The sequence below is a fragment of the Heyndrickxia acidicola genome (assembly GCF_001636425.1).
Classification (GTDB): domain Bacteria; phylum Bacillota; class Bacilli; order Bacillales; family Bacillaceae_C; genus Bacillus_AE; species Bacillus_AE acidicola.
The window spans coordinates 1,413,953-1,644,638 of record NZ_KV440953.1 but is presented as its reverse complement, the minus strand read 5'-3'; the positions used below and the strand labels follow the sequence as shown (position 1 = coordinate 1,644,638).

The window sequence follows — 230,686 nt, the reverse complement described above, 5'->3', positions numbered from 1 at the left end:
TACTACGAAAAGGCACGAAGAAGGACAAAATACGGATTTTATCCTTTGTTCGTAAAGCAACAATCCATTTGAATACAGCCTTTGATAAAAAATACTATTAGCACTTCATGACCCAATGGTGTTTGAAGGTAAATTAACGGTAAGATATCAAAGCCAATAAAAAAATGAAAGTAATGAGCTGAAAAGGAGTGTTGAGAATGAATAATGATACACATATGGACCAGCCGCAGCCGTCACCCGATAAAGAAGACCAAAAAGGGAATCCGCCATCAGGATTAATTGAAAAAATACAGCAGCTTGGACAAACGAATGTTCCGCAGGTTAATCAGGATTCTAATATCCATTGTTTAACCATTGTTGGACAAATAGAGGGGCATATGCAGCTTCCCCCGCAAAATAAAACGACGAAATATGAGCACATCATTCCACAGCTTGTTGCCATCGAACAAAACCCGAAAATTGAAGGATTGCTTGTGATTCTTAATACAGTTGGCGGAGATGTTGAGGCAGGATTAGCTATTTCTGAGATGATTGCTTCATTATCCAAACCCTCAGTCTCCATCGTTTTAGGAGGCGGTCATTCAATAGGTGTACCGATTGCCGTTTCCTGCGATTACTCTTTTATTGCAGAAACAGCCACTATGACGATTCATCCGATCCGCTTAACCGGATTGGTCATTGGTGTTCCCCAAACCTTTGAATACTTGGATAAAATGCAGGAAAGAGTAATTAACTTTGTAACAAAGCACTCCAAAATAAAGGAAGAAACTTTTAAAGACTTAATGTTTGCCAGGGGAAACCTTACAAGGGATATTGGAACGAACGTGGTAGGGAAGGATGCTGTTAATTCAGGACTCATTGAGGAAGTGGGAGGCATCGGCCAGGCGTTGAAAAAGCTGAATGAATTAATTGAGATGAGAAAGTCAACGAAGGAGCAGGAGGGACTTATTCAGTGATATTATATACTACCGTTCCTGAGGAGATTATTTTTCAAACCGATCCAAGTGAATTTACAAAACAAAGAACGATTCAATATAATGGGGTGCCCCTCCTTGTAGAGCAGGAAGAACAATATTATCGCATTATTCGTGTCCTCAGCAGCAATCCTGCCGATTATCTTAGTGAGGGTCTAATGCCTGGAGCCTACATTTCAATGAGTTAAAGCAGGATAATCAATATGAAAGAAATTCCGTAATCACCATCATTATGCTATAATAGTGTTAATTGAAAAAGCAGCCGTTAATGGCTGCTTTCTTATCTAATGAAGGAAAAAATCAGGAGTTTTCTCTTTGAAGGTGATAGAATGGCTAAAAAAAAGCAGAGAAACAAAAAATCGAATCAATCGAAAGGAAACCTCCGCATTGAAGTGACAGGCATTATTCTTATTGCTCTAAGCCTTATTTCCATTATCCATTTAGGAGCAGTAGGAAGAGCCATTGACCTTTTTTTCAGGTTCTTTTTAGGTGAATGGTATATGGTTGCCCTTGTAGGAGTCATTTGCCTTGCTGTCTACTTAATGATTAAACGTGAATGGCCTTTTTTCTTCAGCAGGAGATTAAATGGTCTTTACATAATGTTATCAAGCCTATTGCTGATGAGCCACGTCAAGCTTTTTGAAATGCTGACGCAAGAAGGCCAATTGAAAAATGCCAGTGTCATTACCAACACCTGGGAGCAATTTTCACGGGAGGTTAAAGGAGAAACCTCGACACCGGATATGGGCGGAGGAATGATTGGAGCAGTCTTATTTGCCGTTTCTCATTTTCTGTTTGACTCATTGGGAACAAAATTTTTATGCTTTGTTCTTATCGTGATCGGTTTTGTATTAATTACAGGAAAATCCATCGGAAGCTTTTTTGAAAAAGCAATGGAAAAGGTCAAAGTTTTTGTTCGCAGCCAGTGGCAGGCATCCAAAAGGGACCTGTCAGAGTGGAAATCCGACCGGATAGAAAAAAAGAAAGAACGCAGAGTAAAAGATGCCGATGTGAAACAAAAAGAGCCTGAGATTTCGGAGATTCCTGCAGTGGAAGCAGATGAAGTCATTAAACCGCTTATTTCAAGCTTTACTGAAAAGGCATACGGTTCAAGAATGGAAGAAGAGGAACTTAAAGCCAAGCCTGCTTCTTCTGAGGAGAAACAGGAAAATCCTCAAGATAAAGACGATGTACTAACACAGAGCATTTCTTTTTCAGAACCGGAAAATGAATCCTATCAGCTTCCGAGCCTGTCTCTCTTAAAGCGCCCGAAATCAGCGGACCAGAGCAATGAATATAAGCTTATTCATGCAAATGCGGCCAAGCTAGAAAGGACCTTTCAAAGCTTTGGAGTAAAGGCTCGCGTTACCCAAGTTCATCTTGGTCCTGCCGTTACAAAATATGAAGTAAATCCTGATGTAGGTGTAAAGGTAAGCAAAATAGTCAGCTTGAGTGATGACCTTGCTTTGGCGCTTGCGGCAAAAGACATACGTATGGAAGCACCTATACCGGGTAAATCGGCCATCGGCATAGAAGTTCCTAATTCAGAGATTGCAGTGGTTGCCTTAAGGGAAGTCCTAGAGTCGAAGGAACAAAACAAGCCCGATTCCAAGCTTCAAATTGGTTTAGGGAGAGATATAACCGGTCAGGCAGTTCTGGCCGAGCTCAATAAAATGCCGCATTTATTGGTTGCCGGAGCAACAGGAAGCGGAAAGAGTGTTTGTATTAATGGTATTATTACTAGCATTTTAATGCGGGCTAAGCCTCATGAAGTAAAGCTTATGATGGTTGATCCAAAGATGGTGGAGCTAAATGTATACAATGGGGTACCGCATTTACTTGCCCCTGTTGTAACCAATCCAAAGAAAGCATCACAGGCTCTTCAAAAGGTTGTAAGTGAAATGGAAAGACGGTATGAGCTATTTTCCCATACAGGCACTAGAAACATTGAAGGATATAACGACTATGTAAAGCGGGAAAATCTCGCAAGCGGAGAAAAACATCCACAGCTTCCTTATATAGTGGTTATTGTAGATGAGCTCGCAGATTTAATGATGGTAGCGTCGAATGATGTGGAGGATTCTATTACTCGTCTCGCCCAAATGGCCCGTGCAGCGGGTATCCATTTGATTATTGCAACACAGCGCCCTTCTGTAGATGTCATCACAGGGGTAATAAAAGCAAATATTCCTTCACGTATCGCTTTTGCGGTATCTTCTGCCACTGATTCCAGAACCATTCTGGATATGGGCGGAGCTGAAAAGCTATTAGGAAGAGGGGATATGCTATTTCTGCCTGTAGGAGCGTCCAAACCCATTCGTGTGCAGGGGGCGTTCCTATCAGATGAAGAAGTGGAGGATGTCGTTAACTTTGTCATTTCCCAGCAAAAAGCTCAGTATCAGGAAGAAATGATACCGGATGATATACCTGAAACGACAGCTGAGGTGGATGACGAGTTATATGAAGATGCGGTGCAATTAATCGCTGAAATGCAAACGGCATCCGTATCCATGCTGCAGAGGCGCTTTCGAGTAGGATACACCCGCGCTGCAAGATTGATAGACGAAATGGAACTTCGCGGAGTAGTAGGACCGTATGAAGGCAGTAAACCAAGGACAGTATTGGTGCCAAAGCCATCTGAAGAACAAAGCTCATAGAGGTGATAAAAAGAGCGGATACCAGTCATTCGCTCTTTTTGACGTTAATGAGAAAGGCTTTGTTCCTAACATCGTCTTTGTCCAGCTCCTATCGGCGTAAGGATTTCTCCGTCTTCTCCCAGCCAACAACACCTCGTGGATAGCCTCGCTGTGTTTCCTTTATCTCAGTTGAAGACTACGGAATCCGTACGCCGGTGAACGAGGCGCCTGCACTTTTCTTTGTCTAGCTCCAGCGCCTATCGGCTAGCGGATTTCTCCATCTTCTCCCTACGATAAGTCAACATCAGCTCGTTGATAACCTCGCTCTGTTTCCTTATCTCAGTCAAAGACTGTGAAATCCGTACGCCGGTGAACGAGGCGCCTGCACTTTTCTTTGTCTAGCTCCAGCGCCTATCGGCTAGCGGATTTCTCCGTCTTCTCCCTGTGATAAGTCAACATCAGCTCGTAAAAAACCTCGCTGTGTTTCCTTATCTCAGTCAAAGACTGTGAAATCCGTACGCCGATGAACGAGGCGCTTGCGCTTTTCTACATAAAAAAGATTGATTATTCTATTTATAAAATGAAGTCGCCTTTTTTCGACAAAATGTAATAATTTTGTTTCTAAATTGAAAAAAACATGATATAGTATTTTCGGTTAGTAGGAAAAAAACATCAGAGGTCTGATGTCTTTAGAAAGATTGGTGGGATTCCTCTTATGTCAATAAGAACAGATAGTAGACATTTATATCTGCAGGTCATGGACAGGCTAAAGGATGATATAAAAGCAGGCGTTTTCCAAGAAAATGAACGTTTGCCATCGGAATTTGACCTGGCTAAACAGTTAGGGGTCAGCAGGGCCACTTTACGGGAGGCACTTCGCGTCCTTGAAGAAGAGAACGTGATTACCCGCCGTCATGGTGTTGGAACCTTCGTAAATCCTAAGCCGTTATTTTCTTCAGGGATAGAACAGCTTTACAGTGTCACTGAAATGATTGCAAATGCAGGCATGGAACCCGGCACAATCTTTTTAAGCCAAACGACCCAATGTCCGACTGAGGAGGATATCCGCCGTTTTTCTTGTGAAAGGGAAGATGAGATTGCTGTTGTTGAGAGGGTAAGAACTGCGAATGGAGAACCGGTGGTTTACTGTATTGATAAAATGCCGGTTAAGCTATTTCCTAGGGATTTTACGAACCGGGATATCTCTTTCTTGAAAATACTCGAGGAAGATAACAGAAAAATCACACATGCTGTGGCGCAAATTGAACCTGTTGGTTACCACGAAAAAATTTCGCCAATTTTGGAATGTGATCCGGAAACTGCCCTCTTAGTGTTAAAGCAGCTTCACTTTGATGAGAAGGACGAGGCGATACTATACTCTGTCAATTTTTTTAAAGCGGATAAATTCAGCTTTCATGTCTTAAGAAAGCGTATATGAATCGATCACTTTAAAACGCCTACTAGTTTTAATCAAACAAACCATTAGGGGGTACTCATTTTGAAAAAGCGTAAAATCGGGTTAGCGTTGTCATTAGTTCTAGCGGCAGGAACGCTTTTAAGTGCTTGTGGAAGCGATCAAGGGAAATCTGGGGACAAAAGTAAATTTTCGGTTGCACTAGTAACAGACGTAGGCGGCATTGACGATAAATCCTTCAACCAGTCTGCATGGGAAGGGCTGCAAAAATTCGGTCAGGACAATAACATGAAAAAAGGTACTGGTGGTTACACGTACTTCCAATCTAATTCAAGCTCTGATTATACAACGAACCTGAATGCCTCCGTACGTAATGGTTTTAATCTTACATATGGAATCGGCTACAACCTGACACCTGCAGTAAAGCAGATTGCAGCACAGCGTAAAAATGATGATTTTGCCATTGTGGATGATGTGATTACAGGGCAAAACAATGTAGCGAGCATAACATTCAAGGAGCAGGAAGGATCATTCCTTGTTGGGGTAGTAGCAGGATTAACAACTAAAACCAACAAAATTGGCTTCATTGGCGGAACAGACAGCGATCTGATCAACAAATTTGCTGCCGGCTTCCAAGCTGGAGTTAAAGCAGTAAATCCAAAAGCCAATGTACAGATTCAATTTGCCGGTGCATTTGACAACGCCAGCAAAGGACAATCTATGGCAGCTGCCATGTATCAAACAGGCGATGATATTATTTATCATGCTGCCGGCGCTACCGGAATTGGTGTATTTACTGAAGCGAAAAACCTCAAACAACAAGACCCAAGCAGAAATATTTGGGTTATCGGTGTAGACCGTGACCAGTACGACGAAGGTAAAGTGACAGTCAACAACAAGCAATATGATGTAACACTGACATCAATGGTTAAACACGTAGATAAGGCTGTAATTGATTTATCCCAAAAAACAAAAGACGGCAAATTCCCTGGCGGACAACAAATTGAATACGGTTTAAAACAAGGGGGAGTTGGCATCGCTCCATCTACTGAAAATATTTCAAAAGATGTGTTAAAACAAGTGGATGATTGGAAACAAAAGATCATCAACGGACAAGTTAATATTCCGACAAAACCAACAAATTAATTCTTTTGCCTCTGTTCTTCCAGAGAAGGCAGTTTAAGTCTGTCTCTGGAAGAACCTTAAATGAAAAACAGAAGCTTTTCTATTTTTCATTTAGGGTTAGTAAAGAGTGCACGCTTTGCTTAATTTCTTTTGTACTACGTATTACAAGTCTGTTACCTTACAAGGAGTGGATAAGGGTGGATTATGTTATTGAGATGCTGAATATACGCAAGGAATTCCCTGGCATCATAGCAAACGATAATATCACTTTACAGTTAAAAAAAGGGGAAATACATGCTCTGCTCGGTGAAAATGGAGCAGGAAAATCCACATTAATGAATGTTCTTTTTGGTCTTTACCAGCCTGAAAAAGGAGAAATTCGTGTAAATGGATCCCGTGTTGCCATTACCAATCCCAATATAGCAAATGATTTAGGTATCGGAATGGTCCATCAGCATTTTATGCTGGTAGATAAGTTTACCGTCACTGAAAATATCATTCTAGGGAAAGAGCCAAAATCCGGCGGAAGGATAGATATTAAAAAAGCTGAACAAGAAGTTAGAGAGATTTCAGAAAAATACGGATTATCAGTCGATCCTAAAGCTAAAATTGCTGATATCTCAGTTGGTATGCAGCAAAGAGTTGAAATATTAAAAACATTATATCGGGGTGCAGACATCATTATATTTGATGAACCAACTGCTGTTTTAACACCTCAAGAGATTAATGAATTGATTCAAATTATGAAAACCTTAATTAAAGAGGGCAAGTCGATCATTCTTATTACTCACAAGCTGAAAGAGATTATGGAAGTGTGCCATAGAGTGACTGTTATAAGAAAGGGCAAAGGGATTGGTACAGTCAATGTGAGCGAAACCAACCCAAATGAACTTGCCAATTTAATGGTCGGCCGTGAAGTATCCTTTAAAACGGAAAAGAAGCACTCCATCCCAGGGGAATCGATACTGGAAATAAATGAGCTGGTAGTGAATGATTCAAGGGGTGTCCAGGCGGTAAGAGGATTGAATTTAACAGTTAGGGCAGGAGAGATTGTCGGGCTCGCTGGGGTAGACGGAAATGGACAATCCGAATTAATTGAATCCATTACGGGTCTTAGAAAAGCCGTTAGCGGCTCCATTAAGGTAAATGGGAAAGACATTCTAAACTTAAAACCTAGAAAGATTACTGAAAGCGGAATCGGTCATATTCCGGAAGACCGGCATAAGCATGGATTAGTATTGGATTATACCATTGCTGAAAATATTGTTCTCCAAACTTATTATCAGAAACCTTATTCAAAAGGCGGATTTTTGAATCATAAAGAAATAGTTAAAAAGGCGAAAAAAATAATAGAAGAATTTGATGTAAGAACGCCAAGCGAAGAGACAAAAGCTAGGTCTTTGTCTGGAGGAAATCAGCAAAAAGCCATAATTGGCAGGGAAGTTGACCGAAACCCGGACCTCTTAATCGCAGCACAGCCCACAAGGGGGCTGGATGTCGGTGCAATCGAATTCATCCATAAACGCCTAATAGAACAGCGTGATCAAGGCAAGGCTGTTCTGCTATTATCATTCGAGCTGGATGAAATTATGAATGTCAGTGACCGGATTGCCGTTATTTTTGAAGGGAATGTAGTGGCGATCGTCGATCCAAATCAAACGTCTGAAACGGAGCTGGGCTTGCTGATGGCAGGGTCAAAACAGAAGGAAGCGGGTGAATTTGGGAATGTCTAATCGTCTAGTAAATTTATTAATTCCTGTTATTGCCGTCCTATTAGGAATTATTGCAGGAGCGATAATAATGCTTATTAGCGGGTATAACCCGTTAACAGGCTATGCCGCTCTTTGGGATGGTGCTTTTGGACAAACGTTTTATATTGGTGAAACCCTCCGTCAGATGACTCCTTATATATTTGCTGGTCTTGCAGTAGCCTTCGCCTTTAGAACGGGGTTATTCAATATTGGCGTCGAAGGGCAGCTTTTAGTCGGCTGGATTGCAGCTGTATGGGTAGGACTGGCTTTTCACCTTCCTAAAATCATCCACCTGCCTTTAGCTATTCTGGCAGCGGCTGCTGCCGGAGCAATTTGGGGGTTCATACCTGGAATTTTAAAAGCACGTCTTAGAGTTCATGAAGTTATTGTCACGATCATGATGAACTATATTGCACTTCAGGTCACAAACTATATTGTACGTAATGTCCTTTCAAACCAGGGTGATATTACCAAAGACGTACCAAGTTCTGCATCGTTAAAATCCAATTTTCTATCCAGTATCACAGATGACTCCACTTTACATAATGGAATCTATCTTTCTATTATTGCGGCAGTTATAATGTGGTACTTGCTTGAAAAAACAACTTTGGGCTTCGAGTTAAAGGCTGTCGGGTTTAATCAGCATGCATCTCAGTATGCAGGGATGCATGTGAATCGCAATATTATCTTATCTATGGTTATTTCCGGTGCCTTTGCCGGACTCGGCGGTGCCATGGAAGGACTGGGAGAATTCGGGCATGCTGCACTAAATAATACTTTTACAGGAATTGGTTTTGATGGTATAGCTGTTGCTTTATTAGGAGGAAACACAGCACTTGGGGTTGTGCTTGCTGCTTTATTGTTCGGTGCTTTAAAAGTAGGGGCGTTAAATATGCCGCTTCAATCCGGTGTGCCGACTGAACTGGTGGACATTGTCATCGCTCTTATCATATTTTTTGTTGCATCAAGCTATATGATCAAGTGGTTAATCACTCGATTTAAAAGGGAGGTAAAATAAATGAGCTTAATGACAGCGCTGGAGATAATTATTTCTGCTTCTCTTTTATCGGCTGCACCTTTAATTTTCACTGCCCTGGGAGGCGTTTTCTCGGAAAGATCCGGTGTAGTAAATATTGGTCTTGAAGGCTTGATGATTATTGGTGCTTTCAGTTCTATAGTGTTTAACTTAACCTTTGGAAAATCTCTTGGAGGTGCAGCTCCATGGCTTGGATTAGTGGTGGCGATGGTGGCGGCTGGTTTATTTGCTCTTTTGCATGCAGTAGCGGCGATAACCTTTAGGGCAGACCAAACAGTAAGCGGTGTTGCCATTAACTTTTTAGCGTTGGGTCTTGCTGTATTCCTTGTAAAAAAATTATACGGAAAAGGTCAAACGGACTTTATCGTAAATAATTTCAAACAAGTCGATATTCCTGTTTTAAAACACATACCCATTATTGGGGATATTTTCTTTACCAATGTAACCTATCCATCTTACCTTGCTATCATCATGGCCGTGGTTGTGTGGTATATCATCTATAAAACACCCTTTGGTTTAAGGCTCCGTTCAGTTGGAGAACATCCAATGGCGGCTGACACCATGGGAATCAACGTGGTAAAAATGCGATACTTTGCCGTTGTGCTTTCAGGAATATTTGGCGGACTTGGCGGTGCGGTTTATGCCCAGTCCATTACACTGAATTTCAGTTACTCTACGATTTCTGGACAAGGTTTCATGGCGCTTGCAGCCATGATCTTTGGAAAATGGCATCCGCTTGGAGCGATGGGCGCGGCTCTATTCTTCGGCTTTGCCCAAAGTTTAAGTATAGTGGGGGCGGATATTCCGTTTATGAAGCATATACCTGATGTTATTTTATTAATAGCACCTTATGTGTTGACAATTCTTGCTCTTGCAGGCTTCATTGGCAGAGCAGACGCACCAAAAGCATCAGGACAGCCATATATTAAAGGCCATAGATAAAAGTGAAAGACTCCCTCTTAGGAGTCTTTTTTTTGCTCATTCAGTTGAGAGAATAATCTCAAAACCTGGGGGAGAACAGGCAGATGTTTGAAATGGTGAGAATAAGCGCAGAGATTCCTTCCTGTAAAGGCAAATACTTGAAGGAATTGTTTAAAAGAATGTATAGTAAGAATAACTTCATTCCAAAATAGTATTATGAAGTAAGCGGCAATTTATGCAGCAGCATCCTAATTTATAAGGAGGAATGGTTATGACGGTAAATGAAATAATCAAAAAGAAAAATGGATTTAATTTACATATTGTCAAGACGAGTAAATATAAAACAAATACACTTATTTGGAAAATGAAAGCCCCTTTAACTTCAGATACAGTAACGTTAAGGGCGCTGCTGCCAAATGTCCTCCAAAGCAGTACGAAAATATATCCCACTACCACCGCGCTGCGATCTTATTTAGATGATTTGTATGGAGCCGGTTTTTTTGTGGATCTGGCCAAAAAAGGGGAGTATCATGTTATTTCCTTTACAATTGATATAGCGAACGAAAAGTTCTTGAAGGATACGACTCCTTTGCTGAAAAAAGGAATCGACTTTCTGTCAGAGGTTCTGCTGAATCCCAATGCAGAAAATGAGGCATTCCATGCAGAAACGGTGGAAAAAGAAAAAAGGACTTTAAAACAAAGAATTCAATCCATTTATGATGATAAGATGCGTTATTCAAGTGTACGCCTTGTAGAAGAGATGTGTGAGGGAGAGCCATATGCACTTGAAGCAAATGGTGAAAAGGAAAGTATTCATTCTATTACTCCGGAGTCCCTTTATCAATATTATAAAAGCGCGTTAAACGAAGATGAGTTGGATTTGTACGTGATTGGGGACGTAGAAGAACATGAAGTGGAGGAATTTTGTGAAAGATTACAATTCGAGTCACGCACTCCACAGGTTGTTGAAACCAGGAAGCAGCATCAAGTTGAAAAAGTAAAAGAAATTAAGGAGACACAAGAGGTTAAACAAGGGAAATTAAATATTGGCTTCAGAACCAACATTACCTATGGTGATCCAAATTATTTTGCTTTGCAAATGTTTAATGGAATATTTGGAGGATTTTCACATTCAAAGCTGTTTATTAATGTACGGGAAAAAGCGAGTCTCGCCTACTATGCTGCAAGCCGCCTTGAAAGCCATAAAGGCTTGATGATGGTAATGAGCGGAATTGAGAACAAAAATTATAATCAAGCCGTTACCATTATTAACGAACAATTTGACGAAATGAAAAAGGGGAATTTTTCAGAGGATGAAATAAAGCAGACCAAAGCGGTGATTAATAATCAGCTATTAGAAACTGTTGATACGGCAAGAGGTCTGGTTGAAATTTTGTATCACAATGTGGTGGCAAAACAGGATTTAAAATTTGAGCTATGGATTGAAGGAACTGAAAAGGTTACAAAAGAACAAATTGTTGAAACAGCGAAAAAGATTGAAATGGATACTATTTATTTTTTAACAGGAGCGGAGGAATAAAGAGTGAAAAACATTGCCTTTGATCAATTAACAGAAACGCTTTATTATGAAAAAATGGATAATGGTTTAGATGTCTATATTCTTCCAAAGCAGGGGTTTAATAAAACCTTTGCGACGTTTACGACTAAATATGGTTCAGTTGATAATGATTTTATTCCCCAGGAGCAAAAGGAATTTCACCACGTTCCAGACGGAATTGCGCATTTTTTGGAACACAAGCTGTTTGAAAAAGAAGATGGTGATGTATTCCAGCAGTTCTCAAAGCAGGGTGCATCTGCAAATGCCTTCACGACATTTAACAGAACAGCGTATCTATTTTCAAGCACTAGCAATGTGGAGAAGAATCTGGAAACGTTGATTGATATGGTCCAAAGTCCGTATTTCACCGAAAAAACTGTTGAAAAAGAGAAAGGGATTATTGGACAGGAAATCACCATGTATGATGATAACCCGGATTGGAGACTTTACTTTGGGGTTATTGAAAATATGTATAAACATCACCCGGTTAAAATAGACATAGCCGGTACCATTGAATCCATCTCCCATATTACAGATAAGCTTTTATATGAATGCTATAACACGTTTTACCATCCAAGCAATATGCTCTTTTTTGTAGTAGGTCCGGTTGATCCTCAGAAAATTATGGATCTGATTAAAGAAAACCAAAGTAAAAAAGATTATACAAAGCAGCCAGATATTCAAAGAAGATTTGAAGCTGAACCTCCAGAAGTTGCTGAAAAGAAAAAAGTACTAAAAATGAACGTGCAAACTCCAAAATGTCTAGTTGGAGTAAAGGCAATGGATACGGAACAAAGTGGAAAAGAGATGCTTAAGAATGAACTAACGGTGAATGTTCTGTTAGATATACTTTTTGGGAAAAGCTCGGATCTTTATTATGCTCTGTACAATGAAGGACTGATTGATGAATCCTTTTCCTATGACTATACCCAGGAATCGGGCTTTGGTTTTGCTATGGCAGGTGGAGATACGGATCGGCCTGATGAACTGGCAGAACGCCTCAAAGGCTATATGCTTGAAGCAAAAACAGGAAAGCATTTATCAGAAGCAGCACTGGAGCGCACCAAGAAGAAGAAAATTGGCGGCTTTCTTAGACAATTAAATTCACCTGAGTTTATTGCAAATCAATTTACTAGATATTCCTTTAATGAAATGAATTTGTTTGATGTTGTACCAGTGCTTGAGGGAATAACCTTTGACGAATTAAAAAAGACAGCTGATCGCTTTTTTGCCGAGGAACGTTTCACGGTATGCCAGGTTGTTCCTAAATAATCTAAACAATGGTCATTTCATAGTATGAAATGTGCGAAACTACTTTTATGTACTGACTGAAAAAGGAAACATTCTGCAAAAGTGTTTGCGTTTGTTTCCTTTTTCGCTGTAAAATATGCCGAACCAAGTAATAGGAACGTATATGTTTAAAACAAGATTGGATAGGAGATCAATGGTGAAAAAATTTGCACTTATAACTGGAGCCAGCGGAGGGATTGGCAGAGCTGCCGCTGTAAATTTGGCGAAAAAAGGATGGAATCTTTATCTTCATTATCATCAAAATAAAACTGAAATGGAAAACCTGCTTAGAGAATTAAACGCATACAATCTTGATCTTATACCCATTTGTGCCGATTTAACAACAAAAGCGGGCATTCAGGTTTTACTTGAAAGTATCTTTCAAATTGATGCTGTTTGTTATATAAGCGGAACTTCACATTATGGCTTATTTGAAGAAACAAGTGAAGAAATTATGGATGAACTCTATCTCCTGCATGTAAAAGCTCCAATGGTCATTGTACAAAAGCTGATGCCTAAATTAATGAGAAACCATTCCTCCCGTGTTCTATTGGTCAGTTCCATATGGGGCCAAACTGGTGCTTCCTGTGAAGTGGCCTATTCTGCGGCAAAGGGGGCGCAAATTTCGTTTGTCAAAGCGCTCAGCAAAGAAGTAGCGAGAAATGGGGTTCTGGTAAATGCCATTGCACCGGGTAGTGTACGGACAGCTATGCTTGATTCGTTTACTGAGCAGGAATTAATTGATTTACAAGAGGATATTCCGCTGGGACGACTAGCAGATCCTTCAGAAATCGCAGGGGCCATCACCTTTCTTTTATCTGATGATTCCTCCTATATTACCGGTCAGGTCATTGGAGTAAATGGCGGCTGGTATACGTAAGAGGATTTGGCAGGGCTTCATTTTTTTATTTTATTTTTAATGTATAAGGACATTCCTTCTGAAGCAAAATATTATCGAACAAAAATGAAGGAGGTCAAAATACATGTCTGTTTTAGAGAACTGGGATCAATGGAAAAACTTCTTGGGTGACCGCTTAAATCAAGCGCAATCAGAAGGTGTAGAGGAAGAAACCATTAACGGTCTTGCTAAACAAGTTGGTGACTATCTTGCTGGACAGGTGGATCCAAAGAACGAACAAGAGCGTGTTCTAGCGGATCTTTGGTCCGTTGCATCTCCTGATGAACAACAAGCAATTGCCAGCATGATGGTGAAGCTTGTAAAAAATAATGGTACTCATTAATTGAACTGTTTAAACAAGAGGATGACTCAAAAGGCGGTTATAAGCGGCCTTTTGAGTCACCTCTTTTTTTTGGACAGAAAAAGCGGGAAAAGAAAAATTGATGCGAATAATAGCATGGTGTCTATCAGCTAAGCAGAAAGAACAGGCAGGTCGAATTGCGCTGAGCATATCTAGTATTACCCGAAGATCGTTTGAATTCAACGTTGATTAGAGTGGAAGGCAAAAGACTCCTGCGGGTCTTCCTCTGGCCCGCTGATCCCGCACGAGTCTCGTACCTTCCACTTCAATCAACTTTGGATTGAGATCAACAATTGGATTTAAAATAGACATGGGAAGTGCCCAAGTCATCTTGCTGGCAGAGTGCAATGAATGTCTGAGTTCATTCCAAAAGCTGATTTGAACTAAAAGTTAATCTAAGCCAAAAGAAATACTTGCAGTGGAAACCAACAAGCAAAAAAAAGTTGCTGTAGACAAGGTCACTTGGCATCATTGCACCATATGGAACAGCCTCTTTTTCTATGTTTAGGAAACCGGTTATATTGGTTGTTATAATGGCTCTAATTTTTGTTGCTTTTGTCGAGGCATTGTTAATGCATTTGTTTAATGCTAATTAAAATCACTGGATACTCAAAACACCCTTCTTATTGTCTGGTGCTGTTCATCTTGTCAGTTGACCATTGAAATTAAATCTATTCGCCAATGAGCAAGGCGCTTGCACATTTATGAGGTGAAAATTTGCCAATTAAAGAACTTTGACGAAAACGCACGAAGAAAAGCATATATGAGATGGTTTTCCCTTTCATCTTTTTTGAAAATCATTTATTATATAATCTAGATGCTTAAAAAAAGTTTTGAAAATTGGAGGGTTTATATGGATCGTAAAGAGTGGTATTTAGAATATGAAATTCAAATAAACCGTCCAGGTCTCTTAGGGGATATATCTTCTTTATTAGGTATGCTTTCGATCAATATCATTAGCATTAATGGTGTGGAAGACAATAAAAGGGGATTATTGCTTCTGGTAAAGAGTGAAGAGCAGATTGCCAGACTGGAATCAATTCTGCAAACGATGGAAACGATAAAAGTAACAAAAATTCGCGAGCCAAAATTAAGAGATAAATTAGCCGTGCGGCATGGAAGATATATTCAACGTGATCAAGATGATAAGAAAACCTTCCGATTTGTCCGGGATGAATTGGGAATTCTTGTTGATTTTATGGCAGAAATATTTAAACAGGAAGGGCATAAGCTTATCGGGATCCGGGGGATGCCGCGGGTAGGAAAAACAGAATCGATTGTTGCAGCAAGTGTTTGTGCAAACAAAAAATGGCTGTTTGTTTCTTCTACGTTATTAAAGCAAACCATTCGAAATCAGTTAATTGACGATGAATATAGTGAAGATAACCTCTTTATAATTGATGGAGTTGTATCTTCAAGAAGGGCAAATGAGAAACACTGGCAGCTGATACGCGAAATAATGAGAATACCTGCTGCAAAAGTGATTGAACACCCTGATATTTTCGTTGAAAATTCAGAGTATTCTTTGGAGGATTTCGACTATATTATTGAACTTCGGGATAACCCAAACCAGGAAATTACATATGAGGTAATACAAAAGGATCCCTTTTTTTCTGAAGAAGGATTCGGGGGATTTGATTATTAGATTGGCGGTGTTTTAATTTGAGTGAATTAGGAGCTCGGCTGAAAGAGGCAAGAGAGGCTAAAGGGCTTAGTCTTGATGATCTCCAAAGGATGACGAAAATCCAAAAGAGATATTTAATAGGAATTGAAGAAGGAAATTATGGTATGATGCCCGGTAAATTTTATGTCAGGGCCTTTATTAAGCAATATGCAGAAACGATAGGTCTTGATCCTGAACAGCTTTTTGAGGAGTATAAATCTGATATACCGGTAGCCTATAATGAGGATCTTCCGGATCAAATGATCTCTATTTCTCGTGTGCAAAGCAGAAAATCAGTATCCAATAATACATCTAAAGCATTTAACTTTGCCCCAACTATATTTATTGTAGTTTGTATCATTGCAGCGTTCTTTTTGATATGGTATGTTGTGACAAAAGTAAGTTCAAATCATGTAGAAAAACTGGGGCAAAACAATACTCAGCAGCAAATGAAGCTTCAGGAGACGGGTAAAGCAACTCAGTCTGCAAATAAATCTGTTTCATCAGGAAGCACTACTTCATCGAAACCGAAAAGTACGAACTCTGGAAAATCTAAGCAGCCTGCTCCTTCAGCTCAGAATTTATCGGTTTCTGGGACAAGCGGAGTGAATACTACAACATATAAACTAAAAGGAACAAAGGATTTTAAAGTTACACTTAAGTCTACAGGACAGACATGGGTAAACATGAAAAACGGAAAAGGGTATTCCTATTTCCAAGGTATGCTTTCGAACGGCAAAAGCCAGTCAGTGGATTTTTCAAAAGAAACAGAAGCTGTTTTAACAATTGGAAGAACAACGGAGACTGAGGTCTATATTAATGGCCAGAAGTTGAAATATGACATACCTCCTTCCAAAAGTGTAAATCAGACTTTAACAATTCAATTTGAACCTTCCACAACTTAATAGTCATCTAAATGATGGCTATTTTTCTTTTAGCTCTATGATGATGAATTAAGTCTGTTAAGGGGCTGCCATTCTAATGAGAATCGACGTATACAATATTTGTAACCTTGGAGGAAAGCCTTGTGAATTTACCTAATAAAATTACCGTTTCACGTGTTTGTTTAATACCTATTTTTTTAATTATTATGATTGTGCCTTTTCATTGGGGAACGATCATTTTATTCACTACACATATACCAGTAACGCATTTTATTGGTGCAATTATTTTTATCATTGCTTCCGTTACGGACTGGATCGATGGTTACTATGCCCGCAAATTGAATCTGGTCACTAATTTAGGGAAGTTCTTAGACCCCCTTGCTGATAAGCTTTTAGTTTCTGCTGCCTTTATTATTCTTGTGGAATTGGGATATGCACCTTCCTGGATTGTAATTATTATTATCAGCCGTGAATTGGCGATTACAGGATTAAGAGCAATTCTAGCAGGAGAGGGAGAAGTTGTTGCGGCAAAAATGCCTGGGAAAATTAAAACCTGGACTCAAATAATTGCCATATCCCTAATGTTATTGCATAACTTCCCTTTTCAGGCTGTTTCGTTCCGGTTTGATCTAGTTGCATTATGGGTATCTATGATTTTTACGATTTGGTCAGGATGGGATTATTTTTATAAAAACCGCCACGTCTTTAAAAATTCTAAATAACACCCGGCTATTATAGAAAGGGGAAAAGCAAAATGAATGCCGAAATTATTGCAGTGGGCTCTGAGCTTTTGCTCGGGCAAATAACAAATACAAATGCTAAATTTATTTCTAAAGCACTTGCAGAAATCGGGGTTAATGTCTATTACCAGACAGTAGTGGGAGACAATCCTGAACGCTTGAAAGACAGTATTCAAATTGCAGAAAAACGGGCTGATTTAATCATTTTTACAGGAGGACTTGGACCAACCAAGGACGACCTGACAAAAGAGACCATTGGAAGCCATATTGGAAAAGTCCTTGTGACAGATGAGAAAGCGATGGCATCGATTGAACAATATTTTTCGAGAACCAATCGGATAATGACGGAAAATAATAAAAAGCAGGCGCTCGTTATTGAGGGTTCAACGGTTCTTCCTAATGATTTCGGAATGGCCCCTGGAATGTTTTTATCGCAAGGCAGCCTCTCTTATATGCTCTTGCCCGGTCCTCCTTTTGAAATGGAGCCGATGTTTTTAAACTATGGAATACCTGCTATTAAAGAAAAACTGGAAATCGTTGAAAAGATAGAATCGAGAGTTCTGCGTTTTTTTGGAATAGGAGAGTCGCAGCTTGAGACAGAAATAGAAAGCATTATAGACCAGCAGACAAATCCTACGGTTGCCCCTTATGCAGGCAATGGAGAGGTAACATTGCGAATTACCGCTAAGCATCATTCCAGTGATGAAGCAGAGCGAATGATCGATGAGATGGAGAAAAGGATACTGTCGCGGGTTGGGAAATATTTTTATGGATATAATGAGACTTCCCTTATTAGGGAATTATTGAAAGCACTTGAGAAGAAAAGCTTTACCATATCCTGTGCGGAGAGTTTAACGGCGGGTCTGTTTCAGTCAGAAATGGCATCTGTTACAGGCGTGAGCAAGATGCTGAAAGGTGGAATTGTCTGTTATTCCAATGAGGCTAAAATGAAGCTGGTGAATGTGAAAAAGGATACGCTCGATACTTTCGGCGCTGTCAGCAAAGAATGTGCAAGTGAATTGGCTGAAAATATACGGACGCTTTTAGATACAGATATTGGGATTAGTTTTACAGGTGTTGCAGGCCCGGACACCTTGGAAGGGCATCCGTCGGGAACCGTCTGGATTGGGATTTCAATAAAAGGAAAAGAGACAAAAACTACTGAGCTGAAGCTGGCTGGCAATCGGAATAATAATCGGGTGCGGACGGTGAAGAACGGCATAAATTTACTGCTTGCTGAGTTAAAAACAAATGATTAAAAACTCTATCGGATTCAAGAGGTGAAAAGCTTTCTGCACAGCCTTTTGAATCTTTTTTCATAAACTAGCTTCTAATTGACTTAAAATATGATAAATATAGTAGGTTCAGTAATGAAATTTTGAAATGGATACGTACAGAAACCTCGATGCGGTCCAAATACAAAATAGTATTTTCATCACTGCGCTATATTATTTGCGAAAACACTCTTTGAGAAATATAGTCAGAAAATAAGATGATTTTCTATTATAGTCAATGAGTATTAGGCTATTTTAATATTTTAGCCGATTAAAAAAGATGATTTTCCAATAGATTTCACCTGCGAAAAAAACGAATAAATGTTCGATTTTTTACTTGGCAAATGACAAAAAAACGGGTATAGTAAAAATAGAAATTATCCCTTGCACGAAAAGCTGTAAATTAGGTATTACAGTAGATTTAATGTGAATGGCTGGGAGATATTATTAGTTAACAACTATTGCTTTAGCATATTGATAGAATAGAGAAGAATAAAGGGAGGAAATATTGTGAATGATCGTCAAGCAGCCTTAGATATGGCTCTTAAACAAATAGAAAAACAATTTGGCAAAGGCTCTATTATGAAGTTGGGTGAACAGACCGACCGTAAAATATCAACGATACCAAGTGGATCTTTAGCACTGGATGTTGCTTTAGGAGTTGGCGGTTACCCGCGGGGCCGTGTAATTGAAATATACGGACCTGAAAGCTCTGGTAAAACAACTGTAGCACTTCATGCCATTGCGGAAGTTCAGGCGAAAGGCGGACAAGCCGCGTTTATTGATGCCGAGCATGCATTAGATCCTGTTTACTCCCAAAAACTTGGCGTAAATATTGATGAATTGCTTTTATCACAGCCGGATACGGGTGAGCAGGCTTTAGAAATTGCAGAAGCATTGGTGCGCAGCGGGGCAATTGATATTATTGTCATTGACTCTGTTGCTGCCCTTGTGCCTAAGGCGGAAATTGAAGGGGAAATGGGAGACTCCCATGTCGGCCTTCAGGCTCGCTTAATGTCGCAGGCATTACGTAAGCTTTCAGGTGCAATTAATAAATCAAAAACCATTGCCATTTTCATCAACCAGATCAGGGAAAAGGTTGGGGTTATGTTTGGAAATCCGGAAACAACTCCGGGTGGACGTGCGCTTAAATTCTATTCTTCTGTTCGTTTGGAAGTGCGCCGTGCTGAACAATTAAAGCAAGGAAATGATATTGTAGGTAATAAAACAAAAATCAAAGTGGTCAAAAATAAAGTTGCGCCTCCTTTCCGTGTAGCTGAAGTGGATATTATGTACGGAGAAGGTATTTCAAAAGAAGGTGAGCTTATTGATATGGCTTCTGAGATTGATATTATTCAAAAGAGCGGCTCCTGGTATTCTTATAATGATGAAAGATTGGGGCAAGGCCGTGAAAATGCAAAATTATTCTTAAAAGAAAATCGGGATCTTCGCAATGAAATTATGCTAAAGGTGCGCGATTATTTCGGGCTGGACGAAGAAAAAATTGCTCCGGAAGATGAAGGGCAAGAGGAATTTCATTTAGAATAAACAACGTAAAGGCTGAGAGTAGAGCTTATATGGCTTTGCTCTCTTTTTTTGGCCTTTTTGATAAGCTTTATTGCTATTGGGTTTAATTGGTCTAAAGAAGAATTTAAAAAATGATTGAATACCAAATGTTTTAATGTATTCAATGTTGGCGACAATAGAATATGAGCTTATGCTTCTTTACAGATTATGTTAATCCTATAATGATTATTTCTTGACAATAAATATATGGGTCGATAAAATTAAATTGTATAATTTTATTTTTAAAAATATGAAAAATTTCTTAGCCTAGTGCTGTATGTTGAAACCTGTGTAACAATGTAACAGCCGACATGTTTTTAGACATGATACAAGTTAATAGCAAGGGGAGGTGAAATGATGGTAGCTGTATATTTGATCATCTCCATATTGCTTGCCCTAATCGTCGGTGGAGTTGTTGGCTATATTTATCGAAAAACAATTGCAGAAGCAAAAATAGCGGGGGCCAGAAATGCTGCTGAACAAATCCTTGAAGAAGCAAAGCGGGAGGCAGAAGCATTAAAGAAAGAAGCCCTGTTAGAAGCGAAAGATGAAAATCATAAACTTCGTACTGAGACTGAACATGAACTTCGTGAACGAAGAAATGAATTACAGAAGCAAGAAAATCGCTTATTGCAAAAAGAAGAGAATCTTGACCGCAAGGACGAATCTTTGGACAAGCGTGAATTTACGCTTGAAAAGAGAGAAGATTCTCTGAATCAACGACAACAACATATTGAAGAGATGGAAAGCAAATTGGACGAGATCGTACAGAAACAAAAGACAGAACTAGAACGTATCTCGAGTCTGTCCCGTGAAGAAGCAAAAGCGATCATTCTTCAAAAAGTGGAAAATGAACTTACGCATGAAACGGCTATCATGATTAAAGAGAGTGAGATTCGTGCAAAAGAAGAAGCGGATAAGAAAGCCAAGAACCTTTTGTCATTAGCTATTCAACGATGTGCTGCAGAGCACGTTGCGGAAACGACAGTTTCTGTTGTGAATTTGCCGAACGATGAAATGAAGGGCCGTATTATCGGACGCGAAGGTCGTAATATTCGTACTTTAGAAACATTAACCGGTATTGATCTTATTATTGATGATACGCCGGAAGCTGTTATCCTTTCAGGCTTTGATCCGATTCGAAGAGAGACTGCAAGAATAGCATTGGAAAAATTGGTTCAGGACGGCCGTATCCATCCGGCACGCATTGAAGAAATGGTTGAAAAGTCCAGACGGGAAGTGGATGAATACATCCGTGAAATTGGAGAGCAGACCACATTTGAAGTGGGTGTACATGGACTACATCCAGACTTAATCAAAATACTTGGCCGTTTAAAATTCCGTACAAGCTATGGACAAAATGTCTTGAAGCATTCTATGGAAGTTGCATATCTTACTGGATTGCTTGCGGCAGAACTTGGAGAAGATGAAAGACTTGCTAGACGTGCAGGCTTGCTGCATGATATAGGTAAAGCAATTGACCATGAAGTGGAAGGCAGCCATGTTGAAATTGGCGTGGAACTGGCTACTAAATATAAAGAACATCCAGTTGTGATTAACAGTATAGCTTCTCACCATGGTGATACTGAACCAACATCTATCATTGCTGTATTGGTGGCAGCAGCAGATGCTTTATCTGCCGCTAGACCGGGGGCACGCAGTGAAACGCTTGAAAATTATATTCGCCGCCTTGAAAAGCTTGAAGAAATTTCCGAGTCTTATGATGGTGTTGAAAAATCTTTTGCTATTCAAGCTGGACGTGAAGTTCGCATAATGGTAAAGCCAGAACAGATTGATGATTTAGAAGCTCATAGATTGGCCCGCGATATCAGAAAACGCATTGAAGGTGAACTTGATTATCCTGGCCACATCAAAGTCACGGTCATTCGTGAAACAAGAGCGGTTGAATACGCAAAGTAAGCGGTGTACTTTTACACCGCTTTTTTTATTTTAGGATAAGTATAAAATTATTATTACATAGTTGAAGAGTACGAAATCTCTGTGCCGATGAGCAAGCCGCTTGCGATTTCCTTTTGCGAATACACTCAAAATAAATTCTCCAGACGGAAACACACGCTTATTTCAGCTGATGGAGGATTATTAACCTAAATGAGATAAGAACCTGAAATAAGTGATATAATGGTTTAATATAAGAGTGAAATTTTTAAATAGGAAGGGCTTTTTAATGAAAATTTTATTTGTGGGAGATGTAGTTGGATCTCCTGGACGCGAAATGATTAAAGAATATCTGCCTAAGTTAAAGGCAAAATATCGGCCGCAGGCTACGATTATTAATGGAGAAAATGCTGCTGGCGGCAGAGGTATTACAGAATCTATCTATAAGGAATTTCTTGAGACGGGTGCAAATGCAGTTACCTTAGGAAATCATACATGGGATAATAAGGATATATTTGAATTTATAGATGATGCTAAATTCATGACAAGACCTGCCAATTTCCCAGAAGGAACGCCTGGTTCAGGTCTGATTTTTATCAAAGCTGAAGGAATTGAAACGGCGATTATCAATTTGCAGGGAAGAACTTTTATGCAGGCGCTTGATTGTCCATTTCAAAAAGCAGATGAGCTTATAAAAAAAGCAAAGGCAAGGACCAATATTATTTTTGTTGATTTCCATGCTGAGACAACCAGTGAGAAACAGGCAATGGGGTGGTATTTGGATGGTAAAGTAAGTGCGGTCATAGGTACCCATACTCATGTCCAAACGGCTGATAACAGAATTTTGCCAAAGGGTACAGCCTATCTGACCGATGTTGGAATGACAGGACCTTATGATGGCATATTAGGCATGGACCGAGAAGCAGTCATCAAAAGATTTATAACATCACTGCCGATCAGGTTTGAAGTTCCAAAAACAGGCCGCAAACAATTGAGTGCCTGCATCATAGAGATTGACCGTAAATCTGGAAAAGCAAATAAAATTGACACATTATTAATAAATGACGACCATTCCTTTATAGTGGAGTAAATAACTCCCACCTCCTTTACCCTTTTTTTGATACAGGCTGGAATAGTTTTATTTTTCAGTGAATATAGTAGCAATGGAAGGATTATACCAGGATTGTTCACTCTTGATGGGCATTCGGTATGGGGAATAACAAGGAGGAGAAGGAATGGAAATATTAAAAGTTTCAGCAAAATCTAATCCCAATTCTGTAGCTGGTGCACTCGCCGGAGTTCTTCGTGAGAGAGGGGGAGCAGAAATTCAGGCAATCGGTGCCGGAGCCTTAAATCAAGCTGTAAAGGCGGTAGCGATTGCAAGAGGATTTGTTGCCCCCAGCGGTGTTGATCTAATTTGTATTCCAGCTTTTACAGATATTCAGATTGATGGAGAAGAGCGGACAGCCATTAAATTAATTGTAGAGCCGCGTTAGTGACTGTATAAGGGGTGGAGTAAAGATTATAATAACTTTCCATTGTGCCATTCTATTAATACAAGAAGGCTGTTGTAGTCACGGGACCAGAATACATTTCTTACCTGTGAAAAGAGGAAATGATGAAATATATTTATAAAACCTTTTTTATCCAACCTATTTGCTTTAGCGAGTAGGTTTTTCTTATTGTTAGGCGTTGTTAAAGAACTTTGTTGTTTTTTAGCTCATTCATGTGAAACGGTAGTTTCACATGAATGAGCTAAAAACGAGCAGTTTTCAATATAGAATTATAACAGAGACTTTGTTATGAAGGAGAGTGAATTGGAAGGGGGTTATCATCGATAGTTTAAAATAAGTGAGGGCTATTGTTTTCAAAAATGAAAGGATTTATACTTAAGTAATGCATTATCCTGATTTTTTTAAGTGCCCCATGTTAAGATATTAACGATGGACAAGATCTAACATAATGATTATAGCATCCGTATGGTGCTATGATAAGCAGGATATAGAAGTGAAAGGAGATTTATATGAACGAAAAGCAGCGCTTAGAAGGACAACAAGTAAATACGATTAATCCAGCGGACAAAAAATCCGAAAAGGATTACAGTAAATACTTTCAATCTGTATATACCCCGCCGAATCTGAAAGAAGCTAGAAAGCGCGGAAAAGAAGAAGTAAAATACCACAATGATTTCCATATTGATGAAGAATTTAAAGGCATGGGCGAGGGACGAAAGTTTTATATTCGCACCTATGGCTGCCAAATGAATGAACATGATACAGAAGTAATGGCAGGTATTTTCATCCAGCTGGGTTATGAGCCTACAGATACTGTTGAAGATGCCAATGTTATTCTGTTGAATACATGTGCCATTCGTGAAAATGCTGAAAATAAAGTGTTTGGAGAAATTGGCCATCTTAAGCCCTTAAAATTAGAACGACCTGATTTATTAATCGGTGTGTGCGGCTGTATGTCTCAGGAAGAATCAGTTGTGAATAAGATTCTTGAGAAACATCAGCATGTAGATATGATTTTTGGTACACATAATATCCATCGTTTGCCAAACATTTTAAAAGAGGCTTACATGTCTAAGGCAATGGTTGTTGAAGTGTGGTCAAAAGAAGGAGACGTTATTGAAAACCTTCCGCGTGTCCGCCGCGGCAACATTAAAGCATGGGTAAATATCATGTACGGCTGTGACAAGTTCTGTACCTATTGCATTGTTCCATATACCCGCGGTAAAGAGCGAAGCCGCCGTCCTGAGGACGTTATACAGGAAGTGCGCCAGTTAGCTGCACATGGCTATCAGGAGATTACCCTTTTAGGTCAAAATGTAAACGCATATGGCAAAGATTTTGAGGATATTGAGTATGGGCTGGGCGATTTAATGGATGATCTTCATAAAATTGATATTCCCAGAATTCGCTTCACAACCAGTCATCCGCGTGATTTTGACGATCGCCTCATTGAAGTTCTGGCTAAAAAAGGGAACATGGTTGAGCATATCCACCTGCCAGTACAGTCCGGATCAAGTGAAATTCTGAAAATTATGGGCCGCAAATACACCAGGGAGCATTACCTTGAATTGGTACGTAAAATTAAAGCAGCGATTCCGGATGCTGTTTTAACTACTGATATTATTGTCGGTTTCCCAAATGAAACAGATGAACAATTTGAAGAAACCATCTCTTTATATAAAGAAGTTGGTTTTGAAGCAGCCTATACCTTTATTTATTCTCCTCGTGAAGGCACACCTGCAGCCAAAATGAAAGACAATGTGCCGATGAACGTGAAGAAAGAAAGATTGCAGCGGTTAAATGATGTGGTTAATGAGTACTCCAAAAAGGCTCTTGAAAGCTACAAAGGCCAAATTGTTGAAGTGTTGGTTGAAGGAGAAAGCAAAAATAATCCGGATGTACTTGCAGGCTATACAAGAAAAAGTAAATTAGTAAACTTTAAAGGACCTAAAACGGCTATTGGCCATCTTGTAAAAGTGAGAATTACGGATGCGAAAACATGGTCATTAAATGGGGAAATGGTGGAAGAATTAGAAGCGGCTGAGGTGAAATAATAATGGCAACCTATACGAAGCAGCAAATTATCGAGAAAGCTCGGGAAGTGGCAAGAATGATTGCAGAGACAGATGAAGTAGATTTCTTTAAACGGGCCGAAGCTCAAATAAATGAGAACCAGAAGGTCCGTGAAATGATTGCAAGTATAAAAAGCCTTCAAAAACAGGCTGTTAATTTCCAACACTATGGAAAAACAGAAGCCTTAAAAATGGTGGAAGCCAAAATTGAAAAATTAGAAGAAGAGCTTGATGAACTGCCAATCGTAAGAGAATTTAAACAATCACAAGTCGATGTGAATGATTTATTGCAAATAGTTGCTTCATCCATATCAAATACCGTAACGGATGAAATTATTATTTCTACAGGCGGAGATGTACTTCGCGGAGAAACCGGTTCGCAGGTAAGAAACTCGGTTCCCGGAAGCTGCAATTAATTCTCTGCTCACCATTGAAAGAAGACCTGGATTAAACTTTTAATCCGGGTTTTTTGTTGCAAAAATCAATGCTTTTGCATATTAAAGCGTAAAAGGGGTCTGACCCCTTTAGTGGAGTAAAGTGATAAAGTTTTTAGTTTTTGCTATTATTCCCTTTGAATTATTCTTCTTGTTGAGAACATTATTTAACATTTGTGCTTCAGCTTTCCCCCTTATTAGAGCAATCAAAAAAATCTCCATAAGACACCCTTAATGTTGCACCCCTTGAAGTCATGTGGAAATTTCCAGGTGAGATAAAGCAAAGAAATCAGAAAATGATAGGTTTCCAGAGCTTTGTGACAGAGCCCAGAACATATCATTAGTCCATACATATAATGAAATAACCCAAAAGCTTTTAGGCGTGAATGATTCTTGTCCTTCTTTGTTTTCATGGCTCATAAAAAGATGCTAAGAAAGCTTTGAAATTAAAGAAACAACTTGAAAACATGGCACACTAGTCTATGGGCATGCATAGGATGAATTGAAAATAAATGAGGAGGGTTCGCTCGAATGGCAGAATACAGAGAGATTATTACAAAAGCAGTCGTAGCGAAGGGACGAAAATTTACTCAGTCCAATCATACGATCTGCCCGCCGCATCATCCATCGAGCATATTAGGTTGCTGGATCATTAATCATCAATATGAAGCACGCAAAATTGACAAGAAAGTTGAGATTTGCGGAACATATGATATTAACGTCTGGTATTCCCATCATGACAATACGAAAACATCGGTTGTTACAGAAAAAGTGGAATACACAGATGTTGTAAAGCTTCATTACCGTGATCCTGATTGCCTTGATGATAAAGAGGTAGTTGCACGTGTGCTTCAGCAGCCTAATTGCATCGAAGCCGTCATTTCCCCTAACGGAAATAAGGTGATTGTAAACACGGAACGTGAATTTCTGGTTGAGGTAATAGGAGAAACCAAGGTTTGCGTTGTCATCCATCCAGACGGATGTGATTGTGAGGATGAGTGGGAAGAAGATTTAGAAGATGAATTTGAAGCATTAAATCCTGATGTTCTGTTCGGTTCAGAAGAGGAATAAGAGTATACCGCTCAATAAGCATATCATATAAACAAAACTGGAACATTGCCGCAGTCTCAATGATTGTGGTAATGTTTATTTTATTTTACAGTCTTTTTTTAATATATATATATAAATTGAAAATAGGTTTTTCTTATAAATTAACTATTGATTTCCGCTGCAGGCACTCGCTTTCCACGGGGCAGACAGGGAGTCTCCCAAGCGCAAATTGCTCCTTTGGGGCCTCCCTTTGTCAGCTTGTCCCGCAGGAGTATCGTGCCTTCCGTTCCAATCATCAGAGTACAACCTTAAATTCAACATATATAGTATGGTTCAAAAATAAATGGCGGGAAACCCTTTTCATTTTTTAAATTTACTGTAAAATGGAAATATAAAAAGGAAAATAAGGGCAGTGTTTTTTTATGGATAAAGAGGAGATACTTGAACGAATATCAGCTAATTTAAAGCAAATCAGACTGGAAAATGAGCTTTCCCTTGATAAAATGGCAGAGCTTTTAGGAATGTCTAAAAGGATGCTTACTCAAATAGAAAAGGGAAAGACACAAGTTTTATGGATACATACGATTGGCATCTGTGCGTTATTTTCTGAGAGTTCAATTTTGACATCGTTAGTGGGGGATGACCCCCTTTACACTATACAAATGCTTTCCTATGAAAAACCATACAGGCCTAAAAACAAGACCTATGGAGGAAAAGTATGGTGGAAGGAACTGAAGACATTGGGGAATTTTTCATTGCAGCAAAATATGATAAGCCAGCATTTTAGAATTGTGGATAATGAACAGGATCGATGGTACAGTACATTTGATGAACAAGAGGCAACTCTTAAACTGATAGAATTACATAAAGAAGATTCTTAATCTATAATAGGCGGGAGGATTCCTTATGACATTTTCTTTTACAGGTATAGATCATATTCAAGTGGCAGGACCAAAAGGATGTGAAGAGGAAGCAAAAAGATTTTACAGCGGTATTTTAGGACTGAAGGAATTGCCTAAACCGGAAAATTTAAGAGCAAGGGGAGGCTGCTGGTTTCAATGCGGGGACCAGGAAATTCATGTCGGAATTGAAGAGGAATTCTCGCCGGCTAAAAAAGCTCATCCGGGTTTGCTTGTTCATAATTTGCTTTCTCTTAAACAGACTCTTGAGGAACACCATATCCCAATAAAAGAAGAGCCTCCTATACAAGGAAGAATTAGAATTCATGTTTCTGATCCTTTTGGAAACAGGCTTGAATTCCTGGAGTTTTTGAATAAGTAAGGGCAGGGATGAGAAATCATTTAGATAGTCTCTCTGGAGTAATGCAGCAGTTGCACATGAATGGCAGTCAAAAAAGATGTATGGTCAGCATACGTCTTTTTTTTATGACTGTTTCTGCATTGATTGTTCCTATACGTACAATGGATAATACGTATGTTGTATACTGTTCAAATAAAGCCGCTCATGCCCTTTTACGATGACGGTATGTGCAAGATTTCTGCATCAATTTGTATACCGGATTCAGCTATCCCAAATGACTTCCTTACATTCGTATAAAACGGACTTGAGTTATTCCCCTCGCTTTAAGGTTGCAGTAAAGAAAGGAAACCTTTCCTTTCTTTACTGTTAAATGAACAAAAAATCAACAGAGTCCCTTAATAAAGCCTTATTTACAGTAAGAACGCCATTTTCATATAGTTTAAAAAATGTAGGGCCAAAGAGGAATATGGTATAATAAGATTTATTGAGATTTGAACGGAAAGGGTTTTGGTGTTCATTATGGGTCAATACACTCCAATGATTCAACAATATTTAAAAGTAAAGGCTGAGTATCCGGATGCCTTTTTATTTTTTAGATTGGGAGATTTCTATGAAATGTTTTTTGAGGATGCAATTAATGCATCCCAGGAGCTGGAGATTACTCTTACAAGCAGGGATGGCGGTTCCGAAGAGCGAATTCCGATGTGCGGAGTACCTTATCATTCTGCCCCGGGCTATATTGATATTCTTGTAGGTAAAGGATATAAAGTAGCTATTTGCGAACAGACAGAAGATCCTAAACAGGCAAAAGGGGTTATAAAAAGGGAAGTCGTTCAGTTGATTACGCCTGGGACAATGATGGAGGGAAAAGGCTTAACTGATAAGGAAAACAACTTTATTGCCTCTCTTACTGTCTTTGAAGATAATTGTTTTGGACTGGCTTATGCTGACTTATCTACTGGTGAGAATCGAGTTACCATAATCGAAGATCGATTTGAGACGGTTGTTAATGAAATTATCACTATAGGGGCAAGGGAAGTGGTCGTTCACTCTGACTTTAGTGAGGATTTTAAACTAAAGCTTTCAGAGAGGTCCACTTTAACCTTTTCGATTGAAGAGGATACTTCCCTAAAACAGGAATATGCCCCTTTGCTTACCTCCCTGCAGGACAAAAGGCATCATGCGGCAGTTAATAGACTTTTAAATTATTTAAACAGAACACAAAAACGCAGTTTAGATCATCTTCAGAAGGTATCAGCCTATATGCTCCATCAGTTTATGAAGATGGACTACTATTCGAAACGCAATCTTGAATTAACAGAAACCATCCGCTCAAAAGGAAAAAAGGGTTCCTTGCTTTGGCTGCTGGATGAAACAAAAACGGCAATGGGAGGAAGAATGCTAAAACAATGGATTGACCGTCCTCTCTTGAGTATGGATGGCATTCTGCTGCGACAAACCCATGTAGATGCTTTCCTTGCCAACTATTTTGAAAGGGAGGACCTGAGAGACCATTTAAAAGAAGTATATGACCTCGAGCGGTTAGCGGGACGCGTTGCGTTTGGAAATGTAAATGCCCGTGATTTAATTCAATTAAAATACTCTCTGCAGCAGGTTCCAGTTCTTAAAAGTATTATGGAATCAATTGGGAAGGGTTCATTAGAGGAGCTGACTGCAACCCTCGATCCATGTGAAGAATTGCAGGATTTACTGGAACGCTCTCTGATCGAAAACCCGCCTATCTCAGTAAAAGAAGGCGGCATTATTCAGGATGGCTTCAATGAAGATCTCGACCGTTACAGGGATGCCAGCAGAAACGGAAAGAAATGGCTGGCACAGCTGGAACAGGAAGAGCGAAGCCGTACGGGGATTAAGTCGCTAAAAATAGGTTATAACCGGATTTTTGGTTATTTCATAGAAGTGACAAAATCCAATTTGCAGCATTTGGAAGAGGGCAGATATGAAAGAAAACAGACTCTGGCAAATGCAGAAAGATTTATTACACCGGAGCTGAAGGAAACGGAAGCTTTAATTCTGGAGGCTGAAGAAAAAAGCGTGGACTTGGAATACGAGCTCTTCAAACAAGTAAGAGAAACAGTAAAGGAATATATCCCAAGACTTCAAAGCCTGGCCAAAGTGATTAGTGAATTAGATGTTCTTCAATGCTTTGCAACCGTTAGTGAAAAAAGGCATTATGTAAAGCCTGTATTTAATCATAAACGCAAAATGATCATCAGGGATGGACGGCACCCTGTAGTAGAAAAAGTAATGAACGCACAGGAATATGTACCAAACGATTGTGAAATGGATTCAGAAAGGGAGCAGTTATTAATTACGGGTCCCAATATGTCAGGGAAAAGTACGTATATGCGCCAAATTGCATTAACGGCCATTTTAGCGCAAATTGGCTGCTATGTTCCTGCCAGTGAAGCAGTTCTTCCAATATTTGATCAAATTTTTACGAGAATTGGTGCAGCAGACGACCTAATTTCGGGACAAAGCACCTTTATGGTGGAAATGCTTGAGGCAAAGAATGCCATTACCCATGCAACAGAACAGAGTTTAATCCTATTTGATGAAATTGGACGGGGGACCTCCACCTATGATGGAATGGCTCTTGCCCAGGCAATTATTGAATATATTCACCAATATATTGGAGCCAAAACACTATTTTCCACGCACTATCACGAATTGACTGTTTTGGAAAAAGAACTTCCAAAGCTAAGGAATGTGCATGTAAGTGCCATTGAACAAAATGGGAAAGTAGTATTCCTGCATAAAATTAAGCAAGGTCCTGCTGATAAAAGCTATGGAATCCATGTAGCACAGCTGGCCGAACTTCCGCCTAAACTTATTCAGCGTGCGAATGAAATTCTGCTCACACTTGAAAATATGGATCAGCCAAAAGCAGAATTAAATGTAAGACCTGTTCCAGAGATTAGGGAAGCAGGCCCTCTTGAGCAGCTATCTCTTTTTGATGAGCCTAAAAAGACGAAGAAAGAACTAACCTCAAAGGAACGAAAAATAGTAGAAGAACTTAAATCTATTGAACTTCTTGAAATGAATCCATTACAGGCAATGAATGTCCTGTATGAGCTTCAAAAAAAGCTGAAAGGATAGGCGGTGGAAATCATGGGGAAGATTATCCAGCTCGATGATATTCTCTCCAATAAAATTGCAGCAGGTGAAGTAGTGGAAAGGCCTGCTTCTGTGGTGAAAGAGCTTGTGGAGAATGCGATCGATGCAAAAAGCACAGTGGTAGAAATTGATATAGAAGATGCGGGGCTTTCAAAGATCCGTATCATTGATAATGGCACTGGAATAGAAGAGGATGACGTTTTGCTTGCGTTTCACAGGCACGCTACAAGTAAAATTAAGGACGAAAATGATTTATTTCGCATTCGAACCCTAGGGTTTCGCGGAGAGGCGCTTCCAAGTATTGCATCTGTTTCTAATTTGGAGCTTGTCACTTCAACCGGCGATGGAGCAGGCAGCCGCGTAGTGATTGAAGGCGGAAAGGTACTGGAAAATGAAAAGGCTTCTGCACGAAAAGGCAGTGATATTACTGTTTCAGATTTATTTTTTAATACGCCAGCCCGCTTAAAATATATGAAAACACTTCATACTGAACTCGGTAATATTACGGATGTTGTAAATCGCCTGGCGCTTGCCCATCCAGAGGTTTCTATACGGCTCCGCCATTATGACCGCATGCTTCTGCAAACAAATGGCAATGGGGATGTGCGCCAGGTATTGGCGGCTATTTATGGAATGAATATTGCTAAAAAGATGATTCCGGTTTCTGTGTCTTCTCTGGACTTTAAAATTTCAGGATATATCTCAATGCCCGAGGTGACAAGGGCATCAAGAAATTACATCTCGACTATGATTAACGGAAGATTTATTAAAAATTATTCTCTTGTTAAAGCCATCCAGGAGGGTTATCATACATTGCTGCCTATTGGCAGGTATCCAATTGTTCTATTAGCCGTTGAAATGGATCCGATTCTAGTAGATGTAAATGTACATCCATCTAAAATGGAGGTCAGGCTAAGCAAAGAACAGGAATTGAATCAGCTGGTGGCAGAAACGGTCAAAAACGCCTTTAAGTCCCGCGATCTAATTCCGTCGGGCTACTCGGCCATCAAAAAGGATTGGATAAAGCCGGAACAAACCGTTATGGAGTTAGACCATTTACCGGTTGAGGAAGTACCACGGCTGGAAAAAAAACCTGAAGCAGCACATCCGCTTTTTAAAGAACAGTTCAATAAAGGATTTACGATAGCAGAAGTCCCATCTTCAGAGCTGCCGATTAACAATCTTCCTTCTATTTCAATCGAGGAAAAGGCTGAAGAGCATGATAACCATCCAACTGAAGATCGCCGCTTGCCTGTTGCGGAAGATGTTATTTTTGAAATAAACGAGGATGAAAGAGAAGCAGAAATGGAAGACGAGAAAGTGGAAGAATCAGCAGCTTCTCGGATACCTCCAATGTATCCAATTGGCCAAATGCATGGAACATATATATTTGCCCAAAATGAGAAAGGTCTTTATATCATAGACCAGCATGCTGCCCAGGAAAGAATTAAATATGAATACTTTCGTGAAAAGGTTGGACGTGTAGAGAGGGAACTTCAGGATCTTTTGGTTCCTATCACACTGGAGTTTTCAACAGATGAGTATATTAAAATTCAGGAAAATCTTTCTGCATTAGAAGAAGTCGGCGTTTACCTGGAATCCTTTGGTCATAATAGCTTTATTACCCGTTCACACCCATCTTGGTTTCCAAAAGGAGAGGAAGAGCAGGTCATAGAAGAAATGATCGAACAAGTACTTACAATGAAAAAGGTAGATATTAAAAGGCTTAGGGAGGAAGCGGCCATTATGATGAGCTGCAAAGGCTCTATTAAAGCCAACAGGCACCTGAGAAATGACGAAATCCAATCCCTGCTTGACCAATTAAGACAGTCGTCCGATCCATTTACCTGTCCGCATGGTCGGCCAATCATTGTTCATTATTCCTCCTATGATATGGAGAAAATGTTTAAACGGGTAATGTAATTTTTAAATGAGAAGAATCCTTGATATATAAGGGTTCTTCTTTGTTTTTATAGCAATTTGACCACAATTTGACCACATTCATTGCTGACTGCGAGTTTTTTGAAGTGCATAGGAAAAATTTTCAGCAGATGAATCTTGTAAATTAGAAGAAACATGACTGTACTTATCTAAAGTAATGGAAACATTAGAATGTCCTAGTCGCTCAGAAACGACTTTTGAGTTTTCTCCAATCTCTAACATAATGGTGGCGTGTGTATGTCGCAAATCGTGAAATCTGATTCTTTTAACGCCAGCAAGTTTAATATCATAAAGAAACTGTTTGTGGATTGTATTGGGATTTAAAGGTTCTCCTCCAAACGCTGAAATAATAAAATGATCCTTATTTAACTTCAATCCAACTTTTAATAGTTGCTCCTGTTTTTTTACTTTATATGCCTGGAGTTCAGCGATTACATCATCGGTAATGGAAATATTCCTTTTTCCTGAGGCTGTTTTGGGATCTTGTAAAACAAGACCCTGTCCAGCAATATAGTATAATGAATGGGTTATGTGTATTCTTCTTTTATCAAAATCAATAGCCCCCCATTTTAATCCAAGTAATTCACCTCGTCTCATCCCTGTATAGATTGCTAAATAATAGAGAATAAAAATATGATCTTGCTGCTCTTTCATTCGTTTAAGAAATTTAATACATTCCTCAATTGACCAAGTTTCCACTTCGTTTTTCTTCCGGCGAGGTGCTTTAACATTACTCATAAAATCATTTTTTATGTATTTCCAATCAACTGCTGTCTGTGAAGCCGTTTTGAGGATTGCATGTATATATTGAATATATTCTTCTGTAAGACCTTCTTTCAAGAGGTCATTATAATATGAACTAATAAGTTTAGGGTTTATTTTTTTTACCTTGATGTGTCCAAACTTAGGAATAAGTCGTTTATTAACTACAGTAGTATAACCATAAAATGTCGAAGGCTTTACTGATTGCTTTGCAATAAGTTCAAGATAATCTTGAATTAAATCTTTAAAATGAACATCTTTTTCATTCACAAACGATTTATTTTCAATATCAAGGGTAATTTGATTAGCTGCTAATTCTGCTTCTTTTTTAGAATCAAAGCCCCTCCTTGTAATTTGTTTTCTTTTTCCTGTTTCCGGATCAATACCAAGATCAAGTGTGAAGGACCAAGTGTAACCTTTTTTATTTTTAGCTTGAATTTTTCTGAAATAAGCCATATTTAATCACTCCTTTTTTTTCATAATTTTAGAATAGCTATAAACTTGTATTTTTAAAGAGAGGTTATTATACAAATAAAGTAGAATGTACGTTCGTTTTTGGGGGTAAAATAAAAGCCCCTTTAGGGGCAAAAACTGCTTCTCAATCTTTAATTTGCGCTCTTTGAAGAGTTAGTTGCACTACCAAACCTGTTAATTTTACAGTACAAAAAGTTGCATAAATAAATATAAAAGTATTAAAAATGAACAAAAATTCAATTATATGCAAGTAGTTAAAATCTATTGAGGTTAGAAGCATAAGGAAAAAATATATAGTTAAATTCATTCCCCATAATCCAACTGCATACCAAAAAGGAAACAAGTATTTATGTAATAATTTTGTTTCTAAAAGGGCAGGAAGAAGTGATTGATGAAATACACTTACAGTAACAGCCAATGCGGCCAAAACTATTCCAAAAACAGTGGCTGAAGCCCCTAAAAGTGTAGCAGAAAAGTCTTTTGCTAATGAGTTGTATAAATTAAAGTCTTTACTGCATATTAGTAAATTGAATAATACTGTTAGTACTAAAGCATAAATGGTTGACCAATCCGCAAATAATGATTTAAATCCACTTATTTTTAGTAAACCAAAAAAAGTGGTTTCCTCATAGGTGATTTGGTATCTAGACGAGCTGTGTTTGCTCATTTTTTCACCCTCATCTTCATGATTTAGATATAGTATTCCTCATAAAATGAAAAATACGAGATATTATAGTATCGCGATCATTTTCAATAATATTAATTTGTTTAACAGAGTTACGAGATTTAAAATTCTTATTTTTTCTTTCTATACGAGGCTTTTTCTTTCCTTGTATAGTATATTCGTTATAACCACTGATATCAATGTCTCCATAGCCTCTTTCAACCAGAGTTATTCCATCTTCAATAACCTCCGTGAATGTAGGATTATAAGTGCTATTTGAAACATAAATATTAATTCCGTCCTTATTTTTCATTTCAATGTCCAATTCCTTTAAGTGGGAATCGTGAATTATTTTATTATAAAGATTAAATTCTTCTCTGCCTGGACCAGGATTAGGATGAATCAGATGAAAGGATATTTTTGTTACTTTATCATAAGAAATTAGTTCATCTTTAATTTTAAACGGAATAGGAATAGGATTTATCCTAACATCACCAACATAAGAGTCATTACTTAGTAGGTTCGTGAAAAAATTTCTAAATTCAAATGCTGATATGGAAGCATTTGACTCATGAACTAACAATTCGCTTTTGGCATCGTAAACAAAAAATGCTGTCTCTGCGAGTTCATTTTCGGAGGTCTCTACAAAGGTTTTAGAACCTAATTTATACTTTTGTGGTTTTCTTTTTGATTTAGTAACGTTTCCTATTATAAGATTATGTCCTTCATAATTAATTTGTTCAACATCCGTAAATGACCAATTCCATGTATGAATTTTTATTGGTACTGGGTTTAGAAGCACACGAGGAATATGGTAACTTATCAACTCATCTAAATTTTGGCTAAAAATATTTCCGTGTATATTTACTTTTGCTATGTAAAATTTTCTTTTTATCATTAGAGTCACCTTACTATACTATTTTGGTTTAATTGTGATTGTATCAGGGTTTCCAATATTCTTTAAAATTTCCATATTAATAATTAATTAACGAAAACAGGTATTTTCTTGAGCATTAGCTAATAAACCAAAATACCTATCTATAAATTAAAAAAATATAAGAATCTTTCCATATGTATTGGTATGCCATTTTTAACTAATATGTGGTGTGCAGTTTCATATTCTTGTAAATTCTCATTAGAAAGAAGAAGGTTTACGGCAAAACAATTTGCTTCAACTTCCAGTTTGTCAACAGAAAAAAATGTGCTATTCCTAAGAAAGGGGGTGTTTGCCCTTGGATGTAGTACAGCATGACCTAATTCATGAGCACAAACAAAACGTTGCAGCTCTTCGCTTAAGTTATTATTGATAAAAATATATTTATTTCGTTTGTCGTATTTATAAAACCCATTAATTTCTCTGTGTAAGTCCCAGGGAAAAACATGAATATTTAATAATGAAGATATCTTATAAGGATCTGTTTCTCTATACTTTTCTGTAAGATCCTTTACCATCCTTTTTACAGTTTTCATTGAAATCGCCCCACATTCCTATTCTTCGTTTTTCTCTCTATATTTTTTAGGAATGTACTTTTTATTAATTCTTTGAGTCTGTCGAACAGCATATTCCATTGCTTCTAATAGTGACTCCATGGCTTCCTGACTCATTGGCTCACCATAAAAGTTTAAGCCGTCTCCGTCACTGTTTGCCTCTTCTAAATCCTGTTTTATTTTTTCCATACGCTTTGCAATATCTTTTTCATCTTTTTGGTTTAATATAGAAGAATTTATAGTTGGATTGGGAGAATCAGTTCTACCTAATAAATAATCAGAGCTTACCTCAAAAAAATCAGCAAACTTATCAACCAGCTCAATGTCTGGCTTTCTTATTCCATTTTCGTAACCTGAAATAGTTGATTCAGCGAGGGAGAATTTGTTTCCAAATTCTTTCATAGTCAAACCTTTTTTCTTTCTTAATTCCCTTAGGCGTTTTCCAAACATATAATATTCCTCCGCAATTTCTTTCTAACTAGATTATACTTTGCGAAATGCAAACTTTAAACTTTTTTTAACAAACTTTGCAAAATGCGTTGACACTTTGCGAAACGCAATGTAATATAAATGTTGACAACACGATACGCGAAGTTGAGGGGGTGGAAAGTTTGAGTTTACCTAAAGAGGCTCGTTTATCTGCGGGATTTAGTCTTGAAGAGGCTGCGAAAAAACTTGATATATCAGCTGGTTATCTATCCCAAATTGAAAATGGGCAACGACAAATCAGTTCAAATCGCGCAGAAGAAATCGCAAATCTTTATAACAAAGAAAGAGAAGAAATTTTTTTGCCAAGTCGCTATGCGATACGCAAAGTTAAAAATCATTCAGCGTAGAAGTTAAATTAATTTAAAACAGGTGGTGAGCAAGTTGATCCAAGTAAATTTAGATTTTGCTGATGAAAAATTCCGTGAGGTTTTACGCCAAGAAATAGAAAAGGCAGTTGCTGATGTTGTAAGAAAAAATGAACTACCTCCAATGCTTACTAGACAAGAATTGATGGAGCTATTAAGGATTGGTCAAACAAAAGCATCAGAGCTGTTAAATCGATCAGACTTTCCTGTGTTCAGAGAAGCAGGAGTTCTTATTCCAACACACTTACTTTTCAAATGGATTGAAAAAAATACAAGGTGGCTCGAAAAAAATTCAAGATATTTTGATCAAGTTATTTGATTCTAGATTACTAGAATGAAAAGTATTTACAAATACAAACCACAATACAAAAAAAGGAGAATTCAATATGAGAGAATCGGCTTTTGTCGGGGGAGCAATAAAGACTCTTCAAATTCAGGAAGAGTTGTTTCAGGAGCAAATGGCTTTTGATTTAAATGTTTCCCCGCAGTTAATAAGCCACATGAAAAACAATCGGAGAAAAATGCAGCAGGACGTGGCCAAGCAATCTTTACTTACATATGACAATCCAATTTATTCAATGCAAATCCTTTATGAATTCAGCAATGGTATGACACCGCCAGTTTTGTCTGGTAAATCGGTTGAGAGGCATAGACTAGCAATAGAGGAACTTGCTATTAACGAAGCAAGAGAAGCAATACAAATCTTAGATGAAGTAAGCCTGGTTAAACCGCCAGCTGAAACAAACAAAGAAGAACGCGAAAGGATAGGTCAGGTAATAGATGAAATATCTGACGCAATAATGGCACTTACAAACCTTAAAGCAATATTGGGAGAGGAATACAACATTTCTCTTAAACAAAGATCAGAAAAACGGCTTCCAGTATGGAAGGCGAAAGGGTGGATTTAATATGAAAAGATTATTTACTAGTCCGCTAATGAAGGGTTCAGAAGTTAAATTATGGTGTCAAATGGCGAGGGATAACCAACTAAAGTTAACTCAAAGGGAGTTGGAGATGAAAGCTATTATTTTTACTGGAAATGAAAAAGCAGCAAGCTAAACGGACACTTAACTTACTGCCATTTAAAAGGATAAAAAAGGTTGGTTCCTTATTATATCTTACTAAATTTAATCATGCAATGGTGGGCACTTTGGTGCCTGTCATCATGGCTAGGATTGGATGTTTTCCCCTTATTATCCTTCAATCCTAGTTGTGATGATGGTCATCTACCATCGGGAAGAAGGTGAAAGTATGCAGCATCCCATGATTACTGAAATAGAAAAGTCAGGATATCCAAATATGATAGACCAACCAGAACATAACGGAATTGATTATTTTGGTGATGGAATTTTTACAGGTGATTCTATCGTGGAGGATACAGATACAGGAGAAATTATCCTTTTAGAAAATCTGGAAGATTATTTAATCGAGATTCGCGGCTTTAAGTTTATAAGGGCTGAATAATAAAAGATCCCTGTGGCAACAGGGATCAGTGAAGCACATCTAGATACAATTTCTTATATCTTATCGTACCTTGAAAACTGAATCAATAGGAGGGCCTGATACATGGCTATGAATGCTATTTCCACTAGAGAAATGACACGCACTCAATGGTTGGAAGAAAGAACTAAGGGTATCGGCGGAAGTGATGCTGGTATTATCCTTGGTCTGAACAAATATCGAACAACTTTTGAGCTTTGGCTTGAAAAGACAGGGCAAGTTACCCCTCAAGAACTTGATAATGAAGCGATCTACTGGGGAAATGAAATGGAAAATGTCGTAGCTAAAGAATTTGAGAAGAGAACTGAAAAAAAGGTTCGTCGTAGCAATTTTATGTATAGTCACGCTGAGTACCCTTTTATTACAGCAAATCTAGATCGGATAGTCGTAGGGGAGTCGGCAATCCTTGAGTGTAAGACAGCCAGTGCTTACATAGCAAAAGAATGGGAGGATGATGAAGTACCAGACGCCTATTTAGTTCAGGTCCAACATTATCTTGGAGTAACCGGCAAACAAAAAGGTTATATCGCAGTTTTAATTGGTGGTAATCATTTTGTATGGAAGGAAATTGAACGTGATGAAGAGCTTATTCAGATTATCTTTAATGCCGAAAAGCATTTCTGGGAATATCACGTTATTCAAGGGCATCCACCGGAATTAGATGGATCCAGTGCAGCGGAACATTATCTGAAAGAGAAATATGATCGAGCTGAGAAAGATAAGGAAATTATCTTACCTGCTGATTTCAAAGTATATCTTTCAAACTACGAAAAAATTAAAACGGATGAAAAGCTTATTAAAATAGCAAAGACAGAAATTGAAAACAAAATAAAAGCCGAGCTTAAGGATGCTGAATCGGGATTAACTGATAGTTTTTTAGTTACCTGGAAGAATCAATCACGCACAAGTGTTGATACGAAAGCTTTAAAAGAAAAGTTTCCTGATATCTATAAGGAAGTTTTAAAAGAATCTTGCTTCCGAAAATTCGCAGTAAAGGAGTTTGAAAATTAATGGCTACCAATGAAGGGTTGAAAAACCAATTATCAAACAAGCAAGAGGGAACAAGGCAAGTAGCTGCTCAAAACCTTGGACTTAAATCCCTTTTAAATACTCCAACCATGCAAAAGAAATTTGAACAGGTCTTATCTAAGAAAGCACCACAATTTATGGCTTCTGTCTTAAACCTTTATAACGGTGATCCTAACATTCAAGCAGCTGAACCAATGAGTATTGTATCTTCCGCAATGGTAGCTGCATCTTTAGATTTACCTATTGATAAGAATCTTGGGTATGCCTGGATAGTTCCATTCTATGACAGCAAAAAAGGGCATAAAGCAGCCCAGTTCCAACTTGGATATAAGGGATACATTCAGCTCGCCTTAAGGACAGGCCAGTATAAGGGAATAAACGTGATCCCGGTACATGAGGGGGAACTGGTTAAGTGGAACCGGCTTACAGAAGAGGTAGAGCTTAATTTGGAAGCTGCTACAAGTGAGAAGGTTATTGGTTATTGCGGATATTTTAAGCTAATCAATGGCTTCGAAAAGACAGTCTACTGGACACGTGATGAAGTTGAGGCTCATCGCATTAAACATAACAAGGCAAAAGACAAAAAATCCTTAAATAACGTGTGGAAATCCGATTATGATGCGATGGCCATGAAAACAGTACTTCGCAACATGCTAGGTAAATGGGGAATCCTCTCAGTGGAAATGCAAACTGCAGTTACTGAGGACGAGAAGGAACCAGAAATCAAGGATATTACTGAGGAATCAAATGAATCTAATATCATTGATTATCCATTCGAAGGTGTGCAAGAAGAAAAGAAAGAGGCAGTTCTTGAACAAGATGAGATTGTTTTTGAATGATGCTCAATTTCAATCAAGTACCTCATAAAGTCCTCCTCCCTAACTGGATCTGGGAGGAGGCAAAAACGAAGGAACATTTCAAAAAGCTCGTACTACAATATATGCAGAGATATCCAGATTATGTTGTGAAAAGCGTAAAAGGTAAATTTGCAGTTTGTGAAAGGAGGGTATAAGGGTGAATTACATCAAAGAATTAAATGCTTTCTATGATTGGCTCGAAACAAATTCTCTTCCCCCATCAGCAATTAATTTATGGCATGCGCTAATGAACATAAATAATAAGGCTGGATGGATCCCTGAATTTGCAGTAGCTAAATCAGTAATAGAAATCAAAACAGGCTTGAAGAAAGACGCCTACTATAATGCCCGGAATGTTCTTAAACAAAAAGGAAGGATCGACTTTAAAGAGAGAGGGACTAGGGCGGCAACCTTTCGAATAATATCGTTTGACTCGTCTGAAAAACCGACAAGTAACCAGATAAGCGAAAACAACTTGTCTGAAAAACCGACAAGAACCCCGACGAGTACCCCGATAAGTGCCCAGACAAGTAGCACGACAAGTACCCGGAACATTAATAAACTAAACAAAACTAAAAGAAACGAAACTAATACAACTGCTGCTGACCGGGTGAATTATTTTGATTCATACATGCTTTGTTTTAAAGGCCAGCCAAGTCCTATTCAAATTCAAGAGATTAATTATTTTATAGACCAGGAAGGCATTGAAGAAGAGGCTGTATGTATTGCTTTCAAGAAAGCTGCAGAAGCAGGGGCTAAATACTCTTATGCCCGATCAATTCTTAACAACTGGGTCTCTAAAGGCATTAAGACAGTTCAAGATGTTGAGGAAGAGAATAAGGCCTATGAACAGTCTAAAAAGAGCTTTTCTAATCGTCGGGGAGTTGTCCGCCAAGAAAAACTCCCTGATTGGTACCAGGAGCCCCAACAAGCTCAAGTGGTCCCATTGCCAGGCATTAACCCCAATGAAACTTATGAAGAGAAACGGGCGCGATTAGAAAAAATGCAAAAGCAGTTCCAAAAATCAGGATCGTGAAAGGAGTAGTGTATGGCAATTCTTTATAAAGCCGTTCAGCAGGATATGAAGCGCAAATTTATTATCCAGCAGCTAGAGAATGCCGACATCAAAGAACATCAAAAACAATCTATCTATGAACTAGAATACCGAACACTTAGGTATCTTTTAAGCCTTCATAGGATACAAAATGAGGTGTGATTTTTTGCAACGAATACCAGCTAAAGAATACCGTAAAACGGTAACAAAAAAAAGACATAAGTACGGAAATAAGAAGACCGTTGTTGATGGAATTACCTTCGATTCCAAAGCAGAAGCTAAATACTATGAACAGCTTAAATGGTTAGAGCAGGCTAAAGAGATAAAGAGCTTCAAACTACAACCTAGATACATACTTCAAGAAGGCTTCGTCAAGAACGGTAAGAAATATCGGAAGATTGAATATGTAGCAGACTTCGAGGTTCATAAGTTAGATGGAACCATAGAAGTTATTGATATAAAAGGCGTGGGAACGAAAGAGTTTGCTTTAAAAAGGAAGCTATTCGAGGCTAAGTATTTGGACACTCTTTCGGTCCTGGCATATGACGAGACATTCGGTTTTATTGAATTGGACAAGTTGAAAAGCTAAAGAAGAAAAAAGGAGGCTTGAAATGAGTGAAGTAAAGACACGGATTGACTATATGGAGGCTTGCTTGGACAAGCCTCTCACAATGCCTCGGTTGGAAACCATGACGATCTATAGAGATGACTTCGACTGGATGGTTAAAACGATTGAAGAGCTGCTGGATTTTCAGGAGGAAGCCCTTAAATCAGCCAAGACCATTTATCGGCAGAATAAGCGCATTGAAGAGCTGGAGGAGGAAATTGTCCAGTGGAAAAAATCACACTCTGGGAAATGATTCAAGAAGTTATAAATAGGCTCAGGAAAAAATGAATATAAAACAATTATAGAAGTAACTTTTAAAGCCAATAATAACAGAAAGTCGTAAATCTTGGAGATCACATGGCCTTTCAACAAATTAATCTTATGCAATTTAATTTGGCTACAAAGAAAGTAAATACACTCTATTTAAAAAAGCAAATAATGATTAGAGAAAAGAACACAATGGATGAGTTTTTTGAACGTTTATATCATGGAGACCTAGCGTCAGCTATGAAAATTTATGGAGCATCCGACAGTTTTATTGACATGCATCTTCGCAGGATTTGGCGTAGTTTAGAAAATTAAACATGGTTACAAACAATAAATCATTGCAGTTTTGAGACAAACTGTGCAATAAAGGGGGCGAGAAAAATAGTGTCGTAATTCGTCCATTATGCGAAGGAAGTACATTAAAAAAGAAGTATTCTAGGACGCTTCTTATCATTAATTTAATGTTATAGAATGAAATTTGCTAATCAGCTTATCTAATTGTTTACTATATTTAATTGTTTTTGGGTGAGCCTACCCTTTCTGTTTTTCAGCATTTATTATTTTTTGTTTCAAGTGGAAAATTTGATTTTTTAGTTTGATGGTTTCAAATAATGTTGTCATGTAAAAAGCCCCTAAGATGTTATTAGGACTTTATTTTCACATGAATTTATTAAGAGAAGGTGAAGCTAATGTAAAAATTGAGTAGAAACAATAATAGTTTTGTTTGGAGGAATACATAGCATGAAAAAAGAAGTGCCCAGGGCACTCCGAAGTTTTGGGTTGGAAATATAGTTAAATCTCAGTCTATGAAAGTCAACTCAGAGATGTGAACTAGCTCAATCTTATGGTTATCCTCAAGTTCTTTAATTTCACAATAGCCGGATTCATATTTCTTAAGTACTATGTATTCTTTCCCTTTGTATATAACTCTCTCTGTTAACATTACTTTCTCCTCTTGATTGATTATGTATACTAGCAGTCCTAGTATAGCATAAAATTAAACCTATAAAAATACTGGGATTTAAAGAAAAAAAGAAGCCTCTTAAGATGCTTCTAACCCTTTATTCAATATTAGTCGCTCAAATTTAATTATTAATTTATCTAATTCTTGACTACATTCTATTGTTTCAGGATGGCTTAGACCTTTCTTTTGTCCAACCATTATCATTTCACTTCTTAATTGCGAAATTTGATTTCTTAAATTAATAGTCTCTAACCAAGTAGTCATTACAAATTACTCCCAATTACAAATTTGTTGAAATATACATTATAACTATTTTTAACGATAAATACATTATAATCGGGAAATATTCATTAAGTTGTCGAATTTACTTGGATCAAAATAGAGAAATAATAAAATCATTCTACAAAAAAAGCCAGGATTCCTCCTGACTTCGCCAACTTAATTATACCATAGGGGGAATCTGCATGAGACTAAAAGATATAGACATTAATCCTAGTACTATGAGACTAGAAATTGATATAATGGAACAAAAAGGTAGTTTTGCCATTGTTGTTTGTGATGGTAAGGCTAGACTTACTCTGCTACCTGAACATGGGGAAACAAAGATAGTTACTCATCAAGGGAAGATTAAGCGGGTTAAATTTGATGAAGGGGAAGAGTTCTAGTGGATGATTGGATTAACGATTTAATAATGTTTTTAATCCATTTGCAACAAATGAAAGTAAAGGTGAAAAAAGAAGATTTACTAGGTGCTTTATGTTTTGTAGAGAATTATCAACAATTTAAATCTATTTTAGCTTTGTATAAAGATTATGGCCTGAAAATGGGGATTAAAATATATGAAAGCTTACCTCATTATATTTGTGACTATAATGACTGTCTTGAGATTTTAGATTACTTAAAGGAAAATTCCAAAGGCCTAAGAGCTGATTACTTTATTCAGCTAATCTTGTTGAGTCAGGATAGGGAAAAGGCTGAGAAAGCATATAAAGATGCTCAAATTTTTAATATAAAGCTCGCTGAAAGCTGGATTGATAGATACGATGAGAAGAATACCGTTCACTCCAACTTTTTTGAAATTCAAAAACAACGGTTAAGTTATTATGGAAAACCTTTTATGGCTAAAATAAAAAAATTAAAGCAAGAAATAGCAACAATGTCTATTTCTACTGTGAAAAAACAGGCTGAAAATAACAATAGAAAAGGCACCGTTGTATACAGTCAAAATCATTATTATAGAAGTGAATTTGTTAAGCAATATGCCTTGAAAGTAGCAAAAGGCGTTTGCCAACTGTGTAGACGCCCGGCTCCTTTCTTGAACAAGGATTATAATCCATTCTTAGAAGTACATCACATAGATTATTTGTCCAAAGGCGGAAAGGACCGTATAGATAACGTTATAGCGATTTGTCCGAATTGTCATCGAAGAGTTCACGTTTTAGAGGATAACGATGATTATATAAAGTTAAAGTATAGGGCAAATTTACTTTTAAAGATTTACTAGTTTTACCTGTGCTAATGCTCAGAGAAAAATATTATGGGTTAAGTTTGATGAGGAGGAAGAGCTTTGAAAGAACAAATTCTAAAGGACTATGATAATAAAAAAATAATCTTTATTGAATTAGAAGAAAAAATAAAGGGATTAATAAACTCACTAATAAAAGAACAAGGCTTAACTATTCATGGGATAGAATCTAGAGTGAAGCAAAAAGAAAGTCTATCGAAAAAGATAGACGAAAAGGGAGACAAATATAATGGTCTTGAAGAAATTACTGATACTTTAGGGTTAAGGATTATAACTTACTTTGAGGACGATGTTGACAAAATTGCCAATTTAATAAAGACTGAATTTTTACTAGATGAAAAAAATTCTACTGACAAAAGGGATAAAAAGCCAGACACTTTTGGATATTCTTCTTTACACTATATAGTAAAGTTAAAAGAACCCCGAGCATCATTACCGGAATATGCAAGATTTAATGATATTAATTTTGAGTTGCAAATTCGATCTATTTTACAGCATGCATGGGCAGAAATCGAACACGACATTGGATATAAAAGTGCCATCTCAATACCGAAAAATGTTAGAAGGAATTTTTCAAGAATTGCCAGTTTATTAGAATTAGCTGATATAGAATTTATAAGGATAAAAAAGGAAATCCAAAAATACTCAGAAAAAGTTAAAGAAAATATAAAATTAGATAATCTTAACATACCGCTAGACAAAGTAACATTAGAAGAGTTTCTAGAAAATTCGAGTTTAATTTCTGAGATAAACTATCATTTTAAAAGATTATTTAATGCCGTTGAGGTAAAATATAGTGATCGTGCTGTAGAGAGTGATTTAAAACGGTTAATGTATTTTAATATTACAACTTTAGAGCAACTCCAATCTGAATTATTTAACAGGAAAGACAAAATTTTATCGTTTAGTGCTAAATGGGTAGAAAAAAATGCTATTACAATCTCAAAGGGAGTGGCTTTATTTTATTTAGAGTACCTATTAATTGGCGAAAAAAATGATGTAAATGCTATAGAAAAGTATTTACAAGAGTTTTCAATAGGGCAAGAATATAGGAAAACAGCTGAAAAAATTCTTAGAGTAATAAATGAAATGTGATGCTACCAGCTAACTGGAGGACACTGAATGAGCGCTACGGCGTTTGTTTGGTGTCCTTTTTAATTTTGAAATGGGGGATAAAATGATGGGAGTAAAGCAACTTTCGTTTTTTAGTGAAGTAAATGAAAAAGAGGTGCGTCGGATTGTAGGACGTGAACTCAAGCAATATAAGGCACTAAAGGTGTCCCTAGAAAATAAATTAGAGCGTCAGGAAGCAGGAATCGCCTTTTTATATCCTTCTCTTCATTCTGAAGAAAGCAAAAAAGAGCTTAAGGTGAAGCAAATGGAGCGTGCTCTGCAGAATGCCCTTGATGATATTGAACGAGAAATTATTAAACAAAAATATTTATCAACTACTCGGGTCAAAGACATTAACTTATATATAGAAATGGGATTAACAAAGGACCAGTACTATTCATATAAAAGACAAGCCATATTGCAAATTGCCACGGCACTCGGAATTATTTGAGTGTCTTTATTTTTGCTCAAGAAAAAGCCGACAAAATCCAGAGAAAAAGCCGACAAAAATAGGGACATTTTAAGGGATAAAATAGGGGAATTTTTATTTTTCCAATACAGGTAAGATTTTCTTATCAGGTTAATACCTGGTAGGAGACACATCTTTCCTTTATCAATGGTGTACTCGGGTGTATCGAATGACTGTGAAGGTTGCCGGCTGATTTTACGGGGGAACAACTGGAGTCTAGGCTGTATTGCGTACGATAGCCACGGGAAGAGCAAAGTGTGAGATTCCTTTGCGAGGACTGCTTGATTTTTCAGCGACCGTTACTACAATCCTGGCCACCTCCCGGGTGATTGATAAAGGACGGGATAATATCTTTAGCATTTAGCACAAGGTGGTGTAAGGAGAGGAATAAATGAAAATAAAAGATCAGTTAAGTAAACAGGAAAGAACACATCTGCAGGCCATTTCTAAACGTGAAGAAGAGAAACTATCGAAAAATGACTGGCTGGATCTTATGGGTGCTAAAAAGAGCACATTTAAAAGGGTCCATGGTCGTATTAGAAGGAAATAATTTTTTCATGTAGAGCTATGTAGATAAAGAATGGAGGTGTCTCTTATGAAAGATCCAGGCGTCGTGGGGGGGGATCACCTAGATCCCAGCGATGGCGGTGGCCATCATTCTGATCCGGGTGGAGCAGGTAGCTCACCCTCTTATTGTGATCCCGGTGGTGGTGGCTTCTAAGCACTCATTCATTTGAGTGCTTTTTATTTTGCAGGAAAACATCTCCTATTGTCGAATTTTTAAAGATACTAGGAGGTAGTCGTTTATGAGGATAACAATGGATATAGATTACAAATCTAATGCTGCGAAAAATTTTAAAACAAACATTATTGGCATTGAAGCAAGCCACGAGTTAATTAAATCTGGAATAAATTCACATCAATATGGTGAAAACTTATTGCCTGCAATGATTTATTATTATCGTGGTATGAAAATGTTAGCTATTTCAGTATTGGAGAGATTTTATATTGAATTCTTGATAGAAAGCATCAATAAGGAAGAGATAAAAGACAAAGACACATTAACAACCCACATAAGAAAAAAGTTAAATTATAAAAAAACACAGCTTTTATCGTATCAGAGGTTAGAAAGCGTAAATAAGTATTTTAAGTTATTTATAGATAAAAATATTAAATTTAATGAGTTCCAATCGATTTCAAGAATTAAGGAAATGTTATCCGTTCGCCATAATACGGTGCATAACTTTGGTTATATAGATAAAAAATTTAAGTTGGAAAATAAAAAGTGGATAGAAGAAGAACCTAATGCAGAAGTAATAATACCAACTGAAGGTTCTTTTACAGTAGACCTTATTACTCTTCAAACCTTTGTTAGATATATAGATGGTTATTTCAAAAACACCAAGTAAGGTGTTTTTTTATTATTTTAAGTGGGGGTGGGTGATATGTAGTGCCAAGGCGAAGAGATCCTAAAAGGGATGAAGCTTTTGAGATTTTTAAAAAGCATGATGGAAAGATAACCAATCGTGCTCTTGCTGCAGAACTTGGCATTCCTGAAAAGACCATTGGCGGTTGGAAGTCTAAAGATAAATGGAATGGCCATCTGAACGGAGTACTCCAAACAAAAATACGGAGTACTCCAAATAAAAGTGTGGCGAAAAAAGCACGTTCTCCAAGTGGTAAAAATGAAAATAAAGACCACAGTGAATTAACTGATAAACAAAGACTTTTTTGCGTAAATTATCTCAAATACTTTAATGCAACAAAAGCATATCAAAGTGTATATAAATGCTCCTATTTAACTGCTAGAGTTGAAGGTCATAGACACCTAACAAAACCTAACATAAAAAATGAAATTGAACGTTTGAAAGCTGATTATCAACTTGAGATATCATTAGATGGGAAAGCAGTGTTACAAAAATACATTGATATTGCTTTTGCTGATATTACTGACTTTGTTGACTTCGGGCAAAAAGAACAACTTGAAACCAATGCATTCGGAGAGCCTGTACTCGATGAAAACGGCGATCAAGTAGTTTATAAATACAGTTATGTTGATTTCAAAAATGCTGATGAAGTAGACGGCACTTTAATTACAGAAGTGAAGAAAGGTAAAGACGGTGTAAGTGTAAAGCTGGCCGATAAGATGAAGGCCTTAGAATTCCTTTCTAAATACACAGATCTCCTTTCTGAAAATGACCGTAAGAAGCTTCAAAACGAAAAGCTCAGAATGGATATTGAAAAGACAAAAGCTGAGGTTGAAAAGATCTCTACTGGTTCAGATGAAAAGCCAGTTGAAATTGTAATAAAACGGGGAGTAAAGAAAGATGGTTGAAAAAGAGGTTAATCCCCATTTCGAAGATTTTTTGTTCGATTGGAGCACTAAGTTTCAGTTTTTAGTTGGGGGCTATGGATCCTCGAAGAGTTACCATGTTGCTCTTAAGTTAATCCTAAAGCTTCTGAAGGAAAAACGGACAGCCCTGGTGGTTCGGGAAGTATACGACACTCACAGGGATTCAACCTTTTCCCTTTTAGAGGAACTGGTCATAGACCTGCAGCTGGATGACCGTATTAAATGCATGTCCTCACCTATGCAGATTCGCTTCCCTAATGGCAGTAAGATCATCTTTAAAGGGATGGACAAGCCAGCAAAGCTAAAATCGATCAATAATGTTTCTATTGTTTGGATTGAAGAGTGCTCTGAGGTAAAATACGCAGGTTTTAAAGAACTCCTTGGACGTTTAAGGCATCCAACATTAAAGCTCCATATGATTCTTTCTACAAATCCAGTAGGCGAAGATAACTGGTCATTTAAGCACTTTTTTAAAGATGAATTGAATAACCGGTTAATCCTCGATGATGAAGATTTATATGATCAACGCACTAAGGTAGTAAATGATACTTACTACCATCATTCAACTGCTGATGATAATATCTTCCTTCCTGAAAGCTACATTGAACAGCTTGAGGAGATGAAGGAATATGATCCAGACCTTTACCGTATTGCCCGGAAAGGTCGTTTTGGCGTTAATGGGATTAAAGTTCTTCCACAGTTTGAGGTAATGGCTCATGAAGAGCTGGAAGCAACGCTTAGAAGGTTGCCAAATCCCATTAAAAGAGTTGGTATGGACTTTGGCTTCGAGGATTCCTATAACGCATTGTATCGATTAGTAATAGATCCAAATAGAAAATACCTCTACATCATTTGGGAGTATTACAAAAACAAAATGACCGATGATCTGACAGCCGAAGAAATTAAAGAGTTTAAACAAACTCGTGAGCTCATCAGGGCCGATTCTGCTGAGCCTAAAACAATTCAATTTTATAAACAGCAGGGTTTTAATATGCGTGCTGCTAAAAAGTTTCAAGGTTCTCGGTTGCAATATACCAGGAAGGTTAAGAGATTTAAGAAAATCATTTGCTCTGATCAATGTCCAAATGCCATTTTTGAGCTTAAAACCCTCACTTATAAGAAGGACAAAAACGACATCATCATTCCGGATGAGTTTAACATAGACCCACATTCATTGAGTGCTATTTGGTATGCTCTTGATGATTATGAGGTGTCTGATCTCAAGAGTCCAATTGATAGATATAAACAAATGGCTCAACGAAGGCGGTGAAAAATATGAATGCAAGACAAAAGGCTAAGATGTACAAAAAGGATTTTCTTATCGGAAATGGCAAGGGGCATGGAAGAGATCCACTGACTACTCAAAAGCCACATTTTAGAAGACGTTTTCCGGATGAAGAATTAACGGACCTATATGCTACAAATGCCATTGTTCAAAATATCATTGATATTCCGGCAGAGGATATGACGAAGAACGGCTTTGATCTAGTAATGAAAGACGAAAAGCTGAAAAACGCTATTATGCAAAAGCTTCGAGACCTTGACGTGAAGAATGCCTTCAAAAAAATGAAGTCTTATGAGCGATTGCATGGTGATGGATTTATTTCGTTAGGTGTTACTCAAAGAGTTCCGTTTACTTTAGACCAACCTCTGGATCCAAGAACATTAATGAGTGTAGATTATATCCATCCTTTTAGTGGCATGAAGGTAAATGAATTTATTTTAAATGATGATATGTTTAGTGCTAACTTCGGTCGAGTAGAGAAGTTTCAGGTCTATCGTCAAAATCTTACTGGTTATAACATTGCTGGTATCATGCAGGCGGATGTACATTGTTCTCGTTTGATTCATGACCAAACAAGACGGTTAGACGATGGATATGAGTATGAATATAGGGGAAGGTCGTTAATAGAACCTCTTTATGACATCATTACAATCATGGATACTTCTTTGTGGTCAGTTGGACAAATCCTTTATGATTTTGTATTCAAGATTTACAAATCAGAAGGTATAAATGATATGAGTACTGATGAAAAATATGATCTTGGCATGCTAATGAATTTTGCTTTTAAAACCGAAGCAATGGGAATTATCGGTGAAAATGAGGAGTTAAAAAAGGAATCTACAAACGTTTCAGGCATTAAAGAACTGCTAGATTTCGTTTGGGATTACCTGTCCGGAGCTGTCCGGATGCCTAAGTCCGTTATTAAGGGGCAGGAAGCTGGAACTATTACTGGTGCTCAATACGACATTATGAACTATTATGGCCGTATAGCTGCTATGCAGGAAAATGAGATGCGCCCTAAGTTGGAGCATTTAGTTCGCTTGTTATTATGGTCATCTGCTGAACTTGGAGGACGAATTGACCCAGATAAAATTGATTGGAAACTTAAATTCAATCCTCTTTGGCAGCTCGATTCTAAAACGGACTCTGAAATACGTCTGGCAACTGCCCAGGCTGACCAAATATACATGACGAATGGTGTATTAACTGCAGACGAAGTCAGGGAAACACGTTTCGGCCAATTCGGGTTAACGAATGAGCTTAAGTTTAATGGTGATGTAGCTGATCTAGACAAAATGGCCTTGGACGTCTACAAAGCCTATAGGGAGAACCATTAACATGGCTAGAAGATTGGTGCCTAAAACCAAATTCCCTTATGCTTCCGAGGTTTTTTACTATCGAGAGCTAAATAAACTCGTTAAAGAACTAGGAAAAGTGACCATGCAAGTATTTAATGACCAGATCAAGCCTCAGGTTGTCCAATTTCGAATGAAAAATGACTCCGAGTCTTACAGGGTGGATGGACCTTTAGACATCATACAGAGGGCAATAGACGTCATTAAAGGGTTGTCTCTTGGAATCTTTTCAAATAATACAATTCAATCGATTTCAAGTCGGTTTGTTACCTCTGTAAATTCGTTAAATAAAACAAATATGGACGCTCAGGCAAAGGTGAGGGGAATCAACCCTATTCAAAGTGAACCTTGGCTGGATGAATATATCCGGACGTCAATAAAAGAAAATGTTAATTATATCAGCACCATTAAAGATGAGTACTTTTCGAAGATCGAAAGCATTATTCTCCAAGGTGTAAAAAATGGAGATAGTATTAAATCCGTTCGTGATCAATTGGTCGAAAGAGTAGGGATGACCCAAAACCGAGCTAAGTTTATTGCAGTTGACCAGACAGGCTCTATCTTTGGACAAATGACTGCAAAACGACATCAGGAAATGGGTGTTGAGAAGTTCAAATGGACTGATTCAGGTGATAGCAGGGTTCGTAAAAGGCACAGGGAACTAAACGGAAATGTTTATTCTTATGCTGACCCACCATCCGAGGGATTGCCGGGGACTCCTTTTCGGTGTAGATGTGTTGCGGTACCAGTATTTGAATGATTAATAAATAAAAAGAAGAGGTCTATCACTCTTCTTTTTAGGACATTATTTCTTGATTTAGTCTTTTTTCAAAGTTTCTATGTCTCTGTACAGTTTTAGCGCTTCTTTCATATGTAAATATTTTGAGTTTCTTAATTATCTTTACAGCACTAGCGTCGAATGGACTATCACCTAATAAACGATTTAAATCTTCTTCAAATATTTTTTGAACTTCAGTAGGGATGTAGGCTAAATCAATTCCCTCTACTTTTCCTGTAAAACTGATTTCAAACCTAGCTGTAAATCCAGAATTAATAGTGCCCTTTAAAATAATAGTATACGGAGTCTTTCTTCTTGCACTATCAATTATTAGGTTGCAATTAATGAACTCTTCCATAAATTTCACCACCTTTGGAATTATTATAACTTATTGGGAAAAATTTTAAAAAAGCTTTATTAAAGGAGATGAGAACATGTGAAGCTAAAGAGGTACGACACAACCTTTATAAATGATTATGACGAAACACCAGAAGGTTATCTGACAGTTACTGTTCCGATAACTCGCCCTGGTGTTTTTCCGTATCAACGGCAGGATGGAAGCATTCAGATGGAAGCCAAGCTGCCAGAAGATATATTCAGTGATTTAACCATTCAATCGGCAAAATCAAAACCAGTTACGGACGACCATCCAAATGAACCGGTTACCTTACAAAATTACAACTTGTATTCAAAAGGATTATCCCATACGGATGCTAGAGTAGAAGATTTAAAACTCTATGTTTCTCTGACAGTTACCGATGCAGGCCTGATTCAAAAAATACAGGACGGTAAACGAGAGATTAGTATTGGCTTTTTATCTGATATTGTGGCCGAATCCGGGACTTACCAGGGGCAATCTTACGAATATGTCCAAAGAAATATCGAAATTAACCATATCGCAATTGTGGACCAGGGCCGGGCAGGACCGGAAGTGTCAATCCGTGGTGATTCAGATGCCTGGCAGATTAAAAATGAGGGAGGAAAAGAGAACATGGCAACATACAAGATTGATGGAAAAGAATATGAAATGGACTCGGCCGTTAAATCTTTTTTAGAAGCACAGGCGGCTAAAATAGATGCCGCTGAAACAAAAGTTAAGGATCATGATGCTCTGCAAGGCCGTTATGATGCTCTAGATACTAAATTCAAAAATCTAGAGACAGAACTTGAAGAAGCAAAGAAAAACACGCTGTCCGAAGATGAGCTGGAAGAGAAAGTGAGTGAACGAATTGAATTGGTTAGCACTGCTAAGCCACTGCTGGGCGATTCGTTTGATTTTAAAGGTAAGAGTGACCGAGATATTAAAGAAGCTGTTATCGTGGCTGTAAAGCCGGAATTTAAAGGCGACGGGCGTTCAGAAGAATACATCAATGCTTTTTATGAGGCAACTGTGGACAACGTTAATACACGAGGGTTCAGTTCTGACGGATTAAATAACCTGAAAAATGTCGGGGGAAAATCCAAAGGATCCGCAACCGATATTGAAGAAAAGAAAAATAAGCGTATGAACATGAAAGAAAATGCTCAAAAACAAGCTTAATAACAAAAATAGATGAAAGAAGGAGGGCTTAGCACATGCCTATTATGGATTATAGAGAGTATATGACGCCCGAACTGGGCAAAGGAAAAAATGCCTCATATCATGAAGGCCATGCCGACACAGGAGCTGCAGGAGCCGATATTCAATGGGGGCTGGCAGTTCAATTAAGTGCTAGTAACCCAAATCAAGTTATTCCGTACGATGGTACAGGAAACTTCCAGGGAGTAGCCATGGCTAATCACTATGCAGAGACTCGATTATCCGATGTTTCTCAATTTATTGATGGCCATTATGTTGCCAGTGATGCAGTTTCTTATTTACGCCGTGGCAGCATCTTTGTCGAAGTGGAGGAAGACGTGATTAAAGGAGACAATGCTGTAATTGATAAAACAACGGCGAACTTCCGTCCTGCAACAACTACCATTACAACTGTTTCAGGAGTTATCGGATCATTTAAATCATCTGCAGCTGCAGGAAATCTAGCAGAATTAGAAATTAACTTACCATAAGGATAGAGGGGGAAGACAATCGTGGCAGAAGAAAGAGTAATGTTTAGAGCGCTCGACCTGGAAGCTATTGATAACAGGTTATATGAGCCAAAATATGAGGAGCTAACTGCTCGAAGCGTTTTTGAAATTAAATCAGATATCCATCCAGGTGCTGAAACACATGCTTATAACGTCATGACAAGAACAGGCGTGGCCAAAATCATGGGTAATGCTGCTGATGATCTACCACTAGTAGATGCTGACTTCCGCCGCGAGTTCGCACGTATCTATACGATCGCAGTGGGCTTCACTTATAGCATTCAAGAAATGCGTGCTGCTCAAATGCCGGGCACCATTTTAAAATCAGTTGATGCTACAAAAGCAGATGTTGCTAGACGGGCAGCTGCAGAAAAAGAAAATGCCATCGCTTGGATTGGGGAGCCTAATTACAACATCAAGGGCGTTGTAAATACAGTAGGTATTCAAGTTGAAGCTGTTGATGCTGGAGCAAGTGGCCAAACAAAGTGGAATCAAAAAACAAGTACGGAGATTGTTGAGGATATCCGCAAACTTCGTAAAAAGGTAGCTGTATTACCTGGACATGCTTCATCAGGTGACCTGATTTTGGCGGTACCAGCTGACCAATACGAGGAAATGAACCGTCGATACAGCGATTATGATGCCCGTTCTATTATGCAAGTCGTAAAGGAATATAACTGGTTCTCCAAAATCAACCGTGTCCCTGACTTAAAAGGTGTTGGAACTGCAGGAAGTGACTCCATGCTTGTAATAGATACGTCACCGGACGTCATTCAGTTGGTCATTCCAATGGATCTTACACGTCTAGAGCCAGAATGGAAATATCCAAAATGGACGGTACCAGCTGAGGAACGTTTTGGCGGAGTTATTGTTCGTTACCCTATGGGAATCGCGAGAGGAGATGGCATTTAATTATGTTGGTACAAAATAAAGGTGATTATGTTCGTCATATTGGTGTCCGGTTAATTCCGGGCACGAATAATTTAAATCCAATTGATGCAGAAGCTTTCAAAAAAGCACTTGAACATCCTTTAAACAAACACTTAGTGGATGAACTAGAAGAAATCGTGGTCCAAGAGGGTGGAATCACAGATTTAACACCCACAAAGGCAAAACAATTAGTGAAAGATACTTTTGATGTGACTGTTTTAGAAGAATGGCAAGGTGTTGAAACTAGGAAAGCTGTCTTAAATGACATTGCAAAGCAAATCGAGTCCATTAAAAACCTGCCAGAAGACCAAATTCATAAAGAAGAATAGGGGTTGACGTCCTATGGATGAAAATACAAGCCCTACAACGCCTGCTCGTGTTAAAGCAATTGCAAAGCACCTCAATATTATGAGTGATGATGATCTGCAGATATTCATTGACGATGCCTTCCAAGAAGTTTTGACTACTGGCGCTAAGGAAGAGTACCACGAACGCTTAACTAGGTATCTAGCAGCTCATATGGCTTCTATTAATGTGAGACAAGCAAATGAGGAGAGCGTGGGTCCTCTAACGAAGATTTATAATCTATCAAGAGCTAGCGGTGAAACAGGAAAAGGTGCTGCAATGTTAACGCCTTACGGTGAGGAATACGATCGCCTTATGCGTCGAGTTACCGGCCGTGGACGCCTCAACTTAACGGTGGTTGGATATGGACGTCCTTACTGATGAAGTAGGATTGAATCGTCTTTACCAGGAATTAGCCGAGCTTGATCGATACTCGATTGAGATTGGTATATTCGGGTCGGACGATTCTTTTTATACTATGATTGCCAACGTTCATGAGTTTGGTATGACAATACATGCGAAAAATCAATACCTAACCATACCCACAAAAGAAGCTGAGGGAAGGAAAGCTGCAGATATACCAGGCCTGTTTAGACCAAAAGGGAAAAATGTTCTTGCGGTTAAAGACGGGGATGGAATTAAGGTTATGTTTATTCTAAAAGAGAGTGTAAACATCCCTGAACGTTCATTTGTGCGATCCACATTTGATGAAAAGAATGATGAGTGGCTGGATTTTCTTGAGGGTCAGATTGAAAAGGTTTGTGAGTTAGAGATCGATGCTAAAACAGTATTCAATCGATTAGGAGCAAAAATTGTAGGGGATATTCAAGAAAAAATGAGGGATATTCGAACACCGCCGAATGCTCCTTTAACTGTTGAAAATAAAGGATCGGATAATCCGTTAATTGTTGATGGCAGCTTAAGGCGTCATGTCACATGGAAGTTGGTGAGGGACAATGGGGAGTATGTTTGATTTCTCGGATTTGCTTGCCGAATACAGTTTTCCGATACAGGTTATTAGTCCTGAAGCAGGTACAAAAGGGACTTATAGTAAGCAAACCGGGGAATGGGAGGCATCGCCCACTGCAGATCCTATTGATACAACAGGAGCAGTTATTCCGTATTCATCCAATGAAATTTATCAAAGTGGTGGCCGTCTTACTAAGTTGGACAGGCAGTTACTAATTGATTTAGATATCCCGCCAAAGAGCATAATCATTTACAACAACCAAAAATACTCGGTTGAGCAGGTGATCCCATATGGCGATTATGCTAGCTTCAATCAATATGAATTAAAGTGGGTGAGCGCCTTTGAGTGACTTTGATTATAAAAACGTAACCAGTGCTCTTATTCAGTCTGTTAGTGATGCAACTGGATATCAGCTTATCGAAGGCAATAGTTCAGGTGATCAACCTGAATATCCTTTTTGTACGTTTACTTTTACCTCTCCCATGATTGAAATTGAAAGAAATTACGATGGACGCCTCTTTGAAATAGTACTGTCACTTACATGGCATGATACTAGTTCAATAGGCGTCTTAAATTTATCTAAAAAGCTAGAAACCTATCTTAAATCTACATTGGGAAGACAAACACTAGAGGATAACGGAATTGTTTTGGTTGATACGTCTAACAGTAATGCCAGAGATAATCTTATTTCAATAGATTATGAGAGAACAGCTGGGTTTGATATTCAACTCCGTGTCCGAGATTCCTTTGTAGATAATGCTGATTCTATTGAAAGCATTCAAATAAATACTGGAGGTAATGAATAAGATGGCACTTCAAGACATTCAAGTAACAATAGATATTCAACGCCCATCTCCGAGAGTGGGCCTTGGCCGGCCGTTAATCTTAGCAGAATCTGCTTCAACAACGTCAACTTATACAGAATATGCATCAATTGATGACTTAGTAAAAGATTATGCGGAAACTACCACGGTTTACAAAAAGGCTGCGGCCGTCTTTGCTCAAGCCAATGCTCCTGACATTGTGGCTGTGGCAACTTATAGTGCGACTGGCGGTGGGGATCCTTCCACGGGACTAACCATTGTGGCAGCATTTGAAAAGTATTTCGGTAATGCTTGGAACTTTTTGCTTTTACCAGACGCGATTGCTTCAGAAAGGTTAGCTGTATCAAATGCTTTGGAAGCTCATAAATTTAAGTTCCTTGTTTTAAAAGTAGAAACACAGGATGAACTGGCACAGTATATCTCTAATTCAAGGACTATTTGTTATTATCACCCTAGCAAAACAGGTGAAGAGCTGGATGCGGCGATTATTGGAGAGGCAGCCTCTTTGCAAGTAGGATCAATAACATGGAAATTCCGTAAGAATCTTGTAGGAATTACACCCGTTGATATCACTTCAGATGATCTTAAAGCCATTCATGCTGCTGGGGCAAATATGTATGTAGAAAAAGCCGGCATCCCTCAAACGTCTGAAGGCATCACTGCGACAGGACAGTATATTGATATCTTACATGGCCAGGACTGGGTGAAGGTTAACGGTGAAAATTCACTGCAGCTCTTGCTTTCGGACAACGATAAAATTCCAAGCAATAGTATTGGGGTATCCATGGCTTCGTCAGTCCTAACCACCGTGCTGACGACAGCCACTCAAAATGGAATTATTGAAAAAGATGTAAATGGAAATGCACTTTTTTCAGTAACTGCTACACCGATTGATCAAATTCCTAAAACCGATCGTGAAAAGCGCATCTATAGTGGGCTAAGTTTTCAGTACACACCACAGGGCGCTGTTCATGAAATGACCGTTACAGGAACAATTGTTGAAGAATAACAAAGGCGGGCATTTTAGCTCGCTTTTTTGTATAAAGAGGAGGAAACGAAATGGCAGATGGAGTTTATGATGCTTCCCAAATTGCAGTAACAGCACAGAATATGAGTGTAACGGGGTTTAAAAAAGGAACTTTCGTTACAGCAAATAAGGATGACGACAACGTTACAGTAGAATCCAATGCTCAAGGAGAAGCCACGTGGGCTATTAATAATTCAAAGCTGGGTACAATCACACTTACTCTTAACCAAACATCACCATTCTGTAAGTTTTTCAACGGACTGGCTAAAAGCCACGCATTCTTTCCTATTTGGGTGGATGATCCGATTGGTGGAGAGAAGCGTGGAGGTACACAGGCGATGGTTACAAAGGTTGCAGACGCAACCTACTCAGATGGAAATGAAGCACGTGCATATACAATTAAAGTCGGAGATTTTGACATTATTAATAGCTAATAAAAAAACTAAAATACTGGAGGTAATTTTAAATGCCTGAAAACCAAACTATAGATCAAAATGTGGATAATACTGTGGATAAAACGGAGGTCACTTCCACACCTAAACAACCAATTAGTAAATTCGGTTTGCAAGAAACACATACAGTTGAAGGTGTAGATTATACTTTTCAGTTCCCAGGAGTAAAAGACACCATTGAACTTGTTGATCGATCTAAAAACCGTTTTGGAAATATTATTGATTCCCTTTATTATCAGGAAATCATGGACAATGTCATAGTAAGTCCAAAAGTTGATTGGGATCACTGGGACACAAACAATGGTCTGCGTGAGGTAATGGCACTAGCCGATAACTTTCTTGGACGCCAACTGTAGGTTCGATCCAAAAGAGGTATATGATCGAAAACTTGAAGAAGAATTTTCTTTCTGGCTCCCCGTAATGGCGGGGATAGCCAGCAAGGAAGAAGTGAGTAAAATGACAGCTCATCAATTAGGAGTAGCCAACGCGGCTGCCCGATTAAAACTAAAGCTGTTTGAGGGGAGTTGATGGATAATTGAAGACTTTAAGAAATACTACTATGAAAGTCAATATTGAAGTCAACTCTAACCCTTTACAACAAGCAGACAAACTCATCGATGCCTCCATTAAATCCGCGGCAAAGCTAGAGAATCAGTCGAAGGCAAGTGGCAGACAAATAGAGACTGCTGGAAAACAATATGTTGAAGCAAGCCAAGGGGTAAAAAAGAATACAGATTCCCTGAGTATGAATGCAAAGCAGTCCAAGGATACGAGTCGCCAGCATGAAAGTTTAGCCTCTGCTATTCGAAAAGCCAGAGATGGATTTAATGAGCAGAAGAAAAGTGTAGACGGTGCGAGCAAATCACTTAAAGATCTTGTCTTAAATGCTGATACAGCTAAAAAAGCAATGGAAACCATTGGAGCCGGATTATTGGCTAAAAAAATGGCTGACCTGGGGGCTGCAGCTGTCAAAGTTGGTATGGATTTTGACAAGCAAATGAGTGGTGTCCAAGCAATTAGTGGCGCAACTAAAGACCAATTCCAGGCCATGAGGAAAGAAGCTATTTATTGGGGAGCTGCTTCTACCAAATCTAGCTCAGAAGTGGCAGAAGGTATGATGAATCTTGCCCAGGCAGGTTTCTCTGTAAAGGGCATAATGGGAGCCATTCCGGGTGTCATTAATGCTTCAGCTGCATCAGGTGCTGATATGGCAATCGCCTCTTCTGTTATGTCTGATGCTCTGAATGCTTTTGGGTTGAATGCTTCTAAGGCTACTCATATTGCGGATGTACTAGCTATGTCAGCGAATAAAACAAATGCTGATATTACTGACCTTGGATATACCTTTAAATATGCTGCACCAGTCGCACATACATTAGGATTATCATTGGAAGACGTATCAGCAGCTGCAGGATTAATGGCAAACGCGGGTATCCGTGGGGAAACCGCCGGTACCACGCTTAGATCAGCCATGCTTTCATTAGTTAGTCCTACTAATAAAGCGGCGGCTGAACTAGATGATCTTAAAGTTAAAATAACTGATTCCCATAAACAAATGCTTCCTTTTGGGACGATTGTAGGTGAACTTCAAACCGGAATGGAAGGAATGACAAAGGCCCAAAAGGCCGCGGCCATTTCTACGATCTTTGGTAAAGAAACAACCTCCGGCATGCTAGCAGTCATTAGTGCTGGTCCTAAGAAATATGAGGATTTAACTAAAGCTTTGCAGAACTCCGACGGGGCTTCAGCGAAGGCAGCACATACCATTCAGGATAACTTTGCAGGAGCTGTAGAACAGTTAGACGGAACTCTGGAAAGTATGGCTATAAACGTTTCTGATGTCCTAACACCTGCAATCAGAGAGATGACAAACATTCTTTCTGCAGCAGGTAATGTGTTCAATGGCCTAAGTGACTCAGGTAAACGGACAGCCGTTGAAATAGGTTTAATTGCTACAGTAGGGGCTCCTACTGTGTTTTTCTTTTCTAAGGTTTATAAGGGCATAAAGCTTATAAAAGACTTTATGAAAACTGCAGGACCTTCCTTTAGTAATTATCGAAGTGAAATGGCTAAGACAGGGGCATCCGCACTTGAAATGGCCTCTCAAGTTAAAAAGGCAAATGAAATCATGGAATCATCAAGTGGTAATGTCGTTGCGCCAAGTACTAATAGTGCAAAAGGCGCAAAGAGTTATTCCCAGCTGATGAAAGAAGCAAACAATAAGAAAGTTACTGGAAGCACCGGAAAAGTAATCACAGCCGTAGAAGAAGTTGAGCAATCAGCTGCTAAATCAGGGGTATTATCTAAGCTTGGAAAAGTCGGCAAGGGTGTTGCAAAAGGAGTTGGCAAAGGAGCATTAAAATCAGTTCCTTATGTAGGAACATTGCTTTCTGCTACTGACCTTCTAAATATAAATGACAATAATTCTGGCCAAAAAATAGGCAACTTTAGCGGAAGCCTTATTGGCGGAGCAATTGGTGGCGGTTTAGGATCATTTCTAGGACCAGCCGGAACTATGGCTGGTGCTGCAATAGGTAGTGTAGGAGGAGAAATGCTAGGAGGATGGTTAGGACCTAAAATACAAAAATCATTCTCTTCATCCCTAACTGGCGTAGAGAAATTTGGCAAGGGAGTTTCCAAAACAACTGCCCAAGCATACAACGATTTCAAACAGCTAAACGACAAAGCTACTTCACAATTGGAGTACCTTTCTATATCAGGTGATAAGCTTTCTAAAAGTGCTTCTAATAGCCTATCTAAAAATTTTAATGATATGGCCAAAAATGTGGAAGATGATCTCTCTAAAAGTGCTAAAAATACAAAGGGTAACTTGCAAAAGCTTGTTACAGCTGGGGTTTTAAATGCAGATGACATGAAGGGAATATTAGTTACCCACAATCGTGTTCTGGCTTCCGAGAAAAGTGATATTGAAAAGACTAATAAAAAAATTCAAGCTGCAAATAAAAATATGTACATCGAGTCAAAACAAATCACCTCAAAGTATGAAAGCGAAATTAACGCAATCAAGTCAAAGGCTAAGAAAAAAGGTATAGCCTTAACTGAAGAGGAAATGAATAAAATAAAGTCTCTTGAGCAACGAGCAGCAGAAGAGAGACGCAATGTCCAAACAAAGTATAAAAACCAGATTGAAAAACTCCAACAGCAACAAAATAAAAACGTCATAACAGCTCTATCTGGATCAGCCAGGGAACAAAAATTAATCTTGGGCAAATTAAGAGATGATAGCGAAAAAATAAGTGCTAGCCAAGCTGCTGACATCGTTAAACAATCAGTTAAAGCGAGAAACGGAGCTGTCTCTGAGGCCAATAAGAAATATAAACAAGTGATGGATGCAGCTGATCAGGAATATTACGTAACAGGGTCCATTTCAAAGAGCCAATACGATGAGATTAAAAAGAATGCCACAAAGCAAAGAGATGACGCAGTTAGTTTAGCTAACGATATGAATAATAAAGTCGTAGCTGCAGCTAAACAACAGGCAAAAGGACATCTTAACGAAATTGATTGGGAAACTGGACAGTCTTTGAGCAAGTGGAATCAATTTGAAGTTAGTTTATCTAAAGTTGTGAACTGGATTTCAGGTGGAATAAACAATGTTTTGAAGTTCATGCATATTCCTACTATTCCAATGTGGAACCCAGCTGGGACGACAGGAGCAAATGCTACTACACCAAGTAGTTCTAGTGCTACTAGCTCTCGGGGTATTAATGTATCTGGTACAGGCGCCATGGCAACCTATGCAGCAGGGACAAGTTATCATCCCGGAGGAAAATCTCTAGTAGGGGAAGAAGGACCGGAACTAGCCTATATCCCTTATAAAGGCGCTACCTTAGTAGGACAAAATGGAGCAGAGGTAGTTGACTTACCAAAAGGTGCCCGTGTTTTACCTCATAGTCAGACAAAGCTAGTACTGAATGGCGGTCTTAGTGGTACAATGCCAGGGTACGCAAGTGGAACGTTGGGAGCCATACAAGATTTTACTTCTTGGTTTTTACACCCTGTCCAACAAATTGAGAAATGGTTCTCTAATTTTTTACCAATGAAAAACGACTTGGGTAATTCACCTGGATTAGGAACCGGAATTCTTAATTATGCTAAGGACGGTATAGGGAATTATGTGAAAAGTGCGGTCAGTGACTTTGTAGGTAGTGGTGGACAGGCTGCAGGAAGCAAACAAGTACAAGCCTGGTTATTAGAAGCTATCGGAGCAACGGGTGTTTCTCCTTCCTATTTACCTGCTTTAAGCCAAATAGCGATGCATGAGTCCGGGGGCAATCCGCGGGCTATTAATCTATGGGATAGCAACGCAAAGGCCGGTCATCCTTCCAAAGGGTTAATGCAAACGATCGATAGTACATTTAAAGCCTATGCTCTCCCGGGCCATAACGATATATGGAATCCAGTAGATAATGCCATCGCATCCATTCGTTATTCCATATCCCGTTATGGATCCATTGACAATGTTCCTGGCATTAAGAGTCTGGCAAGTGGCGGTAAGTATAAGGGATATAAAATGGGTGGCCGGAAATTCGGTAATGATCGGGTTTTGGTTGGAGAAGACGGACCAGAACTTGTAGATCTACCAGATGGCAGCAACGTTCATAATACCAATAAGACACAGGACATTTTGAAACAAACAAAAGGAAATATAACAATCAATCTCTCTCCTGTTTTTAATATCAATATTGGTGACTCTAATGGTAGTTTGGAATCCAAAGTACAACAGGTACTTAATAAAGGGATTGAAGAACTTATGAAAGATCTTCGAGCGATGTTTGATCCGGGGGTGGCGATGTAATGGGGGTTTTAGCAGGCTATAAAATTGCCAATCTGCAAGAAACAAAGACCAATACAGTAAATGTCACCTCTTATCCTACAGAAAAGGGTTTACCGGTTACTGACGGAGTTCAACGGCAGCCAAAAACCTTTAACATATCCGGAAAGATTCTTGGTAAGACAAGCAGCGATGCTGAAAAAATTTATAATGCGTTAGAAAAGAAACAAAATGCTGGGACAGTTGTAAGTTATGTAGGCCGCACCTCTGCTAAAAATGTCATTATCACCAATATCCAACTTACGTATGATAATACGATTGGAAACGGGATGGCTGTTAGCATCGACCTCCAGGAGATTAGGATTGCAAATAGTCCGTATGTGTCTCAAAAGACCGCTGTAAAAACGAGCGGAAAGAAAAGTACATCCAACACCAAGAAGACGAATGCGGTTTATCATAAGGTGCGGAGTGGCGAAACATATGGAAGCATTGCTCATCGATACGGGACAACCATCAAGGCTTTAGAAAACTTAAACCCATGGCCAGAGAAGAAAATCCCCGTAGGAGCTAACATGCGGATAAAGTAGGTGAATGGATGGCTAAAAGAAATTATATCGATTTCGATAAAGAAGAGGTACCGGTTATCTTTGATATTGAACTGGCAGAAGATACGTACACAATGGGCATAAACTACAATCAAACGAATGATTTTTTCTCCGTGGATTTATGGGATATAGACGGAAATGTCATCGTCCTTGGAGAAAAGATGATGTTAAATAGACCCCTTTTTGAGGATATTGTAGATGAACGTCTTCCAGCTCCAACACTCACGGCAATGGATGAAGCCGGTAATGAAAAAAGAGTGACCTATGAAAACTTTGGTGTTACTGTATTTCTGTTTGTTGATGATATTGGTGATCCTTCAGAAGAACCTAATGTTGACGACTATGATACCAACGATAATTTGAATGGTGATGATCCGAATGTCGACTAGTCCTTTACTCTATGGCCGGTATATAAAAATCATGATTGGCAGTGGAGTTTTTACGAATGCAGACTTGGAAATACAGTTTGAAGTGAATTTCGATGATGATTCCAAGCCTAACATTAGTACAGTTCAAATCTCCAATTTAACGAATACAACCATTAATAAAATCAAAAAGAACGACACGATCACCGTGATTGCTGGATACCAGAGCGATCACGGTGTTTTAGTTACAGGAAAAATTACTAAGACGCTCACTAAATACAGTGGAGTCGATAAAATAACAACCATCACGTTTAAAGAGGGCAACGATTATTCGGGCATTAAAGTTACTTCATCCGTCGCTGATCCTGCCCAGAAGTATTTTGTTAAAAAACGCTATAAATTGAAGAAGCCAAGTAAGACCGTAACCTATACAACAACGACTGATAAAAATGGTAAAAAACATCAGCATAAACATACGCGGACCACAAAGTATAAGACGGTTAAAGTGCCTAAATACCGAAAACAAACCATGCAAATCACGTTTAAAAAAGGAACAACGGCTAGTCAAATCATCTCCCGTTTAGTCCGAATCCTGGGAATTAAACTGGCAGAATTTAATTTACCTAGAGATAAGGTATATACAAGTGGATATAAAGTTTCTGGTGTCATAGAAAACGACCTGGAGACTATAGTGAAGGATTGCGGTGCCTCGATGTACTGGCGGCGTGGCAATATGGTCATTCGATCTATCGAAACAGGAAACGATGAACGGTTTGAACTAAGCGAGGCTACTGGCTTAGTTTATCCTCCAGATGAGTTTGAAGATAATACGACCAAAGGTTACAACGTAAGGTGCCTATTACAATACCGAATTACAACAGCCTCCTTAATAGATATAAAAAGTAGTACTGCCAATGGCAAGTTTCGTGTACGCTACGGAAAACATTACTATGATGGAACTGATTTTTTTAGTGATTTTGAGGTGGTTTCATGAGCCATACAACAAAGTTTTTTAGCGATGAGTATAAAAATCATATACTTTTAGGGATTAATACAACAGCTCCGGCAAGGGTGATTAAATACAATCCTACGACCTTTAGGGCTGATCTCCAGCCCTTATTTTTAACTTCTGATAAGGAAGGCAGTGTCTATAAACAGTCTCCTATTTATGAAGCGCCAGTTATGAAGCATTGCCAGAGTGATATCAAGGATGGGAGTGTTGTTTTTTATTCTTGCGCACAACGTTCACTGGCTAATTTGAATGGCACTGAATTTATAGATCCCGATTCTCACGTGTTATTCAGTGATAATGATGCCATTGTGATAGGGGTGTGGGAAGCGTGAACACTTGGAAACTAATAGACGGAGATATAGGTTTTGATGAAAATGGAGAATTACAGCTGGTCAGCGATGAAGAAGAACTAAAGCAGGCTATTGAATCCATTTTAAGCATACGACTAGGAGAATTCTTTCTAGATGAAACCGTAGGCTTAAATAGAGATAACCTTTTAACCAAGCAGTTTGATGAGGATCTTGCTCATGCCGATATCGTGGCAGCTGTTATGCAAGAAGACAGAGTAGATGAAGTGAGTGAAGTAACCTTTACCCTTGATAAATCCAATCGAATTTTAAGTGTAGATCTCACAATAGTCTCTATTAACGGACAAACAGTAACTCTTGAGGGGGTGAATGTGGGTGCTGGATAACAATGGATTCACCAGGAAAACGTACAGTGATTTATTGGACGAGATGATAGCTAAAGCGAAAGAGTTATATGGGGAAAATACCAATACAAATGCCTATACACCTTTAGGTATTGTCCTTCGTATTTTCGCATGGTTCTTATCCATTTTGTGGGACAACCAGGAACGGGTGTATAACAGTCGTTATATTAAAAAATCAGAGGGAATTCAACTAGATTACCATGGGGGAGATAAAAATATTCCTAGAAATCCCGCAACCTATGCGTATACAACACTTAATTTTACGGGTACTCCTAATTATTTAATTGATGCAGAAACTGAGTTTACTACCTCAAACGGAATCTATTTTATGTTAACAGAAGATGTGACCCTAGATGCATCGGGAAATGGTAGTGGGGAGGCAGTCTCCTTAGAACGTGGTCAATATAATAATGTAGCCGCAAACACGATTATAGATCAAGCTGAGCCAACAGAAGATATTCTTAAGGTAAATAATCCTATTCCGGCTTCTGGTGGTGCTGATTTAGAAGACGACACACCTTACCAGCAACGGCTCCTACAAGCAAACGAAAGTAATGGGAAAAGTACAGCTGACGCTATTTATACAGCTTTACTTAATACTCCCTCCGTTCGGTCAGCTTCTGTAGTCTTTAATAAAACGATGGATGTCGATCAAGATGGAAACCCGCCAAAAAGCGTTCATGCTTATGTATTGGGAGGGCTAAAGGAAGATGTAGCAGCTTCGTTGTTTAATAGTGTATCGGGTACCAGTCAAACCGTGGGCCAACTACAAGTAACAGTACAGGACCTTTCAGGCGTAGACCATGTCATTAGCTTCGACTACGCGGAGGAAGTCCAGATTTATGGCCGAATTACAGTTACAACCAATTCAAAATTTGAAGCAGATGGATCAGACCAGATTAAAAATAATCTTGTCGTAAAAATTGGTGGAGTAGACCAAGACGGAGTCATTCAAAATGGATTGAGCATGGGCGAAAGTGTGATTCTATCTCAGTTGTATAACAATGTATATCAAGTTGCAGGGATTGATGATGTAACGATTGAACTGGGGACATCTGAAGATCAATTGGCAGCGTCAAACATAGTCATAACGCAGAGACAGGTAGCTGAGACATCATTTGAAAATATCGAGGTGGTTATTAGTGCTTAACGATATGTTGACGATGATTGTAGAAGCACTGAAGAAACCGAATTTCAGCAATCTATTCACTATTATTAATGACCAGGTACAGGACTTAAACGACACGCTTGATACGATGGAACAATGGATGGATATCGATAAGGCAGAAGGTGTTGTCCTGGATGAAATAGGATCTGACGTTAATCAATATCGAGGTCAGGCCACAGACGAAATTTACCGTATGATGATTCGAGGAAAGAAAGCAAGGAGCTCATCAGATGGGACTATTAATAGCATGATAGAGTCGCTTTCCAAGACTCTTAATTGTGACCCAAGTCAAATGCAGATTCTTAGCTCGATCGAGGCAGGGGAAGGTGAGCCGGCCGCCATTGTAATTAAAAAAATCCCTATTACAACCTTAAATCAGGTTGGCATGAGTGCTAACCAATTTATGCAGTTTGTAGAGCAGGTGGTTCCTGGTGATGCCCGTGTTTCCCATGTCAATTTAGATGGTACTTTCCGTTTTTCTTCTATGCTTAATGAGGTGGAAACCAGTCCTGATGGACTTTCATCTGATGGATCAGACGGAGGCACACTTAGTGGAGTATTGGTTACTGCGACAGATATTCAACTACCAATTTAAAAGAAGGTGAAAAAATGCCATTTGATCAAAATGATTTACCTGAGTGGAACGCTTCAGGTACCGAACCTCCCCAGGCGCATAAAGACAGTGGATGGGGAATGAGTGAACATCCTCCTGCCGACTGGTTCAACTGGCTATTTAATAAAGCCTATTCAGCGTTACAGAGTCTTTTTGACAATGCTCAGCATAAAGAAGAAAAAGGCAAAGCTAATGGTTATGCATCACTTGACGAAAATGGCAAGATACCTGCAGGGCAGTTAAATGAAACTGCTCCAGCTGACGCTAGCTTAACTGCAAAAGGAATAACCAAGCTAAACAGCGATACTAATAGTACAGATGAAACTACTGCCGCAACTCCTAAAGCAGTAAAAACAGTAAATGATGCAGTTGGTCAGAAATATACAAAACCATCAACAGGCATTCCAAAAACAGATCTTGAGAATGCTGTACAAACTTCATTAGGAAAAGCTGACTCTGCATTGCAAAGTGTTCCAGCTGCCACAACATCAATTTCTGGATTAGTTCAGTTAGATAGTTCTCTTACAACAAGTACTTCAAAAGCTCCAACTTCTAACGCAGTATTAACAGCAGTAAATAATGCAACGCCGTTCAATTCTCTGATGTATTGGATCCAATAGATAAAGGAGGTATCTAAATGCCTGGAACACCCAACATAAAGAAGTTTTATCAAAATCAGCCATCTACTACGGCTCAAACCATTTATACTGCTCCATCAAACACTCAGAATCAACCAACTCCTTATGCCACAGCAGTGATAAAGGAGATTATGGCTGTAAATACATCCGGTTCACCAGCAACTATCACACTTGGAGTTAATGGGGTAGCAGCAGCCAATCAGATTTTACCTACTAAAACAGTTAATCCAAATGATTCTATTGTGATTACTCAATTAAATACTGCCCTGAGTGCAAATGACACTCTTCAGGCACTACAGGGAACTAGTGGAGCGATTACGCTGGTCGTAAGTGGAGTTGAGGTGCAATAATGCCCATTAGAAATTCTTTAAATAACTTTGGAATTACTGGAGATACAAATTTAGCACCTTCTAATATTAAAAAAGATGTAATGATTGAGGGAGTAATAGGAAATAAATTACTATATGGCACTAATGACAAAGTGTCCCTTACAGCTACACAACAAAATGCGCCTATTATTAAATATCCGGGATATTCGAATGCGAATTCTCAAATGTATATATTAGGAGAAGATAATTCTTATATTTATCTTAGAACTGGAAACGGTACTTATTATTTAACAATATATAACAAGCTAACTGGAACAGTTAAAAACTCTACTGACCAACTACCAACTTCATATTTAGCTAAAATAACCTCTAATAATGACGGTTATGTGTATATGTATTTTGGTACCAGTCAAACGATTAAAAAGATTAATTGTAGTACAGGGGCAACTGTATGGACGTATTCAACAAATTACGCTTTCAATGGTGACTATAATTTAAAATATTATAATGGTTATCTATATGTTATTTATACATCAAGTTCAAGTGGTGTAATTTATGAAAAAATAGACCCGTCCGCTGGTACAAGAATATCCATATCAAGTTTAATTTCTCAAACAGGATCCCAGTCGATTATTCTTGATAAATATTTCTATACGTTTTATAGCGGAACAGTTTATCAGTTTGATATTACAACAGGTTCCCAAGTAGCAACGTGGATAGGTCTTGCTAGCAATGTTTCTGCTATTGATTATTTGAACCAAGTATATTTTAGTAACACTGCTACATCTGTGATCGCTTTTAACTATTCAAAAGTTCAGCAATGGACCTATGCATTAACTTTTCCTTATGCACCTTCGCCATTTGTGATTATGAGAAATGGGTATTTCTGTAATGATTACCAAAATGGTAATAACATTAAACTGAATATAAATGGAACTTTAGCTTATAAACAGACTTGTCCCGTAGCATCAAATTGGGGAACGGATACAACCCGTTTTTTCTATATGTATGATACAGACGGAATTATAATAGTTTGGCAAATAACCGTTTCAAGTAACACCTACAACAACTTAGGTCAATATTTTGAAAGTGTCACACTATCATAGGAGGTTTTAACATGAGTATTTTTATTCAATATGAAAAAGAAAGCGACACAAAAGCAAGGGTGACTTTACAGCACTATGAACCGGCCTCCTTACCACCTGAAATCCTAGCGATCGGGGAATTGGTTGATTCCATCCCACATCCAAACCCGCAACCTGGACAGTCACCTGTTTTATATTTCAATCCAACGGATAAAACATTTTCTTATGAATACGTTGATACTCCACCAACACCTGAAGAGCAACTAAAAGCTTTACAAGACCAACTTAAAACAGCAGATCAAAAATACAAAGAACTAGATTTAACTACAGCTGCACTTGCAGATGTTCGAAATGCAAAGATGGTCCAACTAGATGAAGCATGTAATAATACGATTGTAGCCGGTTTTGACGCAACGGTTAATGGCACTTCATATAAGTTCTCTTGTTCACTAGCTGCCCAAGCAAATTTCCAAGGGACAGATACTCTTTTCAAGGATGGGGCAATCACTCAAGCTGAATGGACAGTAATAAACACTAATACAGGTAAAACCGAACGAATCAACATAGATCAGACAACATTTAACACTTTAAAGCTCCAAGTTTTCCAACATATAAACTCAAACATTAGCAAACTCAGAAACACATTACAGCCACAAGTGGAAGAAGCTACTACAAATGCAGATGTAGATAAAATAAATTGGTAAAGGAAGGAGGGGTGAAACCATGTTTCAGCCTTTTAATTTTGTCTTTTACCGGGGGAATTCGTGGATTTCTAGGATTATTAAGCTTTTTACCAAAGGACAATATAGCCATGTTGCCTTAATGCTGGACCATATTCATATTCTCCAGACGGATTATAAAACTCCGGTTAGCATCCAGCATTTTAACTACAAGAGCAAAAGCTATGACGTTTACGAATTGGCCATAGAGCTTACCGAACAACAAAAAAAGCTGCTTATTGATTATATAAAAGTAAATCTAAGCGATAAGTACGATTGGAAGTATATTATTACAAGGGCTTTAAACATTTTATTTGGTACTCCTGTAATTAAGTCTAAGGGACAGGTAAACTGTGATGAGTTGATTGTTGATGGGTTTCGTGAAAAGCTGGGGATTGATTTATTGGACCCAACAGTTTTGCTTTCACCTACTTCACTTTCAACCAGTAGATATTTGAAAAAGCTAACAGCAGAGTAGGACGCTCTGATTCAAGAACAAGCATATTTATCGAATCACTCAAGCATTGATAATTTGTGCCGATATTAATGTAGGATAATTTCCCTATTGAAAAAGGCAAACTAATCGAAAGGTTAGGACGCAAAGCTATGGGTCTAAAACTCTAATGGAGTAATGATTGCCAGGCTGCCAAATCGGTACAACCCGCATTTGGTTAAAATTTTGTGTGGAGGAATGTACATGGGTGAAAATAATCAAGAATTAAAGAATAGCATAAGAAAATTCAACTGTTTATTAGAAGGGCAACCGGACAACTCTAATTCTGTGGTTGAATTTATATCATTTCTAAGATATTTTTTAAGAATAAAGGCAAAGGATCCAATACCTACAATTGAAGTTATGACATTAATTAAAGAGTATAAGCCCATAGTTTTTAATATCTTAAAACAAATGTCTAAAAAAAATGATAGGCTAAGATTTCTAACAGAATTATCAATGGGGTTAACCTTAGCTGAAGAGAGATTGAATAAAATTATCCATTAAAAATCATTATGCATCTTTAAATAGAAGGTGTATTTTTATGTCTAAATATAGATCGGAATCACAAAGCTTAAAATTAAAATAATATTGAAACCTATGATTAAAAAACTATAATAAAATGGTATATAGTAACCAAACCCTAATTTGAAAAAGGCAAACTAATCGAAAGGTTAGGACGCAAAGCCATGGGTCTAAAACTCTTATGAGTAATGATTGCCAGGCCGCCAAATCGGTACTATCCGCATTTGGTTAAATATATGTGGAGGTAATGAACATGGGTGAAAATCAAAAATTAAAGATGAGTATTAAGAATCTTTACAATTTGCTAGAGGAATATCCAGACGAATCAACTTCTGCTTGTGAATTTTTAAACTTTCTAAGATCTTTTTTAAGAATAAGCGCAAATCCATTACCTATAAAGGAAGTTATGACATTGATTAAAGAGAATAAACCAACAGTACTTTTTACATTAAAAAAGATGTCAAATACCAATATGATGGTAAGAATCCTAACAGGATTATCAACGGATATGGATATAAGAGTGGCAGAATACAGATTGAGAAAAATAATTAAATAAATATTAGTAGACAAATCAGCACCTTTGAAAAGAAGGTGTATTTTTTATGCTCTAAGAGGAGCAAGGGGGTCAGACATGGGTGAAATGACAATGGAGCAAAGGGTTGCAGAGCATGAGAAACGCATTCAGGATCTCGAAAAGAGTTATGGGGAAATGAAAAATGAGATGCTTACGGTACGTACAAGCCAGCTAGAGATTCACAATGCTCTGCTTACAGAAAGCAAGGAGCAAAAATCATTAATTAATAAACAGCGTCAGGAGCAAGATGATCTTCTAAACCAGCTTATTGCTCATACGCTTGGAATAAAAAAAACAAGTCAATCTAAACGTTGGGAACTTGCTCTTTCTGCCATTGGTGGAGGGGGCATTTTATATTTATTAATTCAAACAACAATTCAACTACTAAAACAATAGGAGTGATTTCTAATGATGAAATACTTATCTAATCTTAACTGGTGGAAGCAATTATCCTTAAATGCATTAACTCTTTTAACAGCCCTATTAGCAGCCTTAACAACAGCGCACATTCATGTCAATTGGTTTACAAGTGACACTGTAAATGTGATTGCTCAGTTTATAATTGCCTTTGGTATTTTCTTTGTTGGCTCTTGTGCCGGTTTAATAAATACTTATTTAACTATAAAAAGCAAAGAAAAGGCTGCTAAAGTTGCTGAACAACATCAGAAAGAACAAGAAGCAGCTGCAGTCGCAAAAGTGGAAGCAGCAAAACAAATTGTAGCTTCTGCAGGCAACACTCAACCTTCTACTGAAGGTCCTGTCACAGTAATCCCAGTACATAGCAATTAAATAAAGGGGGATGAATTAATTGAAAAAAATAAATAAATTTACAGCTGGGCTAGTCCTTATATTCGGACTAGCTTTTTCTTTTGGATCTTATGCCCATGCAAGCAGCACTCCAGACGTCGATTTTATTGACGTTAGCCATCATAATAATGAAGATGGTTTACCGCTTGCTTTCTATCAGACTATTAAGGCTGGAGGTATCGGCGGGGTAGTTGTAAAGGTATCAGAAGGTTCATATTATGTGGATCCTGCAGCATCCGTCAACATTGCAAATGCAAAACAAGCAGGATTAATCGTAAATGCATATCATTTTGCCAGGTTCACTAGTAAACCTTCAGCAAAGACCGAAGCTGATTGGTTTGATAAAAAATTGCAATTAGTCGGATTTGATAAGAAAAAGGATGGATATGTTGTTGTTGATGTAGAGGCAGATACTCTCTCGAGTAACCCTGCTGCCCTTACAGAATATACGAATACATTCATTACAGAGATGAAAAACCTGGGCTATTCTCGAATGGATCTATATACTGGTTCATCTTTTTATAACAACCGATTAAAGCCACAATCCTTAAACGTTTCTAAACCATGGCTAGCATCTTATCCGGGAAATCCAGTTAAAAACCAACCTACTGCAAAGTTTAGTAATGGTAAGGGGGCGTGGCAGTGGTCCCAGAATTACCGGTTTATCGGAATGGCCAACTACGGTTATTTCGATGTAAGCGAGGATTATGCCGGGAAGTATACTGTTAAGACTGCAGCTACTCAAAAGGTGACGAAGTCCGTAGGGACCATCCAAAGTGTTTCACTTGTAAACTATATGAAGTCCAAGCACATGGACGCTTCTTATTCAAATCGTTCCAAGCTTTCCAAGTCTTACGGTATAACCAACTACCAAGGGACGTCAGCACAGAATTTAGCTTTACTTTCCAAATTGAAAAGTGGAGTTAAGCCAGCAAAGACAAATACGTCTAATAGCAAGCTTACTTCGCAGCCTATAGTAAAAAAGCTAACTACAAAAACGTATACAGTCAAAAAGGGTGATACTCTTAGTGGAATTGCCCAAAAGTATCAATTAACAGTGTCCGAGGTGAAAATCATCAATAAACTGAAATCAAATATTATTTTTCCAAAACAAAAGTTGCAGATAGAGTAGGTATAATCTATTGGTTTTTGGGGATAATTAATGTGAATCATTTTGCACAAATAGCCCTTATTGTATAAGGGCTATTTGTGCGAAATTGAACGATGTAAAACAATTAATTTTCCATTAAAAAGGAACATATTTATACTGTTTGCAATTTCTAGATAAACATCATGCTTTTCAAACAGTGAAAATTAACTAGGGGGTCTAAAAAAATTGCTTTAGACCAATTATCGACATGTAATTTTATAGAAATTAAGTATAATGGTGATAGCACTAATTTTAGGGAAATTTGAGGATGAGAGGTAAACAAATGATAAAATCCTTTAGAATTAAAAAATTCAAACAGTTTGAAGATATTCAATTTGAAAACCTAAACAAGATTAACATTTTTTTAGGTAGTAACAATGCAGGAAAAACCACGATTTTAGAATCAATCTTTTCGTTTGTAAGTGGTGGGAATGTAAATTCATATGTCAGCAATATATTAGCACGTAGGGCTAATAATATAACCGGTATATATGATTTTACCGAGAGGGTATTAGGCTTGCCTTATAACAATAACGAAAAACCTTTTAACTTTAGTTTTTCTGCGACTCATGATAATCAAGAAACAACCGTAGATCATATTTTTGAGCCGTATAGTATATTTGCAGATTTTAAACCTCAATTAATGGGTAGTTTTGGTAATGAACAAATTGAAAGTAACATTCAAATGAACCAAATTAACTTAGGTCACATAAATATTGCTTTGCAAGGAAACCAATCAAATCAGAAAATCGGTAAGTGGAATGTTAAAATAAATAATAATTTAGTAAAAAGTGTGGATTTAGGATTCCCCCCATTTTTTCCTGAACTTCAAAGTGACCCACTAATGTTAGGTAGGTTCGTGGATATACTTACTCATCGTGATCAACTTGAGAATACAAAGATATATTCATTCTTAAAACGCAATGGGATTATGGGTGACTTTCTGGAGGAGTTAAAAAGTTCATTTCCGAATATAGATGGTATAGATTCAATACCATACCCTGATGGAACTTCTTCACCAGTTTCTTTTAAAGTAAAAAATAAAGGGTTGCTGCCAATGTATAATTTCGGTGATGGTGTTCAACGCTGGTATAATATACTTGGAGGATTAATCTTGTATCAAAACGCTGTCCATTGTATAGAGGAAGTTGATGCAACTTTCCATCCTACGGCACAGAGACAGTTGTCAAAAAACTTGTATAAGTATGCAAAAAAATATAACAACCAGTTATTTTTAACTTCTCACAGCATTGAGTTTATAGATAATCTTCTACAGTCCATTTATGAAGATGATAGCACCTTGAATGGAGAAGATATAGTTAGAATAATAACTATAAAAAATGATGTCCCTAATAATAAAGTTTTTACGCGTGTCTTAACAGGTAAAGAAGCATACGAAACAAGAGAAAAATACCAATTGGAGTTAAGATAAACGATGAAGTATATAATTTTATGCGAAGGAAAAACAGATTCCATTTTGTTATCTTACTATTTAATTAAAGTCCAAAACTGGGTTTTTTATAAAAAGAATGAAAAGCCAATAAGTATTCCAATTAGAGATAAAGATAGTGAGATTGTGAGTTGGTACAAAAGAGGAGAAGATTTTTTAGTAATTTGGGGAATAGGAGGAAAGGACAAATTTGATTATGCTATAGAAAATATACTGAAATTAAACTGGTACGGTAATCCGGAGCAAATGTTTGATAAAATTTTAGTTTTAGCTGATCGTGACCAAGAAACAGAAGAAAACAAGGCAAATGAACTATCTGGATATTTTTTGAAACGAATAGAAGGAGTTAGTCTAACGAATAAACAGTGGACTAACGTAGTATATAATAACTCTTTTGATTTAAGTCAAAATTTAGTAATAGGGTGTTTGATTGTTCCGTTTGATGGTCCAGGAGCTTTAGAAACATTTTTACTTCAGGTGCTTAGCACTCAGGACGAAGAAGAGGAAATTATTTTAAAAGTAAGGGAATTCATACGTGTCACTGAATCTCAAAAGTATCTTAGAAGTACAAGGCAAAAATTAAAGGTGGAGTTTGCGACAGTAATGGCGATTATGTATCCGGAGAAGGTATTTACTATTGTTGATGAGTTACTAAAATCCATACCATGGGAACAATATACAGAATTTCAAGATGGTTTTAAAATGTTGGAATTACTCTGTGAAATAATAAATTAATTAAAAGGACTTATCTTAATAAATATATATTGCCGTATACATAAATATAAGTTATAAAAATTCATCTCTTCGGAGGTGTTTTTTTAATCAAGTGTTAAATATTCATATTCCTTCTTCTTAACCGTCTCGGTAATTTCATGTACTCCATTATAAGTAACATTCACAACTGCGTTTTTCTATATCCAGTTTCCCGACGGACATTTTGATAAATCTTTAAACCATGTGTAGCTGCTTCACCTTTGGGATCTACTGCAAATTTTAACCCCTTCACCTTAGATCTACAAAACGGATATGAACGAAACTGTCAACCCACCACACCCAAATGAATGATCGCTGCGGCGATCAGTTACTTATTCAAGTAACGGAGCATTTAGTGGAAGAAGGAATACAGTTTAAGACTAACGAATATCAATATAAGTTAGGGACTGGTAGCATATTTAAAGTGCCTAACTTTTCATTTTTGAATTTATGAAACCGTTTTCGTTGATTTGGAGGTGATGTGTATAAACAAAACTATTAAAACTAAAAAAAATTTAAGGAGGCTGGTAAACGCATATGATCACTATTAAAAAATTAACTTTACCCTCACTACTAACATTCATTTTAGTTTTTAGTACTTTTACTTCTGCTTTTGCTCAAGGGTCAACGAATGCAGGAGTGCCCAGTAATTATAAAGTTTCGGTTATGCTCAATTTACCGGATATCACAGATTTTAGTGCATTTGATAGTCAATTAACAACTTTAAAAAATAACGGTGTAAAAGCTGTTGAAGTAGATATGTGGTGGAATCACTTTGAACCTAATGCTCGTAACCAATTTGATTGGAGTTACTACCAAAACGTATTTACACATATTAAAAATGCAGGTCTTTTGATTGAGCCAATTTTTTCTTTTCATCAATGTGGAGGTAATGTAGGAGACAATTGTAATTTCCCTGTCCCTAGTTGGGTTTGGGCTTTGGGAACCAATGATCAAATGCAATACAAATCTGAGGACGGTTATTATGATAATGAAGCAGTTGCTCCATGGTTTACGGAAGCAAACACATTATATGATGAAGCCTTCAAATCCTTTGCTAGTAACATGACTGCTTTCCAAGGTTCTTTTTACAAAATATTTATAGGAATGGGGCCGGCAGGGGAATTGCGTTATCCAAGCTATAATGCGAGTGATAAGTGGTCATATCCAGGTCGTGGTCAATTACAGGCGTATTCAACTGCAGCGGAAACAAGTTTTCAAAATGCTATGCAAAGTAAATATGGAACCATTTCAGCTCTAAATACAGCATGGGGAACAAGTCTTAGTTCTTTTTCACAAGTTATGCCGCCTTCAAATGGAGATAACTTTTTTTCCAGCGGGGGTTACCGTATGACATATGGAGATGATTTTTTAACTTGGTATCAATCGGTGTTAACCAATCATTTAACATCTGTCATGTCGAAGGCCCACTCGGATTTAGATTCATATGGAGCTCCTTTAGGAGCCAAAGTCCCAGGCATACATTGGCAATATAATAATCCTTCTGTCCCTCATGAAGCGGAAGACACAGCAGGCTTATATAACTATTCAACGCTTGTTTCAGCCTTCAAATCAGCAAATGCAGAGTTGGCATTTACAGATTTAGAAATGAGTGATTCTGGGGTATATCCAGACTACAGTATGCCACAAACCCTAGTAGAACAAGTAGCAAATTTGTGTAATCAAGATGGTGTCCCTCACAGTGGCGAAAATGCATTGGCAATCAGTAATGATCAGAGTAAATACAATAATGCTGCTGAGATGACCTTTAATTACGGATTTAATGGGTTTTCTTTATTACGATTAAGCAATGTTGTTAACTCAGACGGAACACCAACAAGTGAATTAAGCCCTTTTACACAAACGCTTGCACTCACACCTCAACAAGTAACTATTACAGTTAATGGGGCAAATACAAGTTATGGTGAAAATGTCTATATTGTGGGTGACCGTGAAGAGCTTGGTGGTTGGAATACAAATTATGCTGTTCCTGCCACATATATTGGCAACGGTGTTTGGCAGGCAACATTTAATTTAGGAGCTAACCATACTTATCAGTTCAAGGCAATTAAAGAAAATGGGGCAGGAAATATTACATGGGAAGGCGGATCAAATCATTCATGGAGTGTCCCATATATATCCGGTGGCACCGCTTCATACACTTTGAATTGGCAAAATTAATTCGTTCACTGCGAATTTTTAGGAAAAAAGAAATATACCACAAAGGTAATAATATAGACAATTTAAACTATCACACAAGAAAGGGAATGAGCCAATTTAAAAACTTTTGACCACATAAACAAGATTGACCACCAATTTGACCACAAATCTTCCGGTCCGAAACAAAAGATGGTGAAAAAGGAAATAACAATTTATATGATTACCAAATCAATCTAATAAATAAGAATAAAGACGAAAACATGCGATTTACTTATTTTAAACGGGTAATGTAATTGCTAAGGGCTCTTTTCGAAAAGTATGCTGCAATTGTGATGAAAAAAACGGGTGGAACAAATATAATTGAAACAGCCTTATTTAAAGAGAAGATCCCTTGGTATAAAGGGGTCTTCTTTGTTTTTGCCAATTCCGTAATAACAAATATAGTGGTGAATGAAATCAGGGTATTATCTTTAAATTAAAAGCTTTGTTATAGGATACTGTTGTTTTTAGCTCATTCCTTTCTTTACTGTAAAATGAGCTAAAAAATAAGTGGTTATAAACATTGAAATTTAACACAGCCAAATTAAATAACACAAGACATTAATTATTAAGAGATAAAGTGATAAATTTACAGGATCATTTCAAGGATGTTTGATACAAGCTCCTTTTTCGACTAAAAAATCGTTTTTCCTTCGACAAATACTGTCCTCATAGGATTTTGGCTGTATGGTATACTTTTTTCTAAAAAGTGGGTATAAAAAAGAATTGGATCAAGGGGGCATTGGGATTGAGAAAACCATAGAATAAATAATGGAAGACATTCATCTGAAAACTTTGTTTCTCAAAAAATATACTTTGGAAAATAAAAGGGGTCGATGAAGCATGGAAGATACATATGCATTGAAAAAGGGTGAGGTTAATAATTCTGCAGAGATGTCAAGGATGGCAAGGCGAAAAAGCAAGAAACCCCTCCTTAGCTACATTTTCAAAACAGAAGAAATTAGCCAGTGGGTATGCCGATTGTTTTTTGGATTAGTTGATTACCAACAAAAAAGGGAGAAGTGTAAGAAGGTGGGAGAAGGCAACGCTAATTACACTAAATCCACCATCAGCTTTATTCAAATCATCTATGCTGCTTTCTTTTTTGTCTTGATTGCTTCCATTACTTACTTTATGGCTTTATGAAGACGAGAAGACCATATGTATAGATAGTGAGGCTGTTTTAGCCTCCTTTTTTGCATGATAGGAAAGTATAAAAATTCTTTATTAAATCAATTACCAAGCTAGTCTATGTCTAGCTCCTTTATTATTCCTTTAACAGGAAGTGAAGGCGATCTGAATTATTGTACCTCTATTTCTCCTCATCTTTTCCATATTGAATTTAAATCAATTTTCTTTTCTATTACGTTCCCCATATCTGCTGACTCAAAAGGATGATTTTAATGGAAAAACTTTAAATACTATTTATACAAATGATAAACTAGAATATATTCATAGAAAAATAGGGTGATATTTTGAAGTACCGGCATATAAAGTGGATTATACTTTTCCTTCCTACTGTAACGATTGGTTTGTGGGAATACATAAGGCATGTCTTTTTACTTCCATATATCTCAATGATTGTAGGGAATTTTTTGTCTCCGGTGATTGTTTTCGCAGTAACCATTATTTTTTTGCTGCGGTTATTCAAAATGCTGGAGAAAATTCAAAAAGAGTTAGAGCTTGAAAAATTGAAAAAGGCAGCTTTAATGGAAAGAGAAAACTTGGCTCGGGAATTGCATGATGGCATTGCACAAAGCTTATTTTTACTTGGCGTAAAAGTCAACAAATTTGGCAGAAAGCACCAGCTTGAAGAATATACCGATTTTCAAAACTTGAAACAGACACTGCAGCATGTGCATGAAGATGTTAGGCAATCCATTGCTAATCTAAAGCATTCTCCTAATGAAGTAACGTTTAGCTGGACCAATACCATTCATCAATTTCTAATGGAGCTGGAGAATAATCATCAAATGGATGTGGATTTTCGCTGGGGAATCCAGGAAGATATATTATCTGCAAAGGAAAAAATAGAGCTATTTGCCTGTATAAAAGAAGCCGTGATGAATGTCATAAAACATGCAAAAACAAGTAAAATCCAAATCCTTTCAGAAGAAACAGAAGGTGGCTGGATTTGTTTGATTATGGATAAAGGAAAAGGATTCAAAGAGGAGGACCTCGAGAAAAGCAAAGGCTTTGGACTCCAGATTATTAGAAATCGGGCGAGAGAAATGAATTGGATCTTTTCAATTCGCTGTATAAAGAATAAAACGGTCTTGGAGATTAGAAAGGAGTGAGTATAATGCAGCCTTTTCGTATACTTATTATTGATGACCATTCTCATGCTAGAGAAGGCATAAAGGAAATTTTAGAGGAGTACAAGGATTTTCAAATTGTGGGGGAAGGAAGAAATGGAAACGACGCCATCAGGCTGACAGAGGAATTAATGCCGGATATTATTTTAATGGATATTCAGATGCCAGAAATGAATGGTTTAGAAGCTACAAAAATTATAAAATTAAAGTTTCCTTTTGTTAAAATTGTCATGATTACTGTTTCCGATGATATTACCGATCTCTTTGATGCTTTAAAAAAGGGAGCGCAGGGCTACTTATTAAAAAATATTCAATCCGAGGAATGGTACGATTATCTAAGGGCTTTTGCTTTGGATGAAGTGCCCATGTCAAAGGAAATAGCCTTCCGTATTCTTAGTGAATTTTCAAAAGTGCGAACCGGTGATGAAATGGAAATACCATTATCCAGCAGGGAGCTGGAGGTTCTTCAGCTTGTAGCAAAAGGCCTTTTGAACAGGGAAATCGCGAAAACGCTATTTATCTCAGAAAATACCGTTAAAAGCCATCTGAAAAATATTTTAAGTAAGCTTCATTTGGAAAATCGTGTTCAATTAACCAGCTATGCATTTCAAAAAGGATTAATGGATTAAACCCTTTAAAGATGGAATATAGGTGTTATAAATATGTTTTTATTAAAGATTAAATCCATTAAATAATGGCTCTTTTCGTATACTTGTTGGTAATTGAAATAAATAAATGATTGAAAATTTATGTTCAATATTAAAAAAAGCCTAATAATAAAAGAGGAACCGTCTCTAGCAGTTAATCATGGCATAACTGATAGGGACGGTTCCTCTTTTAAACGATAATTTATAAAACTTTTACGATAAACGGAGCAGTCACCAGCTTGCCATTTACGTTAAACTGTCCCCATACTTTGTATATTCCTTTTTGAGGAAAGTATGTCATAAAGGTGACTCCAGGGCCATTTCCTGTTGCATATAAGGGATGAATGTGAAGAAAAATCTTATTGTCTTTGTCAATGGCTGTAGCATGCCCCATTGCTCCTAAGTATGGCTTAAGAGTATGAATGGGCTTGTTCGTATTGGCGTCATGCATTGTAAATACCATATTGACATTTTTTTTGGCTTTTACTGTTTGATCAAAGGAAATGGAAACTTTTATCCCGTTTATTGTTTTGTTTGTTACGTTATCCGCTGCTATAGGATGCTGCTTAGGCGTCTTTCCCTGAACATGTATCCAGTGGCTTTCAATGCTGTAGTCCGGAAAGCCTGAGGGTGTCATTTCAGCGATCAGTTTGTAATCTCCACCCTCAGGAAAAGAAGTAGTAATGGTAAAAGTTCCATCGCTGTGTAAAACAGGGTGGATATGAGCGAAATAAGAGAGATCTTTGTTAACAACAATTAAATGCATTTTCTTCGTGTTAACAGTATCAAACTTTTTTATTAGTTTCCCGTGCTTATCCTCTATTTGAATTGAAATAGTTACATTTTGATTGGCATGCGGGTTTTTGGGAACATTCCATGTAGATTCGGTATCATCACCGCTAACAGGCTTCATCGAGCTCATTTGCATTTGCAGAGATGAGGTAGGTATGTTCGCAGCACCACAAGCGGTTAATGCTAAGGTACAAAGAGAAATACATAAAACAATAATGCTCCTCAAATAGTCCACACCTCACTGATATTAATTGATTGGCTGTTTTCGCATAGATCGTTTCCTTACGTACAAAGGATCATTCTGTATGTTGTCTGTCTTCGTGGCATTTTTTCGTAAGCAATACATAGGTTTTGCTACAGGACCTTGCTTTTTATCATTTCTTGAGTCTAATAGGAACAAAGTTTACAAAAAGAGCCTGCTTGATTAATAGAAACGATACTAAAAAATTATAGACTTGTTTTGGGGAAAAGTAAATCACTAAAGACAAAAACCAGTTTCTTATTGGGTAATTTAATACACGAAGCTATGGAGGCATTTCTATAGCTATTCCTGCTCTAAGGGCATAAATTCAACGTTCAGTATGGCGAAATACAGGATAAGGACTTGTTAAACTGGATTTTATTATTACTATTATCTTAAAAAGAACTTTATATTTAAGAGCAATTTTAAAAATGGTTTACATCTTGTGTTATTATGTATAAATTTGAATAATAGTAAAAGATATGGATGAAACTTAAAATAGAGTTATTTTTTGCCTTATACTTGTGAAACTTGCCGTTGAACATATTCTTCAGCTTAACTGAAAGGAAAAATGAGCTAAAAACACATAGTGTTGAACATATCAATTTTCCAGAGCCATTTTTTATCACATTTATAAGATAAGGCATGCTATATTATATGTATATTTATCCAATTTTTGAAAAGGGATTGACTGCCTTTAACAGCATTGAAGGAGGGAAGCTATGTTTATTCCATTTCCATTGTACTTGGGGCATGTAATAATCATTTCAAAGTCAGTGAGTCCGTATTTGATTTGGTGGCTATTGTTTTTTAATATCCTTCTTGTAGGAACTGCCATTGTGTGCATTTATAAACTTTTACGCCAGCAAAATGTTAAATTACCCGGCATTATTTTTGGAATCATCCTCATTATTAACTTCGTTCTTGAAGTGTATTATGGAAGTATTTTTGATTTGCTGGGGTAATTGGCGTATCTTTCTAAAGGGGAGCAGAAAATGACATTTTATCGATTATGGGTCCTTGCTTTTTTCCTGAAATTCGTGGGTTCAGCCTGGGATGCCTCATATCACTTTAAATATTTATTTGAGAAATACTCTATTCCACATATTGTGAATTTCTCAGGATTTGCTCTCGGTCTGATCCTCCTCTATACAGAGTGGAGGCGTCCTCATTATATGGATAGGCTCTCAAGGAACCTGACGACTGTTGGCTATACATTATTTTTAGTAGGAATTCCACTGGATTTCAGTTATCATATTGCTTTTGGAATTGATTTAACGACTTGGAGTCCTACTCATTTTATTTACTATATCGGAACGATGATCATGATTATTGGTGCCTGGAGAGGCTATGTTATTTGGACAAAAGACACAGCTCCTTCCTGGAAATCAAATCATACCTGGTTTGCTATGTTTGTTTTGGAAGACCTTGTTTTTCCGAATATGCAGCAGGAGAATGGAGCTATTTCGTATGATCAATATATGCGTCATGCATCCATTGCTTCTGAGCAAATTTTATTGCTGATATCTAATCCGAAATCTCAGATATTTGGCGGTATTCCGGAATGGATTTATCCCAATTACTCGGTGCTAGTAGTGTCTGTGTTCGTTTTATTGGTAAGCCTGATTTGCCGCAGCCGGTTAATTCCGCTTGCAGCGGCTGCTTTGTACATCGTCCTGCGTTTTGCAGCTAAAACGATCTTTTTTTTCATCGACTATCCAACGTCCTATGTCCCTGTCACGATTATCTTTATTCCTCTTTTTTATCTGCTTATTAGAAAAGTGAATTGGCTGGCTGGTCTTGTTGGAAGTTTGGTTTATTTTTTCGGACTATATTGGATACATACATCAGGTATTCTTATAACGCCGCCATTAGAAGTATGGGAAGCAATACCTGTAGCAATGATAGGTGTTTTAGTTCCATTTATAATTAAGAGACTAATTAAATGGATGGAAAATAAACCTTCAAAAGAACAATAATGCTTTGGTTAAGGGGCTTGGATCAAGCTGGCATAATCCTCTTTTTTAGAGAGATATTGCCGGCACTTTTTATTTTTAGGCTCTTTTAATATTACCTGTTGATTTGGGCGCAGGCTCTCATTTTCCGGGGGTACTTGAGAGGTCTCCATAACCCGCTTTTTTAAGCAGGAGTCTCCTTCCTTCCGCTCCAATCAAAAAGGTTGCAAAAACCAATAATGATCTATAACAGAACCTATTTTTTAAAAGATTTTCTTGAAAAAAAAGTTATCAACATAGAAATTTAACAAAGCCTTTTGTTATACAAGGTGTGCAGGGTGGTCGGATACTGATAAAGAGGCTGGTTTCGGGTAAGCTAATGGATAAAGCACAGATAAAAATAAAAAGTGTAAAGGAGTAACACCGTGGAAGTGAAAATTGGACAAATCTACAAACGAAGAGATTCAGAAGCTCTAGCCATGGTAACAGCTATACAGCATAACCAGATTTATTTAGGTACCGGAAGATCGGTATCAGAGGCAACGCTTGAGAGTCATTATATTCTGCTAAAGGATGCCAGCAATTAGTACAGTCAGGTGAGCACCTGATTGGTGCTCACCTGACAATCTTTAATGGCGATGTTCAACAAGGTCAATCACACCTAATACAATGTGGGCAAGTCCAAAGCCGACAACCGTGTTGGAAAGGGTTTTGTTAAAACCTCGTTTTTGCTTTAATGCATATCCAGTAGCGGTAACAGCTGTTCCCAGTGCAGTCGGAATCAAACCTTCACGTATATTCAAATGAATTCCTCCCTGAACATAGCCTTCTTAGCGTATATAGGTACGCCACTTATAATTTGTCCATCTTAATATAAAATATGTATGATATGAGTGGGGAAAGAAATGGCCGGTCTCAAAAAAAACCGGAAGCATAAGGGGAATTATACGTGATGCATTTTGAATGTATCGAACTTGTTTTTATCGCTTATATAATCATATTTAGGATTAATCACATCGCTTAGAAGCATAATATCTTTGTATATAATGTCTTTTGTTTTTTCGTCTTTACAATTGTGGTAGTCCTCTATCAGGCGCCCGAGTTCAATTATAAAAATAATATGCTCTTCTTCATGAATCATGTTAAAACCGCCTTATAATAAAATGGTCTTTACATATTATATAGTAAATAAGATTGATAAAAAAGGATTTTACCAGAAAGAGAAAAAAGACCTACTAGTAAAATATACCCAAATAGCATTTGTGGGAAACCACACGTGATTAGATAGGTATTAGGTTCTGCATAATTCAGACCAAAAAACATCCGCTTTTAGGTATAACTGTAGTCGAAGGATGAGTATTCCCTAGTCTGTCCTAAATCTTTATTTCTAACCTGAACAAGTATACTCAGCAATAGTTTGTACTTTTACTTTATGATGAAACGAAGAAAGACATTCTCCCTTTTTATCTTTTTTTGGGATTTATCCTCCTGTTTAATTTTAAGAGGAGGCATCTTTATTCCCTCTCTTTGCATACAACGAATAAACGAACATACGTTTGTTTATACTTGATAAGAACATTAGCAGGGAGAGATGTGTGAATGAATAAGTATAATTTATTGAAAGACATCAGCCGTGGACGGATATTCGAAATCATTTATCGGTCAGATAAAGGGAGCTGGTCTAAACGCAGGATAAAAATATTGTCTGTAAAAGGGAGTTATTTGCAAGCTTTTTGCTATGTCAAAAAGAGCAGGCGTCTCTTTAAGATAGAAAACGTCTTTGCAATCTTCCCTGTTCGAAAATGATGCTTAAATAAATGGAAAATTAAAGGCGGCTGGTTGTGCTTTATTAAAGTAAAGGGTGTTTTTGCATAAGTTGCTGGTTAACGTATTATGGGCAATTCTTTGTTTAGTCAGCTATCAGGCAATCTTTACGCACACTATATAAAGCTTGCATTGCCGCCAAGTGTCTAAACCATTTTTTTAATACAAATAGATACATGTTTTCAAAAAAGGGCTATTTAAAAGAAATGTCTGTATTGTACCCTCTGTCATTAACGTAGTCTTTGATACTCCATATCCCAATTTTCTTTTTACGAGCAATAGCTTGAAGGCTGCGAAATATCCTGACATATTTCGTATTTGGCGGAAACACAGCAACCCTAGCAAGGCCATTATTGATTAACTCTTCATTATACAATTCTCCATTTACCCATATATAAGCAAGAAGACGCCCATATTTATCCCTTTGCTGAACGTCCGTTTCAAGCTGTACCTCTTTCCCATAAAGCTTCTCTTTTGTATACTTTGAAGCTTCAGGACCAAATGGTTCCACGCCTAAATGTGGATGTTTTGTTTCAGGTGTATCAATGAGGATCATTCGTACTCTTTCTTCCCTATTATTTTTAAAAGCTACGAGAATGGTGTCACCGTCAATCACTCGTTTTACATATCCTTCCGTAATTTTACTCTTATCTGGAGATAATTTGGTTGAGGAATGGTTCTTGAATACAATTGAACATCCCCCGATTATCAGGATAAGAAGGATGAAAGAAAAAGAGATTAATGGATTTGTTTTCAAAATTCGGCCCCCTTTTTTTAGATTGCAGGTTGGATAATTTTTGATTGGATGACTTTTCAAAACAAGAAATTAGATTTCATTATAGAAGCATAGCAGAGACTTTTGAAGGAAGATAATCAAATTTTTTGGCATTTCACTAGAAGTGAATATATTTATAAACGGCCCATGATAAAATAGATATAAAAAGAAAGAGAGGGGGTCTAAAATGAGATCTTCTACATTCTGGCTTAAGATGAGTGATAATTATGATGTTTATGTGAAAAAGTGGATGTATAAAGAAGAAGAAACACCTAGAGCGATAATACAGGTATCGCATGGGATGGCTGAGCATATTGAAAGATATGGGGGGGTTGCAGAATACCTGACAAGCAAAGGTCTAATTGTTTACGGCAATGACCACCGAGGACATGGAAAAACAGGTGAAAAAGCAGGGGTGTTTGGACATTTTGCAGATAACGAAGGCTTTGAACGCGCTGTGCTGGATTTAAAAGAAATAACAGAGTATATTAAGTGTGAATTTCCGAATATTCCAATCTTTTTGTTTGGTCATAGTATGGGCTCATTTCTCGCAAGAAGTTATGTCCAAAAATACGGACAAGAGATGTTTGGAGTCATATTATCGGGTACAGGAGGCAATCCCGGCATGGCTGGGAGGCTTGGCAAGCTGATTGCTTTAATGGAAATGAAAAGGAAGGGTCCAAAAGCTTCTAGTCCCTTTTTAGATAAACTGGTATTTGGCAGCTATAATAAAGGAATTCATCAGGTGAAAACGAAATATGACTGGCTGTCTAGGGACCAATCCGAGGTGGAAAAATATATTAACGACCTTTATTGCGGACAAATATGCACCTCAGGATTTTTTTACGACTTATTATCCGGGCTGGAAGCTATTCATAAGGAGGAGTACATAAGAAATATCCCTAAAGATTTGCCATTTTATTTTCTGAGCGGCAGTAATGACCCAGTAGGAGGAAAAACAAAAGGAGTATTAAAAGTAATTAAGCAATTTCAAAACAATGGAGTGAAAAATATAGAATACACCTTTTTCCCCGAAGGCAGGCATGAAATGCTGAATGAAACAAATAAAGAAGAGGTGTATCAGTCGATTTTAACCTGGATATTAAAGCAGTTAAACAGAAAAAAGATAGAATGAAAAAATCGACAATAGAGAAGTGCTGAAGCAGAATGAAGGAAGGTTTTGTCATTATCATAGCTCAAGAATCATGTTGAAGCAATAGGTAATGTATAAGGTTCTTTTCGTAATCTTTGTTGCTATTTGAATAAATGAATCTAGGATACACAACAGGGGCTAAGCTTGAAAACAAAATGATTGAAGAGGAAAAGATGCCGCGATGCCTCACTTAATACGGATTTAACACTTTTGGGAAAAGAAACAATTTATTCGAAAACAGCCATGTATAAAACTGGGCACGTCCTAACCCTATATCACTTTACTGAATAAAAGAGTTTAAAAAATAATAGAGTGGGAATAATATATAACTGTTCCAATTAGAAAGCGGGTTTATGGTAGGATAGAGTAGACGTTTCTTTATGCATATTTTAAAGAAATTATAACGATATCCAACTAATCATAAAGGCTGTGAAGGACTTGAAACAAAAAAAGAAATTAATAGTATTAATTGGTCCTACTGCAGTAGGCAAAACAGCATTAAGTATTTATCTTGCTAAGAAATTTAATGGTGAAATTATTAGCGGGGATTCTATGCAGATTTATAAAGACATGGATATTGGAACTGCTAAGATCAAAAAGGAAGAAATGGATGGTGTTCCGCATTATTTAATTGATATTAAGGAGCCGGAAGAATCTTTTTCTGCAGCAGAATTTCAAAAATCCGTACGAGAAAAAATTGATGAAATCCATGCCCGAAATGCTATTCCGATGATTGTGGGCGGTACAGGTTTGTATATTCAATCAGTCTTGTATGATTATCAATTCAGTGATGCAGCCGGCGATGAAAACTATCGAATGGAACTTGAAGAACTCGCTGATCAAGAAGGACCTCTGTTCTTGTATCAGAAGCTCAAGGAAATAGACATGGAGAGTGCAGAGAAAATTCATCCAAACAACATCAGAAGAGTTATCCGTGCACTGGAAATTTATCATTGTACAGGAAAAACGGCTACAGAATATCAAAAAATGCAAGAGCCGGAAATTTTGTATGATACAGCCTTAGTGGGTTTGACAATGGGTAGAGATCAGCTGTATGAGAGGATTAATGATAGAATTGACATGATGCTTAAGGAAGGGCTTCTGGGAGAGGTCAAAACGTTATACGATCGAAAAGTTCGTAATGTACAATCAATTCAAGCCATCGGGTACAAAGAGCTTTATGAATATTTCGATGGCAGGATCAGTTTGGAGAATGCGATTGAGCAATTAAAGCAAAATTCACGCCGTTATGCCAAGCGCCAGCTCACATGGTTCCGTAATAAAATGGACGTAGCCTGGTTCGATATGAGCAATCAAGCAGAAAAACAAAAAAAAATCGAAGATATTTCAAATTATATTGCAGGAAAGCTGGAATTAAAATCGAATACTTTATGATAGAGAAAGAATGAGGAGGATTCCAAATGAAACAAGCAATCAACATTCAAGATCAATTTTTAAATCAATTAAGAAAAGACAATACCTCTGTAACAGTCTTTTTGCTAAACGGTTTTCAACTTCGCGGGCTTGTTAAAGGGTTTGATAATTTTACTGTACTGTTTGAATCTGACGGCAAACAGCAGTTGGTATACAAACATGCCATTTCTACGTTTTCACCACAAAAAAATGTTCAAATTAATTTTGAAGAACCTCAAAGCTAAGAACTTCGTTATCCATATGTAGAACTTTTTAAGGCAAAGGAGTGCACAATACTCCTTTGCCTTTTTATTTGCACCAGGAAATTAAGATTTTTTTCTTGTTTAGCTTGAGAGTCTATCGGATATCTCCGTCTCCTAACTAAGATAAGTCAACATCAACTTGTGAATAACCTTGCTGTGTTTTCTTTTTCTCAGTCGAGACTTCGTAATCCCTAGGCCGATGAGAAAGGCGCTTGCGCTTTTTTTGTTTTCTGAGGGCCTTGGTAAAGACTCTGTTGTTTTTTTAGATCAAGGTAGGTTTTGCTAAAAGAGATAATGGACGAAGAACTTAACAGGGAATATGAAACGAGTGAAAATCATAAACAAAGTCATGAATGGTCATGCAATGAATAAAATGAAAAGAGGCCCATTATTTCTCGGGAAAGCGCAGGAAACGACAGAATCTTTGTATTTGTATCAGTTGAAGGAGGATTTTGTCGTAAATCGCATCCCTGAATACTTACTCTTTAAGTATTATCTAAACAAACATTTAGAATACGGTAGTTGTGTTCTTTTTTGTATAAGGGACTTTTGAAAATAGGCATTTGTCACGTTTTTTTTCTTGTAGAGTATAATGCTGTTAGAATGTGAGGTGAACGCTTTGGATCAACCTATCCGTATGAAAAATAACGGACAAATTAGTATTGTACTAAACGCTCAGCAAAGGGAAGCTGTGAATATGAATGTGATCCATAAAGATGTTGTTCCAAAGACGAATTCCGTAGAGCATGAAGCTTTAAAGGAAATTGAAAATGAATTGTCTGCCCTTGTAGGGATGGATGAAATGAAAAAAATGATTAAAGAAGTTTACGCGTGGATTTACATTAATAAGAAAAGAGAAGCGGCAGGCCTGAAAACAGGGAAGCAGGCCCTTCATATGATGTTCAAGGGAAACCCAGGTACAGGGAAAACAACTGTTGCTAGGCTTATTGGGAAGCTTTTTCAAAAAATGAATGTCTTAAGCAAGGGGCATTTAATTGAAGCAGAGAGAGCGGATTTAGTTGGAGAGTATATTGGCCATACAGCCCAAAAAACAAGAGACTTAATTAAGAAAGCATTAGGCGGTGTACTGTTTATTGATGAAGCATACTCCCTCGGAAGGGGAGGGGAAAAGGATTTCGGAAAGGAAGCCATAGATACTTTGGTTAAACATATGGAGGACAAACAGCATGAATTTATTTTAATTCTTGCAGGCTACTCCAACGAAATGGAATATTTTTTAAGTTTAAATCCGGGACTCCATTCCCGTTTTCCTTTAGTTTTCCAATTCCCTGACTACACAGTGGAGGAATTGATGGAAATTGGCAAACGAATGCTAAAGGAAAAGGAATATTTACTTAGCCATGATGCGGAAAGAAAATTAAAGGAACATCTTTATCATTTAAAAACAAATCTGCATGCATCCAGCTTTTCAAATGGCCGCTATGTAAGAAATATCATAGAGAAATCGATTCGTTCACAAGCAATGAGACTCTTATTGCAAAACAGTTATGATAAGCATGACTTGTTAACCCTTCGAAGTAATGACCTTATCTTTCAAGAGTAGTCACGAGGCTTTATTTGTTCACATCCCTAAAAAAGGGCTTAGATGAACAAATAAAGCCTTTTATTGAAGGAACAGAAGTGAAAAAATACACATTAAATAAGTAATTAACCAAATCTTTTATTGATTTTTGCGCTGAAAAAGGATAAAACCAAATAGGCAGTGTGCAAATTTTTATATAAGTGATTTTAGGTCACTTTTTCATTACTGCCTATACATACAAAAGGGAAAATATAAAGCTGAAGTTTTAGATATTGAAGCTTTTTTGGTAAAATATTATAAACGAGTCCGAGAGGGAGGACAATGGATGGAAGAACAAATGGAAAGAGCCATTTTGGTTGGATGCTGGCTGAACGAAGAGGAAGCCCGTTTTTTATATTCCATGGAAGAACTGGGTGCACTGACAGAAACTGCTCGCGGTGAAATAATTGCAACCGTTACACAGAAGCGGGATCGGATTGATTCCTCTACTTATATTGGGAAAGGGAAGGTGGAAGAACTCCAAGCCCTTGAAGAAGAGCTTGAAGCTGATCTCATCATATTTAATGATGAGCTTTCACCAAGTCAGCTGAGGAATCTATCCAGGCACTTGAATGCTAGAGTTTTGGATAGGACTCAGCTGATTCTTGATATTTTTGCACAAAGAGCACGATCAAAAGAAGGGAAGCTTCAAGTGGAATTAGCCCAGCTTCAATATATGCTCCCCCGCCTAGTTGGCCAAGGAAGTGAGCTTTCAAGGCTTGGAGGCGGGATTGGAACCAGAGGGCCAGGTGAGACAAAGCTGGAGTCCGATCGTCGTCATATCCGGAGAAGGATTGATGAAATAAAAAATCAATTAAGTGCCATTGTGAACCATAGAGAGCGTTACAGGGAACGAAGAAAAAGGAATAAAGCTTTTCAAATTGCTTTAGTCGGATACACGAATGCCGGTAAATCCACTTTGTTTAACAGGCTGTCTTCAGCTGATTCCTATGAGGAAAACCAGCTCTTTGCTACACTTGATCCTATGAGTCGGAAAATGATTCTTCCAAGCGGATATTCAGCCATTCTTACAGATACAGTCGGGTTTATTCAGGATTTGCCAACTACACTGATTGCAGCCTTTCGTTCTACTTTGGAAGAAGTAAAAGAGGCGGATTTGCTGCTCCATGTAGTTGATAGTTCAAATCCTGATTATGCAAATCACGAAAAAACAGTTCATAAACTTCTTGATAATTTGGAAATGAACCAAATACCTCAATTAACAGTGTATAATAAAGTCGATGAACAGCATCCAGACTTTTGGCCGGCTGCTGGCAATAAGATTGTGATAAGTGCTCTTGATAAGTCTGACAGAGAAAAGCTGAAGCATCGTATAGAGGAGCAGGTGCTAGAACAAATGAAGGCTTACAATGTCCTGGTGCCATCTACAGAAGGGAAGCTTTTAGCAGCTTTGAAAAATGATACCATCTTGCGTGAATTGGTTTTCCAGGAAGAAAACCAAACGTACAGATGTAAAGGATATGCTCTAGAAGACCATCCGGTGGTCGGAGAGCTGGCTAAATTTGATCGATAGAGGAGTAGCGAAATGTTTCAGTTTTTAGTAAATGGTGAGAAATTAAAGCCGATTGTAGAAGAAATCGAGAACCAAATTGTGTATAAGCATCAGAAAATAGACAGAAGGATAGAAAGTAATCAATTTAGAGTACTTCAAAGCTTTCGTTCCCACCGTGTAAGTGATACATATTTTAATCCTACAACGGGTTATGGATATGATGATATAGGCAGGGATGCACTGGAAAAGATCTATGCAGATGTGTTTGGCGGAGAAGCAGCTCTTGTGAGGCCTCAAATTATTTCTGGAACCCATGCCATAACGATTGCTCTTTTTGGTGTTCTTCGTCCTGGCGACGAACTCCTTTATATAACTGGGAAACCATATGATACGTTAGAGGAAGTAGTAGGCATTAGAGGGAGTGGAAACGGCTCTCTAAAGGAATTTAATATTGATTACCATGCAGTTGATCTTGCTTCAAATGGAGAAATCGATTACGAGGCGGTAAGAGCAGCTATTAAACCGAATACGAAAATGATTGGTATACAACGGTCAAAAGGATACGCTAATCGTCCGTCTTTCAGGGTGAATGAGATTGAAGAGATGATTCGTTTTGTGAAAGAAATCAAGCGCGATGTGGTAGTGTTTGTAGATAACTGCTACGGCGAATTTGTAGAAGAATTAGAGCCTTGCCATGCAGGTGCGGATTTGATGGCCGGATCCCTCATTAAGAATCCCGGCGGTGGAATTGCCAAGACAGGGGGATATATAGTTGGGAAAAAAGAATGGGTAGAAGCCTGTTCTTATCGGATGACCTCTCCCGGAATCGGCGCAGAAGCAGGTGCCTCGCTATACAGTCTTCAAGAAATGTACCAGGGCTTTTTTCAGGCTCCGCATGTTGTGGGGCAGGCGCTCAAAGGGGCTGTATTTACATCCGCTATACTCGAACATTTTGGCATGAATACACATCCAGCCTGGGATGCAGAAAGAACGGACTTAATACAATCAATCCAATTTGACGATCCGGACAAGATGATTGAATTTTGTCAGGCCATTCAGTTTGCTTCGCCCATTAATTCATATGTAACACCTTACCCAAGCTACATGCCTGGATATGATGATGATGTAATAATGGCTGCGGGAACGTTTATCCAGGGGGCGAGCATCGAATTATCTGCAGACGGCCCAATACGTCCCCCTTATACGGCGTATGTACAAGGAGGACTAACATACTCACATGTGAAAATTGCCGTTTTATCAGCCTTGGACAGGCTTTTGGACAAAGGATTAATTTAATTTAATTTTATAAGCGGATGGAGCGGGTTCTATCCGCTTTTTTAAAAAGGAAAGTATGAAAAATGTTATCCAATGCAGTCTCTGATTAGCTCCAGTGCCAATCGGCGTACAGATTCTAAGTTTCCTCCTTTGAAAAGTCAACATCAGTTCGTAACTTCCTCGCTGTGTTTTTTCTCAACTAAAGACTACAAAACCCTTACAAAATAAGCAAGGGGGTTGTCTTATTTTAGAAGATAAGGAAGCTTTTTTTGTTACAACAATTTCGAAAGAATTTTGATGTAAGGTATTCTAACATTATGTTGACAAAAAAACTCACATAACATAAAATGAAAGTAGTTAATAGAAAGTGAGAGATCATAATGGGTCGTAAAGAAATTCGCCGTTCTATGCCATTATTGCCAATTAGCATCGTTATGAAGTTAACAGATCTTTCAGCAAGACAAATTCGTTATTATGATGAACAGGACTTGATTTCTCCGGCAAGAACAGAAGGCAACCGCAGGCTCTATTCCTTAAATGACGTAGATGTATTGCTTGAAATTAAAGATTTGTTGGAACAAGGTATAAATATTGCTGGAATAAAGAAAATATTCCATATGAAAACTGTACAACACCATATAGAAGATGAAAAAAACAGTGGGAAAATCAATTCAGATCTCTCTGATGAGGAAGTAAGGAAGCTGCTTCGGCAGGAATTATTGCAAGTGGGAAGATTTCAAAAGCCCGGAATGCAGCAAAGAGAGTTTCCGCGTTTTCATTAAAACATTTCTTTTCTGATTTGTGTGTTCCTTTTTAAAGTTAATAATATATACTTTTGTGGAGTTTAAGGGAGGAAAGAAACAATGGCAAAATATACTCGTGATGACATAACTAGAATTGCTAAAGAAGAAAATGTAAAATTTATCCGTTTGCAATTTACCGACATTCTGGGAACCATTAAGAATGTGGAAATTCCATACAGCCAGCTGGAAAAGGCATTAGACAATAAAATGATGTTTGACGGCTCATCTATTGAAGGGTTTGTAAGGATTGAAGAATCTGATATGTATCTATATCCGGATTTGGATACATGGGTTATCTTCCCTTGGACTGCTGAAAAAGGCAAAGTTGCCCGTTTGATTTGTGATATTTATAATCCAGATGGAACTCCATTTGATGGTGATCCGCGTAACAATCTGCGCAGAGTATTAAAAGAAATGGAAGAACTTGGATTTACGAAATTCAATCTTGGACCTGAACCGGAATTCTTCTTATTTAAATTAGATGGAAACGGTGAACCTACTCTTGAACTTAATGATAATGGCGGTTACTTTGACTTAGCTCCTACAGATCTTGGTGAAAATTGCCGTAGAGATATTGTTTTAGAATTAGAAGAAATGGGATTTGAAATTGAAGCTTCCCATCATGAAGTGGCACCTGGTCAGCATGAAATTGATTTTAAATATGCTGATGCTATTACTGCCTGTGATCAAATCCAAACATTTAAGCTTGTAGTTAAAACCATTGCACGCAAACATGGGTTACACGCAACTTTCATGCCTAAGCCGTTATTCGGTGTGAATGGATCCGGAATGCACTCAAACTTATCTTTATTCAAAGGGAATGAAAATGCATTCTTTGATCCTAAGGGCAATTTAGAACTAAGTGAAACAGCTCATCAATTTCTAGCGGGTATCCTGAAGCATGCTACGAGCTTTACTGCTGTTACAAATCCGACAGTAAACTCATATAAGCGTTTGGTTCCAGGATATGAAGCACCATGCTACGTTGCTTGGTCTGCAAGGAACAGAAGCCCATTAATTCGTATTCCTGCATCCCGCGGCTTAAGTACACGTGTGGAAGTAAGAAGCGTAGATCCAGCGGCAAACCCTTATTTAGCCATGGCGGTATTGTTAAAAGCTGGCCTTGACGGAATTAAGAATAATCTGGAAGCTCCTGCACCAGTTGACCGCAATATCTATGTCATGAATAAGCAAGAGCGTGAAGAAGCAGGTATTACTGACCTTCCTGCTACACTTATCCAGGCTTTGGATAACCTTAAATCCAATGAAGTGATGACTAGTGCACTTGGTACACATATTCTTGATCACTTTGTAGAAGCGAAAGAGATTGAATGGGATATGTTTAGAACACAAGTACATCCATGGGAAAGAGAGCAGTACATGCAGCAATATTAATAGATGGAAGCCTTGGTATATAGTGCCAGGGTTTTTTTCTTTTGTGGGCAGAAAAGAAAGTGGACAGGTTATTTTCATACTGCCCACAAACTGCCCTCATAAAATGAAATTTACTCAACAATTTTAATTATATATTCCTCATATTCATTCATGCTCTTCTCTTCAATTTTTTTAGGTATACAAGCATATACATCTGCTGTAATTTGAATGCTGTCATGTCCAAGAAGTTCATAGGAAAATTTATATCTGCAAATGCAACTAACTCTATAAATAATTATTAGCCAGTAACGAGGAAAATTGAGGATGGGCAACCTTATTCCAAATACACATTTAAAAAAATGAAAGTGCAAATACATGAAATACTTGCTATTTCCGTAAACTAATAATCTTGGCAGGGGCAGATTTTGTATATTTAAGAGTCCTCCTCATATGGGGAGGACTTTGGGGTACAAAAATATGAGCTATGCTAAAATTTCTTTAACATACTTATACATAAACATAATGTGCAAATGTTTTTTGGAAAAGCTGCCTAGCAGCAATAAGCTTGACGGCATCTCCATTTTAATGAAGGAGAAAATTAGAAATATTATGAGTGGTTGTAGAATGGCATGTTAGGAAATAAACTGAATTAAATGACTGAAATACTGTTGAAAGGGGATTGATTATCCATGAAGCTGAGTGTTGAATGGAAAGGAAAAATGGCCTTTGAAGGAAGCACGCCATCAGGACATTTTTTGAAAATGGACGCTTCTCAAGAGGATGGAGGGCAAAACAGCGGGGCAAGGCCAACAGAAATGTTATTAAATGCTCTAGCAGGCTGTACAGGAATTGATATTATTTCTATTTTGGATAAGATGAGGTTAAATGTTTCATCCTTTAGTATGGAAGTAGAAGGAGAACGTGCTTCTGAACACCCCAAACGATTTACGGATATTCATATTCACTATGTACTTGAAGGTGAGCTTCCTGAAGAAAAGGTTCATCGTGCCATCACATTGTCAAAGGAAAAGTATTGCTCGGTTGCACACTCATTAAGTGCCGCCCTTACGATGAGTTATGAAATTAATGGGAAAAAGATAAAAGCTTAGTTTTTGAAGAGCAGCTTTGAAAAAAAACCTCTAATAAAAGTATTAGAGGTTTTCATTACATTAGTTAAAGCAAACAATAGCTCCTACAATGATTAACAAAATGAATAGTACAACGATTAAAGCAAAAGTATTTCCGCCAGTATATGCTGGATAAGCGTAACCATAGTTACATCCGCCAAAGCAGCCCATATGTTACACCACCTTTCTTCTGTTTATACAGTATATGTGCATTTGTCATAAGGGTACTAGGGGAATGCGGATACTTTTATTGTAAAATTTAACTGTAGCTGGTTTCTAAGGATCTTGCGAAATATGATTTGGAGAATTTAATGAAGGCTCTTTTTGTAAGCTTTGTTGCTATTGGACATAGTACTATCATAATAAATATATGTTCAGTATTAAAACTTGTGAAGAGCTTAAGAAAAATTGCTGAGAAGACAGACAACACTGAATAATTCTTTGTACGTAAAGCAACAATCTATACTAAACCAGCTTTAATAAAAAATGTGGAACTATTGTGGAAATAAAAAATCAGGCCTTCTTTAAAGAAGCCTGATTTTTTTTATTAAATTAAAGAACAAAATTAGTGGATGGCCTGTCTATATAAACCGATTACTTTACCAAGAATGGAAACACTGTTTAAAATAATGGGTTCCATGGTGGCGTTTTCAGGCTGTAAGCGGAAGTAATTCTTTTCCTTAAAGAAACGCTTTACAGTGGCTTCATCATCCTCAGTCATCGCCACCACAATATCTCCGTTGTTCGCTGTCTGCTGCTGTCTGACAATTACATAGTCACCATCCAGGATACCTGCATCAATCATACTTTCACCGACAATTTCAAGCATAAAAATGTTTTCGTCAGCTGGAGCAAGTTGTTCAGGAAGCGGAAAGTACTCTTCGACATTTTCTATTGCTGTAATTGGAAGCCCGGCTGTTACCTTTCCAACCAAGGGTACATTCATCACGTTTTGGCGAGGAATGTTATCATGCTCTAAATCTAAGATTTCAATTGCACGCGGCTTCGTCGGATCTCGCCTGATAAGCCCCTTGCTTTCAAGCCTTGATAGATGTCCATGGACAGTTGAACTGGAAGCGAGGCCTACTGCTTCTCCTATTTCACGAACTGAAGGCGGATATCCTTTTGCTTTTACTTCCTGTTTTATGAATTCCAGAATATCCTGCTGCCTCTTTGAAAGTTTTGTCATTTATTACACCCCGTTTTCATAATTAATATGAGAGTCTCTGCCTATGAATCTTTTATTTATAAATACACCTATGTATCTTAGCCAGCTTTATTTTGAATTAATTATAACATGTATATCTGAACAGTACAAACATAAGTTCGAAAAAACTGTTGACTAAAAACAAATGTTCGTATTATACTTTTCTTAACAAAGCGAACATACATTCTCGAAAGGGTGTTTTATATGACTACTTATATTAAGAATTATTCATATGCTATACTTTTTATTGTCATTTCATTTCTTTTTGGAATCTATGTCATATTCTCACTGAATGACGATACTTCCTCCTATGAAAGAGTAGTGGTTAAACAGGGACAGTCTATATGGGAAATTGCATCTATTTATGAAAATGATTATTCTATGTCAACACAACAGTTTATTAAATGGGTACAGGACCATAACAATATTGATAGTGAAACCATTAAAGAGGGGGATATTCTTACCATACCTGTTAAAATGAAAAAAGAATTTAAATTGCAGAACAAATTGGCACTGAAGACGGAGTAAGGACATCATGAATTCAATTATATACTGCAGGGTTAGCACGACAAAGAATACACAGGAAACATCATTGGAAAGGCAGCACGAAGAGCTTGTGGCTGCTGCTGGTAAATGGGGTTTTACAGTGGTAAAAGTAATTAAGGATCAGGCCAGCGGCTATGACCTTGAAAGACAAGGCATCCTTGAAATGCTTGATTATATTAAAGAAGATAATGTACAAGCTGTACTAATTCAGGACGAAACCAGAATAGGGAGAGGCAATGCAAAAATGGCATTGCTGCATGTTTTATATAAAGAAGGAATTAAGGTATACAGTTTAGCGCAAAACGGTGAATTGGAGCTTTCAGATTCTGATTCAATGGTGCTGCAGATTGTCAGCATGGTAGAAGAATATCAAAGAAAACTGCACAATATTAAAATAAAGCGTGGAATGAAAAGAGCGGTTGAAAACGGATATAAGCCTGAAAAAAACCTTAAGGGCCGAGGCAATGAAAACGGAAGAGATAGAAAAGATCTCCCTGTTCAGGAAATTGTCCGGCTTAGGATGAACGGATTAACATTTAACGATATAGCAGCTACTTTAAGAGGCTTTGGTTACAATGTGTCAAAAGCAACTGTTCACAGGAGATATCAAGAATTTATAGACTCCAGGAAGAATGATGATACGCTATAACCATGAGAGGCTTTTTCTTGCGATCTATTCCTTTTTCTAGTAACATTACGATATTCAAAACATTTCCGTTTACGTGTTTATATGTTGAAGGGGGAAGTGAGTATGCTATCTAAGGAAAAATTATCAAGAATCAGCGAATTGTCCCGAAAAGCAAAATCTGAAGGATTGACTCAGGAAGAAGCTAAAGAACAATCCAAATTAAGAAAAGAATACCTAGAGACTTTTCGTTCTTCTATGAGAAATACAATTGAGAATGTGAAGATTATAGATCCGAATGGAGAAGACGTAACGCCTGATAAAATTCGACAAGCACAGGTAAAGAAGAAGTTGCACTAAGATTTTAAAGATATGGTTATTAACGAAAAAAATAGGGTAAAGAAAACTGGAATGCTGGATGATTTCCAGTTTTTTTATTCTTTTGGCGATGTTCAAGCTCATTGTTGGAATGAACCTAATAGTCTTTGATGCAGATACGGAGTCTCTTGCTTAGAAAAGAGGGAAATCATCGGAGCTCTTCAACCGCCCGCCGATAGCATGACCCTGAAGTGGAAAACCACTGGCAAGATTAATAGAGTTATTTTTATAAGTATGTTTCGTTGCTGAAAGAAACGCCCATACATTGGTTAAGAGAATCTGTAATCTGTGGTACTTGTGTTTTGGTCAGCTAAATACATACTTTTTTTATGGTAAGGAATAATGAAAATATCATTAGTGTGACATGCTTGCTTTCAGTGGTGTATGCCTGCTGGAATGAAATTCTTTAGAAGAGAGGATGTTGAAAAGTGTTTGATAAAACAGATGATTTAGCGATCACAACCATACGTACGTTATCTATTGACGCAATCGAAAAAGCAAACTCTGGACACCCTGGCCTGCCGATGGGTGCTGCGCCAATGGTATATACTCTTTGGACACAATTCATGAATCATAATCCAAAGAATTCAAAATGGTTTAATCGAGACCGTTTTGTTTTATCAGCAGGGCATGGCTCTATGCTGTTGTATAGTTTGCTTCATTTATCCGGTTATAATGTAAGTATGGATGACATAAAAAACTTTCGTCAATTGGGGAGCAAAACTCCAGGACATCCGGAATATGGCCATACAGATGGTGTAGAAGCTACAACAGGTCCATTGGGACAAGGAGTGGCAATGGCTGTAGGCATGGCAATGGCAGAACGCCATCTTGCAGGTGTCTATAATAAAGACCATTTTAATGTAGTGGATCACTATACATATGCAGTATGTGGTGATGGAGACTTAATGGAAGGTATTTCGAGTGAAGCTGCATCTCTAGCAGGCCATTTAAAGCTTGGAAAGCTTATTATGCTTTATGATTCAAATGATATTTCATTAGATGGAGATTTGGATAAAGCTTTTACTGAAAGTGTTAAAGGAAGATTTGAAGCCTATGGCTGGCATTATCTCCGTGTAGAAGATGGAAATGATATTAATGCGGTGGCACATGCGATTGAAGAAGCCAAAAAGGAAACATCCCGCCCGACTCTGATTGAAGTAAAAACAATTATTGGCTATGGATCCCCTAATCGGTCAGGAAAACATACAGTACATGGTGCTCCGCTTGGCGAAGATGAGATGAAATTGACAAAAGAATTTTATAAATGGACATTTGATGAAGACTTCTATGTGCCTTCTGAAGTGTATGAGCGTTTTAAAGAAAGAGTTGTTGAAAAAGGATTGAAAAAAGAAAAAGAATGGGAAAAGCTCTTTCAGGATTATGAAAGTGAATATCCAGAATTAGCTGCTCAATTGGATAAAGCGATTAAAGGTGAGCTTCCAGAAGTCTGGGATAAAGATATTCCTGTTTATGAAGAAGGAAAAGCCCTTGCGAGCCGTGCATCAAGCGGAGAGGTAATAAATGCAATTGCTAAAAATGTTCCAACATTCATTGGCGGGTCTGCCGATCTTGCTGGTTCCAACAATACGATGATAAAAGGGGATAAAGATTTTACTCCGGAATCATACGAAGGACGGAATATTTGGTTTGGTGTTCGCGAATTTGGTATGGGAGGCGCCATGAATGGATTAGCACTCCATGGCGGATTGCAGGTTTATGGAGGCACATTTTTTGTTTTCTCTGATTATCTGCGCCCTGCCATCCGTTTGGCCGCTCTCATGAGCCTCCCTGTCACGTATGTATTTACTCATGATAGTATTGCGGTTGGTGAGGATGGTCCGACTCATGAACCAATAGAGCAGCTTGCTGCATTACGTGCCATGCCGAATCTCTCGGTTATTCGTCCTGCAGACGGCAATGAAACAGCAGCAGCCTGGAAATTGGCTTTAACGTCAAAGGATAATCCAACGGCTCTAATTCTTACACGTCAAGGTTTGCCGACTTTGAAATCTACTGCTTCAGTGGCTGAAGAAGGAGTAAGCAAGGGGGCATACGTAGTTTCTCCATCTGAAAAAGAACAAACAGATATTTTACTCCTTGCATCCGGTTCAGAAGTAAATCTGGCAATTGAGGCTCAAAAATGGCTCGCTAAGGAAAATATTTCAGCCTCTGTAGTCAGTATGCCGTCTTTTGATCGCTTTGAGAGCCAATCAAAGGAATATAAGGAAACTGTTTTGCCTCAATCAGTGAAAAAACGACTTGCTATTGAGATGGCTTCATCTTTTGGATGGGATCGTTATACAGGGGATGAAGGAGACATTTTAGCCATTGACCGTTTCGGTGCTTCTGGAAAAGGAGATAAAGTAATGGCTGAACTTGGATTTACTGTGGAAAATGTTGTTTCAAGGGTAAAAGAATTGCTTAAATAGAAGGATTTATACTATGAAGTATAACAGCCCCTCTTTCTGTTGGTGATATCACTTTCAGCAGATGAGGGGTTTTCTTTCAAAGCAAAAGTTATAATTGAAATTTTTCTTACGCTTTTACAGCTTTTATATTAATCTAGAATAGGGAGGTGAATGTTATGCTTCATGATATTCAGTTAGCAGGAAAAAGGGTAAAATTGTTGCCTTTAAAAGAGGAACATGCTGAAGCGTTGTTTTTCGTTTCGAAAAATCCCGATATTTGGACGTATTTTACAAGCAATCAGCCTCAGTTACTGGAAGACATTGAGCAATATATTGCAAAAGCCCTTTTCGAAAGAATGAATGGAAGTGAACTTCCATTTGTCGTTTGGGATAATGAAACAAATAAAATTGTAGGAACGACAAGATATTTGAATATTTCTATTCCCAATAAAACGCTTGAAATTGGCTGGACCTGGTATACTCCCGAGGTTTGGAGAACGAGGGTAAATACGGAATCAAAATATTTATTACTTCGATATTGCTTTGAGGAACTCAATTGGAATCGGGTACAATTCAAAACTGATGCTAGAAATGAGCGTTCCAGAGCAGCAATTTTACGTTTGGGTGCAAGCTTTGAGGGAACAATCAGGAGAGAAAGAATACTTGAAAATGGCCAGGTTCGAGACAGTGTTTTATACAGTATAATCAAAGAAGAATGGCCATTTGTAAAACAGCGTTTGGAAGCATTTTTGGAAGATGAGTCCACAATGGAAATTTTAACAAGCCACTAGATTATTTGCAGTGTTTATTTTTTTATTTGCTATTATTTCAATACTCATATTACCTTTTTAAAAGAGGGTGACTCAAAAAGCCGGGCTATGCCGCTGAATGGAGTCACCCTTTTTTTACTACTGAAAAAAAGGGGAAAAAGGTAGGGGGATTTTTCTATTTAGTTTTAGACTAGGCTACGCAGAAAATCACTTTAAACTAGTTCAAAAAATCAAGCCAGCCCGACCTATGGTAATCATTAGTACCTTATTGATGTGGAAGAAAGAATAGATAAGGGTGGCATATGAAAAAATAGATGTTAATCTTACACATAAATTGATTAATGAGTGAGCAGGTATGACAAACAGCGGTATATATATATGAGTAATACACACTGTTCGTTTTCAATCGAGGTTGATTGGAGCAGATACAAGAGACTCCTGCGGGATAAGCGTGTAAGTAGAGACCCCGCAGGAGCTTGCGAAGAAAAGGCTCCGCTACCACCCGCGGAAAGCGAGTGCCTGAAATGGAAATCAACTAACAGGAAAAAAAGGCTGCATCCAAGGTCATCTGATATCAGTGGACTTTTGGGACTGCCTCTTCTGTCTTAAATAAAGGTTGTTTTCGAATTAATTGTTGCTTTATGTATAAAGCTTAGCATCTTTATGAAAGCAATTCACAGGTTTTACCACAGAACCAATAGTCATCAATTTTCATCATTTTTTCTCTATAAGTGAACATTAGTTTTTGCATGTAAGACTAAAAGTAATGTAGTCCTAATGAGAAATGGTGAGTAAATATCAAGACTTTCGCTAAAAATGATAAAGAGGAGACCTTGCAGCAGAAAATGACAGACAAAAATAAATAAAATTTAAAATCATTACAGATTAACTGATTTTTCCTGTTTAAATCACTCATAAACTTTAACTGATAAGGAAACCTATTTATAGAAAGGAGTGGATAATAATGAACTTTACTGATTCTCCATATTCACCTGGCGAGGTAGTTTATGTCATTTATCGCAATCCCCATACACAAGATGTAGCGAATATACAAGAAGCGGCTGTTGTACAGGATCCTTCCCACCCAGGGCAGTTAGCCCTATTTTTATACGAAACATATTATCCTTTGTCTGATGAGTTCGCCATCTATCAATCAGAAGAGGAAGCAGAGCAAGCGTATGCTTATTATTTTGGCAGTATGGAATAGGGGGGAAGGATATGAGTAAAGGTAGAAAACCTTTTATGCCCCAGCTAGTTTATTTTGAACCAGATGCTCTTGAATATCCTTTGGGACAAACTTTATTAGAAAAATTTAAACAAGAGGATGTAGAGATTCGCTATACAACTTCCCATAATCAGGTTCGAAACCTCCCTGGAGAAAATGATTTCCAACGGTATCGAATAGCCAAATCCACATTGGTCGTGGGAATCAGAAAGACGCTTAAATTTGATACCTCAAAGCCTTCTGCAGAATATGCCATTCCCTTTGCTACTGGATGCATGGGACACTGTCATTATTGCTATCTTCAAACTACAATGGGAAGCAAGCCCTATATCAGAACTTATGTGAATGTGGAAGAAATACTTGAACAGGCACAACAGTACATGGATGAACGTTCACCCGAAATTACTCGGTTTGAAGCCTCATGTACATCCGACATTGTAGGAATTGACCATTTAACTCATACCTTGAAAAGAGCTATTGAATTTTTTGGAAAATCCGAACAAGGCAGACTTAGATTTGTGACAAAATTTCATCATGTAGATCATTTATTGGACGCTGAGCACAATGGAAAAACCAGATTCAGATTTAGTATAAATGCGGACTACGTTATTAAATATTTTGAACCGGGTACGTCACGCTTGGAGGATCGAATTGAGGCGGCAGCCAAAGTGGCGAAAGCAGGATATCCACTTGGCTTTATTGTAGCTCCTATTTATTTGCACGAAGGCTGGAAAGAAGGGTATAAACATTTATTTGAACTCTTACATGCCAAGCTTCCTGAGGATACTAAGCATGATATAACATTTGAACTGATTCAGCACAGGTTTACAAAGCCTGCAAAAAGAGTAATTCAAAAGAATTACCCTATGACAAAACTGGAACTAGATGAAGAAAAACGCCGTTATAAATGGGGAAGATATGGAATTGGAAAATATATTTATCCGAAAGAACAAGAGACAGATATGAAAGAAACTATTTCTAATTATATAAACGAATTTTTTCCAAAAGCTAAAATAGAGTACTTTACCTGAGATTCACCAAAGAAAGAGTAGTTTACTATCAAATTCATACTGCTACTAAAAGCAGCATTTTTATTAAAGAAGTAAACTCAATGAACAAAAATCTAATCGATATGGATCGGTTCATAGGAGCAGCGCTATGAAAAGATACTTTTTCAGCTTTATTATCGCCATTGCATTAGTGTGTGGTTTTCAAGTGAATACAAAAGCATTAAAAACTAGAGCGGAATATGAAAAAACCGGAAATGCAGTGTGGGATGTTAAAACAAATCAAAAAATTATTGCCTTAACTTTTGACGACGGACCACATTCAAAATATACCCCGCAAATCCTCAAATTGTTAGCAAAGTATAATGCCAAAGCTACTTTTTTTGTAACAGGGGAGAGAGTCGAACTATACCCAGACATTACAAGGCAAATATCAAAGGCAGGACATGAAATTGGAAGCCATACCTTTAGTCACCCCCGGCTTTCAAGGATTTCCGAGAACAATCTTAGGAATGAACTCCGACTTACTGAAGATGTGGTAGAAAGGATAACGGGAAAACATATAGCATTATTCAGGCCAGTCGGAGGTTATTATAATGACCTGGTTGTTAATACTGCTGCTAAGGAAGGATACCGTGTTATATTATGGTCCTGGAATCATGACTCAAAAGATTGGCAGAAGCCTGGCTTTCATCGTATTGTCATGAATGTAATACTGGATATTAAGCCAGGAAATATCATATTAATGCATGATGGGGGCGGAGACCGAAGTCAGACAGTGAAAGCTCTTAAATTTATTCTTCCTGAATTAAAGAGACAGGGCTATGAAATGATTAGTGTATCCGATTTATTATTAAGATCAGGATATGATGGAATTCCTGTTTATTTAAAATAAGTTCTTTAAACGTAATAAAAATGAAGTGGTCGTGAGTGCCACTTCATTAATCTATAATATGCTTTTTACTTTATTATGTTATTTATTGCTAGCAATACTTTTACTTTTACTTAGGCTCTGTTCGTAAACTTTGTTGCTAATTGACAAAAAATTATTTAACCCAGGTTTAGTATTAAATTTTTAAATAGGATGCGAAAAGGTGCCGCGAGGACAGACAACCCCGGCAACTATTTGTGAGAAAACAGCCTTTACTTATGCTAATAAAAACAAATTTCTCTGCAAATGTCTCATTATATTTTGATACATATTTACTCTGGAAGGATGTTTAATTCCATATAAAACATAGCTCTGTTAATCTTGCAGGTTGAATTAGGCTGCAGGTACTTGCTTCCCGTGGGGGGCAAGTAAGCCTTCTCTTAGGATCATCTCCCGGGGGACTCCATTCAGATCCTCTTTTCTATCCAGGAGTCTCGCACTACAGCTCCAATCAAAATAGGTGTAAATCAGGAATATTTGTTAACAAAGGATTAAAAATAGTATGAGATAACCGCAATATTTTATAAAAATACAGAAAATCCCCTTAAAAAGATGGTATTTTATATTACGGCAGGTATAATAAGAAGTAAACGGTTGTATTTGTAATTATATAGGCTATTTGACCATTTGTTGTAAACGACAAAAAAAGTAAACGGCTAAGACAGCTTGTGACATGAATTGCTCTGCTCATTCTCTATACTGTAGGGAAAGGAATAAATTCGGGAGTGAATGTCTTTGAGAACGTATCAAATCTATTTAATAGAAGAAGAGTTTGCTGACTATTTTTATGGAAGAGAAAGAATGTTCTTCGAGCTTTTTTCACAGTATCAAGTGGTGTCTGGACGCTTAAAAAATATAATTGAAAGACAAATTCGCTTTATTACAAAGCCTCTGCCGGTTTTGCATTTGCATCACTTATTAAATCAGTCATTTTTAAGAAATAAAGAATTCATACTCGAGGGAAGATACTATCGTTATGTGCTTCCCGAGTCAGATGACTCCGTAGAGCTTCTAATTGAAGATCACAGGCTCCAATTAAATGCCTGGGGAAACTATGACACGGAATCCATTTTTTTTGAAGAACTCCGTAAATTTGATGGCCGTCTATTAGCTGTCGATACAGAGCATGCACAATTCGGTTGGATTAAACCAGTAAAAACAAGAAAATACATTTGAAACATCATTGAAATATTGTAAAATGAATGAGGATTTAGTACACTGTAAGATAGACAACATGAAGGAGGAATAGTATGACTTGGGTAATTATCCTAGTAGGCGTAATTGCTTTGCTAGTTGGGGTTGCGATTGGATTTTTCGTCGCACGTAAATATATGATGACCTATCTAAAAAAGAATCCGCCAATTAATGAACAAATGCTAAAAATGATGATGATGCAAATGGGCATGAAACCATCCCAAAAGAAAATCAATCAAATGATGAATGCCATGAACAAACAGACAGGCAAGTAATAAAAATTGCCTAGGGCTTGATTTTATTTTAAAGGGATTTAAAAGGGTACAATCATAATGATTTTGGAATTATACTAGTCATTAAATCTTTGAATAGCCCTAAAGTGTATCTTTTATCAAGCTAATCCGAAACCACTTACTCGTTGGAACCGAAACCAGCGAAGAGTGGTTTTTTTGTTGTATACAGCCATTTGTCTCGTATAGACAAAGGTCTATACTCCTTCTACAAACAAAATACCACTCAAAAGTTGAGTGGCATCTATATTAAAATTTTCTTTTTTCATATTCCGGCTGGTTGTGTATTTTCCGTTAATGTATTCCGCAAAATATACATACTTATAATCTGTTTTTGTTATCTGAATGGTTTGTTCATTATTTATTTTATATTTTTGTCCAACTCTTAAATTCATTAAATCCTTCTCCTTAATTTTAAAGGCTCTGTTCATTCTGCCTGTTTATTTCGCTCAAGGTGCGCGTTTTCGAGGGGGGGCCTGCGCTTTAATCTAATAGGGCCAGGGCACCAAAATCAACTATAACGATCCGATTGTTCTATTAAATGCACACAATTAATAGTATCGGCCAATTTTTTTAGATGTTTAGGTGAAATGTATATCAAAAACGCCAATCATAGATTTGCCATGAGAAATTAAGAGTAGTACAACTAAAAGAAAATTACAACCATTTTTACACGGAGTTTATTTCTGGAATGTTTTGTTCTCCTCGTTTATGCAACGGCCGTTTCACAAGTTTTAGAACAAAAAATCTTTACTAATCCTGATTGTTTCATCTTATGTGATAAAACCTAATTACTAAATCCATTTTGAAAATCTGCTTAACTTGCAGGATAAGGTTTTCTGATTTTCCCCAGGGTTATAGGATATGCAAAAGTCAGAGTGGAAATTAATAGATAAATTTTAAAAAATCTTAAGGTAAATTAATATAGTTGAAAATAAGAAAATTCTGCATCTTACTAATGAAAACCACTTATTGTTTAAAACTTAATTTTGATGAAGAAACCGGATCAATTGAACCACACAGGCCCCATCTAGCCCGGAGCGGAAGTACACAGGCAGGAATAACAAAAATTAATTAAAAAGAGTATTTTAATATTTAAGAAAATATTGTAAAATAAGTAAAAAAACAAAGGTAGATGCATATGCATACATTATTATATTTAAAAAAATGCTTAATAGAAGAGAAGCTGTTTAAAGGAACACCATTAAAGCAGATTGCCTTTGAATTAGGTCTTTCGAACAGCTATTTATCTAATTTCATTGATTTTGTGGAGGGAAAGCCGGGTTCACATGAAGTAAAATTTGATACACTGTTAAAAATCATTAAAAGATATTGCCGAAACTCCAAAGATATACAGGATATAATAAAGGATTTTTCCAAAAGGGCTGCCAAGCCTCAAAACTTAAGAATGTTATTGGAGTTTGCAGATGAGCACCATGATTATGAATTTTTATCCTCCCTTATCAATCGCTGCAAAAAATCCAGCAACAGAGGTTTGGAATCCATTTCTAATCTGTACGAATTGCTCTATAAACGAAAAACTTCTCAAATACCGCTTAAAATATATCGTGAACAATTATCAGTATTAAAGACGGACAGCACCTCTGAAAGTGATTATCTTATTTTAATATTGGAGTCCTATATTCTTTATGACATGAGATCGTACAATTTATTAAAGCTGAATATTGAGCTGCTGGACTCTTTAGTGCAAAAGCTGGATTGCGAAAAATATCTGCTGCATCGTTATCACCTCCGCAAAGAAGAGATAAAAATGAGATATTTTTTGATGACAAACCAACATTATGAATGCAACCAGGTAGCAGATGCCATCATCCATTCATCAGATAATGAAAGGCTGAAGGGTTCTTCTTATTATTCAAAAGGCCTATCTTCTCTTTTTTCCTCCTTTCAGGAATCATTAGAGAATTTGGGGAAGGCGGAAGCAATATTTCAAAAGCTTCAGCATACAAGGACCCTTGAAGTTATAAAGCATTACATAGGCTTAGCTAAATGTATCCATGACAAAGCCACCCAGGAGGATCTTCCTCATCTAACCCAGCTGGACCGTATTTATTTTGCTGTTAAATCAGGCGATAGGCAATTAGCGCAGGAGCTGTATGGAATGTTTCTTCAAGATAAGGATCAAATTACGAAAGAGAATTTGCCCTTTCTCATTCTGATGAAAGGACTTATCGAAAAGGAAAAAGATATCCTATGGCAATCCTATGCTGAATATATTAAACAAGGGGAATTACTTTTTGCCAATCTTCCTTTATTGGAGCTTGAAAAAGCAGGGAGTAAACCGTTTGTTTTAGTTTAATAACTTATTATAACTTTAGGAGGCGGTACATTATGAAGTTAAAGAAAATTTTGTATTCTGTTGGATTGATAGCCATTTTACTTGCGAGCAGCAGCGTTGTTCTGCCAAATGGCGGACACGATGGGGACGTACCAATAGGGTCAACCTATTAATGGATAAGTAACAGGAATGACTTTTTGTGACTGGGTAAATATTTAGTCTTCAAATCTCATCTACGATTAAACTGATTCTTCCAGCTTCAGTTTAAGTGATTAAGGTTTTTAACCCCCTGTGATTTATAATTGAAAAAAAGGGTAAACAACTATGAAAGAATATTCAGGGAGTCAATAAAAGTTGAGAGAACTTGGACTGAAAGGAAAGAAGAATTATGGGTAAAATAACGAATATTAACATCACTAACATAGAACATAAGAAGGAATTAATGACGAATAAAAATGTCTTTGCACACGTAGTAAAGGGAGAACCCTTTGAAGTATTTGGCACTTGTGAAATAAATGGTGAAACAAAATACTTTGCCGTTACTTTTGGAGAAAAAGATAAAAATAAATCAATGGAAGAACTTAAGGAAATGATAGGAGAACAATTACTGGCGACAGTATGAAGATGAACCTGTTTGAAAAGTCGCTTTTAAAGTACCGGGTTCTATTTTTAAATACAAGTAAATAAAAGACATACGAAAAGGGGCATTAAATCGCAAACGATTTAGATGCCCCCTTTTTATTGAAATAAAGGTTTTTTATTAATATTGATGTATTTCTGGTATAGTAAATCGCACAAATAGGGGATAACTGGTCACTGCTCATGGGCAGTATAAGCATAATCTCTCTTGTAAACCTTCTAAAACTTCTTTTGGGACTTCCCTGACCAAAATGTCCCCACCTAGGAAAAGCATCCAATTTGTTATTTCGGTCAATTCTTCAGGATTATTAACATTGATAAAAGTCTTTAGTATGGCTGTGGTTTGGTAAGGATTCGTATAGGAAATTGAAATTTTTAATGGGTGGTATTTTTTGAACTGAGCGATCGCTTTTGGACCGAGTTCAAGGACAAGGTTGATTACTTTTTCCTGCTTACCTAGTTTTTCAAAAATCTTTTTTTTACTTAATCTTCTTTTCGCAGGGTATGGATTGACATTGGTGAGATGGTCAACAGGGAAAATTTTCTTCTTTTCTTCCTTTAAGTCAAATCCTTCAATGTGCCAAAGGCTTTTTTCACGATAAAGGTGTAAGAGATAAATAGGATAAGACTTTGTTATCTTTTCTTCATGAATGGTAATCCATAAATACCTGTCCAAAAGAAGGATTTGGATGAGTTTTTCTAACATGGGATGGGGGAGGTCCGTTAGATCCAATAGATCGGGATTATTGGGGTTGGTCCCTTCAAAGAGCAAGATTTGATTTAAAAGAACAAGGTCATCCTGTTGGTTTTCTGAAATGAGGCCCAGTAATTTTTCAGCTAAAGATTGACGACTCTTTAGATAGGGGAGCTGTTGATTTCTTGTGGCCATAAAGGCAATAAAAAGAGCTTTGACCTCATTATCGGTAAAGCGAACATCGGGGAGGACAGAGTTGTGCATCACAAAATAACCCCCATCCCTTCCAGATTCAGCGACAAGCGGCATCCCCATGGCCTCAATTTCTCTGATATCTCTAATAGCTGTCGAACGAGAGATATTAAATTCTCGCATGATTTCAGAAATTGTAAAATGGGCGCGGTTGTTGATATAACGCATGATGATATTAATCCGTACAACTTTTTTCATCGGTTCCTCCTAAACGGTATCATTTTTTGACATGATTTAAAGCTATTATAATATCATCAAATGAAAAGACAAATCGTTTGATTAATTTTAAAAAAGGATGGGTTTGAATATGGAAGAGTATACTCTAGAAGAAAAAGACAGCTTTACGGTTTTGGGCATTGGAACTGAACTTAAGAGCGATTACACAGACTTTGCTGGTATCAACAAGGAAAAAGCAGACTTTTGGCGGGCTGTCAAACAAGATGGAAGGCTTGACACTTTAAAAGCCATAGCCGCAAATGACTACATTTTTGCCGTGAACGAAGCGGTAAATAACAAGATGATGCATTATGCTGGCGTCATAACAGAGGCATTGGTACCAGAAGCCACAAGAGTGATCCAATTTCCGAAGGGAGAATACCTAGTGGTGAAAGGGGAAGAGAAGACGGCTGATGAGTTGAGTACTAAGCTTACTGGTATTGCCTTTGGTCAGGCCTTGCCCGAAGCAAAGAATATTGCCTATGTTGGAGGGCCAAATGCAACGGTTGAGATGGGTGTGCGAGACGGCTTAATATTTGGTGAAATGTGGATTCCTGTTGTTAGGAAATAAAGAGATAAAAGGGGGATTAGAATTGTCCTATATCGTTGATTTTAAAGATGTGTCTACGGTTGGTTTAGAGTCTTCACCTGCAGCAGAAGCGCTTGCTGGTTTACGTGCAAATGAAGCCCGTTACTTTATGAACAAATACAAGCATGAATTTACGGTTGTACCAGCTAGTGAAAGTCAGGAGACCCTTAATTATATGAACAAAGTTTTGAAAGATGAACGTGATATTGAATTTGCGGCCAAACCTTTAGAAACGTCGAGTTTTCAAGTGGACAATATCAAATTTACCTATGTCATTTATGAGGATGGTCTTGTGGTCAATGTCATGTATACGGTTGATGACTCTAAGAAACGGGCTGTTGGTTTTAAGCTTTCTGAGGGAATGGAGGTACCAAAGGAGTTAGAAGGGAGGTTTAAGTTTGCTAGGCAGAAGTCTAAACTAGCTGGAACAATTCGGGGCTCGTTTTTTGTAATTAAAGGAGAATATTAAAGTAAGCAAATAAAATGTGTAAGAGCTAAACATCCGGCTGTCATTGTTGGCAGCCTTTTTTATGTGGCGAAAGGGCAAATTACTTTAATAAGGAGTTATTCACTTTTTGGTGAAATACTATTTATTTGGACCATAGGAGGAAGGTGGTAATGAAACCTTTTGCCTTACCTAACAATTAAATGGCAACAAATGGGATAGCCGTCGTTGAACATGCGAAATGATTCAACACAGTTCAAGACATGTGCTAATTAAAATAACCGTGGAAGAGCTTGAACAAAATACTCTGGAAGAAAAGCTTTTAGTCATAATGCTTCACGATGTGGGCCATACTGGTCAAATTATTCAAAATAGTAAGATACAGGGTTCTTGGCCATCGCATCGTTGATTGGTGGAAAAAGAAAGCTTATGAAATAATACACTTATTATTCTGTTTATTACTAAAAAGGAATGTTTTATGTAAAAAGGAGTTACAGAGAATTAAAGGAGTAGTCCCTTCTTTCGGCGAAAGAATTACCATAATACCTTTCTGAAAAATTATTCAGTATGTTGTTATACGTACTATTAGGAAAAACAGGGGAGCGCAGGATAAAATCTTATTGTAATGAAATAAAATCAGGTTTCTGATATTTACTATATTTTTGGTTATATTGATTTAACAATCGGTCAAGCTCTTGGCTAAGTTGAATGGTTAAATCAGATTTTAATCCTTCTTCTGCCGCCAATTCAATTAACTCAGCTCGTTTATTTTCTATTTGATTTGAGAGCTTTTCCTTTTCCATCATGGCTGATCATCCATTCTTCTAATCTCATTAAACTGATCTTGTCTTAAAATAAGGGGTGTATCAAAAGAGTGTTAACTCGTAACCTAATGATGATTTGGAGCGATACGTGAGATTCCTAAAAAAATGCACATGCTTAGAAGCGGGCACCTGGAGAAAATACAGGCAGGAATAACAGAGTCTTAAGATAAATAAATATATTTGAGTACTTGTAAGTATACCCAATCTTTTACACTTTTCAAAGCAAAAACTTCTTGGAGTGAACATAAAACCTCTATGCAAAAGATACGTTAATTAAAAGGAAATTTTGAGGGGTTAAGTAATTTTTAATCAAGAAATGTATTTAATGTACATAAATTAATAGGATGAAAGAAACATCCTTGAAGGGAGGCCTAAGGAAGAACCCTCGTTTAGACCACTACAGGATCAAGTAGAAATAAATTGAATAAATCATTTCTATACTAATCATTTTGTCTACAATTTGGTAAAATAGAGATATAAAGACAAGGAGTGGTGGGGAATGACCGATGTAAACTTCTTTTTGGCATTGGGGGCAGGTTTTTTAAGTTTTATTTCTCCATGCTGCCTTCCGCTTTATCCGGCTTTTGTTTCGTATATAACGGGTATGTCTGTTCATTCTCTTAAAAACCAAAATGCCATGCTGCAAAAGCGCAGCCTGCTGCATACCTTGTTTTTTATTTTGGGATTCTCACTTATTTTTATGGCTCTTGGATTTAGTACATCGGTAGTTGGAAGATTATTCAGAGAATATCAGGATCTTATTCGCCAGCTGGGAGCCATCTTTATCGTAGTATTTGGACTTCTTGTTGTGGGATATTTTAAGCCGAAAATGTTAATGAGAGATTATCGATTTCATTTTAAAAACCGCCCTATGGGTTTTATAGGATCCATCCTGGTTGGAATGGCATTTGCGGCTGGATGGACACCTTGTACGGGTCCTATATTAGGAGCTGTCATCTATATGGGTTTTACGAATCCGCAATCTGCCATTCTTTATATGGCCGCATACATACTTGGATTCGCAGTACCATTTATTATTCTTTCGTTTTTTATAGGTAAATTGCAATGGATACGGAATCATAGTGCAGGCATGGTGAAAATTGGCGGATATGTGATGATTCTGATGGGGATATGCTTGTTTTTCAATTGGATGGCCTATATCACCAGTTATCTAAGCGTTTTGTTCGACTTCAAAGGATTTTAACATATTACGTAACGGGAGGAGATTGAGATGGCAACAGTACTTGTAGTAGATGATGCTAAATTTATGAGAGTGACGTTAACCAAAATGTTGGAAAACGGTAATCATACAGTTGTAGGGGAAGCGGAGAACGGCCGAAAAGCCATTGAATTATACAGGGAGTTAAAACCTGATATTGTAACAATGGACATTACAATGCCAGAGATGACAGGAATCGATGCATTAAAGGGAATTATGGCAGCATCACCTGAGGCTAGAATCATTATCTGCTCTGCAATCGGCCAGCAAAGAATGGTCGTAAGCGCGATCGAGGCTGGTGCAAAGGATTTTATAGTAAAGCCTTTTGACGAAAAACGTGTTCTTGAATCCATTAACAGAGTATTGAGCTTCTAATAAAAGCAGCCCCTGACTGGTTTGCGTTTTATTAAAATTCCTTTATAATAAAAGGAATAAATACGATTTACATATAACAATAGTGGTGATAAGGGATGATAAAATGACAGGAATTATTATTTCATCTTTGATAGCAATCTTAATGGGGACCTTTGTCATTTTTGTTAGGATGAAGGCTTCTAATCGGCCAGTTTCTCCAAAAAAACTTCTGCTTCCTCCTTTATTTATGAGTACGGGCTTTCTTATGTTCGTGTTCCCTTTCTTTCGGGTAACTCTTTCGGAATTGCTTGAAGCTATTGTGGTAGGAATGCTTTTCTCCATTTTGTTAATCAAAACATCGAGATTTGAAGTGCGGGATTCACAAATTTATTTAAAGCGGTCAAAGGCTTTTCCTTTTATTTTAATTGGATTACTGATACTGCGCATTATCTTTAAGCTTGTTTTAAGTACAAACACTTCCATACAAGTGGGGCCTTTAAGCGGAATGTTTTTCCTGCTGGCATTCGGGATGATTCTGCCCTGGCGTGTTGCGATGTACTGGCAGTATCGAAAGCTCTCGAATCAGCATAACATTCAAATCCAGTAAAACAGCGCCAAATTGGCGCTGTTTTTTTACTAAATCTTGTTAAAGTACAAGGTGATTAGAGAGATTATGGCTAAGGGGAAAAATTGCTTAGACAGACGAAAGTACAGGGAAAGCATAAATAAAGGATGTTTCGCATAGATTGTTGCTTTACGTACAAAGGCTTATTCCGTATGTTGCCTGCCTGCAGCATAAATAAAAAAACCGCTTGCAGCGGTATTAAAATAAATGTTCATACGGTCTAACATCAATCTCCATCTGATTTAATTTTTTTCTAAGAAATTTATGATCTCTCTTTGGAGTGGCTTGGATATAACCGCGGATAACATGATCAAAAGTAATTTGACTGGCCATGTCTGAAAGGGCAATTTCCCCAATTTTCCCCGCAATTTTATGGCGGGCCACATCTCTGAATAATTCGGGAACCGGGCTTACCAACTCCTCCAAAAATTCCTTTTGGGCAGGTGTCCAAAGCCTCAGGGATGCGTCAACGTAAAAATCCTCCCAATCCATAATGGACTTGCCGTCTTCTTTGGGCATTCGTTTTAAAAATTTTCTGAACATAAAAAATCCACCAATGGCGAAAAAGGAAAAGAGAATAATAACCCAGATAAGGATAAACCATAAAAACCAGCCGCTTAACATGTCTTCACCCCTAAAATCAGTGCATTTCCTTTACTCCTATTATAGCGAAAAACGAATAAAGCCCACAAGAAAAATTCATAACGTGCTTTATGTAGAGCACAACTAAAGTTCAATGTTGAGATTTATTCCGGAGAGACTCCGCAACCTCTCGGGAAGAGAGTACCTGCAGGATAAATCAGCCAGCAGGATGGTCAAAACGCAATCAATACCTTACGTAAAGCCGAAATAGATTTGAATTCAAAGTTGATTGAAGTGGAAGATGCGGGACTCCTGCGGGAAAAGCGAGTGCAAGTTTAAATCAACAAGCAGGACGTATACAAGAACTCTATCAAATTTATTCAAAAGGTTTTATTTGATATAATAATAGAACCAGAAAATAAATAGAGGTGGAGTTATGAAATTCATACATACAGCTGATTGGCACCTGGGAAAGCTTGTGCACGGAGTATATATGACAGAAGAACAAAGAGAAGTCTTACATCAATTCGTTGAACTAGTGGAACAGGAAAAACCGGATGCTGTCGTAATAGCAGGAGACTTATATGATCGGTCGGTACCTCCTACTGAAGCGGTGGAACTTTTGGATAAAACCTTATTTAAAATAAATGTTGAACTAAGAACACCTATCCTGGCCATTTCAGGAAACCATGACAGTGCTGAACGGCTTTCCTTTGGAGCCTCATGGTATAAACACAGCAAATTTTATATGCAGGGAAAACTGTCTTCGGATCTTTCTCCAATACACTTAGGAGGAGTGAATTTTTATTTGGTTCCATACGCTGAGCCGGGAATAGTGAGACAGGTATTGAATGACGATTCCATTCACTCACACGATGATGCGATGAGGGCAATAGTTGGACAAATCGAAAAGAATCTTAATTCCAAGGAGCCCAATGTTTTTATAGGGCATGCCTTTGTACTGGGCGGTCAAACCTCAGATTCTGAAAGAATTCTTTCAGTAGGCGGATCAGGCTGCGTTTCGAGCGATTGTTTTGCACCATTTTCCTACACAGCCTTAGGGCATTTGCATAGTCCAGATGCGATTAAGCATGCTACGATACGGTATTCAGGGTCTCTGCTAAAATATTCTTTTTCAGAAGCCAAACAGCGCAAGAGTGTTTCAATTGTCACAGTTCAAGATAATGGGAGCATAGAGATTGAAGAAAGAACCCTCGCTCCAAAGAGAGATATGAGAGAAATCGAAGGGTACCTAGAAGAATTGCTTGAGCCAACCTTTATGAACGGCAATGGCCAGGAGGACTACTTAAAGGTAACGCTCCTTGATGATGGGGCTATACTTGATCCTATAAACAAGCTTCGACAGGTGTATCCAAATGTCCTTCATTTAGAGCGTAAAGTGGACAGGCTGGATATGAAGCAAAAACAATCACTGCGTGGGTTGAATACGGAAAAAGTAACTGAATTGAGCTTGTTTGAGCAATTTTATCAGGAGATGACAACTACACCTTTCACTAAGGAAAAAAAAGATCTTATGGCTGCCATTATTGACAAAGTGAAAGGGGAACCAAGAAATATATGAGACCTTTAAAATTAATGATGCAGGCTTTTGGCCCGTATGCAAAAAAGGAAATCATTGATTTCAGTGAGCTTGAAAATCGTACAATGTTTGTCATTTCAGGGAAAACAGGAGCAGGTAAAACGACTATTTTTGATGGAATCAGTTTTGCCATTTATGGAAAGGCAAGCGGGGAGGACCGAAACGGGGCAGAGCTGAGAAGCCAATTTGCTCCGGAAGATTTTGTTACAGAGGTCTCTCTTGAGTTTGCTCTACGGAATAAAAAATATTACATTTGGCGAACGCCTCTGCAGGAAAAAAAGAAAGCACGCGGGGAAGGGTTCACCACCATTGGTGCCAAAGCAGAGCTCTATGTGTTAAAAGAGGATGGAACAAGGGAGATTATCGCTTCTAATATTCGGGAAGTAGAGGAAAAAATAAAAGAAATCATTCAGCTCGATGCCAACCAGTTCAGGCAGATCCTGATGATTCCTCAAGGAGAATTTCGGAAACTTCTGGTATCGGACAGCAAAGACAAAGAAGCAATTCTTCAAAGACTCTTTCATACGCAGCTATATAAAAGAATTGAGGACCATTTAAAAGAAGAAGCAACGGTACTAAAGAGGCAGGTTGAAGGGAAAGCGGCCGAGAGGACCCATATTCTAAAAGGGTTATCCATATTATTTGATGAGGAATTAAAGCTTGCTTTGGAAGAGGAAAATTTGAATGACAGCTGGATTCTTGCCAGACTTGAGAATGAGATTGATGAAATCAAAAACAAGCTGGAAGAGGAAAGAATATTATATGAACAAAAGAAGATAGAACGGGATAACGCTAAAAAAAGGCTGGATGAAGCTGATTCAATCGTTAAACAGATAGAGTTAAAGGAACAGCTAAGGAAACAAAAAGAAATTTTAATTGAGCAAAGAGATCAAATCGAAGGGAAAAAATCAGAAATTGACAATGCTCACAAGGCGGCAAGGCTTGAACAGCAAGATATGTTATGTCACCGGCTGCGAAAGGATTATGATGGAAATCTTGATGCTCTTAAAAAGGCGGAGGGAAAGGTTCTTTTAGCTAAAAAAGAGCTTGACAGTGCTTTAGCACTACTGCAAAAAGAAGAGGAGAGGGCATCTGATAGAGAGCAGATTGTAAAAGAACTGCATACATTAAATAATGTAAAAGAGGATGTTTATTCTTTTGCAGAAAAGGAATTGGAATTAAAAAGATTGGAGCAGCTCCAAATGCACCTTGCGGGGCAGGTGGAACTGGAGAAAACTACTCTTTTCAAGCTTGAGGAAACATTCGAATCTAATAATAGGGAGTTGGAAAAACTAGAGACGGTACATAAAGAGTTTTATGAGACCGAGAGGATGCTGCATCATCATCAAAAAACGCTGGAGATGCTGGAAAAGCTTAGAGACTGGAGTACTCGTAAAAGCAGGCTGGAACAAAGCATGAGTGAAAGAAATTCTGAATATCAAAATGCGTTAAGCAGGCTGGCGGATGCAAGAGAAACATTGACCAAGATGGAACAAAGCTGGCAGATGGGACAGGCCTCGCTTATTGCACAAATCTTGGATGAAGGAGAACCGTGTCCTGTTTGTGGTTCAATTCATCATCCTAATCCAGCTGTTTCATTAAACGATATACCGAATGAATCCGATTTAAAAGCAGCCAGACTGGATGCAGAGATGTTGGAAAAAGAAAAGGCAAACTCAGAATCGCGCTGGCTGGAATCTAAATCTGTTTATTCTGCTGCAGAAACTTCTTTGGAAGAACAAATAACTGAATTGCGCACTTATCTCCCTGCGTTTAGTGTAGAAAAGCTTGAAGAATCTCTTTCCGATGTTCAACAGAGTAATCTAAAGAATGAAAAGCAACTTGCCAGTCTAAAAGAAAAGATGGCTTATCAGGAGATGTTGTCTTCTGAGAATAAAAAGGCCGCAGATACGTTAAAGGGTGCGAGAGTTAAGCTTGAGCAGCTTCAAGAAAGAGAAAGAACCCATATTAGAGAGTTTATTGAAAAAAAATCATCTGTACAGCATCTAGTGAACTCTTTACCGATAGACTTAAGGTCAAGGAGCAGCTTTGACCAAAAACTAAACAATCTACAAACTAGAAAACAGGCCATGGAAGCATCCTATGAAGAAGCTAGGAAGCAGGTTCAAAACAGCAAAGAGCATCTTTCGGCAAGTGAAGCGTCCTTAAAACAATTAAAGGAGATGGCAAAAAAAGCCGAGCAAGTACTGAAAGAAGAAAGAGAAGCTTTTGTCGTCCTGCTTGAAGAGCAAGGTTTTGGAAATTATCAAGCATTTGCCGGTGCAAAGCGGACTTCTGAACAGGTAAAGCTTTTGGAGCAAGCCGTCCAGCAATTTGGCGAAGAATACCGCTCAGTATCCGACCGCCTTACAGATATAACAGATCGTCTTCAAGGCGTTGAAATGCCTGATCTACAGGCTCTTACAAATGCTTTTCACGAAATGGAGAAGGAACTCGTAAAAATTGCCGATAAACAGACAAGTTTTCTTTTGCAGCAGAGGCAAAATGCAGATATTCGGGATAAAGTAGTAATAATTAATGAAGAAATAAAAACGGCAGAAGAGAAATATAAGACAATTGGCCATTTATCGGACATGGCAAAAGGCCAAAATACGTACCGTATTACGTTTGAAAGATATGTACTGGCCTCTTTTTTGGATGATATTTTAACCGCGGCCAACGGCAGATTAATCAAAATGACCGGAGGACGATACCAGCTGTTACGAAAAACGGATCGATCCAAAGGAAATTCACAGAGTGGATTGGAACTCCTTGTATTTGACCAATATACAGGCCAGGAAAGACATGTTAAGACGCTGTCCGGAGGAGAAAGTTTTAAAGCAGCCCTTTCTTTGGCACTTGGTTTAGCCGATATTGTTCAGCAATATGCTGGCGGAGTTTCCCTTGAAACAATGTTTATTGATGAAGGCTTTGGAACCCTCGATCCGGAATCCTTGGATCATGCGATAGAGGCTTTAATGGAAATACAAAGCAGCGGAAGGCTTGTGGGAATTATTTCACATGTACCTGAGCTGAAAGAAAGAATTGATGCTCGTTTGGAAGTGACAGCAACCCAATCGGGCAGCTGTACAAGCTTTGAATTTCTTGGTTAGTCGAATATGGGAAGTTGTTTCATACACATCTCTTTGTTTATCATGGACAAGATTGTCCTTAAGGAGGCAGCCATGAAGAAAATTGGAATAGATGCAGGCGGAAGTTTTTTGAAAATCGTTTATCAAGAGAATGATGCTATTCACAAAAAGGTTTATCCAAATGAGCAAACAACTGAAGCCGTAAACTGGCTGAAATGGCTGGTTCCAGATTCTGAAATAGCTGTTACAGGCGGAAGAGCGGAAGAGCTGGAGTATCAATTTGGCAAAAATATCGTGAAGGTTCCTGAATTCTCTGCCATTGAAAAGGGAACAGAATTTATAGTGAGCTCAGAAATCAAAAAACCTATTGAAAAATATTTAATGGTAATGGCAGGAACCGGAACATCCCTTTTTCATATGGAGAATGGAGTATCGAAGAGATTGCTGGGAACAGGGCTTGGTGGAGGAACATTTGTAGGCCTTGGTTCCATTCTGACAAATGAGGACGACTATGGAAAACTGACGTGTATGGCTAAGAAAGGCGACAGAAGCCTTGTCGATCTGATGGTTTCTGATATCTATTCCGATTGTGATTCCCCTCTGCCAAAGGATTTAACTGCTTCCAACTTCGGGAAAGCCGGAAGTGAAAATAAAAACCGCGAGTCCCTTGCTGCTGCACTGGCGAACATGATTGCCGAAAATCTTAGCCTATTAATTCTGCAGGCTGTTGGAAGCTTAAAGGTTGAAGACGTTATTTTCCTTGGAGGAGCCTTTTACGAAAATCCAGTTTTAAAAGACTATACTGCCCGCTATCACCAACAGGCTGGAATTACACCCCATTTTCCTGCTTCAGGAAGATGGACAGGGGCCATTGGGGCAATGCTTTCCTAATGGCTGTTTTCTCATAGATTGTTGTTTTTTGTAAAAGTGTTAAAGTCGTAAGGGGTGCGTCATCGTGGCATCTTTTCGTTTTAAGTCATTTAGTTTGAAAGATTGAACCCTTTGTATGCTAGATTACTTTATACAAATAACAAGAAAGTTTATGAAAAGAGCCTTCCTAAAAAAAGAGTTATAAAATATTAGCCTTTTAGAAAGCAGGGAATGGATTGGAAAAGACCTATTATATTGCAACGCTTATTTTTGGCTGGATCATTTCTGTTGCCCTTGCTGTATTTTCTGCGGCAGGCTTTTGGCTTGGATATATGTGGATTGGAGTTACTTTCCTGGCTATCTTATGTGCATCTATTTCTATGAATATCGTGTTTATCCGAAAGTGGTTCAAAGGAAAAAACCATATAAAATTATAGTACACAACAAAGAAGTGCCAAGAGTTAATCTCGGCACTTCTTTATCGTAATTATATTATTTAACCAACGGTACTGACTGGATCCAGCGCCTATTGGCTAGCGGATTTCTACGTATTCTCACTAAGATAAGTCAACATCAGCTCGTGAAGTACCTCGCTGTGTTTCCTTTATCTCATTCGAAGGCTTTGAAATCCGTACGCCGATGATCAAGGCGCTTGCGCTTTTCTTAGCGAACCGCCCTGAATACTCTGTGCCCCAAATTCATTGCATATTGGTTGGTTAATTGGTAATGCTGGTGCATGATATCACTCAGCTTTGGATCAATGGATTTGGATAAATTAAAATCTGCTTCCTGATTCACCGTTTCAGAGGACTTCTTAATCTGGGAATATACCGTGTCCGAATATAGAATGTCAATGGAATGGAACCCAGCCTCCGTCAATTTCTCCAGCCATTCTTTCTCTGTCAGCACTTCATTAATATTGTAGGTTTTTTTAATCTTATCTTTTCCGATTTCATCCAATGCTGGCTCTGCAGTCATATCCAGGTCAATCAAAACACCGCCGGGTTTTAAAATGCGGTAGTATTCTTTTAAAGTGGTGGAGATGTTTGTAAAGACGGTGACCGACTCAGATAAAATGATATCGAAGGTGTTATCCTCAAAAGAAGTCTTTTCTATGCTGCCTTCATGTATATCGATTTGGATATTTTCATTGTTAAAGCGTTGTTTTGCCTTTTTTACCATGACAGGATGATGATCGATCGCAGAGATAAAGCATGGATACGTACGTGCCAGATAGGCAGCGGTCTGACCGGTGCCGCAGCCTGCGTCCAAAAATTTAGTCTGCTTAGTTATTTGTTCCTTGGACAAAATTTCTTTTGTTAAGGAAAGCCCTCCCGGATGAGCCCCTCCAATTCCATAATGTGCCAGTGCATCTTGATAAGTAAAATTCATGATATTCCATCCTTTCATTAAGCAAAGGTGGTTCATTTTATGTGAAATCGGTAAATAGGTTCCTCTCTGTGTATTCGAAGAAAAGCTCGTTAATTATTTTTTGAAATAGAATAAAGCACTGTATGAAATATGAATGATGCTAAAAGGAATAACCAAATTTTAGAAGGGGATAGTAATACCGATTCCAACGACCAAGACAGGTTGATGATAGGAGAGCGGTATTTTGAAAAACGTTAAAAGAATCCTTGTTAACTCATTTCTAGGGGTATTTTTGGCTGTAGCAATGCCTTTACAAACAGCAGGCGCTGTGCGGATGGATGGAACAGAAAGTGATGCACTCAAAACGAGCATTCAGCCAATTTTAGGTGATAAGCGGCTCCAGGGATCTATTGCCGGAATCAGTATTCGTGATGCAATTAGCGGCGGGCTCCTATACAGCTATAATGGGAGCGTAAGGCTTCGGCCGGCATCCAATCTAAAGCTTTTAACGGCTGCTTCAGCTCTTCATGTACTGGGAAGCGGATATACTTTCCAAACAAAGGTATTGACGGATGGGAAAATAAATGGATCTGTACTCAAGGGAAATGTATATCTCCAGGGAAATGGCGACCCTACATTATTAGCTAAGGATGTAAATCGATTAGCCAAAAAATTAAAGCTAAGACATATCAGTAAAATAGAGGGAAATATATACGGGGATGACAGCAGATATGATTCACTCCGATACTCTATCGATCTGCCCTGGAGTGATGAAGATGATTATTATGGTGCAGGAGTATCTGCACTGACCGTATCCACGGGTCAAGAATTTGACAATGGGACAGCTATCATCCAGGTGAAGCCTGGAAAAAAGGCTGGTGATCCAGCCGCCATACGTGTCATTCCTGACAGTAAGTATTTGACAATTAAGCAGGATGTTCAAACAGTTAAAGCAGATGGCAGAAGATTTGTTACAACTATTCGTGAACATGGAAATAATCAAGTGACTGTAAAAGGTACAATTCCCCTCCAATCATCCGTTTTACGTAAAAGTGTAGCCGTGTGGGAGCCATCACTTTATGCATTAACACTCTTTAAGCAATCCTTAAAAGCGTCTGGAATTAAATTTGAAAAACATTCTGAGAAAATGAAACGAACTCCTAAGAAAGCTGTAATTCTCGCTGTTCATCAGTCAAAGCCTCTCGGGAAAATGATTTTGCCCTTACTAAAATACAGCAATAATGGCCATGCAGAGATCTTTACAAAGGAATTGGGAAAAGTGGTTTACAATGAGGGAACCTGGAACAGCGGAACAATGGCGATAGGGGATATCATGAGCACATTTGGTGTACGGCAGGACCATTTATACCTGCGGGATGGTTCGGGAATATCCCAGTCAGATCTCGTTCCGCCCAATGATATAACGAAACTCCTTTTCGCAATTCAATCCTATGATTGGTTTCCGGTCTTTTTAAACGCTCTCCCGGTTTCAGGCTCAAAAAGCAAAGAGCTCGGAGGTACGTTAAGAAATAGGCTTATGCAAAAGGAAGCAGCAGGACGCATCAGAGCGAAGACAGGTTCATTAACGGGTGTCAGCTCATTATCCGGCTATGCAGTATCCATAAGTGGAAAAAGGTTTATTTTTAGTGTAATGATAAATAATTTCATTGTCCCGGACATAAAAAGTATTGAAGACAAAATCGCTTTAAGCCTCTTAAATCTTTAAGGCTTCGAAGGGAATGATCTGGACTTGGGGAAAGGGCGCCCGGTAAAAAAGGGAGATACGATTGGCCTTACATCTCCAGCCAGTCCGGCCAAGCCGGAAATGGCTGTGAGGGCTATAACTGCTGTTAAAGATCTTGGTTTTAAAGTGAAAGTAGGAAAAAGCTGTTTTTCCAACTCAGGAGGATATCTGGCAGGAGATCCTCGATATAGGGCACAAGAAATAAATGCGATGTTTAGAGATCCTGAAATTACGGCTATCGTTTGCATGAGAGGGGGTTATGGATCTTTGCAGATCCTTCCCTATTTAAATTATCAGCTCATTAGGGAAAACCCAAAGATTTTCATAGGATACAGTGACATTACCTCTGTCCATACTGCTCTGCAGCAAGAGTGCGGTCTTATTACAATTCATGGTCCGATGGCTTCAACAGAGCTGGTAAAGGACGATCCCTTTACATGTAAAGCATTATTGGAAGTGGTCAATGGCCATCGATTCCCCCGCAGGCTTGAAAACCCTGAAGGAGAAGAAATTGGGGTGCTGGTCCCGGGAACTGCTTCGGGAAAGCTTGTTGGAGGAAATCTTGCTGTTTTATGCTCCATGATGGGTACGCCATTTGAGATCAATACGACAGGTAAACTTCTTTTTTTGGAGGATATTCACGAAGAACCATATAAAATTGATAGGATGCTTACACAGTTGATGTTGGCGGGAAAGCTTCATAATACTTCGGGATTTGTAATTGGTACCTGGACAGATTGTGAACCTGTTTCCTATCCGGACGGCTATACGGTTATGAACGTTGTAGAAAGGATGATCATTCCTTTAGGGAAGCCTGCAATCTTTAACTTTAGGGCGGGTCATTGTTCACCGATGCAGTCTTTGCCGCTAGGTGCCGAAGCTACCCTTGATGCACTTAACGGCTGGTTGAGAATAGACGAAAACCCTGTTAAAGAACAATGTTGATCTTAAACCTATATTAATTGGAGTTGATAAACGAGGAGTTTATTTAGAAAACAAGCGTTAGGTGAAAAGCTTGCAGGAGGATCCGACGAGAATCCTTAGAGTAACGTCCTCTTAAAAAGTGAAAGCATTCAATAAAACGCCATCTGGAGCCATTTTATTGGTGTTTAACAATGCTTTCAGGCATACTAGCTGTAGATAAAGTTTTTAAAAGGAGGGCTTGAATGAAATTTTCACAGCAGATAGTCGTTGTAACGGGTGCAGGAAGCGGGATTGGCAAAGAGGTAGCCCTAACCTATGCGAGGGAAGGGGCTCGGGTCGTCGCAGCAGATTTTCATTTTGAAAATGGATCAAAAACGGTTAAGGAAATAAAAGAAGCCGGGGGAGAAGCCCTTTTCATTGAAACGGATGTCCGCAAGCCTGATGATATAAGCGAGCTATTTATTAAAACCGTAACAGCCTACGGTACTGTCGATATTTTAATAAACAATGCAGGCATCTCCAAATGGAAGCCGCCGCTTGAGCTTTCGGCTGCGGAATGGGATGACGTAATAAATACAAATCTGCGCAGTGTTTTTCTTTGTACAAAGGAAGCGGCAAGGTATATGAAAGCAAATCCAAAAGGCGGAGCTGTAGTTAATATGGCGTCGACGAGAGCCTATATGTCAGAGCCGAACTCGGAAGCCTATGCAGCGTCTAAAGGCGGGATCATAGCCCTAACTCACGCAATGGCCGTTTCACTGGGCAAGGAAGGAGTTAGGGTTAATTCCATAAGTCCTGGATGGATTGAAACAAAGAATTATGACAAGCTTAGAGAAAAGGATCACCTGCAGCATCCAGTAAAGAGGGTAGGAAAACCTAGTGATATTGCCAAAGGATGTTTGTATTTAACTGATCCAGAAAATGATTTTCTGACCGGTCAAAATATCATGATAGACGGCGGTATGACAATCAAAATGATTTACGAAGAATAAAAAATAAAACCGCCGCTTAGCTCAAGCGGCCGTTTTATTTTTTATTTTGAACATGGTAATCACTTTTTTAATCAAAAGCCTTCATATTTTTTCTCACTGGAAGAAGTATCTTTTGAATGTTCCTTGTCCTTTTCATCCAGAGCCTGTTCTCTTAAGTCTTCAACAGGGATGGCATCCGTATGAAGATCATCCTTAAACTTTTCCTGCAGATTGTTGTTCGAAGTTTTGTATTGTTCTGGACGATCGTATTCTTCTTTTTCAAAAGAGTCCTTTTTGTGCTCAGCCAAAACGTTCACCTCCATGATAACTAATAGGCTTTGTTAAAGATGTCTCATGTTCTACCCTTTTTTTGAATTGTTGGGTATTTGTATAACACTTTAACAAATCCTATTTTTAAAACTTTACCCTTTAAACCAAAAAATACACGCGTTTACAATAGTGTGAAACGAAAGACTGATGGAAGCAGATACTAAAAAAGATAGGAGTTAAAAGGAGGACTTTATGAAACAGGATAAAAGAAAAGTAAGAAAAAGCCCAAGCTTTACGTTGCCTTTTATTTTACAGATGGCTTTAAATACGGCACTTATATTGTTAGCCATTTCATTGTGTATATTACTAGGAAAGGAAGTTTATTACTTTATTGATTTATCTATGCATAAAGGTATAGAGATGGATGATAAAATTCTGGAAAGAACATTGGTGTTTTTTCTGTATTTTGAGTTTTTATCCATGATTATCAAATACTTCAAGGAGGATTATCATTTTCCTCTTCGCTATTTTCTTTACATTGGAATTACGGCAATGATAAGGCTGATCATTGTCCGCCATGGAAACCCTCTCAGTACCCTTTTGTACACAGGAGCCATATTAGTTTTAGTTATAAGCTATAGTATTTTAAATTATGTGGCTAGGAGAAAAGCAAAGCTTTAGTTTAAGCAGCAAAAAAATTAACACTAAATAGAAAACAACCCGGCCAATTTTCAGCCGGGTTGTTTTCTGGGTGTTACATAATATTTTTGAAAAGCCTCCACATTCCCCATGTTAACACGATGAGAAAAATACAAATAACTACAGTTGCCATAGGTGAATGCTCAAAAGGGAGCGGCGTGTTCATTCCGAAAAAACCAGTGACAAACGTTAAAGGAAGCATAATGGTTGAGATGACTGTGAGAACGTTCAGCTTTTCTGTTGATTTAGCACTGATGATCGAGTAATAGGTATCAAGCGCACTGTTTACTAAGTCTCTATATGTTTCAGTGGAATCTACAATTCTCTCGAGATGGTCAATCAAGTCGGTATAAAAAGGAACGTTCTCTTCTCTAATATCGAATTTCCATTTTCCGTTTGTGGTTAAAAAGATTCTTCTTTGAGGCATAATGACCCTTCGAATTAAGATAATGGTCCGTTTTAATGCCAAGAATTCTTCCGTTACTTCTTTTACTTCCTGATCATACATCTCATCTTCCAACTCATCGATACGGGAACTGATCCGGTCAAGGATTGGGAAATATTCATCCGTAATGCCGTCAATTAACGTGTAAAGAAGAAAATCAGCGCCTTTATCCATATATTTAGGGTGCCTCGAACAGATAGCGTCCATCTGGCCGAGCCATTTTAATTTATGCTTATGAATCGTCACGACATAGTTAGGGCCCACAAATGCGTTTAATTCAAGAGTCGTAATCTCATTATCACTTTCTTCATTGTAACGAAGAGCATGGAAGACGAAGAATTTATAATCCTCATAATCATCCATCTTGGCACGCGGGCTGTCATGCAAGCAATCCTCAATAGCCAGGGGGTGGAACCCAAAGATCTTAGCAACCTGGAAGAGGTCTTCGTTTTGAACATCGAATAAATCAATCCATAATAAATCATCGGGATTTGCTAAATAGTCATTTACATGCTCCAGACCGAAATTCGATATCATTTTTTGCTCGTGATTGTTAAATAGATATGTTTTAATCATCTGATTCACCTCGTTGTTTTTTCCGAGGCACAATTTGATGTTAACAACCCTCAATAAGAAGGTGGAACATGAACAATTTTGCCTCTTTAATCAGCGGATATTGCTTATAAAAAGGGTTGGGTTTCTCGTCGTCCATGCAGCACACCTCCTTTGACATCAATTGATAAATGTGTTGTTTATACTGCATAAGACTCATTCATTTTATCGCGAATAAACTAGAATAACAATGATTTTTGCAGAATACAGAAAAGCCATTTTTTTTAAAAAAAGTTTGTTACCGTCTATTTCAATACCTTAAAATAATAAAACTAACTATCTAAATTATTATTAATACCCAATATAAAATTATTTAAACTTTCTTAAAATGAATTTTTTGTGTCAATACTTTAAATCATAAAAGCATTAGGATATACTGTAACAATTAGATTCTTTTTAACAACGGATACCGCTTTTATAAAAACTTATTGCAGCAGCCTTTCAGATCAAAGGCTCCAATAAGGCGGCATGATTTTGAAAACTCTATAATAAACACTTGCATGTATGAATACATATAAGTTAAATTCAGATTTTACAAGGAGCATTACAAGCATTGAATAATACAGACATGAATAAAACTATGAAGGACGTTTTGGCTCTTTCTGGCAGTAACGCCAATGTCAGATTAATGAACAGATTTCCAGGAAATCGTTTGGTGGGGGGGAAATATAGCCCAGGGACACATACGGTCACTTTATATATAGAAGAAATAAGAAAGCAGTGCAGGCTTTTGTTTGCAAGTGAAGATGTCTTTCCAATATACTTTTGGATTGTCCTTGCTCATGAGCTTGGACATGCAGAAGACAGCGAATTAAATACTCTCTCAGAACGCTATGACATATGCGGGAGTGACGTTGAACGCAAAAGGATTGCACTTAAGATTGAAGAAAATGCATGGGATTTCGCTAGAACCATTGTGCCGGAAGACTATCGTGGAATTCTTGAAGAAATCATTGATCAGTCACTAAGAGCATACCGTGAGGATTTGGAGCCGGTGGGTGCATAACCTTTTACAGGGGGTGTCCTAAATGCTGCAATGATTACAAAGGACCTTGGCTACAGCAACTTTTTTTGCTTGTTGGTTTCCGCTCCAATCATCTTTAGATTCAGATCATCAATAGGATATAAGATAGATATGGGAAGTGCCTTGGTCATCCTGCAGGTTGGTTTTCACTCCGGATACTCGGCTTTCTCTTGGCAGTAGTAGAACCACATCGTTGCATTCTTATGGGGGAAACCCCAATAACTTCTTTAACTTAAAGGAGTATTTTTCCTTCCACTCTAATTAAAGTTGAATCCAAACGATCTTTGGATATTATTAGGTATGCTCAGCGTTGTTCGTCCTGCCTGTTCTTTTCTGCTCAACAGATATACACCATGCTATTATTCTCATCAATTGTTCTTCTCCCCTTTTCCTTCTCTGTCCAAAAATAAAAAAGAGGTGACTCAAATGGCCGCTTATAATAACCGCCTCTGAGTCAGCCTCTTTTTTATTTTCGTTTCATCATAGAAATTTAACCAATCAATATGAGTACTTCATGCTTTGTTGTACTTTCATATAGAAACCTATATCGATTATACCTTTATTCTTCTAAATGACAGAAGACAAGCATATACATTTTTCGTATAGAGGAATAGGAGGGATTAGGCTTTGGAGGCACAAAATAGCCCTAGTTACCAGAAACGTGTGAAGTCTTTATACGCGATAGGGATTTTCTTCTTTCTATTATTGGGTGCAAGAATGGCGTATATGGAAGTAATCTATCATATTGGTAAAACTACTTTGACGGGTATGAAGGATGAAGTAGAGGTATTGAACTCGACTTTAATCGATGATGTCCAAAACCGATTTAATGTTGATCTAGAAGGATATCAGGAGTTTACATACAACGAACTTGCTGAGACCGTTACAGATGATTACTCTGAAATGTCAATTATGGCAATTGCAAATCAGCAATGCCAAAAAGGATGTACGGGAACTCCATCTGCTTTTATAAGGGAAAATAAAGGATATGTATTTTACAGACAAAAGAACGGCTTAAATGTACTGTTGAGAATAAAAGAGAAGAAAAATCAATGGGAAGTTTCATCAAAAGAAACTAAAGAGTAGAACTTAACAGGAAAGAAGTTTTGCAGCTGGCATTTTAGGATATATATATATAAACCCATTATGCCCAAATGGTTATTTATATAAAGGAGAGGCCAGTATGAACAGACTTTTTGAAAACGAACAAAAAAAAGGTTTATTAATGAATGAAGCATCCAAAGTAGATATTAAGCTTTTCGACACGGAAGGGGAACAGCCTTTTAAAGATATTGATCTAAGCAAGAAGCATGTATATGAATTTACAGACTTCACGTTGAGGACACCAATCGAAAAAGCAGATGCTTTCTATGAAGTTCTTAATATCCCTTACGATTGCGAGCTCTGGGTTCTTCCTGTAACAGAAGAACCTACAAATTATATTAAAGAGTTAAAGGAAAAGAAAACTGCCCAGCTTTTTGAACTGCTTTCAGCTGTTAGAGAGACAATTCACAGAGACAGAACGTTTATTATATCAGATGACAAGCTGCATGAATCCGTCGCCCAGGAATTGCAGGCTCTAGGATTTACTTTAACAGTCGTAAGTGAAAAAGAATTAAGAAATATTGAAATTTCCTTTTCATAATGAATGAGACTTAAATAATAAAATATAAAAGTGCTGCCGTAGAATATTCTCATATGGCAGCACTTTTAATGTGGACTTATAAAATTTAAAATATTTCGTTAATTATTGCAACTTAATATACATAGAGGTATGATGAAAGGGTAAACATACCAACTGGTTAGTATTTTTCGTAAAACCTAGCAGGAGGAGGAACTATGAATTTTTCTTATACAGATAAAGTCCAAGAGCTCCTTAAAACATTAAATTTTTTTATGAATGAGCATGTCTATCCAAATGAAAAAATCTACGAAGAACAAGTGAATTTCCAGCAGGATAGATGGTCAGCCGTTCCCTCTATAATGGAGGAAATGAAATCGAAAGCAAAGAAACAGGGATTATGGAATCTATTTCTTCCGGAAAGCGAGTATGGTGCAGGGTTAACCAATCTTGAATATGCACCTCTTTGTGAAGTAATGGGAAGGTCCATGATTGGCCCGGAGGTTTTCAATTGCAGTGCACCTGATACCGGAAATATGGAGGTGCTTGTCCGATATGGAACCAATGGGCAGAAAGAAAAGTGGCTTACGCCTTTATTAGAAGGCGAGATACGCAGCTGCTTTTCCATGACAGAGCCGGATGTGGCTTCTGCCGATGCAACAAATATCCAGGCAAGTATTGTCCGGGATGGCGATGAGTATGTAATAAACGGAAGAAAATGGTGGTCATCCGGAGCGGGGGATCCACGGTGTAAAGTAGCTATTTTTATGGGGAAAACAGACACGAAAGCACCTAAATATGAACAGCAGTCCATGATTTTGGTACCTCTTGATTCCAAAGGGGTGACAATTGAGCGTAAATTATCCGTTTTTGGCTATGATCATGCACCGCACGGCCATGCAGAAATCACATTCAAAGATGTGAGAGTACCGCTTGACAATATCCTGTGGGGAGAAGGAAAGGGGTTTGCCATCGCACAGGGCAGGCTCGGTCCAGGAAGAATTCATCACTGCATGAGGCTTATTGGTGCAGCAGAAAGAGCACTCGAAGAATTATGTAAGCGTGTACAAAAAAGGGTTGTATTTGGAAAAAGTCTTTCAAGCCAGGGAGTTGTTCAGGACTGGATTGCAGAATCAAGAATTGAGATTGAACAAGCGAGATTACTGACTTTAAAGGCAGCCTATATGATGGATACAGTAGGAAATAAACAAGCAAAAGCAGAAATTGCCATGATTAAGGTTGTGGCTCCTAATATGGCGCTAAATGTCATTGACCGCACAATCCAGGCATTTGGGGCTGCTGGAGTGAGCGAAGATTTTCCTTTTGCGGCACATTGGGCTAATGCCAGAACCCTAAGACTGGCAGATGGACCTGACGAGGTACATAAATCACAGCTTGGCAGACTTGAATTAAAAAAATATCAGCTTTAAAAAGGCTTTTTTCGTAAACTTTGTTGCTATTTTATAAATGAATCCAGGATAAACAGGGTTCAGGGTTGAAAACAAAATGACTGAGGACGAAAAGATGCCACGATGCCTTACTTATTACGGATTTAACTTTTTTGCGAAAAGCAACAATCTATGCGAAAACAGCCTTAAATAAAGAATAAATAGAGAGGAGAAACAAACATGCATGTTTTAGATTTATTTAAACTCGAAGGGAAAACCGCCATTATCACAGGAGGAGGGAGAGGGCTTGGAGCCCAGATTGCAGAAGGCTTTGCAGAAGCAGGAGCAAATATTGTCCTTTGCTCACGAAAAGTGGAATCCTGTGAAGAGACGGCGGCTTTATTGCAAGAAAAAGGAGCAAAAGCGCTGGCTGTAAAGTGTGATATTACGCATCCTGAGGAAATAAAAGTGATGGTGGATAAAACGCTCAAGGAATTTGGAGCTATTGATATATTAGTCAATAATAGCGGTGCCACCTGGGGTGCTCCGGTTGAAGAGATGCCAATTGAAGCATGGAATAAAGTAATAAATGTGAATGTAACAGGAACCTTTCTGGTCAGCCAGGAGGTCGGAAAAGTCATGATTAAACAAAAGCATGGAAAAATCATTAATATCTCTTCTGTCGCTGGCCTTGGCGGGACGGATCCCCGTTTTATGCAAACTATCGGCTACAATACCAGTAAAGGAGCCATTATCACGTTTACAAAGGACCTGGCAGCTAAATGGGGTCAATATAATATCAATGTAAATGCCATTGCACCAGGTTTTTTTCCTACGAAAATGTCCCAGGTGACCATTGAGCAGGGCGGCCAAAGAATTATAGATTCTACGCCGTTGAAACGCCTTGGAAATGAAAATGATTTAAAAGGTGCAGCACTGTTCCTTGCGTCTTCAGCCTCTGATTATGTAACTGGAGATACTCTGATTGTTGATGGCGGATCTCACGCAATGTAGCATCCAGGCTTGAAAAAACGATATCACATATGAAGTGGAGGGAGCTTTTCGTGTATAAAGATGATGTACAATACAGTCAGTATCCTGAGTCGATTAAAAAGGAATTTACTGTACCCAATATCACAGTTCCGGACATATTGGCGCAAACAGCTGCAAATATACCCGATCATCCTGCTTTAATCTATTATGAAAAAAAGATTTTGTATAAGGAACTTCACAGCTTATCCATTCGCTTTGCTTCTGCTTTGCAAAACGCTGGAGTGCAGAAGGGTGACCGCGCGGCTATTATGCTGCCGAACTGTCCGCAGTATGTGATTGCTTACTATGGAATACTTAATGCAGGGGCCATTGTGACACAAGTGAATCCTATGCTTGTGGAAAGGGAGCTTCTCCATATTCTAAGTGATTCTCAGCCTGAAACGATCGTCGTATATGAAGATCTTTACCCACTGGTAAAAAAGGTACAGCAGCATACCAATATTAAAACCATTGTAAGAGTGAGTTTCCAGCCTTCATCACAAACAGAGGATTATTCATTCGAAGCTTTTTTACAATCAGGAAGTCATCCGTTTCAGCCTGCTTCCATAGAGCCTGAACACGATATTGCTCTGCTTCAATACACCGGGGGGACGACAGGACGATCAAAGGGTGCCATGCTGACACATAGAAATCTTGTGGCTAATACCATGCAGTCGGCAGAATTTTTCAAGCATGATATCCAGTATGGAAAAGATCGATGTTTAACGGTTATACCGCTTTTTCATGTATTCGGTATGACATCAGGTATGAATCTATCGATTTTTACGGGAGCTGCCAATATATTATTGCCGCGTTTTCAGGTAGAAGAAGTCTTGCAAACGATTAAAAAAGAGCAGCCTACCATGTTTCCTGGTGTTCCCACCATGTATATTGCGATTATGAACCACCCCAATGCGGAGGAATATAACATTGATTCGATTCGAGTCTGCAATAGCGGCAGCGCTCCCATGCCTGTGGGAATCATGGAGGAATTCGAAAAGAAAACTGGGGCGAAAATCCTTGAAGGATATGGATTATCAGAAGCTTCACCGGTGACGCACTGCAACCCTGCATTTGCTGAGAGGAAACCGGGAAGCATCGGAATCGGTGTACCGATGACCAGGTACAAAATAGTGGATGTAGCAACTGGAACAAGAGAAATGCCATTTGGAGAGACAGGCGAGCTGATTATTTCCGGCCCGCAAATCATGAAGGGTTATTGGAATATGCCAGATGAAACAGCTCACACCTTAAAAGATGGCTGGCTGTATACAGGTGATCTGGCAAAAATGGATGAAGAGGGATACGTCTATATATTGGATCGTAAAAAAGACATGATTATTGCCAGCGGATATAATATCTATCCGCGTGATATTGAAGAGGTTTTATATCATCATCCAAAAATTCAAGAAGCCGCAGTGATTGGAGTACCGGATGCTTATCGGGGAGAAACGGTTAAGGCCATTATTGTTCAAAAAGCAAATACTAACCTTACTAAGGAAGAGGTGAAGGAGTATTGCGCTAAGAATCTTTCTGCCTATAAAGTACCCAAAATTATAGAGTTCCGCAGTGAACTGCCTAAAACAAATGTGGGCAAAATCTTGAGAAGGGCTTTAAGGGAAGAGGAAAAAGCAAATGCAGTTAAAATCAATCCTTTAAATTAAATGACGAAAAGACTATCACAAGTTTTTCAAATGGAGAGGCAGATGGTATGATAGATTGCTGAAAAGACATGAGAATTGTGAGGAATACAGATGAAAGAAAAAATTGTTCAACAAAGCATTCTTCTATTTGAAAAATATGGTTTCAGTCAAACATCTATTCAGGATATTGTTGATGCACTCAGCGTAACGAAAGGGACCTTCTATTATTACTTCAACAGCAAAGAAGAGCTCTTAATGAAGATACACCTTCAATATATTGAGCAGCTCTTAAAGAAGCAGGAAAAAATAATGGAGAACCCTTCACTGACCCATAAGGAAAAAATTAGCGGAATTGTGGAGCTTCTCATTACAGATATCGGAGAAAAGGGACCCAGTGCAAGAGTATTTTTTCGGGAGATCAGACATTTAAAAGGAGAAAATTCCTCTGAAATCAAGGAAATGCGCAAACAATTTCGTTTGAAAATTGAAGAGATTGTGAGATTGGGTGTAGAAGCAGGTGAGTTTAGAGATGGCCTCCAGATAGAAATGACTGCATTTGGAATTCTTGGCGTTACCAATTGGAGTTATCAATGGTATGACCCTTCCAAACAAATCAGTGATAAACAATTAGCAGATATTTTCGTAGATATGATTTTACATGGAATTGAAAAAAAAGTGTGATCGTCCATCTGGCTGCAGCATCCATTGATGTGTAGCTGTTAGAAAATACATACTAACTGGTTAGTATAAAGGAGGCAATTATGTGGCTGATTTCAAGGTGAAACGTATTTGTGTGGTGGGTGCTGGGCAAATGGGACATCAAATTGGCATGCTGAGTGCGTTAGGAGGATTTCACACCACAGTACAGGATCTTAGTGAAAGTGCTCTTGAGAAAGCGGAAGTATCTTTACGCAGTATTATGAAGAAATGGGTAGACAAGGGGAGAATAACAGGACACGAGGCGGAAGCAGCTTTTAATCGCCTTCATTTTACAACCAGCCTTGAGGATGCTTCTAAAGATGCAGATTTTGTCATTGAAGCTGTCGTAGAAAAATTAGAAGTAAAAAGGCAAGTATTTGAGCAGCTGGAGCGTTTTGCTCCTTCTCATGCCATTTTTGCATCCAATAGCTCTACCATTGTCAGTTCACTGATTGCTGATGCAACAAGCCGGCCAGAGAAGGTATGCAATATGCATTTCTTTTTTCCTCCATTGGTAATGGACTGTGTAGAAGTGGTGATGAGCGAAAAAACCTCTGAGGAAACAGCAGAGACAACCTTGGAGGTTTCGAAGAGATTGAACAGAACGGCTCTTCTTTTGCGAAAAGAAATTTCAGGATTTGTGGCCAACCGTATTCTGGGCGCTTTGCATAAGGAGGCCATAAATTTGTATGAGAGCGGGATAGCCGATTTTAAAGACATTGATATCATTTGCAAAAAAGCGCTTAACCATCCAATTGGTCCTTTTGAATTAATGGATCTTTCTGGTATTGATGTTTGTTATTTTGTCATGCAGCAGCGCTTTGAAGAAACAGGAAATCCTGAAGATAAACCGCCATCGATACTGGAGGATAAGGTAAAGGCAGGGAATTTGGGCAGGAAAACGGGAAAAGGCTTCTATGATTATCAAAAACAAGAAATCAAGTCTTAAGAGAATGCTGGTTTAAAAATAATTATTGCTTTAAGAAGAACGGGATATAGGGAGCGCCTTCAAAAGGAAAGGCTGGAGAAAAGAATGCTATTTAAAACCACCGTTACGGCACGCTGCGGTGAAACAGATGCCCTCGGCCATATCAACAATACAAGCTATTTTATTTATATGGAAGAAGCAAGGATTAAGTTTTTTCAATATTTAGGATTCGGTATGGATATAAAGGATTGGCGCTTCATTCTTGCTTCCACTACCTGTGATTATATTGCACAAGGCTATTTTAATGATGAAATCGAAGTGACTGCTGAGGTAGCAGAGATTGGTACAAAAAGCTTTCACCTTATGCACCGTATGATCAATCGTAAAACTGGGAAGCTCATTGCGAAAGGAAAAGCGGTCATAGTTTACTTTAATTTTGATAAACAGGTAAGCGAAGCACTGCCAGAATTACTCAAATCAGAGTTGTCTCGGCATCAGCCGGCACCAGAGTAAAAAGAAAGGGGGAGCATGCAATGGACCAATCAGTAAAAGATACAATTGCAGTACGAAAAGGAGAAGAGCTCGATCAAACCGCCTTGTTTACCTATTTGCAGCAGCACTTTAAGGATTTTCCTGAAGAAGAGCTTCAAATTAAGCAATTCGGAGCCGGACATTCAAACCTAACCTATTCACTCAGGGCGGGTGACTGGGAAGCTGTTTTAAGAAAACCGCCGCTTGGTCCTGTTGCCCCTAAAGCACATGATATGGAAAGAGAGTTTTCCATCTTGAACGCACTTAACCCAGTCTTTCCTGTTGCTCCAAAGCCCTTTTTATTTGAAAGGGACTCGAGGGTTGTCGGGAGTCCCTTTTTCCTTATGGAGCGAAGAAAAGGAATTGTTCTGGATACGGAATTTCCTAATGGAATCGAACCTGCAAGAGAACTTTGCCAATCAATTTCTCAAACAATGGTAAATACACTGGTGGATCTTCATAATATCCCCTATGAGAAAACGAAGTTAAAAGAACTCAGTAAACCTGATGGATTCCTGGAGAGGCAGGTTCATGGATGGATTAACCGATATGAACGCTCTAAAACAGAAGAAATGAATGGGGTGGAAAAATTGACGGGCTGGCTGGCTGAACATATGCCTGTTTCAAAAGGTCCGACCGTAATTCACTATGATTACAAGCTAAACAACGCCATGTTTTCATATGATTTAACGTCCATGACCGGACTGTTTGACTGGGAGATGACTACAGTTGGGGATCCTCTTTGTGACCTGGGGGCTGCAATGAGCTATTGGATACAGGCTGATGATCCTGATGAGCTCAAAAACGGGTTTGGAAAGCCTCCAGTTACTTCATCAGCCGGCTTTTATACTAGAAGAGAATTTATTGAAGCCTATGCAAAAAGAAGCGGGCGGGATGTTGCCAATATTCACTACTATATAACATTTGCTTTGTTTAAGCTCGCAGTAATATGCCAGCAAATATACTACCGCTATAGAAAAGGGCAGACGGAGGACCAAAGATTCAAGTATTTAAACCATACTGTCCGGAATTTAATTGAATATGCAAACCATCAATCTTCTCAAAAAAATTAAGCCTTAAGGACATATGAGGAGAGGTGAATCTATGCCAAAGCTGCATGTTATATTAAAAAAAGAAGAGATTGATAAAGAAAAAATAGCAGGAAAGGTTGCAGTGGTGCTGGATGTTCTCCTTGCGACGTCTACTATCACTGCTGCTCTTTATTACGGTGCAAAGGAAGTCATTCCTGCGTTAAACGAACAGGAAGCGAGGGACTATGCAAGGAGGTTGGAAGAGGAGACGTATTGTCTTGTCGGTGAATTCAATGGAAAGACCATTGAAGGCTTTATGGATCCGAACCCCGGGGCATTAAAGGATAAAGTATCAGGAAAGACGGTTATTCTTTCTACCACAAATGGGACAGTGGCAATCAATAAATCCAGAAATGCCAAACAGCTTTATGCGGCTTCCATATTGAATGGGAAAGCAGTAGCTGACAGAATTTTATTTTCTCATCATGAAACGGTTATCATAATCTGTTCAGGATCTTCTGATCAACTCAGTCTAGAGGATTTTTATGGAGCCGGTTATTTGCTGGACTGTCTCTTAAGAGAAGAAGATAGAGATTGGGAATTAACGGACGCTTCCAAGGCGGCTCTCTATTTTTATAAAAGTCAAGAAGATCAATCATATGAAATTCTGAAGGCTTCCAGGGTAGGAAAGATGCTCACTGAATTGGGTTTTGAGGAGGAGCTTAAATTTACAGCAAGTCAGAATCGTATTCCGATCATACCTGTTGTCAAGGGCTCTTCTATCAGGGTAGAAGAATATTTTTTTCATAAGGAGTGAGAGCATGGAAAAGACAAAAAACAAATGCAAGGGAAACAGCTTTCTTTATGCACCTTTAGTCATGGATAATCTCTTCACCCCTGAGGACTTTAACGAAGAGCATAAAATGATTGTAAAAACAGCAGGACAATTCGCTGAAAAAGAAGTAAGTCCATTTATAGAGGAGATAGAGAATCAGAATTTCAAAAAAGTAGTAGAGCTCCTAAAGAAAGCAGGCACGCTTGGGCTTTTGGGCCATAGTGTTCCTGAGAATTACGGGGGTTTAGGCCTGGATAAAATCAGCAAAGGGATTGTAGGGGAAGCGGTTGGAGCAACCGGCGGGTACGGTGTAGCCCATTCAAACCATACATGTATTGCAACGCTTCCTATTACTTATTTTGGTACCGACGAACAAAAGAAGAAATATTTGCCTAAGCTGGCTTCTGGCGATTATATCGGTGCCTATTGTTTAACAGAGCCAGAGGCAGGATCAGATGCTCTCTCTGCAAGAACCACTGCTGTTTTGAATAAAAAAGGCACTCATTATCTTTTAAACGGAACCAAAATATATATCACTAATGCTGAGTTTTCAGATATCTTTATTGTGTATGCCAAGGTGGATGGCAAGCAATTCACCGCATTCATTGTGGAAAAAAATTTTCCTGGTCTTTCGCTTGGAACGGAAGAGAAGAAGATGGGGATTAAAGGATCTTCGACTCGATCGGTTATCTTTGAGGATTGCGAAGTTCCTGTGGAGAATGTATTAGGAGAAATTGGCAAGGGGCATGTCATCGCACTGAATGTTTTGAACCTGGGCCGTTTCAACTTGGGTTCAGCCTGTTTGGGAGGTGCGAAAAAAGCCTTTGAACAAACACTGAACTTTGTAAAAGTAAGAAAACAATTTAAGAAATCCATTTCTGATTTTGGTGCTACCAAAGAAAAACTTGCAAGCATGGCCTCAGCTCTTTATGCAGCTGAATCTTTGCAGTACCGAACGGCTTCTTTATTAGAAGGGGCATTGGGTGATCTTTATCAATCCAATGACTACAGGCTGATAGGACAAAGCTTAAGTGAATTTGCAGCAGAATGTGCCGTTTGTAAGGTTTTTAGCTCAGAAATGCTGGATTTCACTGTTGATGAAGCGCTGCAGCTGCACGGCGGGGCAGGTTTCATAAAAGAATATAAAATTGAAAGAATGTATCGAGACGCGAGAATTAATCGGATTTTTGAAGGAACCAATGAGATTAACCGCTTGTTAATTCCTCTTTCCTTATTTAAGAAAGCGGCAAAGGGGATGATTCCTTTAGAAGAATACATCCAGGACGCCATTTTGGAGCTCAAAATGAAAAGGACGGCCGATGGAGCAGAGGAAATGGCGCGTGAACAAGCTGCTGTTGCTTCCATCCGCAGAATTTTCCTTTATTGTGCAGGTATCCTTTATCAACGGTTTGGAGCGGACCTTTCTGAAGAGCAAGAAGCCCTTATGGCGCTTTCAAATATTGGCATCCAGCTTTATGCAGCAGAATCATCTGTTTATCGCTCCCTCAAGGCAATTGAGAAGAATGGGCTGGAAAAGGAGCAGGTGAAATATGATTTATCGGCTTCCATTGTAGATGAGGCACTCCGGAAAGTAGAAGGGTACGCCCGAAAACTGATCTCAGGTGCAGTATCGGGCAAGGAGGTTCTCCCGATGATTCAGTTGATCATAACTGAGCTGTCCAGCTTAAGTGCATCTGGAACAACCTTGAGAAATAGAAGGATTGCTGATGCCTTTCTGTTGACTGAACGCTATTTGGTATAAGGATTTAAATAATACATTAATAAGAATCAAAGGAGGAATTTACAATGAAAGCTGTTCAACTATCGGAATACGGAGGACCGGAAGTATTAAAAATTATTCAATGCGACCGTCCGGTACCTGCCGATAAAGAGGTTTTAATTGAAATTAAAGCTATTGGAGTCAATTATGCCGATACTGCCCGGCGTGAAGGACATTATGTCATTCCCACCCCTCTGCCGTTTGTTCCGGGAGCGGAAATAGCAGGAATTGTTACGGAAACAGGAGCTAAGGTAACAAAAATAAAGGCCGGGAGCCCTGTGGCCGTGCTGATAGAATCCGGCGGCTATGCAGATTATGCGACTGCTCATGAAAGTGCATTAATTCCATTGCCAGAGGGAATGGATTTTCAAAAAGCAGCTGCGCTCCCTCTTCAAGGATTAAGTGCCTACCATATCTTGAAAACCATGGGAAGACTTGAAAAGGGAGAGACAGTGTTAATCCATGCGGCAGCAGGGGGTGTGGGTTCCCTTGCTGTTCAACTGGCTAAGCTGTTTGGTGCAGGAAAAGTGATTGCCACAGCGAGTTCTGCAGAAAAGCTGGCGCTGGCCAAAAAACTGGGTGCTGATTATACCATTAATTATACAGAGGAACATTGGGAGGCTGAAGTACAGGATATTACGGAAGGGAAAGGCGTCGATGTTGCATTGGAAATGGCGGGAGGCGAGATATTCCGTAAAACCTTAAAATGCCTGGCACCATTTGGAAGACTTGTCATTTATGGAGTTGCCAGTGGAAAACAGGAAAAATTCTATCCTTCTTCGTTAATGGGAAAAAATCAATCTGTCATTGGCTTTTTCCTTCCGCAAATTATGAGAAATCAGGCATTGCTGCAGGAAAGTCTTCAGGAATTAATCGGGTATGTAATGGATGGGAAACTAGAGCTGACCTTAGGGGGAGAATACCCATTAGTGGAAGCGGCAGATGTTCATTCCATCCTTCAGGGAAGACAAACAATGGGAAAACTGATTTTAAAACCTTAAAATGAAAAATAAAGCACACCTCACAAGACAATGAAGCGGTGTGCTTTTTAAATGTGGTAAGGAAACTTTAATGCGTTAAATCACAAAAGGGGTCAGGCCCCTTTTGTGATTTAACGCATTAAAGGGTTCTCGGCAGTATGGAAAAAAGGAAAATAGAAGAATTTCTTGTGTGAACGTGCTACTATAAGGATAATTAGCGGGGGCACGGAGGGCGATAATTGTGAAACAGTATATTTTGCCGGCATCAGTCACAATGAAGGAATTTGAACATTTTTTAAAGAGCAAGTATGAGATCGGTGTTTTTTTGGACTTGCATATTTCTCAACTGAAAAATGTGTATTCCATGGCAAAGGCGCATAACAAGAAGATGATTTACCATGTAGACTTAATTCAGGGATTAAAGAACGATGAGTATGCTGCAGAATATATCTGTCAGGAATATAAACCATATGGGTTAATTTCTACAAAATCCAACGTTATCCAAAAGGCAAAACAAAAAGGTGTTATTTCTGTTCAAAGGATGTTTTTAATTGATTCACATGCCTTGGAGAAAAGCTACAGGCTGATTGATAAAATCCAGCCTGATTATATAGAGGTACTGCCTGGAACAATGCCTTGGATGATTGAAGAAGTGAAAGCAAGAGTGAATAGACCAGTTTTTGCGGGCGGTTTAATCCGTTCAATGGATGAGGTGAACAATGCTTTAAAAGCTGGGGCCGAAGCCATTACCACATCCGACACCAAGCTGTGGGACCAGTTTGAGTAGAGCAGTTTTATGGGTTTCTGATGAGAGAACGAAAGGAAAAAATTAGAAATTTTTAATTGAAATTTAATCATCGAATGCTATCTTATTTTGTAAGTCGTCAATTTTTGATGGGCAGGGATATAATCCTTGCTCTTTTTTTGTTACGATAGGTTTTACTTTTTATCCGATGATTGATACTGTGAAAGTATTATAGTAATTGGTACAAAAATCAACATGAGAGATGAACAGAGCCTCCTGATTATAAAAATATATATGTGAAATTACGTTTTTCTCTGATGATTGAAGAGGAAAGAGAGTGCCTGAAGAGGAAATCAATAGCCAGTTTAGAAGAAAAAACTAATTTCAAATTATATAGAAGTGTTTTTACTTTAAAAAAGCGCATTCATATGGTAAACTGAATGTAAGTTAATAAATAGTCCAGAGAAATCGAGAGACCAAACAATTTTTATGGGAATAATTTAACCATAATATTTGTTGAGGTCTCTTTTTGTTTTTTAAACACGTACATCTTTTCATTCATTTTAACTAAGGGGGACACAGACATGACATTTTCCAATCAAAATCGTACAGAAACGTTAAGAAGAATGGAAGAAGAGCCATTTGACTTATTAATTATTGGCGGTGGAATTACAGGGGCTGGTATTGCCCTTGATGCAAGTACCCGGGGAATGAAGGTTGCCCTTGTGGAAATGCAGGACTTTGCAGCAGGCACATCAAGCCGTTCTACAAAGCTGGTACACGGCGGGCTGCGATATTTAAAACAATTTGAAGTAGGAATGGTGGCGGAAGTTGGAAAGGAAAGAGCGATTGTGTATGAGAATGGCCCACATGTAACAACTCCTGAGTGGATGCTGCTTCCTTTGCATAAGGGTGGAACCTTTGGGAAGTTTACGACGAATATCGGGCTCCGAGTGTATGATTTTTTGGCTGGTGTAAAACGGTCGGAGAGAAGAAAGATGCTGTCAGCGGAAGAGACCATTAATAAAGAGCCCCTTGTAAAAAGAGAACAATTAATGGGCGGAGGCTACTACGTCGAATACCGGACAGATGATGCCAGACTAACCATTGAAGTCATGAAAAAAGCAGTAGAAAATGGTGCGCAGGCGATTAACTATGTTAAAGCTGAACAATTTATATATGAAGACAAAAAAATGGTTGGTGTTAGGGTAAAAGATCTTTTAAACAATGAAGTGATCAGTATTCAGGCAAAAAAGGTGGTAAATGCGGCAGGTCCCTGGGTGGATAAAGTCAGGAAGGAAGACTATTCGATTAATAATAAACGTCTTCGGTTAACAAAAGGTGTGCATATTGTGTTTGACCAGTCTGCATTTCCGCTGCATCAGGCTGTATATTTTGATACACCAGATGGCAGAATGGTTTTTGCCATTCCTCGTGAAGGTAAAACCTATGTGGGAACGACAGATACCTTTTATGCTGAAGATAAGGATATAGCAAATCCCAAACCACTTTCATCTGATATTGAATATATCCTGAAATCCATTCATTATATGTTCCCATCCGTTAAGGTAACCGAAAAAGATGTTGAGTCCAGCTGGGCAGGTGTCCGCCCGCTTATATATGAAGAAGGCAAAGACCCCTCTGAAATTTCCAGAAAGGATGAAATTTGGGAAGGGGAAAGCGGCCTGATTACCATTGCAGGGGGAAAATTAACGGGCTACCGTAAAATGGGGGAAACGGTGGTGGATCTAGTGGCAAAAAGGCTTGGCGAAGAAACAAATAGATCCTTTGATCCGTGCCAGACCAAGCACATGCCGATCTCAGGAGGAGATGTTGGTGGTTCAGCAGGGTATTCTAAATTTTTAAATCAAAAAATCGCTCAGGGTACAGCTGCTGGTCTGGAAAAAGAAGAAGCGCTATACTTGGCAGCGAAATATGGGTCAAATATTGACCAAATATATCAGTTTGCAGAGGATTACCAAAATCGACAAAAAGAATACAACCTTCCTGCCTCCGTATATGCCCAAGTCATGTATGCTATTAAATGTGAAATGGCAGCAAAACCAGTGGATTTCTTTATCAGGAGGACGGGTGCATTGTTTTTCCGAATCAATTGGGTACAGCAATGGAAGGATAGCGTCATTCAGCTTATGGCGAAAGAACTTAACTGGGATGATATTACAGCCGAAAACTATAAAAAACAATTAGAAAAAGAACTGGCAGATGCCATTACCCCTGTGGATGCTCAAAGTAATGTAGAAGCCATAGTACAATGATTTTCAGTATAATTTATATATAGCAATATGCTTAACCGAAGAACCGGCGTTTTATATCCGGTTCTTTTTTTGCGGAAAAATATAAAATTATCTACCTAATAGAGAATTTGTCTAGCTTCAGCGCTTTTGTTCGGATGGCATCAAGGGTTATCGGAAAGGTGGTTTATGAATAAATATTCAATATTATGGTTAATAAATCCAATTAATGAGGATTAAAGTTTTAAAAAAAGTATTTTTAACCAAATCACTTGTATGTTTATACATAATTAATTATAATAATTCATAAATTAGTTCGGAGGTCAGAGAATGAAAGCTGGAATAGTTGGTGCAAATGGCTATGGCGGTGCAGAACTTATACGTTTTTTAAATCAGCATCCCTATGCAGATATTGAACTGTTAATCTCGCATTCTACAAGTGGAAAGAAGATATCAGAACAGTACCCGCATTTAAGGGGGCTCGCTGAATGGGACATTGAGGATTTACATCAAGAGGGTATAACCGACAGAGTTGAAGTTTTGTTTTTTGCGACTCCGGCAGGGGTCACAAAGGAAGTATTGCCTTCGTTTTTGGAAAAAGGAATAAAGTGTATTGACTTATCAGGAGACTTTCGTTTAAAGGACTCTGAGTCATATAGAAAATGGTATGGAAAAACTCCGGCAAAGGAAGAGCATTTGAAAAGTGCTGTATACGGCTTGCCGGAACTAAATCGTGACAGCATTAAAACAGCGGAACTTATTGCAAATCCGGGATGCTACCCAACGGCGGCCATTTTGGGAATGAAGCCGGCTATCCAGGCATCTATAGTAGAAGCCAAGACCATCATCATAGATGCTAAATCAGGTATATCTGGGGCGGGAAGGTCACCTTCTATGGGCAATTTATTTAGTGAAGTAAATGAAAACATACAAGCTTATAAGCTTTGCAGGCATCAGCATATCCCGGAAATTGAGCAGGCATTTCATGAACTATCAGGCAAAGATGTAGCCATTATGTTTACTCCGCATCTAATCCCTATGACAAGAGGAATTATGTGTACAATGTATGCCGATCTTACAAGGGAAATGACGGCTGCAGAAATTCACGAGTTATATAAAGAAACGTACAAGGATGAACTGTTTATAAGGGTAAGGCCCCTTGGAGAAATTCCGGCCACAAAAGAGGTATACGGATCTAACTATTGCGATATCGGTTTGTCCGTCGATCAAAGAACGAATAAGCTGATCATCATTTCAGTGATTGATAATCTTGTAAAAGGTGCTGCAGGCCAGGCGATTCAAAATATGAATTTGCTAGGCGGATGGAATGAGCAGACTGGCATTCATCATACACCTGTATATCCATGACACGGAGGTCAAAAAATGAACATTACGGTGAAGGAAACAAAAAAAATCAAACGATTAAAAGATGGTCATATTTGTTCCCCAAAAGGCTATTCAGCAGGTGGTCTTCACTGCGGGATTAAAAGAAAAAGAAATGATTTAGGGTGGATTTACTCTGAAATTCCTGCAAATGCTGCGGCTGTTTACACAACCAATCAATTCCAGGCAGCTCCTTTAAACATCACGAAGGAGAGCTTAGCCGTTGAAGGAAAGTTACAGGGAATCATGATTAATTCAGGAAACGCTAATTCCTTTACAGGCAATGAAGGAATGGATAATGCGTATCAAATGAGAAGGCTGTTTGCTGAGAAATTCGATATACCCGTTCATTATGCAGGCATTTGCTCAACCGGTGTAATCGGAGAACAGCTGGACATGCAAAAAATAAGACAGGGTATTGAGAAGATGAAAGACTTAGCTTCTGATACTCCTGTTGATGACTTTGAAAAAGCGATTTTAACAACAGATACCTTTCAAAAAAGAACCGCTCTTGAAATGGAGATGGATGGAAAAATCATTCGATTCGGCGGTGCAGCAAAAGGATCTGGAATGATCCATCCGAACATGGCTACGATGCTAGGATTTATAACAACCGATGCATGTGTTGAAAAGGAAGCTTTGCAATTGGCGCTAAAACAGGCCGTTGATGAAAGCTTTAACATGATAACAGTAGATGGGGATTCGAGTACAAATGATTCGGTCCTGCTTCTTGCAAATGGAATGGCAGGGAACGAGGAGCTGTCACCAGGCCATCCCTGCTGGGAGCAATTTATGGAAGGGCTGGCTGAGATTTGCAGGATTCTTGCAATGCAGATTGCACGCGATGGAGAAGGGGCAACCAAGCTGGTAGAAGCAGTGGTAAACGGGGCAAAGACAAAGGATGAAGCAAGGGTGATAGGAAAAACGATCGTGGGATCCAGTTTAGTGAAAGCAGCTATTTTCGGAGCGGATGCCAACTGGGGAAGAATTGTTAACGCGATTGGTTACAGCGGTGTCCGTGTAAGCCCATCCTCCATTTCAATTGCGATCGGGCCTTATGTGGTCGTGGAGAATGGAATTCCTTCCTTCTTCTCTGAGGAAGGCGCAAGTAACTATTTAAAGAGCAATGAATTGATTCAAATCTTTGTGAATATTTCAGAAGGAAAAGAATGGGCAACTGCATGGGGCTGCGACTTGTCTTATGATTATGTGAAAATTAATGCTTCATATCGAACATAACAACACAAAAATCTATTAAGGATTTCTGAAGGAGCGCTAAGCAATATGTCATATATTGTAATTAAATGCGGCGGAAGTATTATCGAGCGGCTGCCAAATTCATTTTTTCAAAGTCTTCAAGAGCTATCAAAACGTGAAATAAAACCCATTCTTATTCATGGAGGAGGACCGGGAATTACTTCTTTGCTGGAAAAATTGGAGGTTGAGACGAAATTTGTGAATGGCTTGAGGTATACATCAGAAGAAGTCCTGGATACAGCTGAAATGGTCTTATCAGGTTCTATTAATAAAAAGCTGGTGAAAAAAATGATTGAACACGGGACAAAGGCGGTTGGGATCAGCGGGGTTGATGGAATGCTTTTAAAGGCAAAGCAGCTTGAAACGACTGAATCGCTTGGCTTTGTAGGAGAAGTGTCAGGAGTAAATACCGAATTGGTTATCTCTTTATTAAAAAAGGATTTTTTACCTGTTATATCTCCAATAGCTGTAGATGAAAAGGGGCAGTCATGGAATATAAATGCGGATCATGCTGCAGCCGCTCTGGCAAAGTCCCTTAATGCCCCTCTCTTTTTTATCACAGATGTCCCAGGGGTTTTAAAGGATGGAAAAACCATCACAAGCTTATCCAGCCGTGAATGCATAGAACTGATTGGAGCCTCGGTTATAACCGGAGGAATGATTCCGAAGGTGGAAGCAGTACTGGCATGCCTGGAGGCCGGAATTGAACAAGTTAGCATAATAAACGGTCTTGAAGAAAATAGTCTGCTGCGGGCAGCAGCGGGAGAAAACATCGGAACGACTTTCTATAACAAGGAGGAATTCATCAATGGTTGAAAGTGTTTTATCAGCTGATTCTGCCTTAATGAATACATACGCGCGTATCCCCATTCATTTTCAAAAAGGCAAAGGCAGTTTCTTATGGGACGTGGAAGGTAATCGATATTTGGATTTTACATCAGGTATTGCAACCTGTAATTTGGGACATGTGCCAAAGAAGGTCAAGGAAGCTGTTGCCAGCCAGCTTGAGGAGCTCTGGCATTGTTCCAATTTATTCTTAATTAAACAGCAGGAAGCTCTGGCCTCCAAATTGACAGAAGTAAGCTGTATGGATCAGGCATTCTTTTGCAATAGCGGAGCGGAAGCCAATGAAGCGGCCATTAAACTAGCACGAAAATATGCTCAAAAGCTTAATCAAAATGGTAATCCCATTATTGTTACATTCACCAATTCCTTCCATGGCCGAACGCTTGCAACCCTTTCTGCAACTGGCCAGGAGAAAATACAAACGGGCTTTGCTCCATTAATGCCGGGTTTTCAGTATTTACCCTACAATGACCTGGCATCACTGAAAAAGCTTGAGACCATTAAGCCTTGTGCGGTCATGCTTGAGCTGATACAAGGTGAAGGCGGTGTACTTCCTGCTGATCAGGATTGGATTGATGCACTTACAGCAGTCTGTGCCCAAAATAATATATTGATCATTGTAGACGAAGTACAAACGGGAATAGGCAGAACAGGAACATTATTTGCTTATGAGCAATATGGATTTGAACCGGATATTATGACGCTGGCAAAAGGGCTGGGGTCCGGTTTTCCGATTGGAGCCATGCTGGCAAAAAAAGAGGCAGCTGCAGCTTTTCAGCCTGGCAGCCACGGTAGTACATTTGGCGGCAATCCTTTGGCATCTAGTGCAGGTCTGGCTACTCTTAATGAAATCACTGGTCAAAACATTTTGGAAAATGTAAAGTCCATGGGGAAATATTTATGGGAACAGCTCGAGAAGCTTCAATCGAACAGCCCGAATATGAAGCAAGTACATGGAAAGGGACTAATAGTAGGGATAGATGTGGAAGGAGAAGCGGGTGTTATTACAAGGGAGGCCTTAAAGGAACACCTTCTAATTTTAACTGCCGGGCCGAGTGTCGTTCGAATTCTTCCGCCATTAACAGTTGATAAGACAGAAATAGATTTATTTATTCAAAAGCTAAAAAACACCTTTAAGACACTAACTGAACAAACGAAATAAATCTAAGGAGTGGCATAGAGTGGAGAAAGGCTATTTAATACTCGAAACCGGTGAGGTTTTTCCAGGCTTCCTGACTGGAAATATGGAAGAAACGACAGGGGAAGTTGTTTTTAATACGAGCATGACAGGATATCAGGAAATCACTTCTGATCCTTCCTATGCTGGGCAAATTGTTGTATTCTGCTATCCTCTTATAGGAAACTACGGAGTGAATGAAGAGGAATTCGAAAGTGGGAAAATTCAGGTAAAAGGAATTGTGACGGGGGAGCTTTGCGATGGACCAAGTCATTATAAAGCCGAGGCATCTCTTTCTGAAATAATGGAAAAAGCTGGCGTTAGCGGGTTGTTTGGTGTTGATACCCGTGAATTAGTCCGAACAATTCGTAAACACGGCACGATTAAGGGAATCATCACAAGCTCCATCAATAAAGAGGTCCCCTACGAAGAAGATCCCTTATGGGTGGAAAAAGTTTCTACGAAGGAACACGTATATTTTCATCAGGAGGGGCCTCATATCCTGTTAATGGATTTTGGCTTTAAAAAGTCCATTCTTGATTACCTCTTAAAACATAATTGCAAAGTGACAGTTGTTCCTTTTAACAGCACATATGAAGAATTATCTGCCATGAATCCGAATGGAATTGTTTTTAGCAACGGACCGGGCGATCCCATGGCTCTTGCCCATTTATTGCCGGAAATCAAACGTATGAGTGAAAGGTATCCTTCCCTTGGAATTTGTCTCGGGCATCAGCTTTTAGCACTGGCCTATGGAGCCAGGACGAATAAACTCCCTTTTGGCCACCGCGGCGGAAATCATCCTGTGAAAGATATGGTAAGTGGAAAAGTCCTGATGACATCGCAGAACCATGGCTATGTAGTCGATATAGAATCCATTGACAATGAGATTTTTACCGTTTCTTTTATGAATATTAATGACGGTTCTGTTGAAGGGCTCACACACAAGACACTCCCGATCCATACAGTCCAGTTCCACCCAGAAGCCCATCCTGGTCCTCAGGATGCAGAATATCTCTTCGATCAATTCATACAAAAAGTAAAACTAGAGTCAGGAGTTTTGTCCAATGCCATATAGAAAAGAAATAAAAAAGGTCCTTGTACTTGGCTCCGGCCCGGTTGTAATCGGTCAGGCTGCCGAATTTGATTACGCCGGCACACAGGCTTGCTTAGCCCTAAAAGAAGAAGGGATTGAGGTTATCCTTTTAAATAATAACCCGGCTACAATCATGACCGATAAATCAGTAGCTGACAAAGTGTACATGGAACCCATGACAGTCGAAACGATAGAGCGTATCATCCAAAAAGAAAAGCCTGATGGAATGATTGGAACATTAGGCGGGCAAACCGCTTTAAATCTGACTGTGGAACTGGATTCACTGAATCTATTGCAAAAGTATAATGTGGAGCTTTTAGGAACGCCTGTTGATTCGATCCAGAAAGGGGAAGACCGAGAGAAATTCAGACAGCTGATGATTGACATCCAAGAGCCTGTAATTGAATCAGAAATTATCACTAGTGTAGAAGCAGGTCTTGCTTTTATCAAAAAAATAGGGTATCCAGTCATTATACGTCCTGCCTATACACTTGGCGGTGCCGGAGGAGGCTTTGCTTCTACAGACGAAGAGTTTATCCAGGCCTTGAAAAATGGTCTTACTGCAAGTCCCATTAAACAAGTGCTGGTGGAAAAAAGTATTAAAGGATGGAAAGAAATCGAATATGAAGTAGTCAGAGATGACAACGATACCTGTATCATTGTCTGCAATATGGAAAACCTGGATCCTGTAGGAGTCCATACAGGGGATTCTATTGTTGTAGCACCCTCCCAAACATTATCCGACAGCCAATATCAGCTGCTTCGAAATGCATCTTTAAAAGTCATAAGGGCACTGGGGATAATTGGAGGCTGTAATATTCAATTTGCATTGGATCCATACTCTGACCAGTATTTTATTATTGAGGTTAATCCTCGGGTAAGCCGCTCCTCAGCACTGGCATCCAAGGCAACGGGCTATCCCATTGCGCGTGTAGCGGCAAAATGTGCACTCGGGTATCAGCTGGATGAGATTATAAACCCCATTACCGGCAACACCTTTGCTTCGTTTGAACCTGCATTGGATTATATTGTAGTAAAGCTTCCTAGATTCCCTTTTGATAAATTCCCGGAAGCAGACAGAAGCCTGGGGACACAGATGAAAGCTACAGGGGAAACAATGGCGATTGACAGAACATTTGAAGGGGCGCTAAATAAGGCACTTCGCTCGATAGAAGATAAAAATACAGGCTTGTATCATCCTTTGGCAGCGGAGAAATCCTCAAAAGAACTTGTGAAGCTTTTGGAGCAGCCAACAGATTTACGCTTATACGCCATAGCGGAAGCCCTTCGAAAAGGCTTTACCATTCAAGATGTTCATCGGTACAGCCAAATAGACTGCTGGTTTTTGGAGAAGATTAATAAATTAATAGAGTTGGAAAAACAGCTGTCATGCTGGACGCTTAAGAATATGCCAGAAAACCTTCTAATACAAGCGAAAAAAATGAATTTTAGTGATAAAAGCATCAGTATAAAGCTGGGCTGCCAGGAAAAGCAAGTAAGGGATCTGCGAAAAACTTTAAAATTGAAACCTGTATATAAGCTTGTGGATACATGTGCTGCAGAATTTGCCGCTGTTACTCCGTATTATTATTCAACATGGGGCGGCAGTGATGAGGTGAATGTATCAGCTAAGAAAAAAGCACTTATTATTGGATCTGGCCCCATACGCATCGGGCAGGGAATTGAATTCGATTACTGTTCTGTTCAAGCTGTGCTGGCGCTTAAGAAAATGGGCTTCGAAACCATTGTCATCAATAATAATCCCGAAACGGTCAGCACAGATTATTCCATTGCAGATAAGCTTTATTTTGAACCGCTGGCAGTAGAGGATATCCTTAATATTATTGAAAAAGAAAAGGTTGAATGGGTTTTTACTCAGTTTGGAGGGCAAACGGCCTTAAATGTGGCAGAAGAATTGGAAAAAGAGGGAGCTCCGCTTGCTGGTACCTCTGTTGACACGATTGATCGATTGGAAGACCGCAGCCGTTTTTACCAGTTACTCACGAAGCTTGGCATTCCGCATATAGAAGGGGAAATGGCTTGGAATTCTGACGAAGTAAATCAGGCAGCAAAGAAACTGGGTTTTCCAGTGCTCGTTCGTCCATCCTACGTGATTGGCGGACAGTCCATGCATATTATTTACAGCCATGAGCAGCTGGAGGTCTATTTGAAGATGTATAAGGATACACAGGATGCTCGCATGTGGCCGCTTCTGGTCGATCAATACCTTCCTGGATATGAATGTGAACTCGATTGCGTTAGCGATGGGAAAGAAATCTTTATTCCTGGTATATTTGAGCACATAGAGAAAGCGGGTGTTCATTCAGGAGACAGTATGGCTGTCATTCCGCCGCAGCACCTTGATTCGGGGCATCAGGATACCCTGATCAATTATACTAAAAAAATCAGCCAGGAAGCTAAAATCGTTGGGATGGCGAATGTTCAATTTGTTATTCACCAAGATGAAGTTTATGTATTGGAAGTAAATCCACGTGCATCCAGAACTGTTCCGATTATAAGTAAAATAACCGGAGTTCCCATTATTGAGAAAGCCATAGAAGTCCAAACGGGAAATTCCCTGTTGAAAAAAGGTTTGCATCAAGAGCCGGACTTCATTTCAGTAAAAGCTCCTGTATTTTCTAACGGGAAGTTGAACGACATGGATCCAATACTGGGTCCGGAAATGAAATCTACCGGAGAAGCACTGGCTCTCTCTGACTCGTATGAAACAGCACTTTATAAAGCTTTATTTCCAAAAGGAGTCAACTTTCTGCAAAATAATATGGGGAAAAAGAAAGTGGTTTGCTCCATCTCCGATAATCAAAAGCCGGAAGCACTAAGCCTGATGAAATCATTGGCGGATAAAGGCTATAAGCTTGCTGCAACACCTGGAACTGCCAAATTCCTTCAGCAAAATGGGGTACCATCAGAAACTGTTCCTACAATCCATATGGATTTAAAAGCTTTCTTTAATAAAGAAACAATCGCTGCTGCTATTATTCTTCCTGCAAAAGGCAGAGATAAAAAGACTGCGGGTCATTATATGAGAAAACTCTCCTCACAAGCAGGCATACCGCTTTTCACATGGCTGGATACAGCTGCTGCCGCTTATTCCATGCCAGCGGGAATCCAATCAGAGCCCGTTCCGCTGGATGAGTATGTAAGAAAACTTGAGCCAAACCGAATAGGAGGATAAATAATGGAGCAAATAGCGTTGGATATAAAAGGGATACCATCGAAGATTTTAGCAAACAAAGATTTTCTGACAATAGGAGAATTAACAAGCCTGGAAATTCGCTCGCTGCTGCAAAAAGCAATAGAGTTAAAAACCCTTCACAAGGAAGGGAGAGGCCAGCCCCTTTTGAAAGGGAAGATACTGGGGATGATATTTGAAAAATCCTCCACCCGTACGAGAGTTTCCTTTGAGGCAGGCATGCTCCAGCTGGGAGGGCAAGCATTATTTTTAAGTTCAAAGGACATCCAGCTTGGCAGAGGAGAAACCATTCATGATACAGCGAAGGTTCTATCCAGATATGTTGATGGGCTGATGATCAGAACATTTGGCCATGGCATGATCGAGGAATTTGCAGAACATGCTTCTGTGCCGGTAATCAATGGACTTACGGATCTGCATCATCCTGCACAGGTGTTGGCTGATTTATTAACAATTTATGAAAAAAAGGGCCGCTTAAAGGGATTAAAGCTTTGTTATATCGGAGATGGAAATAATAATATGTGCCATTCTTTAATGGAAGGTGCAGTGAAAATGGGAATGCATATCTCTGTAGCTTTTCCTAAAGGCTATGAGCCGAACCGGGGGATAGCAGAAAGAGTGCTTTTAGCAGCCAAAAAGGCAAAAATAACAGCCGAGCTGACATCAGATCCGATAACTGCCATAAAGAATGCAGATGTAGTCGTAACGGATGTGTGGACCAGTATGGGATTTGAACGGGAAAATGAACAGCGTTTAGTGGATTTTGAAGGTTTTCAAGTGAATAACGAATTGTGTAAATATGCAAATAAAGATTTTATCTTCCTTCATTGTCTTCCTGCTCACAGAGGAGAGGAAGTGGCTGGTGAGGTGATTGATGGCTCGCATTCCGTAGTGTTTGATGAAGCAGAGAATCGATTGCATGCACAAAAAGCCATCCTGGCAGACTTATTGGGATAGGAATTTTTTTATTAAATTATATGCATAAATAAACATTATGTGTTATAATTATTCAAAAATAAAGGGAGAGTTAAAGATGACGAAAGAAAAAGTAGTGCTAGCTTATTCAGGAGGACTTGATACTTCTGTTTCGATAAAATGGCTTCAAGAAAAATACGGTTATGATGTAATTGCACTAGGGATAGATGTAGGGGAAGGAAAGGATCTGGAAGCAGTCCGACAGAAAGCACTGAAGGTCGGTGCAATAAAAGCCATTATGGTGGACGGCAAGGAATTGCTGGCTAAGGAGTATATTTTACCGGCATTAAAAGCAAATACGCTGTACGAAGGAAAATACCCGCTTTCATCTGCTCTAAGCCGACCGCTTATTTCAAAGCTTCTCGTGGAAGTAGCTGAACAAGAGGGAGCTGTAGCAGTTGCACATGGTTGTACGGGAAAAGGGAATGACCAAGTTCGCTTTGAGGTCTCTATCCAGGCATTGAATCCATCCCTTCAGGTAATTGCACCTGTTCGTGAATGGGGAATGACAAGAGATGAAGAGATTGCCTATGCAGAGGAAAAAGGGATTCCTATTCCTATTGACTTGGATAATCCTTTCTCTATTGATGCTAATATTTGGGGGAGAGCCTGTGAAGCAGGCGTTTTAGAAAATCCCTGGAATGAAGCCCCGGAGGAAGCATTTGAATGGACGAATCCAATTGAAAAAGCACCGGATGTGTCTGAATATATCGAGATCTCTTTTGAAAATGGGGTCCCGGTTGCCCTGGATGGCAAAAGCATGGGATTGGTCGATTTAATTGAAAGCCTGAACGATCTGGCTGGTAAGCATGGAATCGGCCGAATCGACCATATAGAAAATCGTTTAGTCGGAATAAAGTCAAGGGAAGTATATGAAAATCCTGCCGCGGTTCTTTTAATCAATGCGCATAAAGAGCTTGAATTCCTGACGCTCCCAAGAGAAGTAAGCCAGTTTAAAGCGATTGTTGAACAGCAAATGGCAAAGGTCATTTATGAGGGATTATGGTATTCGCCGATTAAAAATGCACTGGAGGCGTTTTGTGAGGAAACACAAAAGACCGTTACGGGAAAAGTGCGAGTGAAGCTATTTAAGGGGAATCATATGGTTGTAGGCCGTCAGTCACCGTTTAGCTTATATAATGAAGAGCTTGCAACCTACTTAAAAGGTGACACCTTTGACCATCAGGCAGCGGTAGGTTTCATCAAGCTTTGGGGCCTTCCGACAAAGGTTTTTGCAGAGATCCATACGAAAGAAAAAGTGACAAGCAAATCGTAAAAAAAAGCGCCAATGCTTACAAAACCATGATACTTAGAGAGAAAGTTTCAAAGTCTGGCGCTTGTGCTTATGCTGCCGAAAGGAAAAGCTATCAAGCGTTATGCATATAAAATAGTTTAAGAGATGCACTGTGCAGCACAGATGAAATGAATACAAATAAAAAGTGAATCTTTTTTCGTTGCAGGAGGGAATACGAATGTCGAAACTTTGGGGCGGACGTTTTACAAAGGAAACGGATCATTTGGTAGAGCAATTTACTGCTTCCATATCATTTGACCAGAAACTGGCATTAGAAGATATCGAAGGAAGCCTGGCACATGTCCAGATGCTGGGAGAATGCCAGATTATAAAGCCGGAGGAAGCAGAGCTTATTAAAAAAGGGCTTCAATCGATAAAAACGAAGATTGAAGAGGGAGAAATTGAATATTTAGTAGAACATGAGGATATTCACATGAATATCGAGAAGATGCTGATCGATGAAATTGGACCTGTGGGCGGGAAGCTTCATACAGGCAGAAGCAGAAATGACCAGGTTGCAACCGATATGCATCTTTATGTCCGAAGAAAAACAAAGGAAATGATCAAGCTTATCCAAAATGCTCAAAAAGCCCTTTTGAAACAGGCAAAGGATAATATGGAAGCCATTATGCCGGGGTATACTCATTTGCAGCGTGCGCAGCCCATCCGATTTTCTCACCATATCCTTGCGTACTTCTGGATGCTGGAACGTGACCGCCAACGATTTGAGGATAGTTTAAAAAGAACCAATTGGCTTCCGCTTGGTGCAGGAGCCCTTGCAGGCACAACCTTTAACATTAAAAGAGAACGTACAGCGGAGCTTCTTGGCTTTGACCAAGTTTACCCCAATAGCCTGGATGCAGTCAGTGACAGGGATTTTATGGTGGAGTTTTTAGCCAATGCCGCCCTTTTAATTACACATATTTCAAGACTGTCAGAAGAGCTCATCATATGGAGCAGCCAAGAGTTTCAATTTATTGAGCTCGATGACGCATTCTGTACAGGTTCGAGCATCATGCCGCAAAAGAAGAACCCGGATGTTCCTGAACTTCTTCGCGGCAAAACCGGCAGAGTCTATGGAAATCTTGTTTCCTTGCTCACCGTATTAAAAGGCTTGCCGCTTGCTTACAACAAGGATATGCAGGAGGATAAAGAAGGGGTATTTGACACTGTTGATACTCTCGAAGGTTCGTTAATGCTGCTTGCTCCTATGATTGAAACAATGGGGATTAATAAAGATAAAATGTTTGCCAGCGTTTCACAGGATTATTCGAATGCAACCGACATTGCCGATTATCTTGTAACAAAGGGGCTTCCTTTCAGGGAGGCGCATGAAATTATCGGCAAGATTGTTCTTTACGCCATTCAAAAAAATCAATTCCTGCTTGAATTATCGATCAGTGAATTTAAATCCTTCAGCACGCTCTTTGAAGAAGATATTTATACCGTATTAGATCCGAAAAATGTGGTAGAGGCTCGAAACAGCACTGGCGGGACGTCCCTTTATCAGGTTTATCACCAGGTAGGTCTGGCTGAAGCCATCCTCGAAAAAGAACCTGTAAAAAGCTGATCACCGGAATTAATTGAAAATGCTTTTGAGTGATAAAGCGTTAAAGGGGTCTATCCCCTTTAGTGCACTAAAGTTAGTGAGTATAGAAACACGATGTTCTTAAATGAGGGTAGGAAAGAGCATTTTTGTCTGGTATGAATAAGGAATATTATTACGAAATTTAAAAATGAAAATATAAAAAATCTATTCATTTTTAGAAGTGATTTTGTATAAGATATCATTGTGATGAAAAAATCACCTGGTACGGCCATACCAAGTGATGAGTCATTAATTTATTCCACAAGAGCAATAAGAGATAGCAGTGCAACAAGAAAGAAAATAAATGTACAAAAAATGAAGTAAAGTTTTGTCATATTCCTCACCTCCCTTGATAAATATATATGAGGTGAAAAAACGAACATTCTCTTTAAATTCATTTTATTTGTATGTCATTCGAACTATTTTTTTAGCACCTCTTTTGGGTGCTTTATTATTTTCAGGCTCTGTTTAACGAAACTGCAATCATCAACAAGTATTAAAGTATGTAGAAATACCCTCAATAAAAAAAGGCTCTGTAAAACTTCATTGTGGATTCCGACCCATCAACAATGAAGTTTAACAGAGACTTTTTTTTGAAGTTTGTTTCTACACCATTCTGGCTCAAGGGAAAAAATCTGCTTAGCCTTATAACTGTTTAACAGGAGATTAAAAAATCCCCTTCTTCTTTTTTGGTTTTTTTCGATTTTGAAAGGCCTGATTTAATAGACTAATCAAAATGAGGAAGCCGATTCCCAAAAGAATTTCGGACATGATTGAAGAAGTGGGCTTTACCATTGGTGCTACTATGATCAAAAGGATGGACAAACTATAAAGCAGCCATTTATTTTTCATATTCTTGCTCCTAACTTTTTAATTGCAATATAACAAGATTAATCGAAAAGTATATTTTTGTCATTATTTTATAAGAAGGCTCTGTTTAAGACCAATGTTAATTATTCCCCCATATTGATTGGAGTACCTGCAGCGAAAATCAACAGACAGATTAGCAGTGCCATAGTAATAGAGACAGAACTTCTGAGTTGTCAATTATTAATAAAACATTTATCATTATCATTAAATATAAATATTCTGATCAGAAAGGTTGGATATAATGAAAAATGATACTAGACCCCCTTCGATTCCAAGACCTCTTGTAAGGGTGAATCAGTGGACGATTGTTCTTTCTGTTCTTCTAACCTGGATTTTTCAAAATGAATGGATATTGCTAATTCCGTTTCTTGCAGGCTTATGCGGTCTTTTATTTGATGTAAACCCTGTAATGAAAATAGCAAAATACTTTCTTAGAAAGCCAATAACTGCCTATATACCGGAAGATATGAAGCAGCAAAAATTTAATCAAGTGATTGCAGTATGCTGCCTTGCTGGGGGTTTCATCAGTGCATTAGTTGGTTTAAAGGCTATATTTTACATTTTCACCATTATGGTTGCCCTGGCAGCAGTGATTGCGATATGCGGATTTTGTATTGGCTGCTTTATTTATTTCCAATGGAATCAATTTAAATACAGAAGAAAAGTAAGAAGCCAGGGATAACCCTGAGCTTATTAGAATAACATCCTGTTAAAAGAAGACTGATGACCAGATTTGGAAAGAATCTGCCTTAAGTCTTCTTTTTTTATGGCTTTTGTTATCGATGTTGAAAACAACAGAGTCCTTTAACAAAGCTATTTTTATAAGGAGGAAATCCCGTTTCATCTCATTGCTAATATAGCTTGATTTTTTCTGCCAAAAAGAGGATTCTGAAGTTTCAAGGCGAAAACGTAGGTAAAAAGAAGGGGAGAGAAAATGTCCTCATTTGATTATGAAAGCTACGATGGTTTAGGGCTTGCCCAACTGGTTAAAACCCGTCAGGTAAAACCAGAAGAACTGGCAGAGGAAGCAATCGAAAGAATTGAACAGCGGAATCCAAAGCTTAACGCCATAATCAATAAAATGTATGACCAGGCAAAAAAACAGGCTGCCAGGGTAGAACAAAACGGCGTATTTGCAGGTGTTCCTATGCTGCTGAAAAACATTACGCAGGAAATAAAAGGCGAGGCTATTACTTCAGGGTCGAGGGCACTCCAAACATTTAGGGCAAACCAGGACTCCCATTATGTAAGAGATTTAAGAAAGACAGGTGCCATTTTCCTCGGCCAGACAAACGTACCTGAGCTTGCATTGATGGCCATTACTGAACCAAAGCATCATGGGCCTACCAGAAATCCTTGGAATCCTGATTATACACCTGGAGGATCAAGCGGAGGAGCAGCAGCCGCAGTAGCATCAGGCATGGTTCCTCTGGCAGGGGCAAATGACGGTGGAGGTTCCATTCGAATACCAGCTGCTTATTGTGGGTTGTTTGGTTTAAAACCTACACGGGGCAGGACATCTGTTGGCCCCTTATATGGCAGGCATTGGCAGGGGGCAAGCGTTGATCATGTTTTAACAAAAAGCGTACGGGACAGTGCTGCGATGCTTGATCATACTGCCACCGTTGAAAAAGGGGCGGCTTTCCTTGCTATTCCGTTTCAAGGCTCTTACTTACAAAGTATAACTGAGCCGCTGCCTAAAAAAATGAAAATTGCCTTTTCTGTGAGGTCTCCAATTGGAACAGAAGTAGATGCAGAGTGTCAAGAAGCCGTTGAAAAGGCAGCTTTACTTTTAGAATCCATGGGCCATGTTTTGATTGAAAAAGAACCTCCAGTAGATGGGCACGCTATAACAAAGGCTTATTTCACCTTGTATTTTGCTGAGACAGCCCAAGCACTATCAGCCATTAGAAAGCATATCGGAAGAAAGGTCCGTTTTACCGATGTAGAGCCTTCTACATGGCTTTTAGCGTTAATGGGAAAGATTACACCAGCAGAAGAATTTGTGAAAAATATTCAAGTATGGGATCAAGCTTCCTGCCAAATGGAGCTGTTTTATGAAGGCTTTGACTTTTATATGACACCTGCTACAGCCTTGCTTCAAGCGAAGATAGGAGAGCTTTCCACGACGAAAATCGAGAATGCATTCGTCCGCATAGTAGGAAGCATGGGGCTTCAGCGTTTATTATTGAAATCTGGGATGGTATACAGGCTGTTTGTGGAAAGCTTTAAAAGGACTCCTTTTACACAGCTCGCCAATTTGACAGGTCAGCCTGCAATGTCGGTTCCTTTACATGTTACGAAGCAGGGATTGCCTTTAGGCGTGCAGTTTATGGCTTCAAAAGGAAGAGAAGATTTACTGTTGAAGCCTGCCGCAGAGCTTGAAAAAACCTTCTTTATGGATTCAACCGGAGAGGATCCGGTCTATTGCTGCCCAAAGCTGAAAGAGATTCGGGTAATTGAAAAAAGGATTTTTTCATAAGCCTTTCTTCTTGTACGTAAAGCAACCATCTATTCGAAAACAGCCTTGAAAAAAGTGGAATACTCCTTTCATTCTTAGAAAGAATAATTAAGGGAAAGGGGAGGATAGATTTTTGCTTATTCAACTTGTAAAAACATTACCGAATGTCTTCTCAATCGGCAATTTTATCTGCGGCGTTTTAAGTATTACGATTAATATGAGCGGCTTTCCAGAAGCATCGGCCATCTTTATTTTTTTAGCAGCATTTTTTGATCTCTTTGATGGAAGAATTGCCAGGAAACTGAAAGCGGACAGTGCTTTAGGGATTCATCTGGATTCATTAGCGGATATCGTTAGCTTTGGAGTAGCCCCAGCTTTGTTGTTCCATTCTTTTGCTCCTGTTTCCTTGCTGACTTCCTTTGCTTTTATATTGTTTCCGACTATGGGTGTCGTAAGGCTTGCAAGGTTCAGTGCACATCCTACAAGAGGTTATTTTATCGGTGTCCCTATTCCGGCAGCCGGTTTAATTCTTGCATTCATGGGATTGTTTTCCTACAGCAGCTCATTTATAACGATCATACTTGCTGTATTAATGGTAGCACCCATAAAAGTAAAAAAATTGTAAATATAAAGAGGGTGACTCAAAAGGCGGTTAAAAGCTGCCTTCTGAGTTACCTCTTTTTTATTTTTGGACAGAAAAAGGAGGAGAGAAGAACAATTGATGCGAATAATATCATGGTGTCTATCTGCTAAGAAACTATTTGATCAGCAAAGAACAGGCAAGATGAATAGCGCTGAGCATATCTAATAGTACCCAATGATTGTTTGGTTTCAACGTTAAATAAAGTGGAAGGCAAAAAGCTCCTGCAAGTTAAGCAAGTTATTGGGGGATCCCCATAACCATGCAATGATGTGGTTCCACTACCGCCAGAGGAAAGCGAGTGTCTGCAGCGGAAATCAACCCAGCAGGATAAATAGTACGCTACCTATATCTATCTACAATCCCAATTTTGATTTAACTTAAAGGTTGATTGAAGGGAAAAGGAATGCTTGCAGTGGAAACCAACAAGCCAAAAAAGTTGCTGTTGCCAAGTTCACTTTGTATCATTGCACCATTTGGTACAGCCTCTATGTTTTAGGATACTATAGCTGGGGATTAAGTTCTAACTCCGGAATCCTTAAGCAGGTGAGCGTGAGTTTGCTGTTTTTTTTGAAAGTATTGACAAGATTGAATTTTATCGTTAAATTACTTTAAATGGTAACGTGAACCATTTTATCTTCAAGGGAGGAATTTTATAATTATTATTTTTATACAAAGGAGATACCGGATATGATTAAAAAGCTGAATGAAAAATTAAACAGTCAAGTTATGAGTTTTTTAAAAGAAGAGCCATCCATAAACCTTTTTATCATTGGAGATATTGAGTCCTTTGGATACGATAAGGATTTTCAAGAGCTATGGGGAGATTTTTCTGAAACAGGTGAGCTGAGGGGTGTGCTGCTGCGTTTCTATGATACATATATACCATACGGCAAGCCAGGATATGACAGTGAGGGATTTCTAAATATAATCAAAGCAAACCCAAATGTAAAGGGAATCTCCGGTAAAGAAGAGATTCTTCTTCCCTTTGAACAAAGTATGAAAAATCGTTTTAAAAAACAGCTTACCTACTTTAGTGAGTGTACATTGGAATCGTTCTCTTTTCAGCAAGAGATAGAGGCTTCGATCAAGGAAGCAGGCATTGAGGACATAGATCGTATTCTCAGCCTCCGCGAAACCATTCAGGAATTTGTTCCTAATCCCAATGCCAAAGAAATGATGATGAAGGGGATAGAAACGAAAACAGCGCGAACCTATTATATAGAAATGAATCATGAAATGGTTGCCTGCGCTTCTACAACTGCTGAGAATTCCATATCCGCCATGGTAGTGGGGGTTTGTACGCACAATGATCACAGGCAAAAGGGATATGCTTCACTTGTTGTGCAAAAGCTTGCAAAGGACCTATTAAAAGAAGGAAAATCACTTTGTTTATTCTATGATAATCCAAAGGCAGGAAGGATTTATCATAAAATCGGCTTTAAAAACATTGGCAAATGGACTATGCTCAGATAAAGATTGATGTCCTTACCAAAATCCTTTTCTAATTGTAGCCTCTGTTAATTTTTCATTTTGATGACTGTTCGTTTTTTAGCTCATTATTTCAGCTGTGCTAAAAAGGCGTGTGAAACGGCTGGTTCACACGAATGAGCTAAAAAACAACAGAGTCCAGTATTCGTGCTGTCATCAAAAAGCTTTTATGCTTCAATCATACGCTTTATCGCTTTCATTTGTCCTATATGGTCAGCCTCATGGTAAAGCATAAAACCATATAGATCGCCGAATGTTTCGATATTTCCAAAAGGGAACGTAAAGGGCAGCTTATTAGTAAAAAATTCATCAGGCAATTGATTAATTCTTTCTGTTTGGTTTCTTATAAGCTCTGTTAATTCCTTCATGCTAGGGACATTTCCATTCCAGTCGCCGGGTTTGGTTCCCATTTTGAATAATTCATGATAGCTTTCGGGAATATGAGAAGATTTTTTTGGATATCCATACATAAAGCTTTCAGCAGATACCAGTACATGCCCGATATGCCATTGAATCGTATTATTAAATCCACGTGGTTGAATACCAGCCGTATCTTCATCAAGATTTTCAATAAATGAAATCAGAACTTTTCTTGTAAGCTCAAATTGTTTAGACAATTGAACAGCCTCCTCTTTTTTAGGCCTGATAATATTATGTGGAAAGCATTCATTTACCAAACCTTTCTTTAATTACCATACTTACTATACGAAATGAAGAAGGATTTTGTAAAACATTTTCCTATTACAAATTTTTTGCACTGGTGATTCAAGAATTTAAATCATATAGCAATAATCTATGTGATTTCGGAAACCCTAAAATCAAGAATATCCTATATTCAATAAACCGGTCGAAAGAAAGAGGCGATTTACATGGAATTTATAAATCGGGAACACTTAATAAGTGAGATGACCCAAATGCTTCAGGAGCTAATGGAAGAGTATGATCTCGAGGAAATCGGGGTGTATGAAGAAGAAGGAGAAGGGAACCAATGCTACTTTGGCTTTACTGTGAGAAAGGATGGCCATGTTTACATGATCAACAACCCATTTATCAAAAACAGTAAAGGGGAAGTTGCACCTGCAAGCCACGAATGGACGGTTCAATCTGAAACAGGTGAAAATAAAGGGTACACCTCTCTCGATGAAGTTTTTAATAGAATTGAGAGCTGGTGATTCTCTTGAAAATGAATACATAGATAAAAAACCGTCTTTGACGGTTTTTTTATGTAGGCTCTTTTAATGAACTTTGTTGCTGTTTGACACAAAACTGTGATTGGAAATCTAGGTTCAGAATAAAATAACATACGAAATTATCCTTTATAAAAAAAACAAAAATTAATGCTTTAACAGCATTTTTTAAGTAACATATAAGGCTAATGAATGAAAGAGCCAAAACGTTAGATTCCATTTTACTAGTTTCCCTCCCTGTGGCCACTATCAGAGTGGCGGCAGCACTGATAATGGTATAAATACACTTCGAGTGCATATGTATAAAGGATAGTTCGGCACCTATTGAAGGGATTCACAAAGGTCATGCTATGAAGTTTTGAGGGTGGGACTATGTAAAAGATAAATATTTCGAGAGCGTTTTCTTAAACGATGTTAAACACACTATTTTTCATATAAAATAGAATGACCAACTTAGATACAGAGAATGTTATGAACGACTATCCTACATGATTGGAGATGGGAGAAATGCCGCTTCTTCAGGATTTGCTTGATGATAATATTCAAACGTATGGGGAGTATCCTTTTTTGTATTTCGGAGAAAAAGAGTACAGTAATATTGAAACAAAAAGGCATGCAGGGCAAATAGCTGCCGGTTTAAAAAATCTAGGTATCCAAGAGGGAGACAGGGTAATCGTTTGTATGCCAAACTGCCCAGAGGTGCTGTTTTCATATCAAGGTATAACCAGGGCTAGAGCGGTGATTGTTCCTGTTATGCATCTGCTTCACCATCATGAAATCGAATTTATTATTAAAAATTCGAATGCTAAAGCAATTATTACTTCCTCAGCTAGCTTGCAAAAAATAAAAGAAGCAACGAACGGATTGGTTCATAAACCTTCTGTTATTTCCACGGATTCTCTAGAGGATGCTTCTGTCATCCAAATGAAGGATTGGTTTAATGAAAAAGAAAACGAAGAAACTAATTCTTTGTTGAAGGCAAGCGTGAATGAACCAGCAGTCATCCTGTATACATCCGGTACGACAGGTAAACCAAAGGGTGTAATTCTTACCCATCAAAATCTCTATTCAAATGCAGCGAGCTCAGCCTCGGTTAATAAGGAGTCTCTCAAAACTACACTCGGAGTATTGCCTCTAGCTCATGTATTTGGTTTGACGGTTTCAAATATTTGTTATCTAAAGGGCAGTTCTATTGTCATTTTTTCAAAGTTTGATGTGGAAGAGGTTTTTTCTGCCATTGAAAAGTATAAAGTCCGTACTTTTTCCGTTGTTCCTGCCATGGTATACGCGATGTACCATTATCCTCATGCAGATAGATATGATTTATCCAGTTTAGATAAATTAACATCCGGTTCAGCACCTTTGCCTCTAGCCTTAAGCGTAAAGTTTAAAAAGAAATTCCAGGCAGATGTGACAGAGGGCTATGGCCTTTCAGAGGCGGCTCCCATCGTTACTTCCAGCTATGATGGAATACCCCATAAGCCAGGCTCAGCGGGACTGCCTATTCCTGGTGTCGACATAAAGATAGTGGATATAGAAGGGAATGAATTGGCTCCAAATGAAGTTGGAGAATTAATTGTCCAAGGTGAAAACGTAACACCTGGGTATTTTTTAAATGAAGAAGAAACAAATAAAGTGTTAAAAGGCGGCTGGTTATATACAGGTGATCTTGCCAAAGTAGATGATGATGGATACGTTTACCTTGTCGACCGAAAGAAGGATTTGATCATTCGTGGAGGCTTCAATATTTATCCGAGAGATATAGAAGAGCTGATAGTGAACCATCCTTCTGTGCTGGAGGCAGCGGTAATTGGAGTTCCGGATGAAAGAATGGGTGAAGAGGTTGTTGCATTTATCGTGAGGAAGCCTGGAGCTGAAGTATCTGAAGAGGAAATGATCCAGCACTGTCAGTCCTTTTTGGCAAAAAATAAATCACCCAAAGAGGTCGTCTTTGTTGATGCCTTGCCAAGAAATGGTGTAGGTAAGATATTAAAGACTGTATTAAGAGAGATGGCGGTAAACCGTTAAAGCAAAAAGGCCCGCATTAATGGGCCTTTATCCGGTTACATAATAAGGTAAACTTCTATATTCGATGGCTTCCTGTGTCAGATTAAAATGAGACATGAATTCTATACTGTAATCTTCATATTGATACCCCTGCTTGATAAGCCGTTGAATATGTTTAGCTATTCCCACGATTTCAGAAATCATCAAATTTGGGTTTTTAAGATGATTTTCAACAAAATAAAAAATTCCTTTATGGACAATTTCCTCAGGGGAGACCCCATTTTGTATAGACAGACGGACTTTTTCCTCTCTTTCATAAATTTTTTCAATATAGGCTGTCAAGCCTTTCTCATATTCATCGCGGCTGCGCCAGCCTTTATGGTGAGAAGTGACAAAGTACTTTGCATCTGTCTCCAGAGTTCTTTTACTAGATTGGATAAATTCGTCAATATCAGAATCCGCATTATTGTACCAAGGTCCAAAAGAAGTTAAATCATAGTCTCCGGCAAACAGGACTCCCTGTTCAGGGAAATAAGGGCAGCAAAATCCTTCCGTGTGGCCAGGCGTATGAAGCATGATCATATTGGTTCCGCTGAGATTAATTGTCTTCTCATAAGGATACGTACAATCCGCGATGCCGATTATGGGCTCCCATAGCGGACGATCCGGGTTTAAAGGTTTATTTTTTTTAATGAATTTGTTAATCCACTTTTCCAGTTCATTTTTGTCACGGGTTCCTGCCATGCCGCTTGATTTTGCTAATTCAAAGGGATCGTTAAGTTTAAGATAATCATATGGATTAATATGTATGGTGGCTTCATCCTTGAACAAGTATGCTCCGAAGACATGGTCTAAATGGTAATGGGTCAGATAAAGGCTGCGAATTTGGAATTCTTTTTTCAAATGCTGGAAAACTTCCGCTCCACCGCCGCAATCAATCAGAACATCAGCTTCTTTTGATTCAATTACCAAAGAAGTACTGAATGGCACTCTGCTATTATTTTTGCCCATTATTACCGTGATATTTCCTATCTTTTCAGTAATCATAGCTGCTCCCCCAACCATTATTGAATGGAAAAAAATCCGAATTAATTAACTATTATTAATATACACTATAATCCTTTTGCTTTTAGATTGTCTATGAAAAACATTTCCGTTTCTTTTCCATAAGTTCTTTAATCTTTTTGTTTTACTGACCAAAAAGTTATTTGCAGATTTTAGTAAGGCTCTTTTTAATATTCTATGTTGAAAACTGCTCGTTTTTTAGTTCATCTGTGCGAAACTACCGTCTCACACGCCTTTCAGCTTCTCTGAAAGGTTTCCTTTCTTTACTGTAAAATGAGCTAAAAAATAACAGATGACTTTATCATATAGATAAGATTGTTATGAAATGGAAGTTTCAAAGTTTTCCAATTAGGAAAAAGGAAGAATAAAAGAATGCCCCTTCAAGGAGGAATGCTGGATGACAAAAGAAATTTTGGGTATATATGATTCAAAAGCAGAAGCTATTGAAGAAATTAATCAGCTGAAGTCGGCAAATTATTCAAAAGATGAGTTGGTTGTGGTAGCCAGTAATCAAGGGGCTATTAATACGATTGAAGACAGTATAGGAATGGATGTAGGAGAACAAGTATTGGATACCGACATAAACCTATTTGATGAATTAATGGCAAAATTTAAGGGTGAGACGGGTTCAGAAAGTGTGAGAGATAACATTATGCAGCTAGGCGTATCCCAGTTAAATGCCAATAGGGTTGTCGGTTTAATCGATGATGGCAAAATTGTGTTATTGGGTGAAACTGAGGGGCAAGAGGTGAAGAGAAATGGAAAATCGGCACATAATAAAGATGTTGACTCTGAACATCAGCATTATATAGATGAAAATCTTTTAAATAGCCAAAACCCCTTTGATTTAATCGGGAGGGGGGAAGACTTAAGTGCAATCAATCGCTCTTTGGAGTCCTATGAAAGAAATGAACCGACACTGATTGAATCAGGATCAAATATTGAAATGGATACAAGTTCATTTGGATCCAATTCCACGATCCATCAAAATAAAAATCAGGAAAACAATGCCTCCGAGATTCAATACAAGGGAAAAAGCTATAATCCGCGAGGTGAAAGGGATGTCAGGGATTTAGTTGATAAAGGGGAAGAAGAAAGAAAATGGGATCATTCATGATTCTTTTAATCTAAAAAAAATGAGGAGGTTGACTCAAAAGACGGTTTTATGCGGCCTTTTGAGTTACCCCTTTTTTATTTTTGGACAGAAATGAAAAAGGGAGAAGAACAATTGATGCGAACAATAGCATGGTATCTATCTGTGAAAATTTATTTGAGCAGAAAGAAACAGACAGGAAGAACAGCGCTGATGTAATAGCTATACATATAATTTAATTGATAATCCCGGACATCTAGATTTGTACTCAGAAATCGAAAGATCACTCAAAACAACAGAATATTTAAATAAATTCTAAAAATATAAAGGGTTTTTATTTAGGGAATCGAAATATAGATAAGGAGAGTGATCTTAAGGAGGATAAGAAACATGGGAACAGTCTTACTGGAAAGTATACGTTCAAAAACAAAAGATATTATGGACCAGGCAATGAGTGATTTACATCAGTACCTTTCACTTCCTACTATTTCTGCTCAAGCTGCAGCAATACCTGAAACAGTCAAGCTGGTGGAGAAAATGCTGCAGGACACAGGAGGCGAGGCAAGGATATTAGATGGATTAGGTGGTAATCCAGTGGTGTATGGTTTTTTTCCTGCAGGCAGGGATGGGAATTCCAATACAACCCTTCTTTTCTATAATCACTATGATGTGCAGCCTCCTGAGCCGCTGGATGAGTGGAATACACCTCCTTTTCATCCGACTGTGGCAAATGGACATTTATATGCAAGAGGAGCAGCGGATAATAAAGGTGACTTCATCGCCAGGTTAACCGCGATAAAGGTATTAAATACCATTGAGGGCGGATTGCCTTGTAATATAAAGTTTTTAATCGAAGGTGAAGAAGAAATTGGGAGCCCCAATCTCGAGCCGTATCTTGCAAAATACAAAGAGCTATTTAAAGCGGATGCTTGCATATGGGAATTTGGAAGCAAAGATGAAAAAAACCGGGTCAGCATGGTAGCAGGGGTAAAAGGTATGGCGTATCTTGAATTGACTTGCACAGGTGCGGACATTGATATGCATTCATCAGTGGGGGCATATGTTGACAATGCGGCTTGGAGGCTTGTACAGGCACTTGCATCGATGAAAAGCAAAACGAATGAAATTCTAGTGGAAGGTTTTTATGATGGGGTGACAGAACCAACAGAAGAGGAGAGGAAGGTTGTTCAAGGATTGCCTTTTGATGAAGAGGCTGTTGGCCAATTATACGGATTGAAAAGGCCGCTTATAACAAAAGATACAGGCAAAGATCCCCGCATAGCCATGGTTTTTGAACCAACCATGACGATCTGCGGTTTGGAAAGTGGTTATTCAGGTCCCGGAGCAAAAACCGTTCTTCCCAAAAACGCAAAGGCTAAGCTGGACTGCCGTTTAGTACCGGGGCAGGATCCGAATCACATATTGGAACGTATCCAAAAACATTTAATTGACAATGGATTTACAGATATAAAAGCTGAAATGATAAATGGACAGAAAGCATATCGGTCTGATTTTAATCATCCATTTGTTCATCATGTACTGGACACAGCGGTGAAGGTTTATAAATCAGACGTGATTCTTGCTCCGAATGCTGCAGGGACCGGTCCTATGTATATTTTTGGTGAAAAGCTTAATCTCCCGATTGTCAGTACAGGGATTGGCTGGGCAGGTTCAAAGGCTCATGCGCCGAACGAATCAATTCGCTTAAAGGACTTCGAACAGGGAGTTGTACATATGGCTTTTATGATGGCAACTCTGCATACTGCCATTCATCCTGCGTTATAAAATAATTCGCTAGCCGAAAGCCCCTTGAGCAAGATAGAGACTACATTGGGTTAATAGTTTATTTAATTAAAATTTATTTTTCTTTCATAAAGAGGGTGACTTAAAAGGTGTTTATAAGCCTCTTTTATTTTTACAGGTAAAAACGTAATTGATTTCTTTACCAAACCTGAGGGGCAGATATATCAGACTGTTCTGAGTTTAATAGCGTGCAATCTTTACTGTATTCAGTTGAAATCATTATCTGAATTTAAATACTAGTTTATCATTTTTAATTTTGAAAGGATTAGCCTACAATAAGAAGGGTCCTTAAATATCCAATATATATTCTCTTCTTAATAGCCGGCTAAGTCCGGCTATTCACAATGGCTCTGCTACTGACCAATGTTTATTTTACCTAAATGGTAATCTAGGCAGGCAGAATGAAATGAGTCTTAACAATAACGAAAGAAAAGTTGCAGGTGAATGATAGTAATGAAAGTAAATAGAAATGATCTTTGCCCATGTGGGAGCGGCAAAAAATACAAGAAATGCTGTATGAAAAAAGACCATGTTGCAAATTTAGAAGAATTAAAGCTCGAGAGATTCTTTGTACAGCGTCATGGACTGGTATTAAGGCTTAAACAGTTTCTCGAAGAAAGCCACTCTATGAGTAACTATTTCCAGTTAAAGCACGAGTTTCGTACAAGAACGAAGCATTTACTAAGTGAAGATAAACATGAAGGATATTTTCTATACTGGATGTTCTTTTTTCGTACATATGCGAATGGAAAGAGTGGAATCGAATGGTTTATTGAGGAAAAAGGGAACAAATTATCTGAAAGTGAACGGACGATGGCCGAGGATTGGATGGCAATGAAGCCAGCGTTTGTACAGGCTGTAGATCGTGTTGGATCAGATATTGTTTTTGAGGACGTTTTTTCAAAAGAGCGTTTCAATATAAAAAATATTAAAGAAAATATCGGGAACTTTTTACCATGGTATGGAGCCTTTAGTTTAATAGAAAGCTTCGAGGACTATTCTTATTTTAATGGCGTTAGGACTTTCTACGATCCATCCACCATCGATCATGTAAAAAAACAATTACTTAAATGGGCGGAGGAAACCGCCTGCACAATAGAAAAGCTGCTGGTTGAACGTTTTCTTGAAATAGTGGTTCTTCTCGAGGATAAGAATCAACCGGAAAAACACGGGAAAACAACAAAAGAAGTCCATCAGTATTCACTGGATTACAGAATAGTAAACGAGGAATATGTGCATGATTTTCTTTATAGCCAGGAAAACTTACTGGTTGAAAAGTGGGAAACGCATCATAAGAGCCTTAGCTGGGTAGGAAATTGGAAAAGCTATAGGGATTCTGAATTGGCTGAAGAGATTCGCCTTGTAGATTTATTCGGAACCTTTACCATTACAGGCAATCGCCTGCAGTTTATTGCACTGGATAAAGAGAAAGCAGAAGAAATGAAAAACTGGCTTGGCAATTTACAAGACAGCCTTGTCCTGGAAGAAGATAGGGACGAAAAGACATTTGTTCCTTCCCACTTTGATCTTCATAATACACTTGTACAGGCAGATGCAAACGTGCCGCAATATTTTGCTCTTTATGCTCAAAATCATGCAAGTCTTGATATTCATAAACAAAACCCTATATTAGACGGAAATTCCTTAATGGAGCTTGTCCAAAATGGAAGAGCAGATGATGCAGATACCTGGTTAAAACAATCAGAGTACACGCTTTATCAGCTTATACAGAAAAGATTTAAAAACGTAGATGTAACCGCTGATTTTAACTCTGTGCGCAATCAGCTGGGACTGAAGCTTTCTCCTTTCGTAACTGGAGGGGCAGAAAGAAAGGCGGTTCTAGAACCTCTTTTACAGCGTGAGAAATCTCTCCATGAAAAGGATCCAGTATACATGGAACTTGGTTTCTCTGAAAAGGAAATGGAGCCTTTCTATGCAGCGGATTTTGTGCAATTCTTTACTGAGAAGACTGATGGAAAAAAGGATAATACAGTCCGAAAATATAAAAACAGCTTATGGGATTTAAGGGTAGCGATGCAGCTCCATCCGCATATCAAGCAATGGGAGGAGTGTACACTTCCTTTCTGGGAAGGCCTAATTGGCACAGATTATGCCGGATTGCATGAAAACTTGACCAAAACCCAAGTAAAGGACTTCATAAGTGTTCTAAAGGCATTTGCAAAATGGGTTGACCAAAATAAGGCTGAGGGTATCTCAGGAGTATTAACATCAAGTTTGAAAAAAACAGAAGCTCAGCTTATGGAACTTACTGAAAAAAAAGCAGTTGCTGCTAATTAATATCTGTTTTCCTTAGAATATTGCTTTAGATACGAATCCTTAATTTAGTCAGCCATCATAAAATTTTGATTCTCATTATTCGAAGGCTTGCATACTGCGTCAAGTGTCCTAACTATCTTTTGAAAATAATAGTTACACCATTTTACGTAAAAAGCCAATATATTTTATAAAAAATATCAAAAAGCCCCAGTTTTTTCTCGATAAAAAACTGGGGCTTTATTTTTTTACTCTGCAAAAGCTCAATAATTGAGATGGGAGGATACGCAAGACCTCCTGTTTAGAATAGAGCGTTAAGGAAGACCTTGTAGTAGTACATAGATGAAAAAGCTCTATCAACCGCTTGCGGAAAGCGAGTGCTTGCAGCGGAAACCACCCAGCAGGAATGACATGGCACTTCCCATATCTATCTTAAATTCCCGATGTTGATTGATATACAAAGTTGATTGGAGAATAAGGTACCAGACTCCTTCGGGATCAGCTGGCCAAAGGAAGACCCCGCAGGAGCACAGCGACGAGGAGGCTTCCGGCAGCCCCGCGGAAAGCGAGTGCCTGAAGCGTAAATCCACCAGCAGGAAGTTCAAGGCGCAACCCTTGTCTCAGTAAACTTCCAATGTTGATTGAAGGAGAAGGAATGAGTTCTTTCTCAGAAAAGCAGGCAAAGGAAGACCCGCATAAGCACAATGAGGAAGAGGCTTTCCCGACGGCTTGGAAAGTGTGCGACCTTTATAAATCAACGGGCAGGATAATAGACTAATTTTAAAAAATAATTATTTCGGGTCTGGAAATATTTTTTAATTGTGTTATGATGACCTTAGTAAAAAAGGGAACTGAAAATGCATGCTTTAAATCCGAGGGAGTGTTCATCTTGGCCGTCTGGAAACGAAATTTATGGGTTTTATGGGTTGGAGCGTTTTTTACCTCTGCCAGCTATTCAATGGTTATCCCTTTCCTTCCGTTGTTTTTAATACAAATTCATGTTCATCAGCATATTGAGATGTGGTCAGGTGTACTTTTTAGTGCAGCCTTTTTAGCGGGAGCCATCGCTGCCCCTTTTTGGGGAAGCATGTCGGACCGATACGGCAGAAAGCCAATGATAATTAGGGCAGGACTCGCCTTATTTGTTATCTACACACTTACTGCCTTTGTTACCAATCCGTATGAATTGCTCGCACTAAGGATTTCTCAGGGACTTCTTACTGGATTTATACCGGGTACTATTGCACTGGTAGGAACCAACACGCCAAATGATAAAGTCGGTTATGCTTTAGCCATGATTTCTACAGCTACAGCTGCAGGTGGAGTCATTGGGCCGCTGATAGGGGGAGGAATAGCCGAACTAGCAGGCAACCGGGTCGCTTTTGCAAGCGGAGGGCTGCTCGTACTTATTTCAACACTAATGGTTATTTTCTGGGTGAAAGAGGAAAATTTCACCCCATCTAAAGAAAAAGGATCGGTTATGAATGATTTAAAACAAGCTGCTTCTAACCGGATGTTTATCATGATTATGTTTTTAACGATTGTCACAACGTGTTCTTTGATGACAATCGAACCTGTTCTTCCGCTTTATATTGTAAAATTAGGAGGTTCTGCTTCTAACACCTCTTTGCTTGCAGGTATTGTTTTTTCACTTCCTGGAATTGCAAGTGTTATTTGCGGTCCGTATTGGGGCAAACTTGCTGACAAAGTAGGATTTAATAAAGTGCTGGTCATCGGATTGCTCGGCGGAGGAATTGGGACGCTTGCACAAACGATCTTTGGAGATATATGGGGCTTTTCAATTGTCCGGTTTATCTTTGGGGTATTCTTCTGCGGTGTATTTCCTGCCATCAATGGGCTTGTTGTGAAAACGACTTCTCAAGACTTCCGGGGACGCGCATTCAGCTTAAACCAGACAGCTAATCAACTGGGAGGAATGATTGGCCCTATGATTGGCGGTGCGGTTGGGGGGCTATTTTCAATTCGAATGGTGTTTGTCGTAACAGGCTTGCTGTTGTTTGCAGCACTTTTTCTGGTTCTAAACTCTTCTGGCAAAAAGAAACAGGAAATAACTTCGCCCTCCATACATGTATAAAGGATTTTCTCTTAAATAGAAACCATATAAGATCGGGTATTTAAATGAATTTCCTATGAAAGAAACCTCGTCAAAGCGGCGAAGTTTCTTTCATTCGGGAGGAAGATTTTGATAAAGGCTTGTATATAAATAAAAAATAAAAAACAGATCCGAATGGATCTGTTTTTCGTTAAAAGTTAATTAAGCTTCTTTTGTAACGTTAGCAGCTTGTGGTCCACGAGCGCCTTCTTCGATGTCAAAAGATACTTTTTGGCCTTCTTCAAGTGTTTTGAAACCTTCGCCTTGAATCGCTGAGAAGTGAACGAATACATCGCTGCCGCCTTCTACTTCAATGAAACCGAAACCTTTTTCGCTGTTGAACCATTTTACTGTACCTTGTGTCATAATCTTTTTCCTCCTAGTGTGTGAACACACAATGTATTACTATCCTTGCTCAAGTGATATCAGGCGATAAGTATAACACTTTCTATCCTTACATACCGAACAAAAATAATTCTTTATTAATATAACAGAAAAAAACATGTATAGCAAGTTTTTAAAGATAAATTAAAAGGATTCTTTTTTCAACAGAAATCGACAGATTCTATTTGCTGATTGCAAGAATATTGCAAGCGGCATACGTTTTAAAGATGATTTAATCTTTGAGCACAAAATAAAAGTGCTGATATATCATAATTCATTAGAAAATAGGGAAAGAGGAACGATACTCTGCTGTAATGTGTACCCCAGACTAATTATAAAGAAAAATCGATATGGAAAAAGGGAGTATTTTTTAGCACGTAACAATGTACCTGAAAATGCAGTAACGCCTTCTTCGTGTAAGGCATTTCGTATAAATTTATTATATTTCTGATTTTTTTAGGGTCGCAGAACAATAGAGATCTTTAACAAAATCCCAAAAAAAGATTGTTTGAATTGCTTAAAAGAAATTAGTGATTTTTAATAATAGGGACTGCTATGATCGTATGATTACTTAAATAATGATTTATCCGTAGTAATGGTAAGTGGCAAATCCTGAACCTAGAAAACAATTGGCAGCTCCGTGTTAATAGGATGAAGGGTTCCATTTAAAGTAAATGAAATCTTTCCGGTTTCTTCTGAGACTACCAATGTTAGTGCATCACTTTTTTCGGATATACCTAAAGCCGCACGGTGGCGTGTTCCAAGGCTTTCGTCCTGCAATTTTTTAGATGTCAAGGGAAGAACGTTTCCCGCAGAGGCTACTTTGTTTCCGCGTATTAATACAGCTCCGTCATGCAGGGGGTTTCCTGGATAGAATATAGTTTCTAAAAGTTGATGTGTGACCATAGCATCTATGGTGGTACCTTTATGAATAAATGGATCAAGTGAGTCACTGCGCTCCACAACGATTAGAGCGCCATGCCTATGACTTGACAGCTGTTGAACTGAAGTAGATAAATCCTTATAGGTATCCGTAAAAGAGGATAGATAACAATTTAAATAAAAGGAGGAAGCCATTGCTTCGATTCCGATAAGGTACTCTTTAACATTTTCCAGACCGCCTAACACACAATGTCCTTCGTTTTCGAGGACGCTTAAATTCGATTGTAATAAACCGATTAAGTATTGAATATCCTTTTCTAAACGTTCCTTCATTGGTGAGAAGTCGCAATTGTTGTCCATGCTTGTATCCTCCGGCTATTTTTTTGCAAACAATGTGGATAGTAAGGCTTTTTCGGACCATTATTAAGCTACAGATAATATTATTGTCTGATTTCTATACGGGTAAACATTTCGGATAAACACAAATTGACTGAAGGATAAAATAACAAGCATTAGACATTAAGGGACAGAGGAAGAGTAAGGGTTATCTGTAACAAAGAGTATGTTTTCCATAAAAGGTGGGATTTGCAATGCAATGGTATTTAAAAGTATTAAATAATTACGCCGGTTTTGAGGGGAGGGCAAGGAGGAAAGAATACTGGATGTTTGTTCTTTTTAATTTTATTTTCGAACTGATAGTTAGGATAGTAGATGCTATTTTGCACACTCATTCTCTTCTCCCATTTCTTTATGGTTTGGCAGTTTTAATACCAAGCTTAGCTGTCAGTGCAAGAAGGCTGCATGATACGGGGAAAAGCGGATGGGTGCAATTAATCAATCTCATCCCTGTAATCGGTACAATTATCTTTATCGTGTTTATGTGCCAGGACAGCCAAGACAGACCAAACAAATACGGCCCTGTCCCAAAAGAATTTTATAATGAATAATAATATTTCGAACATTGAGCAGGCTCCTGATTGGTTACTAATAATTGACTGCCTTTAAGAGCAGTTTTTTTTTATTTTGGCTTTGCTTAAGGAGGCTGATGTTTTTTAGCTCATACGTTGTGAAACGTTCCTTTCTTTACTGTAAAATGAGTAAAAAAACGAGCAGTTATCAACATTAAAATTTAACACAGCTATTATTTAAAACCCTAAAAGTGCCTATACAAGAAAAATTAAGGTCCAAACTGCTATTATTTGTATGGGATTTTTTTCGGGAAATTTCTGCTAATCAAAAAGAGCTTGTTTATATAAAGTGTAAAATGGGTGTAAAGAATGGAGATTACTATTCCATGAAGACTCACTTCACACGAATTTAACACTTTTGCGAAAAACAACAATCTATGGGAAACAGCCAAAATTTAAAAAACCGAAATCTACAATTAAAAGTAAACTTCGGCAAGAGGGGATATAAAACAAATCTTTCATTGGACATACTAAACCAGTCTACAGCTTATCTAATAAGATTTAATCCGAATTTTTTCTATGATGCTATGCAAATCATCGGGCTTATGAAATTCAATAGGGGAGAAGCCTTTTTCGAATTGTACAGAGTCGGCTTCAACCAGCAGGACATAGCGGCCATTAATTTTACCTAAATGAATCGTATCTCCGAAGTTTGCAAGCAGGGTATTTATACTCGTTTCCCCCATTTTCAATTGAAGCTGGGCTTCAGGAGTGTTTTCGACGATTTGAGCTGCAGCTTCCACGACCTGTTCGGTTGAGAGTCGTTCTTTAATTTCTCGTTTCGGGCTTGCTTCCCATATTTCCATTTCTTCTTCAAATGCTTGCCGTTCTGGGCTTTCTTTTTCAAATACTTCGTGAAAATGGTCTTCTACCATCGTTTTAACCTGTGCCTTCATGATTTCAGGCATTGATTCACCGTATTCCACAAATTTTAAAAAATCCTCGAAATAACGGGCATGGGATGCCTGATGGATTTTTAATTCACCTTCTTCCGTCATTCCCTCCTCAGGCATGTGAGGGTATAAAATCGACTTCATATTTTTAGTTGTAATGGCCATTTCTACATTTCGTATTAAGGTTGATTCATCTGAAATGGAAGCAACCTTTGGTTCGAAGTCACATTTCATAATAAACACAAAGGAATCGTTGAAATATTTTCTCGGTGTGGCTCTTGCTACTATAAAGGCTCCGCCCCTTACAGCACTGGTATCAAGATAAATACGCAGAAACTCTTCACTTGCTTGTTTGAATTGCTCTTTATCCAGACAAGCCCTTGCACGGTTGAATTGATTATAGTTAGGGTTCGAATCCAGCGGGTGGCCCGGCTCTACAATAAACCTTCCAAGCTTGGTTGGAACCTGCTCTGACTTAGGATGGCGCTCAACCTTCCTTTTAACAATCTTTGTCAGCTCTCCATCTAAGAACTCTTTTAACGCGCTTTCCTCATACTCTTCTGTATCTAAAGTCTGAAAATGTTTGAAGCTTTTGTCAGCTTGTTCTTCTTTGCCTTCAACCTGAATTACATAAAATGATATAAAGTCAACACGAAATTCCATATTCTCACCTGATTCCTCTGTTTTCAGCCTTTCAAGTATAGGAAAATGAATTTTATACGTCAATGGAGTAAAATCAATTTGTTGACGTAAACATAAGATTTTAGGTACAATTTTCTTTAAAAATTTCTTTTTCGTATTTGAGTCATTTATAAGGTGGCGGATTTTTTTTTTTGAAATAGTCAAATCATAAAAGCGGTAAATTTTTTAGTAAAGCTATTCATTTTTGTTGAAATCTTTTAAATCAAATGTATAATTAATTTTAATATTTAGAAAACAATATCTTACCCTCAAACCACAAAAGATAGGAGTCTTTACATTGTCAGTAGAAAAGTTACAAATAACCTTAAGCGAATTTAAAAAGGCTAAACCTGATGTTGATCATTTGGAGTTTGGAACTCAATTTACAGACCATATGTTTGTGATGGACTATTCATCAGAAACGGGCTGGCATGATGCAAGAATTGTTCCATATCAGCCGATTACCCTTGACCCTGCGTGCATGGTGTTTCATTATGGACAGACGGTTTTTGAAGGGCTAAAAGCATATTTAACCGCTGATGGTGAAGTTTTGTTATTCAGGCCTGAAAAAAATATGGCGCGCTTAAATCAATCAAATGAGCGTTTATGTATTCCTCCTGTTAATGAAGAGTTTGTCATTTATGCTCTTAAACGCTTAATCCAAATTGATCGGGAATGGATTCCTGCTAAAGAAGAAATGTCTCTTTATATTCGTCCATTTGTTATATCTACTGAGCCATACCTTGGTGTGGCACCATCAAAGCATTTTAAGTTGATTATTATCATGTCTCCGGTAGGTTCGTATTACAAATCTGGAGTAAATCCCGTTAAAATATTGGTTGAAAACGATTATGTACGTGCAGTTGCGGGAGGAACAGGTACAGCAAAAACAGGCGGAAATTACGCAGCTAGTTTAAAAGCGCAAGAAGTTGCAGCAGCAAAGGGCTATTCGCAGGTTCTTTGGTTAGACGGAATCGAAAAGAATTACATTGAAGAAGTAGGCAGCATGAATATCTTTTTTATCATTGACGGTGAAGCCGTTACTCCAGCCCTTAATGGAAGCATTCTTGAAGGAGTTACAAGAAACTCTGTCATTCAGCTGCTAAAACATTGGGACATTCCAGTTTCTGAAAGGCGTATTTCCATAAAAGAAATTTTCGAGCTGCATGAGGAGGGAAAGGTGACTGAAGCATTCGGAACAGGAACGGCAGCCGTTATTTCTCCAGTAGGAGAGCTGAACTGGAAAGATAAAACGATTGTTCTGAACGGTGGCAAAACAGGAGAAATTTCTCAAAAGCTATATACGACCATAACAGGCATCCAAAAAGGTTCATTGCCGGACGTACTCGAATGGACTCAAAAGGCAGATGAAGGGCTTTTGGTTAAATAATATGTATGAAAAGCAGGTACAAGGGTTACCTGCTTTTTATTATCGCTTTTTTAAAGCTCTATCTTGAAGTTAACCTCATATTGATTGAGCGGGTATGCGGGATTCCTGCTTAGAAGTGGGTAAAGGGAGACGAAAGACGATAAGCATACCCCGGACAGCTAGCGGGAAATCAATAGGCAGGATTAACAGAACGATTATTAATAACTAGGTCATAAATTTTATTTATGATTATCTATAAAAAACAAAAAATTGATTTATCGGAAAAATTGAATATAGTAAGGATATAAGCGATTTACCATATGATGGGGTGATGAAAATGAGCATAAAGAAAGATGTTCAAGATCAATTTGGAAAAAATGCAGAGTCATACGTCAGCAGTCTAATTCATAAAAAAGGTAAGGATCTTGCCAAAATGATTGAGATTGCTAATCTGCAGGGAAATGAACGCGCAGTGGATATTGCGACTGGCGGTGGCCATACTGCCAATGCTTTTGCTCCCTTCGTACAAAAGGTGACAGCTGTAGATTTAACGTCTGAAATGCTGACGGCTGCTGAAAAATTCATAAAACAAAATGGAAATCTCAATGTGGACTTCCTGCAGGGTGATGCCGAAAATCTTCCTTTGGAAAAGGAAAGCTTTGAAATTGTAACATGCAGAATTGCTCCTCATCATTTTCCTCATGTGGATAAATTTGTGTCAGAAGTTTATCGAATACTAGTATTTGGAGGACAGTTTTTACTAGATGACAATGTGGCGCCTGAAAGGAAGGAATTCGACGAATTTTACAATACAGTAGAAAAAATAAGAGATTACAGTCATTTTAGAGCATGGAAGAAAACCGAATGGATACAAATGCTCGAGCAAGAGGGTTTCGTTATAGAGGAAACATATCGTTTTGAAAAAACATTTATGTTTCAAGAATGGTGTGACAGGATGAGATTGCAAGAATCGGTAAAAGCCGAGCTAAACGAAATAATGGCAAAAGCAGCAGACCCAATAAAGAAGAAATTTTCTATTCAAATAGAAAATGGGGATGTAAAGTCATTTAAGGGTGAAGCCGTGCTTTTAAAAGCAATAAAGTCATAACCATCTGCAAAAATGGTGATGGATAGGAGAAATACGGGTGTTTTTTAAAGGCTCTTTTCGTAAACTTTGTTGCTATTAACACAGAAATTTCATTTTAAATATCTATTCAGTATTAAAACTTGGGAATAGCATAAGAAAAGATGCCACGAAGACAGAAAACACACGGAATAATTCTTTGTACGTAAATCAACAATATATACTAGTGAATTTGAGATTTTCACATAAAAAAAGGGAACTCCTTTATTACTTTTTAGAGTATGGATAAGGAGTTCCTAACGGTGTGCTTAAGACGCTGGATCAGCTTTTTCTCCTGATTCGTTCAAAGTCCATTAGAGATGGCCGCCTGAAACACGTTTATAGGCCTTCAATATGAAATTCTGTTTCTTTATTTGTTTTCTGAATCCAATTCATCATTCGCAATACAGCCTGTTCTTTTTTCTTTGCTTCAAACATCATATCTACTTCGTATCCTTTTAATATATTGCAATAGGCTTCAAAATCTTCTTCTAATATGTAATCGTGGTGAGCTGGATCTGTTTTGCTATTTCGTCCTGAGCTAATATGGGTTTTGGGGCGGCCATATCCGTCCCATGATCGAATAATGGATGGAATAAAGCTCTCTACAGGCTCTATCGGGGGATTACAATTACTATGGTGGATATCAAAACAAATAGGGACACCGCATTTGCTTGAAATCTCCACAACATCGGAAATAGTAAAAATAGTATGATCATTCTCAAGGCGCAATTTGTCCTTTATTCCAGTGGGCAGCTGGTTGTATGCTTGTATAAATCGTTCTTTGGCTTGTACTTTGTCACCATATGCACCGCCGACATGCAGGATCATATCTTGTCCTTCAAGTAGGTCCATCAGCAGGTTATGGTACATTAGATCTTCCAAGGAGCGGAGCACAACCTCTTCTCTTGGAGAGTTGAGGAGTGTATATTGACCGGGATGACAGCTAAACCTCATATGATATTGATGCTTCACTTCTTTAATTTCTTTTGCTAATCTGAGAACATCCGTGTCCTCCCACCATATCCAATCATTAGTGATTTCATGGGAGGCAAAAGGGATTATATCGCTTGATATCCTGTACATTAAAATGCCGTGGTCTGCATTCCATTTGACAGCACGAAGGACCTCGGAAAGATTATGCAGTGTCAAATCCTTCACTTTACAGATCCCCTCTGTTTCCACTGTTTTAAGCCGGCATGTTTTAAATTTAGTAGGAAGAGTCAGGTTTATGCAGGCGTAACCAAGTTTCATTGTTCAATCCCCTTTACTTATTCTGATCACATACCTTAATATAAACGTAATTCTTATGTTGTAAACCTATTAAAACACTTTTAAAAGGGATGTTCAATTCATCGGAAAAAGCAAGAAAAGCGCAAGCGCCTTGCTCATCGGCGTACGGATTTCAGAGTCTTCGACTGAGATAAAGGAAACACAGCGAGGTTGTTCACGAGCTGATGTTGACTTATCCTAGGGAGGAGACGCAGAAATTCGCTAGCCGATAGGCGCTGGAACTAGACAAAAGAAAAGCGCAAGCGCCTTGCTCATCGGCGTACGGATTTTAGAGTCTTCGACTGAGATAAAGGAAACTAGATGTTGACTTATCGTATGGAGGAGACGCAGAAATCCGCTGGGCGATAGGCGCGTGAGCTAAACAGCGACTATATTAGTTAAACAATTTATGTAATAAGAAATTTTATACTTTCTCCTCTGAAAAAACCGCTGACAACCACGAGTGATGAGGAAATGGTGAGTTGTTCTCAAATTGCAAAGAGATTTTTTTGATAAACTATAACCATAAATGTTTAGCCTTTTTTGTGATTGGTATTATATACAAATAGGATTTATACTACAGACTTAAAAATAAGATCTAGAATGATAAAAATAGAAACGAGGCAGGAATGGCTATATAGCAATAATGCCTATTATCAACAGGAAAACAGTGATTATTATAGCCCTGAAGAAAAAATTCTTAAAAGCTGGTGGAACTATGTCAGGAATTGTTCTGTTCGATGGAGAATGTAATCTCTGCAGCAGCAGTGTACAATTTATTATAAAAAGAGATGTAGAAGGATATTTTCGTTTTGCTTCTCTTCAAGGGAAAAATGGTGGAAAACTGCTTAAAGAGTACGGAGTAAAGGAAGATATGCAAAGTGTTGTACTTATTGAAGAAGGAAAAGCTTATACCCAATCTTTAGCTGCATTGAGGATTTGCAGACATTTAAAGGGATATTGGAAGCTTTTATGGTTTCTTCGAGTGATTCCTTCCCCGATCAGAAATTTTTTCTACAGGCTTGTGGCTAAAAACCGCTATAAATGGTTTGGTAAATCTGAAAGCTGCATGCTTCCGCAGCCTCATCTAAGGGAAAAATTTTTGGACTGATACCTTTGGGGGGAAAGTGGATGATAAGGACCCATCAAATAAAAGCCGAAAGACAGTGATAGCAGGTGAGTGTAAACTGCTATCTTTTCCTTTTGTGCTTTAAAGCACAAAAGGGGTCTGACCCCTATATGTTAGCTTCTTTTATGGAAATACGCATTTAGCTGCCCTTTGATTGCCTGGTCTCTTGCTGCGGCGTCGTATTTATTTTTCTTGTTCATTTCTTTTTTTATCTCAGCTGTTTGCACGCCTTCCTCACGTTTATTAGCAATATCAATCAGTATTTCTACATCCAAAAAGGAATATTTCCTAATGCCCCCGTTCATTCTTTCAGGAAAGATCAGCTTCCTTTCCTCATAATAACGAATTTGCCTTTCGCTTAGTCCGGTCAGTTCGCAAACTGTTCCAATTGAAATTACTTTCTTATTCATGTAGAATTCCCGATTTGTTCCCAAGTGGACCCCTCATTTCTAAGCTTTGATTCTAATATATACTATTTTCGAAAGAATGTGTGGTTTGATGTGAGAAATTCTTACATGGAAATCCACAGGAGAGAAAAACTTTGTTAGGAATATTTACGAAAACATAGAAGGGAATTACAAAACCTTTTACGATAAGGATAGAGAAAAGCAGGATTGAAAAACCAGTTGCCATTCAAAAAAACCATGCAGTTAATTGAATAAGAAATACATTTTATCAAGGGCTGAAAATCAATCAGGCGATATAGGTAATAAGAGTCCAAGCATCTAAATGGAGAAAAAGGGATAGAGGATATCATGTCAAATGAAAAGGAGAGTGGGAGCATGGCAAATTATCTGAGGGCAGAAGTTGAAAGATTGAAAAACCACTATATTGCTAAACTGCTTGACTACGGAGTATATAAATTGGAGGACCAGCAATTATACAACTTGACACTAACCGATTTAGAGGAAATTTATTTAAAAGAAACGAAAGGGAAATCCAGTTAGCTGATCCATCTAACCAGCCTGCTACGACGAGTATCCCCTGCCGCCCATGGAAAGCTTAGTTCCTTCAGTGGGAATCAACAAGCAAGATTAACAGAGATATCGTTTCAAAATGAAAATAGGATGTCTTTTATTGGACGGAATACCGTGCGGAGTGTATAAAAAGGGCCGGAAAGGCGCAGTATTGCCTTTCCAGCCCTTTTATGCAGCTTTTAAAGGATGAACATCCCGACAAGTCCGCTTAATATTCCCAATACTACAACCGACACAACAACAAAAAAGAGTACACGTTTTGGAAAAGATCTTCCAACCATAATCAGTGATGGAAGGCTGATGGATGGAAGTGTGAGTAAAAGAGCTGCTGCTGGTCCTGTACCAAGCCCGAAGGTAATGAACGTTTGAATAATTGGAATCTCAGCTGCTGTCGGAATCACAAAAATCATCCCGGCAATCGCAAAAAATACGATCATCCAAATGTTATTGGACGCTCCAGCACTTATGTGAGGGAATAACCAAACACGTGCCGCACTGACAATAAGAACGGAGAGGAAATAAGCAGGGACCAAATAAAGAATCATGCTGCCAATGCTTTTTCCCCAGCGAACTATAAATGAATCTTGAGCTTCGGTTTCCTTATTCTTGATTAGCTTGTCTATATTGACCGGTTCAGTATTCTTAGCAAAACGATTTGCAAGATAGCTTACACCAAAGGTTAAAACCAATCCAAACACTAAACGGATCAGGGTGAATTTCCATGAAAGAACAAATGTCATGAAAATAAGGGTTGCAGGATTAATAGTTGGATTGCCCAGCCAAAACGCAAGGCTTGAGCCAACAGAAGCATTCTTTTTGCGTAAACCAACTGCCATTGGTGCAGCGCAGCAGGTGCACATCATCCCTGGTACCGCAGCGAGTCCAGCAATAGCTGTACTGCCAAAGGATGTTTTACCTAGGACTCTTAAAAGCCATTGAGAAGGCAATAGCACCTGGATGAGAGAGCCTAGTACAACTCCCAGAATTGCAGCTTTCCAGATTGCGAGAAAATAGGCTTCTGCATATTTCCATGTATTTGCCCAGGAGGGTGAAGAAGAAGTATCGGCGTCTCCTAAAATAGAAGCTCCAATTGAATGCGTACTGGCTGCAGCCAGCATCTTATGGTAATAAGGCCACCATTTTACATACATCAAACCTGCCACTGCAATAACCAAAAATAAAACCGCAAAAAATACCGTTTTCCGGTTATGTGAAGGTCCAGGCGTGACAGATGGATTTACTTGTGACATGTGTATCACTCCAGACATAGAGAATAGTTATAGTTTGAAAAAGAAACAAAAGACATTTTATTATACTATATATTCCAGTAAATTAGTAGAAATATTGCTTAAACCTGCAGACAAGCCGATGCAGTGCAATTTGTACTGAAGTGATTTATAATAATATAAGTGATTTTCAGTGTAATAAAGAAAGGTTGATCTTTTAATGACACAGGAAAATAATATTAAATTAACTTCATTCACCTCAAAAGGGGGATGTGGATGCAAAATAGGCCCAGCTGATTTATCAGAAGTCATTCGCACGCTGCCTCCTTCCCAGCCTGATCCCAATTTATTGGTTGGACTTGATACAAGTGATGATGCAGGGGTATACCGTTTAAGTGATGAGTTAGCGCTTGTTCAAACAGTTGACTTTTTTACACCGATTGTCGATGATCCATATTCATTTGGCCAGGTAGCAGCTGCAAACGCCATTAGCGATATCTATGCAATGGGGGGAAAACCGCTTACAGCTTTAAATATTGTGGCATTTCCGATATCTGTATTAGATAAGAAAATATTGGCCGATATTATGCGCGGAGCCGGTGATAAATTAAGAGAAGCCGGGGCAACACTTGTTGGCGGCCATTCTATTGATGATCAGGAACCAAAGTTTGGTTTAGCTGTTACTGGACTTGTACATCCTGATAAAGTAAGGGCGAATGCAGGAGCGAAGCCTGGAGATAAATTGATTCTGACAAAACCGATCGGGGTAGGGATTACGACCACTTCCATTAAAAGAGGCTTAGTTAGCCAGGAAGAAATTGACCGGGTTACAAGGGTAATGGCAACCTTGAATAAAACAGCTGCCGAAATAATGGAAGCCTACAACGTGCATGCATGTACGGACGTAACAGGCTTTGGCCTTTTAGGACATGCTTCTGAAATGGCAAAAGGCAGCCAGGCAGGACTTCGGATTATAAAAGATCAAGTTCCGGTTTTAGATCGTGTTAGAGAGCTTGCGGAGGCAGGCGCTGTTCCAGGCGGGACGAAAAATAATTTTGCCCATTTAGAAGGATCTGTGACATATCCAGAAACGATGGACCAAATTGATCGTTGGATTTTATGTGATGCAGTTACTTCTGGAGGCCTTTTAATCGCTGTTGCCGGAGAAGAAGCAGAATCCCTTCTGGCTGAACTGATAAAGGCTGACGTTGAAGCTGGTTTAATTGGCGAAGTAACAGCTGAGAACCCAGGGCATATATCCGTTTTATAATCGTTTTTAAGAAAGGCGGAAAGAGCTTGTTTCAGGATATTACAATTGATGAATTGTTAGTCAGGCAGAAAAAAAAGGACCTTGTGTTAATCGATGTACGATCGCCTTCAGAATACCGGGACTCTACGATTCCAGGGAGTATCAATATCCCGGTTTTTAATGATGAGGAACGTGCAGAAGTCGGAACCATTTATAAGCAGGTAAGCTCTGAGGCTGCAAAAGAACGCGGGCTTGAAATCTTTTCAGCAAAGCTCCCTGCTTTCATTAAGGAATTCAAAAAGTATGAGGGCGATAAAGTGGTCTTTTGCTGGCGTGGAGGAATGCGAAGTAAAACAGCTGCTACGGTACTTGCCTTAATGGGTATTCACGCAAATAGGATTCAGGGCGGCGTGAGAGCATACCGAAAATGGGTGGTTGAAACACTAAAGGATTTTCCGTTCACTCCTACAGCTTATGTGTTGAATGGCTATACAGGAATCGGAAAAACGAAAATTTTAAAAAGCCTTGAACAGGAAGGCTATCCTGTTTTGGATTTAGAAGAAATGGCTGGCCACAGGGGGTCGATTTTTGGCCAAATCGGATTAAAGCCAAACAATCAGAAAACCTTTGATTCTCTAGTTCTGGAAAAGGCACTCCGAATCAAGGATTCTTCGTTTGTTTTATTTGAAGCAGAGAGTAAGCGGATTGGCAAAGTGGTAATGCCGGAGTTTTTAATTGAAAAAAAAGAATATGGAATCCAGATCTTTATCGAAATGCCCATCGAAGAGCGCATTAAACATATTCTTGAGGATTATGCACCGTGGGAGCATCAGAAAGAGTGCCAGGAAGCCTTTAGCCATATAAAGAACCGGCTGCACACTCCGATTGCGAAGGAGATAGAAATACATCTTCAGTCTGGTGATTTTTACTCTGCTGTAGAGCTTTTACTGACGTATTATTATGATCCCCGCTATCATCATACAGCAATACAGTTTCCTGAAGAACGAAGACTTATGATTCAAGTGGAGAATGCAGAAGAAGCTGCCGTGAAAATTAAAGGTATTATTGAAAAAGCAGCAATGCAGAAGAAATAAAGGCTGTTTTCGCATAGATTGTTGCTTTACGTACAAGGCATCATTCCATATGTTGTCTGTCTTCATGGCATCTTTTCGTAACTAATACACATCTTTTAATATTAAATCTTGATTTCACATCATTTTTTTGTGTCAATTAGCAATAAAATTTACGAAAAGAGCCTAAATAAAAGAACTGAGAGTATAGAGAAAAGAAGAAAGAGCACCGCTATTTTTAAACAGTGCTCTTTTATAGTATCTAAAATTATTCAGTAACAGCAGCTTCAGCCGCATCTACGGTATGTTTAAGAAGCATGGAAATGGTTACAGGTCCAATTCCACCGGGAACGGGCGTAATTGCGCTCGCCTGTCCTAGACAAGCCTCATAGTCAACATCCCCTATATTTCCTTTATTATAGCCGGCATCAATGACTACGGCCCCTTCCTTTATCCATGTACCCTGGACAAACTTAGGCTTGCCTACCGCTGCCACCACAATGTCTGCCTGCCTGACAAGTTCAGGAAGATTTACAGTCTTGGAATGGCACGTAATGACAGTGGCATTTTCATTTAATAAAAGGGCAGATACAGGTTTTCCAAGTATTGGGCTTCTCCCGATTACGACAGCCAATTTTCCCTCTGCTGCAATGTTATAAAATTCAAGTACCTTCATAATGGCAGCTGGTGTACAGGATGGATATTGGCCAAAGCCTAGTGCTGTTTGGCCATATCCGGCACTTGTCACACCGTCTACATCTTTTTTAGTAGAAATATAGTCAAAGGCTTTTCTTTCGTCAATATGGGCAGGCACTGGATGCTGCAGCAAAATTCCATGGACGTAATCATCGTGATTTAGAGTTTGAATCACTTCCAGCAGTTCCTCAGTGGTAGTTTCGGTCGGAAGATGAATTTTCAGAGATTTAATTCCATTTCTTTCACAGGCATTTCCTTTCATTTTTACATAGGTTTCAGAAGAAGGGTCATCCCCCACTAAAATCGTGGCAAGGCATGGAGTGACGTTTTTTGATTTTAATTGGCTGATTCTGTCTTTTAACCCGTTTTGAATGACCTCAGCTACACGTTTCCCATCTAATAATAATTTGCTCATTGTTTATCCCCCTTTGTAATCATGTGTATAAGAAAAGAATATGAAAAAGAATAAATAAAAAAGAGATAAGGAATAATCAACTTCCCTATCTCTGCCCAGACGACCCGACTATGTAACACACAGCTCCCCTGTGGTGAACTCCACAATTGTCGTCAGTTACTGTGCGTGATATTTACATTTTTATAATGAAAGAATAGCATAATTTTTTTAAAAAAACAATAAAAACGCGAACGATTTTATTGTTTTTTTAAAAAACGTTCATATAATACGTATGCCTTTTTGGAAATCACATGCGTCTTCAAAGAAAGAGTGTACGGAGTAATATTAAACTTTAGAGGACATACTTATATCATAAACTGATTTCCATGGAGTGAAGGGAATGTCCTTAATTTTACGATTTACTGTTGTATGCTGGGAAGGCCTGACGTTACTTCATATTAAAGAACGGAAAATAATTATCTCTTATATTTTGTTTCTTATCATGGCGGCGTTGTTTGAAATCTATTTGGCCGGACTGCTGATCTATACAGGCATTCTTTATTATACATATTCATATTCTCCCGATTTGCCGTTTTATCTATGCACCGGTATAATCCTAGCTTGTTTAACTCTTACAGTTTCCTTGTGTACTGTGATAGGCCGGAGTAAGTTTTTCAATTTTAAGGATTAGACATTACTTCTGGAAAGTGAATGGCTAAGTACCTTTGGATTGGCTTACAGTTTCTTGTGTAAAGGAGCGGCATGGTTTATATCTGCATCATTAAGTATACAAAAAAGTATAGCTTTTGTGGAAAACATAGAAATGCAGGTGAGAAAATGATTTGGTTATCTGTTTTGGTTAGTATCCTAATCCCTATAATGATGCTATATTTAGTATCTAAATGGAGTTTCTTTTTGAGGATCTTTAATGGTTTGGCCATTCTTGCAGCTCTGGCATTCGGAAATATTTCTTCTGCATATATTTACGAGATCATCCAGCATCATCAGGTATTTATGACGAAAATTCATGCCATTTTTTTAAATCCCTGGTTCCTTGGGAGTGGTGTCTATCTTGGCTTCTTTGCTATGTATCTTTTGTACAGGCTGTTTTTGTTACAGAAATCAACGGGTGAACATAGAGGATGATAGGTTCTTTGGCAGCATCTTTTCGAGGAGAAAAAATATAATGGTTAAAGTGCAATTCTTATAGCCTTTTTAGATAAATTAAGGCTGTAGATAAAAGTCATTTGGCTCTTTCCAAATAAATTGCAAGGCTTTACTGAAGGTAAACCTGTATTTACGCAGTTCTTGTTTAGAAAACCTTCGTGCACATCCCTTTAACGAGGAGTGTTAGCGTTTACTTTTTTTCTCGTAGGAGTATTTTTCTTGTGATTTTTATGAAATAATATAAATACCGTTATATCCTCAATGAATAAGGGTATGAATGAGGTAAATGATTATTTGGGGGGACATCGATGGGATATATAATAATATTTACAATCTTATTGATTTTACTTCATATCTTCATTTTAGGCTTTGTTCTGAAGGCTTATAAAGAAGGTTATTAAAAACATCATTGCTAACGTCATATATCTTATTTATTATGATGGTGCAATAACAAGAAAAGGTCCATTCCGCTCTTGAAGGAATGGACCTTTTCTTTATGTATGATAGATTAAAGTGTATAAAACAAGACATATTGACCCGGGCCAATCAAAGCTACACCTATCACGATGGCAATTAATACAAAATTATATTCAAATCCGCCTTCTTGTGCCCAATATCCATTTTTACCATGAACTGTAAAGATGGCGTCAATCATAATAATGGAAATCAATCCTGCTCCGATCCAGGTTAGAAAGCCTGCTGCGAAGAAAAATCCGCCAACTAATTCAAACAAACCTGCACAAATGGCCCAAATTTTTCCTCCCGGTTTAATCCCGATTGATTCCAGCCACTGCCCCGTATTCGTTAAGCCTGGCCCGCCGAACCACCCAAATAATTTTTGGGCACCATGCCCGATAAAAGTAAGCCCTACTACTAAACGAATGATCAAAAGACCAAGATCCGCCATAAAAACCCTTCTTTCAATAAAGATAAAAATACCATATTGTATCGTAACATAATTTATGAAAACGTCTAAACAATTAGTCTTGATTTAAGGGTGAAATGCTAATTTTAGTACAAAGGACATAAGGGGAAGCATGTTATTCAGTACAATAGTCATGATGTCAGTCCATACGTTAGTATCAACAAAATAAAAGCAAAATATACTTTTATCCATCTCGTAGGACCCTGGAAAGAGAAGATGGCTATGTTCTCTTGTGAATCATATATGTCAAGAATAGAAGACAAAAAACTGTTTTATCATTCCGAAGCAGCTCGTGAAAAACCTTTCAGTGTTTCCTTTATCTCAGTCGAAGACTCTGAAAACCCTACATCAATAAGCTTGATCACTTCTTATAACAAATTAAAATTATTTTTCATAAAAGGTTTATTTTTTGCTAAAAATTGAAAAACTATGCATAATCGTATTCTTTTATCAGCTGTGTGGGTGAGTTGGTCAAAATCTTTATTAAAATGGAAGTCTAGCTGATTTATTACTTTTCCTTTAAACATTTGTGTATCCTCCTTAATCTGTATGATAAGGTATACGTAAGAGATAGAGGATAAGAATCAGTAAATGAACAATTTCTTGAATAGATGGTATCCGGTCATAAGAATGGTTTTACAAAAATATTAAAATTGTTTGTTGTTAAGAAAATCTTAATAGAGAAATGTTAAAGTATGATTAAATTCAAGATGAAAAAAGGTATATAAAGCCAAACCATGATAAAATATTCTTAATTTATCTAATGAAAATAAATTCCATAGAAGGTGTGTTTAATGGGTATTTGGAGGAAAAAAACATTTAGATATGTTCTTATTCTTGGGGTGTGTATGTTATTATTTGGATTTATCGTCAAAGATGCAGAAATGAAAGGATCCATTCAGAAGAGGCTTGCTGACTATTCGAATAGCTTTGCAAAAAGCAAGCATTTGGACGGAACAGTTCTCGTTGTGAAAAATGGAAAAGTTCTTTTTCAAAAGGCTTATGGGCATTCTGATCAAGTAAAAGGAATACCTACAACAGTGAATACAAAATATCAGATTGCTTCATTAAGTAAATCATTTGCAGCTGTTTCGATTCTACAGCTTCAGGAAAAAGGTCTTTTATCCGTTCAGGACCCAATTTCTAAATATATACCGGACTTTCCTAATGGCAATACCATTACCATTCAGCAATTACTTACACATAGCTCAGGCATTCCAGAATACTATAATGAGCAGTTGGATAAAAATAAAAAATATAGTATAGATGATTTAATTGATCTATTTAAAAATCAACCTTTAAGTTTCAAACCAGGTTCTCAGTTCAGCTATACGGATTCTGGATACGTACTCTTGGCCAAGATCGTTCAAGTCGTTTCACACCAGTCTTATGAGGATTATGTAACAAAGCATATTCTTCAAAAAGCAGGAATGAATAATACAAGCTTTGAATGGGAAAATCAAAAAAATGTGGCAACGCCTTATTTAAGTGACAAGCCTGCCCAAAAATTAAGTTCAACTATGCTTATCGGTGCCGGAGATCTTGTATCGACAACTGAAGACCTGTATAAATACACTCAAATGCTTCAAAACAATGGTTTTATGTCTGCAAAATCCCTGAAACTAATGGAAACGGGCTATATTCAAGCCAACAGTGACAGCCAGTACGGCTATGGCTGGTTTATCAGGAAGCCTACGTTTTTTAATAATCATTTGGATATCTATCATGCAGGAAGTATACCTGGTATAAAAACAGAGATTGACCGGTATGTAAATGATGGATTAACCATTATCGTCTTAAGCAACAATTGGAATGGTATAAGCATTTCCGACTACTCCAATAAACTGGCGTCATTTGTGTTAAATTAATAATGATAAAGGCTCTTTTCGTAACTTTGTTGCTACTAGACACTGAAATATTACCTTAGATATATATTCAGTATTATAACTTGTGAATAGCATACGAAAAGATGCCACGAAGACAGACAACACACGGAATAATCCTTTGTACGTAAAGCAACAATCTATGCGAATACAGCCATGATAAAAAAGAGCTTACTGCTTACATCTAGCATAAGCTCTTTTTTATATTTTCTTGTTCTTTTTCGTGGCAGCTTTTACGTTAATGGCTGTGTTAACGTTTAATGTTGATAACTGCTCGTTTTTTAGCTCATTCGTGTGAAACGGGGTTTCACACGAATGAGCTAAAAAACAACAGCCTCCTATAACAGAGCCACGTTAATAAAAAGTCGAAATGATACCAATACTGCGAAATGTTGTATATATCTGTGTTTCTATAGTAGATACAGAAGCATAGAAACAAAATCCCGCCATGCCATATGTTATACTGGATAAAAAGAATAGAGAAAGGAGTGCGGGAAAAATGTATATAAAAGGTATTGAGGTAAGAGGGAGCATATTGGATGATGAGACACGCTGCAGCCATTATCATTCAGACAAGGATCGAATCGCCATTCGTTTTTATTGCTGCGGCATTTATTATCCATGCTATCAATGCCATGAAGAACATGGCTGTGCGGAGACTAAGGTGTGGCCAAAGACGCAGTTTGGGGAGAAGGGAATTCTGTGCGGAAGCTGTAAACAGGAATTGACCATTGCCGAATATCTCAATTGCCATTCTGTTTGCCCTGAATGCGGAGCAGAGTTTAATCCTGGCTGCAATTTGCATAAGCATTTGTATTTTGATGTATGAAGGAGTCACAAGAAATGTTAAATATAATCCTTTTGCTGGCAGGCTGAAATCTTTTCTAAAGAATGTTTTCGCATAGACTTGGTTTGAGTGAAAAGGATTATACTGTATCTTTGTCTTTCTTACAGGAATCTTTTTGAAAGCTCTTTACAGTTAATAATACTAAATTTGTATATTCACTTATTTTTTGTGTCGAATAGCAATAAAAGGTTATGAAAAAACCTCCATCAAAAAAAACGCGGACCTGCCGCGTTTTTAAAATTTAGCCATTTCTACTATAACGTTTTTTAAAACATCTATGGATTCTACAGGTTTTTCAGGATACTCGAGGCTATGGTCGGCACCGTGAATAAGGCGTAAGGTGAGATTTGTGTTTTTGTGTAATTGGTTAAAAGCATCTTCATTGTAAATGGGATCCTGATCCCCTATGAAGCATAGGCCTTTCTGTGTGCTTGTCAGCATCGATTGTTTTATATCCACCCGTTTAATCAAAGGGGTTAGCCAAATGACTTTTGCATGTTTAAAACGCTCTCGCTTTATTTCAGAACTTAGGCTAATCGTGCCAATGGATTTTCCAATTAAATAAAAGACTTCATAAGAGGATTCCTTTAAAATTTCATTAATAACTGCATTCGCGTCTTTTCTAACTGCTTCATCCAGCTCCTCCTTGCTAAACTCCTTATATTCTTCTCTAAAATATTGATAATTCACTTGTAGAACATCAAAACCTTTATGTAAAAAAATACTGCATGAATAATGAAGCAGCGGTGCCTGGGAGGTGTAGCCCAGTCCAGGCAGAATAATAGCCAGCTTATTGGATGCCTCTTCCTGTTTAATATGAAGATACGGAACTTCTATTTTTTTAAAGCCAGGAACGGTGCCTTTCTTTATGATCATACGAGATTCCCCCTTTTCTTTTTTTAAATTATATCTATTATTCGGAATTTTCGCGAGGGTTTATATAACTTCTAAATTTGAAATGCGGGAACAAAATAGAAGCACTTCATTAATTGAAGTGCTGTGAAATAATTCTTATGCCTTTTTCATAATATCTGCAGTAATTTCGTAGGATCTAAGCCGTGCATGGTGATCAAAAATTTGAGAATTGATCATAATTTCGTCTGCCCGCGTATCCTCTAAAAAGTGTTGAAGTTTTTCTTTTACAGTATTGGCATCTCCTACAATAGAGGAACCGGTTCTTTGGAGGAGCAGCGCTTTTTCATAATCGCTGGCTGCTTTATTGATATCATCAATAGGCGGCTGAAGAGGAGCGGGATTATTTCGAATTAGATTTAAGAATTGCTGCTGCATGGAGGTAGCAAGCTTTTCTGCATCTTTTTGTTGATCTGCTGCTATGACATTTATGCCAACCATAGCATAAGGTTCGTCAAGAATGTCCGATGGCTGGAAATAACTGCGGTAAAGTTCTAACGCTGGCAAAGTATTTTCAGGAGAAAAATGGCTGGCAAATGCAAACGGCAAACCAAGGCTCCCTGCAAGCTGAGCGCTAAATCCACTGGAACCAAGCAGCCAGATAGGGATGTTTAAGCCCTCTCCCGGAATGGCTCTGACCGGCATTTTTGCAGTAGATAATGAAGGATCAAAATAAGCCCTCAGCTCAGCAAGCTGGTGCGGAAAATCTTCTCCGTCACTTCTTCTGTCCCTCCGAAGTGCATGAGCAGTAATCTGGTCTGTACCTGGCGCGCGGCCTAAACCTAAATCTATGCGCCCCGGAAAAAGAGATTCCAGTGTACCAAATTGCTCTGCAATGACAAGAGGGGCATGGTTGGGAAGCATAATCCCACCGGAACCGACCCGAATGCTGGAGGTGCCAGCCGCCACATGCCCAATAACGACAGATGTTGCAGAGCTTGCAATACCTGGCATATTGTGATGTTCTGCCAGCCAGTAACGTGTATATCCCCACTTTTCTGCACGCTGAGCCAGGTCAAGTGTATTTTGGAGAGATTCAGCTGCACTGCCGCCTGACAGGATGGGAGAAAGGTCAAGGACTGAGTAAGAAATATCAGATAATTGTTTATCTTTTTGTAAGCTTGTTTTCTTTTTAAACATCTTGTCAGCTTCTTTCTTTAGTAAATAGATAAGCCTCTTCAAAAGATTAAGGTAAAATTTTTGCGAAGAGGAAATACACATATTGTACCAAGTGTTCTGTATCCCTTAAAGAATTTTGCCTGCAGATGGCAGGAGGGATATATACTTCTCTTTTAGAAAAGGAGCTTATCGACCGGTTTATCAGACAAGCAAGAGGGTAATTCATTGTTAGGCGATAAAGATGGATATAAGAACATACATATCGCAAAACAAATCTATATCTAGCTCAGGAGGTTGTTTCATTGGAAAACAAGGATCAAAAGAAAGTAGATGACGTCTTTGAAAACCGGAAAAATGAGCAGCTTGAAAACTATCGAGTGGACAATAAGAGTAAAAAGCTTACCACTAATCAAGGTTTAAAGGTTTCAGATGATGAACATTCTTTGAAGGCAGGAGATCGCGGACCCACATTGCTGGAGGATTTCCATTTCCGTGAAAAAATGACTCATTTTGACCACGAACGTATTCCTGAACGTGTAGTGCACGCAAGAGGATATGCTGCCCATGGAGTATTTCAGGTATATGAATCTATGTCGGAATTCACAAAAGCAAAATTTTTACAGGATCCTGCAGTGAAAACCCCTGTCTTTGTCCGTTTTTCTACAGTCGCCGGTTCAAAGGGCTCCAGTGATACAGTCCGTGATGTTAGGGGATTTGCAACAAAATTTTATACTGAAGAAGGAAATTACGATTTAGTTGGTAATAATATTCCCGTCTTTTTTATCCAGGATGCGATAAAGTTTCCTGATCTTGTTCATTCCTTTAAACCGGAACCGCATAATGAGATCCCTCAGGCCTCCACAGCACATGATACTTTTTGGGACTTTATTGCCAATAATACAGAATCTGCCCATATGATTATGTGGGCAATGTCCGATCGTGCAATCCCACGAAGCTATCGAATGATGGAAGGGTTTGGAGTGCACACCTACCGATTGGTGAATGCAGAAGGAAAGGGCAGATTTGTAAAATTTCATTGGAAGCCTGTCCTTGGTGTCCACTCACTCGTTTGGGATGAGGCACAAAAAATTGCAGGAAAAGATCCGGATTTCCATCGGCGGGACCTTTGGGAAGCGATCGAAATGAAGAATTATCCTGAATATGAATTGGGAATACAGATCATTGAAGAAGTGGACGAGTTTAATTTTGATTTTGATGTACTGGATCCTACAAAGCTTTGGCCGGAAGAGAAAATCCCCGTTAAAATTATTGGTAAAATGACATTAAACCAAAATGTTGATAATGTTTTTGCCGAGACGGAGCAAGTAGCTATGCATCCTGGGAATGTAGTACCTGGTATCGACTTTACAAATGACCCGCTGCTGCAGGGCAGGCTGTTTTCCTATACGGATACACAATTAATCCGATTGGGCGGCCCTAATTTCCATGAAATTCCGATTAATCGTCCTGTTTGTCCTTTCCATAATAATCAATACGACGGTTATCACCGGATGACAATTAATAAAGGGCCTGTTGCTTACCATAATAACTCGCTGCAAAATAATGATCCAAGTCCTGCGACTGAAGAAGAAGGCGGCTATGTTCATTATCAGGAAAAAGTTGAAGGCCGTAAAATCAGAAAGCGCAGTGAAAGCTTTGAAGATCATTACAGCCAGGCAAAGCTTTTCTGGAACAGCATGTCTAATGTAGAAAAAAAGCACATCATTAAAGCATTCCGATTTGAAGTAGGCAAAGTGAAGTCAAAGGATGTACAGCAGCAGGTTGTAAATGTACTCAGTAATATTGACTCCACTTTGGCAGAAGAAGTAGCGAAGGGAGTGGGGGCAGCAGTTCCTGCAGGCAGCTCTCCTTCAGAAGTAACCGAGTCTTCACCGGCACTAAGTCAATTAAATACAAAGGCTGTTCCTAAAACAAGGAAAGTGGCCCTATTAGCTGCTGATGGCTTTCATGCTGAAGAGGTAGCCGCCGTTCTTGAAGAACTGGAAAAATCAGGTGCCACTACTCATGTAATCAGCCAAAACCTTGGAATGATTAAAAGTTTGGATGGTAAGGAACTTGAAGTGAATGGTACTCTTTTGACAGAGGACTCCGTATTATACGATGCATTGTATGTAGCTGGAGGAGAAAGCTCTGTTGAAAAGCTTGCTGCTCAAAAAGAAACCAAAATGTTTCTGCAAGATGCTTTTTCTCACTTTAAAGCCATTGGAATTGGGAAAGAGGCACTTCCCGTGCTGAAGGCTGCTGGCATTCCGGATGGTTTAGAACCGGTTTCTTCTGTCCCTGGGCTGATAATATATCAGAAATGGGAGGAAAAAGGCCGATTTGCAAAAGAATTGACAGATGCGATCCCTCTGCGGCATTGGGATCGTCAACTATAAAAGATAAAGGCTCTTTTCGTAAACTTTGTTGCTGCTAGTATAAATGAATCTAGGGTACACAGGGCTCAGGATTGAAAACAAAATGACTGAAGACGAAAAGTTGCCATGATGCCTTACTTATTACGGATTTAACACTTTTGCGAAAAGCAATCTATGCAAAAACAGCCAAGATAAAGAGGGCAACTCAAAAGGCGGTTATAAGCGGCCTTTTAAGTTACCTCTTTTTTATTTTTGAACAGAAGAAGGAAAAAGGGAAGAAGAACAATTGATGCGAATAATAGCATGGTGTCTATCTGCTAAGAATCTTTTTGAGCAGAAAAGAACAGGCAGAACGAATAGAGCTGAGCATATCTAGTAATACCCAAAGATTGTTTGGATTCAACGTTAATTAGAGTCGAAGGCAAAAGACTCCTACAAGTTAAGCAAGTTCTTGGGGGATCCCCATAAACATGGAAACCAACAAGCAAAAAAATTACTGTAGCCAAGGTCACTTGGTATCTTTGCACCATTTTGGGCAGCCTCTTTTCATTGATTTAAGGTTGAAGATATCGTTATCTTTTCAATATTTACACGCCCAGAAAAAAAAGTGGCTCCGCCTCCCATATCTGCAATCCGATCTGGAGTCAATTCATTCACAAGCTGGCGTGTTCCTGGCTGGTCGGACCAAAGGCCCTGGCTGACAAGCACTCCTTGAAGGACATCCTCACCAACAGAAGCTTTAAGGACACATTCTCCCCGTTTATTCCAAACTCTCACATAATCTCCGTCCATGATGCCTTCTTTACGTGCATCGTCCTTATTAATGAATACACGCGGCTGTTTTTCCAATGTCCTATGTTTTTTGTTATTTGAAAAAGTGGAATTGAGAAAATGATGATTCGGACCAGGTACAAATTGATAGAAAAAGTCTTCTTCAAATACCAAAGGAATATATGTAGGAAGAGGTGGCAATCCGTCTTGCAGCATGGTTTCCGAGTACAATTCAATCTTACCGCTTGGTGTAGGAAGCCTGCCTGGAAATAATGGCTTTCTGTCTGCTTTTAAATATTGATGGTTCAGCAATTCAGTATAGCCGTAGCCTGAAATGGCAGGGTTATTGGGATTATTCATTGCTTGTTCAATCATATCACTGTCTGTATCTTTTAAAGACTGATGTTCAAATCCCATGTAATTTGCTAATAGCCTGAATACCTCTGAGTTGGATTTTGACTCTCCAAATGGTTGAATAACCGGCTGCTGCAACTGAGCATAATGATGCCAGTAGGATGTGTATAGATCAGTTGTTTCAAAAGAAGACGTTGCTGGAAGGACAATATCAGCATAGTCTGCTGTCTCAGTAATAAAAAGATCATGAACCACTGTAAAAAGATCTTCCCGCAGCAGTCCTTTTTTTACTTTATTTAATTCAGGTGCTACCACAGCGGGATTACTATTGTATACATAAAGGGAATGAATGGGAGGATTCGCTTCAAGCAGAGCGTTTCCGAGCAGATTCATGTTGATGGTTCGTGTCTTTTTATTTTCAAGCAAGTCCGGTCTTTCTAATGAAGTAGAATTCAGAGCAAGAAAGGCAGAATTTCCTTTTAACGCACCTCCGCCTTTATAAAGCCACTGTCCTGTAATGGCAGGGAGACAGGCAATGGTCCGAATACACATTCCGCCATTATCATGATGCTGTAATCCATTTCCTATCCTTATAAAAGAAGGGGCCGTTTTTCCATACATACGCGCAAGTTTATAAATGTCTTCAACCGGAATACCAGTTATTGCAGATACTCTTTTGGGAGTATATTTCTTAACATGTTCTCTTAATTCTTCGTATCCAATCGTAAATTCACCTAAAAACTCCTCGTTGGCTAAATCCTCTGAAAAAAGAATATTCATTAGACCCAGTGCAAGAGCAGCGTCAGTTCCGGGAAGGATGGGGATAAACCAGTCAGCAAAGCGTCCGGTTTGATTTTTATGTACATCAATAACGATAATTTTTGCACCATTTTGACGTGCTTTCTGTGCGAGGGCAATCTGATGCATATTGGTGCTTACTGCATTTATGCCCCAAAAGATGAATAGTTTGGCTTCATCTGTATCTTCAGGATCTGTTCCGAGGCTCCCGCCCATTGTATATCGATATCCGACTGAGCCGGCAGAATTACAAATCGTCCGATCAAGCCGGCTTGCACCAAGATAATGGAAGAAACGGCGGTCCATTCCTTCAGAATTAACCCTTCCCATGTTACCGTAAAAACTGTATGGCAGGATGCTTTCGGGGCCATGTTTATCTAATAATTCCTTCCATTTTGAAGTAATAATATTCAGGGCCTCATCCCAGGAAATCCGGACAAATTTTTTCTCTCCTTTTGCTCCTGCCCGTTTAAGTGGATATGCCAGCCGCTTAGAATCATAAATCCTTTCTGTCATGTTTCTCACTTTGTTGCAAATATTCCCCTTAGTAACGGGATGGTTTGGATCTCCCTCCACTTTTATGATTTTACCCTCTTGCTTATGTATAAGAAGGCCGCATTGATCAGGGCAATCGAGGGAGCAGACAGAAGGAAAGACGCCATCCTGTTGATCGAGATAACTTTTCATAAGTGATGATCTCCTTTTTAAAAGTATTTAATAGAAGGCTCTGGTAAATTTCTGTTTGAATAAAATTGATATTTAATGAAATGCGCTTAATTGGGTTTTCTTATGGTTATTGAAAGAATTGTCTTGGGCGGAATAATAGTAAAAGATTTACTCAATTTATTTTGCACCAGTTGATTTTCTCTGGCGGTGGGAGCATCCTTGTTGCAAGTTCCTGTTGGGTCTCCTCGTAGCTCGTTTGTTTCATATCCCGTATCCAATCAGTCCCTGGAAATCTATCTTTAATAGAGGCAAAGATTAAAAGAATTATAACATATCTTAAATTTGAATTTCGGCAAAATGAAGAGAGAAAAAATGAAAAAAGTGTATTGTCATTTCTTGCGGAGACGGTCTTTATAGGTGAATAAAATATTTATCGGGGATATCGTTTCACCTTAAACAATGTGACCTCTAGTAAATTAAAGTTATTAACGCTTCTTCAATTAGTTTATCTGAAGCGGCTTTCTAAAAATAAGGGTAGATGGGGTCTGCGTTTGTATTGCCCGAAATTTCAAGAAATAGGGGTAAATAAACAACCAGAAGTAAAGAGAGGCACAAATAAGTGTAAGATTGCCCTCTGCTTTTTCTCTTTTTTTTACCGAGGCTCTTTTCGTAAAACTTTGTTTCTATTTAACACAAAAAAACAATGAAAATCACAGGCTCTGTAGTAAACCTGTGAATTGCTTACGAAAAGATGCCACCAAGAATCACTTTAAACGAATTTAATACTTTTTCGAAAAGCAACAATCTACGCGAAAACAGCCTTTATCTAAAAGTAAAAAGGGTGACTCCAATCGACTGCTCAATGCGGCCGATTGGAGTCACCCTTTTTATTCTGAATTTAAAATTTTTTAATGACGAAATTATTCTCCAGAAGTGTCCAATTTTGAGGGAAAGGATACCCTAATACCCAATAGCTGACTCCTTTTAGATTAAATTCTTTCACTAAATTGAGCTTAGCCTGGGCGCTTCGGGCATCTTCAAACCAAACCTCATGCTGCCTTCCCTGGTTGTCAGTATACCTAAAAAAAGGTGATTGGGAGGTTTGATTATATTGAATTGTCGCGTTATAACGGATAGCTCTTCGTAATGCTTCCTGCATATCGAAGGTTTCTGCCTCCTGTCCTTCTTTATGAGGGAGCAGCCAGTCTCTTGCATAAACCTGGAACCCGAGAAGAATTTTATTGCTTGGCACTACCGTCACAGCATACTCGATTACTTGTTTCATTAAGTTAAGCGGTGATATTGCTTGAGGGGGACCGAGACGGTAGCCCCATTCATAGGTCATAGGAATGACGAAATCAAGAATCCTCCCGTGAGCCTGGTAATCATGTGCTTCATATAAAAGCCCTTTTTGTTCTGAACTCGTTTTGGGTGCAAGAGAGGAGGAAACATTGTATCCCTCAGGGTGTAAACGCGTTACAGCTTTTTCTAAAAAACGATTGTAATTTTCTCGATCAGCTGGTGAGACATTTTCAAAATCAATGTTCAACCCTTTGTATCCTTTGTTTTTCATGGTTAAAAGTATATTGGTAAGCAATTGGTCCACAAGTCCATCATTTGAAAGAATCGTATGGGCAAGAGACGTGCCGGTTTCCGTAGCGGAAAAATTTGTGATGGCCATTATGGGCAGGACCCTACCATTCATTGCAGCTCGTATTGTCGGAACATCATCTAAAGGGTCAAGCGAGCCGTTTTTTCTTATCCGATATCCAAATGGAGCAACATATGTAAGATCATGAGCGACATCCTTTACTTCTCTCGCTCCAGCCTGACCAAAAACAGTTGTAAAAGCATTTACTTCAATGGTCTTTTTAAAAGGTGCAGGAATCCTTAAGGATTGGCCAACACGTATATTACCAGCATTTGCTATTGAATTTTCCTGCATAATTTCCTGAACACTTACACCGTATTTTTGAGCAATTAACGCAAGTGTATCTCCAGGCTTTACAGTATGGGTAATAATAGGAATCATAATCCTTTGTCCGGGATAGATAGAGGATGGATCCGTTAAATGATTTAATTGCAAAGTTTCATCCAAGCGGACGCCAAACATGCTTATAATGTTGGCAATCGTATCACCAGGCCTGACAGTATAGCGAATGAAGGGATATGGAATGATCAGTGCTTGCCCAATTACCAAGCGATTTGGATTTTCTAGACCGTTTGCTCTTACGAGTGAACCGGTACTTATGCTATATTGCTGGGCAATTGCAATTAAAGTCTCACCCTTTTTTACAACATGAATAATCAAATTTCTTCCCTCGCTTTCGCGGCAGTTTTATATATATGTATTCTTAAAAAACAATAAGATACCAATGGTCCTTGGTGGTACAAATGCTTTTGATCTGTATATGAGTCATTATTAAATTATTTAAAGCGGGCAGTTTTCAACATAGAAATTTACACAGTATAGTTTTAAAAAAATTCTTTGTGGAAAAAGGAATAAAACACCGAAGAAAAAATGAACTTTTACATACCATCATCCATACCTGCTAACAAATGAAATTCCATTTTTTTATAAACGAGGAGGAAAATGTATGAATACTATTGCGAATGATTTAATTATTCTTTTTGCTCTGATTTTTTTCATTCTATTCATCGGATTAGGTGCATTACTTTTCTATCTTTTTATAAAAGATGATCGACAAAAGCAGCATGCTGTTTTAAGGAATTTTCCTATACTGGGTAAGTTCAGATATATAGCGGAAAAGATCGGTCCTGAATTAAGGCAATATTTATATAACAATGACAATGAAGGAAAACCTTTTTCCCGAAAAGAATACGATGATATTGTTAAGGCCGGAAAGTATAACGAGAGACTTATTGGTTTTGGTTCTGAAAGGGATTTTGAGAAGGCGGGGTTCTATATTAAAAATACTTTATTTCCCAAACAGCGTGAGGAAATGAAGATTGACAACTCGAAAAAGATACCATCGCATGTTTATAAGCTTGATGGGGACAAACTTTTTAAAAGAAAAGAGCATGTCGAAGAAAAGCTGGTGGATCCCTACTACCTGAGAGATGAAGAGGCCATTATATTAGGCGAGTTTACATGCAAAAAGCCCTTTAAGGTTAAGGGGCTTGTGGGACAATCTGCTATGAGCTTTGGAGCGCTCGGAGACAAAGCTATTACGGCACTTTCAAAGGGGCTTGGGCTTGCAGGAGGGACGTGGATGAATACTGGGGAGGGTGGATTTTCGGACTACCATTTAGCGGGAAAACCGGACATTATAATGCAAATTGGACCGGGCATGTTTGGAGTAAGAAATTCAAATGGAGATTTCTCATTTGAAGAATTTAAAAAGAAAAGTGAGATAGAGGAAATAAAAGCTTTCGAATTAAAACTGGCCCAAGGGGCAAAAACACGCGGGGGGCATGTTGAGGCCTCAAAGGTAACGGAAGAAATTGCGCGAATCCGCCTGGTGGAACCAGGAAAGACAATAAACAGCCCTAACCGCTTTCATGAATTTGACGATGCTCCTTCCATGCTTCATTTTATTGACAACCTAAGAGAAGTTGGCGGAAAGCCTGTCGGAATCAAACTGGTGGTTGGAGATTTGGAGGCATTGGAAAACTTGATTGCCACTATGAAAAAAAGCGGGAAAGGTCCTGATTTCATTACCGTAGATGGAGGAGAAGGAGGAACAGGTGCTACCTTTCAGGAGCTTGCTGATTCTGTAGGTTTTCCTATTCGCACTGCACTCCCAATTGTTGATGAATTGCTTAAAAAATACGGAGTACGTGACAGGGTAAAACTAATTGCTTCTGGAAAACTGATTACCCCGGATAAGGTAGCAGTCGCACTTGCTATGGGAGCAGATCTTGTCAATATTGCCAGAGGATTTATGATTAGTGTGGGGTGTATTATGGCGCAGGTTTGCCATAACAATACCTGCCCTGTTGGAGTGGCTACGACTAATCATGACCTTCAAAAGGGTTTGGATATTGAAGAAAAGCATTATCGGGTGTGCAATTATGTCATTTCTCTGCGTGAAGGGCTGTTCAACATTGCTGCAGCAGCCGGCATAGATACTCCCGTTAAATTTGAGCGGAAACATATTGTGTATAAAGATGAATTTGGAAGGGTTTTTCCGGTAGATAATATTTTGCATACTCTGAAGAAAAGTCAGGAACAAATCACATGAAAGGTGCCTAAAACAAATAAATTTTGCTTTATTGCCATGTGCTCTCAATAATTATTTGGAAATATTCAGCAGGGTTAACTCTTATTTAAGGCATCAGGCTAGACAATGACAGAAAATTCCACATAGTATAAAAGTAAGCCGTCAGAATTTATCCTGCCGTAAATGAATCCTTTTCAACTCCATTTATCAAAATAGTCTGCCCCAAACAGGTAGGCTATTTTTAATGAACCAGAAAGAATAATTTTTTATCAAAGGCTCTTTCATAAACTTTGTTGTTATTTAACACAAAAAATAACGAATTTCACAGACTCTTTAGTAATGTTGTAAACCTGAAAAGATGCCACAAGACTCACTTTACTCAGAATTTAACACTTTTGCGAAAAGGAACAATCTATGCGAAAACAGCCTTATCAAATGAATTATTTAACCAATGATTCTGTCTGGCTCCAGCGCCCTATCGGCTAGCGAATTTCTGCATCCCCTCACTAAGATAAGTCACATCAGTGAGTGAAATACCTTGCTGTTTTCCTTTATCTCAGTCGCAGACTCTGAAATCCGTAAGCCGAAGATGGCTTTTGAAATAGTCGTTTCGCTTGGAAGCATTGCTGCATACATTAGAACAAACAGAGACAGGAGGTGTTTTTTCATGAGCGATGGCGTAGCAGGAGGATACGGCTCAGGTTTTGCCCTGATTGTCGTGTTATTCATTCTTTTAATCATTGTTGGAGCAGCATACGTTTACTAATAAAGGGAACATCCAAAAGGGGGTTACCGGATCATGTTTGGAGCAGGTTGTGGATACGGATGCGGCTATGGCTATGCACCTGCAGCTGGAGCTGGAGCAGGGAACGGATTTGTACTGATTGTCATTCTGTTTATCCTTCTCATCATCATTGGAGCTGCTTGGTGCTAAGAAAATAAGAAGAGGGTGACTCAAAAAGCGGGACTATGCCGCTGAATAGAGTCACCTTTTTTTACTACTGAATAAAAAAAGGGAAATAGGTAGGGAGTTTTTTCTATTTAGTTTTAGACTAGGCTGCCCTGAAAAATCACTTTATACGAGTTCAAAAAACTACCCAAACGACCTATGGGAGTCATTATTATAGATAGGGAAAAAAGAACATATTAGGGTGGCCTCTGAAAAAAATTAAGTTGATCATACACTTCTAATGATTAACGGAAGTGAACAGGCAGGACAAACAGCGGTATGCATATATGAGTATGACCCAATGTTCGTTTTTAATCCAGGTTGATTGAAGCGGAAACGCAAGACTCCTGCGGGATCAGAGGCCTTAGGGAGACCTCGCAGGAGCTTGTGACGAGGCTCCCGGCCACCCGCGGAAAGCGAGTGTCTGCAGCTCAAATCAACTAGCAGGAAAAAGATGCTGTTTCCAAGGTCTTCTGATATCATTGGACCTTTGGGACAGTCTCTTCATATTTCACAATGTAATTAAACAGTAAAAAGTTTGTGTGACTGTTCGTTTTTTATAAAGTCTCCTTAGAAATGTATTATAAGTTCAAGAAATCCGTTGTTTTTAACATGAAAATTTAACAAAGTTTAAGCAAATAAAATTACTGCTGGTTTTAAAGAAAAAAGTGTATGGAATAACTGAAAAGGGAAAACTTAATGATAAATAGGAACAATTTCCGCCATTAAAACAAGAAAGGTGGAAGTTTCATGCTATTTGCTATTATAAATTGGAGATTTTTTAACGTTAATGTGATATTATAGTTCAGGAAGGTCTTCTTAATCGGGAATGGTTTGCAGGGCAGGAAATACGGGCTGATATAGACCATCTTATTTTTGGGTGAATCTTTGTGTAAAGTTTCACAAACCCTTCTCCGAGTTGAAGGAAGTATATACCTAGAAATAACAGGATTTCCCTGTAATCCTAAAAAACTAAGCATAGCCGCTTATTGTAAAGGAGAATTGATATGTCAGAAACAACTCAACAAAATGCTGAACAGGTAAGATTATCTCCAAGCAAAGAACAGCTTGATGTGCTTGACCAGCTATTAAAACCAGAGGTGCAGGAATCATTAAATGCATTAGTCGATCAGCTTCCAAAATTAACAGAAATCGTCGGATTGCTTACAAAATCATATGATTTTGCTCAAGCTGTAGCAACAGATGATATCCTAAAAAGTGATACAGTAGGTGCAGTAAAAGAAATTGCAGAACCTGTAGTGGAAACTGTTAAAGGACTTGCTGCGACTGCGATTGAAGCTAAGGACCGTGCTGACGAAAGTAATGAAGTGATAGGTCTATTCGGACTTTTAAGAATGATAAAAGACCCGCAAGTTCAAAAGCTTTTCCGTTTTGCTAATGCCTTCTTGCAAATCAATGCGGAACGCCAAAACTTAAAATAGTTCTATTTACATTTAAAAGTAAGGACGGAGGAAATACTATGTCAAAACATATTGTTATTTTAGGCGCAGGGTATGGCGGCGTTTTAGCTGCTTTATCTGTCCGAAAATACTTAAACAAAGATGAAGCAAAGGTAACAGTGGTAAACCAATACCCAACTCATCAAATTATTACTGAATTGCACCGTTTGGCTGCTGGTAGCATTTCAGAAACAGCTATATCACTGCCTTTAACTAAGCTGTTTAAAGGAAAAGATATTGATCTTAAAATTGCTAAAGTGGAAAATTTTTCTGTAGACAAGAAAAATGTAAAGCTTTCTGACGGATCGAACTTAACGTATGATGCACTAGTTGTAGGTCTTGGAAGCGTAACTGCCTACTTTGGTATTCCTGGTCTTGAAGAAAACAGCATGGTGCTTAAATCTGCTGCTGATGCTGTTAAAATTCAAAAACATATTGAAAACCGTATTCGCGAATATGCTCAAACGAAAAATGAAGCTGATGCAACTATTCTTATCGGCGGCGGCGGTTTAACAGGTGTCGAACTTGTTGGTGAAATTGCAGACAAGCTTCCGGGTTTAACAAGGAAGTACGGTGTAGATGCTTCTGAAATTAAATTAATGCTTGTAGAAGCTGGCCCAAAAATCCTGCCAGTTCTTCCTGACGATCTTATTGAACGCGCTACGAAGAGTTTGGAAAATCGCGGTGTTAAATTCCTTACAGGCCTTCCTGTTACAAATGTTGAGGGGAATACTGTCGACTTAAAAGATGGACAAAAAATCATTACCAATACATTCGTGTGGACTGGCGGAGTTCAAGGTAATCCGTTAGTGGCTGAGTCTGGCCTGGAAGTAAACCGTGGACGCGCGACAGTAAATGAATTCCTTCAGTCTACATCTCATAACGATGTTTTTGTTGCAGGAGACAGCGCAGTTTACTTTGGAAGTGATGGACGTCCATTCCCTCCAACAGCTCAAATTGCATGGCAAATGGGAGAATTAATCGGTTATAACTTATATGCTTTCTTAGAAAGCAAAACACATGAAACATTCAGCCCAATTAATTCAGGTACATTGGCAAGCTTAGGACGTAAAGATGGGGTTGCTACAATCGGAGGCAATTCAATTCCTCTTAAAGGTATGCCTGCAACGTTGATGAAAGAAGCAAGTAATATTCGTTACTTAACGCATATTAAAGGATTGTTCAGCCTGGCTTATTAATATTTTTATAAATCAGATGAAAAAAGATCTTGCAGCTGCTGCAAGATCTTTTTATTTGGCGAAGAAAAAAACTATGGGGACATGATTTTGACAATAAAAATATTATGTAAACTTATATTTTTTAAAAAAAGCAACCGGAATAGGTTGCAAGAAAAAAGAAAAAGGGATAGTAGGCAAAATAAATGCCTATTGCTATCATAACATGGAATTTAACACTTTACTGTAGTAAAAGATAACTAATTTTATACTTCTAGTTTTTGTAATTGTTGTAAAAATGAACAAAAAAATGAGAGGAATTCGTAGTGTATTATTGCTAAATAATAGAAAAAATGGTATTTTAAGGATATATAAAGGGAAAGCAATCTGGTAATAAGATTCGTTTGAGCTCCAAGGAGTTAACAAAACCCTAAAACCTTTTATGCTGAAGGCACAGGGTTAAAAGGGAAGACTTTTTTTCCTTTCCTTGACGAATCAGGAACATGTTTTATTTTCCGATGGGACCGGGTATGTAAGTGAAAGAGTGTATTTTGGACTTAAAAAGGGTGGGATTAAAAAAACGGAAAAAATCAAAAAGGGGATGCAATGCACCCCCAAAAAAACTCATTAATTATAAGAAAGGCTAACTGATGTCTGATATACAGGATCATCGAGATTTAAAAGAAATTGAACTATATCCTCTGCAGCATGCTCATTAATAAAATTTTGCTGAGACTCAATAATGTTGTTCAGTTTCTCAGCATTATTTGCAAGCAGCTCTTCAATTGTCGGCTCGATGTCCTGTGTACTTTTGCAAATTATCCCAAGATTAAATTTTTCTGCAAAACCCGGGTTACCTTCCTCTTGGCCTGGAAGGGCTCCTGTAATAATAATAGGTGTATTACTCGCAAAAGCTTCAAACATGACATTTGGACTGCCTCTTGTAAAAGCAATATCAGAGCTGAACATAAGATCTTGGATATCTTTGGTAAAACCGTACACTTCGACCTTTTGACCGTATTTTCCCAATGCATTTTCAAGCTTCTTTTTCATTTTAACATTGCGTCCTGCCACAATTTTGACATTGCAGTCAAAATGGTCCAGAAGGTTTTCAGCGATATTTTTCATATTTCCTACACCTTCGCCGCCGCTCATAATCAGGCATTTTAAAGGCTTGCCTTCATTAGGTGTATATGTTTTTTTAGGATTAGCTGCTTTACGGTAAAAACGGGAACGTACAGGGAAGCCCAGTACTTTAATATTCTCACTTGGTACGCCATATTCAATGCATTTTTCCTTGGCTTCAACTGTAGGACTTATAATATAATCTGCCCGTTTATCTGCCCATAATGGATAAATGCTGACTAAATCGGCAATCAAAGTAACAAAGGGAATTTTTATTCCTTGTTTTTCCAGAATGTTTAGAATGGAACCGTTAAAGTTTGGATGCACAGATAAAATGATATCCGGTTTAAATTCCTCTAAAAGTTTTAGGAAATTATTTTTTATGACTGTTTCAATCATTTGATTCACTACTGCCGGTTTTAAAGAAGATAGATTCCAAACCAGCTTCCATAGTCCTTCAGCAGTCCTTGTAATAGGTCCATAAGATTTACCTACACTGAGGAGCACTTCGCCGCCCAGTGAAAATCCATCTACTACATGTATATTAACGTTATGGTCATCCACTTTCTCGCAAAGGGATTCTGTTATGCTTTTATGACCATGTCCTGTATTATCAGAGGAAATGATTAGGATGTTTTTGCTCATTAAACCATGCCTTTCTTAACTATGTATATTATAATTATATCAAATATAGTGATAAGATGGTAATTTTGTTCTAATTGGTTGGTTTTCAGGTTAAATTTGATTTATTTTTTAGGCTCTTTTCAAACTCTTTGCTGCTTGTGCTCGAGAATTTGATAAAATATAGGGTCAATATACAACCTTTTGAAGAATGGATGAAAAGGTACCTCGATTACGGACTAACTATGAATTTGCCCATTCCACGAAAAGCACCAAGCTTTCCAAAAACAGCTAATATTTATTCAAGATGTTTGGTTTTAAGGTGTTCATGATTTATTATATAACAAGAACGCCATAATTAACATCGAAATTGCGAAGGAGCTAGTAAGTCATTTGAAAAAAAACAGAGCAAACATGATATATACAATCTTTGTCTTCACTATTTTGGCTGCATTTGACAATTTAATAATCGGCCTTTTTCCGCCATTATTCCAATCTATCTCCCATGATTTACACATTAAGCTTGCTGATATGGGGATTATATCTGCAGTGAATATTTTAGTCACTGCCGTGTCTTCTATTTTCTGGGGCTATCTCTCCGGAAGGTTTAAAAGAAAAAGACTGATTATGGCTGGAACGCTGATTTGGGCATTATCGGTTTTCTTAACGGCCATTTGTACCAGCTTCTTTCAGTTGCTTTTGTTCCAAATCCTTACGGGTATAGGGCTTGGATGTATTGCGTCCATTGGCTTCAGTGTGTTGACCGATTCTATCCCATACCGGATGAGAGGGCTTGTCCTGAGCCTGTGGGGTATGGCACAGGGTCTTGGCGGGATTGGAGGCTCTATAATGGCCTCTTTAATTGCTACTGCTTCAAGCTGGAGGACTCCGTTTGAAATAGTTGGTTTTATCGGTCTCATTTTAATTGTGCTTTACTTTTTTGTTCAGGAGCCTTCAAGGGGAGGAGCAGATCCCGAACTTCAAGAGCTCATTAAAAGCGGCAAATCATATAAACACATGATTCAGGCTAAGCAAATTTTAACAATAGCATTTAAAGGCAGCAATAAATATCTTTTTTTGCAGGCTTTCTTTATGAATGTTGCAACAGGAAGTTTGATTTGGCTTCCAACCCTTTACATTTTTAAAATTCAATTTGAGGGCTACAGGATGTCTACAGCAATGATTGCTTCTGGGTACTTATATGCTATTTTTCAGCTAGGCGGTATGTCATCTGCTTTATTTGGCCATATCGGAGACAGGCTCCAAAGGAAGTCCTATAAAGGCAGAGCTTATTTCACAGCCTTATTTGTTTTTCTTACGCTGCCCTTTTATGTGTTTATGTTTTTACTTCCTATGAACCACCTTTCATTGCCGGAGAATGGAAATCCTCCACTTATCCTTATTGCACTTATTAAGCAAATATTCTTAAATCCATGGATTGCCTTATTGTTTTTGCTGTCTGTATTTGCATCTGCAAGCCAATCCGCCAATACTCCTAATTGGCTTGCTCTGATATCAGACGTTAATCTCCCAGAGCATAGAGGGGCCGCATTCAGTTTAGCAAACCTATCTAACAGCCTTGGCAGAACTCTGGGAAATGTAGGAGTTGGGGTTTTGTTGAATGTCGTTTCAAGCTGGAGCCATGAACCTTATAGCTACACCATAACTCTTTCGCTGCTGCAGGCTTTTCTTATTCCAGCAGGGCTATGTTACATTTTGATGGCTAAGCATAACGTTTTGGATATCAGGAATGTTAAGGCAACACTCAGAGCGAGGTCAAAAGGATAAAACTTTAGAGAATGTCTCTTTGATAAAGGGATATTCTTTTTATACCATAAAATTATTATGTAAACTAAAAATAAAATAAACAAAAAAGATCTATGGGAAGCTAGATCTCCTTTGTACATCGTGATGTAAATATTATTTATTTGGAATGATATAGCTGCCGTCCTGTAAAGCGATAACGGTAATATCAATTCCTGTTGCCGTTTGTGTTTGACTTTGAAAGCCTGTTGCCTGGTTCTTTGCAACAAAATCAGCCCCGTTATATGAAAAATAAACATCATTCCCTATAATGTGGCAGTCATCTTTGTAAACAGATAGTTCGTACGCTGGCGGAGAGGAAGGGGAGCAGCCAGTTAATAAAGCCGCCGAAAATATAGCAATGCCTAGTATTAGTTTCATATAAAATCACCAATTTTTATATCGGCAGATTTCAAAATTATTTTAGTCTTTTTATAGAAGGCTGTTTTCGCATAGATTGTTGCTTTAGTACAAGGCATCATTCCGGATGTTGTCTGTCTTCGTGGCATCTTTTCGTAAGCAATTCACATCTTTTATTACTAAATCTTGATATTAAATCATTTTTTTGTGTCAATTAGCAACAAAGTTTTCGACAAGAGCCTTATAGAATGCGCTCTGTTCTTCATGCCATTGATATACACAGCAGAAGCTCGCTTTCCGCGTTCGGCAGCAGGGCTCCTCGTCGCTTAAGCGGGATCTCCCTACATTACCTTTTTTACATAAAAATCTTGCATATCCATTCCCATCAGCTTTGGACCAAATTACAAGCGAAAGGACAAAAGCTGAAAAAAATAAAGGGAGATGCATGCAGCACATCTCCCAGGTACATTATTTATCTGTTTGGCTTTTTTGATTTGATAGAGGCGGTTTTCCAGGTGCAGGCTTCCAGTTCTTCAGTTTGTTTTTCAAATAATCCTTCAAAAAGCCCTTTTTCTTATTTTTTCTTTTACTATAATTCTTCATAGAAAATCACCCTCCTTTTAGAAGGAATCGGTTTTTTTTCTTTTTATTATACCTCTGTTTTGTTAAGAAATATATATGCACATTTAGTTTGTGGTGAAAATGGTACATTCAGGTCAATTTATCGTCTATTAGGCACTGATTAAATGGAATTTCCTGCTTGAAAAAATAATAGATTATTCCTACAGGATAATGGGTATTTATCTAGAAGTATTTAATGAAAAGTTTTTAGCTCATTCGTGTGAAACGGCCAGTGTCACACGTCTTTCAGCCCAGCTGAAAGGTTACAGAAAAGAACGATCATTTATCAGCATAGAAATTTAACAGAGCTAATGAATAAATTAATGGAGGTTGAGAAGAATGCCGGTTAATCGTTACGGAGTATTAAAAGGACAACCAAAAGAAACAATTGATGGAACTGCACAAAGCCCTCATTACCAGGTGAGAATCCAAGATGATAACGGTGTGCAGTACAGGATAGCCGTGAATGTTTCTTCACAATCTCAGCCATCACAGGTATTGTATTTTGCAAGCGAAGATATAAATACGGATGAAACAACAAACTTGACTGCCCTTGGCACTGGATTTACATATATCCAAAATAATCAGCCTGATATAGGCCTTGATTATCAACGCGGAAACCTTTTTGACCATACAAAAATGATTCCGCTGCCTGAGACATTGCCAGGTCCAGACAACGACTTAAATGACGCAATTGACAGCTATTTTAAAGCTGCCATTCAAGAGAATGCCACTGTGTATGCGTTTGGAGATATTTGGGAAAACGAAACCAAACCTGATCCTTATTTTCATTTTACGCCGGGAAACGGGATTCATGATATCCATATGAATCAGGGGAATGTCGGTCAATGGACAGAGGATGATGGAATTTGGCAGGATGGAGGCATATTGATTAACTTTGATAAGACATCCCAAAAATGGGTGGGGATTTTCCTGGCATTCCAATCCCAATCCTGGTGTACGGATGATAATGGTCATGCTATAAAGCCTGTAGATGAATGTAACTATCAAACAAAATGAGTTGTAACATTTCTTAGGGAATAAATAAGGTCTTATATGCTCATTTATGTTCAGCCTAAAAATGTGGTACTACACAAAAAGCCTCCGCTTTTTGGTAAAATGTATCCTATAAAGCTGACACTTAAAAAGTCTCTTTCTATAGGGTACAATTTATATCAAGCGGAGGCGTTTTTATTACCTATTTTTGTATGGATGCTTCTAAAATTAGGCTTAGCAGCTGGCTGAATGATATTCCTGCAGCTTCTGCACTTTTTGGCAAAAGGCTGTTTTTTGTCATTCCAGGCAATGTATTGATCTCCATTACGTATGGAATTCCGTTTTTAATTATCATATCAATTCTTGCATAAACGCTGCATTTCAGTTCTTTATAACAAGAAAGTGCAGCCTTTGAAACCCGTTCAAAGACATCCGGCGGTAGCTCGATTACTTTTTCCACTGTTGAAAGGTCCTCATATTTAGAGATGTAATCGAAAAATTCACCTTGTGCTTCTATTCCCACAATAGGGAGTAATTCTCCATTCAGAATGGCGCAAGTGATTTCATCACCTTTTATATATTCTTCAATAAGCACTTCGTCATCCCACTTAAAGACTTCCTCAACAGCGGGAGCAAGCGATTCTTCATTATAAACGATTTTTACCCCTACACTGGATCCTCCTGAATTAGGCTTTACGACAACGGGATAGCCAAGCTGTTCAGCAGCATGAGTATGAATGCCTTCATTTTTTGTGAAAATAATCCAATTAGGTGTTTTAATGTCATGAAAACGAAAAATTTTCTTTGACATATTCTTATCCATGCACACGCTGCTAGAAAGTACACCGCTGCCTGTGTAGGGAATACCCAAAGTATCAAGTGTACCTTGAATGGTGCCATCCTCCCCATATTTTCCATGAAGTGCTATGAGTGCTGCGTCAATTCCTTTTGCTTTTTCAATCCAAACTTTTTTTTCATCAATTATGATAGGGACAGCCTCGTATTGGCTGCTATCCAGGTGTCTTATCATTTCATCGCCGGTCATAAGAGAGATTTGTCTTTCTGAGGAAAAACCTCCCATGATTACGCCAACTTTCATTTGTTTAGTCCCTCACTTTTTTTTAGTATTTCACCAATTTGTTTAATTCCAGTTTTAATTTGCTTTTCAGTTAATCTGGAAAATCCAAGACGGAGAGTATTGCCGCCTTGACCGTTTGTATAAAAAACATCTCCCGGCGAGAAGACAATCCCTTTTTCAAGGCATTTAGTTAAGAGGGAGCGGGTGTTTATTGAATCCTCAAATTCAATAAACAGATGCAAGCCACCATCACCGGATAATTTTTTATATGGAAGGTATTGTCTGCAGGCCTGAATAGCTGCTTCATATTTTTTCTTATAAACCATCTTTGCTTTCTTTAAATATTTCTCAAAATAGCCATCATGTAAATATTGGTACAGCAAAGCCTGATCCAATGTAGAAGTATGAATGGTACGGGCTCTTTTAATACTTTCAAGATAGTAAATGAGTTCTTTGTCAGCAAGAATCCATCCTACACGCAGGCCGGGAAAAAGGATCTTTGAGAAACTTCCGATGTAAACGACACTGTTGCCCAGGCCTTCGAAAGCTGCCAACGGTGCCACATGGGACCCCGAATAGCGAAGCTCCTCATTGAAACCATCCTCCACTATAGGGATATGATGGGCTGCCATCAAACGAATGATTTCCATTCTTTTTTCTGACGAAGTAACAATTCCAGTTGGGTTATGATAGGAAGGAATGAAGTAGGCAAAGTCAAACTTATTTTGACCAAGCTCTTTCTCAAGCCTTTGAAGATTGACACCGTCTTCTTGCATTTCAATCCCAGTAATGTGAAAGCCGTGAAGCCTGAAGAGCTTTATGGCAGAATAGTGAGTGGGATTTTCGCAGAGGACACTGCTGTACTTTCGGTGAATAGAAGATAAAAAGATGTCCAGTCCTTCCGTAAATCCGTTTGTAATCAGGATGTCTTTATCCGTTAGGTCAACCCCTTTGACCTCCATGTAGTTCTTTAAGTATTCCATCAGGGGTCTGTAGCCTTTCGCATATCCATAATTAAGGAGAATCTCACCCTCAATGGACATACGGGCCATAAAGGATCTTTTCACATTTGTCATATCGAACAGCTCTTCATCCGGTGCAATACTATTAAACGAGATCATTCCTTTTTCCCATTTCACCCCATGCTTCATGAGATCCATTTCTTCAGCTGATATGGCTGCTGCATTCATTTTTTCATTCCAGTAAATGTTTTCTGGTGATGAACCTCTGGCTATATCCACCATGCTGACGAAGTGCCCTTTTCCTTTCAGGGCATAGATTAGTTCTTCCTGCTCCAGTTCAGCATAAGCTGTAAGCACTGTATTTCTGCTCAAAGAAAGCAATGCACTCAGCTCACGTGTGGAGGGGAGCTTATGGTTTGCAGGTAAATTTCCATTCGTTATATGTTTCTTTAAATATTCTTTTAGCTGTATATAAACGGGCCGTCCTTCGATTAATTTAAAATCATTGAACAAGGCTTTAACCCCCTGTAATTAGTTTCGCATACTCTCTATTTTATCAAAAGATCCACCTAATCAAAAAAAATGATGGTGAGTGGTATCTAATAAGGCTCTTTTCGTAAACTTTGTTGCTATTGGTACAAAGATATCATTTGAAATATATGTTCAGCATTAAAACGTGCGAGGAGCTTTAGAAAAGATGCCATGAAGACAGACAACACACAGAGTAATCCTTTGTACGTAAAGCAACAATCTATGCGAAAAAAGCTTTTAATAAAAAGGCTGTGTTACATTTTAATGTTGATAAATGCTCGTTTTCTAGCTCATTATTTCAGCTGTGCTAAAAGGCCGTTTCACACCAATGAGCTAAAAACAACAATTTCCTTTAACAAGCCAATAAAAAAATAACATCTTTTCTGTATTACCGCCATGTTGAAAACAAGCGATACCCTTTTAGGAGGATAATAAACAAATAATTTTCGACATATAGCTTTCTCACCATTGAACTTCCGACAAAAATAGCTAAGATAAAACTCGTTTTTAACGCTGCTGTAAACTGGCGTCGATATTTTACTGTGTTCATCTCTATCATTCTCCGTTACTATGATAGTAATAGAATAGTTGAGAGAGATGCAGTCAAAAAGGTCAGAGTCTAGTATATGTATGCGGTCAGCGGACGTAATATTCAGCAGCTACTAGGAGGGGTAGAAAGTGAAGATTGAAATCGGACGGATACAGGCAGCGAACCCGGCGGGATTAGAAGATGAAGTTTTGGTAAAGCGCTTTCGAAAAGGTGACGGTGAAGCATTGAATTTTTTATTACATAGATACCAGAGGCTGGTTCGGGCCATGTCAAGCCGCTACTTTTTAAGGGGGGCAGACCGGGAGGATATCTTTCAGGAGGGAATGCTTGGTTTATATAAAGCCATTCGTGATTTTAAAGAAGAAAAAGGAGCATCCTTTAAATCCTTTGCCTCCCTTTGTATTAATCGTCAATTGATTACTGCAGTAAAAATATCAACAAGGCAAAAGCATGCCCCCCTAAACACTTCCATATCATTAAACAAGCCATTAAATGAAGAGGACAAGGATTGTACGCTTCTGGATATTATTCCTGGTGATAACGGCCTGGGGCCTGAAGAAATGATCATTGGTCAGGAGAGGGCGAACGATTTAGCAGGAAAAATCATCAGCATGCTGAGCGGATTGGAAAGAAAGGTATTGGCACTGTACTTGGATGGCTTAACGTATGAGGAAATGTCAGAGCACTTAAAGCAGCCTTTAAAGGCAATAGATAATGCTCTTCAACGGGTAAAACGAAAGCTCAGCAGGTTTATGGAGGAAAAAAAATCTCCCCATATGTTAAAACATGTTTTTGAAAGTCCTGCGAGAGAGAAGCTTTTCTCCAGCTGAACGATTAATATGTGCATTTATTGGAATGAATCAAGTGTGAGATACTGACTGGAGATCAGTATCTCTTTTTATTGCCTTTTTTTGTATAATTTAAGCTGCACGAATAAGTGGATGTAATACTTTTTATGTCTTTGGTAAAGGCTCTTTTCGTAAACTTTGTTGCTATTGTACACAAGAATATCAGTTTGAATATATATCCAGTATTGAAACTTGTGAATAACACACAAAAAGATGCCAAGAAGACAGAAAACTTACGGGATGTTCCTTTTTACGTAGAGCAGCAATTTATGCGAAAACAGCCAATAAAATGTGAGAAGCATCTATTATTGTGCTTTTTACCAACACTATTTTTTAAGAGACATAAAAAATCTTTAAAATAGGGAAATTAATAGTGGCAAAAAACGATATATTGATATATTATGATGAAGAACAAAGTTTTACTAAAATATAAGTATAAAATTACTAAAATTTTTCGCAGGCCGATGCAGGATCTCTAATCTGCTCTTACAAAAAAGGATTAAAATGGTAATGCTGAGGGTATAGTTAAAAAGATGCATACGGAAGATGCAAATCGCTGGTCATATGGACAATGCTTTTTTGATTGAAATTGTAAGGCTTTACATATGGTAGTGGGGTAAATGCGTGGCCGTGCAATGCTTATGTATATTTTCCTGACATTATGCCGGCGAAACCCAAGGAGGTGTACTGTTTAGTAAAGTTTTGGTTCTTTCCGGCTGGCAAAAACGACAAAGCTTTTTGCAAACGGATTCATTAAAGTGGCGAGAGGAGTATTGTAATGGGTAACGGTATTTTTCACCCTGGTTTAGTGGACTATTTAATCATTCTTGTTTATTTTGTATTTGTTATTTTAGTTGGTTACGCATTAAAAAGTAAAATGAAAACAGGAGAAGACTTCTTTTTATCCGGCCGTTCGATACCGGGCTGGATTACATCACTTGCATTCCTTTCGGCTAATCTTGGGGCTATAGAAATGCTAGGAATGGCTGCGAGCGGTTACGAGTATGGAATGATGACAGTGCATTATTATTGGATAGGTGCAGTGCCTGCAATGGTATTCCTCGGAATATTTATGATGCCGTTCTATTACGGATCGAAGGCGAGATCGGTGCCTGAATATTTAAAGTTTCGATACAACGAAGCAACAAGAGGATTTAATGCGATATCATTTGCAGTCCTGACGGTTTTAATGTCGGGGATAAGCCTTTATTCAATGGCGCTGATTTTAAAAGTACTGCTGGGCTGGTCATTGAATTTCAGTATCATTATAGCAGCAGTAATCGTATTGGTTTATGTTGGAATTGGCGGTCTTACGTCATCTATTTATAATGAGGTTATTCAATTTTTCCTTATCTGGATTGGTTTATTGCCATTAGTGATCATGGCGCTTATCGATGCTGGAGGCTGGAGTGGAATCATGGCGAAGGTGCCGGAAACATTTGCCCATATTTGGCATGGGACTGCTACAGCATCTGGAAATGGCATGAATGTGGACTGGCTGGGTGTAACACTCGGACTTGGATTTGTTCTATCGTTTGGTTATTGGACAACAGATTTTCTAGTTGTACAGCGTGCCCTGGCGGCAAAAGACATGACGGCAGCTCAAAACACGCCAATTATTGCCTCTTTTATTAAAATAGTTACACCAATTTTAACAGTAGTACCCGGTTTAGCTGCGATTGTATTGCTGCCTAAGCTCGGCCCAACCAGTCATGCAGGTGATTTTAACATGACTCTCCCGCTTTTAATGGCAAAATATTACCCTACAGGTATTTTAGGTCTCGGTATCACCGCGCTGCTTGCATCCTTCATGTCTGGTATGGCTGGAAATGTAACCGCATTTACAACTGTTTGGACTTATGACATTTATCAGGCATACATCAAGAAAGATGCTTCCGATAAACATTACCTGTGGATGGGGCGGATCGCAACAATAGTGGGTATGATTATCAGTATTTTTACAGCCTATATCGTAATGGGCTTCCCGAGCTTAATGGATTACATGCAGACATTGTTCGGTTTCTTTAATGCTCCTTTATTTGCTGTTTTCTTGCTTGGAATGTTCTGGAAGAGGTCTACAGGCTGGGGAGGATTTTGGGGACTTCTTTGCGGAACGCTTACTGCCGCTATTCTTTATTTCTTTCTTCCAAAAGATTTCTTCGCCAGTGCGGCAGCAGGGAACTTTTGGAGAGCATGGTGGGCATTTTTTGCAGCCGTTGTTATTGAAATCGTTGTCAGCATGTTCACAAAACCGAAAACAGAGAAAGAGCTCAAGGGTCTTGTGTTTGGATATCATGAAAAGCTGGTTCATACACATCTTCCGTGGTATAAAAGGCCAAAAGTGCTGGGTTCTATCTCAATTATCATTTTAATTATATTAAATATTTGGTTCTTTTAAAGGAGGAGATGCAGCTTGAACAGATTTACAGATATCAGATTAAACATTGGATTAATTTTGACCATCATTGGGGTATTGATATTATTAACAGGTTTAATCTCATCTCCTGAATTGAAAGCGCTCCATGGTGTTAATATTGATTTGATTTGGGGAATTGTTACGACAATTGTTGGTGTATTTTTCTTGCTGCTTTATGGAAAACATAAATAGGCGCAATAATTCTGTTGCTCCTTTTGCTTAATGCAAAGGGAGCTTTTATTTATTTAGAATCTGCACCGCTGAGTAAACGCTTGCAAAATTAATAATATTATGATAAATTTTCCGAGAAATCTATCTTTTTTATAGCCAGGGGAGGGGAGCTGTTTTACTAGGTTTAAGACAAATAAGCGTATAGGTTTTTGTGCAGAAAAAGTCTATGTATCTGTCCGTACAATTATTCACATGACAATTGAGCTGATTTTTTACGAAAAAAAGAAAACGTTTACGTGTGTGATAGGGAAATGGCCATTATCCATTTCGGAAGGAGACTCGTATATGTCCGCCAAAAAAAAGACTATAAAATTTTTTGCAGCCACTTGTCTGGCCGTTGTTTTGGTATTTATGAATAGTTCGGCCTTTTTCTTTAATCAAAAGGCATCAGCAGATTCATCAACGACAAGCATTATTGTTCATTTTCACCGCTATGATTCCAATTATACAAACTGGGATTTGTGGATGTGGCCTTACCAGCCAGTAAACGGTGATGGTGCAGCTTATGAATTCACAGGACCCACAGATGATTTTGGGGTGACGGCAAATGTTCAGGTTCCCGGAAATAATAGCCAGGTTGGCCTAATTGTCCGCAAAAATGATTGGAGCGAAAAAAACTCCCCGGATAATACGTACATCGACCTTTCTAAAGGCCATGAGGTATGGGTTGTTCAAGGGGATCCGACGATTTACTACAGCAAATCAGATGCTGAGGCTGCTTCTAAGCCGGCTATTTCCAGCGCCTATCTTGATGGAAAAAACAAAGTTACTGCAAAATTGAATGCTCCTTTGGTGTTAACAAATGATACAAGCCAATTTTCAGTTTTAGACCAAACAGCACATAAATGGATTTCAGCCACTTCTGTGAAATCAGGAAACACTGGATCAAATGCAACAGATTTACTAAACATCACTCTTTCCAAAAATCCAGATGTCAGGCACTCTCTTTTATTGGAAGTAAAGGGATACAAGGCTAAATCCATACTGCCGCGTAGTGTGCTGGATTTGGCTCAATATCAATATAAAGGAAATGATCTGGGTAATACATTCACAAAAAAATCAACGGCTTTCCGAGTCTGGGCTCCTACTGCTGAAGATGTTCATTTGCTCCTTTTCAACTCCGAAAATGGAAAAGTGACGAAAAAATTGAATATGGAACAGGGTAAGGGCGGAACCTGGAAATTGAAGGTAAAAGGGAATTTGAATAATTGGTATTACCTTTATGAAGTAAAAGTGAACGGTCAAACACAGGATGCAGTGGATCCGTACGTAAGAGCCATTTCAGTAAATGGTTCAAGAGGAATGATCGTGGATTTACAGCAAACCAATCCAGCAGGCTGGCAGAAGGACCGTCATTAAACCCGGGCTAATCCTGTAGATGAAACGATTTATGAAGTGCATGTACGTGATTTTTCTATTGACCCGAATTCAGGACAGAAACACAAAGGAAAATACCTTGCTTTTACTGAAAAGGGTACAACAGGCCCGGATCATGTCAAGACAGGTGTTGACAACCTGAAAGAACTAGGGATTAACACGGTTCAGCTTCAGCCTGTAGAGGAATTTAATAGTATTGATGAAACAAAGCCGGACACATACAATTGGGGGTATGATCCGAGAAATTACAACGTCCCTGAAGGTGCATATGCCACAACTCCAATAGGCACAGCCCGTATTAAAGAGATGAAGCAATTGGTGCAAAGTCTCCATCAAAGCCATATTGGCGTTAACATGGATGTTGTGTATAACCATACTTTTAGTGCTTTGGTTTCTGATTTTGATAAGATAGTCCCTGAATATTATTACAGAACGGATGATGCAGGCAACTATACGAATGGTTCAGGATGTGGAAACGAAATTGCAGCCGAACGCCCAATGGTACAAAAATTCATTATTGATTCTGTGAAATATTGGGTGAATGAATATCATATTGATGGTTTCCGATTTGATTTAATGGCTCTTTTAGGCAAAGATACAATGGCGAAGCTTTCTAAGGAATTGCACAAACAGCTTCCAGGAATTGTGCTTTACGGGGAGCCTTGGACAGGAGGAACATCTGGGTTATCAAGCGGCCAGCTTTTAACAAAAGGGCAGCAAAAGGGCTTGGGGCTTGCAGTGTTCAATGACAATATCAGAAATGGACTGGATGGCAATGTTTTTGATAAAACTGCAAAAGGCTTCGCGACAGGTGATACACAATCAACCCAGGCAATTAAAAATGGTGTCATGGGAAGCATAACGGACTTTACGTCAGAACCAAGCGAAACGATCAACTATGTTACCAGCCATGACAATATGACATTATGGGATAAAATAGCCGCAAGCAACCCGAATGATACAGAGCAAGACAAAATAAAAATGGATGAACTGGCTCAAGCTGTAGTATTCACTTCCCAAGGCGTTCCCTTCATGCAGGGTGGGGAGGAAATGCTGCGGACAAAAGGCGGAAATGATAACAGCTATAACGCAGGAGACCAGGTAAACCAGTTTGACTGGTCCCGTAAAGCAAAGTACAAGCAAGTGTTTGATTATTATGCAAATCTCATTCATTTGCGGAATGAGCATCCTGCCTTCAGAATGACAACCGCGGATCAGATTCAAAAGCATCTTTCATTTTTGGATAGCCCTGCAAATACGGTTGCCTTTGAACTAAAGGATCATGCTAATAACGATAAATGGAAAAATATTATTGTTATATATAATCCAAACAATACGGCTCAGACCCTGGTACTTCCTGCGGGAAAATGGAAAGTGAAACAGCTTGGAACGGAAAAAGGGCAATCATCTCTGTATGTTGAAGGAAGCGCACAGGTTGCTCCGATCAGCACGATGGTACTTTATCAGTAATAAAGGGAAAATACAGAACAAAAGAAACAGGTACGCGAATGGAGTGAGTTCTATGTTAAAAGTTGCGCTATTAAGCCGATGGCATGTGCACGCAGATGATTATGCAAGAGAAGCGAAAGAAAACCCTAATATTTTCATTTCGGCAATCTGGGATGAAGATGCCGAAAGAGGACGTAAATGGGCAGATGAGCTTGAAGTCCTCTTTATAGAGGATATTGATACATTGCTTGCAGATTCATCCATTGATGCAGTCATCGTAGCTGCTCCAACTGCAATGCATCATCAGATCATAGTGAAAGCGGCAAAAGCAGGCAAGCATATTTTTAGCGAAAAGGTGCTGGCTCTATCTTTTCAGGAAAGCAAGGACATTTTCTCAAGCGTGAAGGAATCAAATGTCCAGCTTATGCTTTCACTTCCAAGGCTTGTTGAAACGCCGTATCTCTATGCGAGTGAAGCAATAGAAAAAGGTTTGCTGGGCAAAGTAAATACTGTACGCTGCAGATGTGCACATGGGTTAGGCCTTCCTTCTGAAACAGAACCCTATGGATGGCTTCCCGAACACTTTTTTAATGAAGAGCAAACTGGCGGAGGAGCATTCATCGATCTAGGGGCGCATCCTATTTATATCGTCAACCGGCTGGCAGGAAAACCAAAAGCGGTGACAGCACGCCTTGAAGCTTTTTATGACCGATCTGTTGATGATAATGCTATTGCAATTGTAGAGTATGAAACTGGAATTCTTGGAATCTGTGAAACTTCCTTTATATCATTGCACACTCCGTTTATAAAATTAGAGGTGTATGGAAGTGAAGGGACTTTACTGATTGAAGACGACAGCATACGAATAAAAAGCAGCAAACTCGACCCATATGAATGGGTGATTCCTGAACATGTCCCAGCAAAAGGGAAAATGCCAATGGAACAATGGGTAGATGCCATCCTGAATCATACCGTGCCATCCATTACGGATGAGGATGCTTTTCTATTAACTCAAATTAATGAAGCGGCGGCAAAATCACATCGAACAGGAGAAAGAGTGCTCATTTAGTTAACGGAAAGAAGGGATAAAAAAGTGGTACGTTATTTAGATGGAACTGTGGCACTTGTAACAGGCGGTTCGCGTGGATTAGGAAAATGGATATCCTACTCTCTTGCTCAAGCTGGTGCAAATGTGATGGTTAATTATGCTCATGACAGTAAGGGAGCCCAAAAAACAGTGCAGTGGATTGAAGAAAACGGAGGAAGGGCAGTGGCAGCCAAAGCGGATATTACCAATCAGGAAGAGGTAATCCAGCTTGTAAAGATGGCAGAACAAGAATTTGGTTCATCGATTGATATCATCGTAAATAATGCAACTGGACCTCAGCCTGAACTTTCCATTGAAGAAAGCAATTGGAAAGATTATTTGGATCAGCTTGAGTTTTTTGTAAAGGCCCCTTTGCTCCTATTGAAGGCAGTACTTCCATGTATGAAAAAGAAGATGGGCGGGAGGATTATCAATATAGGAAGTGAAGTCGTACAAATTGGAAATCCTTTTTTTGCTAATTATGTGACAGCTAAGTCTGCACAAATTGGTATGACACGTTCCTGGGCGGCAGAATTAGGTCCGTATGGCATTACGGTTAATCTAGTTCATCCCGGTTTTATCCCGGTCGAAAGGCATGAAGGGGTAGATCCGACAGAGTATCAGCAGAAAGTTCCGCTAAAAAGAATGGGAGAACCTGCTGATATAGGAGAGACAGTTGTATTTTTGGCTTCGGGCGGCGCAAAATTTATTACAGGGCAATCCATAGCTGTTAATGGCGGAAATACATTTGGAACATAATAATTTATTCTATTAATTGCGCTGTTAAAATTTTTATAATGAATACTGCTCGTTTTTTTAGCTCATTCGTGTGAAACTACCGTTACACATGCCTTTCAGCTCTGCTGAAAGGTTACAGTAAAGAAAGGAAACCCATGCAAACTTGTTTGCATGGGTTTCCTTTCTTTACTGTAAAATGAGCTAAAAAACACAGCGTCCTTTTGCCTTTGCTCTAACAGTTAAGTGATACAACAGGAATAATTAACATGTTTTTAGCAAGACTATAAAAAAAGGTTTAGCTAAGGTGGGTACTGATGGATAATTATACGAATGATAATACAGCCAGACGATATCAGGCGCATGTCAGTATTCTTGGTACAACACAGGTTCACTTGCGAAATCCTTATATCATTGCGTGGTGGAGCGCTGCATTTCCTGGATTTGGACACCTCCTATTGTCGAAGTACTTGAGGGGATTCGTATTGTTTATTTGGGAAGTGCTCGTTAATTTAAAAGCTCATCTTAATGTGGCTATGATTTATTCCTTTCAGGGAAAAATTGATTTAGCAAAAGAAGTGCTGGATACGCGGTGGCTTTTAATTTATATTCCTGTGTATATCTTCGGCATATGGGACAGCTATCGTACCACTATTGATATGAATCAAGTATACATATTGGCTAAACACGAAAACCATCGATTTAATTCCTTTAGTATGGGTGCGCTGGAAATCAACTATATGGATAAACGATACCCGATACTTGCAATATTTTGGTCTTTGACTGTCCCTGGCTTGGGGCAGCTTTACCTGCACCGCATCGTAACAGCATTTTTCTCTCTCACCTGGACGGTAGTTTTTTATTACTATTCACACGGACTTCAAGCAATCTCGCTTTTGTTTCTGGGGAAAATACAGGAAGCCACGAATGTTATTAACATGGAATGGTTTTTATTTTTTCCTTCAATCTACGGCTTTGCCGTCTATGATTCCTATATGAACACCGTAGAAAATAATAATTTATTTAATATGGAGCAAAGAGTTTTTCTGACAGAACAATATCAATCCACTGCGTTCCAAATTAAAAAAGGACAAAAAGTGAAGTGATCCTATGCAAATTTTTTCCACATTCGAGCATAGCTCTTTTTTGGAAGTATCGATTGCCTTAATTGAAAAAGAAGGTGTAAAGAAAGAAAATATTTTTGCTATTCCCCTCGATAACAGAGTGGAGCAGCGTAAAGTATTTGATACTATGAACCGTTCGGATGGAACGACGCTTATTGACATCGGGATGGCCTTGGCAACAGCCTTCGCGGTCATCGGTGCAAGTGTTGGATTTATACTGGCTTGGGGTCCGATTTATTGGGGATTAATCGGGGCTTTTATTGGCTTTATGATTGGCTTTGCCATCCGCCTTTTTACAGAGCTTGTAATCAAGAAAAGAAAAAGAGTGTTAAAAGGCCAGCATTCAGAATTGATATTGATCATTGAATGTGAAGATAGCCTATCTTCTGTCATTGAAAAAATTTTATGGGATCACTTTGCTCTTGGGGTGGCCAAAATTAAACAGGAAAATAACAATGTATAAAAGAGTGGATAGGAATGACACCAGAGTGATGAATTTCCCACCTATAATGTATGACTCCTCTGGGCAAATTAACAGAGGAGTCTTATGAGGAAAAAGTTTAATGGGCAGAATCTTAGTCCGTTTTTATTTTTGTGCAGGGAAATAACTAAAGAGGTAGTAGGAAAGAATTCTGTTTGAAAATGGTTAGGAAAAATTGATGTGTTCATTTGGTAAGCTTTTATTTTTTATTCATTATCACTTGACTGAATGAAATTTATATGTTATAATTAAATATTTTTTTATTGACTTCATTAGGTGATCCGTGATAAATATAAAGTGGAACAATTAAAATAAGGCGGCTTTAAAAGGCTGGTAGTTAGATAGAAAAAAATAATAGTTATAGAGAATACACTTTCCTAAAGTGAGGGGAAACCTAATGGAGACATTGCCATGCAAAGGCTGCAGGGGGTTATGCTGCGGTCACGGAAAAAGAATTAATAAAAATAAAAAAGAAAATCAAAAATATGCCCAGAAAAATGAGAGACGCTTTAGAAAATCAAACGAGATTTCATGGTACCTGTATATTCTTTAACACGGAAAAAGATCAATGCGGTATCTATGTAGTTCGCCCCAGTCGCTGCAGTATGTTTGGACTATATAAAGGGATGGCTTGCTTTCGAAAGCCGGAATTAGCAACAAAAAATCAAACGGCACCAGAAAAAAACGCTGGCATTCTATCTATTGATTATACATGGAAGGATTTCAAATAGCATGCTTTATTGGGATAATGTGTTAATGTGATTTATAAAAGTTTCTAATAGGTTGACAAAGAGATTAAAGCTTATTATTATATGTTTAAGAATTTAAACATTTAAACCTATTGGATGGAGGAAAAAGATATGAACAAAAAAACGGCTTTAATTACTGGTGCGACAAGCGGATTGGGGTATGAATTTGTAAAGCTATTTGCGAATGATGGCTACGATCTTGTATTAGTTGCACGAAACAACATCAGGCTTAGTGAGATAAAAAATAGCTTTAAAAATGTAAATGTTACTACTATCGCCAAGGACTTAAGCATTGAAGGTGCAGCCAGGGAAGTCTTTGAACAAGTCGAACAGGAAGGTATCTTGATAGACATTCTGGTAAATAATGCTGGATTCGGGCTAAAGGGCAGTTTCGACAAGCTGGACATCCAAAAACAGCTTAGCATGATACAGCTTAATACTGGGGCATTAACTGAGTTAACCTATTATTTTCTTCAAAAAATGAAGCAAAGAAACAGCGGCAGAATATTAAATGTAGCCAGCACGGCTGCGTTTCAGCCAGGACCACTAATGGCCGTTTACTTTGCTACAAAGGCATATGTATTATCTTTGTCCGAGGCACTTATGGAAGAATTATCAGGCACCTCCATTACAGTAACAGCTCTTTGTCCCGGGGCGACCAAAACAAACTTTGGTGCTGTGGCAAATGTCGAGAATTCTAAAATGTTCAGCCAGGCGATGTCTGCAGAAGTAGTGGCAAAACAAGGATATGCTGCATTAATGAACGGAAAAAGGGTGTTTGTTCCTGGAGGAGCAAATAAAGCAGGTGTTCTGGGAGCAAAGTTTATGCCAAGAAGATTAGCGGCAAAAGTGGCGAAATATGTAGCAGGCGATAAATAATTTTTGAGTGGAGGAAAACTCTATGGGACAACAAGCAATTGAAATTTTTCGGGATTGTATTCCGTT

The 230,686-nt window shown here is 38.5% G+C and carries 229 protein-coding genes, 2 pseudogenes and 3 riboswitches (1 of these 234 only partly in view); of the genes and pseudogenes, 189 read left to right on the top strand and 42 right to left on the bottom strand.

The features are described from left to right. Positions 1–197: 197 nt before the first annotated feature. The 23 genes from A5N88_RS07715 to A5N88_RS07605 all read left to right on the top strand — a co-directional run bounded on the left by A5N88_RS07715 (position 198) and on the right by A5N88_RS07605 (position 27,078). The gene (locus A5N88_RS07715) at positions 198–956 is read left to right on the top strand and encodes a ClpP family protease (protein ID WP_412733815.1); all 759 of its coding nucleotides are present in this window, start codon (positions 198–200) and stop codon (positions 954–956) included. Then, positions 953–1,162, top strand: coding sequence for a YlzJ-like family protein (locus A5N88_RS07710; RefSeq protein WP_066264584.1), 210 nt, complete (start codon positions 953–955; stop codon positions 1,160–1,162). The genes A5N88_RS07715 and A5N88_RS07710 overlap by 4 nt, the downstream gene beginning before the upstream one ends. 141 nt (positions 1,163–1,303) lie before the next feature. Beyond that, entirely contained in the window at positions 1,304–3,631 is a 2,328-nt protein-coding gene (locus A5N88_RS07705; RefSeq protein WP_066264582.1) for an FtsK/SpoIIIE family DNA translocase, read from the top strand. Between the two features lie 694 nt (positions 3,632–4,325). After that, positions 4,326–5,048 carry a GntR family transcriptional regulator gene (locus tag A5N88_RS07700; protein WP_066264581.1) on the top strand — a complete coding sequence of 241 codons (723 nt, stop codon included), beginning with the start codon at positions 4,326–4,328 and terminating at the stop codon, positions 5,046–5,048. A 60-nt stretch (positions 5,049–5,108) separates the two neighbouring features. Beyond that, positions 5,109–6,170, top strand: coding sequence for a BMP family lipoprotein (locus tag A5N88_RS07695; protein ID WP_066264579.1), 1,062 nt, complete (start codon positions 5,109–5,111; stop codon positions 6,168–6,170). 176 nt (positions 6,171–6,346) lie between these two features. Continuing rightward, on the top strand, positions 6,347–7,882 hold the full coding sequence (locus tag A5N88_RS07690; RefSeq protein WP_066264577.1) for an ABC transporter ATP-binding protein: 1,536 nt from the start codon (positions 6,347–6,349) through the stop codon (positions 7,880–7,882). Then, positions 7,875–8,918, top strand: a complete 1,044-nt coding sequence (locus tag A5N88_RS07685; RefSeq protein WP_066270344.1) for an ABC transporter permease — start codon at positions 7,875–7,877, stop codon at positions 8,916–8,918. Before A5N88_RS07690 ends, A5N88_RS07685 begins: the two co-directional genes overlap by 8 nt. Continuing rightward, entirely contained in the window at positions 8,919–9,878 is a 960-nt protein-coding gene (locus tag A5N88_RS07680; RefSeq protein WP_066264576.1) for an ABC transporter permease, read from the top strand. A gap of 250 nt (positions 9,879–10,128) precedes the next feature. Continuing rightward, positions 10,129–11,397 carry an EF-P 5-aminopentanol modification-associated protein YfmF gene (gene yfmF / locus A5N88_RS07675; RefSeq protein WP_066264575.1) on the top strand — a complete coding sequence of 423 codons (1,269 nt, stop codon included), beginning with the start codon at positions 10,129–10,131 and terminating at the stop codon, positions 11,395–11,397. A 3-nt stretch (positions 11,398–11,400) separates the two neighbouring features. Beyond that, entirely contained in the window at positions 11,401–12,687 is a 1,287-nt protein-coding gene (yfmH, locus tag A5N88_RS07670) for an EF-P 5-aminopentanol modification-associated protein YfmH (RefSeq protein ID WP_066264573.1), read from the top strand. 175 nt (positions 12,688–12,862) lie between these two features. After that, positions 12,863–13,585 carry an elongation factor P 5-aminopentanone reductase gene (ymfI, locus tag A5N88_RS07665; protein ID WP_066264571.1) on the top strand — a complete coding sequence of 241 codons (723 nt, stop codon included), beginning with the start codon at positions 12,863–12,865 and terminating at the stop codon, positions 13,583–13,585. A 103-nt stretch (positions 13,586–13,688) separates the two neighbouring features. Further along, entirely contained in the window at positions 13,689–13,946 is a 258-nt protein-coding gene (locus A5N88_RS07660; RefSeq protein ID WP_066264570.1) for a DUF3243 domain-containing protein, read from the top strand. A gap of 871 nt (positions 13,947–14,817) precedes the next feature. After that, positions 14,818–15,609: a DUF3388 domain-containing protein gene (locus A5N88_RS07655; protein ID WP_066264568.1), complete on the top strand. Its 792-nt coding sequence runs from the start codon at positions 14,818–14,820 to the stop codon at positions 15,607–15,609. A gap of 17 nt (positions 15,610–15,626) precedes the next feature. Next, positions 15,627–16,532, top strand: a complete 906-nt coding sequence (locus A5N88_RS07650) for a helix-turn-helix domain-containing protein (RefSeq protein ID WP_066264567.1) — start codon at positions 15,627–15,629, stop codon at positions 16,530–16,532. Positions 16,533–16,654: 122 nt separating this feature from the next. Next, positions 16,655–17,233: a CDP-diacylglycerol--glycerol-3-phosphate 3-phosphatidyltransferase gene (gene pgsA / locus A5N88_RS07645; protein WP_066264563.1), complete on the top strand. Its 579-nt coding sequence runs from the start codon at positions 16,655–16,657 to the stop codon at positions 17,231–17,233. Positions 17,234–17,265: 32 nt separating this feature from the next. Next, entirely contained in the window at positions 17,266–18,510 is a 1,245-nt protein-coding gene (locus A5N88_RS07640) for a competence/damage-inducible protein A (RefSeq protein ID WP_066264562.1), read from the top strand. A gap of 525 nt (positions 18,511–19,035) precedes the next feature. After that, complete coding sequence (gene recA / locus A5N88_RS07635; protein ID WP_066264560.1) at positions 19,036–20,073, top strand: recombinase RecA; 1,038 nt, start codon at positions 19,036–19,038, stop codon at positions 20,071–20,073. 375 nt (positions 20,074–20,448) lie between these two features. Then, positions 20,449–22,011 carry a ribonuclease Y gene (gene rny, locus A5N88_RS07630; protein WP_066264558.1) on the top strand — a complete coding sequence of 521 codons (1,563 nt, stop codon included), beginning with the start codon at positions 20,449–20,451 and terminating at the stop codon, positions 22,009–22,011. Positions 22,012–22,276: 265 nt separating this feature from the next. Further along, positions 22,277–23,077 carry a TIGR00282 family metallophosphoesterase gene (locus tag A5N88_RS07625; protein WP_066264557.1) on the top strand — a complete coding sequence of 267 codons (801 nt, stop codon included), beginning with the start codon at positions 22,277–22,279 and terminating at the stop codon, positions 23,075–23,077. Positions 23,078–23,222: 145 nt separating this feature from the next. Beyond that, positions 23,223–23,483 (top strand): stage V sporulation protein SpoVS, encoded by a 261-nt coding sequence (gene spoVS / locus A5N88_RS07620; RefSeq protein WP_019391885.1) that lies wholly within the window; start codon positions 23,223–23,225, stop codon positions 23,481–23,483. Positions 23,484–24,010: 527 nt separating this feature from the next. Then, positions 24,011–25,555 carry a tRNA (N6-isopentenyl adenosine(37)-C2)-methylthiotransferase MiaB gene (gene miaB, locus A5N88_RS07615; RefSeq protein ID WP_066264555.1) on the top strand — a complete coding sequence of 515 codons (1,545 nt, stop codon included), beginning with the start codon at positions 24,011–24,013 and terminating at the stop codon, positions 25,553–25,555. Positions 25,556–25,557: 2 nt separating this feature from the next. Then, a complete protein-coding gene (locus tag A5N88_RS07610; RefSeq protein WP_066264553.1) occupies positions 25,558–25,989 on the top strand; it encodes a YlbF/YmcA family competence regulator in 432 nt (143 codons plus the stop codon). 549 nt (positions 25,990–26,538) lie between these two features. Next, positions 26,539–27,078, top strand: coding sequence for an outer spore coat protein CotE (locus A5N88_RS07605; RefSeq protein ID WP_066264551.1), 540 nt, complete (start codon positions 26,539–26,541; stop codon positions 27,076–27,078). A gap of 140 nt (positions 27,079–27,218) precedes the next feature. Here the strand turns inward: A5N88_RS07605 and A5N88_RS26095 are convergent, their stop codons facing one another. Beyond that, positions 27,219–27,353 (bottom strand): hypothetical protein, encoded by a 135-nt coding sequence (locus A5N88_RS26095; RefSeq protein WP_260525548.1) that lies wholly within the window; start codon positions 27,351–27,353, stop codon positions 27,219–27,221. Between the two features lie 126 nt (positions 27,354–27,479). On the opposite strand from A5N88_RS26095, the gene A5N88_RS07600 reads away from it, so the two are divergent. From A5N88_RS07600 to mutL, 4 genes are all read left to right on the top strand, one after another. Then, a complete protein-coding gene (locus tag A5N88_RS07600; RefSeq protein ID WP_066264550.1) occupies positions 27,480–27,938 on the top strand; it encodes a helix-turn-helix domain-containing protein in 459 nt (152 codons plus the stop codon). A 25-nt stretch (positions 27,939–27,963) separates the two neighbouring features. Continuing rightward, positions 27,964–28,338: a VOC family protein gene (locus A5N88_RS07595; RefSeq protein WP_066264548.1), complete on the top strand. Its 375-nt coding sequence runs from the start codon at positions 27,964–27,966 to the stop codon at positions 28,336–28,338. Between the two features lie 498 nt (positions 28,339–28,836). Next, the gene (gene mutS / locus A5N88_RS07590) at positions 28,837–31,437 is read left to right on the top strand and encodes a DNA mismatch repair protein MutS (protein WP_066264546.1); all 2,601 of its coding nucleotides are present in this window, start codon (positions 28,837–28,839) and stop codon (positions 31,435–31,437) included. A 12-nt stretch (positions 31,438–31,449) separates the two neighbouring features. Next, on the top strand, positions 31,450–33,378 hold the full coding sequence (mutL, locus tag A5N88_RS07585; RefSeq protein ID WP_066264545.1) for a DNA mismatch repair endonuclease MutL: 1,929 nt from the start codon (positions 31,450–31,452) through the stop codon (positions 33,376–33,378). Positions 33,379–33,456: 78 nt separating this feature from the next. On the opposite strand, the gene A5N88_RS07580 is transcribed toward mutL, so the two are convergent. The 5 genes from A5N88_RS07580 to A5N88_RS07560 all read right to left on the bottom strand — a co-directional run bounded on the left by A5N88_RS07580 (position 33,457) and on the right by A5N88_RS07560 (position 37,234). Further along, on the bottom strand, positions 33,457–34,614 hold the full coding sequence (locus A5N88_RS07580; RefSeq protein ID WP_066264544.1) for a site-specific integrase: 1,158 nt from the start codon (positions 34,612–34,614) through the stop codon (positions 33,457–33,459). A 142-nt stretch (positions 34,615–34,756) separates the two neighbouring features. Next, on the bottom strand, positions 34,757–35,299 hold the full coding sequence (locus A5N88_RS07575; protein WP_066264543.1) for a hypothetical protein: 543 nt from the start codon (positions 35,297–35,299) through the stop codon (positions 34,757–34,759). 16 nt (positions 35,300–35,315) lie between these two features. Continuing rightward, complete coding sequence (locus A5N88_RS07570) at positions 35,316–36,194, bottom strand: DUF4747 family protein (RefSeq protein ID WP_066264542.1); 879 nt, start codon at positions 36,192–36,194, stop codon at positions 35,316–35,318. 140 nt (positions 36,195–36,334) lie between these two features. Continuing rightward, on the bottom strand, positions 36,335–36,766 hold the full coding sequence (locus A5N88_RS07565; RefSeq protein WP_066264541.1) for an ImmA/IrrE family metallo-endopeptidase: 432 nt from the start codon (positions 36,764–36,766) through the stop codon (positions 36,335–36,337). Between the two features lie 18 nt (positions 36,767–36,784). Beyond that, the gene (locus tag A5N88_RS07560; protein ID WP_066264539.1) at positions 36,785–37,234 is read right to left on the bottom strand and encodes a helix-turn-helix domain-containing protein; all 450 of its coding nucleotides are present in this window, start codon (positions 37,232–37,234) and stop codon (positions 36,785–36,787) included. A gap of 161 nt (positions 37,235–37,395) precedes the next feature. Here A5N88_RS07560 and A5N88_RS07555 point away from each other — a divergent pair, with 161 nt between their 5' ends. The 12 genes from A5N88_RS07555 (at position 37,396) to A5N88_RS25445 (ending at position 43,267) form a co-directional block, all read left to right on the top strand. After that, positions 37,396–37,620: a helix-turn-helix domain-containing protein gene (locus A5N88_RS07555; protein WP_066264537.1), complete on the top strand. Its 225-nt coding sequence runs from the start codon at positions 37,396–37,398 to the stop codon at positions 37,618–37,620. Between the two features lie 34 nt (positions 37,621–37,654). Beyond that, positions 37,655–37,957 (top strand): hypothetical protein, encoded by a 303-nt coding sequence (locus tag A5N88_RS07550; RefSeq protein ID WP_066264536.1) that lies wholly within the window; start codon positions 37,655–37,657, stop codon positions 37,955–37,957. Between the two features lie 67 nt (positions 37,958–38,024). Next, positions 38,025–38,546: a hypothetical protein gene (locus tag A5N88_RS07545; protein ID WP_066264534.1), complete on the top strand. Its 522-nt coding sequence runs from the start codon at positions 38,025–38,027 to the stop codon at positions 38,544–38,546. Between the two features lies 1 nt (position 38,547). Continuing rightward, the gene (locus A5N88_RS24785; protein ID WP_157090624.1) at positions 38,548–38,697 is read left to right on the top strand and encodes a hypothetical protein; all 150 of its coding nucleotides are present in this window, start codon (positions 38,548–38,550) and stop codon (positions 38,695–38,697) included. Between the two features lie 120 nt (positions 38,698–38,817). Beyond that, positions 38,818–39,102 carry a YqaI family protein gene (locus tag A5N88_RS07540; RefSeq protein ID WP_232317547.1) on the top strand — a complete coding sequence of 95 codons (285 nt, stop codon included), beginning with the start codon at positions 38,818–38,820 and terminating at the stop codon, positions 39,100–39,102. Positions 39,103–39,204: 102 nt separating this feature from the next. After that, positions 39,205–40,149 carry a YqaJ viral recombinase family nuclease gene (locus A5N88_RS07535; protein ID WP_066264533.1) on the top strand — a complete coding sequence of 315 codons (945 nt, stop codon included), beginning with the start codon at positions 39,205–39,207 and terminating at the stop codon, positions 40,147–40,149. Next, positions 40,149–41,006: a recombinase RecT gene (locus A5N88_RS07530; protein WP_066264532.1), complete on the top strand. Its 858-nt coding sequence runs from the start codon at positions 40,149–40,151 to the stop codon at positions 41,004–41,006. The genes A5N88_RS07535 and A5N88_RS07530 overlap by 1 nt, the downstream gene beginning before the upstream one ends. A 175-nt stretch (positions 41,007–41,181) precedes the next feature. After that, entirely contained in the window at positions 41,182–42,060 is an 879-nt protein-coding gene (locus tag A5N88_RS07525; RefSeq protein ID WP_066264531.1) for a DnaD domain-containing protein, read from the top strand. 12 nt (positions 42,061–42,072) lie between these two features. After that, positions 42,073–42,240 (top strand): hypothetical protein, encoded by a 168-nt coding sequence (locus A5N88_RS24780; RefSeq protein ID WP_157090623.1) that lies wholly within the window; start codon positions 42,073–42,075, stop codon positions 42,238–42,240. A gap of 13 nt (positions 42,241–42,253) precedes the next feature. Further along, entirely contained in the window at positions 42,254–42,667 is a 414-nt protein-coding gene (locus A5N88_RS07520; protein WP_066270341.1) for a DUF1064 domain-containing protein, read from the top strand. A gap of 22 nt (positions 42,668–42,689) precedes the next feature. Beyond that, positions 42,690–42,938 carry a hypothetical protein gene (locus A5N88_RS07515; RefSeq protein ID WP_066264530.1) on the top strand — a complete coding sequence of 83 codons (249 nt, stop codon included), beginning with the start codon at positions 42,690–42,692 and terminating at the stop codon, positions 42,936–42,938. 104 nt (positions 42,939–43,042) lie between these two features. After that, positions 43,043–43,267 (top strand): hypothetical protein, encoded by a 225-nt coding sequence (locus tag A5N88_RS25445; protein WP_066264528.1) that lies wholly within the window; start codon positions 43,043–43,045, stop codon positions 43,265–43,267. A gap of 727 nt (positions 43,268–43,994) precedes the next feature. Here the strand turns inward: A5N88_RS25445 and A5N88_RS07505 are convergent. After that, positions 43,995–44,180, bottom strand: coding sequence for an aspartyl-phosphate phosphatase Spo0E family protein (locus tag A5N88_RS07505; RefSeq protein WP_066264527.1), 186 nt, complete (start codon positions 44,178–44,180; stop codon positions 43,995–43,997). A gap of 200 nt (positions 44,181–44,380) precedes the next feature. Between A5N88_RS07505 and A5N88_RS07500 the strand changes: the two genes are divergently transcribed. From A5N88_RS07500 to A5N88_RS07460, 10 genes are all read left to right on the top strand, one after another. Next, on the top strand, positions 44,381–44,581 hold the full coding sequence (locus A5N88_RS07500; RefSeq protein ID WP_066264526.1) for an XtrA/YqaO family protein: 201 nt from the start codon (positions 44,381–44,383) through the stop codon (positions 44,579–44,581). Further along, positions 44,581–45,420, top strand: coding sequence for an HNH endonuclease (locus tag A5N88_RS07495; RefSeq protein ID WP_066264525.1), 840 nt, complete (start codon positions 44,581–44,583; stop codon positions 45,418–45,420). Before A5N88_RS07500 ends, A5N88_RS07495 begins: the two co-directional genes overlap by 1 nt. Positions 45,421–45,483: 63 nt before the next feature. Continuing rightward, the gene (locus A5N88_RS07490; protein ID WP_066264523.1) at positions 45,484–46,536 is read left to right on the top strand and encodes a GTP pyrophosphokinase; all 1,053 of its coding nucleotides are present in this window, start codon (positions 45,484–45,486) and stop codon (positions 46,534–46,536) included. 85 nt (positions 46,537–46,621) lie between these two features. Then, the gene (locus A5N88_RS07485; RefSeq protein ID WP_198160201.1) at positions 46,622–47,005 is read left to right on the top strand and encodes an ArpU family phage packaging/lysis transcriptional regulator; all 384 of its coding nucleotides are present in this window, start codon (positions 46,622–46,624) and stop codon (positions 47,003–47,005) included. A 409-nt stretch (positions 47,006–47,414) separates the two neighbouring features. Next, positions 47,415–47,573 (top strand): hypothetical protein, encoded by a 159-nt coding sequence (locus A5N88_RS25440; protein WP_198160199.1) that lies wholly within the window; start codon positions 47,415–47,417, stop codon positions 47,571–47,573. A 256-nt stretch (positions 47,574–47,829) separates the two neighbouring features. Then, entirely contained in the window at positions 47,830–48,432 is a 603-nt protein-coding gene (locus A5N88_RS07480) for a hypothetical protein (RefSeq protein WP_066264522.1), read from the top strand. A 41-nt stretch (positions 48,433–48,473) separates the two neighbouring features. After that, the gene (locus A5N88_RS07475) at positions 48,474–49,358 is read left to right on the top strand and encodes a terminase small subunit (protein WP_066264520.1); all 885 of its coding nucleotides are present in this window, start codon (positions 48,474–48,476) and stop codon (positions 49,356–49,358) included. After that, positions 49,351–50,646 (top strand): PBSX family phage terminase large subunit, encoded by a 1,296-nt coding sequence (locus A5N88_RS07470; RefSeq protein ID WP_066264516.1) that lies wholly within the window; start codon positions 49,351–49,353, stop codon positions 50,644–50,646. Before A5N88_RS07475 ends, A5N88_RS07470 begins: the two co-directional genes overlap by 8 nt. 5 nt (positions 50,647–50,651) lie before the next feature. Continuing rightward, the gene (locus tag A5N88_RS07465) at positions 50,652–51,998 is read left to right on the top strand and encodes a DUF1073 domain-containing protein (protein ID WP_066264514.1); all 1,347 of its coding nucleotides are present in this window, start codon (positions 50,652–50,654) and stop codon (positions 51,996–51,998) included. A 1-nt stretch (position 51,999) separates the two neighbouring features. Then, complete coding sequence (locus tag A5N88_RS07460; RefSeq protein ID WP_066264512.1) at positions 52,000–52,776, top strand: minor capsid protein; 777 nt, start codon at positions 52,000–52,002, stop codon at positions 52,774–52,776. Positions 52,777–52,813: 37 nt separating this feature from the next. Here the strand turns inward: A5N88_RS07460 and A5N88_RS07455 are convergent, their stop codons facing one another. After that, positions 52,814–53,152: a hypothetical protein gene (locus A5N88_RS07455; protein WP_066264510.1), complete on the bottom strand. Its 339-nt coding sequence runs from the start codon at positions 53,150–53,152 to the stop codon at positions 52,814–52,816. Between the two features lie 78 nt (positions 53,153–53,230). Here A5N88_RS07455 and A5N88_RS07450 point away from each other — a divergent pair, with 78 nt between their 5' ends. The 36 genes from A5N88_RS07450 to A5N88_RS07270 all read left to right on the top strand — a co-directional run bounded on the left by A5N88_RS07450 (position 53,231) and on the right by A5N88_RS07270 (position 82,345). Then, the gene (locus A5N88_RS07450; protein ID WP_066264509.1) at positions 53,231–54,334 is read left to right on the top strand and encodes a DUF2213 domain-containing protein; all 1,104 of its coding nucleotides are present in this window, start codon (positions 53,231–53,233) and stop codon (positions 54,332–54,334) included. Positions 54,335–54,369: 35 nt separating this feature from the next. After that, a complete protein-coding gene (locus A5N88_RS07445) occupies positions 54,370–54,843 on the top strand; it encodes a structural cement protein Gp24 (protein ID WP_066264507.1) in 474 nt (157 codons plus the stop codon). A 21-nt stretch (positions 54,844–54,864) separates the two neighbouring features. Further along, positions 54,865–55,773, top strand: a complete 909-nt coding sequence (locus A5N88_RS07440) for a DUF2184 domain-containing protein (RefSeq protein ID WP_232317546.1) — start codon at positions 54,865–54,867, stop codon at positions 55,771–55,773. 2 nt (positions 55,774–55,775) lie between these two features. After that, positions 55,776–56,120 carry a hypothetical protein gene (locus A5N88_RS07435; protein ID WP_066264505.1) on the top strand — a complete coding sequence of 115 codons (345 nt, stop codon included), beginning with the start codon at positions 55,776–55,778 and terminating at the stop codon, positions 56,118–56,120. 13 nt (positions 56,121–56,133) lie between these two features. After that, complete coding sequence (locus tag A5N88_RS07430) at positions 56,134–56,517, top strand: DUF4054 domain-containing protein (RefSeq protein WP_066264503.1); 384 nt, start codon at positions 56,134–56,136, stop codon at positions 56,515–56,517. Further along, complete coding sequence (locus A5N88_RS07425) at positions 56,501–57,109, top strand: hypothetical protein (RefSeq protein WP_066264502.1); 609 nt, start codon at positions 56,501–56,503, stop codon at positions 57,107–57,109. Before A5N88_RS07430 ends, A5N88_RS07425 begins: the two co-directional genes overlap by 17 nt. Continuing rightward, positions 57,093–57,455: a hypothetical protein gene (locus A5N88_RS07420; RefSeq protein WP_066264500.1), complete on the top strand. Its 363-nt coding sequence runs from the start codon at positions 57,093–57,095 to the stop codon at positions 57,453–57,455. Before A5N88_RS07425 ends, A5N88_RS07420 begins: the two co-directional genes overlap by 17 nt. After that, positions 57,448–57,912, top strand: a complete 465-nt coding sequence (locus tag A5N88_RS07415) for a phage neck terminator protein (protein ID WP_066264498.1) — start codon at positions 57,448–57,450, stop codon at positions 57,910–57,912. Before A5N88_RS07420 ends, A5N88_RS07415 begins: the two co-directional genes overlap by 8 nt. 1 nt (position 57,913) lies before the next feature. After that, positions 57,914–58,939 (top strand): DUF3383 family protein, encoded by a 1,026-nt coding sequence (locus A5N88_RS07410; protein WP_066264496.1) that lies wholly within the window; start codon positions 57,914–57,916, stop codon positions 58,937–58,939. Between the two features lie 50 nt (positions 58,940–58,989). Beyond that, a complete protein-coding gene (locus A5N88_RS07405; RefSeq protein WP_066264495.1) occupies positions 58,990–59,391 on the top strand; it encodes a phage structural protein in 402 nt (133 codons plus the stop codon). A gap of 32 nt (positions 59,392–59,423) precedes the next feature. Further along, positions 59,424–59,765: a hypothetical protein gene (locus A5N88_RS07400; protein ID WP_198160197.1), complete on the top strand. Its 342-nt coding sequence runs from the start codon at positions 59,424–59,426 to the stop codon at positions 59,763–59,765. Continuing rightward, positions 59,749–59,937 carry a hypothetical protein gene (locus A5N88_RS07395; RefSeq protein WP_066264493.1) on the top strand — a complete coding sequence of 63 codons (189 nt, stop codon included), beginning with the start codon at positions 59,749–59,751 and terminating at the stop codon, positions 59,935–59,937. Before A5N88_RS07400 ends, A5N88_RS07395 begins: the two co-directional genes overlap by 17 nt. Before the next feature lie 7 nt (positions 59,938–59,944). Beyond that, positions 59,945–64,228 carry a phage tail tape measure protein gene (locus tag A5N88_RS07390; protein ID WP_157090622.1) on the top strand — a complete coding sequence of 1,428 codons (4,284 nt, stop codon included), beginning with the start codon at positions 59,945–59,947 and terminating at the stop codon, positions 64,226–64,228. Further along, positions 64,228–64,791, top strand: a complete 564-nt coding sequence (locus A5N88_RS07385; RefSeq protein WP_066264490.1) for a LysM peptidoglycan-binding domain-containing protein — start codon at positions 64,228–64,230, stop codon at positions 64,789–64,791. Before A5N88_RS07390 ends, A5N88_RS07385 begins: the two co-directional genes overlap by 1 nt. A gap of 8 nt (positions 64,792–64,799) precedes the next feature. Then, on the top strand, positions 64,800–65,198 hold the full coding sequence (locus A5N88_RS07380) for a phage baseplate plug family protein (RefSeq protein ID WP_066264489.1): 399 nt from the start codon (positions 64,800–64,802) through the stop codon (positions 65,196–65,198). Continuing rightward, positions 65,188–66,168: a phage protein gene (locus A5N88_RS07375; protein WP_066264488.1), complete on the top strand. Its 981-nt coding sequence runs from the start codon at positions 65,188–65,190 to the stop codon at positions 66,166–66,168. Before A5N88_RS07380 ends, A5N88_RS07375 begins: the two co-directional genes overlap by 11 nt. After that, on the top strand, positions 66,165–66,518 hold the full coding sequence (locus tag A5N88_RS07370; protein ID WP_066264487.1) for a hypothetical protein: 354 nt from the start codon (positions 66,165–66,167) through the stop codon (positions 66,516–66,518). Before A5N88_RS07375 ends, A5N88_RS07370 begins: the two co-directional genes overlap by 4 nt. Further along, a complete protein-coding gene (locus A5N88_RS07365) occupies positions 66,515–66,880 on the top strand; it encodes a contractile injection system sheath initiator (protein ID WP_066264485.1) in 366 nt (121 codons plus the stop codon). The genes A5N88_RS07370 and A5N88_RS07365 overlap by 4 nt, the downstream gene beginning before the upstream one ends. After that, complete coding sequence (locus A5N88_RS07360) at positions 66,870–68,048, top strand: baseplate J/gp47 family protein (RefSeq protein ID WP_066264484.1); 1,179 nt, start codon at positions 66,870–66,872, stop codon at positions 68,046–68,048. The genes A5N88_RS07365 and A5N88_RS07360 overlap by 11 nt, the downstream gene beginning before the upstream one ends. Beyond that, on the top strand, positions 68,041–68,661 hold the full coding sequence (locus A5N88_RS07355; protein WP_066264482.1) for a hypothetical protein: 621 nt from the start codon (positions 68,041–68,043) through the stop codon (positions 68,659–68,661). Before A5N88_RS07360 ends, A5N88_RS07355 begins: the two co-directional genes overlap by 8 nt. A 14-nt stretch (positions 68,662–68,675) precedes the next feature. Continuing rightward, on the top strand, positions 68,676–69,299 hold the full coding sequence (locus A5N88_RS07350) for a tail fiber protein (protein ID WP_066264481.1): 624 nt from the start codon (positions 68,676–68,678) through the stop codon (positions 69,297–69,299). A 17-nt stretch (positions 69,300–69,316) separates the two neighbouring features. Further along, a complete protein-coding gene (locus A5N88_RS07345; RefSeq protein ID WP_066264479.1) occupies positions 69,317–69,667 on the top strand; it encodes a hypothetical protein in 351 nt (116 codons plus the stop codon). Next, positions 69,667–70,752 carry a PQQ-binding-like beta-propeller repeat protein gene (locus A5N88_RS07340; protein ID WP_066264478.1) on the top strand — a complete coding sequence of 362 codons (1,086 nt, stop codon included), beginning with the start codon at positions 69,667–69,669 and terminating at the stop codon, positions 70,750–70,752. The genes A5N88_RS07345 and A5N88_RS07340 overlap by 1 nt, the downstream gene beginning before the upstream one ends. An 11-nt stretch (positions 70,753–70,763) precedes the next feature. Further along, a complete protein-coding gene (locus tag A5N88_RS07335; RefSeq protein WP_066264477.1) occupies positions 70,764–71,435 on the top strand; it encodes a DUF4376 domain-containing protein in 672 nt (223 codons plus the stop codon). Positions 71,436–71,454: 19 nt separating this feature from the next. After that, positions 71,455–71,928 carry a hypothetical protein gene (locus tag A5N88_RS07330; RefSeq protein WP_066264476.1) on the top strand — a complete coding sequence of 158 codons (474 nt, stop codon included), beginning with the start codon at positions 71,455–71,457 and terminating at the stop codon, positions 71,926–71,928. 85 nt (positions 71,929–72,013) lie between these two features. Continuing rightward, a riboswitch (cyclic di-GMP riboswitch) is annotated at positions 72,014–72,101 on the top strand. A 46-nt stretch (positions 72,102–72,147) separates the two neighbouring features. Next, positions 72,148–72,450, top strand: coding sequence for a hypothetical protein (locus A5N88_RS07325; RefSeq protein WP_066264475.1), 303 nt, complete (start codon positions 72,148–72,150; stop codon positions 72,448–72,450). Between the two features lie 139 nt (positions 72,451–72,589). Continuing rightward, positions 72,590–72,676, top strand: a riboswitch (cyclic di-GMP riboswitch). Between the two features lie 45 nt (positions 72,677–72,721). Next, on the top strand, positions 72,722–73,024 hold the full coding sequence (locus A5N88_RS07320; protein ID WP_066264474.1) for a hypothetical protein: 303 nt from the start codon (positions 72,722–72,724) through the stop codon (positions 73,022–73,024). A gap of 75 nt (positions 73,025–73,099) precedes the next feature. Then, positions 73,100–73,438: a hypothetical protein gene (locus tag A5N88_RS07315; protein ID WP_066264472.1), complete on the top strand. Its 339-nt coding sequence runs from the start codon at positions 73,100–73,102 to the stop codon at positions 73,436–73,438. Positions 73,439–73,450: 12 nt separating this feature from the next. Then, positions 73,451–73,831, top strand: coding sequence for a hypothetical protein (locus A5N88_RS07310; protein WP_066264471.1), 381 nt, complete (start codon positions 73,451–73,453; stop codon positions 73,829–73,831). 19 nt (positions 73,832–73,850) lie between these two features. Then, complete coding sequence (locus A5N88_RS07305; protein WP_066264469.1) at positions 73,851–74,981, top strand: GH25 family lysozyme; 1,131 nt, start codon at positions 73,851–73,853, stop codon at positions 74,979–74,981. Positions 74,982–75,267: 286 nt separating this feature from the next. Beyond that, on the top strand, positions 75,268–76,431 hold the full coding sequence (locus tag A5N88_RS07300) for an AAA family ATPase (protein ID WP_066264468.1): 1,164 nt from the start codon (positions 75,268–75,270) through the stop codon (positions 76,429–76,431). 3 nt (positions 76,432–76,434) lie between these two features. Continuing rightward, the gene (locus A5N88_RS07295) at positions 76,435–77,184 is read left to right on the top strand and encodes a DUF3226 domain-containing protein (RefSeq protein ID WP_066264466.1); all 750 of its coding nucleotides are present in this window, start codon (positions 76,435–76,437) and stop codon (positions 77,182–77,184) included. A 555-nt stretch (positions 77,185–77,739) separates the two neighbouring features. Next, positions 77,740–79,383, top strand: coding sequence for a family 14 glycosylhydrolase (locus A5N88_RS07290; RefSeq protein WP_066264465.1), 1,644 nt, complete (start codon positions 77,740–77,742; stop codon positions 79,381–79,383). A gap of 861 nt (positions 79,384–80,244) precedes the next feature. Then, on the top strand, positions 80,245–80,547 hold the full coding sequence (locus A5N88_RS07280) for a hypothetical protein (RefSeq protein ID WP_066264462.1): 303 nt from the start codon (positions 80,245–80,247) through the stop codon (positions 80,545–80,547). A 329-nt stretch (positions 80,548–80,876) separates the two neighbouring features. Further along, positions 80,877–81,698, top strand: a complete 822-nt coding sequence (locus tag A5N88_RS07275; RefSeq protein WP_066264461.1) for a sensor histidine kinase — start codon at positions 80,877–80,879, stop codon at positions 81,696–81,698. A 5-nt stretch (positions 81,699–81,703) separates the two neighbouring features. Further along, complete coding sequence (locus tag A5N88_RS07270) at positions 81,704–82,345, top strand: response regulator (protein WP_066264459.1); 642 nt, start codon at positions 81,704–81,706, stop codon at positions 82,343–82,345. Positions 82,346–82,565: 220 nt separating this feature from the next. Here the strand turns inward: A5N88_RS07270 and A5N88_RS07265 are convergent, their stop codons facing one another. Then, a complete protein-coding gene (locus A5N88_RS07265) occupies positions 82,566–83,381 on the bottom strand; it encodes a DUF8832 domain-containing protein (RefSeq protein ID WP_066264457.1) in 816 nt (271 codons plus the stop codon). A gap of 737 nt (positions 83,382–84,118) precedes the next feature. On the opposite strand from A5N88_RS07265, the gene A5N88_RS07260 reads away from it, so the two are divergent. From A5N88_RS07260 to A5N88_RS25435, 3 genes are all read left to right on the top strand, one after another. Next, positions 84,119–84,361, top strand: a complete 243-nt coding sequence (locus tag A5N88_RS07260) for a hypothetical protein (protein WP_066264455.1) — start codon at positions 84,119–84,121, stop codon at positions 84,359–84,361. 30 nt (positions 84,362–84,391) lie between these two features. Further along, on the top strand, positions 84,392–85,375 hold the full coding sequence (locus A5N88_RS07255; protein ID WP_066264453.1) for a hypothetical protein: 984 nt from the start codon (positions 84,392–84,394) through the stop codon (positions 85,373–85,375). Between the two features lie 401 nt (positions 85,376–85,776). Beyond that, positions 85,777–85,938, top strand: coding sequence for a hypothetical protein (locus A5N88_RS25435; protein ID WP_198160196.1), 162 nt, complete (start codon positions 85,777–85,779; stop codon positions 85,936–85,938). Between the two features lie 42 nt (positions 85,939–85,980). Here A5N88_RS25435 and A5N88_RS07250 read toward each other — a convergent pair whose 3' ends face one another. From A5N88_RS07250 to A5N88_RS25785, 3 genes are all read right to left on the bottom strand, one after another. After that, the gene (locus A5N88_RS07250; protein WP_066264451.1) at positions 85,981–86,154 is read right to left on the bottom strand and encodes an asparagine synthase; all 174 of its coding nucleotides are present in this window, start codon (positions 86,152–86,154) and stop codon (positions 85,981–85,983) included. Positions 86,155–86,294: 140 nt separating this feature from the next. Continuing rightward, entirely contained in the window at positions 86,295–86,492 is a 198-nt protein-coding gene (locus A5N88_RS07245; RefSeq protein WP_066264449.1) for a hypothetical protein, read from the bottom strand. A gap of 876 nt (positions 86,493–87,368) precedes the next feature. Then, entirely contained in the window at positions 87,369–87,932 is a 564-nt protein-coding gene (locus A5N88_RS25785; protein WP_066264446.1) for a thermonuclease family protein, read from the bottom strand. Between the two features lie 205 nt (positions 87,933–88,137). Between A5N88_RS25785 and A5N88_RS07230 the strand changes: the two genes are divergently transcribed. The 9 genes from A5N88_RS07230 to A5N88_RS07185 all read left to right on the top strand — a co-directional run bounded on the left by A5N88_RS07230 (position 88,138) and on the right by A5N88_RS07185 (position 98,435). Further along, positions 88,138–89,085, top strand: coding sequence for an alpha/beta hydrolase (locus A5N88_RS07230; protein ID WP_066264444.1), 948 nt, complete (start codon positions 88,138–88,140; stop codon positions 89,083–89,085). Positions 89,086–89,541: 456 nt separating this feature from the next. Further along, entirely contained in the window at positions 89,542–90,498 is a 957-nt protein-coding gene (gene miaA, locus A5N88_RS07225) for a tRNA (adenosine(37)-N6)-dimethylallyltransferase MiaA (protein ID WP_066264442.1), read from the top strand. Positions 90,499–90,524: 26 nt separating this feature from the next. Beyond that, complete coding sequence (gene hfq, locus A5N88_RS07220; protein ID WP_066264440.1) at positions 90,525–90,761, top strand: RNA chaperone Hfq; 237 nt, start codon at positions 90,525–90,527, stop codon at positions 90,759–90,761. Positions 90,762–91,398: 637 nt separating this feature from the next. Further along, positions 91,399–92,343, top strand: a complete 945-nt coding sequence (gene spoVK / locus A5N88_RS07210; RefSeq protein WP_066264437.1) for a stage V sporulation protein K — start codon at positions 91,399–91,401, stop codon at positions 92,341–92,343. 304 nt (positions 92,344–92,647) lie between these two features. Next, the gene (hflX, locus tag A5N88_RS07205) at positions 92,648–93,895 is read left to right on the top strand and encodes a GTPase HflX (protein WP_066264436.1); all 1,248 of its coding nucleotides are present in this window, start codon (positions 92,648–92,650) and stop codon (positions 93,893–93,895) included. 12 nt (positions 93,896–93,907) lie between these two features. After that, positions 93,908–95,170: a methionine gamma-lyase family protein gene (locus A5N88_RS07200; protein ID WP_066264435.1), complete on the top strand. Its 1,263-nt coding sequence runs from the start codon at positions 93,908–93,910 to the stop codon at positions 95,168–95,170. A 359-nt stretch (positions 95,171–95,529) separates the two neighbouring features. After that, positions 95,530–95,931, top strand: a complete 402-nt coding sequence (locus A5N88_RS07195; RefSeq protein ID WP_066264433.1) for a MerR family transcriptional regulator — start codon at positions 95,530–95,532, stop codon at positions 95,929–95,931. Positions 95,932–96,012: 81 nt separating this feature from the next. Then, positions 96,013–97,347, top strand: a complete 1,335-nt coding sequence (gene glnA / locus A5N88_RS07190) for a type I glutamate--ammonia ligase (protein WP_066264432.1) — start codon at positions 96,013–96,015, stop codon at positions 97,345–97,347. A gap of 668 nt (positions 97,348–98,015) precedes the next feature. Further along, positions 98,016–98,435 (top strand): OsmC family protein, encoded by a 420-nt coding sequence (locus A5N88_RS07185; protein ID WP_066264431.1) that lies wholly within the window; start codon positions 98,016–98,018, stop codon positions 98,433–98,435. Positions 98,436–98,495: 60 nt separating this feature from the next. Here A5N88_RS07185 and A5N88_RS24240 read toward each other — a convergent pair whose 3' ends face one another. Together A5N88_RS24240 and lexA are read right to left on the bottom strand one after the other, a co-directional pair. Then, on the bottom strand, positions 98,496–98,624 hold the full coding sequence (locus A5N88_RS24240) for a YjcZ family sporulation protein (protein WP_083953081.1): 129 nt from the start codon (positions 98,622–98,624) through the stop codon (positions 98,496–98,498). Positions 98,625–99,018: 394 nt separating this feature from the next. Further along, complete coding sequence (gene lexA / locus A5N88_RS07180) at positions 99,019–99,642, bottom strand: transcriptional repressor LexA (protein WP_066264429.1); 624 nt, start codon at positions 99,640–99,642, stop codon at positions 99,019–99,021. A 222-nt stretch (positions 99,643–99,864) separates the two neighbouring features. Between lexA and yneA the strand changes: the two genes are divergently transcribed. The 10 genes from yneA to A5N88_RS07130 all read left to right on the top strand — a co-directional run bounded on the left by yneA (position 99,865) and on the right by A5N88_RS07130 (position 109,022). Beyond that, on the top strand, positions 99,865–100,188 hold the full coding sequence (gene yneA / locus A5N88_RS07175; protein ID WP_066264428.1) for a cell division suppressor protein YneA: 324 nt from the start codon (positions 99,865–99,867) through the stop codon (positions 100,186–100,188). Positions 100,189–100,195: 7 nt separating this feature from the next. Next, on the top strand, positions 100,196–100,855 hold the full coding sequence (locus tag A5N88_RS07170) for a YneB family resolvase-like protein (RefSeq protein WP_066264425.1): 660 nt from the start codon (positions 100,196–100,198) through the stop codon (positions 100,853–100,855). Positions 100,856–100,957: 102 nt separating this feature from the next. After that, on the top strand, positions 100,958–101,191 hold the full coding sequence (locus A5N88_RS07165) for a DUF896 domain-containing protein (protein WP_066264424.1): 234 nt from the start codon (positions 100,958–100,960) through the stop codon (positions 101,189–101,191). A 446-nt stretch (positions 101,192–101,637) separates the two neighbouring features. Next, on the top strand, positions 101,638–103,641 hold the full coding sequence (gene tkt, locus A5N88_RS07160) for a transketolase (RefSeq protein ID WP_066264422.1): 2,004 nt from the start codon (positions 101,638–101,640) through the stop codon (positions 103,639–103,641). Positions 103,642–103,796: 155 nt separating this feature from the next. Continuing rightward, positions 103,797–104,411, top strand: coding sequence for a GNAT family N-acetyltransferase (locus tag A5N88_RS07155; protein WP_066264421.1), 615 nt, complete (start codon positions 103,797–103,799; stop codon positions 104,409–104,411). A gap of 943 nt (positions 104,412–105,354) precedes the next feature. Beyond that, positions 105,355–105,597 (top strand): transcriptional regulator SplA domain-containing protein, encoded by a 243-nt coding sequence (locus tag A5N88_RS07150; protein ID WP_066264420.1) that lies wholly within the window; start codon positions 105,355–105,357, stop codon positions 105,595–105,597. Positions 105,598–105,608: 11 nt separating this feature from the next. Continuing rightward, the gene (gene splB / locus A5N88_RS07145) at positions 105,609–106,646 is read left to right on the top strand and encodes a spore photoproduct lyase (protein ID WP_066264418.1); all 1,038 of its coding nucleotides are present in this window, start codon (positions 105,609–105,611) and stop codon (positions 106,644–106,646) included. A 127-nt stretch (positions 106,647–106,773) separates the two neighbouring features. Continuing rightward, positions 106,774–107,517, top strand: a complete 744-nt coding sequence (locus A5N88_RS07140; protein WP_066264417.1) for a polysaccharide deacetylase family protein — start codon at positions 106,774–106,776, stop codon at positions 107,515–107,517. A 771-nt stretch (positions 107,518–108,288) separates the two neighbouring features. Beyond that, a complete protein-coding gene (sirA, locus tag A5N88_RS07135; protein WP_066264414.1) occupies positions 108,289–108,729 on the top strand; it encodes a sporulation inhibitor of replication protein SirA in 441 nt (146 codons plus the stop codon). A 74-nt stretch (positions 108,730–108,803) separates the two neighbouring features. Next, positions 108,804–109,022: a YneF family protein gene (locus A5N88_RS07130; protein ID WP_066264413.1), complete on the top strand. Its 219-nt coding sequence runs from the start codon at positions 108,804–108,806 to the stop codon at positions 109,020–109,022. A 212-nt stretch (positions 109,023–109,234) separates the two neighbouring features. Here A5N88_RS07130 and A5N88_RS07125 read toward each other — a convergent pair whose 3' ends face one another. Continuing rightward, positions 109,235–109,432, bottom strand: coding sequence for a hypothetical protein (locus A5N88_RS07125; protein WP_066264412.1), 198 nt, complete (start codon positions 109,430–109,432; stop codon positions 109,235–109,237). 746 nt (positions 109,433–110,178) lie between these two features. Between A5N88_RS07125 and A5N88_RS07120 the strand changes: the two genes are divergently transcribed. Together A5N88_RS07120 and A5N88_RS07115 are read left to right on the top strand one after the other, a co-directional pair. Next, positions 110,179–111,357 carry an AimR family lysis-lysogeny pheromone receptor gene (locus A5N88_RS07120; protein WP_066264411.1) on the top strand — a complete coding sequence of 393 codons (1,179 nt, stop codon included), beginning with the start codon at positions 110,179–110,181 and terminating at the stop codon, positions 111,355–111,357. Between the two features lie 367 nt (positions 111,358–111,724). Beyond that, positions 111,725–111,958: a hypothetical protein gene (locus tag A5N88_RS07115; RefSeq protein ID WP_066264410.1), complete on the top strand. Its 234-nt coding sequence runs from the start codon at positions 111,725–111,727 to the stop codon at positions 111,956–111,958. Between the two features lie 198 nt (positions 111,959–112,156). Here A5N88_RS07115 and A5N88_RS07110 read toward each other — a convergent pair whose 3' ends face one another. After that, positions 112,157–113,119: a helix-turn-helix transcriptional regulator gene (locus tag A5N88_RS07110; protein ID WP_066264409.1), complete on the bottom strand. Its 963-nt coding sequence runs from the start codon at positions 113,117–113,119 to the stop codon at positions 112,157–112,159. A gap of 109 nt (positions 113,120–113,228) precedes the next feature. On the opposite strand from A5N88_RS07110, the gene A5N88_RS07105 reads away from it, so the two are divergent. The 3 genes and pseudogenes from A5N88_RS07105 to A5N88_RS26530 form a co-directional block, all read left to right on the top strand. Then, positions 113,229–113,708 (top strand): GyrI-like domain-containing protein, encoded by a 480-nt coding sequence (locus tag A5N88_RS07105; RefSeq protein ID WP_066264408.1) that lies wholly within the window; start codon positions 113,229–113,231, stop codon positions 113,706–113,708. Positions 113,709–113,730: 22 nt separating this feature from the next. After that, on the top strand, positions 113,731–114,195 hold the full coding sequence (locus A5N88_RS07100; protein ID WP_066264405.1) for a DUF8821 family protein: 465 nt from the start codon (positions 113,731–113,733) through the stop codon (positions 114,193–114,195). A 214-nt stretch (positions 114,196–114,409) separates the two neighbouring features. After that, a pseudogene (locus A5N88_RS26530) lies at positions 114,410–114,580 on the top strand (DinB family protein); the annotation flags it as partial. A 208-nt stretch (positions 114,581–114,788) separates the two neighbouring features. Here the strand turns inward: A5N88_RS26530 and A5N88_RS07095 are convergent. Continuing rightward, complete coding sequence (locus A5N88_RS07095) at positions 114,789–114,977, bottom strand: Spo0E family sporulation regulatory protein-aspartic acid phosphatase (RefSeq protein WP_412733814.1); 189 nt, start codon at positions 114,975–114,977, stop codon at positions 114,789–114,791. Between the two features lie 517 nt (positions 114,978–115,494). On the opposite strand from A5N88_RS07095, the gene A5N88_RS07090 reads away from it, so the two are divergent. The 3 genes from A5N88_RS07090 to A5N88_RS07080 all read left to right on the top strand — a co-directional run bounded on the left by A5N88_RS07090 (position 115,495) and on the right by A5N88_RS07080 (position 117,175). Next, positions 115,495–116,199, top strand: coding sequence for a cytochrome c biogenesis CcdA family protein (locus A5N88_RS07090; protein WP_066264403.1), 705 nt, complete (start codon positions 115,495–115,497; stop codon positions 116,197–116,199). Between the two features lie 27 nt (positions 116,200–116,226). Next, positions 116,227–116,589, top strand: a complete 363-nt coding sequence (locus A5N88_RS07085; protein WP_066264402.1) for a response regulator — start codon at positions 116,227–116,229, stop codon at positions 116,587–116,589. Between the two features lie 103 nt (positions 116,590–116,692). Then, positions 116,693–117,175 (top strand): CcdC family protein, encoded by a 483-nt coding sequence (locus tag A5N88_RS07080; protein ID WP_066264401.1) that lies wholly within the window; start codon positions 116,693–116,695, stop codon positions 117,173–117,175. A gap of 216 nt (positions 117,176–117,391) precedes the next feature. Here A5N88_RS07080 and A5N88_RS07075 read toward each other — a convergent pair whose 3' ends face one another. Then, on the bottom strand, positions 117,392–117,817 hold the full coding sequence (locus A5N88_RS07075) for a DUF2621 domain-containing protein (RefSeq protein ID WP_066264400.1): 426 nt from the start codon (positions 117,815–117,817) through the stop codon (positions 117,392–117,394). 394 nt (positions 117,818–118,211) lie between these two features. Here A5N88_RS07075 and A5N88_RS07070 point away from each other — a divergent pair, with 394 nt between their 5' ends. The 4 genes from A5N88_RS07070 (at position 118,212) to A5N88_RS07055 (ending at position 123,774) form a co-directional block, all read left to right on the top strand. Then, positions 118,212–119,357, top strand: a complete 1,146-nt coding sequence (locus tag A5N88_RS07070; protein ID WP_066264398.1) for an exonuclease SbcCD subunit D — start codon at positions 118,212–118,214, stop codon at positions 119,355–119,357. Further along, on the top strand, positions 119,354–122,488 hold the full coding sequence (locus A5N88_RS07065) for an AAA family ATPase (protein ID WP_066264397.1): 3,135 nt from the start codon (positions 119,354–119,356) through the stop codon (positions 122,486–122,488). Before A5N88_RS07070 ends, A5N88_RS07065 begins: the two co-directional genes overlap by 4 nt. 72 nt (positions 122,489–122,560) lie before the next feature. Beyond that, entirely contained in the window at positions 122,561–123,358 is a 798-nt protein-coding gene (locus A5N88_RS07060) for an acetate and sugar kinases/Hsc70/actin family protein (RefSeq protein ID WP_066264396.1), read from the top strand. A 215-nt stretch (positions 123,359–123,573) separates the two neighbouring features. Then, complete coding sequence (locus tag A5N88_RS07055) at positions 123,574–123,774, top strand: hypothetical protein (RefSeq protein WP_066264395.1); 201 nt, start codon at positions 123,574–123,576, stop codon at positions 123,772–123,774. Positions 123,775–124,000: 226 nt separating this feature from the next. Here the strand turns inward: A5N88_RS07055 and A5N88_RS07050 are convergent, their stop codons facing one another. Next, positions 124,001–124,729: a class I SAM-dependent methyltransferase gene (locus A5N88_RS07050; RefSeq protein ID WP_066264394.1), complete on the bottom strand. Its 729-nt coding sequence runs from the start codon at positions 124,727–124,729 to the stop codon at positions 124,001–124,003. A 223-nt stretch (positions 124,730–124,952) separates the two neighbouring features. Between A5N88_RS07050 and dacB the strand changes: the two genes are divergently transcribed. From dacB to A5N88_RS07035, 3 genes are all read left to right on the top strand, one after another. Beyond that, positions 124,953–126,434 (top strand): D-alanyl-D-alanine carboxypeptidase/D-alanyl-D-alanine endopeptidase, encoded by a 1,482-nt coding sequence (dacB, locus tag A5N88_RS07045; RefSeq protein ID WP_083953077.1) that lies wholly within the window; start codon positions 124,953–124,955, stop codon positions 126,432–126,434. A 24-nt stretch (positions 126,435–126,458) separates the two neighbouring features. Next, the gene (locus tag A5N88_RS07040; RefSeq protein ID WP_066264392.1) at positions 126,459–127,397 is read left to right on the top strand and encodes a S66 peptidase family protein; all 939 of its coding nucleotides are present in this window, start codon (positions 126,459–126,461) and stop codon (positions 127,395–127,397) included. Positions 127,398–127,618: 221 nt separating this feature from the next. Then, positions 127,619–128,368, top strand: coding sequence for an SDR family NAD(P)-dependent oxidoreductase (locus A5N88_RS07035; protein WP_066264390.1), 750 nt, complete (start codon positions 127,619–127,621; stop codon positions 128,366–128,368). 71 nt (positions 128,369–128,439) lie between these two features. On the opposite strand, the gene A5N88_RS07030 is transcribed toward A5N88_RS07035, so the two are convergent. Continuing rightward, positions 128,440–128,655 carry a YczO family protein gene (locus A5N88_RS07030; RefSeq protein WP_083953076.1) on the bottom strand — a complete coding sequence of 72 codons (216 nt, stop codon included), beginning with the start codon at positions 128,653–128,655 and terminating at the stop codon, positions 128,440–128,442. 214 nt (positions 128,656–128,869) lie between these two features. Between A5N88_RS07030 and psiE the strand changes: the two genes are divergently transcribed. After that, positions 128,870–129,298: a phosphate-starvation-inducible protein PsiE gene (gene psiE, locus A5N88_RS07025; RefSeq protein ID WP_066264387.1), complete on the top strand. Its 429-nt coding sequence runs from the start codon at positions 128,870–128,872 to the stop codon at positions 129,296–129,298. A gap of 73 nt (positions 129,299–129,371) precedes the next feature. Here the strand turns inward: psiE and corA are convergent, their stop codons facing one another. Next, positions 129,372–130,337: a magnesium/cobalt transporter CorA gene (gene corA, locus A5N88_RS07020; RefSeq protein WP_066264386.1), complete on the bottom strand. Its 966-nt coding sequence runs from the start codon at positions 130,335–130,337 to the stop codon at positions 129,372–129,374. Between the two features lie 589 nt (positions 130,338–130,926). On the opposite strand from corA, the gene A5N88_RS07015 reads away from it, so the two are divergent. The 24 genes from A5N88_RS07015 (at position 130,927) to argH (ending at position 159,674) form a co-directional block, all read left to right on the top strand. After that, a complete protein-coding gene (locus A5N88_RS07015) occupies positions 130,927–131,379 on the top strand; it encodes a hypothetical protein (protein ID WP_232317545.1) in 453 nt (150 codons plus the stop codon). A 645-nt stretch (positions 131,380–132,024) separates the two neighbouring features. Then, positions 132,025–132,483, top strand: a complete 459-nt coding sequence (locus A5N88_RS07010) for a hypothetical protein (RefSeq protein WP_066264385.1) — start codon at positions 132,025–132,027, stop codon at positions 132,481–132,483. 97 nt (positions 132,484–132,580) lie between these two features. Further along, complete coding sequence (locus A5N88_RS07005; protein ID WP_066264383.1) at positions 132,581–133,042, top strand: hypothetical protein; 462 nt, start codon at positions 132,581–132,583, stop codon at positions 133,040–133,042. 194 nt (positions 133,043–133,236) lie between these two features. After that, entirely contained in the window at positions 133,237–134,448 is a 1,212-nt protein-coding gene (locus tag A5N88_RS07000) for an acyl-CoA dehydrogenase family protein (RefSeq protein ID WP_066264382.1), read from the top strand. A 198-nt stretch (positions 134,449–134,646) separates the two neighbouring features. Next, positions 134,647–135,420, top strand: coding sequence for an SDR family oxidoreductase (locus A5N88_RS06995; RefSeq protein WP_066264381.1), 774 nt, complete (start codon positions 134,647–134,649; stop codon positions 135,418–135,420). A gap of 50 nt (positions 135,421–135,470) precedes the next feature. Beyond that, positions 135,471–137,102, top strand: coding sequence for a long-chain-fatty-acid--CoA ligase (locus A5N88_RS06990; protein ID WP_232317544.1), 1,632 nt, complete (start codon positions 135,471–135,473; stop codon positions 137,100–137,102). Between the two features lie 90 nt (positions 137,103–137,192). Further along, on the top strand, positions 137,193–137,762 hold the full coding sequence (locus A5N88_RS06985; RefSeq protein ID WP_066264377.1) for a TetR/AcrR family transcriptional regulator: 570 nt from the start codon (positions 137,193–137,195) through the stop codon (positions 137,760–137,762). A gap of 82 nt (positions 137,763–137,844) precedes the next feature. Continuing rightward, positions 137,845–138,729, top strand: coding sequence for a 3-hydroxyacyl-CoA dehydrogenase family protein (locus tag A5N88_RS06980; protein ID WP_157090621.1), 885 nt, complete (start codon positions 137,845–137,847; stop codon positions 138,727–138,729). 84 nt (positions 138,730–138,813) lie between these two features. Beyond that, positions 138,814–139,221, top strand: a complete 408-nt coding sequence (locus A5N88_RS06975; RefSeq protein WP_066264376.1) for an acyl-CoA thioesterase — start codon at positions 138,814–138,816, stop codon at positions 139,219–139,221. Positions 139,222–139,241: 20 nt separating this feature from the next. Further along, complete coding sequence (locus A5N88_RS06970; RefSeq protein ID WP_066264374.1) at positions 139,242–140,312, top strand: phosphotransferase family protein; 1,071 nt, start codon at positions 139,242–139,244, stop codon at positions 140,310–140,312. A 31-nt stretch (positions 140,313–140,343) separates the two neighbouring features. Further along, a complete protein-coding gene (locus A5N88_RS06965; RefSeq protein ID WP_066264373.1) occupies positions 140,344–141,087 on the top strand; it encodes a 2-phosphosulfolactate phosphatase in 744 nt (247 codons plus the stop codon). A 4-nt stretch (positions 141,088–141,091) separates the two neighbouring features. After that, positions 141,092–142,867 (top strand): acyl-CoA dehydrogenase FadE, encoded by a 1,776-nt coding sequence (locus tag A5N88_RS06960; RefSeq protein ID WP_066264372.1) that lies wholly within the window; start codon positions 141,092–141,094, stop codon positions 142,865–142,867. 44 nt (positions 142,868–142,911) lie between these two features. After that, entirely contained in the window at positions 142,912–143,886 is a 975-nt protein-coding gene (locus tag A5N88_RS06955) for a quinone oxidoreductase family protein (protein WP_066264371.1), read from the top strand. A gap of 220 nt (positions 143,887–144,106) precedes the next feature. After that, on the top strand, positions 144,107–144,652 hold the full coding sequence (locus A5N88_RS06950) for a glycerol-3-phosphate responsive antiterminator (RefSeq protein ID WP_083953075.1): 546 nt from the start codon (positions 144,107–144,109) through the stop codon (positions 144,650–144,652). 542 nt (positions 144,653–145,194) lie between these two features. Further along, positions 145,195–146,886, top strand: coding sequence for a glycerol-3-phosphate dehydrogenase/oxidase (locus A5N88_RS06945; RefSeq protein ID WP_066264370.1), 1,692 nt, complete (start codon positions 145,195–145,197; stop codon positions 146,884–146,886). A gap of 306 nt (positions 146,887–147,192) precedes the next feature. After that, positions 147,193–148,230, top strand: a complete 1,038-nt coding sequence (gene argC, locus A5N88_RS06940) for an N-acetyl-gamma-glutamyl-phosphate reductase (RefSeq protein WP_066264368.1) — start codon at positions 147,193–147,195, stop codon at positions 148,228–148,230. A gap of 15 nt (positions 148,231–148,245) precedes the next feature. Beyond that, positions 148,246–149,484, top strand: a complete 1,239-nt coding sequence (argJ, locus tag A5N88_RS06935; RefSeq protein WP_066264367.1) for a bifunctional ornithine acetyltransferase/N-acetylglutamate synthase — start codon at positions 148,246–148,248, stop codon at positions 149,482–149,484. A gap of 45 nt (positions 149,485–149,529) precedes the next feature. After that, entirely contained in the window at positions 149,530–150,318 is a 789-nt protein-coding gene (gene argB / locus A5N88_RS06930) for an acetylglutamate kinase (protein ID WP_066264366.1), read from the top strand. Beyond that, positions 150,311–151,510 (top strand): acetylornithine transaminase, encoded by a 1,200-nt coding sequence (argD, locus tag A5N88_RS06925; RefSeq protein WP_066264365.1) that lies wholly within the window; start codon positions 150,311–150,313, stop codon positions 151,508–151,510. The genes argB and argD overlap by 8 nt, the downstream gene beginning before the upstream one ends. A gap of 19 nt (positions 151,511–151,529) precedes the next feature. Next, a complete protein-coding gene (locus A5N88_RS06920; RefSeq protein ID WP_066264364.1) occupies positions 151,530–152,603 on the top strand; it encodes a carbamoyl phosphate synthase small subunit in 1,074 nt (357 codons plus the stop codon). Next, a complete protein-coding gene (gene carB, locus A5N88_RS06915) occupies positions 152,593–155,817 on the top strand; it encodes a carbamoyl-phosphate synthase (glutamine-hydrolyzing) large subunit (protein WP_066264363.1) in 3,225 nt (1,074 codons plus the stop codon). The genes A5N88_RS06920 and carB overlap by 11 nt, the downstream gene beginning before the upstream one ends. 3 nt (positions 155,818–155,820) lie before the next feature. After that, positions 155,821–156,792, top strand: a complete 972-nt coding sequence (argF, locus tag A5N88_RS06910; protein WP_066264362.1) for an ornithine carbamoyltransferase — start codon at positions 155,821–155,823, stop codon at positions 156,790–156,792. 76 nt (positions 156,793–156,868) lie between these two features. Continuing rightward, positions 156,869–158,086, top strand: coding sequence for an argininosuccinate synthase (locus tag A5N88_RS06905; RefSeq protein WP_066264361.1), 1,218 nt, complete (start codon positions 156,869–156,871; stop codon positions 158,084–158,086). A 196-nt stretch (positions 158,087–158,282) separates the two neighbouring features. After that, positions 158,283–159,674 (top strand): argininosuccinate lyase, encoded by a 1,392-nt coding sequence (gene argH / locus A5N88_RS06900; RefSeq protein ID WP_066264358.1) that lies wholly within the window; start codon positions 158,283–158,285, stop codon positions 159,672–159,674. 684 nt (positions 159,675–160,358) lie between these two features. Here argH and A5N88_RS06895 read toward each other — a convergent pair. Further along, positions 160,359–160,544: a hypothetical protein gene (locus A5N88_RS06895; protein ID WP_066264357.1), complete on the bottom strand. Its 186-nt coding sequence runs from the start codon at positions 160,542–160,544 to the stop codon at positions 160,359–160,361. 259 nt (positions 160,545–160,803) lie between these two features. On the opposite strand from A5N88_RS06895, the gene A5N88_RS06890 reads away from it, so the two are divergent. The 4 genes from A5N88_RS06890 to A5N88_RS06875 all read left to right on the top strand — a co-directional run bounded on the left by A5N88_RS06890 (position 160,804) and on the right by A5N88_RS06875 (position 165,139). Further along, complete coding sequence (locus A5N88_RS06890) at positions 160,804–161,244, top strand: DUF4395 domain-containing protein (RefSeq protein WP_066264356.1); 441 nt, start codon at positions 160,804–160,806, stop codon at positions 161,242–161,244. Between the two features lie 252 nt (positions 161,245–161,496). Next, the gene (locus A5N88_RS06885; protein ID WP_066264355.1) at positions 161,497–163,044 is read left to right on the top strand and encodes an amidase family protein; all 1,548 of its coding nucleotides are present in this window, start codon (positions 161,497–161,499) and stop codon (positions 163,042–163,044) included. Between the two features lie 112 nt (positions 163,045–163,156). Then, positions 163,157–163,648 carry a CDP-diacylglycerol--serine O-phosphatidyltransferase gene (gene pssA, locus A5N88_RS06880; RefSeq protein WP_066264352.1) on the top strand — a complete coding sequence of 164 codons (492 nt, stop codon included), beginning with the start codon at positions 163,157–163,159 and terminating at the stop codon, positions 163,646–163,648. 705 nt (positions 163,649–164,353) lie between these two features. Continuing rightward, the gene (locus tag A5N88_RS06875; RefSeq protein WP_066264351.1) at positions 164,354–165,139 is read left to right on the top strand and encodes a GNAT family N-acetyltransferase; all 786 of its coding nucleotides are present in this window, start codon (positions 164,354–164,356) and stop codon (positions 165,137–165,139) included. 182 nt (positions 165,140–165,321) lie between these two features. On the opposite strand, the gene A5N88_RS06870 is transcribed toward A5N88_RS06875, so the two are convergent. Continuing rightward, entirely contained in the window at positions 165,322–165,771 is a 450-nt protein-coding gene (locus A5N88_RS06870; RefSeq protein ID WP_412733829.1) for a DinB family protein, read from the bottom strand. A 252-nt stretch (positions 165,772–166,023) separates the two neighbouring features. On the opposite strand from A5N88_RS06870, the gene A5N88_RS06865 reads away from it, so the two are divergent. Continuing rightward, positions 166,024–166,326 (top strand): DUF5634 family protein, encoded by a 303-nt coding sequence (locus A5N88_RS06865; protein WP_066264350.1) that lies wholly within the window; start codon positions 166,024–166,026, stop codon positions 166,324–166,326. Positions 166,327–166,848: 522 nt separating this feature from the next. Beyond that, positions 166,849–168,369: a class I adenylate-forming enzyme family protein gene (locus A5N88_RS06855; RefSeq protein ID WP_066264347.1), complete on the top strand. Its 1,521-nt coding sequence runs from the start codon at positions 166,849–166,851 to the stop codon at positions 168,367–168,369. A gap of 27 nt (positions 168,370–168,396) precedes the next feature. On the opposite strand, the gene A5N88_RS06850 is transcribed toward A5N88_RS06855, so the two are convergent. Beyond that, on the bottom strand, positions 168,397–169,395 hold the full coding sequence (locus tag A5N88_RS06850) for an MBL fold metallo-hydrolase (protein ID WP_066264346.1): 999 nt from the start codon (positions 169,393–169,395) through the stop codon (positions 168,397–168,399). Positions 169,396–169,810: 415 nt separating this feature from the next. Here A5N88_RS06850 and A5N88_RS06845 point away from each other — a divergent pair, with 415 nt between their 5' ends. The 5 genes from A5N88_RS06845 (at position 169,811) to A5N88_RS06830 (ending at position 176,678) form a co-directional block, all read left to right on the top strand. Next, positions 169,811–170,530 (top strand): general stress protein, encoded by a 720-nt coding sequence (locus A5N88_RS06845; RefSeq protein WP_066264345.1) that lies wholly within the window; start codon positions 169,811–169,813, stop codon positions 170,528–170,530. Between the two features lie 414 nt (positions 170,531–170,944). After that, entirely contained in the window at positions 170,945–172,291 is a 1,347-nt protein-coding gene (locus A5N88_RS06840; RefSeq protein ID WP_412733831.1) for a M20/M25/M40 family metallo-hydrolase, read from the top strand. 471 nt (positions 172,292–172,762) lie between these two features. Beyond that, positions 172,763–174,607 carry an SEC-C metal-binding domain-containing protein gene (locus A5N88_RS06835; RefSeq protein ID WP_066264341.1) on the top strand — a complete coding sequence of 615 codons (1,845 nt, stop codon included), beginning with the start codon at positions 172,763–172,765 and terminating at the stop codon, positions 174,605–174,607. Between the two features lie 631 nt (positions 174,608–175,238). Next, positions 175,239–175,361, top strand: a complete 123-nt coding sequence (locus A5N88_RS26090) for a hypothetical protein (protein ID WP_260525547.1) — start codon at positions 175,239–175,241, stop codon at positions 175,359–175,361. A 111-nt stretch (positions 175,362–175,472) separates the two neighbouring features. Beyond that, positions 175,473–176,678: an MFS transporter gene (locus tag A5N88_RS06830; protein ID WP_066264339.1), complete on the top strand. Its 1,206-nt coding sequence runs from the start codon at positions 175,473–175,475 to the stop codon at positions 176,676–176,678. 180 nt (positions 176,679–176,858) lie between these two features. Here the strand turns inward: A5N88_RS06830 and A5N88_RS06825 are convergent, their stop codons facing one another. Both A5N88_RS06825 and cdaS read right to left on the bottom strand, forming a co-directional pair. Continuing rightward, a complete protein-coding gene (locus A5N88_RS06825) occupies positions 176,859–177,062 on the bottom strand; it encodes a cold-shock protein (protein WP_066264337.1) in 204 nt (67 codons plus the stop codon). Between the two features lie 636 nt (positions 177,063–177,698). Continuing rightward, a complete protein-coding gene (gene cdaS, locus A5N88_RS06820) occupies positions 177,699–178,322 on the bottom strand; it encodes a sporulation-specific diadenylate cyclase CdaS (protein WP_066264334.1) in 624 nt (207 codons plus the stop codon). 230 nt (positions 178,323–178,552) lie between these two features. Between cdaS and A5N88_RS06815 the strand changes: the two genes are divergently transcribed. After that, entirely contained in the window at positions 178,553–178,909 is a 357-nt protein-coding gene (locus A5N88_RS06815; RefSeq protein WP_066264333.1) for a DUF805 domain-containing protein, read from the top strand. Between the two features lie 512 nt (positions 178,910–179,421). Here A5N88_RS06815 and A5N88_RS06810 read toward each other — a convergent pair. Beyond that, the gene (locus A5N88_RS06810; RefSeq protein WP_066270318.1) at positions 179,422–180,486 is read right to left on the bottom strand and encodes a DUF3900 domain-containing protein; all 1,065 of its coding nucleotides are present in this window, start codon (positions 180,484–180,486) and stop codon (positions 179,422–179,424) included. A 316-nt stretch (positions 180,487–180,802) separates the two neighbouring features. Here A5N88_RS06810 and A5N88_RS06805 point away from each other — a divergent pair, with 316 nt between their 5' ends. Together A5N88_RS06805 and A5N88_RS06800 are read left to right on the top strand one after the other, a co-directional pair. Beyond that, positions 180,803–181,894, top strand: a complete 1,092-nt coding sequence (locus A5N88_RS06805) for a branched-chain amino acid aminotransferase (RefSeq protein ID WP_066264332.1) — start codon at positions 180,803–180,805, stop codon at positions 181,892–181,894. A gap of 316 nt (positions 181,895–182,210) precedes the next feature. Next, positions 182,211–182,981, top strand: coding sequence for a class I SAM-dependent methyltransferase (locus A5N88_RS06800; protein ID WP_066264331.1), 771 nt, complete (start codon positions 182,211–182,213; stop codon positions 182,979–182,981). Between the two features lie 354 nt (positions 182,982–183,335). Here A5N88_RS06800 and uvsE read toward each other — a convergent pair whose 3' ends face one another. Then, positions 183,336–184,250, bottom strand: a complete 915-nt coding sequence (uvsE, locus tag A5N88_RS06795) for a UV DNA damage repair endonuclease UvsE (RefSeq protein WP_066264330.1) — start codon at positions 184,248–184,250, stop codon at positions 183,336–183,338. A 736-nt stretch (positions 184,251–184,986) separates the two neighbouring features. Here uvsE and A5N88_RS06790 point away from each other — a divergent pair. Beyond that, positions 184,987–185,379, top strand: coding sequence for a thiol-disulfide oxidoreductase DCC family protein (locus A5N88_RS06790; RefSeq protein ID WP_066270316.1), 393 nt, complete (start codon positions 184,987–184,989; stop codon positions 185,377–185,379). Positions 185,380–185,510: 131 nt separating this feature from the next. Here A5N88_RS06790 and A5N88_RS06785 read toward each other — a convergent pair whose 3' ends face one another. Next, positions 185,511–185,831, bottom strand: a complete 321-nt coding sequence (locus A5N88_RS06785; protein ID WP_496197087.1) for a MerR family transcriptional regulator — start codon at positions 185,829–185,831, stop codon at positions 185,511–185,513. A gap of 348 nt (positions 185,832–186,179) precedes the next feature. On the opposite strand from A5N88_RS06785, the gene A5N88_RS24230 reads away from it, so the two are divergent. Further along, on the top strand, positions 186,180–186,344 hold the full coding sequence (locus A5N88_RS24230; RefSeq protein ID WP_198160194.1) for a Fur-regulated basic protein FbpA: 165 nt from the start codon (positions 186,180–186,182) through the stop codon (positions 186,342–186,344). Positions 186,345–186,553: 209 nt separating this feature from the next. Here A5N88_RS24230 and A5N88_RS06780 read toward each other — a convergent pair whose 3' ends face one another. Then, a complete protein-coding gene (locus A5N88_RS06780; RefSeq protein WP_066264329.1) occupies positions 186,554–187,624 on the bottom strand; it encodes a permease in 1,071 nt (356 codons plus the stop codon). 196 nt (positions 187,625–187,820) lie between these two features. Here A5N88_RS06780 and selD point away from each other — a divergent pair, with 196 nt between their 5' ends. Together selD and mnmH are read left to right on the top strand one after the other, a co-directional pair. Continuing rightward, positions 187,821–188,870 carry a selenide, water dikinase SelD gene (gene selD, locus A5N88_RS06775; RefSeq protein WP_066264327.1) on the top strand — a complete coding sequence of 350 codons (1,050 nt, stop codon included), beginning with the start codon at positions 187,821–187,823 and terminating at the stop codon, positions 188,868–188,870. Between the two features lie 26 nt (positions 188,871–188,896). Next, positions 188,897–189,943 carry a tRNA 2-selenouridine(34) synthase MnmH gene (mnmH, locus tag A5N88_RS06770; protein WP_066264325.1) on the top strand — a complete coding sequence of 349 codons (1,047 nt, stop codon included), beginning with the start codon at positions 188,897–188,899 and terminating at the stop codon, positions 189,941–189,943. Between the two features lie 244 nt (positions 189,944–190,187). Here the strand turns inward: mnmH and A5N88_RS06765 are convergent, their stop codons facing one another. Continuing rightward, positions 190,188–191,030, bottom strand: coding sequence for a bifunctional 5,10-methylenetetrahydrofolate dehydrogenase/5,10-methenyltetrahydrofolate cyclohydrolase (locus tag A5N88_RS06765; protein WP_066264320.1), 843 nt, complete (start codon positions 191,028–191,030; stop codon positions 190,188–190,190). Positions 191,031–191,116: 86 nt separating this feature from the next. After that, a riboswitch (ZMP/ZTP riboswitch) is annotated at positions 191,117–191,200 on the bottom strand. Between the two features lie 724 nt (positions 191,201–191,924). Here A5N88_RS06765 and A5N88_RS06755 point away from each other — a divergent pair. After that, entirely contained in the window at positions 191,925–192,155 is a 231-nt protein-coding gene (locus tag A5N88_RS06755) for a transposase (protein WP_232317543.1), read from the top strand. Between the two features lie 529 nt (positions 192,156–192,684). Here A5N88_RS06755 and A5N88_RS06750 read toward each other — a convergent pair. Continuing rightward, positions 192,685–193,083: a DoxX family protein gene (locus A5N88_RS06750; RefSeq protein ID WP_066264317.1), complete on the bottom strand. Its 399-nt coding sequence runs from the start codon at positions 193,081–193,083 to the stop codon at positions 192,685–192,687. A 386-nt stretch (positions 193,084–193,469) separates the two neighbouring features. Continuing rightward, positions 193,470–193,628 carry a hypothetical protein gene (locus A5N88_RS24775; RefSeq protein WP_157090618.1) on the bottom strand — a complete coding sequence of 53 codons (159 nt, stop codon included), beginning with the start codon at positions 193,626–193,628 and terminating at the stop codon, positions 193,470–193,472. Between the two features lie 267 nt (positions 193,629–193,895). On the opposite strand from A5N88_RS24775, the gene A5N88_RS06745 reads away from it, so the two are divergent. Both A5N88_RS06745 and A5N88_RS24225 read left to right on the top strand, forming a co-directional pair. Beyond that, positions 193,896–194,969, top strand: a complete 1,074-nt coding sequence (locus A5N88_RS06745) for a serine hydrolase domain-containing protein (protein WP_066264315.1) — start codon at positions 193,896–193,898, stop codon at positions 194,967–194,969. Between the two features lie 514 nt (positions 194,970–195,483). Further along, positions 195,484–195,813, top strand: a complete 330-nt coding sequence (locus A5N88_RS24225) for a CHY zinc finger protein (RefSeq protein ID WP_083953072.1) — start codon at positions 195,484–195,486, stop codon at positions 195,811–195,813. Positions 195,814–196,065: 252 nt separating this feature from the next. On the opposite strand, the gene A5N88_RS06735 is transcribed toward A5N88_RS24225, so the two are convergent. Both A5N88_RS06735 and A5N88_RS06730 read right to left on the bottom strand, forming a co-directional pair. Further along, positions 196,066–196,707, bottom strand: a complete 642-nt coding sequence (locus A5N88_RS06735) for an alpha/beta family hydrolase (RefSeq protein ID WP_066264313.1) — start codon at positions 196,705–196,707, stop codon at positions 196,066–196,068. A gap of 135 nt (positions 196,708–196,842) precedes the next feature. Continuing rightward, positions 196,843–197,883: an LLM class flavin-dependent oxidoreductase gene (locus A5N88_RS06730; protein WP_066264311.1), complete on the bottom strand. Its 1,041-nt coding sequence runs from the start codon at positions 197,881–197,883 to the stop codon at positions 196,843–196,845. Positions 197,884–198,164: 281 nt separating this feature from the next. Here A5N88_RS06730 and A5N88_RS06725 point away from each other — a divergent pair, with 281 nt between their 5' ends. Further along, positions 198,165–200,261 (top strand): catalase, encoded by a 2,097-nt coding sequence (locus A5N88_RS06725; RefSeq protein WP_066264310.1) that lies wholly within the window; start codon positions 198,165–198,167, stop codon positions 200,259–200,261. Between the two features lie 525 nt (positions 200,262–200,786). Here the strand turns inward: A5N88_RS06725 and A5N88_RS06720 are convergent. Further along, entirely contained in the window at positions 200,787–202,850 is a 2,064-nt protein-coding gene (locus tag A5N88_RS06720; protein WP_066264309.1) for a molybdopterin oxidoreductase family protein, read from the bottom strand. A gap of 877 nt (positions 202,851–203,727) precedes the next feature. Continuing rightward, the gene (locus A5N88_RS06715) at positions 203,728–205,140 is read right to left on the bottom strand and encodes a LysM peptidoglycan-binding domain-containing protein (protein WP_066264307.1); all 1,413 of its coding nucleotides are present in this window, start codon (positions 205,138–205,140) and stop codon (positions 203,728–203,730) included. 286 nt (positions 205,141–205,426) lie between these two features. Here A5N88_RS06715 and A5N88_RS06710 point away from each other — a divergent pair, with 286 nt between their 5' ends. The 5 genes from A5N88_RS06710 (at position 205,427) to A5N88_RS06700 (ending at position 210,621) form a co-directional block, all read left to right on the top strand. Continuing rightward, positions 205,427–207,034, top strand: coding sequence for an FMN-binding glutamate synthase family protein (locus tag A5N88_RS06710; protein ID WP_066264306.1), 1,608 nt, complete (start codon positions 205,427–205,429; stop codon positions 207,032–207,034). 646 nt (positions 207,035–207,680) lie between these two features. Continuing rightward, the gene (locus tag A5N88_RS24220; RefSeq protein ID WP_083953071.1) at positions 207,681–207,779 is read left to right on the top strand and encodes a YjcZ family sporulation protein; all 99 of its coding nucleotides are present in this window, start codon (positions 207,681–207,683) and stop codon (positions 207,777–207,779) included. 33 nt (positions 207,780–207,812) lie between these two features. Further along, positions 207,813–207,947, top strand: coding sequence for a YjcZ family sporulation protein (locus tag A5N88_RS24215; RefSeq protein ID WP_083953070.1), 135 nt, complete (start codon positions 207,813–207,815; stop codon positions 207,945–207,947). A 1,022-nt stretch (positions 207,948–208,969) separates the two neighbouring features. Continuing rightward, positions 208,970–209,404 carry a helical membrane plugin domain-containing protein gene (locus A5N88_RS06705; RefSeq protein WP_066264305.1) on the top strand — a complete coding sequence of 145 codons (435 nt, stop codon included), beginning with the start codon at positions 208,970–208,972 and terminating at the stop codon, positions 209,402–209,404. 38 nt (positions 209,405–209,442) lie between these two features. After that, positions 209,443–210,621 carry an NAD(P)/FAD-dependent oxidoreductase gene (locus A5N88_RS06700; RefSeq protein WP_066264304.1) on the top strand — a complete coding sequence of 393 codons (1,179 nt, stop codon included), beginning with the start codon at positions 209,443–209,445 and terminating at the stop codon, positions 210,619–210,621. Between the two features lie 603 nt (positions 210,622–211,224). On the opposite strand, the gene A5N88_RS06695 is transcribed toward A5N88_RS06700, so the two are convergent. Beyond that, positions 211,225–212,367 (bottom strand): MGDG synthase family glycosyltransferase, encoded by a 1,143-nt coding sequence (locus A5N88_RS06695; RefSeq protein WP_066264303.1) that lies wholly within the window; start codon positions 212,365–212,367, stop codon positions 211,225–211,227. A 369-nt stretch (positions 212,368–212,736) separates the two neighbouring features. Between A5N88_RS06695 and A5N88_RS06690 the strand changes: the two genes are divergently transcribed. Then, complete coding sequence (locus A5N88_RS06690; protein ID WP_198160192.1) at positions 212,737–214,131, top strand: MFS transporter; 1,395 nt, start codon at positions 212,737–212,739, stop codon at positions 214,129–214,131. 132 nt (positions 214,132–214,263) lie between these two features. Here the strand turns inward: A5N88_RS06690 and A5N88_RS06685 are convergent, their stop codons facing one another. Further along, positions 214,264–214,527, bottom strand: a complete 264-nt coding sequence (locus A5N88_RS06685; protein ID WP_066264299.1) for a hypothetical protein — start codon at positions 214,525–214,527, stop codon at positions 214,264–214,266. Between the two features lie 447 nt (positions 214,528–214,974). After that, positions 214,975–215,109, bottom strand: a complete 135-nt coding sequence (locus A5N88_RS26085; RefSeq protein WP_260525546.1) for a hypothetical protein — start codon at positions 215,107–215,109, stop codon at positions 214,975–214,977. Positions 215,110–215,466: 357 nt separating this feature from the next. Between A5N88_RS26085 and A5N88_RS06675 the strand changes: the two genes are divergently transcribed. Continuing rightward, positions 215,467–216,147, top strand: coding sequence for a YukJ family protein (locus A5N88_RS06675; RefSeq protein ID WP_066264297.1), 681 nt, complete (start codon positions 215,467–215,469; stop codon positions 216,145–216,147). A gap of 178 nt (positions 216,148–216,325) precedes the next feature. Here the strand turns inward: A5N88_RS06675 and A5N88_RS06670 are convergent, their stop codons facing one another. Then, entirely contained in the window at positions 216,326–217,222 is an 897-nt protein-coding gene (locus tag A5N88_RS06670; RefSeq protein ID WP_066264296.1) for a D-alanine--D-alanine ligase, read from the bottom strand. Further along, positions 217,219–218,676: a MocR-like pyridoxine biosynthesis transcription factor PdxR gene (pdxR, locus tag A5N88_RS06665; RefSeq protein ID WP_066264293.1), complete on the bottom strand. Its 1,458-nt coding sequence runs from the start codon at positions 218,674–218,676 to the stop codon at positions 217,219–217,221. Before pdxR ends, A5N88_RS06670 begins: the two co-directional genes overlap by 4 nt. Before the next feature lie 702 nt (positions 218,677–219,378). Between pdxR and sigH the strand changes: the two genes are divergently transcribed. The 13 genes and pseudogenes from sigH to A5N88_RS06605 all read left to right on the top strand — a co-directional run. Further along, a complete protein-coding gene (gene sigH / locus A5N88_RS06660) occupies positions 219,379–220,074 on the top strand; it encodes an RNA polymerase sporulation sigma factor SigH (RefSeq protein ID WP_412733830.1) in 696 nt (231 codons plus the stop codon). Between the two features lie 796 nt (positions 220,075–220,870). Beyond that, entirely contained in the window at positions 220,871–222,490 is a 1,620-nt protein-coding gene (locus A5N88_RS06650) for a sodium:solute symporter family protein (RefSeq protein ID WP_066264287.1), read from the top strand. A gap of 15 nt (positions 222,491–222,505) precedes the next feature. Then, positions 222,506–222,700 carry a hypothetical protein gene (locus tag A5N88_RS06645; protein ID WP_066264286.1) on the top strand — a complete coding sequence of 65 codons (195 nt, stop codon included), beginning with the start codon at positions 222,506–222,508 and terminating at the stop codon, positions 222,698–222,700. Positions 222,701–223,024: 324 nt separating this feature from the next. Next, entirely contained in the window at positions 223,025–224,098 is a 1,074-nt protein-coding gene (locus A5N88_RS24210) for a pullulanase-associated domain-containing protein (protein WP_198160190.1), read from the top strand. A gap of 21 nt (positions 224,099–224,119) precedes the next feature. Further along, positions 224,120–225,586 (top strand): annotated as a pseudogene (pulA, locus tag A5N88_RS24205) (type I pullulanase); the annotation flags it as partial. A 52-nt stretch (positions 225,587–225,638) separates the two neighbouring features. Then, positions 225,639–226,634 (top strand): Gfo/Idh/MocA family protein, encoded by a 996-nt coding sequence (locus A5N88_RS06635; protein WP_066264285.1) that lies wholly within the window; start codon positions 225,639–225,641, stop codon positions 226,632–226,634. A gap of 24 nt (positions 226,635–226,658) precedes the next feature. Beyond that, entirely contained in the window at positions 226,659–227,411 is a 753-nt protein-coding gene (locus A5N88_RS06630; protein ID WP_066264283.1) for an SDR family oxidoreductase, read from the top strand. Positions 227,412–227,704: 293 nt separating this feature from the next. After that, entirely contained in the window at positions 227,705–228,493 is a 789-nt protein-coding gene (locus tag A5N88_RS06625; RefSeq protein WP_066264282.1) for a hypothetical protein, read from the top strand. Positions 228,494–228,497: 4 nt separating this feature from the next. Beyond that, a complete protein-coding gene (locus A5N88_RS06620) occupies positions 228,498–228,974 on the top strand; it encodes a hypothetical protein (RefSeq protein ID WP_066264280.1) in 477 nt (158 codons plus the stop codon). Positions 228,975–229,389: 415 nt separating this feature from the next. Next, positions 229,390–229,545, top strand: coding sequence for a hypothetical protein (locus A5N88_RS26380; RefSeq protein WP_198160374.1), 156 nt, complete (start codon positions 229,390–229,392; stop codon positions 229,543–229,545). Next, on the top strand, positions 229,478–229,723 hold the full coding sequence (locus tag A5N88_RS06615) for a YkgJ family cysteine cluster protein (protein WP_083953067.1): 246 nt from the start codon (positions 229,478–229,480) through the stop codon (positions 229,721–229,723). The genes A5N88_RS26380 and A5N88_RS06615 overlap by 68 nt, the downstream gene beginning before the upstream one ends. A 129-nt stretch (positions 229,724–229,852) precedes the next feature. Then, positions 229,853–230,620, top strand: a complete 768-nt coding sequence (locus A5N88_RS06610; protein ID WP_198160187.1) for an SDR family NAD(P)-dependent oxidoreductase — start codon at positions 229,853–229,855, stop codon at positions 230,618–230,620. 22 nt (positions 230,621–230,642) lie between these two features. After that, positions 230,643–230,686 carry the 5' portion of an ArsR/SmtB family transcription factor gene (locus A5N88_RS06605; RefSeq protein ID WP_066264278.1) on the top strand. The gene runs 271 nt beyond the window's last position, so only the first 44 of its 315 coding nucleotides appear in the window; it begins with the start codon at positions 230,643–230,645; the stop codon falls past the right edge of the window.

Bases quoted from the DNA above. Each gene is read 5' to 3' on its own strand.
- A5N88_RS07715 (WP_412733815.1), top strand. From the start codon at position 198: ATGAATAATGATACACATATGGACCAGCCGCAGCCGTCACCCGATAAA.
- A5N88_RS07705 (WP_066264582.1), top strand. From the start codon at position 1,304: ATGGCTAAAAAAAAGCAGAGAAACAAAAAATCGAATCAATCGAAAGGA.
- A5N88_RS07700 (WP_066264581.1), top strand. From the start codon at position 4,326: ATGTCAATAAGAACAGATAGTAGACATTTATATCTGCAGGTCATGGAC.
- A5N88_RS07685 (WP_066270344.1), top strand. From the start codon at position 7,875: ATGTCTAATCGTCTAGTAAATTTATTAATTCCTGTTATTGCCGTCCTA.
- A5N88_RS07680 (WP_066264576.1), top strand. From the start codon at position 8,919: ATGAGCTTAATGACAGCGCTGGAGATAATTATTTCTGCTTCTCTTTTA.
- yfmF (WP_066264575.1), top strand. From the start codon at position 10,129: ATGACGGTAAATGAAATAATCAAAAAGAAAAATGGATTTAATTTACAT.
- A5N88_RS07660 (WP_066264570.1), top strand. From the start codon at position 13,689: ATGTCTGTTTTAGAGAACTGGGATCAATGGAAAAACTTCTTGGGTGAC.
- A5N88_RS07655 (WP_066264568.1), top strand. From the start codon at position 14,818: ATGGATCGTAAAGAGTGGTATTTAGAATATGAAATTCAAATAAACCGT.
- A5N88_RS07640 (WP_066264562.1), top strand. From the start codon at position 17,266: ATGAATGCCGAAATTATTGCAGTGGGCTCTGAGCTTTTGCTCGGGCAA.
- rny (WP_066264558.1), top strand. From the start codon at position 20,449: ATGGTAGCTGTATATTTGATCATCTCCATATTGCTTGCCCTAATCGTC.
- A5N88_RS07625 (WP_066264557.1), top strand. From the start codon at position 22,277: ATGAAAATTTTATTTGTGGGAGATGTAGTTGGATCTCCTGGACGCGAA.
- spoVS (WP_019391885.1), top strand. From the start codon at position 23,223: ATGGAAATATTAAAAGTTTCAGCAAAATCTAATCCCAATTCTGTAGCT.
- miaB (WP_066264555.1), top strand. From the start codon at position 24,011: ATGAACGAAAAGCAGCGCTTAGAAGGACAACAAGTAAATACGATTAAT.
- A5N88_RS07610 (WP_066264553.1), top strand. From the start codon at position 25,558: ATGGCAACCTATACGAAGCAGCAAATTATCGAGAAAGCTCGGGAAGTG.
- A5N88_RS07605 (WP_066264551.1), top strand. From the start codon at position 26,539: ATGGCAGAATACAGAGAGATTATTACAAAAGCAGTCGTAGCGAAGGGA.
- A5N88_RS26095 (WP_260525548.1), bottom strand. From the start codon at position 27,353: ATGATTGGAACGGAAGGCACGATACTCCTGCGGGACAAGCTGACAAAG.
- A5N88_RS07600 (WP_066264550.1), top strand. From the start codon at position 27,480: ATGGATAAAGAGGAGATACTTGAACGAATATCAGCTAATTTAAAGCAA.
- A5N88_RS07595 (WP_066264548.1), top strand. From the start codon at position 27,964: ATGACATTTTCTTTTACAGGTATAGATCATATTCAAGTGGCAGGACCA.
- mutS (WP_066264546.1), top strand. From the start codon at position 28,837: ATGGGTCAATACACTCCAATGATTCAACAATATTTAAAAGTAAAGGCT.
- mutL (WP_066264545.1), top strand. From the start codon at position 31,450: ATGGGGAAGATTATCCAGCTCGATGATATTCTCTCCAATAAAATTGCA.
- A5N88_RS07580 (WP_066264544.1), bottom strand. From the start codon at position 34,614: ATGGCTTATTTCAGAAAAATTCAAGCTAAAAATAAAAAAGGTTACACT.
- A5N88_RS07575 (WP_066264543.1), bottom strand. From the start codon at position 35,299: ATGAGCAAACACAGCTCGTCTAGATACCAAATCACCTATGAGGAAACC.
- A5N88_RS07570 (WP_066264542.1), bottom strand. From the start codon at position 36,194: ATGATAAAAAGAAAATTTTACATAGCAAAAGTAAATATACACGGAAAT.
- A5N88_RS07565 (WP_066264541.1), bottom strand. From the start codon at position 36,766: ATGAAAACTGTAAAAAGGATGGTAAAGGATCTTACAGAAAAGTATAGA.
- A5N88_RS07560 (WP_066264539.1), bottom strand. From the start codon at position 37,234: ATGTTTGGAAAACGCCTAAGGGAATTAAGAAAGAAAAAAGGTTTGACT.
- A5N88_RS07545 (WP_066264534.1), top strand. From the start codon at position 38,025: ATGAGAGAATCGGCTTTTGTCGGGGGAGCAATAAAGACTCTTCAAATT.
- A5N88_RS24785 (WP_157090624.1), top strand. From the start codon at position 38,548: ATGAAAAGATTATTTACTAGTCCGCTAATGAAGGGTTCAGAAGTTAAA.
- A5N88_RS07540 (WP_232317547.1), top strand. From the start codon at position 38,818: ATGTTTTCCCCTTATTATCCTTCAATCCTAGTTGTGATGATGGTCATC.
- A5N88_RS07535 (WP_066264533.1), top strand. From the start codon at position 39,205: ATGGCTATGAATGCTATTTCCACTAGAGAAATGACACGCACTCAATGG.
- A5N88_RS07530 (WP_066264532.1), top strand. From the start codon at position 40,149: ATGGCTACCAATGAAGGGTTGAAAAACCAATTATCAAACAAGCAAGAG.
- A5N88_RS24780 (WP_157090623.1), top strand. From the start codon at position 42,073: ATGGCAATTCTTTATAAAGCCGTTCAGCAGGATATGAAGCGCAAATTT.
- A5N88_RS07515 (WP_066264530.1), top strand. From the start codon at position 42,690: ATGAGTGAAGTAAAGACACGGATTGACTATATGGAGGCTTGCTTGGAC.
- A5N88_RS25445 (WP_066264528.1), top strand. From the start codon at position 43,043: ATGGCCTTTCAACAAATTAATCTTATGCAATTTAATTTGGCTACAAAG.
- A5N88_RS07505 (WP_066264527.1), bottom strand. From the start codon at position 44,180: ATGACTACTTGGTTAGAGACTATTAATTTAAGAAATCAAATTTCGCAA.
- A5N88_RS07500 (WP_066264526.1), top strand. From the start codon at position 44,381: ATGAGACTAAAAGATATAGACATTAATCCTAGTACTATGAGACTAGAA.
- A5N88_RS07485 (WP_198160201.1), top strand. From the start codon at position 46,622: ATGGGAGTAAAGCAACTTTCGTTTTTTAGTGAAGTAAATGAAAAAGAG.
- A5N88_RS25440 (WP_198160199.1), top strand. From the start codon at position 47,415: ATGAAAATAAAAGATCAGTTAAGTAAACAGGAAAGAACACATCTGCAG.
- A5N88_RS07480 (WP_066264522.1), top strand. From the start codon at position 47,830: ATGAGGATAACAATGGATATAGATTACAAATCTAATGCTGCGAAAAAT.
- A5N88_RS07470 (WP_066264516.1), top strand. From the start codon at position 49,351: ATGGTTGAAAAAGAGGTTAATCCCCATTTCGAAGATTTTTTGTTCGAT.
- A5N88_RS07465 (WP_066264514.1), top strand. From the start codon at position 50,652: ATGAATGCAAGACAAAAGGCTAAGATGTACAAAAAGGATTTTCTTATC.
- A5N88_RS07460 (WP_066264512.1), top strand. From the start codon at position 52,000: ATGGCTAGAAGATTGGTGCCTAAAACCAAATTCCCTTATGCTTCCGAG.
- A5N88_RS07455 (WP_066264510.1), bottom strand. From the start codon at position 53,152: ATGGAAGAGTTCATTAATTGCAACCTAATAATTGATAGTGCAAGAAGA.
- A5N88_RS07445 (WP_066264507.1), top strand. From the start codon at position 54,370: ATGCCTATTATGGATTATAGAGAGTATATGACGCCCGAACTGGGCAAA.
- A5N88_RS07435 (WP_066264505.1), top strand. From the start codon at position 55,776: ATGTTGGTACAAAATAAAGGTGATTATGTTCGTCATATTGGTGTCCGG.
- A5N88_RS07430 (WP_066264503.1), top strand. From the start codon at position 56,134: ATGGATGAAAATACAAGCCCTACAACGCCTGCTCGTGTTAAAGCAATT.
- A5N88_RS07425 (WP_066264502.1), top strand. From the start codon at position 56,501: ATGGACGTCCTTACTGATGAAGTAGGATTGAATCGTCTTTACCAGGAA.
- A5N88_RS07420 (WP_066264500.1), top strand. From the start codon at position 57,093: ATGGGGAGTATGTTTGATTTCTCGGATTTGCTTGCCGAATACAGTTTT.
- A5N88_RS07410 (WP_066264496.1), top strand. From the start codon at position 57,914: ATGGCACTTCAAGACATTCAAGTAACAATAGATATTCAACGCCCATCT.
- A5N88_RS07405 (WP_066264495.1), top strand. From the start codon at position 58,990: ATGGCAGATGGAGTTTATGATGCTTCCCAAATTGCAGTAACAGCACAG.
- A5N88_RS07400 (WP_198160197.1), top strand. From the start codon at position 59,424: ATGCCTGAAAACCAAACTATAGATCAAAATGTGGATAATACTGTGGAT.
- A5N88_RS07385 (WP_066264490.1), top strand. From the start codon at position 64,228: ATGGGGGTTTTAGCAGGCTATAAAATTGCCAATCTGCAAGAAACAAAG.
- A5N88_RS07380 (WP_066264489.1), top strand. From the start codon at position 64,800: ATGGCTAAAAGAAATTATATCGATTTCGATAAAGAAGAGGTACCGGTT.
- A5N88_RS07375 (WP_066264488.1), top strand. From the start codon at position 65,188: ATGTCGACTAGTCCTTTACTCTATGGCCGGTATATAAAAATCATGATT.
- A5N88_RS07370 (WP_066264487.1), top strand. From the start codon at position 66,165: ATGAGCCATACAACAAAGTTTTTTAGCGATGAGTATAAAAATCATATA.
- A5N88_RS07350 (WP_066264481.1), top strand. From the start codon at position 68,676: ATGCCATTTGATCAAAATGATTTACCTGAGTGGAACGCTTCAGGTACC.
- A5N88_RS07345 (WP_066264479.1), top strand. From the start codon at position 69,317: ATGCCTGGAACACCCAACATAAAGAAGTTTTATCAAAATCAGCCATCT.
- A5N88_RS07340 (WP_066264478.1), top strand. From the start codon at position 69,667: ATGCCCATTAGAAATTCTTTAAATAACTTTGGAATTACTGGAGATACA.
- A5N88_RS07335 (WP_066264477.1), top strand. From the start codon at position 70,764: ATGAGTATTTTTATTCAATATGAAAAAGAAAGCGACACAAAAGCAAGG.
- A5N88_RS07330 (WP_066264476.1), top strand. From the start codon at position 71,455: ATGTTTCAGCCTTTTAATTTTGTCTTTTACCGGGGGAATTCGTGGATT.
- A5N88_RS07325 (WP_066264475.1), top strand. From the start codon at position 72,148: ATGGGTGAAAATAATCAAGAATTAAAGAATAGCATAAGAAAATTCAAC.
- A5N88_RS07320 (WP_066264474.1), top strand. From the start codon at position 72,722: ATGGGTGAAAATCAAAAATTAAAGATGAGTATTAAGAATCTTTACAAT.
- A5N88_RS07315 (WP_066264472.1), top strand. From the start codon at position 73,100: ATGGGTGAAATGACAATGGAGCAAAGGGTTGCAGAGCATGAGAAACGC.
- A5N88_RS07310 (WP_066264471.1), top strand. From the start codon at position 73,451: ATGATGAAATACTTATCTAATCTTAACTGGTGGAAGCAATTATCCTTA.
- A5N88_RS07300 (WP_066264468.1), top strand. From the start codon at position 75,268: ATGAGAGGTAAACAAATGATAAAATCCTTTAGAATTAAAAAATTCAAA.
- A5N88_RS07295 (WP_066264466.1), top strand. From the start codon at position 76,435: ATGAAGTATATAATTTTATGCGAAGGAAAAACAGATTCCATTTTGTTA.
- A5N88_RS07290 (WP_066264465.1), top strand. From the start codon at position 77,740: ATGATCACTATTAAAAAATTAACTTTACCCTCACTACTAACATTCATT.
- A5N88_RS07280 (WP_066264462.1), top strand. From the start codon at position 80,245: ATGGAAGATACATATGCATTGAAAAAGGGTGAGGTTAATAATTCTGCA.
- A5N88_RS07270 (WP_066264459.1), top strand. From the start codon at position 81,704: ATGCAGCCTTTTCGTATACTTATTATTGATGACCATTCTCATGCTAGA.
- A5N88_RS07260 (WP_066264455.1), top strand. From the start codon at position 84,119: ATGTTTATTCCATTTCCATTGTACTTGGGGCATGTAATAATCATTTCA.
- A5N88_RS07255 (WP_066264453.1), top strand. From the start codon at position 84,392: ATGACATTTTATCGATTATGGGTCCTTGCTTTTTTCCTGAAATTCGTG.
- A5N88_RS07245 (WP_066264449.1), bottom strand. From the start codon at position 86,492: ATGATTCATGAAGAAGAGCATATTATTTTTATAATTGAACTCGGGCGC.
- A5N88_RS07230 (WP_066264444.1), top strand. From the start codon at position 88,138: ATGAGATCTTCTACATTCTGGCTTAAGATGAGTGATAATTATGATGTT.
- hfq (WP_066264440.1), top strand. From the start codon at position 90,525: ATGAAACAAGCAATCAACATTCAAGATCAATTTTTAAATCAATTAAGA.
- hflX (WP_066264436.1), top strand. From the start codon at position 92,648: ATGGAAGAACAAATGGAAAGAGCCATTTTGGTTGGATGCTGGCTGAAC.
- A5N88_RS07200 (WP_066264435.1), top strand. From the start codon at position 93,908: ATGTTTCAGTTTTTAGTAAATGGTGAGAAATTAAAGCCGATTGTAGAA.
- A5N88_RS07195 (WP_066264433.1), top strand. From the start codon at position 95,530: ATGGGTCGTAAAGAAATTCGCCGTTCTATGCCATTATTGCCAATTAGC.
- glnA (WP_066264432.1), top strand. From the start codon at position 96,013: ATGGCAAAATATACTCGTGATGACATAACTAGAATTGCTAAAGAAGAA.
- A5N88_RS07185 (WP_066264431.1), top strand. From the start codon at position 98,016: ATGAAGCTGAGTGTTGAATGGAAAGGAAAAATGGCCTTTGAAGGAAGC.
- A5N88_RS24240 (WP_083953081.1), bottom strand. From the start codon at position 98,624: ATGGGCTGCTTTGGCGGATGTAACTATGGTTACGCTTATCCAGCATAT.
- lexA (WP_066264429.1), bottom strand. From the start codon at position 99,642: ATGACAAAACTTTCAAAGAGGCAGCAGGATATTCTGGAATTCATAAAA.
- yneA (WP_066264428.1), top strand. From the start codon at position 99,865: ATGACTACTTATATTAAGAATTATTCATATGCTATACTTTTTATTGTC.
- A5N88_RS07170 (WP_066264425.1), top strand. From the start codon at position 100,196: ATGAATTCAATTATATACTGCAGGGTTAGCACGACAAAGAATACACAG.
- A5N88_RS07165 (WP_066264424.1), top strand. From the start codon at position 100,958: ATGCTATCTAAGGAAAAATTATCAAGAATCAGCGAATTGTCCCGAAAA.
- A5N88_RS07155 (WP_066264421.1), top strand. From the start codon at position 103,797: ATGCTTCATGATATTCAGTTAGCAGGAAAAAGGGTAAAATTGTTGCCT.
- A5N88_RS07150 (WP_066264420.1), top strand. From the start codon at position 105,355: ATGAACTTTACTGATTCTCCATATTCACCTGGCGAGGTAGTTTATGTC.
- splB (WP_066264418.1), top strand. From the start codon at position 105,609: ATGAGTAAAGGTAGAAAACCTTTTATGCCCCAGCTAGTTTATTTTGAA.
- A5N88_RS07140 (WP_066264417.1), top strand. From the start codon at position 106,774: ATGAAAAGATACTTTTTCAGCTTTATTATCGCCATTGCATTAGTGTGT.
- A5N88_RS07130 (WP_066264413.1), top strand. From the start codon at position 108,804: ATGACTTGGGTAATTATCCTAGTAGGCGTAATTGCTTTGCTAGTTGGG.
- A5N88_RS07125 (WP_066264412.1), bottom strand. From the start codon at position 109,432: ATGAATTTAAGAGTTGGACAAAAATATAAAATAAATAATGAACAAACC.
- A5N88_RS07120 (WP_066264411.1), top strand. From the start codon at position 110,179: ATGCATACATTATTATATTTAAAAAAATGCTTAATAGAAGAGAAGCTG.
- A5N88_RS07115 (WP_066264410.1), top strand. From the start codon at position 111,725: ATGGGTAAAATAACGAATATTAACATCACTAACATAGAACATAAGAAG.
- A5N88_RS07110 (WP_066264409.1), bottom strand. From the start codon at position 113,119: ATGAAAAAAGTTGTACGGATTAATATCATCATGCGTTATATCAACAAC.
- A5N88_RS07105 (WP_066264408.1), top strand. From the start codon at position 113,229: ATGGAAGAGTATACTCTAGAAGAAAAAGACAGCTTTACGGTTTTGGGC.
- A5N88_RS07095 (WP_412733814.1), bottom strand. From the start codon at position 114,977: ATGATGGAAAAGGAAAAGCTCTCAAATCAAATAGAAAATAAACGAGCT.
- A5N88_RS07090 (WP_066264403.1), top strand. From the start codon at position 115,495: ATGACCGATGTAAACTTCTTTTTGGCATTGGGGGCAGGTTTTTTAAGT.
- A5N88_RS07085 (WP_066264402.1), top strand. From the start codon at position 116,227: ATGGCAACAGTACTTGTAGTAGATGATGCTAAATTTATGAGAGTGACG.
- A5N88_RS07080 (WP_066264401.1), top strand. From the start codon at position 116,693: ATGACAGGAATTATTATTTCATCTTTGATAGCAATCTTAATGGGGACC.
- A5N88_RS07075 (WP_066264400.1), bottom strand. From the start codon at position 117,817: ATGTTAAGCGGCTGGTTTTTATGGTTTATCCTTATCTGGGTTATTATT.
- A5N88_RS07070 (WP_066264398.1), top strand. From the start codon at position 118,212: ATGAAATTCATACATACAGCTGATTGGCACCTGGGAAAGCTTGTGCAC.
- A5N88_RS07065 (WP_066264397.1), top strand. From the start codon at position 119,354: ATGAGACCTTTAAAATTAATGATGCAGGCTTTTGGCCCGTATGCAAAA.
- A5N88_RS07060 (WP_066264396.1), top strand. From the start codon at position 122,561: ATGAAGAAAATTGGAATAGATGCAGGCGGAAGTTTTTTGAAAATCGTT.
- A5N88_RS07050 (WP_066264394.1), bottom strand. From the start codon at position 124,729: ATGAATTTTACTTATCAAGATGCACTGGCACATTATGGAATTGGAGGG.
- A5N88_RS07035 (WP_066264390.1), top strand. From the start codon at position 127,619: ATGAAATTTTCACAGCAGATAGTCGTTGTAACGGGTGCAGGAAGCGGG.
- psiE (WP_066264387.1), top strand. From the start codon at position 128,870: ATGAAACAGGATAAAAGAAAAGTAAGAAAAAGCCCAAGCTTTACGTTG.
- corA (WP_066264386.1), bottom strand. From the start codon at position 130,337: ATGATTAAAACATATCTATTTAACAATCACGAGCAAAAAATGATATCG.
- A5N88_RS07005 (WP_066264383.1), top strand. From the start codon at position 132,581: ATGAACAGACTTTTTGAAAACGAACAAAAAAAAGGTTTATTAATGAAT.
- A5N88_RS07000 (WP_066264382.1), top strand. From the start codon at position 133,237: ATGAATTTTTCTTATACAGATAAAGTCCAAGAGCTCCTTAAAACATTA.
- A5N88_RS06995 (WP_066264381.1), top strand. From the start codon at position 134,647: ATGCATGTTTTAGATTTATTTAAACTCGAAGGGAAAACCGCCATTATC.
- A5N88_RS06985 (WP_066264377.1), top strand. From the start codon at position 137,193: ATGAAAGAAAAAATTGTTCAACAAAGCATTCTTCTATTTGAAAAATAT.
- A5N88_RS06975 (WP_066264376.1), top strand. From the start codon at position 138,814: ATGCTATTTAAAACCACCGTTACGGCACGCTGCGGTGAAACAGATGCC.
- A5N88_RS06970 (WP_066264374.1), top strand. From the start codon at position 139,242: ATGGACCAATCAGTAAAAGATACAATTGCAGTACGAAAAGGAGAAGAG.
- A5N88_RS06965 (WP_066264373.1), top strand. From the start codon at position 140,344: ATGCCAAAGCTGCATGTTATATTAAAAAAAGAAGAGATTGATAAAGAA.
- A5N88_RS06960 (WP_066264372.1), top strand. From the start codon at position 141,092: ATGGAAAAGACAAAAAACAAATGCAAGGGAAACAGCTTTCTTTATGCA.
- A5N88_RS06955 (WP_066264371.1), top strand. From the start codon at position 142,912: ATGAAAGCTGTTCAACTATCGGAATACGGAGGACCGGAAGTATTAAAA.
- A5N88_RS06945 (WP_066264370.1), top strand. From the start codon at position 145,195: ATGACATTTTCCAATCAAAATCGTACAGAAACGTTAAGAAGAATGGAA.
- argC (WP_066264368.1), top strand. From the start codon at position 147,193: ATGAAAGCTGGAATAGTTGGTGCAAATGGCTATGGCGGTGCAGAACTT.
- argJ (WP_066264367.1), top strand. From the start codon at position 148,246: ATGAACATTACGGTGAAGGAAACAAAAAAAATCAAACGATTAAAAGAT.
- argB (WP_066264366.1), top strand. From the start codon at position 149,530: ATGTCATATATTGTAATTAAATGCGGCGGAAGTATTATCGAGCGGCTG.
- argD (WP_066264365.1), top strand. From the start codon at position 150,311: ATGGTTGAAAGTGTTTTATCAGCTGATTCTGCCTTAATGAATACATAC.
- carB (WP_066264363.1), top strand. From the start codon at position 152,593: ATGCCATATAGAAAAGAAATAAAAAAGGTCCTTGTACTTGGCTCCGGC.
- argF (WP_066264362.1), top strand. From the start codon at position 155,821: ATGGAGCAAATAGCGTTGGATATAAAAGGGATACCATCGAAGATTTTA.
- A5N88_RS06905 (WP_066264361.1), top strand. From the start codon at position 156,869: ATGACGAAAGAAAAAGTAGTGCTAGCTTATTCAGGAGGACTTGATACT.
- argH (WP_066264358.1), top strand. From the start codon at position 158,283: ATGTCGAAACTTTGGGGCGGACGTTTTACAAAGGAAACGGATCATTTG.
- A5N88_RS06895 (WP_066264357.1), bottom strand. From the start codon at position 160,544: ATGAAAAATAAATGGCTGCTTTATAGTTTGTCCATCCTTTTGATCATA.
- A5N88_RS06890 (WP_066264356.1), top strand. From the start codon at position 160,804: ATGAAAAATGATACTAGACCCCCTTCGATTCCAAGACCTCTTGTAAGG.
- A5N88_RS06885 (WP_066264355.1), top strand. From the start codon at position 161,497: ATGTCCTCATTTGATTATGAAAGCTACGATGGTTTAGGGCTTGCCCAA.
- A5N88_RS06875 (WP_066264351.1), top strand. From the start codon at position 164,354: ATGATTAAAAAGCTGAATGAAAAATTAAACAGTCAAGTTATGAGTTTT.
- A5N88_RS06865 (WP_066264350.1), top strand. From the start codon at position 166,024: ATGGAATTTATAAATCGGGAACACTTAATAAGTGAGATGACCCAAATG.
- A5N88_RS06855 (WP_066264347.1), top strand. From the start codon at position 166,849: ATGCCGCTTCTTCAGGATTTGCTTGATGATAATATTCAAACGTATGGG.
- A5N88_RS06850 (WP_066264346.1), bottom strand. From the start codon at position 169,395: ATGATTACTGAAAAGATAGGAAATATCACGGTAATAATGGGCAAAAAT.
- A5N88_RS06845 (WP_066264345.1), top strand. From the start codon at position 169,811: ATGACAAAAGAAATTTTGGGTATATATGATTCAAAAGCAGAAGCTATT.
- A5N88_RS06840 (WP_412733831.1), top strand. From the start codon at position 170,945: ATGGACCAGGCAATGAGTGATTTACATCAGTACCTTTCACTTCCTACT.
- A5N88_RS06835 (WP_066264341.1), top strand. From the start codon at position 172,763: ATGAAAGTAAATAGAAATGATCTTTGCCCATGTGGGAGCGGCAAAAAA.
- A5N88_RS26090 (WP_260525547.1), top strand. From the start codon at position 175,239: ATGAGTTCTTTCTCAGAAAAGCAGGCAAAGGAAGACCCGCATAAGCAC.
- A5N88_RS06825 (WP_066264337.1), bottom strand. From the start codon at position 177,062: ATGACACAAGGTACAGTAAAATGGTTCAACAGCGAAAAAGGTTTCGGT.
- cdaS (WP_066264334.1), bottom strand. From the start codon at position 178,322: ATGGACAACAATTGCGACTTCTCACCAATGAAGGAACGTTTAGAAAAG.
- A5N88_RS06815 (WP_066264333.1), top strand. From the start codon at position 178,553: ATGCAATGGTATTTAAAAGTATTAAATAATTACGCCGGTTTTGAGGGG.
- A5N88_RS06810 (WP_066270318.1), bottom strand. From the start codon at position 180,486: ATGGAATTTCGTGTTGACTTTATATCATTTTATGTAATTCAGGTTGAA.
- A5N88_RS06800 (WP_066264331.1), top strand. From the start codon at position 182,211: ATGAGCATAAAGAAAGATGTTCAAGATCAATTTGGAAAAAATGCAGAG.
- uvsE (WP_066264330.1), bottom strand. From the start codon at position 184,250: ATGAAACTTGGTTACGCCTGCATAAACCTGACTCTTCCTACTAAATTT.
- A5N88_RS06790 (WP_066270316.1), top strand. From the start codon at position 184,987: ATGTCAGGAATTGTTCTGTTCGATGGAGAATGTAATCTCTGCAGCAGC.
- A5N88_RS24230 (WP_198160194.1), top strand. From the start codon at position 186,180: ATGGCAAATTATCTGAGGGCAGAAGTTGAAAGATTGAAAAACCACTAT.
- A5N88_RS06780 (WP_066264329.1), bottom strand. From the start codon at position 187,624: ATGTCACAAGTAAATCCATCTGTCACGCCTGGACCTTCACATAACCGG.
- selD (WP_066264327.1), top strand. From the start codon at position 187,821: ATGACACAGGAAAATAATATTAAATTAACTTCATTCACCTCAAAAGGG.
- A5N88_RS06765 (WP_066264320.1), bottom strand. From the start codon at position 191,030: ATGAGCAAATTATTATTAGATGGGAAACGTGTAGCTGAGGTCATTCAA.
- A5N88_RS06750 (WP_066264317.1), bottom strand. From the start codon at position 193,083: ATGGCGGATCTTGGTCTTTTGATCATTCGTTTAGTAGTAGGGCTTACT.
- A5N88_RS24775 (WP_157090618.1), bottom strand. From the start codon at position 193,628: ATGTTTAAAGGAAAAGTAATAAATCAGCTAGACTTCCATTTTAATAAA.
- A5N88_RS06745 (WP_066264315.1), top strand. From the start codon at position 193,896: ATGGGTATTTGGAGGAAAAAAACATTTAGATATGTTCTTATTCTTGGG.
- A5N88_RS24225 (WP_083953072.1), top strand. From the start codon at position 195,484: ATGTATATAAAAGGTATTGAGGTAAGAGGGAGCATATTGGATGATGAG.
- A5N88_RS06735 (WP_066264313.1), bottom strand. From the start codon at position 196,707: ATGATCATAAAGAAAGGCACCGTTCCTGGCTTTAAAAAAATAGAAGTT.
- A5N88_RS06730 (WP_066264311.1), bottom strand. From the start codon at position 197,883: ATGTTTAAAAAGAAAACAAGCTTACAAAAAGATAAACAATTATCTGAT.
- A5N88_RS06720 (WP_066264309.1), bottom strand. From the start codon at position 202,850: ATGAAAAGTTATCTCGATCAACAGGATGGCGTCTTTCCTTCTGTCTGC.
- A5N88_RS06710 (WP_066264306.1), top strand. From the start codon at position 205,427: ATGAATACTATTGCGAATGATTTAATTATTCTTTTTGCTCTGATTTTT.
- A5N88_RS24220 (WP_083953071.1), top strand. From the start codon at position 207,681: ATGAGCGATGGCGTAGCAGGAGGATACGGCTCAGGTTTTGCCCTGATT.
- A5N88_RS24215 (WP_083953070.1), top strand. From the start codon at position 207,813: ATGTTTGGAGCAGGTTGTGGATACGGATGCGGCTATGGCTATGCACCT.
- A5N88_RS06705 (WP_066264305.1), top strand. From the start codon at position 208,970: ATGTCAGAAACAACTCAACAAAATGCTGAACAGGTAAGATTATCTCCA.
- A5N88_RS06700 (WP_066264304.1), top strand. From the start codon at position 209,443: ATGTCAAAACATATTGTTATTTTAGGCGCAGGGTATGGCGGCGTTTTA.
- A5N88_RS06695 (WP_066264303.1), bottom strand. From the start codon at position 212,367: ATGAGCAAAAACATCCTAATCATTTCCTCTGATAATACAGGACATGGT.
- A5N88_RS06685 (WP_066264299.1), bottom strand. From the start codon at position 214,527: ATGAAACTAATACTAGGCATTGCTATATTTTCGGCGGCTTTATTAACT.
- A5N88_RS26085 (WP_260525546.1), bottom strand. From the start codon at position 215,109: ATGAAGAATTATAGTAAAAGAAAAAATAAGAAAAAGGGCTTTTTGAAG.
- A5N88_RS06675 (WP_066264297.1), top strand. From the start codon at position 215,467: ATGCCGGTTAATCGTTACGGAGTATTAAAAGGACAACCAAAAGAAACA.
- A5N88_RS06670 (WP_066264296.1), bottom strand. From the start codon at position 217,222: ATGAAAGTTGGCGTAATCATGGGAGGTTTTTCCTCAGAAAGACAAATC.
- A5N88_RS06650 (WP_066264287.1), top strand. From the start codon at position 220,871: ATGGGTAACGGTATTTTTCACCCTGGTTTAGTGGACTATTTAATCATT.
- A5N88_RS24210 (WP_198160190.1), top strand. From the start codon at position 223,025: ATGTCCGCCAAAAAAAAGACTATAAAATTTTTTGCAGCCACTTGTCTG.
- A5N88_RS06635 (WP_066264285.1), top strand. From the start codon at position 225,639: ATGTTAAAAGTTGCGCTATTAAGCCGATGGCATGTGCACGCAGATGAT.
- A5N88_RS06625 (WP_066264282.1), top strand. From the start codon at position 227,705: ATGGATAATTATACGAATGATAATACAGCCAGACGATATCAGGCGCAT.
- A5N88_RS06620 (WP_066264280.1), top strand. From the start codon at position 228,498: ATGCAAATTTTTTCCACATTCGAGCATAGCTCTTTTTTGGAAGTATCG.
- A5N88_RS26380 (WP_198160374.1), top strand. From the start codon at position 229,390: ATGGAGACATTGCCATGCAAAGGCTGCAGGGGGTTATGCTGCGGTCAC.
- A5N88_RS06615 (WP_083953067.1), top strand. From the start codon at position 229,478: ATGCCCAGAAAAATGAGAGACGCTTTAGAAAATCAAACGAGATTTCAT.
- A5N88_RS06610 (WP_198160187.1), top strand. From the start codon at position 229,853: ATGAACAAAAAAACGGCTTTAATTACTGGTGCGACAAGCGGATTGGGG.